Annotated in this window: 194 protein-coding genes, 1 tRNA gene and 1 pseudogene (1 of these 196 cut by a window edge); 87 read left to right on the plus strand and 109 right to left on the minus strand. The window is 43.3% G+C overall.

Annotated elements, in window-relative coordinates; translation table 11 throughout:
• The first annotated feature begins 181 nt into the window (after positions 1-181).
• The 5 genes from glmS (at position 182) to PJIAN_RS02640 (ending at position 6,351) form a co-directional block, all read left to right on the plus strand.
• The gene (gene glmS, locus PJIAN_RS02615) at positions 182-2,005 is read left to right on the plus strand and encodes a glutamine--fructose-6-phosphate transaminase (isomerizing) (RefSeq protein WP_068701733.1); all 1,824 of its coding nucleotides are present in this window, start codon (positions 182-184) and stop codon (positions 2,003-2,005) included.
• A 581-nt stretch (positions 2,006-2,586) separates the two neighbouring features.
• A complete protein-coding gene (locus tag PJIAN_RS02625) occupies positions 2,587-2,994 on the plus strand; it encodes a DUF2141 domain-containing protein (RefSeq protein ID WP_068701737.1) in 408 nt (135 codons plus the stop codon).
• Positions 2,995-3,002: 8 nt separating this feature from the next.
• Complete coding sequence (locus tag PJIAN_RS02630) at positions 3,003-5,393, plus strand: outer membrane beta-barrel protein (protein WP_068701739.1); 2,391 nt, start codon at positions 3,003-3,005, stop codon at positions 5,391-5,393.
• A gap of 59 nt (positions 5,394-5,452) precedes the next feature.
• The gene (locus PJIAN_RS02635) at positions 5,453-6,064 is read left to right on the plus strand and encodes a hypothetical protein (protein ID WP_068701741.1); all 612 of its coding nucleotides are present in this window, start codon (positions 5,453-5,455) and stop codon (positions 6,062-6,064) included.
• Positions 6,049-6,351, plus strand: coding sequence for a winged helix-turn-helix domain-containing protein (locus PJIAN_RS02640; protein WP_068701743.1), 303 nt, complete (start codon positions 6,049-6,051; stop codon positions 6,349-6,351). The genes PJIAN_RS02635 and PJIAN_RS02640 overlap by 16 nt, the downstream gene beginning before the upstream one ends.
• 42 nt (positions 6,352-6,393) lie before the next feature.
• On the opposite strand, the gene pnp is transcribed toward PJIAN_RS02640, so the two are convergent.
• The 7 genes from pnp to PJIAN_RS02675 all read right to left on the minus strand — a co-directional run bounded on the left by pnp (position 6,394) and on the right by PJIAN_RS02675 (position 15,663).
• Complete coding sequence (pnp, locus tag PJIAN_RS02645; protein WP_068701746.1) at positions 6,394-8,526, minus strand: polyribonucleotide nucleotidyltransferase; 2,133 nt, start codon at positions 8,524-8,526, stop codon at positions 6,394-6,396.
• Positions 8,527-8,705: 179 nt separating this feature from the next.
• On the minus strand, positions 8,706-9,245 hold the full coding sequence (ilvN, locus tag PJIAN_RS02650; protein WP_068701748.1) for an acetolactate synthase small subunit: 540 nt from the start codon (positions 9,243-9,245) through the stop codon (positions 8,706-8,708).
• 19 nt (positions 9,246-9,264) lie between these two features.
• Positions 9,265-10,959 carry a biosynthetic-type acetolactate synthase large subunit gene (ilvB, locus tag PJIAN_RS02655; protein ID WP_068701750.1) on the minus strand — a complete coding sequence of 565 codons (1,695 nt, stop codon included), beginning with the start codon at positions 10,957-10,959 and terminating at the stop codon, positions 9,265-9,267.
• 127 nt (positions 10,960-11,086) lie between these two features.
• The gene (locus PJIAN_RS02660) at positions 11,087-11,980 is read right to left on the minus strand and encodes a cation diffusion facilitator family transporter (protein WP_068701752.1); all 894 of its coding nucleotides are present in this window, start codon (positions 11,978-11,980) and stop codon (positions 11,087-11,089) included.
• An 83-nt stretch (positions 11,981-12,063) separates the two neighbouring features.
• Complete coding sequence (gene ilvD, locus PJIAN_RS02665; RefSeq protein WP_084252224.1) at positions 12,064-13,887, minus strand: dihydroxy-acid dehydratase; 1,824 nt, start codon at positions 13,885-13,887, stop codon at positions 12,064-12,066.
• 50 nt (positions 13,888-13,937) lie between these two features.
• The gene (locus tag PJIAN_RS02670) at positions 13,938-14,462 is read right to left on the minus strand and encodes a hypothetical protein (RefSeq protein WP_068701754.1); all 525 of its coding nucleotides are present in this window, start codon (positions 14,460-14,462) and stop codon (positions 13,938-13,940) included.
• Positions 14,463-14,745: 283 nt separating this feature from the next.
• Positions 14,746-15,663: a YitT family protein gene (locus PJIAN_RS02675; RefSeq protein ID WP_068701756.1), complete on the minus strand. Its 918-nt coding sequence runs from the start codon at positions 15,661-15,663 to the stop codon at positions 14,746-14,748.
• 139 nt (positions 15,664-15,802) lie between these two features.
• Here PJIAN_RS02675 and gldA point away from each other — a divergent pair, with 139 nt between their 5' ends.
• Together gldA and PJIAN_RS02685 are read left to right on the plus strand one after the other, a co-directional pair.
• Complete coding sequence (gldA, locus tag PJIAN_RS02680) at positions 15,803-16,708, plus strand: gliding motility-associated ABC transporter ATP-binding subunit GldA (RefSeq protein WP_068701758.1); 906 nt, start codon at positions 15,803-15,805, stop codon at positions 16,706-16,708.
• A gap of 25 nt (positions 16,709-16,733) precedes the next feature.
• Entirely contained in the window at positions 16,734-17,315 is a 582-nt protein-coding gene (locus tag PJIAN_RS02685) for an exosortase/archaeosortase family protein (protein WP_068701760.1), read from the plus strand.
• A gap of 43 nt (positions 17,316-17,358) precedes the next feature.
• Here the strand turns inward: PJIAN_RS02685 and murC are convergent, their stop codons facing one another.
• From murC to ettA, 7 genes are all read right to left on the minus strand, one after another.
• A complete protein-coding gene (gene murC, locus PJIAN_RS02690) occupies positions 17,359-18,732 on the minus strand; it encodes a UDP-N-acetylmuramate--L-alanine ligase (protein WP_068701762.1) in 1,374 nt (457 codons plus the stop codon).
• Between the two features lie 43 nt (positions 18,733-18,775).
• Positions 18,776-19,270, minus strand: a complete 495-nt coding sequence (locus tag PJIAN_RS02695; RefSeq protein ID WP_068701764.1) for a DUF4251 domain-containing protein — start codon at positions 19,268-19,270, stop codon at positions 18,776-18,778.
• 58 nt (positions 19,271-19,328) lie between these two features.
• A complete protein-coding gene (locus tag PJIAN_RS02700; RefSeq protein ID WP_068701766.1) occupies positions 19,329-20,420 on the minus strand; it encodes an anhydro-N-acetylmuramic acid kinase in 1,092 nt (363 codons plus the stop codon).
• A 103-nt stretch (positions 20,421-20,523) separates the two neighbouring features.
• The gene (gene cls / locus PJIAN_RS02705; protein WP_068702696.1) at positions 20,524-21,969 is read right to left on the minus strand and encodes a cardiolipin synthase; all 1,446 of its coding nucleotides are present in this window, start codon (positions 21,967-21,969) and stop codon (positions 20,524-20,526) included.
• Between the two features lie 77 nt (positions 21,970-22,046).
• A complete protein-coding gene (locus PJIAN_RS02710; RefSeq protein WP_068701768.1) occupies positions 22,047-22,328 on the minus strand; it encodes a hypothetical protein in 282 nt (93 codons plus the stop codon).
• Positions 22,329-22,445: 117 nt separating this feature from the next.
• The gene (locus PJIAN_RS02715) at positions 22,446-24,491 is read right to left on the minus strand and encodes a tetratricopeptide repeat protein (RefSeq protein ID WP_084252225.1); all 2,046 of its coding nucleotides are present in this window, start codon (positions 24,489-24,491) and stop codon (positions 22,446-22,448) included.
• A gap of 84 nt (positions 24,492-24,575) precedes the next feature.
• Positions 24,576-26,243 (minus strand): energy-dependent translational throttle protein EttA, encoded by a 1,668-nt coding sequence (gene ettA / locus PJIAN_RS02720; protein ID WP_068701772.1) that lies wholly within the window; start codon positions 26,241-26,243, stop codon positions 24,576-24,578.
• A 238-nt stretch (positions 26,244-26,481) separates the two neighbouring features.
• Here ettA and PJIAN_RS02725 point away from each other — a divergent pair, with 238 nt between their 5' ends.
• Positions 26,482-27,090, plus strand: a complete 609-nt coding sequence (locus PJIAN_RS02725; protein ID WP_068701774.1) for a polysaccharide deacetylase family protein — start codon at positions 26,482-26,484, stop codon at positions 27,088-27,090.
• A 13-nt stretch (positions 27,091-27,103) separates the two neighbouring features.
• Positions 27,104-27,706 carry a hypothetical protein gene (locus tag PJIAN_RS02730; protein ID WP_068701775.1) on the plus strand — a complete coding sequence of 201 codons (603 nt, stop codon included), beginning with the start codon at positions 27,104-27,106 and terminating at the stop codon, positions 27,704-27,706.
• Here the strand turns inward: PJIAN_RS02730 and PJIAN_RS02735 are convergent.
• The 5 genes from PJIAN_RS02735 to ileS form a co-directional block, all read right to left on the minus strand.
• Positions 27,703-28,404 carry a 16S rRNA (uracil(1498)-N(3))-methyltransferase gene (locus tag PJIAN_RS02735; protein ID WP_068701777.1) on the minus strand — a complete coding sequence of 234 codons (702 nt, stop codon included), beginning with the start codon at positions 28,402-28,404 and terminating at the stop codon, positions 27,703-27,705. The genes PJIAN_RS02730 and PJIAN_RS02735 overlap by 4 nt on opposite strands.
• Positions 28,405-28,422: 18 nt before the next feature.
• Complete coding sequence (locus PJIAN_RS02740) at positions 28,423-28,647, minus strand: C1orf53 family protein (RefSeq protein ID WP_068701779.1); 225 nt, start codon at positions 28,645-28,647, stop codon at positions 28,423-28,425.
• A gap of 40 nt (positions 28,648-28,687) precedes the next feature.
• The gene (gene hisF, locus PJIAN_RS02745; RefSeq protein ID WP_068701781.1) at positions 28,688-29,446 is read right to left on the minus strand and encodes an imidazole glycerol phosphate synthase subunit HisF; all 759 of its coding nucleotides are present in this window, start codon (positions 29,444-29,446) and stop codon (positions 28,688-28,690) included.
• Between the two features lie 78 nt (positions 29,447-29,524).
• On the minus strand, positions 29,525-29,899 hold the full coding sequence (locus PJIAN_RS02750) for a TraR/DksA family transcriptional regulator (RefSeq protein ID WP_068701783.1): 375 nt from the start codon (positions 29,897-29,899) through the stop codon (positions 29,525-29,527).
• An 86-nt stretch (positions 29,900-29,985) separates the two neighbouring features.
• Positions 29,986-33,342: an isoleucine--tRNA ligase gene (gene ileS, locus PJIAN_RS02755; RefSeq protein WP_068701785.1), complete on the minus strand. Its 3,357-nt coding sequence runs from the start codon at positions 33,340-33,342 to the stop codon at positions 29,986-29,988.
• A 480-nt stretch (positions 33,343-33,822) separates the two neighbouring features.
• Here ileS and crcB point away from each other — a divergent pair, with 480 nt between their 5' ends.
• The 19 genes from crcB (at position 33,823) to PJIAN_RS02860 (ending at position 62,760) form a co-directional block, all read left to right on the plus strand.
• Positions 33,823-34,200, plus strand: coding sequence for a fluoride efflux transporter CrcB (gene crcB / locus PJIAN_RS02760; RefSeq protein WP_201787335.1), 378 nt, complete (start codon positions 33,823-33,825; stop codon positions 34,198-34,200).
• 2 nt (positions 34,201-34,202) lie between these two features.
• Complete coding sequence (locus PJIAN_RS02765; RefSeq protein WP_068701787.1) at positions 34,203-34,547, plus strand: DUF190 domain-containing protein; 345 nt, start codon at positions 34,203-34,205, stop codon at positions 34,545-34,547.
• 347 nt (positions 34,548-34,894) lie between these two features.
• Entirely contained in the window at positions 34,895-37,780 is a 2,886-nt protein-coding gene (locus PJIAN_RS02775) for a DEAD/DEAH box helicase (protein WP_084252226.1), read from the plus strand.
• A 161-nt stretch (positions 37,781-37,941) separates the two neighbouring features.
• On the plus strand, positions 37,942-39,078 hold the full coding sequence (locus PJIAN_RS02780) for an ImmA/IrrE family metallo-endopeptidase (protein ID WP_068701793.1): 1,137 nt from the start codon (positions 37,942-37,944) through the stop codon (positions 39,076-39,078).
• Positions 39,075-39,575: a DUF4411 family protein gene (locus tag PJIAN_RS02785; protein ID WP_068701795.1), complete on the plus strand. Its 501-nt coding sequence runs from the start codon at positions 39,075-39,077 to the stop codon at positions 39,573-39,575. The genes PJIAN_RS02780 and PJIAN_RS02785 overlap by 4 nt, the downstream gene beginning before the upstream one ends.
• A gap of 307 nt (positions 39,576-39,882) precedes the next feature.
• The gene (locus tag PJIAN_RS02790) at positions 39,883-42,324 is read left to right on the plus strand and encodes a TonB-dependent receptor (RefSeq protein ID WP_068701797.1); all 2,442 of its coding nucleotides are present in this window, start codon (positions 39,883-39,885) and stop codon (positions 42,322-42,324) included.
• A gap of 765 nt (positions 42,325-43,089) precedes the next feature.
• A complete protein-coding gene (locus PJIAN_RS02805) occupies positions 43,090-46,326 on the plus strand; it encodes a SusC/RagA family TonB-linked outer membrane protein (RefSeq protein ID WP_084252227.1) in 3,237 nt (1,078 codons plus the stop codon).
• A gap of 21 nt (positions 46,327-46,347) precedes the next feature.
• Positions 46,348-48,615 (plus strand): RagB/SusD family nutrient uptake outer membrane protein, encoded by a 2,268-nt coding sequence (locus tag PJIAN_RS02810; protein ID WP_084252228.1) that lies wholly within the window; start codon positions 46,348-46,350, stop codon positions 48,613-48,615.
• A 122-nt stretch (positions 48,616-48,737) separates the two neighbouring features.
• The gene (locus PJIAN_RS02815; RefSeq protein ID WP_068701806.1) at positions 48,738-49,418 is read left to right on the plus strand and encodes a LamG domain-containing protein; all 681 of its coding nucleotides are present in this window, start codon (positions 48,738-48,740) and stop codon (positions 49,416-49,418) included.
• A gap of 61 nt (positions 49,419-49,479) precedes the next feature.
• The gene (locus PJIAN_RS02820; protein ID WP_101750720.1) at positions 49,480-51,111 is read left to right on the plus strand and encodes a pectate lyase; all 1,632 of its coding nucleotides are present in this window, start codon (positions 49,480-49,482) and stop codon (positions 51,109-51,111) included.
• 175 nt (positions 51,112-51,286) lie between these two features.
• Positions 51,287-52,873 carry a DUF5060 domain-containing protein gene (locus PJIAN_RS02825; protein ID WP_068701808.1) on the plus strand — a complete coding sequence of 529 codons (1,587 nt, stop codon included), beginning with the start codon at positions 51,287-51,289 and terminating at the stop codon, positions 52,871-52,873.
• Between the two features lie 54 nt (positions 52,874-52,927).
• The gene (locus PJIAN_RS02830) at positions 52,928-54,439 is read left to right on the plus strand and encodes a family 43 glycosylhydrolase (RefSeq protein ID WP_201787336.1); all 1,512 of its coding nucleotides are present in this window, start codon (positions 52,928-52,930) and stop codon (positions 54,437-54,439) included.
• 239 nt (positions 54,440-54,678) lie between these two features.
• A complete protein-coding gene (gene pelA, locus PJIAN_RS14830; protein WP_101750721.1) occupies positions 54,679-55,821 on the plus strand; it encodes a pectate lyase in 1,143 nt (380 codons plus the stop codon).
• An 8-nt stretch (positions 55,822-55,829) separates the two neighbouring features.
• On the plus strand, positions 55,830-56,855 hold the full coding sequence (locus PJIAN_RS14835) for a pectinesterase family protein (RefSeq protein ID WP_236714361.1): 1,026 nt from the start codon (positions 55,830-55,832) through the stop codon (positions 56,853-56,855).
• A gap of 8 nt (positions 56,856-56,863) precedes the next feature.
• Positions 56,864-58,078: a glycoside hydrolase family 88/105 protein gene (locus PJIAN_RS02840; protein ID WP_068701810.1), complete on the plus strand. Its 1,215-nt coding sequence runs from the start codon at positions 56,864-56,866 to the stop codon at positions 58,076-58,078.
• 54 nt (positions 58,079-58,132) lie between these two features.
• Positions 58,133-59,077 (plus strand): alpha/beta hydrolase family protein, encoded by a 945-nt coding sequence (locus PJIAN_RS02845; RefSeq protein WP_084252229.1) that lies wholly within the window; start codon positions 58,133-58,135, stop codon positions 59,075-59,077.
• A 6-nt stretch (positions 59,078-59,083) separates the two neighbouring features.
• On the plus strand, positions 59,084-60,115 hold the full coding sequence (locus PJIAN_RS02850; protein WP_068701814.1) for a hypothetical protein: 1,032 nt from the start codon (positions 59,084-59,086) through the stop codon (positions 60,113-60,115).
• 309 nt (positions 60,116-60,424) lie between these two features.
• On the plus strand, positions 60,425-61,036 hold the full coding sequence (locus PJIAN_RS02855) for a glycoside hydrolase family 25 protein (RefSeq protein WP_172795562.1): 612 nt from the start codon (positions 60,425-60,427) through the stop codon (positions 61,034-61,036).
• A gap of 467 nt (positions 61,037-61,503) precedes the next feature.
• On the plus strand, positions 61,504-62,760 hold the full coding sequence (locus PJIAN_RS02860) for a tetratricopeptide repeat protein (protein ID WP_153802462.1): 1,257 nt from the start codon (positions 61,504-61,506) through the stop codon (positions 62,758-62,760).
• A 75-nt stretch (positions 62,761-62,835) separates the two neighbouring features.
• On the opposite strand, the gene PJIAN_RS02865 is transcribed toward PJIAN_RS02860, so the two are convergent.
• On the minus strand, positions 62,836-63,174 hold the full coding sequence (locus tag PJIAN_RS02865) for a winged helix-turn-helix transcriptional regulator (protein ID WP_068701820.1): 339 nt from the start codon (positions 63,172-63,174) through the stop codon (positions 62,836-62,838).
• A gap of 279 nt (positions 63,175-63,453) precedes the next feature.
• On the opposite strand from PJIAN_RS02865, the gene PJIAN_RS02870 reads away from it, so the two are divergent.
• Together PJIAN_RS02870 and PJIAN_RS02875 are read left to right on the plus strand one after the other, a co-directional pair.
• Positions 63,454-63,894: a cupin domain-containing protein gene (locus PJIAN_RS02870; protein ID WP_068701822.1), complete on the plus strand. Its 441-nt coding sequence runs from the start codon at positions 63,454-63,456 to the stop codon at positions 63,892-63,894.
• Between the two features lie 25 nt (positions 63,895-63,919).
• Positions 63,920-64,774, plus strand: a complete 855-nt coding sequence (locus PJIAN_RS02875) for an SDR family oxidoreductase (RefSeq protein WP_068701823.1) — start codon at positions 63,920-63,922, stop codon at positions 64,772-64,774.
• Between the two features lie 72 nt (positions 64,775-64,846).
• Here the strand turns inward: PJIAN_RS02875 and PJIAN_RS02880 are convergent, their stop codons facing one another.
• The gene (locus PJIAN_RS02880) at positions 64,847-66,223 is read right to left on the minus strand and encodes an MFS transporter (RefSeq protein ID WP_068701825.1); all 1,377 of its coding nucleotides are present in this window, start codon (positions 66,221-66,223) and stop codon (positions 64,847-64,849) included.
• 142 nt (positions 66,224-66,365) lie between these two features.
• On the minus strand, positions 66,366-67,646 hold the full coding sequence (locus PJIAN_RS02885; protein WP_068701827.1) for an O-acetylhomoserine aminocarboxypropyltransferase/cysteine synthase family protein: 1,281 nt from the start codon (positions 67,644-67,646) through the stop codon (positions 66,366-66,368).
• A gap of 223 nt (positions 67,647-67,869) precedes the next feature.
• On the opposite strand from PJIAN_RS02885, the gene PJIAN_RS02890 reads away from it, so the two are divergent.
• The 7 genes from PJIAN_RS02890 to PJIAN_RS02920 all read left to right on the plus strand — a co-directional run bounded on the left by PJIAN_RS02890 (position 67,870) and on the right by PJIAN_RS02920 (position 80,212).
• A complete protein-coding gene (locus PJIAN_RS02890; protein WP_068701830.1) occupies positions 67,870-68,202 on the plus strand; it encodes a hypothetical protein in 333 nt (110 codons plus the stop codon).
• Positions 68,203-68,284: 82 nt separating this feature from the next.
• Positions 68,285-68,863, plus strand: a complete 579-nt coding sequence (folE, locus tag PJIAN_RS02895; protein ID WP_068701832.1) for a GTP cyclohydrolase I FolE — start codon at positions 68,285-68,287, stop codon at positions 68,861-68,863.
• Positions 68,864-68,973: 110 nt separating this feature from the next.
• Entirely contained in the window at positions 68,974-70,239 is a 1,266-nt protein-coding gene (locus tag PJIAN_RS02900) for a phosphoglycerate kinase (protein WP_068701834.1), read from the plus strand.
• Positions 70,240-70,664: 425 nt separating this feature from the next.
• Positions 70,665-72,866: a TlpA family protein disulfide reductase gene (locus PJIAN_RS02905; RefSeq protein ID WP_068701836.1), complete on the plus strand. Its 2,202-nt coding sequence runs from the start codon at positions 70,665-70,667 to the stop codon at positions 72,864-72,866.
• A 1,206-nt stretch (positions 72,867-74,072) separates the two neighbouring features.
• Complete coding sequence (locus PJIAN_RS02910) at positions 74,073-77,129, plus strand: SusC/RagA family TonB-linked outer membrane protein (RefSeq protein ID WP_084252230.1); 3,057 nt, start codon at positions 74,073-74,075, stop codon at positions 77,127-77,129.
• Positions 77,130-77,146: 17 nt separating this feature from the next.
• A complete protein-coding gene (locus PJIAN_RS02915) occupies positions 77,147-78,841 on the plus strand; it encodes a RagB/SusD family nutrient uptake outer membrane protein (RefSeq protein WP_068701838.1) in 1,695 nt (564 codons plus the stop codon).
• Positions 78,842-79,249: 408 nt separating this feature from the next.
• On the plus strand, positions 79,250-80,212 hold the full coding sequence (locus PJIAN_RS02920) for a tetratricopeptide repeat protein (protein ID WP_068701840.1): 963 nt from the start codon (positions 79,250-79,252) through the stop codon (positions 80,210-80,212).
• Positions 80,213-80,314: 102 nt separating this feature from the next.
• On the opposite strand, the gene PJIAN_RS02925 is transcribed toward PJIAN_RS02920, so the two are convergent.
• On the minus strand, positions 80,315-80,923 hold the full coding sequence (locus PJIAN_RS02925; RefSeq protein ID WP_153802463.1) for a hypothetical protein: 609 nt from the start codon (positions 80,921-80,923) through the stop codon (positions 80,315-80,317).
• Positions 80,924-80,933: 10 nt separating this feature from the next.
• A complete protein-coding gene (locus PJIAN_RS02930; RefSeq protein WP_068701844.1) occupies positions 80,934-81,905 on the minus strand; it encodes a pectinesterase family protein in 972 nt (323 codons plus the stop codon).
• Positions 81,906-82,081: 176 nt separating this feature from the next.
• Here PJIAN_RS02930 and PJIAN_RS02935 point away from each other — a divergent pair, with 176 nt between their 5' ends.
• On the plus strand, positions 82,082-82,861 hold the full coding sequence (locus tag PJIAN_RS02935; RefSeq protein WP_084252231.1) for a glycerophosphodiester phosphodiesterase: 780 nt from the start codon (positions 82,082-82,084) through the stop codon (positions 82,859-82,861).
• 79 nt (positions 82,862-82,940) lie between these two features.
• Here PJIAN_RS02935 and PJIAN_RS02940 read toward each other — a convergent pair whose 3' ends face one another.
• The 7 genes from PJIAN_RS02940 to PJIAN_RS02970 all read right to left on the minus strand — a co-directional run bounded on the left by PJIAN_RS02940 (position 82,941) and on the right by PJIAN_RS02970 (position 94,972).
• Positions 82,941-84,911, minus strand: a complete 1,971-nt coding sequence (locus PJIAN_RS02940; protein ID WP_068701846.1) for an alpha-L-arabinofuranosidase family protein — start codon at positions 84,909-84,911, stop codon at positions 82,941-82,943.
• 90 nt (positions 84,912-85,001) lie between these two features.
• Positions 85,002-86,000, minus strand: a complete 999-nt coding sequence (locus tag PJIAN_RS02945; protein WP_236714362.1) for a glycoside hydrolase family 43 protein — start codon at positions 85,998-86,000, stop codon at positions 85,002-85,004.
• 181 nt (positions 86,001-86,181) lie between these two features.
• Entirely contained in the window at positions 86,182-87,720 is a 1,539-nt protein-coding gene (locus tag PJIAN_RS02950) for an alpha-L-fucosidase (protein WP_236714371.1), read from the minus strand.
• A 211-nt stretch (positions 87,721-87,931) separates the two neighbouring features.
• Positions 87,932-89,602: a RagB/SusD family nutrient uptake outer membrane protein gene (locus tag PJIAN_RS02955; RefSeq protein ID WP_068701852.1), complete on the minus strand. Its 1,671-nt coding sequence runs from the start codon at positions 89,600-89,602 to the stop codon at positions 87,932-87,934.
• A gap of 77 nt (positions 89,603-89,679) precedes the next feature.
• Entirely contained in the window at positions 89,680-93,003 is a 3,324-nt protein-coding gene (locus tag PJIAN_RS02960) for a TonB-dependent receptor (protein WP_084252276.1), read from the minus strand.
• Between the two features lie 286 nt (positions 93,004-93,289).
• Positions 93,290-94,300: a FecR family protein gene (locus tag PJIAN_RS02965; protein ID WP_068701856.1), complete on the minus strand. Its 1,011-nt coding sequence runs from the start codon at positions 94,298-94,300 to the stop codon at positions 93,290-93,292.
• Between the two features lie 102 nt (positions 94,301-94,402).
• Entirely contained in the window at positions 94,403-94,972 is a 570-nt protein-coding gene (locus PJIAN_RS02970; protein WP_068701858.1) for an RNA polymerase sigma factor, read from the minus strand.
• A gap of 198 nt (positions 94,973-95,170) precedes the next feature.
• Between PJIAN_RS02970 and PJIAN_RS02975 the strand changes: the two genes are divergently transcribed.
• Positions 95,171-96,637, plus strand: coding sequence for a sialate O-acetylesterase (locus PJIAN_RS02975; protein ID WP_068701860.1), 1,467 nt, complete (start codon positions 95,171-95,173; stop codon positions 96,635-96,637).
• A 421-nt stretch (positions 96,638-97,058) separates the two neighbouring features.
• A complete protein-coding gene (locus PJIAN_RS02980; protein ID WP_068701862.1) occupies positions 97,059-99,305 on the plus strand; it encodes an AAA family ATPase in 2,247 nt (748 codons plus the stop codon).
• Positions 99,306-99,378: 73 nt separating this feature from the next.
• On the opposite strand, the gene PJIAN_RS02985 is transcribed toward PJIAN_RS02980, so the two are convergent.
• The 4 genes from PJIAN_RS02985 to PJIAN_RS03000 form a co-directional block, all read right to left on the minus strand.
• Positions 99,379-100,791, minus strand: coding sequence for an efflux transporter outer membrane subunit (locus PJIAN_RS02985; protein WP_068701864.1), 1,413 nt, complete (start codon positions 100,789-100,791; stop codon positions 99,379-99,381).
• Between the two features lie 69 nt (positions 100,792-100,860).
• Positions 100,861-104,010: an efflux RND transporter permease subunit gene (locus tag PJIAN_RS02990; RefSeq protein ID WP_068701866.1), complete on the minus strand. Its 3,150-nt coding sequence runs from the start codon at positions 104,008-104,010 to the stop codon at positions 100,861-100,863.
• A gap of 6 nt (positions 104,011-104,016) precedes the next feature.
• Complete coding sequence (locus PJIAN_RS02995; protein ID WP_068701868.1) at positions 104,017-105,090, minus strand: efflux RND transporter periplasmic adaptor subunit; 1,074 nt, start codon at positions 105,088-105,090, stop codon at positions 104,017-104,019.
• 107 nt (positions 105,091-105,197) lie between these two features.
• Positions 105,198-105,794: a TetR/AcrR family transcriptional regulator gene (locus PJIAN_RS03000; protein WP_068701869.1), complete on the minus strand. Its 597-nt coding sequence runs from the start codon at positions 105,792-105,794 to the stop codon at positions 105,198-105,200.
• Positions 105,795-106,399: 605 nt separating this feature from the next.
• Between PJIAN_RS03000 and PJIAN_RS03005 the strand changes: the two genes are divergently transcribed.
• Positions 106,400-106,864, plus strand: coding sequence for a hypothetical protein (locus PJIAN_RS03005; protein WP_153802464.1), 465 nt, complete (start codon positions 106,400-106,402; stop codon positions 106,862-106,864).
• A 303-nt stretch (positions 106,865-107,167) separates the two neighbouring features.
• Here PJIAN_RS03005 and PJIAN_RS14880 read toward each other — a convergent pair whose 3' ends face one another.
• Positions 107,168-107,341, minus strand: coding sequence for a tRNA-specific adenosine deaminase (locus PJIAN_RS14880; RefSeq protein ID WP_153802465.1), 174 nt, complete (start codon positions 107,339-107,341; stop codon positions 107,168-107,170).
• Positions 107,342-107,579: 238 nt separating this feature from the next.
• Here PJIAN_RS14880 and PJIAN_RS03010 point away from each other — a divergent pair, with 238 nt between their 5' ends.
• Positions 107,580-109,649 carry a DNA topoisomerase 3 gene (locus PJIAN_RS03010; RefSeq protein WP_068701873.1) on the plus strand — a complete coding sequence of 690 codons (2,070 nt, stop codon included), beginning with the start codon at positions 107,580-107,582 and terminating at the stop codon, positions 109,647-109,649.
• 237 nt (positions 109,650-109,886) lie between these two features.
• Here the strand turns inward: PJIAN_RS03010 and PJIAN_RS03015 are convergent, their stop codons facing one another.
• Both PJIAN_RS03015 and PJIAN_RS03020 read right to left on the minus strand, forming a co-directional pair.
• Positions 109,887-110,459, minus strand: coding sequence for a flavin reductase family protein (locus tag PJIAN_RS03015; protein ID WP_068701875.1), 573 nt, complete (start codon positions 110,457-110,459; stop codon positions 109,887-109,889).
• Positions 110,460-110,533: 74 nt separating this feature from the next.
• A complete protein-coding gene (locus tag PJIAN_RS03020) occupies positions 110,534-111,112 on the minus strand; it encodes a flavin reductase family protein (RefSeq protein WP_369691199.1) in 579 nt (192 codons plus the stop codon).
• A 155-nt stretch (positions 111,113-111,267) separates the two neighbouring features.
• Between PJIAN_RS03020 and PJIAN_RS03025 the strand changes: the two genes are divergently transcribed.
• On the plus strand, positions 111,268-112,131 hold the full coding sequence (locus PJIAN_RS03025; protein WP_068701877.1) for a helix-turn-helix domain-containing protein: 864 nt from the start codon (positions 111,268-111,270) through the stop codon (positions 112,129-112,131).
• Positions 112,132-112,222: 91 nt separating this feature from the next.
• On the opposite strand, the gene PJIAN_RS03030 is transcribed toward PJIAN_RS03025, so the two are convergent.
• A complete protein-coding gene (locus tag PJIAN_RS03030; RefSeq protein ID WP_068701878.1) occupies positions 112,223-112,576 on the minus strand; it encodes a winged helix-turn-helix transcriptional regulator in 354 nt (117 codons plus the stop codon).
• A gap of 114 nt (positions 112,577-112,690) precedes the next feature.
• On the opposite strand from PJIAN_RS03030, the gene PJIAN_RS03035 reads away from it, so the two are divergent.
• The gene (locus PJIAN_RS03035) at positions 112,691-113,689 is read left to right on the plus strand and encodes a YhdH/YhfP family quinone oxidoreductase (RefSeq protein WP_068702709.1); all 999 of its coding nucleotides are present in this window, start codon (positions 112,691-112,693) and stop codon (positions 113,687-113,689) included.
• Between the two features lie 163 nt (positions 113,690-113,852).
• On the opposite strand, the gene PJIAN_RS03040 is transcribed toward PJIAN_RS03035, so the two are convergent.
• The 12 genes from PJIAN_RS03040 to PJIAN_RS03095 all read right to left on the minus strand — a co-directional run bounded on the left by PJIAN_RS03040 (position 113,853) and on the right by PJIAN_RS03095 (position 124,213).
• Positions 113,853-114,659, minus strand: a complete 807-nt coding sequence (locus tag PJIAN_RS03040; protein ID WP_068701880.1) for an FAD/NAD(P)-binding protein — start codon at positions 114,657-114,659, stop codon at positions 113,853-113,855.
• Between the two features lie 108 nt (positions 114,660-114,767).
• Positions 114,768-115,118, minus strand: coding sequence for a four helix bundle protein (locus PJIAN_RS03045; protein ID WP_068701882.1), 351 nt, complete (start codon positions 115,116-115,118; stop codon positions 114,768-114,770).
• A 54-nt stretch (positions 115,119-115,172) separates the two neighbouring features.
• Positions 115,173-116,171, minus strand: a complete 999-nt coding sequence (locus PJIAN_RS03050) for a 4Fe-4S dicluster domain-containing protein (RefSeq protein WP_068701884.1) — start codon at positions 116,169-116,171, stop codon at positions 115,173-115,175.
• Between the two features lie 195 nt (positions 116,172-116,366).
• Positions 116,367-117,167, minus strand: coding sequence for a 4Fe-4S dicluster domain-containing protein (locus tag PJIAN_RS03055; protein WP_068701886.1), 801 nt, complete (start codon positions 117,165-117,167; stop codon positions 116,367-116,369).
• A gap of 54 nt (positions 117,168-117,221) precedes the next feature.
• Positions 117,222-117,701 (minus strand): hydrogenase iron-sulfur subunit, encoded by a 480-nt coding sequence (locus tag PJIAN_RS03060; protein ID WP_068701888.1) that lies wholly within the window; start codon positions 117,699-117,701, stop codon positions 117,222-117,224.
• 116 nt (positions 117,702-117,817) lie between these two features.
• The gene (locus tag PJIAN_RS03065) at positions 117,818-119,818 is read right to left on the minus strand and encodes a CoB--CoM heterodisulfide reductase iron-sulfur subunit A family protein (protein WP_068701890.1); all 2,001 of its coding nucleotides are present in this window, start codon (positions 119,816-119,818) and stop codon (positions 117,818-117,820) included.
• 166 nt (positions 119,819-119,984) lie between these two features.
• A complete protein-coding gene (locus PJIAN_RS03070) occupies positions 119,985-120,833 on the minus strand; it encodes a CoB--CoM heterodisulfide reductase iron-sulfur subunit B family protein (RefSeq protein ID WP_068701892.1) in 849 nt (282 codons plus the stop codon).
• A gap of 41 nt (positions 120,834-120,874) precedes the next feature.
• Positions 120,875-121,417, minus strand: a complete 543-nt coding sequence (locus PJIAN_RS03075) for a 4Fe-4S dicluster domain-containing protein (RefSeq protein WP_101750729.1) — start codon at positions 121,415-121,417, stop codon at positions 120,875-120,877.
• 363 nt (positions 121,418-121,780) lie between these two features.
• Complete coding sequence (locus PJIAN_RS03080) at positions 121,781-122,749, minus strand: hypothetical protein (RefSeq protein WP_153802466.1); 969 nt, start codon at positions 122,747-122,749, stop codon at positions 121,781-121,783.
• A 19-nt stretch (positions 122,750-122,768) separates the two neighbouring features.
• On the minus strand, positions 122,769-123,221 hold the full coding sequence (locus PJIAN_RS03085) for a DUF6108 family protein (RefSeq protein ID WP_153802467.1): 453 nt from the start codon (positions 123,219-123,221) through the stop codon (positions 122,769-122,771).
• Positions 123,222-123,236: 15 nt separating this feature from the next.
• On the minus strand, positions 123,237-123,716 hold the full coding sequence (locus tag PJIAN_RS03090) for a PG0215 family putative anti-sigma factor (RefSeq protein ID WP_153802468.1): 480 nt from the start codon (positions 123,714-123,716) through the stop codon (positions 123,237-123,239).
• A complete protein-coding gene (locus PJIAN_RS03095; protein WP_068701900.1) occupies positions 123,716-124,213 on the minus strand; it encodes a GFO_1088 family ECF-type sigma factor in 498 nt (165 codons plus the stop codon). The genes PJIAN_RS03090 and PJIAN_RS03095 overlap by 1 nt, the downstream gene beginning before the upstream one ends.
• A gap of 270 nt (positions 124,214-124,483) precedes the next feature.
• Here PJIAN_RS03095 and PJIAN_RS03100 point away from each other — a divergent pair, with 270 nt between their 5' ends.
• From PJIAN_RS03100 to PJIAN_RS03130, 7 genes are all read left to right on the plus strand, one after another.
• The gene (locus tag PJIAN_RS03100) at positions 124,484-125,305 is read left to right on the plus strand and encodes a nitroreductase family protein (protein WP_084252233.1); all 822 of its coding nucleotides are present in this window, start codon (positions 124,484-124,486) and stop codon (positions 125,303-125,305) included.
• A gap of 6 nt (positions 125,306-125,311) precedes the next feature.
• Positions 125,312-125,851, plus strand: a complete 540-nt coding sequence (locus PJIAN_RS03105) for a CDP-alcohol phosphatidyltransferase family protein (protein WP_068701904.1) — start codon at positions 125,312-125,314, stop codon at positions 125,849-125,851.
• A 78-nt stretch (positions 125,852-125,929) separates the two neighbouring features.
• Complete coding sequence (locus PJIAN_RS03110; protein ID WP_068701906.1) at positions 125,930-126,544, plus strand: class I SAM-dependent methyltransferase; 615 nt, start codon at positions 125,930-125,932, stop codon at positions 126,542-126,544.
• Positions 126,544-126,957, plus strand: a complete 414-nt coding sequence (locus tag PJIAN_RS03115) for a DUF134 domain-containing protein (RefSeq protein ID WP_084252234.1) — start codon at positions 126,544-126,546, stop codon at positions 126,955-126,957. The genes PJIAN_RS03110 and PJIAN_RS03115 overlap by 1 nt, the downstream gene beginning before the upstream one ends.
• Positions 126,958-127,097: 140 nt before the next feature.
• The gene (locus tag PJIAN_RS03120) at positions 127,098-127,478 is read left to right on the plus strand and encodes a NifB/NifX family molybdenum-iron cluster-binding protein (RefSeq protein WP_068701908.1); all 381 of its coding nucleotides are present in this window, start codon (positions 127,098-127,100) and stop codon (positions 127,476-127,478) included.
• Positions 127,479-127,711: 233 nt separating this feature from the next.
• Entirely contained in the window at positions 127,712-128,404 is a 693-nt protein-coding gene (locus PJIAN_RS03125) for a TonB-dependent receptor plug domain-containing protein (protein ID WP_068701910.1), read from the plus strand.
• Positions 128,405-128,626: 222 nt separating this feature from the next.
• Positions 128,627-129,031 carry a septal ring lytic transglycosylase RlpA family protein gene (locus tag PJIAN_RS03130; RefSeq protein WP_068701912.1) on the plus strand — a complete coding sequence of 135 codons (405 nt, stop codon included), beginning with the start codon at positions 128,627-128,629 and terminating at the stop codon, positions 129,029-129,031.
• Between the two features lie 10 nt (positions 129,032-129,041).
• Here the strand turns inward: PJIAN_RS03130 and PJIAN_RS03135 are convergent, their stop codons facing one another.
• From PJIAN_RS03135 to PJIAN_RS03150, 4 genes are read right to left on the minus strand one after another with little or no spacing between them, the layout of a single operon-like run.
• Positions 129,042-129,677: a WbqC family protein gene (locus PJIAN_RS03135; RefSeq protein ID WP_068701914.1), complete on the minus strand. Its 636-nt coding sequence runs from the start codon at positions 129,675-129,677 to the stop codon at positions 129,042-129,044.
• Between the two features lie 28 nt (positions 129,678-129,705).
• Positions 129,706-131,172, minus strand: a complete 1,467-nt coding sequence (locus PJIAN_RS03140; RefSeq protein WP_068701916.1) for an aminoacyl-histidine dipeptidase — start codon at positions 131,170-131,172, stop codon at positions 129,706-129,708.
• A gap of 17 nt (positions 131,173-131,189) precedes the next feature.
• Positions 131,190-132,230, minus strand: coding sequence for a S41 family peptidase (locus tag PJIAN_RS03145; protein WP_068701918.1), 1,041 nt, complete (start codon positions 132,228-132,230; stop codon positions 131,190-131,192).
• Positions 132,231-132,239: 9 nt separating this feature from the next.
• Positions 132,240-133,088 (minus strand): DUF3316 domain-containing protein, encoded by an 849-nt coding sequence (locus PJIAN_RS03150; protein ID WP_172795563.1) that lies wholly within the window; start codon positions 133,086-133,088, stop codon positions 132,240-132,242.
• Between the two features lie 310 nt (positions 133,089-133,398).
• Here PJIAN_RS03150 and mnmG point away from each other — a divergent pair, with 310 nt between their 5' ends.
• From mnmG to PJIAN_RS03185, 7 genes are all read left to right on the plus strand, one after another.
• Complete coding sequence (gene mnmG, locus PJIAN_RS03155) at positions 133,399-135,273, plus strand: tRNA uridine-5-carboxymethylaminomethyl(34) synthesis enzyme MnmG (RefSeq protein WP_068701922.1); 1,875 nt, start codon at positions 133,399-133,401, stop codon at positions 135,271-135,273.
• 104 nt (positions 135,274-135,377) lie between these two features.
• A complete protein-coding gene (locus PJIAN_RS03160) occupies positions 135,378-135,902 on the plus strand; it encodes an adenine phosphoribosyltransferase (RefSeq protein ID WP_068701924.1) in 525 nt (174 codons plus the stop codon).
• Between the two features lie 20 nt (positions 135,903-135,922).
• Positions 135,923-137,743, plus strand: coding sequence for an excinuclease ABC subunit UvrC (gene uvrC, locus PJIAN_RS03165; RefSeq protein ID WP_068701926.1), 1,821 nt, complete (start codon positions 135,923-135,925; stop codon positions 137,741-137,743).
• 192 nt (positions 137,744-137,935) lie between these two features.
• Positions 137,936-138,880, plus strand: a complete 945-nt coding sequence (locus tag PJIAN_RS03170) for a bifunctional riboflavin kinase/FAD synthetase (RefSeq protein ID WP_068701928.1) — start codon at positions 137,936-137,938, stop codon at positions 138,878-138,880.
• A gap of 39 nt (positions 138,881-138,919) precedes the next feature.
• Positions 138,920-141,016, plus strand: coding sequence for a M3 family metallopeptidase (locus PJIAN_RS03175; RefSeq protein ID WP_068701930.1), 2,097 nt, complete (start codon positions 138,920-138,922; stop codon positions 141,014-141,016).
• A 52-nt stretch (positions 141,017-141,068) separates the two neighbouring features.
• Positions 141,069-142,043, plus strand: coding sequence for a DUF6427 family protein (locus PJIAN_RS03180; protein WP_068701932.1), 975 nt, complete (start codon positions 141,069-141,071; stop codon positions 142,041-142,043).
• Positions 142,027-142,470 carry a YqaA family protein gene (locus PJIAN_RS03185; protein WP_068701934.1) on the plus strand — a complete coding sequence of 148 codons (444 nt, stop codon included), beginning with the start codon at positions 142,027-142,029 and terminating at the stop codon, positions 142,468-142,470. Before PJIAN_RS03180 ends, PJIAN_RS03185 begins: the two co-directional genes overlap by 17 nt.
• Here the strand turns inward: PJIAN_RS03185 and dusB are convergent, their stop codons facing one another.
• Positions 142,471-143,463, minus strand: a complete 993-nt coding sequence (gene dusB / locus PJIAN_RS03190; protein ID WP_068701936.1) for a tRNA dihydrouridine synthase DusB — start codon at positions 143,461-143,463, stop codon at positions 142,471-142,473.
• A 198-nt stretch (positions 143,464-143,661) separates the two neighbouring features.
• Here dusB and PJIAN_RS03195 point away from each other — a divergent pair, with 198 nt between their 5' ends.
• A complete protein-coding gene (locus PJIAN_RS03195) occupies positions 143,662-144,684 on the plus strand; it encodes an adenosine deaminase (protein WP_201787337.1) in 1,023 nt (340 codons plus the stop codon).
• Positions 144,685-144,695: 11 nt separating this feature from the next.
• Positions 144,696-145,406, plus strand: coding sequence for a type 1 glutamine amidotransferase (locus PJIAN_RS03200; RefSeq protein WP_068702717.1), 711 nt, complete (start codon positions 144,696-144,698; stop codon positions 145,404-145,406).
• Between the two features lie 137 nt (positions 145,407-145,543).
• Here PJIAN_RS03200 and PJIAN_RS03205 read toward each other — a convergent pair whose 3' ends face one another.
• The 3 genes from PJIAN_RS03205 to PJIAN_RS03215 all read right to left on the minus strand — a co-directional run bounded on the left by PJIAN_RS03205 (position 145,544) and on the right by PJIAN_RS03215 (position 147,425).
• Positions 145,544-146,320 (minus strand): TPM domain-containing protein, encoded by a 777-nt coding sequence (locus tag PJIAN_RS03205; RefSeq protein ID WP_084252235.1) that lies wholly within the window; start codon positions 146,318-146,320, stop codon positions 145,544-145,546.
• 2 nt (positions 146,321-146,322) lie between these two features.
• Positions 146,323-146,763: a TPM domain-containing protein gene (locus tag PJIAN_RS03210; protein WP_068701938.1), complete on the minus strand. Its 441-nt coding sequence runs from the start codon at positions 146,761-146,763 to the stop codon at positions 146,323-146,325.
• Between the two features lie 71 nt (positions 146,764-146,834).
• Positions 146,835-147,425, minus strand: a complete 591-nt coding sequence (locus tag PJIAN_RS03215) for a LemA family protein (RefSeq protein ID WP_068701940.1) — start codon at positions 147,423-147,425, stop codon at positions 146,835-146,837.
• A 210-nt stretch (positions 147,426-147,635) separates the two neighbouring features.
• Here PJIAN_RS03215 and mnmA point away from each other — a divergent pair, with 210 nt between their 5' ends.
• The 3 genes from mnmA (at position 147,636) to PJIAN_RS03230 (ending at position 151,400) form a co-directional block, all read left to right on the plus strand.
• Positions 147,636-148,700, plus strand: coding sequence for a tRNA 2-thiouridine(34) synthase MnmA (gene mnmA, locus PJIAN_RS03220; RefSeq protein ID WP_068701942.1), 1,065 nt, complete (start codon positions 147,636-147,638; stop codon positions 148,698-148,700).
• 64 nt (positions 148,701-148,764) lie between these two features.
• A complete protein-coding gene (locus tag PJIAN_RS03225) occupies positions 148,765-149,991 on the plus strand; it encodes a peptidase U32 family protein (RefSeq protein WP_068701944.1) in 1,227 nt (408 codons plus the stop codon).
• 17 nt (positions 149,992-150,008) lie between these two features.
• The gene (locus PJIAN_RS03230) at positions 150,009-151,400 is read left to right on the plus strand and encodes a DUF4403 family protein (RefSeq protein WP_068701946.1); all 1,392 of its coding nucleotides are present in this window, start codon (positions 150,009-150,011) and stop codon (positions 151,398-151,400) included.
• On the opposite strand, the gene PJIAN_RS15035 is transcribed toward PJIAN_RS03230, so the two are convergent.
• Positions 151,397-152,026 (minus strand): phosphatase PAP2 family protein, encoded by a 630-nt coding sequence (locus PJIAN_RS15035; RefSeq protein WP_068701948.1) that lies wholly within the window; start codon positions 152,024-152,026, stop codon positions 151,397-151,399. The genes PJIAN_RS03230 and PJIAN_RS15035 overlap by 4 nt on opposite strands.
• A gap of 20 nt (positions 152,027-152,046) precedes the next feature.
• Positions 152,047-153,027 carry a quinolinate synthase NadA gene (nadA, locus tag PJIAN_RS03240; protein ID WP_068701950.1) on the minus strand — a complete coding sequence of 327 codons (981 nt, stop codon included), beginning with the start codon at positions 153,025-153,027 and terminating at the stop codon, positions 152,047-152,049.
• A 498-nt stretch (positions 153,028-153,525) separates the two neighbouring features.
• On the opposite strand from nadA, the gene PJIAN_RS03250 reads away from it, so the two are divergent.
• Together PJIAN_RS03250 and PJIAN_RS03255 are read left to right on the plus strand one after the other, a co-directional pair.
• Positions 153,526-154,005: an Lrp/AsnC family transcriptional regulator gene (locus PJIAN_RS03250; protein ID WP_068701954.1), complete on the plus strand. Its 480-nt coding sequence runs from the start codon at positions 153,526-153,528 to the stop codon at positions 154,003-154,005.
• A gap of 29 nt (positions 154,006-154,034) precedes the next feature.
• Positions 154,035-154,850, plus strand: a complete 816-nt coding sequence (locus tag PJIAN_RS03255; protein WP_153802470.1) for a lysophospholipid acyltransferase family protein — start codon at positions 154,035-154,037, stop codon at positions 154,848-154,850.
• 67 nt (positions 154,851-154,917) lie between these two features.
• On the opposite strand, the gene tsaE is transcribed toward PJIAN_RS03255, so the two are convergent.
• Positions 154,918-155,331 carry a tRNA (adenosine(37)-N6)-threonylcarbamoyltransferase complex ATPase subunit type 1 TsaE gene (tsaE, locus tag PJIAN_RS03260; RefSeq protein WP_068701958.1) on the minus strand — a complete coding sequence of 138 codons (414 nt, stop codon included), beginning with the start codon at positions 155,329-155,331 and terminating at the stop codon, positions 154,918-154,920.
• A gap of 13 nt (positions 155,332-155,344) precedes the next feature.
• Positions 155,345-156,340 (minus strand): D-alanine--D-alanine ligase, encoded by a 996-nt coding sequence (locus PJIAN_RS03265; protein ID WP_068701960.1) that lies wholly within the window; start codon positions 156,338-156,340, stop codon positions 155,345-155,347.
• A gap of 140 nt (positions 156,341-156,480) precedes the next feature.
• On the opposite strand from PJIAN_RS03265, the gene PJIAN_RS03270 reads away from it, so the two are divergent.
• Positions 156,481-156,915 carry a hypothetical protein gene (locus PJIAN_RS03270; protein ID WP_153802471.1) on the plus strand — a complete coding sequence of 145 codons (435 nt, stop codon included), beginning with the start codon at positions 156,481-156,483 and terminating at the stop codon, positions 156,913-156,915.
• 81 nt (positions 156,916-156,996) lie between these two features.
• Here PJIAN_RS03270 and PJIAN_RS14735 read toward each other — a convergent pair whose 3' ends face one another.
• The 20 genes and pseudogenes from PJIAN_RS14735 to PJIAN_RS03360 form a co-directional block, all read right to left on the minus strand.
• Positions 156,997-157,149: a DUF4295 domain-containing protein gene (locus PJIAN_RS14735; RefSeq protein WP_084252236.1), complete on the minus strand. Its 153-nt coding sequence runs from the start codon at positions 157,147-157,149 to the stop codon at positions 156,997-156,999.
• Between the two features lie 12 nt (positions 157,150-157,161).
• Positions 157,162-157,350, minus strand: a complete 189-nt coding sequence (gene rpmG, locus PJIAN_RS03275; protein WP_068701964.1) for a 50S ribosomal protein L33 — start codon at positions 157,348-157,350, stop codon at positions 157,162-157,164.
• 18 nt (positions 157,351-157,368) lie between these two features.
• Positions 157,369-157,608 carry a 50S ribosomal protein L28 gene (gene rpmB, locus PJIAN_RS03280; protein WP_068701966.1) on the minus strand — a complete coding sequence of 80 codons (240 nt, stop codon included), beginning with the start codon at positions 157,606-157,608 and terminating at the stop codon, positions 157,369-157,371.
• 154 nt (positions 157,609-157,762) lie between these two features.
• Positions 157,763-160,402, minus strand: a complete 2,640-nt coding sequence (locus PJIAN_RS03285; RefSeq protein ID WP_068701968.1) for an AsmA family protein — start codon at positions 160,400-160,402, stop codon at positions 157,763-157,765.
• 82 nt (positions 160,403-160,484) lie between these two features.
• Entirely contained in the window at positions 160,485-160,835 is a 351-nt protein-coding gene (gene panD / locus PJIAN_RS03290) for an aspartate 1-decarboxylase (RefSeq protein ID WP_068701969.1), read from the minus strand.
• An 86-nt stretch (positions 160,836-160,921) separates the two neighbouring features.
• Positions 160,922-161,764 carry a pantoate--beta-alanine ligase gene (gene panC / locus PJIAN_RS03295; RefSeq protein ID WP_068701971.1) on the minus strand — a complete coding sequence of 281 codons (843 nt, stop codon included), beginning with the start codon at positions 161,762-161,764 and terminating at the stop codon, positions 160,922-160,924.
• A gap of 3 nt (positions 161,765-161,767) precedes the next feature.
• Positions 161,768-162,478, minus strand: coding sequence for a UMP kinase (gene pyrH, locus PJIAN_RS03300; RefSeq protein WP_068701973.1), 711 nt, complete (start codon positions 162,476-162,478; stop codon positions 161,768-161,770).
• A 174-nt stretch (positions 162,479-162,652) separates the two neighbouring features.
• Positions 162,653-163,480 (minus strand): metallophosphoesterase family protein, encoded by an 828-nt coding sequence (locus PJIAN_RS03305; RefSeq protein WP_068701975.1) that lies wholly within the window; start codon positions 163,478-163,480, stop codon positions 162,653-162,655.
• Between the two features lie 14 nt (positions 163,481-163,494).
• Positions 163,495-164,742: a nucleoside permease gene (locus tag PJIAN_RS03310; RefSeq protein ID WP_068701977.1), complete on the minus strand. Its 1,248-nt coding sequence runs from the start codon at positions 164,740-164,742 to the stop codon at positions 163,495-163,497.
• Positions 164,743-164,867: 125 nt separating this feature from the next.
• Entirely contained in the window at positions 164,868-166,016 is a 1,149-nt protein-coding gene (locus PJIAN_RS15055) for an AMP-binding protein (RefSeq protein ID WP_369691201.1), read from the minus strand.
• Positions 165,993-167,003 (minus strand): annotated as a pseudogene (menC, locus tag PJIAN_RS15060) (o-succinylbenzoate synthase); the annotation flags it as partial. The gene PJIAN_RS15055 and the pseudogene menC, both read right to left, overlap by 24 nt.
• 133 nt (positions 167,004-167,136) lie before the next feature.
• Positions 167,137-167,961: a 1,4-dihydroxy-2-naphthoyl-CoA synthase gene (menB, locus tag PJIAN_RS03320; RefSeq protein WP_068701981.1), complete on the minus strand. Its 825-nt coding sequence runs from the start codon at positions 167,959-167,961 to the stop codon at positions 167,137-167,139.
• 63 nt (positions 167,962-168,024) lie between these two features.
• Positions 168,025-168,861 carry a hypothetical protein gene (locus PJIAN_RS03325; RefSeq protein WP_153802472.1) on the minus strand — a complete coding sequence of 279 codons (837 nt, stop codon included), beginning with the start codon at positions 168,859-168,861 and terminating at the stop codon, positions 168,025-168,027.
• A 38-nt stretch (positions 168,862-168,899) separates the two neighbouring features.
• Complete coding sequence (gene menD, locus PJIAN_RS03330) at positions 168,900-170,585, minus strand: 2-succinyl-5-enolpyruvyl-6-hydroxy-3-cyclohexene-1-carboxylic-acid synthase (protein WP_068701985.1); 1,686 nt, start codon at positions 170,583-170,585, stop codon at positions 168,900-168,902.
• 77 nt (positions 170,586-170,662) lie between these two features.
• The gene (locus PJIAN_RS03335) at positions 170,663-171,502 is read right to left on the minus strand and encodes a BRO-N domain-containing protein (RefSeq protein WP_068701987.1); all 840 of its coding nucleotides are present in this window, start codon (positions 171,500-171,502) and stop codon (positions 170,663-170,665) included.
• 46 nt (positions 171,503-171,548) lie between these two features.
• Positions 171,549-172,658, minus strand: coding sequence for an isochorismate synthase (locus tag PJIAN_RS03340; protein ID WP_068701989.1), 1,110 nt, complete (start codon positions 172,656-172,658; stop codon positions 171,549-171,551).
• On the minus strand, positions 172,655-173,074 hold the full coding sequence (locus PJIAN_RS03345) for a PaaI family thioesterase (protein WP_068701991.1): 420 nt from the start codon (positions 173,072-173,074) through the stop codon (positions 172,655-172,657). Before PJIAN_RS03345 ends, PJIAN_RS03340 begins: the two co-directional genes overlap by 4 nt.
• A gap of 168 nt (positions 173,075-173,242) precedes the next feature.
• On the minus strand, positions 173,243-174,250 hold the full coding sequence (locus PJIAN_RS03350; protein ID WP_068701993.1) for a glycoside hydrolase family 53 protein: 1,008 nt from the start codon (positions 174,248-174,250) through the stop codon (positions 173,243-173,245).
• Positions 174,251-174,580: 330 nt separating this feature from the next.
• Complete coding sequence (locus PJIAN_RS03355; protein ID WP_084252237.1) at positions 174,581-175,420, minus strand: AbiJ-NTD4 domain-containing protein; 840 nt, start codon at positions 175,418-175,420, stop codon at positions 174,581-174,583.
• Positions 175,421-175,578: 158 nt separating this feature from the next.
• Positions 175,579-176,760, minus strand: a complete 1,182-nt coding sequence (locus tag PJIAN_RS03360; protein WP_068701995.1) for an MFS transporter — start codon at positions 176,758-176,760, stop codon at positions 175,579-175,581.
• A 434-nt stretch (positions 176,761-177,194) separates the two neighbouring features.
• Between PJIAN_RS03360 and PJIAN_RS03370 the strand changes: the two genes are divergently transcribed.
• From PJIAN_RS03370 to PJIAN_RS03395, 6 genes are all read left to right on the plus strand, one after another.
• Entirely contained in the window at positions 177,195-178,208 is a 1,014-nt protein-coding gene (locus tag PJIAN_RS03370) for an aldo/keto reductase (RefSeq protein WP_068701999.1), read from the plus strand.
• 167 nt (positions 178,209-178,375) lie between these two features.
• The gene (locus PJIAN_RS03375) at positions 178,376-181,633 is read left to right on the plus strand and encodes a S41 family peptidase (protein WP_068702001.1); all 3,258 of its coding nucleotides are present in this window, start codon (positions 178,376-178,378) and stop codon (positions 181,631-181,633) included.
• A gap of 270 nt (positions 181,634-181,903) precedes the next feature.
• Complete coding sequence (locus PJIAN_RS03380) at positions 181,904-183,052, plus strand: pyridoxal phosphate-dependent aminotransferase (protein ID WP_068702003.1); 1,149 nt, start codon at positions 181,904-181,906, stop codon at positions 183,050-183,052.
• A 176-nt stretch (positions 183,053-183,228) separates the two neighbouring features.
• Positions 183,229-184,122 carry a DUF2156 domain-containing protein gene (locus tag PJIAN_RS03385; protein WP_068702005.1) on the plus strand — a complete coding sequence of 298 codons (894 nt, stop codon included), beginning with the start codon at positions 183,229-183,231 and terminating at the stop codon, positions 184,120-184,122.
• 89 nt (positions 184,123-184,211) lie between these two features.
• Complete coding sequence (locus PJIAN_RS03390; RefSeq protein WP_068702007.1) at positions 184,212-185,231, plus strand: phenylalanine--tRNA ligase subunit alpha; 1,020 nt, start codon at positions 184,212-184,214, stop codon at positions 185,229-185,231.
• Positions 185,232-185,413: 182 nt separating this feature from the next.
• On the plus strand, positions 185,414-186,673 hold the full coding sequence (locus PJIAN_RS03395) for an MFS transporter (RefSeq protein ID WP_068702009.1): 1,260 nt from the start codon (positions 185,414-185,416) through the stop codon (positions 186,671-186,673).
• 11 nt (positions 186,674-186,684) lie between these two features.
• Here PJIAN_RS03395 and PJIAN_RS03400 read toward each other — a convergent pair whose 3' ends face one another.
• A complete protein-coding gene (locus tag PJIAN_RS03400) occupies positions 186,685-187,779 on the minus strand; it encodes an acyltransferase (RefSeq protein ID WP_153802473.1) in 1,095 nt (364 codons plus the stop codon).
• A gap of 148 nt (positions 187,780-187,927) precedes the next feature.
• Between PJIAN_RS03400 and PJIAN_RS03405 the strand changes: the two genes are divergently transcribed.
• Complete coding sequence (locus PJIAN_RS03405) at positions 187,928-188,374, plus strand: MarR family winged helix-turn-helix transcriptional regulator (RefSeq protein ID WP_068702013.1); 447 nt, start codon at positions 187,928-187,930, stop codon at positions 188,372-188,374.
• Positions 188,375-188,422: 48 nt separating this feature from the next.
• Entirely contained in the window at positions 188,423-189,058 is a 636-nt protein-coding gene (locus PJIAN_RS03410) for an NAD(P)H-dependent oxidoreductase (RefSeq protein WP_068702014.1), read from the plus strand.
• 76 nt (positions 189,059-189,134) lie between these two features.
• Here PJIAN_RS03410 and asnA read toward each other — a convergent pair whose 3' ends face one another.
• Positions 189,135-190,172, minus strand: coding sequence for an aspartate--ammonia ligase (gene asnA, locus PJIAN_RS03415; RefSeq protein WP_068702016.1), 1,038 nt, complete (start codon positions 190,170-190,172; stop codon positions 189,135-189,137).
• A gap of 119 nt (positions 190,173-190,291) precedes the next feature.
• Complete coding sequence (locus tag PJIAN_RS03420; RefSeq protein ID WP_068702018.1) at positions 190,292-191,527, minus strand: M48 family metallopeptidase; 1,236 nt, start codon at positions 191,525-191,527, stop codon at positions 190,292-190,294.
• 337 nt (positions 191,528-191,864) lie between these two features.
• Between PJIAN_RS03420 and PJIAN_RS03425 the strand changes: the two genes are divergently transcribed.
• Positions 191,865-193,646, plus strand: coding sequence for a hydroxymethylglutaryl-CoA lyase-like TIM-barrel protein (locus tag PJIAN_RS03425; protein ID WP_068702020.1), 1,782 nt, complete (start codon positions 191,865-191,867; stop codon positions 193,644-193,646).
• A gap of 166 nt (positions 193,647-193,812) precedes the next feature.
• Here PJIAN_RS03425 and PJIAN_RS03430 read toward each other — a convergent pair whose 3' ends face one another.
• The 4 genes from PJIAN_RS03430 to PJIAN_RS03445 all read right to left on the minus strand — a co-directional run bounded on the left by PJIAN_RS03430 (position 193,813) and on the right by PJIAN_RS03445 (position 198,243).
• Complete coding sequence (locus PJIAN_RS03430; protein WP_068702022.1) at positions 193,813-195,357, minus strand: STN and carboxypeptidase regulatory-like domain-containing protein; 1,545 nt, start codon at positions 195,355-195,357, stop codon at positions 193,813-193,815.
• 37 nt (positions 195,358-195,394) lie between these two features.
• Positions 195,395-196,252: a FecR family protein gene (locus PJIAN_RS03435; protein WP_068702024.1), complete on the minus strand. Its 858-nt coding sequence runs from the start codon at positions 196,250-196,252 to the stop codon at positions 195,395-195,397.
• A gap of 11 nt (positions 196,253-196,263) precedes the next feature.
• On the minus strand, positions 196,264-196,824 hold the full coding sequence (locus tag PJIAN_RS03440; RefSeq protein ID WP_068702724.1) for an RNA polymerase sigma-70 factor: 561 nt from the start codon (positions 196,822-196,824) through the stop codon (positions 196,264-196,266).
• Between the two features lie 168 nt (positions 196,825-196,992).
• Positions 196,993-198,243 carry a carboxypeptidase-like regulatory domain-containing protein gene (locus tag PJIAN_RS03445; RefSeq protein ID WP_068702026.1) on the minus strand — a complete coding sequence of 417 codons (1,251 nt, stop codon included), beginning with the start codon at positions 198,241-198,243 and terminating at the stop codon, positions 196,993-196,995.
• 528 nt (positions 198,244-198,771) lie between these two features.
• On the opposite strand from PJIAN_RS03445, the gene PJIAN_RS03450 reads away from it, so the two are divergent.
• From PJIAN_RS03450 to PJIAN_RS03470, 5 genes are all read left to right on the plus strand, one after another.
• Positions 198,772-199,392: a type 1 glutamine amidotransferase family protein gene (locus PJIAN_RS03450; protein WP_068702028.1), complete on the plus strand. Its 621-nt coding sequence runs from the start codon at positions 198,772-198,774 to the stop codon at positions 199,390-199,392.
• 37 nt (positions 199,393-199,429) lie between these two features.
• Entirely contained in the window at positions 199,430-200,353 is a 924-nt protein-coding gene (locus tag PJIAN_RS03455; RefSeq protein WP_068702030.1) for a putative 2-dehydropantoate 2-reductase, read from the plus strand.
• 145 nt (positions 200,354-200,498) lie between these two features.
• A complete protein-coding gene (locus PJIAN_RS03460; RefSeq protein ID WP_068702032.1) occupies positions 200,499-203,249 on the plus strand; it encodes a putative LPS assembly protein LptD in 2,751 nt (916 codons plus the stop codon).
• Between the two features lie 52 nt (positions 203,250-203,301).
• Complete coding sequence (locus PJIAN_RS03465; RefSeq protein ID WP_068702034.1) at positions 203,302-203,595, plus strand: DciA family protein; 294 nt, start codon at positions 203,302-203,304, stop codon at positions 203,593-203,595.
• Between the two features lie 124 nt (positions 203,596-203,719).
• The gene (locus PJIAN_RS03470; RefSeq protein ID WP_068702036.1) at positions 203,720-205,126 is read left to right on the plus strand and encodes a CCA tRNA nucleotidyltransferase; all 1,407 of its coding nucleotides are present in this window, start codon (positions 203,720-203,722) and stop codon (positions 205,124-205,126) included.
• A gap of 179 nt (positions 205,127-205,305) precedes the next feature.
• Here the strand turns inward: PJIAN_RS03470 and PJIAN_RS03475 are convergent, their stop codons facing one another.
• The 6 genes from PJIAN_RS03475 to PJIAN_RS03500 form a co-directional block, all read right to left on the minus strand.
• Positions 205,306-206,178 (minus strand): TraB/GumN family protein, encoded by an 873-nt coding sequence (locus PJIAN_RS03475; RefSeq protein ID WP_068702038.1) that lies wholly within the window; start codon positions 206,176-206,178, stop codon positions 205,306-205,308.
• A gap of 543 nt (positions 206,179-206,721) precedes the next feature.
• Complete coding sequence (locus PJIAN_RS03480) at positions 206,722-208,125, minus strand: DUF4270 domain-containing protein (RefSeq protein WP_068702040.1); 1,404 nt, start codon at positions 208,123-208,125, stop codon at positions 206,722-206,724.
• Positions 208,126-208,458: 333 nt separating this feature from the next.
• Positions 208,459-209,274, minus strand: coding sequence for a glycogen/starch synthase (locus tag PJIAN_RS03485; RefSeq protein WP_068702042.1), 816 nt, complete (start codon positions 209,272-209,274; stop codon positions 208,459-208,461).
• A gap of 109 nt (positions 209,275-209,383) precedes the next feature.
• Complete coding sequence (locus PJIAN_RS03490; RefSeq protein ID WP_068702044.1) at positions 209,384-210,988, minus strand: alkaline phosphatase family protein; 1,605 nt, start codon at positions 210,986-210,988, stop codon at positions 209,384-209,386.
• An 85-nt stretch (positions 210,989-211,073) separates the two neighbouring features.
• On the minus strand, positions 211,074-212,285 hold the full coding sequence (locus PJIAN_RS03495) for an Lnb N-terminal periplasmic domain-containing protein (protein WP_068702046.1): 1,212 nt from the start codon (positions 212,283-212,285) through the stop codon (positions 211,074-211,076).
• 28 nt (positions 212,286-212,313) lie between these two features.
• Positions 212,314-213,465 (minus strand): iron-containing alcohol dehydrogenase, encoded by a 1,152-nt coding sequence (locus PJIAN_RS03500; RefSeq protein WP_068702048.1) that lies wholly within the window; start codon positions 213,463-213,465, stop codon positions 212,314-212,316.
• Between the two features lie 325 nt (positions 213,466-213,790).
• On the opposite strand from PJIAN_RS03500, the gene PJIAN_RS03505 reads away from it, so the two are divergent.
• The gene (locus PJIAN_RS03505; protein ID WP_068702050.1) at positions 213,791-214,273 is read left to right on the plus strand and encodes a hypothetical protein; all 483 of its coding nucleotides are present in this window, start codon (positions 213,791-213,793) and stop codon (positions 214,271-214,273) included.
• Between the two features lie 57 nt (positions 214,274-214,330).
• Here the strand turns inward: PJIAN_RS03505 and PJIAN_RS03510 are convergent.
• The 8 genes from PJIAN_RS03510 to PJIAN_RS03545 form a co-directional block, all read right to left on the minus strand.
• Positions 214,331-214,405 (minus strand) — tRNA-Thr (locus PJIAN_RS03510).
• A gap of 126 nt (positions 214,406-214,531) precedes the next feature.
• Positions 214,532-216,085, minus strand: coding sequence for a carbohydrate-binding domain-containing protein (locus PJIAN_RS03515; RefSeq protein ID WP_068702053.1), 1,554 nt, complete (start codon positions 216,083-216,085; stop codon positions 214,532-214,534).
• A gap of 34 nt (positions 216,086-216,119) precedes the next feature.
• Positions 216,120-216,824 (minus strand): DUF2490 domain-containing protein, encoded by a 705-nt coding sequence (locus PJIAN_RS03520; protein ID WP_172795564.1) that lies wholly within the window; start codon positions 216,822-216,824, stop codon positions 216,120-216,122.
• 26 nt (positions 216,825-216,850) lie between these two features.
• Complete coding sequence (locus tag PJIAN_RS03525; RefSeq protein WP_068702056.1) at positions 216,851-217,558, minus strand: DUF4956 domain-containing protein; 708 nt, start codon at positions 217,556-217,558, stop codon at positions 216,851-216,853.
• Entirely contained in the window at positions 217,548-218,306 is a 759-nt protein-coding gene (locus PJIAN_RS03530) for a polyphosphate polymerase domain-containing protein (RefSeq protein ID WP_068702058.1), read from the minus strand. The genes PJIAN_RS03525 and PJIAN_RS03530 overlap by 11 nt, the downstream gene beginning before the upstream one ends.
• Positions 218,307-218,667: 361 nt before the next feature.
• Entirely contained in the window at positions 218,668-219,357 is a 690-nt protein-coding gene (locus PJIAN_RS03535; protein ID WP_068702060.1) for a LytR/AlgR family response regulator transcription factor, read from the minus strand.
• Complete coding sequence (locus tag PJIAN_RS03540) at positions 219,354-220,427, minus strand: sensor histidine kinase (RefSeq protein ID WP_068702062.1); 1,074 nt, start codon at positions 220,425-220,427, stop codon at positions 219,354-219,356. Before PJIAN_RS03540 ends, PJIAN_RS03535 begins: the two co-directional genes overlap by 4 nt.
• 107 nt (positions 220,428-220,534) lie before the next feature.
• Entirely contained in the window at positions 220,535-222,082 is a 1,548-nt protein-coding gene (locus PJIAN_RS03545) for a glycine--tRNA ligase (RefSeq protein ID WP_068702726.1), read from the minus strand.
• A gap of 183 nt (positions 222,083-222,265) precedes the next feature.
• On the opposite strand from PJIAN_RS03545, the gene PJIAN_RS03550 reads away from it, so the two are divergent.
• Complete coding sequence (locus PJIAN_RS03550) at positions 222,266-222,802, plus strand: N-acetylmuramoyl-L-alanine amidase (RefSeq protein WP_068702065.1); 537 nt, start codon at positions 222,266-222,268, stop codon at positions 222,800-222,802.
• A 3-nt stretch (positions 222,803-222,805) separates the two neighbouring features.
• On the opposite strand, the gene PJIAN_RS03555 is transcribed toward PJIAN_RS03550, so the two are convergent.
• The 4 genes from PJIAN_RS03555 to hisA form a co-directional block, all read right to left on the minus strand.
• Positions 222,806-223,912: a BamA/TamA family outer membrane protein gene (locus PJIAN_RS03555; RefSeq protein WP_172795565.1), complete on the minus strand. Its 1,107-nt coding sequence runs from the start codon at positions 223,910-223,912 to the stop codon at positions 222,806-222,808.
• A gap of 53 nt (positions 223,913-223,965) precedes the next feature.
• Positions 223,966-225,264, minus strand: coding sequence for a threonine synthase (thrC, locus tag PJIAN_RS03560; RefSeq protein ID WP_068702072.1), 1,299 nt, complete (start codon positions 225,262-225,264; stop codon positions 223,966-223,968).
• Between the two features lie 83 nt (positions 225,265-225,347).
• Positions 225,348-225,944, minus strand: coding sequence for a bifunctional phosphoribosyl-AMP cyclohydrolase/phosphoribosyl-ATP diphosphatase HisIE (hisIE, locus tag PJIAN_RS03565; RefSeq protein WP_068702074.1), 597 nt, complete (start codon positions 225,942-225,944; stop codon positions 225,348-225,350).
• A 96-nt stretch (positions 225,945-226,040) separates the two neighbouring features.
• A complete protein-coding gene (gene hisA / locus PJIAN_RS03570; protein WP_068702076.1) occupies positions 226,041-226,760 on the minus strand; it encodes a 1-(5-phosphoribosyl)-5-[(5-phosphoribosylamino)methylideneamino]imidazole-4-carboxamide isomerase in 720 nt (239 codons plus the stop codon).
• Between the two features lie 219 nt (positions 226,761-226,979).
• Between hisA and PJIAN_RS03575 the strand changes: the two genes are divergently transcribed.
• Complete coding sequence (locus PJIAN_RS03575) at positions 226,980-227,531, plus strand: TlpA family protein disulfide reductase (RefSeq protein WP_068702727.1); 552 nt, start codon at positions 226,980-226,982, stop codon at positions 227,529-227,531.
• A 5-nt stretch (positions 227,532-227,536) separates the two neighbouring features.
• Here PJIAN_RS03575 and PJIAN_RS03580 read toward each other — a convergent pair whose 3' ends face one another.
• Positions 227,537-228,343 carry an MBL fold metallo-hydrolase gene (locus PJIAN_RS03580; protein ID WP_068702078.1) on the minus strand — a complete coding sequence of 269 codons (807 nt, stop codon included), beginning with the start codon at positions 228,341-228,343 and terminating at the stop codon, positions 227,537-227,539.
• A 185-nt stretch (positions 228,344-228,528) separates the two neighbouring features.
• On the opposite strand from PJIAN_RS03580, the gene prmC reads away from it, so the two are divergent.
• The 4 genes from prmC to PJIAN_RS03600 form a co-directional block, all read left to right on the plus strand.
• On the plus strand, positions 228,529-229,371 hold the full coding sequence (prmC, locus tag PJIAN_RS03585) for a peptide chain release factor N(5)-glutamine methyltransferase (protein ID WP_068702080.1): 843 nt from the start codon (positions 228,529-228,531) through the stop codon (positions 229,369-229,371).
• Between the two features lie 21 nt (positions 229,372-229,392).
• Positions 229,393-229,851: a regulatory protein RecX gene (locus tag PJIAN_RS03590; RefSeq protein ID WP_068702082.1), complete on the plus strand. Its 459-nt coding sequence runs from the start codon at positions 229,393-229,395 to the stop codon at positions 229,849-229,851.
• A gap of 105 nt (positions 229,852-229,956) precedes the next feature.
• Positions 229,957-230,271 carry a metal-sulfur cluster assembly factor gene (locus tag PJIAN_RS03595; protein WP_068702084.1) on the plus strand — a complete coding sequence of 105 codons (315 nt, stop codon included), beginning with the start codon at positions 229,957-229,959 and terminating at the stop codon, positions 230,269-230,271.
• 82 nt (positions 230,272-230,353) lie between these two features.
• Positions 230,354-230,686, plus strand: partial view of a hypothetical protein gene (locus PJIAN_RS03600; protein ID WP_068702086.1) — the 5' end (the start) only. It continues 882 nt past the right edge of the window; the window shows 333 of its 1,215 coding nt (coding positions 1-333); it begins with the start codon at positions 230,354-230,356; its stop codon lies off the right edge, out of view.

Below are 230,686 nucleotides of genomic sequence, written 5' to 3' on the forward strand. Positions count from 1 at the left end.
CGCCCAAAGATCAACAAAATCGGATTATTTTTGACCACGATCGTACTATCTGATAAAAAATTACTTTCTTTGTTCATTCAAATATTGTGGGTTGATACTTCTCTAACTCCATGTATGTCAATCATCTGGTAATTGAGAATAGTGTGCTGGTGATAGTGTTTAATCATTTATTCATCACAAAATGTGTGGAATTGTTGGATATATCGGCACAAAAGCGGCTACAGATGTTCTTGTAGACGGGTTACGCAAACTGGAATACAGGGGCTATGATTCAGCCGGAATTTCCATTTTCGAAGACTCTAAAATTCAGGTTGTCAAGGCAAAAGGTCGGCTTGATAACCTCGAAAACAAAATAACTTCGCTGGGTAAACCTCTGGGAACAGTAGGTATCGGACATACCCGCTGGGCTACCCATGGAGAACCTTCTGATGTAAACTCCCATCCTCATGGTAATGAACGGGTTACTATCGTTCACAACGGGATTATCGAAAACTACCTTCAACTTAAAGAAAAGCTGGTTGAAAAAGGATATAAATTCCTTTCGGAAACCGACACAGAAGTTGTTGCCGTATTGCTCGACTACTACTACAACGGAAACCCGGTAGAAACCATTTCTACGGTTATTAAAAATCTGAAAGGATCCTACGCTTTAGGTATAATGTTTCAGGACTGTCAGGACAAGATATTTGCAGTCCGCAAAGACAGTCCGCTTATTGTGGGCATCGGCGAGGGAGAAAACTTTATTGCATCTGACATTCCCGCAATCCTGAAATATACCAGAAGCTATTATCTGCTGGAGGAAAACGAAATTGCTGTAATAGAAAAAGATAAAATCGATATCGTCGATACAGACGGCGATCCTATTCAAAAAGAGATTTTTACTGCCACATGGGATATTGAAGCTGCCGAAAAAGGAGGTTATCCTCACTTTATGCTCAAAGAAATCTACGAGCAACCGACGGCTATCACCAATACCGTTTCACCACGTATAATCAACGGAGCTCCTGATTTTGGTATCAAGGCACTAACCGATGAGATTCTGAAAAGCTTCAAACGTATCTGGATTGTTGCTTGTGGTACGGCAATGCATGCCGGAATGGTAGGTAAATCAGTAATAGAGCAATTGGCAAGAGTTCCGGTTGAAGTGGATATTGCCTCCGAATTCCGCTACCGCAAACCAATCCTCAACCCCGATGACGATTTGGTCATCATCATTTCCCAATCAGGAGAAACTGCTGATACCTTAGCGGCACTGCGATTGGCAAAAGAACAAGGCGTTCATACTTTGGCCGTAGTGAATGTGGTGGGTTCTTCCATCGCCCGTGAGGCCAACAGCGTTATCTATACCTGGGCAGGCCCCGAAATTGCGGTTGCCAGTACAAAAGCCTATACAGTTCAGCTTTCGGTTATGTATCTGTTTGCCATCAAAATGGCAAGTGTCAAGGGCTTAATCGACGAAAAAGAGACAGCAAAACTGTGTGATGATTTACTCGCGTTACCGGCAAAAATTGAAGAGGTTCTTCAGAATGCAGACAATTGTAAATTCGTTGCCAGCAAGTTCCAGAATGCTCATGACATTTTCTTTATTGGCCGTGGTCTGGACTACTCGCTGTCGCTTGAAGGTTCCTTGAAATTAAAAGAAATCTCCTACATTCACAGCGATGCTTATGCTGCCGGCGAATTGAAGCACGGAACTATTTCACTGATTACTACCGATATGCCTGTAGTGGCTATAGCAACGCAATCTCATCTTTTTGAGAAGATGATAAGCAACATCAAGGAAGTAAGAACCCGCGGAGCCAAAGTTCTTCTTATTTGCAAGAAAGGAACAGAGCGACAGGCCGATCTATCAGAATATGTTATTGAAATACCAGACTACAACGAATACTTCTCTCCTATTCTGACAGCTGTACCTCTACAGATGTTTGCGTATTACACTTCGGTGTTGAGAGGTTGTGATGTAGATAAACCGCGTAATTTAGCAAAATCGGTTACGGTAGAATAATTTCCAGCCAACTATCTGGTTTAGAATAGAAATTAATCGGCATAACGCCACCATAAACAACTCGTCCTATCGGCGGGTTGTTTTTTTATGTAAAGACAAAAATCCGCAATCTAACCCCCACAAATATATAAATATGCGGAAATTAAGCATTTAAGATTTTAGAAAGGGGTTTCCACCCCTGTAACCCCGACTTCCTTTTTGCCTTGAAGCAAAAAGGAAGCAAAAAATTCAAGGCTCTGCCCGCTTCGCTCAAAAAACCGGCGTTCGGAAGCTGGAATCGTCCAAACTCGTTTCCTCCTTTCGTCGGAAACTTCAAACAAGGACGATTCTTTCCGCTTCCTTCCTTGTTTTTTGGCTCACCGGACAAGGCCTTTACTAATCTGAGGTAGAAACAGTTGCAAATAAAAATTATCTCTTCCTTCTTTTTCTAAATACGCAATCCCTTTATGCGTATCTATTTCATTTTCAGCTTTCGAAAATATTTTTTGAAATAAATCAGCAAAACATTTGGTTTATTTTATAAACTACTTTATCTTTGCAATGTATTTATAAGATAGTTCTAACATCAAAACATAATTATTATGAAAACACTAAAGAGATTAGGAGCTGCAATGGCAATCTGCATGTTTGCCGGTTGCATGTGTTATGCACAAAAAGGAACGCTTATCGTTTCGGTTAAAGGCGTAAAAGAAGCCAAGGGAAATCTGATGGTAGCTTTCGGTGATCAGTCGAACCCGAAACAAATGGTATATAGCATGGTACCGGTTACCTCTACCAACGCTGTGACTTGCACTTTGAAAGATGTTCCGACAGGATCGGGCGGTTTATATGTTTATCAGGATGTAAACGACAATCACCAACTGGACAAAGACGAAAACCAGATTCCGGTTGAGCCTTGTTACCAAAAAGAAAAAGTAACAATCAAAGAGGGCGAAAATAAAATAGAGATCAAATTGATCGACGTAAAAGAAATGATGGGCACTAAATAACTACAAGAATGAGACTTTTGATTAAAATCGGACTGATACTGCTACTGCTTACCCTCTGCCACATACTTTCAGCACAAAACCGGATTGGATACGTAACAAGTAGTAAAGGAGAACCGATTGAGTTTGCAACTATTGCGTTCTTTAACGGAGATAAACCGGTTGCAACTGCAATCAGCGACTCTGTGGGCCGGTTTACTTTAGCGATGGCAGACGGAAGATACCACATGAAAATAAGAAACCTCGCATACAAGCCTGTGGATGAGGACATAACTGCTTCCGATCAAAATCTGGGAGTTTTCAAGTTAACCGAGACCGCTATAGGACTAAACGAAGTTGTGGTAAAAGCATCAGCTATAACACGCGAAGCCGACAGGTTTGTCATGCGCATCGACAAAACACCGGCCTCACTCAATAAGGATGCATCGGAAATCCTTCGCTTAGCCCCCGGCGTCTGGGTCGACGAGAATGGAGTCTCTATCAACGGTGCTTCCGGAAGCAAAGTTTTTATCAACGAACGTGAGATAAAGCTTTCAGGCAAGGATTTATACAACTACCTCCGTAATATTCAATCGTCGAATATTGCCCGCGTAGAAGTAATTCCGCAGGCAGGTGCCGAATACAGTGCCGATACCAACGGCGGAGTGGTTAAGATTATTCTCCGGAAACAAATAGAGAAAGGCATTAACGGCAATTTGGTTTTCAATACACTACAAGGTAAATATCTTGGAGAATACGATCCTTCCGGAACCTTGAATGTCAGCCTGAACAAATGGACATTCGATGCCAGTGCCTCAGGCAATATAACCATGAAAGGAAAAAACGAGATGGCCGCCACCCGCGCATACCACAACGATGACAATACTTATTTCAAATCGCAGTCACTTATGAACCAGAAAACACGCTCGGGCATTGGGAAAATAAGTGCTATTTACGATGCCGACAAGCGCAACAGCCTTGGTGCGGAAATAGAGTATTCGAAACAAAGTACACCTAATCCGACATCGGCAAATACGCTCATCATACAAAACGGATTAACAGCCAAAGGATCAAGCCATTACAACCAAAACGAAAATGCAGAAAATTTCAATGCGCTTTTGAACTATATATTAAAGCTGGATTCGCTCGGTTCCTCATTGAAAGTGATCACCAACTACACCAAAAAGAAAGTGACCGGTAAAAACGACTACAATTCTTATTTTACAACGGGCAGTTTTGTCAGCGACAGCATCTACAGAAGCAATTCGACATCAAACTATAAAATATTTACAGCTGACGCAATGTTTAACAAGGCATTACACGGAGGTGCAAAATATTCTGCCGGGATAAAATATACCCGAAACAGTATTGCCGATACCGTCCGGTATGAAAGCTATTCGACATCAAAATGGCAAACATTACCCGACTACAGTTTCTTGCTCAACTACACAGAAAACATCGGCGCAATGTATGGCACCTTTGCCGCCAATATCCGTCAATTCAGCCTTTCGGGCGGTTTAAGAGGAGAATACACGAGCGTTGACGGACAAAACGGGTATATCAGCCGTCACTATTTCGATCTGTTTCCGAGCGTTAATGTCACTTATTCGTTCGATGCCATGCACACTTTCATGCTTATCGGTCAGTACTCCAGAAACATCGAACGCCCCAATTTCTGGTACCTTAATCCGAATCGTGTTCAATATTCCGACTACTCGTACATGGTAGGTAATCCGGAGCTACGCCCGACATATATCAACAACCTCGGAATTACGGCCGTTTACCATTACCGTTACATCCTGTCGTTTGGCGGACATTTGCACCACGATCTGATACGTGAAGTGTGCAAAATTGATCCGACTAATCCTAAAATAACCTATATCACACCTGAAAATCACTATAGCGAGAATCACTACTATATCGCTCTTATTTTCCCGTTGAAGCCGGTCGAATGGTGCAATGTGAATGCTAATCTGGTCGGAGTGAAGCAGGATATACGAGCCACAGCCAACGATCCTGTTATGTCGCATTATCTCTATTTTGCAAACATAACCGCAGGATTCAAGTTACCGAAAAAATACTATTTAGAACTGACATACAGCGGCACAAGTCGTTTATATTCTGCCAATTCCGGCATCAATCAACGTCAGTTGTTCCATGCAGTTGTAAAAAAACAATTGTTCGGTGACAGAGTATCGGCAGCAATAGGCATCAATAATATTTTCGACAGCAAGATCTCTTACTTCTCCAATACGCCCTACTTCACCATCAACAGCAAAGGAACCGAGGCGCAAAGTTCACGCTACGTCAAACTCAGCGTTCAATACAATTTCAAAAGCGGTAAGTCGTTCAAAAAACGTTCGGTAGAAAACTCATCCGTAGAAGAAAAGAGCCGGCTTGAGAAATCGACCGGAATAAAATAAGCAATAATCTTGCGGCAAAAATAATTTACAATTACCTTTACACTTAAAATTTTACAAAGATGGAAGACTCTCAGATGCAGGACAAAACTCTAAATGAAAAAGAGAGTTTGGCGCTGATTGCGCAAATGATTCAGAACTCACAAAAAAGGCTTGAACGAGGTGCCGGAGGCCAGATGCTTGTGTGGGGATATGCAACCATATTTGCTACCATTGCCGTATGGGTGGCATTCCACCTGACCGGAAATTACAACTGGAACTTCTTGTGGTTTCTCATTCCGGTAATAGGTTATCCGTATATAGTATTCAAGAGCAGACAGCCAAAGTTAGTCAAAACCTACATCGACAAGGTGATTCGGTATATCTGGATGGTTGTTGGAATTACAGGCTTCTTTCTGTCTGCCGCAACCATTTTCAGCTTCATGTGGGCATTTCCCATTTTGTTTGTTGTGATTTTGATGATGGGTATGGGCTCTATGCTTACGGGGCTGGTAACCGAGTTTAAACCATCCGTTATCGGATCGCTTGTAGGGATACTGATCGGCTTTGTCAACTATTTGGTTCCCGACTACGATGTTAAAATGCTTACATTCGCTTTAGCATTTATCTGCATCGACATCATCCCCGGTCATATTTTGAACTACAGAGCCCAGAAGAGATGTTCAAAGAATTAAATCCACTATTACATAGCGAGTTGAGACTTGGCGTAATGTCGATACTAATAAGTGTCGAGAGCGCCGACTTTACCTACATACGCAAACAGACCGGAACAACTGCCGGGAACTTAAGCGTGCAAATAGAAAAGCTGAAGGAGGCCGGATACATTGACGTAACCAAGTCTTTCAAAGGGAAAATGCCCTGCACGACATGCAAAATCACATCGCAGGGCGTTGAAGCATTTCAGCAGTACGTGGAAGCTTTGCAAAGCTATCTGAATCCACAACATAAAAAAGAGGGATAGACAATGTCTATCCCTCTTTTGGAAAATGAATTATGTTAGTAATTATTTCTTTTCCTGATCGTGAGGACGCGGAACCAAAACTTTGTGTGAAAGTTTGAATTTACCGCTCTTCGGATCTACATCGAGCAATTTCACTTCGATTGTATCGCCTTCTTTCAAACCGGCAGCTTCTACAGTTTCAAGGCGGGTCCATGAAATTTCAGAGATGTGAAGCAAGCCTTCTTTGCCTGGCAGGAACTCTACAAAACAACCGTAAGGCATGATCGATTTTACTTTGGAAGTATATACTTCACCAACCTCAGGAATAGCTGTAATGCCTTTTACGCGGGCAATAGCAGCATCAAGTGAGGCCTTGTTGGTAGCAGCAATTTCTACGCGACCAATATTGCCAACTTCTTCGATAGCAACATTAGCGCCTGTTTCTGCCTGAATTCCCTGAATAATTTTACCGCCCGGGCCTATTACAGCACCAATCAAATCTTTCGGAATAGTGATTACCACAATGCGAGGTGCATTCGGCTTCAGGTCTTCGCGAGGATCTTCAATAGTTTCGGCAATTTTACCCAAAATGTGCATACGGCCTTCGTGTGCCTGCATCAAAGCTTTTTCAAGAATTTCGAACGAAAGTCCGTCAACCTTGATGTCCATCTGAGTGGCTGTAATACCATCTCTGGTTCCGGTTACCTTGAAGTCCATATCGCCAAGGTGGTCTTCGTCTCCCAAGATATCAGAAAGAACTGCAAAGTTTGTTCCTTTGTTTTCAGAAATCAAACCCATTGCAATACCTGAAACCGGTTTTTTGATAGCCACACCGGCATCCATTAACGCCAATGTACCTGCGCAAACAGTTGCCATAGAAGACGAACCGTTAGATTCCAAAATGTCAGAAACAACGCGAACAACGTATGGATAATCATCCGGAATCATGCGTTTCAAAGCACGCAATGCCAGGTTTCCGTGACCGATTTCACGACGGCCGGTCCCACGTGATGCACGGGCTTCGCCGGTCGAGAAAGGAGGAAAATTATAGTGTAATAAGAAACGGTCTTTACCTTGTACCAAAGCTTCGTCGATCAGCTTTTCGTCCATTTTGGTTCCCAATGTAACGGTAGTCAACGATTGAGTTTCTCCACGGGTAAATACGGCAGAACCGTGAGCTCCCGGCAGGTAATCAACTTCAGACCAGATAGGGCGGATTTCAGTTGTTTTACGGCCATCCAAACGAATACCTTCGTCCAAAATAGCACGACGCATAGCTTCTTTTTCTACATCATGGTAGTAGCGTGAAATCAAAGCGCCTTTTTCAGCAGCAACTTCAGGTTCGAGTGCAGCGATGTATTCTTCTTTTACAGCTTTGAATGCAGCAACACGTGCGTGTTTGTCGGTATTACCCGATTTTGCGAGTTCAAATGCTTTTGCAAATGTTTTATCGTGAATATCTTTGCGCAAATCTTCGTCGTTCACTTCGTGGCAGTAGGTACGTTTTACTGTCTTTCCTACAGCTTCCATCAGTTCGATTTGTGCCTGACAGTGTACTTTAATTGCTTCGTGAGCTACTTTCATAGCTTCCAGCAGATCCAATTCCGAAACTTCGTCCATTTCACCTTCTACCATCATAATATTGTCGATGGTTGCAGCCACGATAACATCAAGATCAGCTTCGGTTAGTTGGTCAAAAGTAGGATTCACTACATATTTGCCCTGAATACGAGCAACACGAACTTCAGAAATAGGTCCGTTGAAAGGAACATCTGAAACAGCCAAAGCAGCCGAAGCAGCCAAACCGGCTAACGCATCAGGCATATCAACACCATCAGCAGAAATCAACATTACGTTGACAAAAGTTTCAGCGTGGAAATCGTCAGGAAATAAAGGACGCAACGCGCGGTCAACCAAACGAGAAACGAGGATTTCAGAGTCGGAAGGACGACCTTCGCGACGGGTAAAGCCACCCGGGAAACGACCAGCAGCGGCATATTTTTCTTTGTAATCAACCGATAACGGCATAAAATCGGTGCCAGGGACAGCATCAGCGGCAGCGCATACCGTTGCCAACAACATCGTGTCGCCCATTCTAACTACTACAGAACCGTCGGCTTGTTTTGCCAACTTCCCTGTTTCGATAGTAATAGTGCGTCCATCGCCCAGTTCGATGGTTTTTGTTACTACATTCATCTGTGAATAATTTATGTTTTTAAAACTATTTAAGTCGGCACAAAGTTACAATTTTTATCCCGAAAAACATGCAGTACATATTTTACTAATTATCAATAGGATAAAAACAAAAACACCTTCTTTTCACAGAGAATATGTCTGTAAAAAGAAAGTGTAATATTTGGCTGAAATGCTTGCTGTCAGCCTTTTGCTTCCTCTTCGCGATCAGAGAGGAACTTGCTGAGCAATTCGGAGGTCGATTTGGTGATAGCAATGCGACCCGAACGAACGTACTGTTTTACACCGAACTTATCGAGAGCATAATACAATTCTTTTATCTCGTCGGTGTGGCCAGTCATTTCGATTACAGAAAAAGTGCGGGTAATCTCCAGAAAACGGGCGTTGTACTTGCGTACCAGTTGTTCTATTTCGTCGCTTTCCAAAATCGACTCTGTATCAACCTTGTAAAGCGCAACTTCCTGATAAATAACCTCATCATCCGTGTAATAATAGGCCTTGAGTACGTCGATACGTTTCTCGATTTGCTTTACCACTTTATCAATTTCTTCCTCGTCGGTATAGACCGTGATGGTAAATTTGTGAACACCTTCGATGGAAGATGCCGATACAGTAAGACTTTCAATGTTGAGCTGCCGGCGAGAGAAGATAATAGATACCTGATTCAGCAATCCGGGGCGGTTTTCAGAGAAAACGATAACGGTATATAATGTTTTTTCCATAAGTCTGTATTCTTTGTTCTTATTTCAATCGTACATCGGTTATATCAGCACCGGCAGGTACCATCGGCAACACCATCCCTTTGGGTTCGATCCTCACTTCGAGCAGATAGGCATCGTCGTTGCTAACCATTTCGGCAATAGCATGGTCGAGTTCTTCGTGCGTGGAAACACATTTACCATTAATCCCATATGCTTTCGCAACAGCTACGAAATCAGGATTTTTCATATTGGTAAAAGAATAGCGTTCGTCGAAGAACATTTCCTGCCATTGGCGAACCATGCCGAGGAAGTGATTATTAAGCACAATGATCTTTACACCGATATTTTCCTGAAGGATAGTTCCAAGCTCCTGAATGGTCATCTGAATGCCGCCATCGCCACAAAAGAGGCAAACAGTGCGGTGGGGAGCTCCAATTTTTGCCCCGATAGCAGCCGGCAAACCAAATCCCATGGTTCCCAATCCACCGGAAGTAACCATACTGCGGGTTTGTGAAAACCGGAAGTAACGGGCTCCCATCATCTGGTTTTGACCTACATCGGTAACACAAATCGCTTTGTGCCCGGTAGCTTCGGACACCTTACTGATGACTTCTCCCATTTTAATATCGGGAGTGGAGGGGTCAATCTCCTCTTTGATCACCTCATCGTATTCAATTTTGGCATACGAATCGAAGCTGGAAATCCATTCGTCGTGACGAGCAGGTTGCAACTGTTTGGTAACTGCGGCAATAGTCTCTTTTGAATTTCCCAAAACGGCCACATCCGCTTTTACATTTTTGTTTATCTCGGCAATATCGATATCGAAATGAATAATCTTTGCCTGTTTGGCGTAAGTCGCCAGTTTGCTGGTCACCCGGTCGTCGAAACGCATCCCGATGGCAATCAGCACATCACACTCGTTGGTTTTAATATTACAGCCATAATTACCGTGCATTCCCAGCATCCCTTTGTTGAGCGGATGATCGGTAGGCATCGCCGACAGTCCGAGCAGAGTCCAGGCAGCAGGAATTTGCGCTTTTTCGAGCATTGCCAACAGTTCATTTTCGGCATTCCCCAAAATAACCCCCTGTCCAACCAACGCAAACGGTTTTTTTGCCTGGTTGATCAAAGCTGCAGCATCTGAAACGACCTGTTCATCGATCGGTGGAGTCGGAATAAAGCTGCGAATAAAAGTACACGGTTCGTAGTGGAAATTCATCAATTCGATCTGTGCATTTTTGGTCAGGTCGAGCACCACCGGACCGGGACGGCCTTCGCGGGCGATATAAAAAGCACGAGCCACTGCCCAGGGAATCTCAGCTGCCGAACGAATCTGATAACTCCATTTGGTAATAGGCTGAGTAATGCCCACCACATCAGTCTCCTGAAAGGCATCGGTAGCCAAAAGTGAAGCAACCACCTGTCCACACACAACTACCATCGGCGTACTGTCGATCATGGCATCGGCCACACCGGTAATCACGTTGGTTGCACCCGGACCCGAAGTGGCAATGACGACACCCGTTTTTCCGGTTACACGTGAATAACCCTGTGCTGCGTGTACAGCTCCCTGTTCGTGACGCACCAAAATGTGGCGCATCTTGTCGTGGAAATCGTACAGTGCATCGTAAACCGGCATAATAGCTCCACCGGGATAGCCGAAAATGGTTTCAACTCCTTCGGCAAGAAACGCTCGCATGAGCGCCTGGCTTCCTGAAATTTGTGATTGACTCATATTTAGTAGATTAAAGAGCAAAGATCCAGAAACAAAGACTTTAAGGAGTGATCATTTCTGGCAGCTCTGCACATTTTTACTTCAATTTATTCTGATTTTATATTTCTCGCGCTGCGAACGAATTATTTCAACAGCACCCTGCTTCAAACTCGCATTGTTCGTTTTCCGTTTCAAATTCGATGGTGGCATGGTAAATTCCAAACTCCTTGCAAAGATTTCGAATGGATGTTTTCAAACCCGACAATTCATTTACGCTAATTGCACAACATGTTACCACATGCAACGTGATGATATGCCGTTCTCCGTCCAATGTCCAGAGATGAACATCATGCAGATCCTTCACCTTATCGAGCTGCCTGATCTTGTCGAGCAATTTCGGTTCATTTACCTCAGCCGGCACCTTCTGCATCAAAATTTTGAACGAGGCTTTCAGGTTTTTGTAAACGTTTGCCAATACCCAAACGCTGATACCCAAAGAAAGAATCGGGTCGAGCACCGGAACATCTACAAACATCATCACCACACTGACAATCAGCACGGCAATCCAGCCCAACACGTCTTCCATAAAGTGCAGCATCACCGCTTTTTCATTCAGCGAATCTCCCTTTTTCAACCGGAAGATGGCCGCTCCGTTGACTGCAATCCCCAGAATGGCAAGAAAGAACATTCCCCGGGCATTGGAAACTTCGGGGTGGATCACACGACCGATAGCAGCCTGTATCACAAAAATAGAACCTACCAGCAGCACCACAGAGATAAAGATAGCCCCCAAAAGAGAGAAACGTTTGTATCCGTAGGTATAGTTCAGGTCGCCTTTTTTGTTGGAGAGACGTTGCAGGTACCACGCCACGCCCAGCGAAATACTGTCGCCAAAATCGTGCAAGGCATCCGAAAGGATAGCCACACTATTAGTGAGCAAGCCGCCTACCAGTTCGATGATAGCAAAACCCAGATTCAGGAAAAACGCCGCAACGATATTTCCGCTTGCATGATCGTGATGATGTGAATGGTCGTGAGACATTGTTCAATGTTTAATTGTTGAACCGTTTAATCATTGATCTGAAGATACAGATTTCATTTTCAAATCTTCAAATTCTCTAATTTTCAAATTACCCTTACCGCTCCCTTGTCAGCCGAACTTACCATGCTGGCGTACGCACGAAGCGCTTTTGATACTTTTCGGTCGCGGTCGGCAGGCGTAAAAGCCGCATCGCCACGGGCTTCTTCGGCTTTGCGGCGGTTCTGCAACTCTTCGTCGCTCACTTTTACGTTGATAGAACGGTTCGGTATATCGATTTCAATGATGTCGCCATCTTTTACCAACCCGATGTTACCTCCCGAAGCTGCCTCCGGAGAGATATGTCCGATCGATAAACCGGAAGTTCCACCCGAGAAACGACCATCGGTAATCAGAGCACACTCTTTACCTAGGTGTTTCGATTTGATGTACGAGGTCGGATAGAGCATCTCCTGCATACCGGGGCCACCTTTCGGTCCTTCGTGAGTGATTACCACTACGTCGCCCGAAACGACTTTCCCGCCCAGAATGCCTGCACAAGCAGCATCCTGCGAAGTAAACACTTTGGCCGGACCTGAGAATTTCCAGATGCTTTCGTCCACACCGGCAGTTTTGATAACGCAACCGTCCAGCGCGATATTGCCTTTCAGAATTCCCAGACCACCATCTTTGGTGTAGGCATGTTTCACATCGCGGATACATCCGTTTTCACGGTCGGTATCCAGTTCGGCAAACTGTTCGTTTTGCGATCCCAGCACCAGATTGAAGCGGTTGGCGGGAGCGCTTTTGTATTTATTGATGGCTTTGTCCGAAACAGCCGGACTTTTGATATCGTATTGAGCAATCGCTTCCTCCAGCGTAAGCCCATCGGCACGGTTTACGGATGTATCAAGCAAGCCACCACGATTCAGTTCAGCCAGAATACCCAAGATACCACCGGCACGATTTACATCCTGGATATGATATTTTTGCGTATTGGGTGCCACTTTGCACAAACAGGGCGTTTTACGCGAAAGAGCGTCAATATCGTCCATGGTAAAGTCCACTCCGGCTTCGTGAGCCACAGCCAACAGATGGAGCACCGTGTTGGTAGAACCGCCCATCGCAATATCCAGAGTCATGGCATTGAGCACCGACTTGCGGGTTACAATCGACAGCGGCAACACGCTTTCGTCACCATCCAGGTAATATTTGTAGCAATTCTTTACGATCAACTCTGCCGCGTCCATAAACAGCTGTCTGCGATTAGCATGGGTAGCCACAATAGTACCGTTGCCCGGAAGCGCCAAACCGATAGCTTCGTTGAGGCAGTTCATGGAGTTGGCGGTAAACATTCCTGAGCAGGAGCCACAGGTAGGACAAGCAGCGCGTTCTACCTTTTCCAGAACACTTTCGGGAACATTGCTGTCGCCACCCTGCACCATAGCATCGATCAGGTCGAGTTTCTTATCTTCCAACCGGCCTGCTTCCATCGGCCCGCCAGAAACAAATACCGTCGGAATATTGAGGCGCATGGCAGCCATCAGCATCCCCGGAGTAATTTTATCACAATTGCTGATGCAGATCATGCCGTCGGCCTTGTGCGCATTCACCATGTATTCCACACTGTCGGCAATAATGTCGCGCGATGGTAGCGAATAGAGCATTCCGTCGTGACCCATGGCGATACCGTCGTCGATAGCGATGGTATTGAATTCGGCAGCAAAGCAACCCAATTTTTCGATTTCGGCCTTAATTTCCTGACCGATTTCGTGCAAATGAACGTGACCCGGCACAAATTGAGTAAATGAATTAACGATGGCAATAACCGGTTTGCCCATCTGATCGTCTGTCATTCCGTTGGCACGCCACAACGAGCGGGCTCCTGCCATCAAACGACCTTGTGTTGTTGTATTGCTTCTGAGTTTCATTTTGTATGTATATTTGTTTCTGACTTGATTATAAAAACAATGACTTAATCTTAAGAATAAGATGGATTACTACAAGTTTCTCTGAGTTTTACTACAAATTTATTGCCCTTTATCTTGATAATTGTTTGATCGTCATTGGGTGCTGGTGGCGGAGGTGGAATCTTAAAATAAGATTTATACGAAACCACACTTTTTCCTGCTGTCTTTTCAACCCAATAGTTATCAATCGAATCTGTCACAAATCTATATCCTTTATATCTAAGACAGGCTTTAAATGGAGAATAACTAAATGTTTCTCTTATTACTGAATCAAATTCACTTTGAAATGATAAAGTTGAATCAATTGAATGATAAGTAAACCAAATAACATATGTACTGCTATCATTAGAACACTTTTGCTTAATGGCAATCACAGAATCTAGAATTGAATAAAATAAAGACTGCTTTGCTCTTACAAGAAGTACTTCTTTCTTAGCAATTGTGTATGCTGCCTCTTTTTTATTCTTCTGAACGGATTTCTGTTGGCAACCCAAAAACAATATACCAGCAACTAAGCATAAAGCGAGTTTTTTCATAATTAAGTATCAAAAAAGCCCTTCTCATGGATGAGAAAGGCTTCGTTAATTCGTTTATATATCGTTCAATCTACTACATGCCTGACTCACCCTTTAGGATTTGACTAAAAGGACGACCACGTTCACGAGTAGAATAGAATTGTTCATTGTTGAATCGTTTTGTGGATGCAAAGATAGGCGTTTTTTATTCTCCTGCAATAATCTTTCAAAAAAAAGTTCCCAAAAACTTCTATTTTGTTGTTTCAGGGTGCTATTTAATGATAGATTGCAAGCTGAAATTGATTTACTTCACTTTCATCGCTTCAAAACCCTGACCATACACACCGATAACAGAGCCCTGCGAAACAAACGCTGCCGGATCGATCGATTTGACCAATCGGAATATCGCAACCGACTGGTTTTTACGGGCAATGACCATAATCACCTTCACTGGCTCTTTCGAATACCAGCCTTCTCCATTCAGAATCGTTACTCCGCGATGCACTTCGTTGTTGATGCGATCGGCGATCTTCTCATGCTCACGCGAAATAATAAAAAATTGCACCGATTGGCGCACACCGTTCACCACCATATCGAGCGAAACAGACATCACAGCCAGCGTTACCAACCCAAAAACCACCTTTTCGAGGCTTCCAAGAATAAGATACGACGAACTGATAATAATCACATCGCAATAGAGCATTGCCCGGCCGAGTGTTATATTGCGACTCTGATTCAGAATTTTTGCAATAATATCGGTTCCTCCCGAACTTCCGTTGGAGATAAAAACGATACCGACCCCCACTCCGGCCATGATACTTCCAAGGATACAGGCCATAAAAGAGTCGTTGGGACCGACAAAAGTACCACGTGGTATAATAGGAATAACCGAGAAAAGGAATGTCAACACACCTACACCAAAAATCGTTTTCAAGCTGAAAGACAATCCGATATTACGGATGGCAATCACCAAAAGAATGGCGTTGATGGCAAAATAGGGAATGGAAACCGGAATTCCCGTAGCAAAAAAGATAAGTGCACCTATACCCGTTACACCACCACCCGGGATCTGATGCGGAAGCAGAAATGCTTTCCAGGCAAAGGCATAAAGCAGCAAGCCAAATACAATTTGCACGTGATCCCTGATATCCGAAGCTTTCGGACGTAATTTACCCCAATTATTCGGAACGCGAATCCCTTTTATCTTCAGTGAACGATTCATCTATTGTAACAGGTTTAGGATCAATCTGCAAAATAATGGTTATTTTTGTGAGACTTTATACGTGATATCATTGCATGTCTGTTTTGGGCAACGTTCCGTATTAGCAGGCACAAAGATACAACAAATTGAGAAGGAATACATGTCATTATCGATTCAACAGTTAACTAAATATTACGGCCAGCAGGCAGCCCTCAACAATGTTTCGTTCGAGCTTCATGCTGGTGAGATTGCCGGATTTCTGGGACCAAACGGAGCCGGAAAATCTACGCTGATGAAAATTGTCACCGGATATATCTCGGCCGATGCGGGCACCGTTTCCGTTTGCGGCGAAAAGGTGACGGAAACCGGACTCGAAACACGCCGGATGATCGGTTATTTGCCGGAACACAACCCGCTGTATCCTGATCTTTATGTGAAAGAGTATCTTCAGTTTGTGGCAGGAATGTACCATTTGGGCAAGCAAAGCAAGAGTCGGGTGGATGAAATGATAGAACGCACTGGCCTGACCGGTGAATATAAAAAGCGCATAGGTCAGCTATCGAAAGGCTACCGTCAACGTGTCGGACTGGCACAGGCGCTGATTCACGATCCCAAGGTGTTGATTCTGGATGAACCGACTACCGGACTCGATCCCAATCAGCTGACTGAGATAAGAAACCTGATTATTGAAGTTGGGAAAGAGAAAACCGTTCTTTTCTCCACTCACATCATGCAGGAAGTGAAGGCAATTTGCAAACGTGTAATTATTATCAACAACGGAAAACTGGTAGCCGACAGTACGGAAGACAGCCTTCTTCACGAAGTTGATAAAGACCGGTTCGGAGCACTTGTTGAATTTGCCGGAGTTATTGTTCCCGACAGACTTTGTTCCATTCCGGGAGTGCTGCGTGTTGACCCGATTGGCAAAAACACCTTTCAGGTGACAAGCACGACCGATGTTCGTTCTGACATATTTCGTCTGGCTGTAGAGACCAATATACCCCTTTTGACTCTGCAACAGCAAGCACAAAGTATGGAAGATGTATTCAAAAAGTTGACCAACTAAAATATGAAATCTTAACCTGGTTGTTATGTTAACGAAAGCCGACATAAAGCAGTATGCTACAAGATTAACTCCTTTCAAAGGAGTATTCATCTTCATCGTAGTGATGATGGCAGCTAACTGGTTTTGGAAAATTTTTGTTCACGATGGCAACTATGACACGGATGTAACATTTCTCGGCATTAACATAACAGGTCCTTTCATTTTTGAACAAAAGGAGATTATACGGGTTGTCAGTCTGGTTTTTGAATTGTTCAATATCCCCTTTGCCGTCAGTCATGGCACCATGTTTGAATTTGCCAACAGGCAGAGCTCCGAAATAGCCTGGGGATGTACAGGTCTCAAGCAAGCCTTCATATTTGCTTGCATTATAGCATTCAGCCGTGGCCCATGGAAACACAAGTGGTGGTACATTTTAGCCGGGCTGCTTGTCGTCCATGTGGTAAATGTGTTAAGAATAACGGTTGTGGGAGTAGTACTGAGCCACGATCCAGAAGCATTCGAAATAGTACACAGCTATTTCTTCAAGTATATATTTTACCTCATTATCTTCCTGATGTGGGTCATGTGGGAAGAGTATTTTTTCAAGAAAAGCCTTCAAAAAGCATAAAAAACCGGAGCTACTGTCAGTCAGTAAAACTCCGGCTTTAGATTTATTTTCTTTCTTCGAGCAACTGTTTTATGTCCGGTAGCAGCCGGTCAATATCGCCAGCCCCAAATGTTGCAAGCACATCAAAATTTTTCTTTTTTGCAAGAATACTGAGCAACTCCTGCTTGGTGCAAAGTGTCTTCTTTTTGGTCGTAATCCGGTCAAAAATAATTTGGGAAGTAACACCCGGTATCGGTTGCTCGCGGGCAGGATAAATATCGAGCAAAATAACCTCATCAAGCAGAGACAGCGCCTCAGCAAAACCCTCAGCAAAGTCGCGGGTACGGGTGTAGAGGTGCGGCTGAAAAATACCACACACTTTACGTTCGCCATACACCTTCTTGATTGAACTGATGCTTGTTTTCAGTTCCGTAGGGTGATGCGCATAATCGTCAATAAAAACCAGCTTATCGCTCTTATATTGAATATCAAAACGACGGTGAATCCCCTTAAAGGAAGCCATTCCGGCTTTCAGCTCTTCGGCTGTTGCACCGGCCAGCCAGGCCAGAGCCATTGCTGCAGTTCCGTTTTCCACATTCACCGGAACAGGAACTCCGAGACGTATATTATGAATTTCTTCGGTCGGTGTGTGAAAATCGAATATGATTTCGCCGTTGGAAATCCGCATATTGGTAGCTTTGAAATCCGCATCCTGATCGACAGCATACGTATAGCATTTCACAGACGAATGAACACGGGGAGTTAAATCAGCTCCTTTTTTGACGATCAAATAACCTCCTTCACGAACCAACGAGGTGAAGTGTTCAAAGCTCTCGCGGAATGCTTCCGGTGTCCCGTAAATATCCAGGTGATCGGGATCGGCGGCCGTAATAACTGCCATGTAAGGTGTAAGTTGATGGAACGAACGATCGTATTCATCAGCCTCAATCACGACATAATCACTCTTTTGAGATAGCAAAAGATTGGTCGTGTAGTTTTTGGAAATTCCTCCCAGAAAAGCATTGCAATCCACGTGCGACTCTTTGAGCAGGTGCGCCGTCATAGTCGATGTGGTGGTTTTGCCGTGTGTTCCGGCAATACAAATACCCCGTTGCTGACGGGTAATCTCGCCCAGCACCTGCGCTCTTTTGAGGAGTTTGAATCCGTGACGTTCAAAAAAAAGCCGTTCCGAGTGGTCGGCAGGAACGGCAGGTGTGTAAACTACAAGGGTATTGTCGGGTTGCTTAAATAAAGTGGGGATTAAAGAGACCTCATCTTCATAATGGATGGCAATTCCTTCTTTTTCCAATTGTTGAGTCAGATCGGAACGCGTACGGTCATAACCGGCAACGTCAAATCCTTTAGCCCTGAAAAACCGGGCCAAAGCACTCATTCCAATGCCGCCTATTCCGAGAAAATAAAAATTTTGATAAGACATTTCTTTCTAAATAGTATATCAGTTAACAAGTTGTATCGTGGTGTCATTTATCCGGCAATTCAATCGTACCCGAAAAGTCGATTGCCTGCCGGTTGTTACTGGTGACACTAACTGTTGTCGTGCCATTCAGCCAAATAGAGACAAAGAACCGGTATGTATCTTCCTTTGCCCTTACTTTGAAACTAACAGTAAAGCTCTTATTCTTTGCATTGAAAGTTGTTTTTTTCTCCAGCACCGGTTCCGAAAATTTAATTCCGCCCTCACTGCCGATCGGAGCTGAATAGGCTCTTCCAAAATAAGGCAGATAAGAGATGGCAGAATCCTGCGCAATAGTGAGCGTATATTCGGACGTAAGAGGAATCATATTACCCCGCATGGGTCGGGCCTGATCCAGTATCAGGCGATAACGCTCGGTTTCAACTGCTTTTTTTACTTTGGCTTCCTTCGCGGCAGCCTTGCTTTGCCGGCTTTCATTCTGGCTCCAAACGATTCCCGCGAAAACCAGCAATCCCATCACAAGAAAGAATTTCGTCTTCATAAGAAAATCTCATTTAAGTAAAACAAAACTAAGCTCTAAAATATCTGCACAACACGAATTATTTATACATCAAAGAAACAGGTAGTCCGGTGATACTCCCGGAACAACTATCCTCCGGCGCCCCGGTAACCGATGCAAGAGTATTCACCTCTCTATTTACCCGCAAGAAACCAAGAAAGGCAAAGATTAACGCCTCCTTATAGTTTACAAGCAGGCTGTCCGGCACATGAAGTTCATGATGTGTCAGTTGCTGCATTCTCTCAACCAAAAATTTATTCAACGCACCGCCGCCGGTTATCAACATTTTCCCTTTGGACAATTGTTCCACATCGCGGGTAATCTGATACGCAATGTGCTCTACCATAGTCCTCATTTTATCTTTCAACGGGATTGATGACTGAATAAGCATCGGCTGGAAAACATCCGTAAACCACTCTTTTCCCAACGACTTGGGCCCCTTTTCATTGAAATAGCTCTGGTTGTTCATCGCATCGAGCAATGATTGGCTCACATTACCCGAACGTGCCATTTCTCCGTCCCTGTCATATTCCGCTCCCGTCTGACGTGCCAGATAGTTGAGAGGCATATTGCACAAAGATATATCATAGGCCAATCTGCGGCCGTTAAGATTATATGAAATATTGGAAATACCTCCCAGATTAAGGCAAAAGTCATAATCAGAGAAGAGTAACTGATCGCCTATTGGGACCAATGGAGCTCCCTGACCGCCCAAAGCCACATCCAACGATCTGAAATCGTATACAACCGGAATCCCGGTTTGGGCAAGTATCGCATTCCCATCGCCAATCTGTGACGAAAAGCCAAGTTGCGGCTGATGGAAAATGGTGTGCCCGTGCGACGCAATCAGGCAAGGATGAAGATTCTGTTTATCAATAAAAGAACGCACCTGAATGCCAATATATTTTCCCAAATCAGCATTGGTCTTTACAAAATCGTAAGCCGAACCGGTTTCAAGCGTACTCAATCGTTGTTTCCATTCTTCAGAATACGGAACAGTTTCTGCTACGGTAATTTTGTAATCGTACTTTCCGTATTCATTGCGGTTAAATTCACAATGAGCAATATCCAGCCCATCGAGCGATGTGCCTGACATCAGGCCTATTACACTGCTAACTTCCAAAGAACGCATAGCATACGATATTTACAAAAATCAGAGGTTATTTTCACAATTTTGTTTTGACAAAGGTACATAAATTAGCCCGTATTTGCTCCCCGAATGTCACATTCCAATATTACAACAAGGGGCTAAACAAGCGAGCCACCGACTCTTTAATGCGTGTTGAAATCGGACGGTTGCTCCACTCTTCAAGGGTAATCTCAGTGCATAACTGTTGATCGGCCAGGAATATTTCTTTGAGTTCCACCGCACTTTTCTGATCGTAAATAAACGCATTGAGCTCAAAATTCTGTTCGTAGCTTCTGAAATCCATATTCGCCGATCCGACTGTTGAAATCTCATCGTCGATTACAATTGCCTTACTGTGCATAAAAGCATTGCGGTAGAGATAAATCTTAACACCCGCCTCAAGCGACTGCGTAATATAGGAATAGCTACACGATTGAGTCATGGGGGTATCGGTCTTTTCGGGCATCATTACCCGCACATCGACACCACCGAGAGCAGCAGTTTGAAGAGCTGACATCACAATGTCGGTAGGCATAAAATAGGGAGTCTGTACGTAGACATAGCGGGTTGCTGAAGTTACAGCCACAAAAATACCCTGCTGGATATTCTCCCAGTCTGAATCCGGACCACTGGTTACGACCTGCACCACGTTGTCACGGTCAGGAATGGGTGGAATATAGGGGAAGAAATGATCGCCGGAAAGCAACTGGCGGCTCACAAAAAACCAATCGGTAAGAAACGCGTATTGCAATCCATGGATAGCCGGACCTTCGATGCGCATAAAAGTATCACGCCACATGCCCAGTTTATTGCCTGTCAAATATCTATCGGCAATATTGACACCTCCGGTAAAGCCCACACTACCGTCAATAATCACTATTTTACGGTGATTCCGGTAATTTATCCTGTTTTTGCGAATGGTAATTTTGAAGTGAGCCGGTAAAAACGAGTAGAGTTCTACCCCGGCAGCTCTGAGCTCATTTTGCTGAGGCCTCTTGAAATGAAAACTTCCCACGAAGTCGAAAATCAATCGTATGCGCACGCCCTGAGATGCTTTACGGATAAGCAATTCACGGAATTTTTTTCCTACTTCATCATCCTCAATGATATAAAATTCGATATGAATTTCTTTTGTTGCTTTTTCAATTTCGCCAAAAAGGGCATCAAACGTATCAACGCCATTCGTGTAAATGCGAATATCGTTCCCCTGAAAAGCAAGGGCTTCACTGTTATTCTTCAGCAAATGGATAAGGTGCTTTTTGCTTTCGGACAAAGAACTATTATCCACATCCAGTTCTTCCAGATTCTCTTTGGGACGGTTATGCAGCCTTCGTATGCTCTTCTTGGCAACAATTTTCTGCTTGCGGTAGTCCTGTCCTAAATAAAGATATAAGATAAAGCCGAGTAAAGGAAGAAAAATAAGCACAAGAATCCATGCCAGCGATTTTACAGGATTACGGTTTTCCAGCAAAATCACCACAATGGTAGGTGCCATCGTAAAAAGATAAATACACAGCAACAACCATTCCGGAATTGAAGAAAGGTGAAACATCTGTTCTCTCTTTTTTGTAGATATAACGCTTGAGAGCAACAAATGTAAAGAGTTTTAACAACAAAAGCAAGTAAAATTTAAAGCTCTCCTTTTCTTCTATCTGTAACCCTTCGGTATATCCAGGCTATAGTAAACGTAGGAATGATATCCGTCGAGGGAAATGCCTCTTCCAGAAAATCGACAATACCACCCAGCACACCTACCCTGCCGCCGAACAGAAAATAAAATATGGCTGCAGATACAGGCGCCCAGACTATATCGGACAATTCACCCAGAGCAGGTACGACATAAGACGCACACCCTATGGCATCCAACAGGATACAGAGCCATAACGAGGGTCGTTTACGGGATTGAAGCATAATTTCAGAAATGATAATTAAGGGAAATGGGCACCAACGACAACCATACATGTTTCGAACCGTAAAACTTGTTCAGGTTCTGAATGCAGATAATGGGTTCTCTGAAATCAAAAATATTTATTTACAGCTTTCCTTTATTTTGCGGGTATTGTCAATCCCCATTTGTTGTGCAATATGCCAGTCTCGACAGGCACTTCTGGTATCAGACAACTGATACTCTGCATTGCCTCTGTAATTATATGCTTCTCCGAGATTTGAATCCAGTTCGATGGCCTTATTCAAATCAATCACAGCTTCTTTATACTTTTTGACAACACATTTTGCAATGCCGCGGCCACAATAATACAGAGCCATATCTGGTGTTAATGCAATGGCTTTGTCATATTCGCTTATAGCTGACAACATGTTGTTTTCAAAACATTTAATCTGGGCTAAAATAAAATGTGCTTGTCCTGATTCTGTACTCAAAGTCATTGCTTGCTGACAGTCATTCTTGGCTTTTGCTACCTGATTATTGGCAATATAAGCCATTGCCCTTAATAGCAAAGCTTCAGAAGATTTCGGGTTCAACTCAATAGCCATAGAATAATATCGTATAGATTCAGACAGATCATTCAATCCTCCATAAGCATTTGCCATGCACAAACAAATATCGTAACTCCGGGGGTTGATAGCAAATGCTGCACAATACTCCTGTAAGGCCGTTTGCGGATCTCTTTTAATGTTAAATGCTAAATTACCTTTTCCGACTAAAGCATCATCGCACTTCGGATTGATTTTCAACGCATTTGAAAAATCGGAAAGAGCTTCTTCATACATGCCCAACATGCCTTCCGTATTTCCGCGCATTACAAGAAAATCGATATTGTTACTGCTATTTTTGGCTGCAATATTATAATAATTCAATGCTTCTTTATACTTACCTGATTTATTGTAAACATTTGCCAAATGAAAATAGATCCCTTCGAATTTCGGATTAAGAGAAAGTACCTTTTCAAAATCATGGATAGCCTCCTTAAAATCATTGCCGGAAGTATATCTGAGTATTCCTCTGTTGGCAATAGCTTCTTCAAAGTCGGGATTCAGAGTGATTGCCTTATCGAAGGCCTCAAATGCAGCATGATAGTTGAGTAATTGAAAGTGAACAAGGCCAAGTACATTATAGACAATGTAGTTATCGGGTTGAACGGCAATGGCTTTATGGATATCGGCCATGCAACCGGCTGTATCACTCAAATTTAGTTTAGCCCATGAACGGCTTGCATAATAGATTGATTGCGTGGAGTCGAGAGTAATGACCTTGTCGTAGTCTGCCATCGCGAGCCTGAAATTGTTGGCTTTCAGATAGGAGTTTGCCCGTTCAAAATAAACTTCTTTATCGTTAGGAGAATGTATAAGTGCCTGATTGTAATAATCGATAGATGATTGATAATCACCTTGCAAATTATAAATCAATCCCTTTTGATAATAACCGAGATGATTGGAAGGAACAAGCCGAATGACAGCGTCAAAGTCTTCGAGTGCCGACTGAAAATTGCTCATTCTTGCAAGCAGCGATCCCCTGTTCAAATAAAAATCCGGCTCGTTGGGATATAATTGGATAGCCTGGGTAAAATCGGAAATGGCATCTTGCCATTTTCCATTAGCCGCATTTATCATTCCTTTATTACCCCAATTTTCCGATTCGCTACCTGCCGCCTGCGATTTTGGCAATTCAAGAATTTTAAAGCTACCATCATTCAGATTAAACATACATCTTCCAAGTCGTTGCATTCCTTCAGGTCCGAATGAAAGAGAAGTTCTGTTTTCTTTGATTAATGTTGCCGAAAGGTCGGTAATGACAGAGCCTCCGATTGCTAAAGTGCGGATACGAACCGCGGCATTAGCTGGAAGAATGCCCGCTAAAAGTTGTTCTTGCGAAATGCCTGAAAGATCCGAAGGTTGAATAAAGTTGTTCTTTAGCAGATAAGCAGCCTCAGCAATGGTCAGGTCTGTATTCTTTACGGATACATCAAAGGAACATTGCACATTCGATCCATTGATTTTGCAGGGGATATTCAATCCCGTTGCCATCTTTTGATTCGAAAATATAGGTTTAGTATTTCCGAACAGATCAACCAGATTAAAACTGATTAGTAGAAGAAACAAGACTATTCGACCCATATCAAAAGGATGTGTTTTTCATGAAGCGGAAGATTCACCGGATAAATTAAGATTATCCGGTGAATTATTATTTGGATTGTCAGATTACATCAACTTCCGGTACCGAATCCGTTTCGGGGCTTCGTCGCCGAGGCGCATCTTCTTGTTCTCTTCGTATTCCGAGTAAGATCCTTCGAAGAAGAATACTTCGGAGTTACCTTCAAAAGCAAGAATATGTGTACAGATGCGGTCGAGGAACCAGCGGTCGTGAGAAATGACTACGGCGCAACCGGCAAAGTCATCCAGACCTTCTTCCAGAGCTCGTAGGGTGTTCACGTCAATGTCGTTGGTAGGTTCGTCAAGTAAAAGTACGTTAGCTCCCGATTTCAGAGTAATGGCAAGGTGCAAACGGTTGCGTTCCCCACCCGAAAGTACACCGCAAAGCTTCTCCTGATCGCCACCGGTAAAGTTGAAGCGGGACAGATACGCACGTGCATTCACCTCCTTGTTGCCGACACGAATCAAATCCTGCCCGCCCGAAATCACCTGATAAACGGTTTTGGTCGGATCGATATCTTTGTGTGTCTGGTCGGCATAGCCCAACTGTACGGTTTCGCCCACATCGAAGGTTCCCTTGTCAGCATGTTCCAATCCCATAATGAGGCGGAAAAGTGTGGTTTTACCTGCACCGTTCGGTCCGATGATCCCCACAATGCCATTCGGTGGCAACGAGAAATTGAGGTTGTCGAACAACAGGCGATCGCCGTAAGCTTTGGCCACACCCTGCGCTTCAATTACCTTGTTACCCAATCGGGGACCATTGGGAATAAAGATTTCGAGTTTTTCTTCCCGATCTCTTTCATCCTCGTTCAATAGTTTATCGTAGGCTCCCAAACGGGCTTTGCTTTTGGCATGACGGGCCTTCGGAGCCATGCGTACCCATTCCAACTCGCGTTCGAGAGTCTTGCGGCGTTTACTGGCCTGTTTTTCTTCCTGCGCCATACGGGTAGTCTTTTGGTCGAGCCATGAAGAGTAGTTGCCCTTCCAGGGAATTCCTTCGCCACGGTCGAGTTCGAGAATCCATCCGGCCACGTTGTCGAGAAAGTAACGGTCGTGGGTAATGGCAATAACGGTACCGGCATATTGTTGCAGGTGCTGTTCCAACCAGTCGATCGACTCTGCGTCTAAGTGGTTGGTCGGCTCATCGAGCAGAAGGATATCGGGTTGCTGTAACAACAAACGGCAAAGTGCCACACGACGGCGTTCTCCTCCGGAGAGGTTTTTCACCGGCGCATCTTCGGGTGGGCAACGGAGTGCATCCATCGCACGTTCCAGCTTGTTGTCGATATTCCAGGCATCCAGATGGTCGAGTTTTTCCTGCAACTCACCCTGACGGGCAATCAGCGCATCAAAATCGGCATCCGGATCGGCAAATTTTTCGTTGATATCTTCAAATTCTTTGAGCAGATCCATCACCTCTTGTACACCCTCCTGCACCACCTCTTTTACGGTTTTGTTGTCGTCGAGATGCGGTTCCTGTTCAAGGTAGCCCACCGAGTATCCGGGAGAGAATACCACCTCACCATTGTAAGCAGTTTCCACTCCGGCAATAATTTTAAGAAGTGTCGATTTACCGGAACCGTTCAAACCAATGATACCGATTTTTGCTCCGTAAAAGAAGGAGAGATAGATGTCTTTCAACACCTGTTTTTGCGGGGTAAACGATTTGCTCACGCCTACCATCGAGAAAATGATTTTTTTGTCGTCGCTCATAGAATTTTTATAGGGTTATTGATTGATATTTTGATATTTATAATTTTGGAATGACAAAGATAAGGAAAATTCTCTTTGCTCCTCAATTTCTACACTATCTGAGGTAAAACCACACCGACAGTTCCGTCCACTTCATTGCCGGATTATAAATTAAGTGTTATCTTTGCTTCTCATAAAACACTATTCGTGCGATCCCCGACGGGTGAACGACCGAAATGGAAAATGACATTACCGCATTATGCTGATAGAACGTCCTTTATGGATTTTGCGCAGACTCTTTCCCAATGCGCTGTGGCGGATGGACAAAACGCAAAAAACGGTTTATCTTACGTTTGATGACGGCCCGGTACCGGAAACAACGCCACAAGTACTGGAAATACTGGAAAAGAACGGCATAAAGGCAACGTTTTTTTGCGTGGGCGACAATGTGAGAAAATATCCGGAGATCTTCAAAATGGTGACGGATGCCGGACACCGTATCGGGAATCACACCTTCAATCATGTACGGGGATTTGCCTTGCAGGAAGAAGAGTATCTGGCAAATGTAGAGAAGGCTTCGGCGCTGATCCATTCCGATTTACTGCGACCACCGCACGGACAGTTGACGCGGAGCCTTTATAAAAAATTGAAAGCAACGCACCGGATCGTGATGTGGGACCTGATTACCCGCGACTATAACCGTTCGCTGTCGCCCGAAAAGATCGTTTCCATCGTAAAAAAATATAGCCGAAACGGCTCTATTATCGTTTTTCACGATTCGGAAAAATCGAACAAAAACGTATTGGCGGCATTGCCCGAGTCTATCGAATTTCTGAAACAACAAGGATATCAGTTCAAAACGCTTTAATAATTCATACTTTATGCGACTGGCAGCAAAAATCATATCTGTTATTTTCCACCCGTTGTTTATTCCAACCTACGGAATCCTTCTGCTCTTCACAACGGCACGTTTTGCAGCAGTACCCTTTTTGCCGAAACTGATTGTTGCCACTACGGTTTTATGTTGCACGGCTATTATCCCGGCACTCATTATTTTCCTTTTTCTGAAACTGGGAAAAGTGACGTCTCTCAATATCGATAAACGTCAGGAAAGAACCCGCCCCTATGTTTATTCGTTAGTTTCGTACATGCTTTGCGCTTATTATCTGTGGAATGTGAATATGCCGCGCTGGTTCGTGATGATGGTGGTGGGAAGCGCCGCCGCGTTGCTAGTATTGTTGCTGGTAAATTTGCGTTGGAAAATGAGTGCTCATCTTTCAGCCATGGGAGGCCTGCTGGCAGGTATTTTTGTGGTTGCCATGCACTACGTTATCAACCCTTATATGCTGATAATAGGAGCTTTATTTGCTTCTGCAGCAGTAGGTTCTTCGCGCGTTATTCTGGATGCACATACCCCGGAACAAACCTTGGCTGGGTTCTTCAACGGATTTATATTCGTAATGATAGCTGGGATGATCTTCTAAAGCGTCATCAACAGGTTCATCGTATGGCAAGCTACCACACCGGCCGTTTCGGTACGGAGGCGGCTTTCTCCAAGCGAAACCGGTTGAAATCCGTTTTGCAGCGCCATTTCCACCTCTTCCGGACTAAAATCTCCTTCAGGACCAATCATCACCAACGTCGATTCGTTTTTGTTGTACAGCTGTTGTAACAGTCGTTTTTCGCCTTCGTAACAGTGGGCAATGAATTTTTGCGATTCGGTGGCTTGTTTCAACAGTTGCTGCACCGGACATGCCGGGTTCAGCTTCGGGAGATAGGCCTTTTGCGACTGTTTCATCGCCGAAACAAGAATCTTCTCAATCCGTTCCAAATTGATATTTTTCCGTTCAGAGAAACGGCAGAAAACAGGCGTAATCTCGTCGATCCCAATCTCAGTCACCTTTTCGGCAAACCACTCCAGACGATCCATGTTTTTGGTAGGAGCAATTGCAATGTGAATCCGCGAAGCTCTTCCGGTCTCTGTTGCCTGGCGGTTGATGATTTCTACCGCTGTGTGCTTAGGATGCGGCGCTACAATTTTTGCCCCGAACATTCCACCTTGGCCATCGACAATAAGCACCTCTTCTCCGGCTTTCATACGCAATACTTTCGCACAATGGAGGGACTCTTCTTCGGAAAGAACAGAGGTTTCAAGAATATTTGGAGAGTAAAAAATAGTCATGTGTGGTATGATTGCAAACTATAGTCCGTATTTTTCTGCGATGCCAGACCGAAGGTTCCGGTTTCCCTTCACTGCTTTGGGAGAATAGGGACAGTTGGGGCAGCCGTTTGAACAGCAATAACCCCGTTTGGCAAGATAAAATTCTGTCATAATACGATACCCTTCGGGCGCCATATAATAATCCACACCTTCTTGTAGGTTGCTACAAAATCCGGGGCTTGGCGAGTCATCGAGTAAGGGCATCTGTAAAAAGATTAATGGGTTCCTGTAAGGCGAAGAGTAATTATATTCTCACTTCCACGCCTTTGCTTCTCAAATAGCCTTTCAGGTCGGGCAACTCAATTTCTCCGTAGTGAAAGAGGCTGGCTGCCAAAGCAGCATCGGCTTTTCCCTGTTCAAACACATCCACAAAGTGATCCATATTTCCGGCACCACCGCTGGCAATAACCGGCACCGATACGCTTTCCGAAACCATGCGGGTAAGTTCCACGGCAAAACCGGCTTTGGTTCCGTCGTGATCCATCGAGGTGAGCAAAATCTCTCCGGCACCGAGGTCAACCGCCCGTTTCACCCATTCGTAGGTACGCACTTCGGTCGGAATACGGCCGCCGTTGAGAAACACGATCCATTCGCCGTTCACAAACTTAGTATCGACCGCCAATACCACACACTGCGAACCGAATTGTTTCGCCAAATCATTAATTAGTTGCGGATTGCGCACAGCCGCCGAGTTAACCGAAATCTTATCGGCTCCGGCATTGAGCAGTACCGAAACGTCATCTACGCTACTGATACCACCTCCTACGGTAAATGGAATATTAATATGTTGGGCAATGCGGGTAACCAGTTCGGCAAAAGTCTTACGTTTTTCGTGCGTAGCCGTGATGTCGAGAAATACCAGTTCATCGGCACCCATCTGAGCATAGCGGCTACCCAGTTCAACAGGGTCACCAACTGCCTGTATATTAACAAAATTGATTCCTTTTACGGTTTGCCCGTCTTTGATGTCGAGACAGGGAATGATACGTTTGGTAAGTGGCATAATGAAGATGCTTATTAATAAAAAAACGGCAACCGGTACATTTTTCCCGATTGCCGTCGCAAAATGTACGGTTGTAAGTTACTTGCCTCCTTTGGCCTCGATGCTCAATGTGGCATGAGGAACAGCGCGAAGGCGTTCTTTCGGAATCAGCTTGCCGGTTTCGCGGCAAATTCCGTAAGTTTTATTTTCGATGCGAACCAAAGCGGCTTGCAAGTGTTGTATAAACTTCATCTGGCGCTGAGCAAGGCGTCCTGCTTCTTCTTTCGACAAAGTTGAAGCTCCCTCTTCCAACACTTTGAATGTGGGAGAAGTATCGGTGGTATCATTGCCGTCCATATTGGTCAGACTCAGCTTCAGCAGTTCATAATCGTGTTCTGCTTTCCCAAGTTTTTCCATAATAATGGCGCGGAATTCCTCCAGCTCTGCATCCGAATAGCGTGTTTTTTCTGCCATTGCAAATAAATTTTAGGTCGTTTTTAAGAGAGCGCTAAATTATAGATTCTATAAGAGATTACAATACGTTTTTTGTTTTTTTTAGATTACGCCTTGGTCACTCCTATTTTAACAATAAACTCTTCAAAATCCAGGTCTACAGCTTCTTCCACTTTTTCGTGCAAAGTAATCGAGTTTGCCAGTGTTTGAGTTGCAATATAAGCAGAAAAATCAGCAATTGCATCATTAATTTCGGCTTGTTTCTCAATTTTCACAACGATGCGGTCAGTAATTTCGTAACCACTTGACTTACGGATATTTTGAATACGGTTCACAAATTCGCGGGCAATACCTTCTTTGCGCAATTCGTCAGTAATAGTGATGTCGAGCGCCACGGTGAGACTACCATCGTTGGCAACCAACCAGCCCGGAATATCTTCCGAAATAACTTCTACATCAGCTAATTCAACAGTTGCTTCCTGACCTTCGATAGAGAAAGTAAACTTACCATCCTGTTCCAGTGCTACAATATCTTCCTGTGACATCGACGTTGTTGCTGCTGCCAGCAGTTTCATGATCTTACCGAATTTCGGGCCAAGTTTCTTGAAATCGGGCTTGATACGTTTCACCAGAATGCCGGAAGTGTTGTCAACAAAATTGATCTCTTTCACGTTGACTTCGTTCAGAATCAAGGCTTTGACAGCTTCAATATTTTCACGCACCGTTTGATCTTTCACCGGCAACATGATCTTCGACAGCGGCTGACGCACTTTGATATTTTCCTTTTTCCGTAATGAAAGTACCATCGACGAAATTTCCTGAGCCAGCTGCATCCGTTCTTCCAAGGTCTTATCTACCAGTTCGGCACGATAGGTAGGAAAGTCGGCCAGGTGAACTGAAACGTCGTTGCCCTTGCCGGTTGCTTTGATGAGGTCGTTGTACAATTTATCCGCATAGAATGGAGAGATCGGAGCCATCAGGCGGGCAACCGTTTCGAGACAGGTATAAAGCGTTTGATATGCCGAAATTTTGTCTGTATCGTATTCTCCACCCCAGAAACGTTTACGGTTGAGGCGCACGTACCAGTTACTCAGGTGATCGTTCACGAAATCGGAGATGGCACGGCCTGCGCGGGTCGGTTCGTATGTGTTGTAATATTCATCCACATCTTTCACCAAAGTATTGAGCAGCGAAAGAATCCAGCGGTCGATTTCAGGACGCTGATCGAGTGCAACCTCCGCTTCGGCATACGAGAATCCGTCGACGTTGGCATACAAAGCGAAGAAAGAATAGGTGTTGTAAAGCGTTCCGAAGAATTTACGGCGCACCTCTTCGATGCCATCCACGTCGAATTTCAGGTTGTCCCAGGGCGAAGCGTTGGTCATCATGTACCAGCGCAACGGATCAGAACCATATTTTTCGATCGTCGAGAACGGATCGACAGCATTGCCAAGACGTTTCGACATTTTATTGCCATTCTTATCGAGCACCAAACCGGTAGAAACCACGTTTTTGAAGGCAACCGAACCTTTCACCATCGTGCTGATAGCGTGAAGGGTAAAGAACCATCCGCGGGTCTGGTCGACACCTTCTGAGATAAAGTTTGCAGGGTAATTTGAGCCCGATTCAACCATCTCTTTATTTTCGAACGGATAGTGCAGCTGTGCAAAAGGCATTGCTCCCGAATCGAACCAAACGTCGATCAGGTCGCTTTCGCGCTTCATCGGTTTGCCGCTTTCAGAAACTAAGATAATGCCATCCACATAAGGACGGTGCAGATCGATATTTTCCACCGCATAATTTTCAGCCGTGTAAACACCCGGTTTGAAATTCTTGTACGGGTTTTCCGTCATGAAACCGGCTGCAATCGATTTTTCAATCTCTTCGATCAATTCGGCAACCGAACCGATACACTTCTCTTCCGAACCGTCTTCGGTACGCCAGATAGGCAACGGAGTTCCCCAGTAACGCGAACGCGAAAGGTTCCAGTCGTTGAGATTTTCGAGCCACTTACCGAAACGTCCCGAACCGGTAGAGGCCGGTTTCCAGTTGATCGTATTGTTGAGTTCGATCATCTTTTCGCGGGCAGCCGTCGAGCGGATGAACCAGCTGTCGAGCGGATAATAGAGCACCGGTTTGTCGGTACGCCAGCAGTGCGGATAATTGTGCACATGCTTTTCTATTTTGAACGCTAGGCCTTGTTGTTTCAGCATCACGCAAAGGTCGATATCGAGTGTAGCATCGGCATCGGTCAGCGTGTCGTCGTACGCATTTTTCACGTAACGTCCGGCATATTCGCCATAAGCTTCTGCGTTGACATTTGCAGCAACAAAAGCAGGATCGAGATCTTCGATTTTATAGAATTTTCCGGTAAGGTCTACCATCGGGCGTTGATTGCCATCCTTGTCAATGAGCAACATCGGAGGAATTCCGTTGGCTTTCCCAACGCGGTCGTCATCCGCACCGAAAGTAGGCGCGATATGAACAATACCTGTACCATCTTCGGTGGTTACGAAATCGCCGGTGATGACACGGAAAGCACCTTCGCCCGGATTTACCCAAGGAATCAGTTGTTCGTATTCCATGCCGGCCAAATCGCTGCCTTTCATTTTTGCCAACACTTCGTATTCGTTTTTGCCCATTACCGCACCAAGGAGGCTTTCGGCCAAAATATATTCGCACTCCTGTTTGGAATAAGGATTGGCAGCTTTTACTCTGACGTAATCAATATTCGGGCCAACGCAAAGAGCAGTATTTGAAGGCAATGTCCACGGAGTAGTTGTCCATGCAAGGAAAAATCCGTTCGCGTCGCCTTTGATTTTGAATTGTGCCACGCAAGTGGTATCCTTCACGTCGCGGTAACAACCCGGTTGGTTCAACTCGTGAGTGCTCAATCCGGTACCGGCAGCAGGAGAGTATGGCTGAATGGTGTAACCTTTATAGAGGTAATTGTTGTTATACAATTCTTTAAGCAACCACCAGAGAGTTTCAATGTAGCGGTTGTCGTAGGTGATGTAAGGGTTGTTCATGTCGACCCAGTAGCCCATTTTGCGGGTCAGGTCTTCCCACTCTTTGGTGAATTTCATCACATCCTTGCGGCAAGCTGCATTGTATTCGTCAACGGTGATCTTTTTACCGATATCCTCTTTGGTAATTCCCAGACGTTTTTCAACGCCAAGCTCTACGGGAAGTCCGTGGGTATCCCATCCGGCCTTACGGTTCACGAGGAAACCTTTCATCGTTTTATAACGACAAAAAATATCCTTGATGGTGCGCGCCATCACGTGGTGGATGCCCGGCATTCCGTTAGCAGAAGGAGGTCCTTCGTAGAAAATAAAGCTCGGATGGCCTTTGCGGGTTTCGAGACTTTTGTGGAAAATATCCTGTTCATCCCACTTCTTCAGCACCTCTTTGTTGATATCGGAAAGATTAAAAGACGAATATTCGGCAAATTTCTTGCTCATAAAATGCTAATTATATTGCGATTAACGATTGTGATACTTATTCTGAAAAAACGCCACAAAGTTAGTGATTTTTTACGAGACTTATAACAGGTTTTACCGGCTAATTTGAGCTGAAAATCAGCAGAAACAAAACTGAAACCACAGAATCAATTGTACATCGTAATTCCGGTAGCGATCGGGAGAATTGTAAATATTGATCGAGTATTGAGTCCACTCCGAAAAGTCGAATCTTCAACGCAAAGACACGAAGACACAAAGAAAAATCAATCTGACTTTCAAAGGTATCTGACAATCAACAATCTTTTTTCAAGAGCGCAAAGAGAAAATCTACGATTTTTCAATAAATCTGCTTTTTCGTAGGAAAATCAGTATTGAGAGTTTCGCTTCAAGCGAAGCTCTCAATTATCAAGGTCTTTTTTCTTTGCTCTTTGTTCTTTATTCTGATTTTGCCGTACATTTGCAGAAAGAATTCTGTGTAAAATGTTCAAAACAATACTCATAGTCGGGTCGGGAGGCTTTATTGGGAGCGTGGCCCGTTTTTATATCTCGAAACTGAACCTGCATGTCGATTTTCTTTCTATTCCGGTGGGAACCCTGCTGGTGAATGTGCTGGGCTGTTTCATCATCGGTTTCCTCACGGGTATTGCCGATAAAAGTGCCATTCTGACCGTTGAATGGCGCATGTTCCTGATGGTAGGAATCTGCGGAGGATTCACCACTTTTTCGTCGTTTGCCAACGAAAACCTGATGTTGCTCCACAACGGATTGTTCCTGTCTATTTTTCTTTATACCGGGTTAAGTATTTTGCTCGGCTTTACAGCGGTATATCTTGGTTACGTCACCTCAAATCTGCTTTAAGTATGGAAAAGTCACACAGCATTCTGAAGTTTTACCTCAGCACTACCGACAAACTTAACAACAAGTTATTGTACGAATACATAGTGCAGGAAGCCCGCAAACAGGGCATTTCGGGGACAACCGTCTACCGCGGCATTATGGGTTACGGACTGAGCAGTACCATCTACTCCTCCAAATTTTGGGAACTGACCGAGAAATTGCCGGTAATGATAGAAATGATTGACGAAACCGACAAGCTGGAGGCATTTTACGAGTACCTCGAACCCGAATTGCTCGAAATGCCCAAAGGCTGCCTCATCACTCTCGACCCGATCACCATCAAGCTGCATAAATCGGGGAAGCATTAGAAATTACACTTTTTACCTCTCCTCAACCACTCTCCCGAAGAGAGGCAGTGCTGTTAAGTTCTATGTTTTGCCCGTCAGGGTATACATGTCAATAGAAATCAAGCCTTTTTGTGGCATTTTTTCCCGTAGGGGAATGCACAATGGATGTCCTACGGACAAAAATTGTCAAGCTGGAACAATTTTTCTATTGATATGAAAGCCCTCTGGGCTATAATTGGCCAGAACTTCATCGCCCTGCGAAGTGAAGCGCTTTGCATCTGAATAATGTGTTTGATATAATTGTTCCATCCCTTTTCGGAGCAAAAACAATTTCCTATTTTTGTATACTTCAATAATTGTTCGACCGAATGCTCCAACTCATTGTCTGTATCCGCAAGCATGTCTTATTTGGGTATATTCTAATGCCTTATATGGCAGAATACAATAAAACCACCGCACATTTTACGCTTGTCGAACAATTTACTTCCAAACGCGATTATTTCAAAAAATCTCCGAAAGAAATTCAGCAATTGGTTAAAGCCAGTGCCGAATTGAGCGATCAAAACATTGCGCACCAGTTTTTCAAAAACACCGGCAATCTGAAATCTGCCTGGGATGACGCCAATGAGCTGAAACAGAATTTTGTAAGAGAATACGTAGATAAGCGTATCGATCTTATTCTGAATGTGATGCAGGAGAAAAAACTGCCACTTTTCTTCAAAGATGAAAAATATGCAAACGTCTATACCGACGATCTAATCGAGCTGTTGCCTCAAAAAAGCCGTGCGGTTTTCCATTTTAACCGCATGGAGGATGAAACACGCTATTTTTTGTCAGTTCGATACAACGGAAAGAGTATCCGTTTGTTCGAGAAGGCAGCTTACGTGCTGCATCAATCGCCCTGCCGCATCATTATAGACAACCGCCTCTACTCATTTCCCGATATCGATGCAAAAAAACTGTTGCCTTTCATCCTGAAAGAGTATGTGTCAGTGCCCAAAGCGATGGAGGAAAAATATTTCAAGACGTTCGTTTTACATGCAATACGTGATTTTGATGTAGAAGCGGAAGGTTTTACCATTGAAACGTATCGCGGAAATCCCGCACCTGTGCTTTTGCTTGAGAAAGACCTGCAGGGCAATTACGCGTTTATGCTACAGTTCGATTATCCCGACAAAAGCTGGAAATATTTTGAAGAGCGTAAAGTGTCCGTAAAATTTCAAAACCGGGACGATGAATATTTCTTTTGCAAAACATTCCGCAATGAATTATTTGAAACAAAGGCGATTGAGCGCATAAAAGAGCTGGGTCTCGAATTTTGCAACGATCAGTTTATCAGGATAACCGGGCGCAATCAGGATCAGTATGTGGCTCAACTTGGAGCCATAGAATGGCTGAAAAACAACAGACAAAAGCTGGAAGATGCCAGCATCGGTTTCCGGCAGCATCTTGACAAGGTTTTCTCGTTGGATACGCCCGAGCTGAGGGAAGAATTTTCGGCAAAACGCGATTGGTTCGACCTTAACATTTGGGTATACGTAGGTTCGCAAAAAATCCCATTCCCATCGCTGAAAGAGTACATTTTGGCCAAACAACGGGAAGTTGTGCTTCCTAACGGTGAAATCGCGATTCTTCCCGAAGAGTGGCTGGCTCGTTTCGAAGGCGTTTTTTTGATGGCCGAGGGAAAATACGACAAAATGAGGTTGTCGGTGCAACATGCCAATTTGTTGCGAGCCGAAGAAGAACCGGAAGACAAGATTTCAGCAGAGAAGAATTCGCCGCTCGGATGGCAGGAAGCGCCGACAGGGCTGAATGCATCGCTCCGTCATTACCAAATGATTGGCTACAACTGGATGCTGGCGTTGCTTCAGCAAAACCGTGGTTTTTGTCTGGCCGACGATATGGGGTTGGGAAAAACCATCCAGGTGATAGCTGTATTGCTGCACCAATTACGAACGATTGACAATCAGAAAAATAGTGACATTCAGCCGGGACTGTTTGACGAACCGGCAAGAAAGACGTATCAACCCAATTTGATTGTGGTGCCTACGTCGCTGATATTCAACTGGCAACAGGAGATCCGAAAATTTGCCCCATCGCTCACCGTGTGGGTGCATCACGGACCTGCCCGCGACCGTTCGCTGGAACGAGCAGCAAAACGTGCCGTCATTCTTACCTCGTACAGTCTGGTGCGCAATGATATCGATCTGTTTAAAAACATTCATTTTCAGAATATTATTCTGGACGAAAGTCAGTACGTGAAGAATCCGGCATCGAAAACCTATCAGGCATTGATGCAATTATCCGCCGATCACAAACTGCTCCTGACCGGTACTCCGATTGAAAATTCGCTTGCCGACCTGTGGGCGCAAATGAATTTTGCCAATAAAGGTTTCCTCCATTCGTTTTCGTATTTCAACAGCAATTTCATCGATCCGATCGAAAAAGACAAGAATCCGCGACGTGAAGAGTTGTTGAAAAAGATGATAGCTCCGTTTATTTTGCGACGAACGAAAGAAGAGGTGGCTCCCGAGTTGCCGAAACTCTCGGTACAGGTGGTCTATTGCGAGATGGAAGAAGATCAGGCCAAACTCTACGAAGAAGAGAAGTCGAAGGTGCGGAACGAAATTCTCGAAACCCGCGAACAGGCCAGTCGGTTGAAGATGTCCAATTATGTTCAACAGGCACTTACCCGCCTGCGCCAGATTGCCAATCATCCGGCTTTGTGCGGATACGACGATTACCCTTCGGGCAAGTACGATTCGATTATCGAAGCGCTGGAAAATGTTCGCAACCGGAAGCATAAAGTACTTATATTCTCTTCGTTTGTGATGCACCTGAATCTTTTTAGGACTTATTTTGAGGAGAACAATCTCGACTACTGCATGTTGACGGGCGAAACCACCAACCGACAGGAAGTGGTGGAACGCTTCCAGAACAACCGGGATATCTCCTTCTTCCTGATTTCGATCAAAGCCGGTGGCGTAGGACTAAACCTGACCGCTGCCGATTATGTCTTTATCGTCGACCCGTGGTGGAATCCTGCGGTAGAGATGCAGGCCGTCAGTCGGGCGCACCGCATCGGACAGCAGCAGAATGTATTTGTTTACCACTTTATTACACGGGGAACGATTGAAGAAAAAATACGGCTTTTGCAGGAAGAAAAAACAGGATTGGCCAAGACTTTCGTCAACTCCGAGAACAATATTCAACCCGCCGATCTGGACGCTTACCTCGAGCTGGTGATGGAATAACTTTTTCAATTGTTTCATCTTCCTCATGGAGCAACCTAAACTATTAATAATTGCTGATTCAAATGAATTTAGTTACAGTTAAACTCAGCAATAGCTATATCTGGCAGGACATAGATCAATCCTTGAATTGAAAAATTGATAAATCTACTTATCTTTGCACTATGAAACAAGTTGTTAATATCACTCCAGACATGATTAGCTGGGCTATAAAACGTGCTGGCTTCTCTGTAGATGTTTTTATTGAGAAACATCCCCAGATAGTGGCATGGATAGAGGGAACAAAACAACCGACCGTCAAACAGCTAGAAGATTTTGCCAGAAAAACTTATCTTCCTTTTGGCTATTTTTTCTTACCCGAACCTCCGAAGGAAGAACTTCCTATTCCTTTTTTTAGAACCAATAATAATGTACTAGCGCAAATCAATATCAATGTATATGATACGATTTTGTTGCTACAGCAACGTCAGGACTGGCTCAAAAACTATCTTATAGACAACGAATTTGACAGACTGGATTTCGTTGGAAGATTCAGTAACAATGACGCTGTTAGTTCTATTGTTGAAGATATAAGAAAGACTCTGAATTTACATGAAAGTTGGGCTTGTGAATTCAAAACATGGGAAGCTGCTCAAAACCATCTTGTAGAACAGATAGAAGATAAAGGAATCATTGTCGTTTTTAATGGTGTCGTCGAGAATAATGGCTATAGAAAAATTCCTGTAGATGAATGTCGTGGATTTGTAATGGTGGATGCCATGGCTCCTTTTATGTTTGTAAATAATGCTGATAGCAAGGCTGCTCAAATGTTCACGATTTTACATGAATTAGCACATATATGGATAGGCAGAAGTGCTGGTTTTGACTTCAGAAAATTACAACCTGCGCAAGATGCAAACGAACAACTTTGCGATAAAGTTGCTGCAGAATTTTTGGTACCCAAAAATACCTTTATTTCTTTTTGGAATCAAAAACCTAATTATAAAGCGGCTTCTCATTTTTTCAAAGTAAGTGAAATTGTTATTGCACGTCGAGCATTAGATAATGGATTAATTAGTAAAGATGCTTTCTTTTCTTTCTACGAAGAGTATATTCACCGTGAATTTGCAAAGAAAGAAGATCAGACAGGAGGCGGGGACTTTTATGCAACAGCTCGCAAAAGATTAAGTCTCACATTTGCCACACACGTATTTAATGCTCTACGGTCTGGAGATTTATTATACAGAGATGCCTATAAACTTACTAGCTTAAAAGGGGACACTTTTCAAGCCTTTTTTGCCAAAAATTTTAATATGGCATGAAGGTATACGTCTTAGATAGCAATTTCTTTATACAAGCACATCGGGCATATTATCCTCTCGATATTGCAGTAGGTTTCTGGCTAAAAGTGAAACAGCTTGCACATGAAGGCAAAATCATCAGTATCGACAAGGTTAAAAATGAATTGTATGACAAAAATGATGAGTTAGAATTATGGTGTAAAGAAAATCTACCTGAAAACTTCTTTCAGGAAACAGATGACATCATGCCGGCTTACTCCCGTTTGATTTTATGGACAAATACTCAAAGAAGTCACTTTTTACCCAAGGCTATTGATGAGTTTTTAGATGCGGATGAAGCTGATGCCTTCTTAGTTGCTTATGCTTTGACAGACAATCAAAATAGAGTAATTGTCACTCAAGAAGTAAGCGAGCCCACACGCAAAAATAAAATTAAAATACCTCAACCTGCAAATGTTTTTCACATTCGATATGTGAATGCCATGACCATGTTTAGAGAACTCGGCGAATCTTTTTAATATCTCATTTCTTTTCGCGAACCTTTCGCCCAATACACTTCCCTCGAAATGGTTTCGGAATAATAGCCAGTCAAATTTTGTTTTTAACATTTCTTGAGCTACCTTTGCAGCCTGAAAAGCAGAATTGCGGTGTACAACGCAACATGCTGTTTTTCAATCTATCCATAATTGGGGTGCCTTATCATAACGGGCTGAGATTATACCCTTTGAACCTGTCCGGGTAATTCCGGAAAGGGAATGAGCATTTATCCTCATCGTTTTTTAAGCCCTCATCACATTTTGTTAAACTCTAAAAAAACTGAATGTTATGAGAAAAATTTTGTTGGCTGCCTTGGTGCAGTTATTTGTGCTATCCCTTTCGGCACAGAGCGTTGTGAAAGGGCGAGTGGTAGACGAAACCGGACTGCCGCTTCCGGGAGCTTCTGTTGTTATTGGCACACAAGGACAAAGTACCGATGCAAACGGGCTATTCAAATTCAATTCTGTGTCGGGTAAATCGGCAAAAATAAAAGTTTCTTTTGTGGGATTTTCAACTGTAGAACAAGCTGTTAAAGTTCCGTTCAATGGTGAAATTAAGTTGCAAAAAACATCCCGCCAGATGGACGAAGTGACTGTGCTTTCGACCCGGGCTACCGATAAATCACCGGTGGCTTATACCAATATCGACAAAGAAACACTGGCAAAGAGCAATCTGGGACAGGATGTGCCCTACCTGCTCTCCCAAACTCCGTCGTTTGTAGCCACTTCCGACGGCGGAACCGGTATCGGCTATACCTATTTCCGAATCCGTGGCACCGACGGTTCACGTATAAACGTGACTATCAACGGAATTCCTTATAATGATGCTGATGAGCAGGGAACCTTTTGGGTAGATGTTCCCGACCTGACCTCCTCGCTCGAAGGGATGCAAATTCAACGTGGCGTGGGCACTTCCACCAATGGTGCAGCCGCATTCGGTGCCAATATCAATTTGCAAACCGAAAACTATGCTCCGAAAGCATCGGGCGAACTCAACATGGCCTACGGTTCGTTCAATACGTTGAAAATGACTGCCAAGGCAAGTTCAGGCCTGTTGAACAATCACTGGGCAATCGACACACGTCTATCTTCAGTAACCTCTGACGGTTATATCGACCGGGCATCTGTCAATATGAAATCCTATTTCCTGCAAGCCGGTTACTACGGAGAAAAAACTACCGTAAAGTTTGTTACCTTCGGTGGAACAGAAAAAACCTATCACGCCTGGGATGGAGTGCCAAAAGACTCTCTGGCTACGCACCGTACCTACAACCCCTGCGGTTTTATGGGCTACGACGCAAATGGAACCCCACTCTATTACAAGAATCAAACGGACAATTACACGCAAACCAATTATCAGTTGCTTGGCATTCATAGTTTCTCGCCAGCGTTGACTCTCAATGCAGGTTTGCACTATACCCGTGGTGATGGTTATTACGAAGAATATAAACAGGATCAGACTTTGACAAAATATTCATTAATACCCTTCACCGTAAACGGAACAACTTACAAGAAAAGCGATTTGGTTCGGCAGAAAAAAATGGGCAACGACTTTGCCGGTGCCGTCTTTTCATTGAATTATAACAAGGAAAAAATTTCTGCTCAGTTTGGAGGCGGAGTTAATCGCTACTGGGGCAATCACTGGGGCGAAGTCATTTGGGTGAAAAATTATTTTGGCAGCCTGTTACCAAACTCGGAATATTATCGCAGCAAAGTAAGTAAATGGGATGCTAATATTTATCTGAAAGCCAATTACGAACTGCTTCCCAAATTTAATGTTTACGGAGATCTTCAATATCGCCGCGTGACCTATTCATTGAACGGAACCAACGACGAATGGGACGATGCCGTTAACGGAATGCAAATTCTGTCTGTCGATAAGAAATTCAATTTCTTTAATCCGAAAGCAGGTGCACTCTATCGTCCCGATAAAAACAATGAAGCATTTGCATCGTTTGCTGTTGCACACCGCGAACCGACCCGCACCAATTACACCGACGGTTCTGCCGAAACATGGCCAACGAACGAAACATTATATGATTATGAAGCCGGGTACAAATTCCATAATTCACTATTGACTGCCGGAGTGAACCTTTATTACATGTATTATCATAACCAATTGATTTTAACCGGCAAACTCAACGATATCGGAGAAGCCCTGACATCAAACATTCCTGTTAGTTATCGCTCTGGTATAGAACTGATAGGCGGGATCAAACCGCTGTCGTGGTTACGTTGGGATGCCAACGTGACCATGAGTCGCAACCGGATTAAAAACTTTACCGAATATGTAGACACCTATTCCGGCGACAACTGGGACTGGGCTGAACAAACGGTAAATCACCTTGGTAATACGCCAATTTCCTTCTCTCCTTCGGTAACAGCCAACAGTTTGTTCACGTTTACCAAAGGTAATTTTGAAGCCGGATTTCAATCGCAGTATGTTGGCAAACAATACATTGACAACACCGGGAATGATGCACGTTCTTTAACAGGTTATCTTGTCAATAATCTTCGACTGAGCTATTCGTTGCCGGTAAAAGGAATTAAAGGAATTGACCTGACGCTTTTACTGAACAACCTGTTCAACAAGCAGTATATCAGCAATGCCTGGACCTATTCTTACTATTATCAGGCAGACCCGGCCAGCCAACCTGAACGCTACAATGATTTCGGGTATTACCCCCAGGCAGGCTTCAATTGCCTTGCAGGAGTAGCAATACGGTTTTGAGCATAGTAACGCGAATTATCAGATATGAACACGAAGGCCCGGGCTTAAAAAGTCCGGGCTTTTTCATTTCCTTTATCAAATCATTCACTTTTATTTTTATATGAGTTCCCATTGCATAATCTTTGTTATATTGAATAGATATATTATCTTTGTGCACAGCTAATGCATTTTGTTGCCATGAAAGAAGAACACCAAAGAAAACAAACTGCCTTTGCCACATTAAAACAAATTATACACGCCATTCAAATAGCTGTAAATTAAAGTTATAAAAACAAATATCATTACAACAAATATCAAATAGTAACTAATATTGTAACTTGTTTTTGCATCCTTTGAAGAAAGGATTTATTGTTTATAGATTTCGTGCACGAACACGAAATTAAGTCGAAAGAGATATTTTCCAATCAAATAAAAGGATATTTGCGAGTTAAATATCCTAAAAACAGGAACAATAATAGGATCTTTTCAACACATAAAGAAACCAACAATAAATATAACCTTAAAATAACAGTTAATATTCATGAAGCTAACATCCTAATCCCTACTCCACATTTCAGATTGCAGGAAGAACAGTACTGCATCCTTCATAAGAATCACCTGTTTATATATCGATTAAGGGAAAAGTTTTGAATTTTCTTTTTCCCATTTGCACCTAAAGTATTTACAAAAAAATACTCCCTTCAATTAATCAAAATTACGTTTTCGTGTTCGGACACGGATAAAACCTTTTTGACCTTTAAACAACTCTCTATTTTCAAAGTGTTTATGAAAAAAATCAAGTGTTTATTTCTATTATTGATCTTATGCTCATTTACTGCTGCGTTAGCTCAGCAGAGTGGCAATGTCACAGGAGTAATTACCGATGAGAAAGGCGAAGCCATCATCGGTGCTGCCGTCAAGCTCAAAGGCAGTACTGTCGGTACCGTTACAGATATCGATGGTAAGTTCTCGTTAAAAGCTCCTGCCAGTTCAGTTTTATCAATCAGTTATGTAGGTTATACTTCTCAGGAAGTATCACTCAATGGCCGTACTTCAATTAATGTTCAATTAAAAGAAGACACAAAAAAACTGGATGAAGTAGTCGTAATTGGTTACGGCACAGTAAAAAAACGGGACTTAACCGGCGCAGTATCTTCTGTAAGCGGTAAAGATCTGGCAAAGAATCCAGTCTCCAATGTAACGGAAGCTTTACAAGGCCATTTACCTGGTGTAAACGTGCTGTCTCAGGATGGTCGTCCGGGCGCCACTGTTTCTATTAAAGTGCGTGGTGGCGGTTCTATTACTCAAAGCAATGACCCTATTTTTATTGTTGATGGTTTTCCTGTCAGCGGAATTTCAGATATACCTGCCGACCGTATTGAAAGTATTGATGTATTAAAAGATGCATCTTCTACAGCAATCTATGGAGCACGCGGTGCAAACGGTGTAATTTTGGTTACTACCAAAGATGCAAAAGGAGAAAAAACATCTGTTACTTACAGCAGCTACATTCAATCCAAAACCGCAGCAAAAACATTAGGTGTTGTAGATAATGCTCAAGATTATGTAGGTTATACATGGGGATATGCCGGACTATTAGCAAATACCTCTACCCCTACCACCAGTTCATATTTCCCAATTGGAACAACCTTTTTTGGTTTGGGAACAGATCCGAATGCAGCGGCCAACTGGGCAAAGTATGGCACAATGAAAACCCATAACTATACAAACGATTTGCTTCGTTCTACACTTTCACAGAATCACAATCTGAGCATATCAGGAGGTTCTGAAAAAACAAAATTGCTTTTTGAAGCCAGCTACCTCAATGATAAAGGTATCCGTATCAATTCGGGATACGAACGCTGGAATGCATCTTTGAAAGTCTCTCATCAACTTGCAAAGAAAATGAAGATGGGATTGAACTTAGCTTACATGCAAGCCACCACTAACGGGAAAAATGATGTTGGCAACTTAGCAAGTTCTTATCAATACAGACCCATAGAACCTCTGGGAGATGGAAGTAACTACAGTGGCTGGGGTAACGGCGATGCCAATGTAGATCTTTCAAAAAATGTAGTAGATATCATCAACAACATTACTCAGGTAAATAAAGACCAGAATTTAAGAGGACAAGCAACTTTGAACTGGGAGATTATTAATGGCCTTATTTTGAATGATGAATTAGGTTTAGGTAGATCCTGGAGTGATGATAAGTATTGGGATAATGGCTATAATACGGCATATAAGTATGCTAAATTGAATGAATCCGCAGGCTGGAATACACGTAATGCTGTCACTTTAAACTATAAAGTACCAGGCTTGGGCAAAAGTAATAGTTTGAATCTTTTAGCAGGACAGGAAGTTGTGTTATCCAACAGTAATAAAACATGGATCTATGGCGCAGGCTATCCTGCTACATTTGGCTTCAATGATGCCTTTGGACAGATCACAATGACAGATCCGAGCAAGGGAAAAGATGAACGTGGTTATACGATTGGAACACCCGACAGAACATTATCTTATTTTGGCCGCGCAAATTATTCTCTTTTAGAACGTTACCTGTTAACAGCCACATTCCGTGCTGATGGTTCTACCAAATTTGCGCCAAACAATCGTTGGGGTTATTTCCCGGCAGCCGCATTGGCATGGCGCCTTTCTGATGAACCTTTTATGGCAAGCGCTAAGTCTTGGTTAGATAACCTGAAAGTGAGATTGTCTTATGGTGAATCAGGAGCCGACAATATCAGCTCTTCTTTGTGGAAAGATGTTTGGACACCTAGTACAGCAACAGTAAACGGAGTCGTTGTAACAACTTACATTCCGGGCTCTTTGCTTCCTAATCCTAATTTGAAATGGGAAACTACCATCTCACGTAACTTAGGTGTTGATTTCGGCTTTTGGAACAACCGTTTGAGCGGTACAGTAGAGCTTTACTATAACACAAACAAAGACCTGTTGCTGAGAGTCCCGGTTGATGTTACAACCGGATATCAATATCAATACCAGAATATGGGCAAAACTTCCAATAAGGGGATTGAATTGTCTTTGAATGCAGGCATCATTAAATCGAAAGATTTTAATCTAAAAGCAGGCATCAACTACAACTATAATATCAATAAAATTGAACAACTGGCTCCTGGTATGATAACCACTTATGGTCAGATTTTCGGATCTACCACCAAACTTCCGACTTACGAATATCAATTAATTAAAGGACATTCGGTAGGTACGTTGATGAGTTATCACAACACTGGTTATTATAGCGTGAATGACTTTGATTACAATGCGTCAACAAAGACATATACATTGAAATCAGGAGTTGCTGATTTCCCATTGAGTGTTAACTATCCGGGTCAAAAACTATTCAATCTTGCTTCAGGACAAAAGGCGTTCCCCGGATGTTTAAAACTGGCTACAAATGCAGATGGTACTGCAACTTTGAATCAATATGACATGACTCCCAAGCATACCGGAGGATTCAATCTGAATGGCAATTATAAGAACTTTGATTTCAGCGCCAACTTTACTTGGCAGATAGGTGGAAAAATATTCAATGCTCAGGCAATGAATGACTTCTATGGAAACAAAGATGGATCTTTAGGAGCAAACCACTTTGCATATTTCAGCAATAGCTACAGATTATGGGAAGTTAAAGACGGACAAATGACATATTACTCTGATCCTGACAATTTGAACCGTATCAATGCAAATGCTTCTTATGCTTTACCAACTTTCGAAAACGCCATAATGCTTGACAACTGGGTTGAAGATGCATCTTTCCTGCGTTTAGCTACATTGACAATAGGTTATACGTTACCAAAATCGTTACTGAAAAAACTGACTATCCAAAATGTGCGTGTTTATGCAACAGGAAATAACCTGTTCTGTTTGACCGGCTATTCCGGACTTGATCCTGAAGTTGACTCGGTTACTTCAAGCGGCAATTTCCCAACTCCGGGTGTTGACTTTAGTTCATATCCGCGTGCACGGACATTTACTTTGGGTTTAAGCGTAACATTTTAATGACATTTAATTGAAAACAACATGAAAAAGAAATTAATATACACGTTATTGACTGCTTGCACGTTAGCAACAACAATGACATCTTGTAAAGATTTCCTCGAAGTATCTTCTCCTTCGGTGGTAGATGCAGCTTTCGTCTATAAAGATTTGAGTACGGCCGAAGCTGCTATGGCAGGGCTTCGTGATAAATGGCGCGAATGTTCCGGATCTTATGTGTATGGCGCAGGAGCTTTTTATGCATTGGACGTTCCCGGATCTGATATAGAAAGACATCCGGAATCCTACAGCGGACAGTTGCAAAGACATTATCCGGAAGGATTCTATGAAAATGGCACAAAGATTGCCACATTTTGTAGCACTTACAGCATAGACCAAGCCGATGGTAAAAATACATATACCTACCTGTATGCTACAATTATGTTGGCAAACAATGCTATTTCTGCCATTGAGGCACGCAGCGATTATAAAACAATTATAGATTCAAAAACGCCATCTGCATGGGGATTTCTGTACGGTCAGGCGGTTGCTGCCCGCGCTCAGTGTTATTTGGATTTAACTCGCTATTATGGTGATGTTCCTTACTTAACACAAGGAGGTCAAAACGTTTCCGGCTTGACCCCTCGCGACGTGATCTATGAAGGTGAAATTGCCAAACTGAAACTGGTAGAACCGTTGATGTACCGACCTGGAGAAATCGATTCTAAAGGAGCTGCTGTAGGTAAAGGCGTATTTACCCGCACTTTCGTACAAGGTTTGATCGGACGCATGTGCCTATATGCAGGTGGCTATGCTACCCGTCGTAATGACATGAAATATGTTGACGCAGCAGGAAACTCTCTGTCTTTTGATAAAATCGGAGCAGATAACAACGGTTCGTTTTACGGACGTCGGCAGGATTACAAGCAATTCTTTACAACTGCCAAGACTTATCTCGACGCTGCGGTAGCTAATCCTGGAAGTGCAGTTATATTCCATGCAACGGATACTCGTGGAACGGATGCGTTGGGCCGCATTTACAATAATCCTTACCAGCTATTCTTCCAACAGTTGGGAGATAATGTAGGATCTACGAAAAATGCAGATGAATCTATCTACGAGATACCTATGACGAGAGGTGTTTCCAATGAACGCCCTTATTCTTCAGGACGTGTTTCTGATGGTGGTAGTACAAATCAATATCCATGTAAAGGTTATGGACAAGCGCGCATACAACCGGCATATTACTATGGTTGGTTTGACAACAACGATATGCGTCGTGATGTTACCGTTACAGTTACCGGAAGTAATGGAAAAGGAGTCGAAAAATTAATTCCGTTTACACCTGGTAGCAAAGCTTCCGGCGGAGGTTTGTGTTTGAATAAATTTGATGAAAATCGTCAGGCCAGTCCTTACACAGCATCGCAACGTAATTCAGGTATTAACGCTCCCTTTATGCGTATTTCGGACATTATGTTGCTTGACGCAGAAGTGAACGCTGTATTAGACGCTAATAGTACTGTCGCTTATAATTTGCTTAAGAAAGTACACGAACGTGCTTTTGCTTCGGCTGCCCTCGCAAATGTTGATGGGTTTATTTCAGCCGCAGGATCATTGTACAAAGCTATCATTAAAGAACGTGCATTGGAATTCGGTGGCGAAGGCGATCGCCGTAATGTATTGCTTCGTACAGGTTTGATCGCAGAAGCGGTTGCTCAGACCCGTGCTACCAATACAGCAATGGTTAATGCACTGGCTGACAACAATAAACTTGCCTACACATTTGCAAATGGCAATACAATTTCAGCTTACATCTGGACAGCAACGGGAGACCTTAAAACAGCAAAAGGCTACCGCCTAACCACACAATGTCCTGACGAAACGAATCCATACTTATTCCCGGGATGGAGAGGTCAGTTTGACAGTTGGGAAACTCTGGGAGCTGCAGCAATTTCAGGTAATAAAACAAACGTTGCCATCAAAGGATTGTTCAGCCAGTGGACTCCTGCCAAAGTAAAAATTACCTATGCAGATAACACAACTGCTACTGTATCCGGCATGACCTTCTTGACTATGATGCAAAAAATGAAAGATGGCTCTGCAAAAAGTATAGTTGAACAAGATTCCGGTTTAGGCATGGCTCTTACAGCTTGGGGATCTCAAATTGCAAGCAATGGACCTGAGTTCTATCAAAATTTCTTCCCGGGTTTTGATGGAGCAACAGCGCCTATCTATTTCTATCCAATTAATAGTAATACAGTGAATAGTTCAAACGGAACTATCACGAATGGATATGGATTTGTGCAACAATAAACAAATTCTAATTTATCAAAGAATGAATCGGTCGGTTTAGCGACCGGCCGGTTTAGTTTCTACACATCAATCAAAGAGTCCGGCGCAAAACCGGACTCTTTGATTTGAAAACCTTAAAACCCATGGCACGAACCAGAATTTATTCACTCCTGTTGATCCTTCTGTGCCTGCCCTTATCTATCCAAGCACAAAAAGGGAAAGAGAAATCCAACGGTAAGAACCAGACCGAATGGGTTGTCTGCAAGTTTTTAGATAAAACAAAAGATAGTGTCCGCGTATTGGGAAATCCCCGGATAATTTCTTCGAAATTCGGGAAAGCCGTCTTGTTTGACGGAACAAAAGATGGTATTTTCATCAATCAAATGCCATTGGCCGGATTAGAACAATTTACCGTTGAAGCAATCTTCCGCCCAGACGAGGGAGGAAAATTTGAACAACGGTTCTTTCATTGCGGTGAAATTAAAGGAAGCCGCGTGATGATGGAACTCCGTTCCACTCCCAAAGGTTGGTATTTTGATGCATTTCTGAATGCCAACGATTCAAAAAAAACATTAGCCGACTCCACGCTGCTGCATCCATCGAACCAGTGGTATCATGTAGCATTTGTCGTTGACAAGGGGAAGCTTACCACCTATGTCAATGGCAAAAAAGAGTTGCAGGAAAATATTCCGATGACTCCATTCTTCAAAGGGATGACTTCTCTCGGAGTCCGACAAAATGAACTGTCATGGTTCAAAGGAGCCATTTACAAAATCAGAATCACACCCAAAGCCTTAAAACCCGACCTCTTCATCAGAAAATAACAACCTGCCTGCCGAACCATTCAACCTGAACTCATTTTACTAACCAATAAGTTTATTGCCGATGAGAACAATGAAGGTATTCCTTCTTTCTGTTTTGTCTGTAGTTTTTTGCGCTCAAACGGGCAAGGGACAGGACAACTCAAAACTGACACAGGATGCAGAACAAACCATGCTGAAAGCTACCCGCTTCATGGTTGAAAAAGTAAGTACAAATGGTGGTTATGTGTGGTACTACACTCCCGACTTCAGCCGTCGCTGGGGGGAGATGGAGGCAACCAAAACAATGATCTGGCTCCAGGATCCGGGAACCACACTGGTTGGGCACATGTTGCTCGATGCCTATCGTGCAACCGGCAACGAATATTATTATCAGGCAGCCGCAAAAGCAGCTAACGCCATTATCTACGGCCAACATCCCGAAGGCGGCTGGAACTATCTGATCGATTTTGCCGGTGACAAGTCACTGAAACAGTGGTACAACACCGTTGGTAAAAACGGCTGGCGTCTCGAAGAATTCCAGCATTATTACGGCAACTGTACTTTCGACGATAACGTCACTTCCGAAACCGCCCGTTTCCTGCTGCGGATGTATCTTGCCAAACTCGATCCGGCGTATAAACCAGCGTTAGACAAAGCGATCGATTTCATCCTGAAAAGCCAGTACCCCATCGGAGCCTGGCCGCAACGTTACCCCCTGATGTACGACTTCAACAAGCAGGGGCATCCCGATTATACTTCTTACTATACCTATAACGATGATGTGATCTGGGAAAATATCCATTTCCTCATCCAATGTTACCTGACATTGGGCGAACAACGTTTTCTCGACCCGATTAAACGAGCCATGAACTTCTATATCATCTCACAGGATGGCAGTGGAGGATGGGGTCAGCAGATGGATTTGAACCTTCAGACGGCCGGCGCCCGCACCTACGAACCTAAAGCGCTGCTGCCCCGGAACACCGAAGCCATCATCAAACAATTGATGGATTTCTATCGCTATACCGGCGATCGCAAATTTCTCAACCCTATTCCGGCTGCCCTGAAATGGTTGGAGCAAACACGTCTTCCTCAAAATGAAACCGAGAACGGACGCTATTCTCACCCAAAGTTTGTGGAAGTTGGAACTAACAAAGCAATTTATCCTCACCGCAAAGGATCAAACGTTGTTTACGGCTATTATTATGTCGATTACAAAGACACCAACCTGCTGAGCCATTATGGCGGCAAATCGTTTGTCAATATTCAGGAATTGCAGGATGAATACAATAAGCTGTGCGTTATGCCTGTAGAGGAAGCTACAAAAGATTCTCCCCTATTGGAACAAACCTATAAAGAAGAAGGCACTCCTGTTACCTATTACGATCTGAGTCACGAACGTCCGACCCGCATTCCGGACGACTCTTTTGTAAAGCGGGTTGTTCAATCGCTCGATAAAGAGGGTCGCTGGCTGATTAAACACGGCATGACGAGCCATCCGTACATTGGGGATGGTGTAAAAAAAGAACCGACAGAAGAGTATGTCAAGACATTTGTGGGAGACGAAACGGATACTTCGCCTTACCGTGATCCCTCGGATGCACTTTATATTTCAACGGGAGACTATGTACATAACATGCGGATGCTAATCAACTATGTCGAAGCTCATAAAAACGGACTGACCGAAGAGCAACTGCGGGCACGTCTGCGATAATATTGATATTTCCGATTTTCTCACGCAAAGGCGCAGAGGCGCAAAGTCTCATAAATAATTGAAATACAAACATTATGATTTAAGACGCTATCAAGAAAAACTTCCAGTTTTCCTTTGTGACTTTGCGACTTTGCGAGAGAACTGTGTTTTATAACGAACAATTGAAAAATTACAGATGGGTAAAAAGTTTTTAGTTTTAGCATTGCTATTGAACTGCTGGATTTATCAGCAAGGTATCGCTCAATCGGTTGTCGAACAATGGGGCCGGTTCGAGGTGAGCTTCAAACACCAACCGGCAAAGAATCCGTTCGTGGACGACAATCTGTCTGCCGTATTCTCGAACGGCAACAGTAAAGTAAAAGTTCATGGTTTTTACGATGGGAACAACACGTATATCGTCCGCTTCATGCCGACCAAAACCGGTACATGGACATACCTTACATCAAGCAATATTCCCGAATTGAACGGAAAGAAGGGTAAGTTTGTTTGTAAACCGGCAACCGACAATAATCACGGGCCGGTGATGGTGCGCAACCAGTATCATTTCGCTTATGCCGATTCAACGCCCTATTATCCATTCGGCACCACCGTCTATTCCTATATTCATCAGGATAACGAACATGTAGCTGTGGCTTTGAATACTTTGGCAAAAAGTCCGTTCAACAAGCTACGTTTTTTGATTTTCCCGCAATGGCAGGACTACACCAAAGTGCAAACCCCGTTTTTCCAGTTTGAAAAAAGCAAAGAACCATTACCGAAAAAGGATACCATTCTTTGGGATTATTCACGTTTCGATCCGGCATTTTTCAGAAATATGGAGAAACATATCGATGAATTGGCTGAAAAAGGAGTGGAAGCTGACGTTATACTGTTTCATCCATACGATGAAGGCAAATGGGGCTTCGACAAGATGTCGCACAAAACAGATCTGTTTTACTTGAAATACATTGTGGCACGGCTCAGTTCGTTCCGCAATGTGTGGTGGTCGCTGTGTAACGAATTCGACCATTTCAAATATAAGAGCGATGCCGACTGGGACGACTTGATTGCGACCGTGGCCAAGGAAGATCCGTATCACCATTTATGCTCCATTCACAACGACAAGCGAATGTTCAACAATACCAATCCTGCATTGACCCATGCCTGCGTACAAGGAGGAACCTACGTGGACGATTTCGGACGGGCGGTAATTCAACGCGATGCCTACAAGAAACCGGTTGTTTACGATGAAATCTGTTACGAAGGCGATATCGTTTACCGTTGGGGAAATCTTTCGGCCGAAAGGATGGTATATCGTTATTGGCAAGGCGCTATTGCCGGTTGTTATGCAGGCCATGGAGAGACTTTTGTAGGAAAAGACAGCGTGCTGCATCTGGTTTGGGGTCGTGAATTGCGAGGTAGAAGTCCCGAAAGGATCCGTTTTCTGAAAAGTATCATGGAAGAGACCGGAACCCTCGAACAAATCGACCATTTTTGGGGAATGAACAACATGGCAAAATCGGAGCACGGCGATATACTAATCTATCTGGGAACAGAAGCAAAAACCGAATGGCCGTTCGTGCTTTCGCGCGATTTGAAACTTCCGGAAGGTACCAAATACACCGCCGAGATAATCGACACCTGGAATATGACCCGAACACCGGTTCCCGGGATATTTTGCACCACCAAAGCCGACGCGAAAGGTATCTACGATAACAAAAGCCGGACAATCGGACTACCGGGAAAACCTTATATGGCAATCTTGCTGAAACCGACCAGGTAATTTACAATTTAAAAAATTACGATTTACGATTTAGAAGCTTAATCCTCATTTACTATGAAACAACTCTTTTTCGGATTATTGATAATGGCATTTGCTTTACACGCTTTAGGTGTTACCAAACAGTCAATATATAAGAAAATTGATAATCAGACTTATACCAATCCCGTGTTGGGAGGTGATTATCCCGATCCTTCCATTCTGCGGGTGGGGAATGATTTTTACATGACTCATTCTTCGTTCAATTATTACCCGGGATTGCTAATCTGGCACTCCACCGACCTGATTCATTGGGAACGGGTAACTCACGCGCTCAATAAAAATGTCGGTTCCGTATGGGCACCCGATTTTGTGAAGGTAAAAGACACCTACTACATCTATTTCCCGGCAGGTGGCACGCTTTGGGCAGTTTACGCCAAGTCACCGGCAGGCCCCTGGTCGGAGCCGGTCGACCTCAAAATCCACGGATTCATTGATCCCGGTCATCTGGTCGCTCAGGACGGCACCCGCTACCTTTATCTCTCCAACGGGTATTACATCAAACTCACGGCCGATGGACTAGCTGCCGATGGGGAAGCGGTTAAATTTTACGAAGGCTGGCAGTTCCCGCAAACATGGAGCACCGAATGTTTCTGCATGGAATCGCCCAAAGCCAACTATCACAATGGTTATTACTACCAAACGGTAGCCGAAGGCGGTACTGCCGGTCCGGCCACTTCGCACATGGTGGTGACGGCTCGTTCCAAAAATCCGCTGGGTCCCTGGGAAAATTCGCCTTACAATCCCATCATCCATACCGAAAACCGGGATGAAACTTGGTGGAGCCAGGGACACGGCACTCTCGTTGATGATGCCTCGGGTAAATGGTGGATTCTCTATCATGCTTACGAAAAAGGCTTCCATACATTGGGGCGTCAAACACTGATGTTGCCGGTGGAATGGACCAAAGACGGCTGGTTCCGCATTCCGCAAGGAGTCAAAAGCGGTAATAAAATTCAAAAGCCGCAGGGGATACCTTCTAACGATGGTATCGGATTGTCCGACAATTTTTCAGGAAATACGTTAGGCCTGCAATGGCAGTTCTACAAACTCTTCAAGCCTGAACGGGTGCGGGTCGCCGATGGAAAATTGACATTGACCGCAGAAGGCAATTCGTTTGCCGACAGTTCTCCTTTGTTAGTAAATGCCGCCGATAAAAAATACGAAATAATCGTTGAATATGCGATTGAAGACGGCGTTACCGCCGGTCTGACTCTTTATTACAACGAAAAGGCCAATGTTCGTCTGGCGGTCGACAGCAAACAGGCTTCGGTTATCGTACAGCAATCGAGAAAAGCACATTATCCTTCATTAGCCGGCAACCACGGTTTTTTACGGATTCTGAATGAAAATAACGAAGTGAGTTTTTACCAAAGCGCTGACGGAAAAAACTGGACAAAATTTGACCGGAGTATCGACATTTCCGGTTACAACCACAATGTGTTTGCTGAGTTCCTTAGCCTGCGTGCCGGCCTTTTTGCCTTTGGCAACGGGAAGGCTGTCTTTCGGAACTTTATCTATAATAAATAATCACTCATGTGAATCAGGAGTTGAAATAATTGCTAAACATCTGAACATTAATTTGACCGTAGGTCATTCATATCAAACAACGTTCAGCGAAGCTAATAGAAAATGTAATTCTCACATTAATGCAACCCCGTATGGGGTTGAACCTTGGGATCGATATTTATTTTCTATTGACAGATAAGTCCTAACGGACTATTTTCAACTCCTGATTCGCATCACTCACTTTATTACATTATATCTATATGAAATATATCCAATTGATTACAATATTATTGCTTTTCCCATTAACTTTGGGTTTCGCTCAAAATAAGCCACAAGTTAACCCCGGAGAGTATCTTAAAATGAGATGGGAGACGGTGGCAACCCGAATGCCGGCACAATGGTATGGCACGGATGAAGCAAAACAGGTAGCTGAGAATGTGTTAATCAGCCAGAAAGAGATTGGAGGCTGGGCAAAAAATGAGCCCTTTCACCACCCGTTTTCCGACTCTTTGAGAACTCACTATCTCCGAACCAAAATCGAAAAAGGAGGAACGTTTGACAATGGTTCAACCATCTCTGAATTGCGATTTCTGGCGAAAGTATATTCTCATCTCAAAGATGAACGATACAAACAGGCATTTGAAAAAGGGGTGAATTATATCTTCATGGCACAATATAAAAATGGAGGATGGCCTCAGTATTTTCCGGTGAAAGATGCTCAGGATGAGATACTTTTGGATAAAACAGAACCCTACTCGATGCACATTACCTTCAACGACAATGCCATGGTAAATGTCATGACGCTCCTTAAAGATCTGTTTTCTGACAATAAAGAATTTGTACCTTTAGAATTGGGAAAAGGCCTTAAAGAAAAAGCAAGGAAGGCATTTGATAAAGGGGTTGAATGTATACTCAAAACACAGATTCAGGTTAACCACCACCCCACCGTCTGGTGTGCTCAACACAACGAAAAAACACTTGCTCCGGCTAATGCACGTGCTTACGAACTGGCATCATTCAGCGGAGCCGAATCGGTGGGCATCGCATTATTGCTGATGGATATCGATCATCCGTCAAAGGCCATTATTTCGTCTGTCAAGGGGGCTGAGAAATGGTTTGAAGATCATGAGATAAAAGGAATAAAAATCGGAAGCGAAACCGACCAAAATGGTCAAAGAAACCGTGTTGTCATTGAAGATAAAAATGCATCGCCTATTTGGGCTCGCTTTTACGATCTGACAACAGAGAAACCATTTTTCTGTAGTCGCGATGGCATTAAAAGAAGCTCTTTGGCTGAAATAAGTTACGAACGCAGAAACGGTTATGGCTGGTACACCTATGAACCGGCAAATGTATTAGCCAGATTTCCCGAATGGCAAAAGAAAAATCATCTTTCAAAATAACAAAAACCATGAAAAGAAGACTTTTCGGTTTTATAATGTGCTGCACTATATTGCTATCCGGTTCTTTGCACGCACAACGTTATCAAGCAGTTGTTTCGCCGGGAGCAAGCATTCAGGCGGCCATTGAGTCTGCTCCTGAGAACCCGGACAAACCGTATGTCATTCTGGTAAAAAACGGCATTTACAAGGAGAAGGTGATCATCAACAAACCAAATATTGTGCTCGTTGGAGAAAATCGCGACAGCACTCGGGTAATATTTGCGGAACTTTCGAGTAAACGCACAATGAAAGAATACAAAGGCAAACCGGTGGGCAATGGTGTGATTGTTTTGCAGGATGGGGCAGACGACTGCATTATCAGTGGCATAACCGTTTATAATAATTACGGAAGTACTGTTGAACCGACTACCGCCCATCAAATGGCGATATTTGGCACTGCAACACGCACCATCATCATTAATTGCAACGTGTGGGCCGATGGCAACGATGCCTTGTCGCTTTGGGCAAAAGAGGATGGAATGTATTACCACGCGGATCTAAGCCTGCGTTGTCCTGGAGTAGACTTCCTGTGTCCGAGAGGTTGGTGCTATGCCACCCGTTGCTCTTTTTATGGCGATGGACGGGCGTTAATCTGGCATGACGGGCGCGGCAACTATGATAAAAAACTGGTGATAACCGACTCTCATTTCGACTCGAAAAGCCCGGTGACGCTGGGCCGCTACCACCACGACGCTCAGTTTTTCCTCATCAATTGCACAATGACCGACAAAATTATCGACCATCCGATTGGATATGCCTATACCGATCAGGTACTCGATCCATGCCCATGGGGACAACGGGTGTATATGGACAACGTGAAACGCGAAGGTGGCAATTTCGAATGGATGAAAAACAATCTGGAGAAAGCAAAAGGTTCGCCGAAACCGAAACAAATCAACGCACTTTGGACATTTGCCGGCAAATGGGATCCGGAAGCAAAAATACAATCTCTTTGGAATGTTCTTGCCTACCCGCAGACTAAAACTGTCAAATAAAATGCCCTATGAAAAAACTATTGATTCTTCTGCTCCTTTTTGCTGACATTACCATACAGGCACAAAGCAATGACTTGTCGGTAATTCGTTCGGTGGCCGACAATATCCTGAGCGAACACTCCTACAACATTGTGGATAAAAAAACGGGAAAGGTTTATGCCAATTCGAAGAATTTACCAGCCGGCGGCGATTTTGCCTTTCAAAGCAAATACCTGGAATGGCGGTATGTGGATGGGGTGCTTAACATGGCAATGCTCGACCTTTTCAAGCAAACCGGCGATGAACGGTACAAAGATTTTGTGCTGAAAAACTATCGGTTCATTTTCGATAACAGCGCATTTATTCGCAGGGAGTACGAGAACGGAATCCGCAATCCGGCCTATTACCGCTTTGCAGCGATGAAGAGTCTGGACGATTGCGGCGCCATGACCGCCGGCCTGATCGGTGCCATTCAGTACGACAACCGTGCCGATTACAAAGCCTATATCGACCGGGTAGGTGATTACATCCTACATAAAGAAGGGCGTCTGGCAGACGGCACGCTCTCCCGCGAACCGGAAGGTCACAAGATTGTTTGGCTGGACGATCTTTACATGAGCGTTTCCTTTCTTTCGCAAATGGGCGACTATTCCAAAAACAGCGAATACCTCGATTTCGCCGCCAAACAGGTAATTCTGTTTAGTAACCTGCTCTACGATTCCATCACAGGGCTCTATTTTCATTGCTATTACGATTACCTGAAAGAACCGGGCGTAGCCCACTGGGGGCGAGCCAACGGCTGGAGCATCTATGCACAGGCTTATCTGCTCGATGTGCTGCCCGAAAATCATCCGCTCCGACCGCAACTTTTACAGATTTTCCGCCGCCAGATTCTCGGTTTCTCCCGCTATCAAAGCCAATCAGGACTTTGGCACCAGTTGCTCGATAAAAACGATTCATATCCCGAAACTTCCTGTTCGGCAATGTTCGCCTATGCGGTTGCCAAAGGGGTAAATCGCGGTTGGATCGACAAAGAGTTTGGTTCAATTGCACTACGTGCGTGGGAAGGTGTTTGCAAACAGGTATCCGAAAAAGGAGAGGTTTCGGGCATCTGCATCGGCACCGGCATTTCGCACGATCTGGTCTTTTATTACACCCGCCCCACTCCGCTCAACGATGCCCATGGGTTGGGAGCCATTATTCAGGCAGGCTTGGAAATTAATAAAATGAAGAACTCAAAATAATTTGCCGGATAATGAAAAATATGCTGGAGATAACCGGTAGATAAAAATCAGGATATGAAATCGTTCTGTAAATTTTTGTGGGTTGCTCTTTGTTGTTGCCCTTTCCTTTTATCGGCTCAGGGCAATTTCAACGCGCTGGCCTGGAAACAGAGTCTGGCTTACAATTCATACCTGATGCGCGACGTCCATCAGCAGTATGCTGACCGTCGTAATGAACTGGCAAAAGCCGTTCAATCAAAAAAAGCAATGCCGCAATATCAGGACGAATTGCGCAAAAACTACAAAGCCATTTTGGGAGACTTTCCGGATAAAACGCCTCTGAATGCAAAAGTGCTGAAAGTTTCTCAGGAGAATGGATTCAAAGTAGAAAAGATTATTTTCGAGAGCCTGCCCAAACGTTACGTTACGGCCAATCTGTATCTGCCCGATGGTAAAGGTCCGTTTCCGGCCTCGCTCGAATTGTGTGGCCACGGACTATCCGGAAAACTCTATTCCGAAGAGGCAACGCTTATGGCACTGAATGGGATTGCCGTGCTGGTGGTCGATCCTATCGGACAAGGAGAACGTGTGCAGTTGCTCGATGAAAACGGAAAGGCGGCCACCCGTGGAGTCACAACCGAACATACCTTGCTGAATGCTGGTTGCGAACTGGTGGGCAGCAGCCTGGCAGCCTACGAATGGTGGGACAATCACCGAGCCCTTGATTATTTGGAAACACGTAGTGATATCGACAAAACCCGTTTAGCAGTTTACGGTAGTTCCGGCGGAGGAACACAAACAGCTTATCTGATCGGATTGGAAGATCGGCTGAAAGTGGCTTGCATTTGCAGCTATTTTTCGCAGCGCGAACGGGTACTCGAACTGAACGGCCCGTCAGACGGTTGCCAGCATATTCCGGGCGAGGGCGAAGCCCACATCGAAATTGCCGACTGGGGAATTATGTTTGCCCCAAAGCCGTTGCTCATTATGTCAGGCTTATACGATTTTGTCGACTATTAGGGAGCCTTGCAGGGAACTAAAGAGTTGAAGCAGGTGTATGAAACACTGGGGGCAAAAGACGCCGTTTTGCAATTTACTGCCGAAAGCGGTCACGGCATGCCGAAGGAGAAGCGGGAAGCGTTGGCTACCTGGTTTCGCCAATGGCTTTGCAACGATCCGACGCCGGTTCACGAAACCACTTTGCCTCGTGTTCCTGAAGAAGATCAGCAATGTACGGCAACCGGACAGGTCAACACTGCGTTTTCTGATGCCGAATCCATTCCTGCTTATAATGAAAAAATCGCCGCCCAAATGGAAAAAGATCGTGCCGCTTTTTTGAAACAAAACGATCAGGCCATCCGGGCAAAAATCCTTTCGCTGCTGGGAATGGAAATGCCAAAAGAGAAAATATCGGTGGTGCCGACCGGTAACATTCAATTGAGAACTTACAGCCTTTTGAAATACCAGATTTTGCGCAAAGGAGAGATGCCGGTTCCTTGTGTGGCGGTAATTCCCGAAAAAGTAGCTCCTCAAGGGAAAGTACTCCTCTTTCTAAACGAAGCCGGTAAAGACGCTGTTTTGAACGATGAAAACACGTTGAGCAATTACGTCAACCATGGAGATATTTTGGTGGTAGCCGATCTGAGAGGATATGGCGAGATGGAAGATCCGGCGAGTCTGAACGACACCAAATACTGGAATCGCGAGTACCGGAATGCTATGACCAGTCTGCATGTTGGTCGTCCGATTGTTGGCCAGCGGGTGACGGATATTCTTTCTTTGGTGGATTTCATATCCTCCGACCCGAAATTTGCCGGGCATTCTATTCAATTACAGGCCACTGGAACGTATGGACCTGTTGCGGTACATGCAGCCTTTTTAGATCTTCGTATCACCAAAACAGAAATTAGCCGATCCATCAAGTCCTATCGGGAATTTATCCGCAACCCGATGCAACGCGACATGTTCACCAATATCATTCCCGGTGTCTTGAAATATTACGATCTCAAAAATCTCATTGAAAAGGCAGGAAAAGGAAGAATTCAGTTTATTGATTAACAGGCAGATTTCTAACAAAAACGATTTTCAACGACTCCCATTAAGCCATTTGGTTTCTGGTTTAGTTTCTTTTTAAATAATTCAAGAGATTAATTCAACACTTAACATCGATTCAATTTCTCTGTTTGGGTTTTAAGCCGTAATTTTGCAACATATTTGAAGAAAGACTAAAGTATCATGTACAGGGTAGGATTTTTAGCGGTATTGCTTTTATTTATCGGCTCGTTTTGTGTCAACGGGAAACATTCAAAAAAACACAGACATATCAGGGCAAATCACAGAACTGTCGGTGTGGACATATCAAGATATATGACCAGTGACCAAATTGTTGGCATTGACGTATCGAAACATACAGGCATCATCAACTGGGATATTATCAAACGGCAGGGTGTTGACTTTGCCTATATCAAATCCACTGAAGGTGCTGATTACCTTGACCCACGTTATCTTTACAATATCAAGGAAGCCAAAGAAGCCGGAATACCCGTCGGTGCTTACCATTTTTTTCGTTTCCACCGCACAGGCAAAGAGCAGGCAGACAATTTTCTTTCGCAGGTAAATGTTCGGGAACTGGATCTTCCTCCGGTAGTTGACGTAGAAGATTGGGGACAATACAACTTTTCTAAAAACACAGGAGTTGTAAGCGCTGAGGTACAATCTTTTATCAACAACATTGAAAGCAAAACGAACCGAAGAGTGGTTATTTATGCAGATAAAAATTCCTACCGTAAATACATTGAAGGAAGATTCAGAAACAACCCGATATGGATCTGTTCCATCGGAACTCCTCCTCAAATAAGCCAGAAATGGACATTGTGGCAAAAATCACAACGCGGCAAATGTTCCGGCGCTTCCGGCATCGTGGATATTAACCTCTTCAACGGTGACACCAAAGACTGGAAAGAGTTTCTGCAGAACTAATTATTTCATTATAAATCAAAAAAAGGGTTTGAAGCTGAAAATTTCAGCTTCAAACCCTTTTTTTTTGGAAATTCATCGTGGCATATTAATTGGCTTCAAAAAGACAATTCGTACTACCCGGTTGTATCTTTACTGCGATTTATCTGTTCGCTAACTTCTTTTCCGCACCAACTTCACTACAATCTTCAGGAATATTGAATATCTCTGAAATATATCCCAATTATCAAATAATCAAGCACATGGGAATTTACCTGAAAACCCTCAAAAAAGTAGGGAGCAAAAGCCGAAATGCTGAATTGTAGGCAACACACAAATTGAACTTACGTTACAACAATCTTTCGGTTCAGTTACCGCAAGGAGAAAATGTATTAGGTCTTTTAGTCTGTGATGAAAGTTGTGAGTGTATCAGGCTAAAAAGATAAATAATCGAACAATGCGCTGATTGATTTACTTAGCAATTTCTATCTATGAGAAAAATTATGTTGGTTTCTTTGTTATTTATGTGTGTACTGGCAGTAAACGGACAAAAATCGACTGATCAACAGAGTTCTAACGAACCGGGTGTCAATACACTCAATACAATGGTATTAGCCGCAAATGCTTCATCATCATTCTCAAAAGCACAATCGATAGATACAGAGAAGCATGGATTCGCTTATGAAGAAGATTTCAAAGATGCATTTTCTGCTTCTCCACAAGCTATGGATAAATATTGGGAAGGAGTGCATCAAATGATGGCAGATCAAAGTAATGAGGCAATTAAATCTTTTACAGAAGCATGTAAAATTGATTCTACCTTTGCGATGGCAGCTTTTTACGCCACACTTTTGACTAACAATCCGGAACATTACAAAGAGTCGGTACGTTGGGCAAAAATGGCTTATGACAACAAAGATAATCTTCCAAAGGACCTTCAGGACTGGATATCTCTTTGGCGCGGATTGCTCATTACAAAAGATTGCGATGAGATACAACAATGTTGCGATGCCATGTTGACTTCAGACAGAAAATCCAGAATTTTCTTGGATGATTTGGGCGAAAATCTTTGTGCTATAGAACAATATGGAAAAGCAGTAAAAGCGTTTTCTAAACTAGAAGCTTTATGTATTGAATTAAAAAGTGACTGGAAAAATTCAGGATACTATGAAAATTACGGTTCGGCTTGCCATGCTATGGGCATGCACGAGAAAGAAGCCGAAGTATTCAAGAAAGGCCTGATTGCTTCACCTGACGACATGTCGTTATTGTGGGATCAAACCCGGTGTGCACTGATAAATGGTAATGACGAAGCTGTCAATAACTTGATAAATAAAATGCAAAAGATATCCAAAGATAAGGGATATACCGTTTATACTCCTGAATTTACAAAAGGGATAATCTACGCAATGGAAAACGAAGGAGCAAAAGCAGAAGAATCTTTACGAAAAGCTCTTCAGAATGATCCTGATAACAAAGACATTATGGGAACACTGGCATGGTGTCTTGCTAAATTCAATGTCAATCTGGATGAAGCAGAACAACTTCTGGCAAAATCGCAGCCGAAAGAAACTGATAATCTTGGTTCAAGCTATGTAAAAGGACTCATCAGTATGAATAGGGGCAATCTGGAAGAAGCTCTGGCTACTCTTCAACAGGTGAAAGACAAATCATCGATCTGGAACTATAAAATTTGTAGTACCATTACAAAAATAGAGAGTTCGTTAGCCAACCAAAATGCTAAATAGCATTTAGCCAAGAGGCTGTTTCTGATTATTTTACTTGAGACAGCCTCTGTTTTAAACTCTGTACCGTAACAGGATCTATTGCGTCACCTCCTGAAAGTGTTGAAGAGACCAATCGAGCAACATGCGCATGGCAAGCATAAGGCTTTCGCCGGTTTCGGTTAACGAATATTCAACACGGGGCGGGATTTCGGCATACGCTTCCCGTACCAGAAGATTGTCTTCTTCCAGATGTTTCAGTGTTGATGAAAGCATCTTTTGCGAAATATCGGGGATTGACCGGCGAATTTCCGTATACCTCATCTTCCCGTTTTGAAGAATACACACTAACACCAGCAACGACCATTTATCGCTGAAACGGGCCAACACATTCCGAACCGGACAGGTGGGAAATTTTAAATCAAGTTCCTGCATCATTTTCAAATTTAACCGCCTCAAAATTACAAAATATCTCCAAAAGAGAGTAACACAATCAGAAGAAAGCCACTCTCTGTTTAAATAAGGTTAAATCTCACAGAAAATTCTATACGTAAAACATTGGATATCAATATTAGTAACCTTGATGGTGCGTTACTAACGATATTGCATCTGGCTCCTTAGTGCTATACATTTGCAGAGTAATTACATCTCAACCCGATATTTATGCTGCGCGCAGCCTGAATTCAGAATTACCTTAAACGCAAAAATTATTCTATTATGAAAGAGATAACTGTAAAGAATTACATTTCGGCCGAAGGAGAAAAAATTAACCGCAATGGTAACGAATTCACAATTAAACCGGTAGTTCCTGCTGCCGACGTTACCAAATGTCGTGCCAACTTCATTGAAGTAGAGCCGGGCAATTATGCTTTTGGGTATCATTATCACGAAGTGAGTGAAGAAGTTTTTTATATCATCAGCGGTACGGGAATAGTGCGTACGCCACAGGGAGATATCACCGTAAAGGCTGGCGACGCAATCACATTTCCGACTGGAGCCGAAGGTGCTCACGTGATACGTAACGGATCCGACACAGAAAAGCTCATTTACATCGACTTTGATGCTGTCAGCATTCCCGAGATTGTCCATCTACCCGATACAAACAAAATCATGGTAATCGGACCCTATTCAGACGGGATTTATGACGAAATAAAATAAACAAATCATTTAATATTAGAAATATATGAAAATAGGAATAACAGGTGCAACCGGACAATTAGGAGTTCTGGTTGTCAATAAACTAAAAGAAAAAGTGGCCGCTGAAAATATTGTGGCACTTGTACGCTCGCCACAAAAGGCGGCAGCTCTTGGAGTAGAAGCCCGCGAAGCTGATTATAATCAGCCCGAAACGTTAGAAAAAGCTTTTCAGGGCATAGACAAACTACTAGTGATTTCGGGAAACGAAATCGGACAACGCTTGTCGCAACATACCAATATTATTAATGCTGCAAAAAAAGCTGGTGTGAAGCTGATCGTTTATACCAGCGTGTTGCACGCCGACACTTCGACACTGTCGTTGGCGGAGGAACATCTTGGAACTGAAGCTGCGCTAAAAGCGTCGGGAGTTCCCTATGTTTTGCTGCGTAACGGATGGTATACCGAAAATTATACCGGATCAATCGGTGGTGTTTTGGCAGGTGGAGCTTTACTCGGCAGTTCAGGCGACGGAAAAATATCTTCCGCCACCCGCGCCGATTTTGCCGAAGCGGCTGTTGCCGTACTTACCGGCGAAGGACAGGAAGGGAAAGTGTATGAACTTGCCGGCGATGAAGTTTATACCATGAGCGATTTGGCAGCCGAAATATCAAAACAGACCGGAAAGAATATTCCGTATAAAAATTTGCCGGTGGCAGAATACGCTGCAGCTCTTATCAGTGTTGGTCTGCCCGAAGGCATAGCTCATTTTTTAGCCGGTACGCATGTCTCTACCGAAAAAGGGGATTTGTTTGACGATGGGCATCAACTTTCTAAATTGATCGGTCACTCTACCACTTCATTGACAGATGCCGTAAAGGCGGCTCTTGCCGGTCTGGCATAAATAGAATGGTAAGAAACAAAAGGCTGCCGAAGCAGCCTTTTGTCGTTATAAACTCTCTTGACTATTGCATAATCAACTGTTTTTCTTTCCTCTGGCCAAAGACGCAAATACGCCAATAAAGCAAAGGATGGCAAAAATGGCGAACAAAAGCCGCACACAGGTTACAAAAGCGGGATGTTGTGCCGGAGTGATATGAGATTCCCCAATGAAAAGGTGAATCATAAGGGTGGCCAGTCCCAAACTCATCATTTGACCGGTGAGACGCATAGTACCTATGGTTGCCGAAGCAATTCCCAGATATTGTTTGGAAACCGACCCCATAACCGAATTGGTATTCGGAGAAGAAAAAAGGCCAAACCCTGCACCCAATACCACCAGACTAATTATCAGAAAAGTGCGGGAAGTATCTTCTGAAATGAAGGAGAGCATCAGCAACCCTGCTACTATAATACTCATACCGATAGATGATAAAATGCGAGGATCATACTTATCAGAAAGCCGACCAGCAATGGTTGCCATGATCATCATCACTACTGGCTGACTAATCAACAAGAGACCGGTGTCCTGGGGCGTCATGCCCTTGATATACTGAAGATACAGACTAAGGATAAAAGCAACGGCAAACGTGGCGGCATAATTGATAAACGCGGATAGATTTGAAAAGGCAAAAATCCGGTTGTCGCGAAAAAGACCGATTTCCATAACCGGCATACCACAGTGCAATTCCACACGAATAAACCAAAGCAGAAGGGCAACACCTGTAATAGAAAGGATAATTGCATTGGTGTCGGGCAGCCTTGAGAATCCGTACATCAAAGCCGAAATTGCCAGCATATAAATGGCTGATCCTTTGAAATCGAAGGCTTCCAGCCGGTTTTTTGTGCCGTCCGGTTTTATAAAAACAGCAGATGCAATAGTAATCGCAATTTCAAACGGCACCAACACAAAAAAAATACTTCTCCATCCCCACAGCTGAGTAAGAAATCCTCCCGCCACCGGAGCAACGGAGAGTCCGAGATAAACTGCAGCAACATTGATACCTAACACCTTCCCGCGTTCATTTGGAGGAAAAATGTGAGTAATAATGGCCATCCCCGTTGCGTACATCATCGCTCCCCCAATACCCTGAATGATGCGCACTCCGATAAGCATTCCTTCCGAAATGGAAAGCCCGCACAGCAGCGAAGTGATGCCCACGATAATATTGCCACAGATAAAGATCCTTTTACGACCCAACAGATCGGCAAGTTTGCCGAATGGAACCAGAAAAACGGATGATGACAACAGAAACGACATGGCAATCCAGCTCAGTGTAACGGCATTGAGTGAGAACTGACGCGCAATATCAGGAAGAGCAACATTGATGGCTGCCGACAAAAACGGAATCACAAAAGAGGTGAATACCACTGCATACAGAACAATTGTTTTATTTTCCCGGATTGTTGCCATGAAAACTGGATGTGAAATTGTTATTGCGAACAAAAATAATCACAATTTTGACAGGATATATTTTCGCAAGTCACATTCTCCAAAATAAAAAAGCCTGATCATCAAAAGACAATCAGGCTCTGTCATTACCGAATCAGACCGGTTAAGCATTGAGCGCTTGCTCTATATCGTCGATAATATCATTTGCGTTTTCAATCCCCACCGAGAAACGGATCAGATCGGGAGCCACGCCGGCCGCGATCAGCTGTTCGTCGGTAAGCTGGCGATGAGTGTGACTGGCCGGGTGAAGCACCGATGTACGGGCATCGGCCACATGTGTAACGATGGCCGCCAGTTGCAGATTATCCATAAAACGAATGGCCACTTCACGACCACCCTTCAATCCGAACGAAATAACACCACACGAACCATTTGGCAGGTACTTCTGAGCCAAATCATAATATTTATCCCCTTTTAGTCCGCAATAATGAACCCAGGCCACCTTTTCATTCTTTGCCAGATATTCGGCCACCTTCTGGGCATTGGAACAATGGCGCTCCATGCGCAGGTGCAACGACTCCAATCCGAGATTGATGATAAAAGCATTTTGTGGCGACTGAATCGCCCCCAGGTCGCGCATCAGCTGAACGGTGGCTTTGGTGATAAAGGCCTTTTCACCGAAAGCCTTGCTGTAGGTAAGTCCGTGATACGAAGGATCGGGTTCTGTAAGGCCGGGGAATTTATCGGCATGGGCATCCCAGTCGAATTTACCGCTGTCCACAATCACACCGCCCACCGTACTGGCGTGTCCATCGATGTATTTGGTGGTAGAATGAATCACGATATCTGCTCCCCACTCAATCGGGCGACAATTGATCGGAGTGGCAAAGGTATTGTCTACAATCAAAGGAATGCCGTTGGAATGAGCAATTTTGGCGAACTTTTCAATATCAAGCACCGAAATGGATGGGTTTCCGATAGTTTCGCCGAAAAGCACTTTAGTATTGGGTTGAATGGCTGCGGCAATCACTTCGGCCGGAGCATCCTGATCGACGAACGTACAGTCGATTCCCATTTTCTTCATGGTAACGGCCAAAAGGTTGAAGGTTCCGCCATAAATGGTGGAAGAGCTCACAATATGGTCGCCGGCAGAGCAGAGGTTAAAAAACGAGAAGAACGAAGCTGCCTGTCCGCTGGAAGTAAGCATTGCCCCCACTCCACCTTCGAGCTGCGCGATTTTATCGGCCACCGCATCGTTAGTAGGATTTTGCAAACGAGTATAAAAATAGCCGCTCTCTTCGAGGTCGAAAAGGCGACCCATCTGTTCGCTGGTATCGTACTTGAAAGTGGTACTCTGATAGATAGGCAACACACGTGGTTCGCCCGTTTTGGGATTCCATCCTGCCTGCACGCAAAGAGTCTCCCGGCTCTGTTTCTTTTCCATGATTTAGTTGTGTTTGTTTGTCAGTGCAAAGGTAGGAAAATATACTGCTCGAAAGGCAATTCCGGGAAATTGCAGCAGCATCAGAGTTGTGAAAAAATACTGAATATGAAGCCTCAGCGTGAAACTTCACTAAAAAAGAGCCTCCGCTTTTCCCCTGTTCCTCTATTGACACTACTTTTGCACAAAGAATCGTCTTAACATTTTACCAATAATAGATTTGGCTATGAGAAAGTTATTATTCTTAACTGCTTGTGTATCGCTGTTTCTGCTAACCGCTTGTTCTAAAAACGACTCGGCACCCACCTCGCTCACCAACACAAGCTGGAAATATTCGGCATCGGGTAGCACACAGGTATTGAAATTCACCTCGGCAACAGCCGGAACTTACACGATCAATAGCAGCTCTGTGGCATTTACTTATACCTATTCGAGTCCCAATATTTCGATCAAAGAATCGAACGGAGACAAACTGGACGGGGATTTTACCTCCACTACCACTCTGAATATCGTACAGAGCAATTCACCAACTGCCGCACTGAAATTCACCAAACAATAATCTTTATTTGAACTGATAGACAAAAACCTGTCCGTAATATGGGCAGGTTTTCGTATTTTTGCAGCTTCAAAAATATTCCGCGATGGAAATAGTAAAACAAGACAACGAACAGCTCGAAAAGCTGAAGTACCATTACGGTGAAATTCTCAGATTACTGGGAGAAGACACTGAACGTGACGGACTTATAAAAACTCCCGAACGTGTGGCTAAAGCAGTCCAGTTTATGACCCAGGGTTATGAGATGGATGCCCGGGAAGTGCTGCTTTCGGCAAAATTCCGCGAAGATTACCGCCAAATGGTCATCGTGAAAGAGATTGAGTTCTACTCCACCTGCGAACATCACATGCTTCCTTTCTTCGGAAAAGCTCATGTGGCCTACATCCCCAACAAATACATTACCGGACTGAGCAAGATTGCACGTGTGGTAGACATTTTTGCCCACCGCCTTCAGGTTCAGGAGCGTATGACCACTCAAATCAAAGAGTGCATCCAGCAAACGCTCAATCCGCTGGGAGTAATGGTGGTAATAGAAGCACAACATACCTGCATGCAGATGCGGGGTGTGCAGAAATACGGAGCGGTAACAACCACGTCCGACTTTACGGGAGTTTTTGAGGTAGCTAAAACCCGCGAAGAGTTTATCAGCCTGATTAAAAACTAATAAGATACTGTTACAGACTACAATTTGAGCTGGTTCCGGTTTTCGGGAATCAGTAAAAAATCGTATTTTTGTAATTGATTCAGAACAATCATCTTCAAACAAAAATAACTATGCAAACACTTGACAGCATTAATTTTGCCGGCAAAAAGGCATTCGTTCGTGTGGACTTCAATGTACCTTTGAACGAAAATTTTGAAATCACAGACGACACACGTATCCGTGCTGCTCTGCCTACGTTGAAAAAAATCTTAGCCGATGGCGGTAGCGTAATTATCGGTTCTCACCTGGGCCGTCCTAAAAAGAACCCGGAACCTAAGTATTCATTGAAATACATTTTGGCTCACGTTTCAAAATTATTGGGTGTTGAAGTACAGTTTGCCGACGACTGTGTAGGTGCTGATGCAGTTGCTAAAGCTGCTGCCCTGAAACCAGGCGAAGTTCTTTTGCTCGAAAACCTCCGTTTCTATGCTGAAGAAGAAGGCAAAGCACGCGGTTTGGCAGAAGATGCTACCGACGAAGAAAAAGCTGCTGCTAAAAAAGCAGTTAAAGCTTCTCAGAAAGAATTCACAAAGAAACTGGCCGACCTGGCTGATATCTATGTAAACGATGCATTCGGTACTGCTCACCGTGCACACGCTTCTACAGCCCTGATCGCTTCTTACTTCGATGCTGACAAGAAAACTTTCGGTTACCTGATGCAAAAAGAAGTTGATTCAGTTGAAAAAGTATTGAAAGAAGCTGTTAAACCGGTAACTGCTATCATCGGTGGTTCTAAGGTTTCTACAAAAATCACCATCATCGAAACCCTGTTGTCGAAAGTTGACAACCTGATTATCGTGGGTGGTATGGCCTTTACTTTTGCAAAAGCTCAGGGTGGTAAAATCGGTACTTCACTTTGCGAAGACGATATGCTGGAACTGGCTAACACTATTGTTGCCAAAGCAAAAGAACTGGGTGTTAACCTCGTTCTTCCTACAGACTGCGTTGCTGCCGACAAATTCGCTCCTGATGCAGCTACTCAGGTAACAGCCAACACAGCTATCCCTGACGGTTGGATGGGTCTTGACCTCGGTCCTGCTTCTGCCGTTGTGGTTTCTGATGTTATTAAAGCATCTAAAACTATCCTGTGGAACGGTCCTGCCGGTGTATTCGAATTCGATGCGTTTACCGTAGGTTCTAAAGCTATCGCAGTTGCAATTGCCGAAGCTACTTCAAACGGTGCTTTCTCACTGATCGGTGGTGGCGACTCTGTAGCTTGTATCAACAAGTTCGGCTTAGCTGACAAAGTAAGCTACGTATCAACCGGTGGTGGTGCTCTCCTCGAAATGATCGAAGGCAAAGTACTTCCAGGTATCGAAGCTATCCGCGGTTTCTAAGCGAAACACGATATTTCAAAACAGAAAAGGTTGTTCCAAACGGGACAACCTTTTTTTGTATCTGCCTTTCTCCCTCCTTCAATAAGGCTTTTCAGCCTCCGGTGAATCTAATTGCATCGTATTTCAACAAACAAATTTTGTTGTATCAACACTACATTGTATTTTACGTTATTATCTAAATTATAAATTTAAATGTCTAAATTATCAATTCACCAATGATTCTTTCACTTACCTTTATCGACAAAATTTGAGCTGGTTACATCAATATGAAACGAACAGGTTGCTTCACAATACCCAAGAGTTCCTGATAGCTATCAGAAAATAATTTCATCGCCATGAGGTCTCATACTCCTCAAACGAAATAAGACATACGACCATATTATCCATATCACCTTAATCACTAAACCTACCAAATCTATTAAAAAATGAAACACACAACACTTACTCTGGCCTTTTTGGTCCTCTGTGTCCTTACCGGAATAGCACAGAAAAGAACGATTGTAAACCCTGCTTACGAAGTAAAAAATACCGGCATCTACAATGTGACAAAAATTGAACTGACCGATACTGCCACCCTGCTTTCGATGCATATTACATTTGTACCCCACTGGTGGGTTACATACGACAGTGTTGATGTAATACGTGACTGTGCCACCGGCACCGAATACAAGTTAAAAGCGCTGAAAGGTGGCACGCTTAACAAGTACATTTGGATGCCCGACTCGGGTGACAGCACCGTCGTGCTGGTGTATCCCCCACTACCGGCATCGGTAAAAAAAATTGACTTTAACAAACACATTTTCGGCATCTCGCTCGACAGAACTGCAGCCAGGACTCGAAAATCCGCCGTGGTGTCGCCAGCCATCGACAAATGGATAAAGGAGCAATTGGATAAAGCGCCTAAAAAGACATTGGATAACTATGAACTATCCTCCTTTTTCGTCGAAAAACAGAGCCGCCTGATTGGTTGTATAAAAGGATACGACTCCCGACTGGGTTTTTCAACCGGAATTATTTATGTCGCAAACGAACTTACCCGCGAAGATTATCCTGTTGTGATTAAAATTGAACCCGATGGTCGTTTTGAGGCCGAGATTCCAATGCACATGCCGAAATATACTTTGGCAGTATTCAACGAACGCTATACTCTCCCATTTTACATCGAACCCGGTCAGACTCTTTGCATGATTCTCGACTGGGACGAATGTCTTACGGCCAACCGTAAAGCCAATATCCGTTACCAATTCAAAAGGGTAGAATACAGGGGAGCACTTGCATCGCTCAACAAGGAATTATTGGCATACCCTGCCAGCCAGTTTAGCTACGAGACCTTCGATAAAAAGAGGAAAACCATGACTCCGCTCGACTTTAAAGCCGATCAGATGCAAGAATACGACAACAACATGGCTCAATATAATGAGTATGTGAAACAACACTCTTTATCGCAAAAAGCAAAGACCCTGCTCCGTAATAGAATTATGTTGGAAAACGCCAATAATCTTTTTAATTATACGATGGATCGCGATTATTACGCGAAGCAAGACAGCACGAATAAAGTGCTCAAAATACCGGTTCCCGTTTCCTTTTTCGATTTCTTGAAACAATTGCCGCTCAACGACCCAAGCTTATTGGCATGCAACGAATTTAGCGAATTTATCAACCGATTCGAATACAACGACCTGTTTTTGAAAGCACAGGTACAATTTAATAAAAGCCAGATTGCAAATCAACCAAAACCGGAAAAGAACTTTCTGGAATATCTCGACGAAGAAAAAATATCAATCCCCACTGAAGATCGCAAGTTCCTTTCTATTTTATTTAAAGAACACAAGACAGACGACGACCGGAAGCAACTGGAAGAGATGAGCGAAGTAGCGAAAAACTTTAGCGAAAAATACCAGGAGCATCTTCAGAAATACTCACAAAAATACACGATACCTCTCATCCAGACCAACAACGCCAACAGCGAGATTGAGATTTGGAAACTTAAAGAGGGCATTCTGAACAACGAATTGGGGCTTAAGCCGAATCTGGCCTATGAAATAACCAAAGTCCGTTCGCTTAATTTCTCGTTCAAGAACGCAGCATCAAAAGACAATGCCACCGCTCTGTGGAACTTTCTAAAGCAAGGCATTCACACGCCTTATTTGGCAACAACGGGCCAGGAACTTCTGTCCAAAGCTTTTCCCGAAAGACAGGCTGCTTCAAAACCTCTGCCCCAAAGCACATACGCCGATGTTTTCCGAAAAATCATTGAGCCGTTCAAGGGAAAAGTATTGTTCGTCGATTTTTGGGCGACTACCTGCGGTCCGTGTGTAGGTGGAATTAAAGACATGAAAGCTACCCGCGTAAAATACGCAAACAATCCCAACTTCGACTTTATCTTCATTACCGACCAGAGAAGTTCACCCGAAAAAGATTACAACGACTTTGTGAAAGAGCAAGAGATGAAAAACACCTACCGTCTTTCTATCGACGATTTCAATATGCTGCGTCAGCTTTTCAAATTCAATGGGATACCACGTTATGTAGTAATAGATCAGAAAGGCGATGTACTGAACGACAAGTTTGAAATGTGGAATTTTGAAACGGAGTTGAGGAAAATAGTACCGGCATACAACAACTAAAACCACACGCTTAACCAAGGCTATAGGCCTTGGTTAAGCATAAACCACAAATATGCCCATGAAAAAGCTGGAATGGAACAGTCCAAACACTACTTTTTTTTCTCCAATAAGAAAGAAATTAGTAAGATTTGGTCAGTGAAAGTAATGGTAGAACAATAATTATAAAAGAAACAATCCGGCGCATATTCATATTGACATTACGTAATTTCCATCACCGATTCCCAAAAATTAACATTTCATGCCAATATTTCCACCTCTAAAACCTTCTATTTATCGACAAATGAAGATGCAATCCCCTTGCATTTGTTAATGTTTTGTAATTATGCCATGCTCCCTTATTGTACCCTTTAAGAATTGTAAATTTGACACAAATAACTGTTTATTAGCACTATAAAAATTTTAAGTGTCAATTTAACGCTTATAAATGCTCTTTTTTGAATTCTTAGATTCGATTATGCTTGTTGTTACATTCCACAGATATACTAACTTTGCAACAATAATCATAATGAAAAACATGCTTTGAAGACAGATCAGCCTTTCATTATCTTCTGAAGAAATAAGATTCTGACGTTTGAACCACTATCTAATAGAAACGTTAAGAAATGCTTCGCAGGAATAATTCCCTTATTTATTCAGACAGGTAATTCTGATTTTATTCGACAGCTTCTTCTACAATGAAGAGGTTTTACGTCGTATAAAATTCTTATCACCTACTATTTAAACATTTTCTTCAAGTAAGGAGCTGATTACAGTAGCACATGCCTATCCAACACCATAGGGATGTGATGAGACTGCATTGACATTTATGTAGATGCACTGACAGTAGAGATATTTTTTTGTATAGCTAGATAGTAAATATTTTAACCTAAAATTTATAAGCCAATGAGAGAGACTCCCCGATAATCAAACCCGCCAAATAAAAAGCGGAACAATGTTGCGACCATTGCTCCGCCCGTATCCAAGCAATACCCCCTTTGTTTCATTATACTGACCGTACAGACAGTATAATAGCGGTGTATCGTTTTGATAGTGCAAAGATAATCATATTTTTACTGAATTGATTTGATGTAAAAATAACTCTCCTTCATTCTTCTTGAATGATTCTGAACAATATCATTATTTCAATTGACCAAATTATACATACTCATGAATCAAATAAAGACACATTTTTTACGGCTGTTTTTGTGCACCCTATTTATGTCGTTTATGACAGTAGGGTTCGCGCAACAAGGAAGTGCTCATAAAGTAACTGGAACCGTAGTTGATTCTAGTACAGGAGAATCACTTCCAGGTGTAAATATTATTATTTTGGGTGCAAAAGTTAAGACCGGAGTTATTTCTGACATTGACGGCCGGTTTACTATAAACGTATCTCCGGATGCTACCCTTGAATTTTCGTATGTTGGATACCAAAAAAAGAATGTTGCAATAGCCAACAAATCTGTTTTGAACGTAACTCTCGAATCTGATGTAAAAAAACTTGATGAAGTTGTAGTTGTCGGTTACGGTACCATGAAGAAGAGTGACCTGTCGGGTGCTGTATCTTCAGTTCGTTCCGATGCTCTTAAAAACTTAGCCACCAGTGATGCTGCTGCAGCTATCCAGGGTAAGGTTTCCGGTGTTCAGGTGTTAACCAATTCGGGAGCTCCTGGTCAGGGGGCAACAATCCGTGTACGTGGTTACTCTTCAAACTCGGGTAGTATCGGACCACTCCTTATTGTTGACGGTCTGAAAGTTGACAATATTCAATATCTCGATCCTTCTATGATTGAATCTATGGAGATACTGAAAGATGCTGCTTCTGCTGCTATTTATGGTGCGGAAGCTGGTAACGGTGTTGTTTTGATCACTACTAAATCAGGAGCTAAAGGTACTTCAAGCATTTCATATGATGTCAATTTAATCAGTCAGAGCCTTGGCAGACATGCAAAACTTTTCAACGCACAGGATTTTATTGCTTACAAAACATTGTCGGGTCTTCCTATCCAAAATCAGTTAACACAAAATAAGTACGATGGAACAGATACCGACTGGTCCAAAGTAGTATTTGGTCCCGCTTTCAGCCAACAACATACAGTTACGTTTCAGGGTGGAAATAACCAGGGACATTTTTTTACGTCTCTTAACGTAACCAACAACAATGGTATTGTAAGAGGTGACAAAGATGTTTATAAACGTATTACAGGTCAGGTTAATGCTGACTATAATATCAAACCATGGTTACAGATAGGAGGCAACAACTCTTTCGAATATTGGAATACGAAATCAGTTAGCCAGATGTCTCAGTATGGTTCATTGATGAACTGCGTGATGCAGATGGATCCGTTAACTCCTGTTTACTATTCTTCTCCGGATCAATTTGCTTCAGGAACGCTTCAGGCTTATAATGCAGGAAAGAATGTTCTCAAAGACCCAACCAATGGTCTCTACTATGCAACTTCGAAGTATGTGATCGATAATAATGGTAATCCATTGCTTCAAAGAGATCGTACGGAGGCTTCAAGTGGCGGTATTAACCTCCGTGGTATACTTTACGGAAATTTCAAACCTGTTAAGGGACTTGTAGTTACTTCTCGCTTTGGTTACCGTGTGTCACAAAGTACTTCACACAGTTATAGCACCCCGTATTATGCCACATCTCAGGCAAACAGTAATGACTATAGCATCTCAGCAAATGCAAATACCAGTTACTACTATCAATGGGAAAACTTCGCCAATTACAATTTTACAATAGATAAGCATAACATTACGGCAATGGGTGGTATGTCTTATATCGAGAACAACTGGGATAATGTTAGCGCCAGCGCTTCGGGTCCGGATATCTTGAAAGGATACGATGCCAATTTCCGTTTTCTCGACTATGTGAATAGTAATGACAAAACCGTTAAGAGCTTTGGTAATACTCCCGGTAAATCGTCTCAGATGGGATATTATGGACGGTTAAGTTATTCTTATGATAACAAATATATGATTCAGTCTAACTTCCGTGCCGATGCGTTCGACTCTTCTAAGTTGTCCAAAACAAACCGTTGGGGTTATTTCCCATCGTTCTCTGGAGCCTGGACCGTCAGCAACGAAAAATTCTTCCAGAATCTCATTGATGACAAAATTTTCTCTTTCCTGAAAGTTCGCGGATCGTGGGGACAGAATGGTAATATCAATGTACTCAGCGGTTACCAGTATAGTACTACTATCAATTACAATGGGTCATGGTATCAGTATGGTGTAGACAGTCCAACTCCATCATATGGTTCATCTCCTTCAGGTTTGGCTAACCCCAACTTGAAATGGGAAACTTCAGAACAGTTAGACTTTGGTGTTGAGATGAGATTTTTGAAAGACAAACTTTCGTTGAATGCAGGCTACTATAACAAAAAGACGAAAGACCTTCTCGTATCGATTGCTCCGGTTGCGGAAGTTGGTATAGGTAGTACTACTATTAATGGCGGTAATGTTCTTAACCGCGGTTTTGAATTCGACGCAACATGGAAAGATAATATCGGTAAAGATTTCACCTACTCTGTAAAGGCCAACTTGACAACCCTACACAATGAGGTTACTTACCTTGATCCTTCGATTTCCCGTATTTCCGGTACTTCAGCGGGTAATAACGATATTTACACAGCATTTGAGGTTGGTCAACCGATATGGTATTTAAGAGGTTACAAGTATTTGGGTGTTAACCAAAAAACAGGTGCACCTATCTACCAGACTAAAAATGCAGACGGGGTGCCTACTTCTAATGATATGACCTATATTGGTAAAGCAATTCCTGATTTCACATACGGTCTTACCATTAATCTGGCTTATAAAGGATTTGATATGAATATGTTTGGCACAGGTGTAACCGGCAATAGTATCTTGAATATGGCTTATCGTGCTGATTCTCCAATGACCAATTCATTGAAGTACTACTATGACCATGCATGGACAACGACCAACACAAATGGCTCTATGCCTGATCCGGCAAAAGTAGTTAACTCTAGGATATTTTGGAGCTCTTCAGCTTCGATCTTCAATGGTGCTTACTTCAAAATCAAACAGATACAGTTAGGTTACACCCTTCCTGCATCGGTTAGCAAGAAGTTCCTTATCAGTAAACTGAGATGCTATGTATCTTTGGATGACTTCTTTACTTTTGCAAGTTACCCTGGAGGCGATCCTGAAACTGCTACTACTTCTACCGCTTCCTCAGCAGGCTTTGATATGGGTACATATCCTGTGGCTAAGAAGGTTACATTTGGTTTAAACATGACATTTTAATCTAAATACTTAAGAATATGAAAAAATATAATATACTGTTCTTGCTATGCGTGCTGCTGTTTACTGCATGTAGTGAGGATAAACTTAACATTGACCAGAAGGGTGTTATTGATATCAAATCGTTTTATATAACGGATGCTGATGCGCAGTCGGCACTTGTTGCTACGTACGCCGATTTTGCTCAAAATATCGGTGGTAACGATGGTATTTATGTTCCGTACAATGTAATGTTCAACTACCCTGCAGATAATGTTCTTGCAGCTGGTGCATATTATACAGACAACGATGGACAAGCCTGTATCAATGAATTCCGTCACACTACACAGACCGCGGTAGTTAGCACGATGTACAAACGTTTCTACTGGGTTATCTATCATTGTAACCTCGTTATTAATAATTTCAAATATGGGGTTAGTCCTATAAAAGACCGTTGTATTTCTGAAGCAAGGGTAATGCGTGCATGGTGTCAAATGATGCTTGCTATGGGATGGAATAATCCTCCACTTGTTGAAACGGTACTGACCGGCTCTGACAAACCGGGGAACTATGAGAAAGGGCATGATGCCATGCTTCAATGGTGTGCCGATGAGTGTGCCGATGCATCAAAATATCTTGACGAGCGTGCATCTACAACAGATAAAGATGGTGCTGTAAAAGTTACCAAAGGTTTTGCCTGGACGGTTCAGGGAAAAGCTCTCCTCTACAAAGGGGATTATGCCGGGGCAAAAACAGCTCTTAAAAAAGTAATTGATTCGGGTAAATATGCGCTTGTTTCCGGTGATCGTTGGGCGAGTCTTTTCCACATCGCCGGTGACGGTTGTGAAGAAAAAATATTCGAGACCAACCTTATTAACAATAGCAGTATTGGTGACTGGGGTGGAAAAATTCAACGTTCTACCTGGATGGAATCGAACTATTGGGGCTGGAGAACCGATCGTTTGGCAAGTAAGCCGGTGTGTCAGGATGACGCAGGATGGGGCGGTTTGGCTGTTGAAGAAAATTTCGCCAAGGAGTTTGCTGCAAACGATGGAGCTTCTTATCGTCGCATAGGCACAATGGTCTCTTATGATGAGTTCCTTTACGACTCGTCTGTCGGTTGGACTACAGATACTGTTGGAATGACCCCTGCTATGAAAAAAGTAGATAAGATGAGAGGTGTCAAAGACAACAATGGTCTTTACGGAAATAACTTATATCTTCAGAAAAAAAATATTGTTGGCCCCGGTGACCGTACAACCAATTGGTACAGATTCAACAACTTCAATATTGAACGATATGCGGATGTGCTTCTTATGTATGCTGAGGCTTGTGCCAATACCTCGGATGCAGACGGTAGCGGTCTTAAAGCTCTGAATGATGTTCAAAAACGAGCAGGTTCTACTGTACATGTCAGCACTACATTGACTTTGGCTGATGTTAAGAAAGAAAGAAACTATGAGTTGTGGAATGAAGGTGCACGTTGGATCGACATGAAACGTTGGAATGAGTTTGACAAGGCCAAAACTGCCGGTGAACATATTCCAACGCTGAGAGATCATTTCTTTGATGCAGATGCAACTACAAAGACTGCCACTCACGTGGGATATGTGACTTATTCAGAGCCTAATGCCTCTATAGCTCATGGCTTTAAGGCAGGAAAGAACGAATGGTTCCCTTATCCGTTCAGTGAAACCTCTATCAATCCTAACATTAAGCAAAATCCGGGTTGGTAATTGATTTAGTCCTAAAAAGCTTTACAGTTATTATTAGGACAAAACCATTATAATTTATGAGATAGTTGTCGGGCTGGCCCGACAACTATCTTTGTTTATATACGTTCTGATAATCTTCTTCAGGGGACTTTCGTTCTAATAAAAAAAGCAGATTTATAGACCCCACAGCTGTTTTAGACATAAGGACAAAGATCTGCTTTTTGTTTAACGCTATTTCAGGACCAGATATATTTAGTACGGAAAGGTTGTTCCAATTGGGACACCCTTTTTGTTTTTCAAGCTCCCATGATAGTATCTACAAAATTTTAATACAAACATTATTTTAATATTTCGGAAATAATAGGCAAATTTGTATGGTTGATTCCCTCAACTCTGCAAGTACACATACCTAATAATCAAAAGAAACCAATGAAAACACGCCTCCTCTTTTTGCTCATTTTTAGCTGTATAATTGCATCTGCACAAGAAAACAAAGCTAATCAGCTGCTAAAAGAACTTTCAAACGACGCCTGCAACTGCATTGATTCAATCAACACGAGAAATAAAACGAAGGAACAGATTGCGTCAGAAATAGCCAAGTGTATCGATGCCAGGGTAGTTGCGCTACAGCTTAGTTCCAAATTAAGAGCAATTGATCTTGGGAAAGAGACAAATAACGGCAAAGAAAAAAAAGCTTCTGTAAATATCTCCATCAATACCAACAAGAGCTCTGATGAGTACAAAAAATACTATTATCAGCTTGAACGCTATCTGATGGACAGTTGTAAAGCGATTAAAAATTGTGTATCAGCCAATGACATTGAAAACGAGAAATCAGTTTCCAAGAATCAGGATGCTCTCGAATGGTATTCGAAAGGATTGAAAGAGTACAATGCAGAACACTACAATGGTGCCATCACGCTATTTCAGCAAGCTGTGATTGCTGACTCGACATTTGCATTTGCCTGGGATAACCTGGGTATCTGTTACCGCAAAATAAATGATTTTGACAATGCCATTGCTGCTTACAAAAGATCACTGGCAATTGATCCGAAAGGCCTGATGCCTCTTCAGAATATTGCAGTTGCTTACAGATACAAAAAAGAGTACAAGAATGCTATTGATGCATATATGCGACTATCCGAAATTGATCAGAATAATCCGGAAGTGTATTACGGCCTGGGCGAAACGTACACGTTCTATGTCAACGATATCGAAAAAGGACTGGATAATATGTGTAAAGCCTATAATCTTTATGTTGCGCACAGTTCGCCTTACAGAACCGATGCGGAAAAGATAATCAGCTCAATTTACAACGAGATGAAAAAGCAGAATAAGCTAGAACGCTTCAATGAAATCTTAAAAGCAAACCATATTAACCCGGTACAATAAACGGACTTCAGATTGGTTCGTTTAAACGCAAAAAGGTTGTTCCGATAATTGCAGGAACAACCTTTTTGTTTTTCAATCGACAAGGATGTCGCTTGTCTCCGTTTATTTCTTCCGTGGATCCTGATCAAGCAACCGGTACATCAGCGTTGTAATTTTCGATAGCTTATAGGTAGCCATATCCGGCCCAAAATAGAAACGAAACATCATATCTCTCCCCGAGCGAATGGCGGCCAACATCTCTGGCGTAACGGGAACCACAAAGTTTGTCACTATCCAATTTTGATGCGTGGTCGATATGGTTTTCCGCTGCTTGCCAGTCGCTGTAGAGTCTTTAGTAATGGTGGTTCTCTCTCTACTCCGTTCTTCATCAAAAATATCGGACAATTGAATTTCAAACTGTTTACCATTGGCCTTCATAAAGCCCTTCGGTTCGAGGCCAAAACTATTAGTTTCTCTCTCTATTGAGAAATAAAACGCGACGGATTCACTGTTGGCTGTTACAAGACGGCTACATTTAATATCAGCCTCTCCAATATCACTTCCATATTCAGAATTACTTTCTGACTCCGTCAGCGTATATCGATGCGTGTTAGTAAATTCATCGTAAACATGATAGCCCGGCACCAAACTCAGACAACCGGACAACCCGATTGCCAACAAAATAAAAACCGAAGCAACGGCCGGTTTTCCACTCAAATTTATTTTTCTCATCTTTTCTTATTTATTTTGCCCACGCACTAACCGCGGGTTCCGGTGACGGCAATGCCGCAGAAAGCACTTTTTCTTTGGTATAATTTGCAGCCTCTTTTTTTGTCAACTGATGGCTCCAGGCTACCCGTTGAGAGGTAGTGGCTCCTTCACCGTTATTTTCAAATTCAGCGTAGTAGGCTGTTTTGTCACGCGAGGTCTTGCTCCAGTTTTCCCAGCCGGCAGGAGCGATGTGTTTGCCAATAGAGCAATGAATGTACACCACACAGGCATAATCGCGCCAGGGACGCCCCAAATAGGCTTTATTGACCCCTTCGGCGGCAGTCAGCTTACACTCATTGAACACAAAGCCATATTGCTTGCCCTGGTTTGTACTGGCGGCTGTCACATACGAGTTGGTTTTGCTATGGAGCGTGCATTTTTCAAAATAGGCAGTGGCTGCTCCGAAAATAAAGTCGGTGGTGCCTTCGATATAGCAATTGGCAAAATAGTCGCGACTGGTTTGTCCGGCCAGATAAACCGTATCCTGATTGCCCAGCAAACGGCAGTTGACAAACGCGCAACGATCACCTTCCACGTGTAATGCCACGGCTTGCCCAATAGGTCCGGCTGAATTTTCGATGGTCATGTTTTCGGCCCGGAAATCATCGGCTTCCACCAGCAGGGTGTAAGTATAGAACGTGCTATTGCGTCCACGATTGATTTTATCGAAATGATCGCCGTAGGTGAGAATCGTTTTTTCGGCACTCTCCCCTATCAGGCGTAAGTGAGGATTACACGCCGCCACTTTTACTTTTTCGTTATATACTCCGTTCTTGATAAAAATGGTGATCGGTGCATCAGGAAATGCCTTGCTGGCATCTATTGCTGCTTGTATGGTCGTAAAATTACCACTACCATCCTTAGCCACTACAAAATCATACTTTTGAGCCCATGCAGTGATGCCGGACATTGCCAGTAGCAATACAACAAAAATCTTCTTCATGAATGCGAATTATCAGTTACTGTTAATAAATAGAGGAACTCGATCGGCGAACCGTTCGTAAAGGCAAATTTAAAAGAATTATCCGAGAAATTAAATAATTATGACAAACAACAAATCCGCAAGGAATTATCGGCAGATAACTGTAATTTTGCACCTCATCAAAATATTTTAAACGCATGAACAAAAATACGATAGCAAAAGTATGCCTTGTCGGAGTGGTACTTTTTTTCGCAACTGACGGATTCGGGAAAACAAATGTGATTGCGCACAGAGGGTATTGGAAAACCGAAGGATCGACAAAAAATTCTATCTCTTCGCTCTCGAATGCACAAAAGCTGGGCATCTACGGCTCGGAGACCGATGTGCACCTCACTGCCGATGGAGCAGTCATCATCAATCATGACGACACCATCCAGGGGCATGACATCAGCTCAACTCCCCTCGCGGTTTTGAAAACGGTAAAGCTGTCGAACGGAGAAGCGCTGCCGACACTTGAAGAGTACCTCAATCAGACACGGAAAGATAAAAAGACGAAGTTGATTATTGAAATCAAAAACAAGAAAGATACGTTACTCGAACAACGGACGGTCCGGGCAGTGGTCAATCTGGTCAAAAAGATGAAGATGTCCAAAGCGGTAGAATATATTTCGTTCAGTATGAATGCCTGCAAAACGTTATTACAAGAAAAGGCGGGAGCTCCCATTGCTTATCTTGCCGGTAAAGATGGTGCGCTTGCTCCTGCCGAACTTAAAAAAATCGGTTTATCCGGACTGGATTATCATCATTCGGTACTGATCAAACATCCCGAATGGATTGCCGAAGCTCATTCGCTGGGACTCACGGTGAACGCCTGGACGGTAAACGATTCCCTTGTTATCCGGAAGTTGATCGACTTGGGTGCCGATTTTATTACCACAGACGAACCGGTTATTGCCAGAAAATTGATTGTCAACTAAAAATTGAGGCTGACAAAAATCACTTTCTGTCAGCCTCCTCAAGTGTTAACTAAAGCTCAATCTTATCTCATTCAAATATTTATAAGCCAATCCGGTAAACAGCAAACGAATAGGGAGCCAATTCTGCTTTAATCATTTTGCCTTTCGGTGCGAACGGTTGCGTTTTGGGTGCCAGCGCGGCAGGATTTTCAATCGAGTTGACCTGTTTCATATCGCAGCTCTGCATTACGGTAAGTGTACCTGCTTTTGCAAGTTTAGGCGCTCCTTCCAGTTGAATTTCCTTCGTCGTTTTATTGCCCGAGGCATTAACAATTTTCACGATCAGTTCTTTGGTCTTGGTATCGATAACAGCAGAGGCATAAATGCTGTCCTGCCCGGCTACCACATCCTTGCCTAAGGTTATTGGAACCACTTTGTTCCCCTTATTGTTGGAATAGAGTTTTTGCACGTAGTAACTCGGAGTTCCGTACGAATGAAGATTGTCGTACCAGATCAGGTCGGGAGCCCATTGCCACCCTTCGAGATGCGCAAACAACGGAGCGTACGAAGCCATGCTCACCACGGCTGCATTACGTTCCAGACCTGTCATAAATGCAGCTTCCGAAAGAGCAGCCTTCCAGTTGTTGCGTGCTGCACCGACAAACGAATTGTCGCAATGCGAGGCATATTCACCGGCAAAAACCTTGCTCGCGGTACGCGGATAGTTGTCGTAACGACGGGCATTGGAGAAGAACCATTCGGGCGAACGGTAATAGTGCTCATCAATCAGGTCGGCATTCATTTTCCGCAATTCACCGTTCAGATAGTCAAAACGATCGCCGCTGGGATCGGTACCCGAACTATTCACTAGTTTGAAATCGGGATATTTATCTTTGATCGCTTTGGTGAATATTTTGAGTCGTTCGACATATTGCGGACCCCAGTTCTCGTTACCCACGCCCATCATCTTGAGGTTGAACGGAGCGGGATGTCCCATTTCGGCACGCAGTTTTCCCCATTTGCTGTCTGTAGAGCCATTCGCAAATTCAATCAGGTCGAGGGCATCCTGCACATACGGATCTATTTGTCCGGCCGGAACCAGCTCTGCAGAGTTGAACTGGCAAGCCATGCCGCAATTGAGAATCGGTAACGGTTCGGCGCCAATATCTTCGGCCAGTTGGAAATATTCGAAGAATCCAAGTCCAAAGCTCTGGAAATAGTCGGGAGTGGAACGGCTGGAAAATTCGGTGTTCCAGCGATTGATAATCAAATGCCGATCTTCGACCGCACCAACCGTCTTTTTCCACTGATAGCGCTGAGCCAAATCGAAACCTTCGACGATACATCCTCCCGGGAAACGGATAAAGCCCGGTTTCAGGTCGGCAAGCAGTTGTACCAAATCGGCACGCAAGCCTCCGGGACGGTTCTTCCAGGTATCGGACGGAAAGAGAGAGATCATATCCAGATCGATCTTACCGTCGCCTTCGAACCAAATGTTCAGTTTGGCTTTCGGATCGGTGGCATTCGATTTAAAAGAAACCGATTGTTTGTGCCATTGATTATCGGCTACTTCCGGTGTAAGAGAAGTGCTGCCTAAAACTTCATTTTGAGCGTTCACCAACTCGATATTCAGTTTCCCGGTCGGAGATGACTGACGATAAAGCACCGAAAAGGTATAGGTGATATCTTTTTTAACTCCCATTCCACGGAAGCCTTCGTTGGTCAGTCCGAGGTCGTGTCCGCTTGCTTTTTGCAGCAACACCTGAAGATAACGCGGGTTGGTATCCTCTTTTTCGGGACGATTCACCACCTGCACAGCCCCCTCAACAAAGTTTTTCTGTTGCACTTTCCAACCCATCAATGGTTTGGTAAACTCAAAAGAACGATTTTTCACCAGCTCAGCATAGATGCCGCCATCAGCAGCAAGGTTGATATCTTCAAAGAAAATGCCCCACATGGTGGGCTGAATGTCGGCAATCGGCTTGTTAACCTGAACGGTCATTTTGTTTTGAGCAGCCGCCGAAAACAATGCCAAAAAGGCCAACAATAGAATGGTTGTTTTTCTGATCATGATAGAAATTTGTATGGCTAAAATAATAGGTGTAAAAATAACACTTATAAGCTTATAAACAAAATCCACTCTCAATGTTTTACAACATATTTATCGGTCGGATTCTGCAGAGACATGCTTTTCCCAGTATGTTTTCAGACTATTATATTCCTGCATAGTAATTGGCATGACAGTTCCATGACGGGGATGAAAATCCATCTTTACATTCTGATCAACCACATCAAACTTCAGAAGATTAGTACTTCTGGTAAATTGATAATATCCTTTAGTATATACATCATACATCAAGATCCATGCATCAGAGTTATTCAATTTAAACACACCAGGTCCTTCTACATGTTCTTTAGTTTGCTGCAAAGCTCCGACATACGGCACCCAATTGCATGTCAATTCATTTGAGACCGCCTGATGAATTCCTTTGTCATCCCCCTCCGTTTTATAAAACATATGATATTTGCCTTTCGCGTATAATATATCGGCATCAATACATGCTTTTTTCTCAGGGTTATAAAAAAGTTGTTTCGGGACTGTCGTTATCTTTGTGAAATCCTCATTCACATAGCAATAATATATCTTATCGTATTCATTAGGAGAACTTGTAAGCATAGAGAAATACAACATATACTTCCGTGCCTTCGGATTATAAACAGTTTGAGGAGCCCATACACGCAGAACATTCCCGAAGTCTTTGGGGAAAACGGTTGGAATGTGAATGGCTTTTGAAGACCAATGAATCAGATCGGTTGACTTAAGCAAAACAATGCCTCTGTTAGAATTCCATCCACTGTCCGCAACCATATCTGTGGCAACCATATAAAAAGTTTTTCCGTCAATACCCCGCAAGATATGAGGGTCTCGAACCCCACCCGTCAGACTTATTTTCTTTGCGTCAAGGATTGGATTATTATGATTTAGCGCTGTGTAATGATATCCGTCAGGACTAAGTGCAAAACGAATTTGCTCTTCGTTACGATTGTTACCGGTGAAATAGACAAATAGATAAGCATCATAATGGTTCTGTTGGGATTCTGTGACCTTTATAGTCTGTAGATTTCGCACTTTGGAAGTTTGCGATTGTATAGCGTTCACAAACAGTATGGATATAAAAAGAATGAGGACAGGCTTGAAGAAACTCATATTTCAAAGTATTATCGGAAATTAAAAACTATACATCTATCTTGTAGCACAAAAAACGTTCTTCCTCAACTTCTCTACAAGAATAGGCAAGGAAAAACGCTTACACTAAAATTTTTAGGGCAAAAACAATCTATCATCTTATTTTTAGGGCAATAGCAGAACTGCCACCTTCCAAAGCCGGTAGCGTTACAACTAAACCGAGAGCTTCAGAACTAAATTTGACTTTACCGAAGTCTAACAATTCGACTTGTTCCACTTTTTGAGGATATAAAGGACTATTTTGGGCAAGTGATTTAATAATTACTTGCCCATCCTTGGGATAATCTAAAACAATTGCATATAGAATTCCGTTTTTTGTTGTGAATCGGATATCTTCGGATGTAAATGCAACTTTTCCCTCATTAAATCCCTGAGCATTGATAGGATTGGCATTCTCTACGGAAGGGCCTTCTCCAAAAACCTTCCATGGACGTGTATCGTAAATGGCTTCGCTATTCGTATGCATCCAGGCTCCTATCTGCTTAACTATTGCTTCCTCTTTCTCATCAATAGAACCATCGCCACGCACAGGAATATTCAGCAATAGATTCCCGTTTTTACTGACAATATCCGCAAGCATCTGTATTACCGTCTTAGCCGACTTATAACCGTTGCTTTCATAAACTGAACGCCTGTAATGCCATTCTCCAATACATGTACATGTTTGCCAAGGCTTTTCCTGAATTTTATCCGGAGCACCTCGTTCAACATCCCATACCATACACTTCTTTTGATCTTCGGTTAAAATTTTTCCGAAAATCACACTTTCAAGTTTCCCTCTATTTAGCTGCATACTATGGTTATAATAATGGGCAGCAATGCGCAGCCCGGCATCGCTGATTGGCCATAATGGTAAAGCGGTGTCATCAAAATAGAGTAAATCGGGATTGTAATGGTTGATGAGATCCACCGTACGATTATAAAATTTTTCGCAATACGCATCGGTCGGGACAGATGCACCATTGCCCCATTCCCACTGGCTATGAATAGTTCCTGTTTTATCACTCCCCTTACTCAATGAATGATTTTGGGCATAAAGATCCTGAGGGTCGTATCCTTCCCACCATTTCCCTTTTCCATCTGCTTTTGTCAGCTTACCATCATAAGGGATTCCAGCTTTAGTGCCTTGCTTATCTGCTCTTTGAGCAGTTTCATAAAATGTCCAGGCATGGGCAGCATGAATGCTTACTCCAAAATAAAGTCCGTTTTTACGTGCTGCTTTTGCCCATCCATCTATAATATCCTTCTTCGGTCCAATATTAACGGAGTTCCACGGTTGATACTTGCTGTCCCACATATCAAAATTGTCATGGTGATTACCCATTGCAAAAAAATAACGAGCTCCGGCACTCTTATAAAGAGCTACTAATTTCGCCGGGTCCCATCTCTCTGCTTTCCATGCATTGCATATATCCTTAAACCCGAATTCGGAAGGATGGCCATACTTTTTTAGATGCGAATTGTACTCGCGGCTTCCCTCATTATACATAAAACGGGCATACCAATCACCCTCCTCCGGTTGACACTGCGGCCCCCAATGAGCCCAAATTCCGAATTTGGCATTGCGAAACCATTCCGGCACCTCATATTTTTGCAACGACTTCCAAGTCGGTTGAAATTTTCCATTGGCCATAGGCTCTTTGCCCGTCTGCTGAGCATGAGAAACGACCAGATTGGCAAAAACGGCCAAAGAGAAGAACATGAATTTCACTTTTTTCATCCGTAAATAATTTTTTCAAAAATCAATCTTTTTTGCACTTAAATAAACATACCTATCAATTATCAGAAAGTGTATTCTCCCTTTCCCGAATCCGACAAAAGGAGAATACTTTATGTCGAAAACATTATTTATATCCTGAATTTTGAACCAGATTCGGGTTAATGTTCAGGTCATGCTGGGGTATAGGAAAATAACGATTATGAGAATCCCATGTTCTCGTTTCAAACTGATAGTACTTATTCGCATCTACCGGAGACGCTGTCGAACCTGAACCTCTATAGTTTGCGGCGGTTGGATCGTCCGACAGTTTTACGCCTGTAAACGTATGGTTCAGTTCCGTAGCAGCAGTTCCCCAACGAAGCACATCATAATATCGCAATCCTTCGAAGGCAAGTTCGACTCTGCGTTCCTGACGGATAGCGGCTCTCAATGTCGTCTGAGAAGAAACATCGGCCAAAGTAATTGCAGGTAAATTTACCCGGCTCCTAACATCATTAATGGTCTGATCCAACAGTGCCTGTGTAACATTACTATATCCCGATTCGTTAACGGCTTCAATATAACTCAACAACACCTCTGCATAGCGCATTAATGGGGTATATGTGTATGTACTATACAAATCGGTAGCAGAAGCATCACATCCTTTCTTTGGACAATAACCATTAAAAAGAGGGAACTTACTATAATAATCGCTGGTTCCTGCTCCCTTATAGCAATTATACGTGACGTTATTGAACTTCGTTCCGGCATAACTCCCTAACGGAGGTAAAAATATAGATGAATAAAGCCTTGGATCACGGTTTGCATAAGGATCATTTTCACTATAGACAGACGAAGTCGAAATAGGTTTTCCATCGGTGCAAAAATAATCTTTTACCAATTCATTGTAAGGCGCAAATTGATGCCATCCTCCATTACACTCGGGGAAAAGATAAATATAACGGGAAGTTGTAAATTGATCTTTCAGATATTGAATCACAAATATCATTTCAGAACTCGTTTCACCTCCAATCTGAAAGAGTTTCTCATATCCCAACGTACGATCCAATTTATAGATATTGGAATCGACAATTGCTTTCAAAACTGTGGCGGCATCGGTCCATTTTTGCTGAGCAAGATACAAACGACTTAAAAGAACCCGGACAAAGCCAGTCGTGACACGACCATACTCGGACGATGTACGTTTATCTGGCAATACAGACAATGCCGATTTCAAATCTGTCTCGACCTGAGAATAAACAGTTGCCTGAGGTGTTTGACTTATACTATTGGCTTGTGAAACGGTTTGCGTAGTTAAAGGCATTGGAACATTCCCCCAATAGAATGCAAGATTAAAAAGATAATATGCGCGCAAACATTTCACTTCAGCAGTCCAGATCGCCTTTTTCGAATCATCCATAGGACACTTGCCGATATTGTCCAGAAAAGTATTATACGCTGCAATTTGAGCATAGGCATTGCTCCAGTAACCATAAACCAAATCGCTGGTTGCAACGGTATTGCTACTGGCCATGCCAAGTGTAGTGAAATTTTCTTTTTCTACACCGTTGCCGCCAGCCAAATCGAGGTACATAAGACCTTGCGGATGTGCAAAATCAGCATGATTCCATCCATGCGGAAATTCATAGCATCCAACCAATGCCAATGAAGCATCACTCTCACTCTTCCAGAATGTTGCATCGGAAATAGAGGTTGTGGGTTGTTTATCCAGAACATCCGAACAGCTAACAGCCAAAAAAGCTATTAATACAGATACCGCTGCCATCAAGATTGATGTTATATTATTGTTTTTCATCGTTACAAAAATTTATTAAAGATTAAGAATAACAATATCTCTCTCATTCATATTAATTGCAATAAATAATTTAATAATCATATTTTTATATTGCAACCAAATGAAAAGACACTGTTGATAGGATAGTATGATGGCGCATCTCCTGTCCCAATTTGGTTTTCAGGATCCCACCCTTTATAAAAAGAGTTGAAATTGTAGAGATTTTCTCCACTAACATAAATCCGACAATATTGCAATCCAATCTTATGCAGAATTGTTTGGGGAATGGTGTATCCTATTTGAATATTTTTTATTCTCAGGAAACTTGCGTTTCTTATCCAATAGTCGGATGTCTGAAGATTCGGATTATTCATATTTAAAGTTTCCAGTCTTGGGTATTTGGCCCATTTATTAGGATTAGCGGTAGTCCATCTGTTATCTACCTGCCATTGTTGGATTTGCCCCCCGTTATAATAAGCATAAGCCATATAAGAGCCTATTAGTCTCTGATATCCTCCCAATCCCTGAAACAGTGCAGACAAATCAAATCCTTTAAAAGAGGCATTCAAAGTCACTCCATAATAATATTTAGGGGTACGACACCCGATAACTGTTCGATCGTTATTGGCATCCACTGAATTATCGCCATTCAAATCTTTGTATTCGATATATCCGGGTTTCAAACTGCTTTTCGAAACTAATTGTGTAGGAGCTGCATCTATTTCCGATTGATTGACAAATAATCCATTGGTTTTGTATCCGTAAATAATGCCGATAGGCTGACCTACAATCAGGCCATTGTTGAGATCCTGCTTGGCTCCATCAGCCAATTTTTCAACAGCATTTTTTACATACGTAAAGTTGGGGTTGATACTGTATTTGAAATCCTTTCCGATATTTCCATTATATGTTAGGTTCACTTCAAAACCCTTATTAGACACGGCTCCTACGTTGGATTGTCCGACACTGCGTCCCATAATGCTGGTGTACTGAACCGAAGATAAAATGTTGTAGGTATACTTATAAAAATAATCTACGTTGGCTGTGATTTTTCCTTTGAACAGACTAAAATCGAGCCCGGCATCTGCGACCGAAGTCGTTTCCCAGGTAATATCAGGGTTATTGTAAGTGGTGATTCTGGTGCCGGATGTAAGCGCAGCCGTACTACCCAGTACAGCATTCTCGCCCAAGGAGTATGTCTGTTGATAGGGATAGGTTCCGATATTCTGATTACCAAGCACACCCCATGAAGCTCGCAACTTAAGATTATTCACTATGTCCGACAAAGATGCTTTTTCCCAGAATTTTTCTTCGGAAATTCTCCATCCGGCAGAAAATGAAGGAAACACACCCCAACGATGGCTGGGAGCAAATCGGGAAGATCCATCATAGCGCACATTTGCCTCAAACAAATATTTGTCCATAAGCGAATAATTTGCCCGTCCAAAAAAAGACATCAACCCCCATTCGCTAAGATAACCAGAATTTGAGGCGGAAGCACCAGACCCTGCATTCAATTCATAAAGATAATTGTTGGGAAAGGTGTTCCTATAACCATACAGGTTTTTGTATGTGTATGTCTCACTCGAAGCCCCTGCCAATAAGTTGATAGAATGAGCATGAAATTGTTTCTTATAATTAACTAATCCTTCAAATGACCTATAAGTTGCATTGTCAGAGGTCACTGACAGAGATGCAGGGCCAACCGTTTTACTTGCATCAAAATAGGTTTGCGCAATAAAAGATTTGTTGTAGTTATTATTATAATTAATACCAGCTTTGCCTGTAATTGTTAATCCATCGACAGGAGTTTGCCAAACCAATTGTGTATTGCCTATTATATTGGTGCTTATGTTTTTTGTGAACGATTCGCTTGATAGCCATGCTTCTGGACTATAATTGTCCTGATAACCAAAAGTTCCATCTGCCTTTTTTCCGCTATAAATAGGACCTTCACGGACTGCATATCCGATTATACCTTCAATACTAGACGGTTGACCGTTCGGAGAATTGTAAGTGGTTGTATAGGCATCCAGGTTAACTTTCAGAGTAAGACCTTTCAGAATATTGGCATTCATATTCCATAAGATATTATATCTATCATTAGAAGTTTTTTCTGTCATCCCTGCCTGATGCATATAATTTGCCGAGCAATTATATGACAAAGACGAATTGCCGCCTTGTACACCCAAATTATGCTTCTGCTGAAAACCCGAACCGCTATTCAGAAGCCATTTCAGATGATTGACGTTCGGATAATTATCAGGATCCGATCCATCTTTAAATTTTTGAATCTGAGCATCTGTATAAGCAGCTGATTTTCCCATATTTGCCATAGCTTCATTATAATAAGACGCATATTGCCAAGAAGATAGAAAATCCGGAAGTTCAGTCGGCTTTTGCCATCCGAAAGAATTGTTATAAGAAATAACTGTTTTCCCTTCGGCCCCTTTTTTAGTTTCAATTAAAATTACTCCGTTTGCAGCGCGGTTACCATATATGGAAGCAGATGCTGCATCTTTAAGGAATGAAATACTCTGTATATCATTCGGATCAACATCGTCAATATTACCTGATGTACCATCGATTAATACTAATGGAGCAGTTCCTGCACTCGAAAAAGTTCCTGTTCCTCGAAGATTTACCGATGCACTTGCTCCCGGTCTTCCTGAAGATTGCACGACGCTTAAACCTGGTACTAATCCAGCCAACGCTTGCGAAGTGTTTGAAACCGGTTTGTTTGCAATTTCTGTTGCTGTAATTGATGCTACCGACCCTGTTAGATTCACCTTCTTTTGAGTTCCATACCCAACAACCACTACTTCTTCAAGCTTCTTTACATCGGGATCAAGAGTAATTTTCAACTGAGACTGCTTACCGATATTCACCTTTTTGGGAATATAACCAACATACGAGCAGTCGAGAACTCCTCCAAAAGGAACTTCCATCGAGAAACGACCGTCAATATCAGTAATTACTCCATTACGCGTACCTGCTATCACTATATTTACCCCTATAAGAGGATCTCCTGTATTAGCATCTACAATTGTCCCTATAATTCTCTGAGACTTTGAAGATACCGCTCCCGGCGAACCATTAGTTTCGTGATTATCACCACCTGTTGTAAGTACAATTTGTTTGTTCGAATCTATCTTATAACTAATACCTGTGCCCTGAAAAATTTGTTTTAGAATGGATTCAACATCCTGATTTTTAGCATTGATCGTTATGGTTTTGTCCAATCCTGGCAAGTCATTGTTGTAGAAAAAACTATAGTTGCTGTTTTTTTCAATCAGGTGGATTACCTGTCTGATTTTTTGATTTTTTGCACTAAAAGTAATTTGTGCGAAACTCACTGCTGCAAACGACACAAAGAGAGTGCATAACAGTAGCCGGTAAAGATGTTTTTTTATACGATTCATCTGTTGAGTTTTTATACGATTAAATTTTATGGTACATAGAATCATTCCGGAAAGAATGATAGAGAGTTTTTCTTTGACAAAAGAAATTATCGTACATTTGCAGAATCAAAACGATACACCAATGGCTGTTGATGCCTGATAAAGACATCAATAAATGAAAAACATGAGTGTACGAATGATTACGACGGAACAGTGTTAACGGCATTGTTCCGTTTTTTTTTGAGGGGTGATTTCAGGAGGATGGTTGTTTCATATTATATTCAGATTTGATAGGTTAACGAGTCACTTAATCACGGCTATAGTTGAGCCTCTTTTTTGTGTTTTGTTTCAAAGTAACGACAGAATCCTTCACGTTGTAATGAATCGGAGACGTTAAAGAGATGAGCTGCAAGACGCTTTCGAGGCTGTTATTTTTTATCTTACCACTAAAGCGTATCTGTTTAATCTGTTCCGAATCAAAGACTACCTGAATGTTATACATGCGCTCCAGCACTTTGGCAATATCTTCCAGCGTTTCCGAATCGAATGCCAGCTGATTGTTTTTCCACAATCCGGCAATTGCGGCATCGTATACCTGCACCTTATCAAAGGTATGATTGCTTTTGTTGAAAGTAATCTTCTGATTGGGCAACAATTGCGAGGTTGTTGTTTTGTCAAATACATTCACTTTCCCTTCAATCAGGGTTGTCGTAATTGCATCATCGTTGGTATAAGCCTTAACATCAAATGCGGTACCGACCGCACGAACGGAGACTGCATTGGCCTTCACTATAAACGGGCGTTTTTTATCTTTTGCCACTTCAAAATAGGCTTCTCCCTCAAGAGCAATAATCCGGTCGTGCTGATTGTAACTCTTATCGTAACGAATGGAACTACCGGAGTTAAGCCACACCTTTGTTCCATCCGGCAATTGCAGGTTTGCCTTCTGTCCATTTTCCACGCTCACAATCATTTCCTTATTATTGTCGTGAGCTAAATTCGCAATCAGCAAATAGGCTCCTACTCCCAGCATAACAGGGATGACTGCGGCCGCGGCATACTTCATCAGCTTGCCGAAAGGCAAAGACCACCGGTGACGGCCGGGACTCATTTCACTCCGGATATTCTCCAGCATGCTATTCTGAAGAGCAGCATCCATCGAAGCCGCAGCTTCTTCCCACTTTTCGGCATAGAAACCGGAAAGTTTCTCTTTGGTGTCGGGTTGGCAAAACCACTCCGTCAGCCGGCGGGTTTCTTCGGAAGTTGCTTCTTTCCTGAGGAACTTCTCCAGGAGCTTATTGTAGTCGTTTTCGGTCATAGTTATAATTTATATACGCAGAGGAAAGGAATCCCCTACAGCCACCTGTATATTTTATGTTTTGTTAAGAAATTAAGAATTACTTCCCGGTGAACGGACAAGTTACTGAAGGAAAAACAGAATACCTGCAAGCGCCACATGAGGCTTGAGGTGTTTTTTCAGAAAATGGATGGAACGGGTGATCTGGGTCTCTACTGTTTTTTCGGAAATAGAGAGTTTTTGGGCTATTTCTTTGTTGGATAATCCCTGACGGCGGCTTAGCAAAAAGATTTCCCTGCGTGATGGCGGCAATTGCTCAATCAATTCGGCAATCAGTTTTTCAAGAAACTGATAATCGAGTGTTTCCTCTGCCGATATTTCGGTCACGGATTGAAATTTTTGCACATATTCTTCGTACCGGCTGGCAAGAAGCATCTTTTCGGTTTGACGATACACCAGATTTTGTGCGATGGTGTAGACATATGCAGAAAAGCTTTTAGAAGTGTCTATGGTTGCGCGGTGTTCCCATATCGACAGAAAGACATTCTGGGTCAGATCCTGAGCCAGAGTTTTGTCGTAAAGAGTCGACATAATAAAATTGTACACCCTGGCATTGTACTTCCAAAAGATGGCTTCAAAAGCATCGGGATCCCCTTTTGTCAGACGATAAAGTATGTCATTATCAGTCCCCAAAGTAATAGATTTAGGTGGTTAGCTTGGGGCAAAGATAAGCAATTGGAGTATAATAAACAAGCAATGTTTCAGATTGGATTACATAGATTTTATAAGAAATATATCGGTGTTCTTTAATTGGTCTCAAAATCTATTGTATTATGCAAACAGGAGGCAGATTAAGGTAATGTATTGGTACATTTGCAAATAAATTATCAGATGATGAGAAAAACGTTTATTCTGTCTGTTTCCGTGCTGGCAATATTCCTGTCGGGAAGCCGGCTCGAGGCAAAAATTGTGTTGCCGAAAGTGATCGGGCATAACATGGTGTTGCAACGCCATAAAGATGTAGCTATCTGGGGGTCTGCCGCCAAAGGAGAAACGGTGACCGTGTCGTTTGCCGGTCAGCAAAAGCAAACCGTGGCCGCCGCCGATGGCAAATGGGAGGTAAAACTCAGCCCAATGGAGGCTTCCGAACAGCCCCGCGATATGGTAATTGCAGCATCGGATACCATTCGTCTGCACAACATTCTGGTGGGCGAAGTGTGGCTCTGCTCAGGTCAGTCGAACATGGAATATGCCATGCGTAAAAACAGCAAACTGTTCGACAAAGTGAGAGGATCCCACCCGGCAACGGACGATCTTCAGACAGCAAATAATCCCAATATCCGCATCTTTCTGGTGCGGCGTAAATACATGGCACCCGACTCTACCCATCAGGGATGGGACGTGGCTGCCGGCACTCCGTTACGCGACTTTTCGGCAGCAGGTTATTTCTGTGCCAAAGAGTTGTATGCCAAACTCCACGTGCCTGTCGGGATGATTTCATCCGCCGTGCCCGGAAGCCGCATCGAACCGTGGATTGAGAAGAAACAGCTGGAAGTTTCTCCAAAACTGAAAGACGGTACCACCTTAAAACCACTGACGAATGACGGCGGCGATGCCGGAAAATTTTACGAAACGATGATCCGCCCGGTGATTCCTTTCACCCTTAGCGGCGTCTTCTGGTATCAGGGCGAATCGGCTTGCTTCCTCAACGAAACCATCCGCTATGCCTATAAGTTCAAAACACTGGTCAACAGTTGGCGCGCTGACTGGAAGGATGCTTCCCTGCCCTTCTATTTTGTGCAGATAGCGCCTTACGCTTATTCAGCTGCCAAAGATGTACGTCCGCATACCACCGAAAACCTGCCCGAATTCTGGGAATCGCAGGCACTGGCTCTCAAACTGCCGAACACGGGTATGGCTGTTATCACCGACCTGGTGGACAGCGTGGCCGACCTGCATCCGGGCTACAAATGGGAAGTGGGTCGCCGACTGGCCTTGCTGGCGCTGAACAAAACCTACGGCATGAAAGATATTGTGTGCAACGGGCCGATATACAACGGCATAAAGATAGTACGCGACAAGATTGAAGTGGGCTTTACCAATACCGGCAGCGGACTGGCCAGCCGCGATGGGAAGCCGCTCACCTGGTTCTCTATTGCCGGTGCCGACGGCAAGTTTTACCCTGCCGATGCGGTAATCAGAAACAATAAAGTGGTTGTTGCCTCTCCCTCGGTAAAACATCCCGTCAAAGTACGGTTTGGATGGAACGAAGCAGCCCAATCCAACTTCATCAACAAAGAAGGCCTCCCAGCTGCTCCTTTCCGCAGCGACAACCCATGGGAGAATGTGTTTGAGTAATCCTGCTTGCAGAATACCATAAGCCCGATCGAAGCAATTCGACCGGGCTTTTTTGTTGTAAATGGTTATCCGGAATTTTACCTAAGAGGCATCACTTTGAGCCCTGTCCGACCTTTCAGGTCGCATTACTTGAGGGCGACATTCACTCACAGGTCACAGACCTGCGGTTATGAAAATATGGCTTTTCAAGCCGTTTTTCAGAGTTGAGATTTGCACCTTCTCACATCAGTTTCCCGATTTAAAGAATATATTCTTTTAATATGTTAATTATTTGTGGTATGTTTGCAGAGAGGTTTATGATAGACTGAAAATGAGGAGTGTTATCCCTTTTGGTGGAAGAAAGCAGATCCTCGTTCTACTTAACGAAGTGTAGTTTGGACTATTAGGAATTCATTTATAAATTCAAAATCAATAAAGAACTATGATTGAGTCAATAAGTTTAAAAAACGTTGCTTCTTTTGATTCAACAGGCATTCAGATTGACAACTTAAAGAGAGTCAACTTTATATATGGATCTAATGGTTGTGGTAAAACTACTATTTCAAATTTTTTACTAAATCCAACCGATCCTAAATTTCAAAATTGTTTTGCAACGTGGAAAAATGGAACAGAATTAAAAACGTTAGTTTACAATAAAGAATTTAGAGTTAGAAATTTCGACAAAGGGAAATTAGAAGGTGTTTTTACGCTTGGAGAAGCTACAAAAGAACAGAAAAGAATAATTACAGAAAAAAATGAACAACTAAAACAGTTTAAAATTGAAGGCGAGAGAATCCGGATTTCGCTGACTCAACAAGAAGAAAAGCTAAGTTTTTTAGAAACTGATTTTAAGGAGTTTGCATGGACAAAAATTTACAAGAAATATCAAAGCATATTCAAAGATGCTTTTGTTGGCTCAATGAAGTCTGGCGACCTTTTCAAAACTAGACTATTACTGGAATTTACGAATAACAAAGGAAAACTAAAAACAATTGATGAGTTGAAAGAAAAAGCTTCAACTATTTTCGTAGAGACACCACAAAACTTAAATTTCATTAGCCAAATCAATTTTGATAGAATTATTGAGATTGAAAAAGACTCTATCTGGAAAAGAATTATCGTTGGCAAAGCTGATGTCGATATAGCGAAACTTATTCAAAGACTTAACATAAGTGACTGGGTAAATCAAGGACGAACTTATGTACAAGAAAGTAACATTTGTCCATTCTGTCAGCAACATACTATTACCGACAAATTCAAAAATCAATTAGAAAGTTTTTTTGATGAAACTTATTTAATGGATATTGAATCGCTAAAGATATTAAAACAAGAATACAGTAGTTTAATCCAGACTGTTATAAATGAATTGAATAGCACTGAGCTAACTCAGAAAGAATTAAAGAATTCCAAATTGAATCTCGATAAATTCGCTTCATTACTCAAAACTTTAATTAGCCAAAATACGACTAATAATGAATATCTAAATAACAAGCTCAAAGAACCTAGTAGAAGCGTTGAACTAATAAGTCAAAAAGAATTACTGACTCAAATATTCGAACTTATTTCAACTGCAAACAATGAAATAAAGCAACATAATGATATTGTTTTGGATTATTCCAACCAACGTAATGATTTGATAAATGCTATTTGGAAGTATTTAATTGATGAATTTAAAGGAGAGATTGAAAAATTCAGTACAACAAAAAAAGGCCTTGAGGCAGGACATAATTCTATTGAAGCCCAATTGAAAAATAAGTTGAAGGATTACTCTAATTTGAATTCTGAAATAAAAGAACTAAGCAAAAACGTAACAAGTATACAGCCTACAATTAACGAAATAAATCGACTTCTTAAATCTTATGGATTCAATAGCTTCGAGATTGTACCGGCAGAAGAAGACGGCTTTTACAAAATACAACGAGAAAATGGAGAAATTGCGGAATCAACTTTAAGTGAAGGAGAGATTACCTTTATCACATTTTTGTATTTTCTGCAGCATGCAAAAGGAGGTTCTACAGAAGATAACGTAAATGAAGAAAGAATTCTTGTAATTGATGACCCTATTTCTAGCTTAGACAGCAATGTCCTTTTTGTAGTCAGTACTTTGATAAAAGAAATTCTGAAAGAGGTTAAAAGTGACAAAGGAAATATCAAACAAGTAATTTTGTTGACCCATAATGTTTATTTCCATAAGGAAGTTTCTTATGAAGGCCTTAATCGGAAAGGTGAAAAGCCTCAATTTTGGATTCTTCGGAAAAACTACAAATTCTCAAAGATTCAACATTATAACGATCAAAATCCAATCCAATCTTCTTATGAATTACTTTGGCGTGACATAAAGGAATGGGAAAAAAATTCTGGAATTACAATTCAAAATACCATGCGAAGGATTCTTGAAAACTTCTTTAGCATTCTAGGTAACAAACGTGACGATTACTTAATTGGGAAATTCCAGACTCAAGAAGAAAGAGAAATATGTCGATCACTTCTAAGCTGGGTTAACGAGGGTTCACATACATTTTCGGATGATTTGTATATTGAAACACCTGATGGAATGATTGTAAAGTATTTAAATGTATTTAAAGCCATTTTTAAACATACAAAAAACATAGGTCATTACAACATGATGATGGGTATTAGTGATGAAATAGAAACTGAACAAGAAGTTGAAATAGCATTAGCAAATTGATAAGACAACAAAGCCCGATCGAATCGATTCGACCGGGCTTTGTTGTGATTTACCTGCTTACGGGAAAGACTTCTTAGCGGACTCCGCCGCCAAGTGCTTTGTAAAGGTTTACGCCGTAGGTAAGTTGTTCGAGTTTGTCATTTACCTGGTTGAGTTGTGCCGAGAGGAGATCGCGTTGTGCCGACAATACCTCGGTATAGCTGGCTTCGCCCGCTTTCAACAGTTCCTGGGTGTAATCCACCGACTTAACCAGCGATTCGATCTGTTTTCCGCGGGTTTCGTTTTTGCTCAACGACGACTGGAACCCGAAAAGAATATCCGAAACTTCCTGGCCTGCTGTCAATACCGCTTTCTGGAAAGTAAGCAACGCTTCTTCCTGTTGCGCTTTGGCAATCTTCAGGTTTCCTTTCAGCTGGTTTTTAGTGAACAGTGGCTGTGTAAGGCCTGCTACAATACTTGCGGCAATATTAGCCGGTTTGAAAAAGTCGGTAAAGCCTCCCGCAAGACCCAACGATGCCGAATTGATGGTAAACGAAGGATAGAAGCTTGCTTTGGCAACATCTACCGCAGAATATGCCGAACGGAGCGAAAGTTCTGCCTGTTTCACATCCGGCCGACGTGCCAGCATACCGGCAGGCACACCGTACGACAAACGGGTAGCGACGGTTTCATCAGCAATAGAAGCTCGTTCAACAGGACCGGGTTTGCGACCGAGCAGCACACACAAAGCATCTTCCTGCAGACGAATCTGAGTCTCCAAAGCAGGGATAGAAAGCTGCGTGCTGTAAAGAAGCGCCTTGCTTTGTTCCACGGCAGCCGCGTTTTGTTGTCCGGCCGTCATAAGGCTCTGCATGGTTTCGGCGCTTTTCTGCAACGTAGCCACCGTTTTTCTGGTAATGCGGAGATTCTCATCGTAGGCCAGCAACGAATAATATGCACGGGCAATATTGGCAATCAACGTGGTTTGAACCAGGTTTCTGCTTTCGTTACTGTTGAGCAGGGCAGCATATTTGACTTTTGTCTGGCTGTTGATTTTACCCCACAAATCGGCTTCCCACGAGGCCGAGAAACCAAGTTGATTTACAGTGGAGGAATAACCCAGCACATCGGTACCGTTCTTCCCCGAACTGGTACGTGTATGTGACAGTTGCCATCCGGCAGAAACGGAAGGTAGTTTTGACCCGTTTGCCATCATAAGAGAAGCCTCAGCCTCCTGTATGCGCAAAACGGCCACTTTCAGATCCGGATTATTGGTAAGACCTTCGGAAATCAATTGCTGTAATCTGGAATCGGCAAAATATTCTTTCCATGGAATATCGGCAATAGTAGCCGTATCTGTTGCATTGGCAACCGTATCGCGCACCAACCCCTTGCTGTCGGGAGCCGGCGCCTGAGCCAGATCCTTGTACGAGCGGCACGAGGAAACCCCCAGCGCCAGCACTGCCATTACAAGGATTAGCGTTTTATGTTTACTGAATAGATTCATAAAGATGAATGTCGGTTTTATGATTTACCGACAGAACCCGGTAAAGGATTCTGCCGCTTGAATGGTTAATTAAATCTCGCTGTCGTCGATAGTCACGATTTTGTGCTTGCTCAGACGTTCATGCAATGTCTGGAACAGAATGAAGAGCACCGGAATAACAAAGATACCGATCATTGTTCCGATGAACATCCCACCAACGGCACTGATACCGATTGATTTGTTCCCCACAGCACCGGCACCGGTAGCAAGAGCCAGAGGCATCAACCCGAAGATCATGGCAAACGAAGTCATCAGGATAGGGCGCAAACGAGCCAAAGCACCGCTGATGGCAGCTTTAGTGATACTCATCCCTTTTTGACGACGTTGCAGGGCATACTCAACAATCAAAATGGCATTTTTGGATAATAGCCCTATCAACATGATAAGCGAAATCTGTACGTAAATGTTGTTGACAATACCGGTTCCTCCCATCATGGCGCTGAAGATAAAGATGAATACCCCGGCAAGACCCACGGGAAGCGAGAAGATTACCGCTAACGGCAAAATGTAACTTTCGTAAAGTGCCGATAGCAGCAGATAAACGAACACAAGGCTCAAGATAAACACAATGATAGTCTGATTACTGCTATTAACCTCTTCGCGTGTCATACCCGAATAATCGTAGGTATATCCTTCGGGGAGCGGTGTTTGTTGAATTGCCTTGATAGCATCACCCGAAGTAAATCCTTTGGCATAATTCGGAATAATTGTTACCGACATAGACGAGAAAAGGTTGAAACGGCTTAATGATTGAGGGCCTGTAACATCTTTTATTGTCAGGAATTCCGTGATCGGAGCCATTGTTCCGTTAGACGTTTTTACAGACAAACCGCTCAGGTCTTCGAGTTTGGATCGATACATTGGAGCTGCTTGTACCACAACACGATACTGTTTACCGAAGGTGTTGAAGTTGGAAATATACATACTTCCGATATATGTTTGCAAGGTCGACATCACTTCGCCGACGGTCAATCCGGCATCTTTTATTTTTGCCACATTTGCTTCCAGCATCTTTTGCGGGAAACGCGGGTCGAAAGTTGTCGTTGCCATCATTATCTCCGGCCGTTTCTGGAGCTGATTGAGATAGTTGGTTACTACGTCAAAAAACTTATTGATATCACCACCGGTTTTATCCTGCATTTCGAGAGCCACTCCGTTGCTTAAACCAAAGCCCTGCAAGGTGGGTGCTCCAAAGAACATCAGTTTGGCATCGGTCACGGAGGCGGTTTTTTCTTTCAACAGAGCAGCCACCTGGTTGGTAGTCATTTCTCTATCTTCCCATGGTTTCATTTTAACAACAACGCCGCCATAGGAACTACCGCTACCGCCCATGAAACTGAAACCGGTCAAACTCGTAACCGATTTCACATCGGAGATGCCTTCGGCAGTTTTTACCACACTCTTTACGATACTATCGGTGCGTTCGAACGAAGAACCGGGAGACATGGTAACGCCACCCATCAGGGTTCCGCTGTCCTCTTGAGGAACAAAACCGGTAGGCATTATCTTCATCAAACTGAAGAAAATAATAGCGAATACAACGACAATGGCCCCGGTGATCCATCGATGGTTTTTCTGAGTCAGAAAATAAAGAGCCTTTTTGTACTTCTTCGTTGCGGCGTCGAAACCAATACCGAAATAGTAAGCAAACTTCTTCGGAAGGCTCTTTTGAGCAAGCTCGGTATGTTCTTCAGGTTTCAGGAAGAGCGCGCACAGGGCAGGACTCAGCGTTAACGCGTTGATCGCGGAGATAATAATTGCCATGGCCAGTGTCAGACCGAACTGTTTGAAGAATACGCCACTGGTACCACCCAGAAAACTTACCGGGATAAATACCGCGGCCATCACCAAAGTAATGGAGATGATGGCAGGTGCAATTTCACTCATTGCTTTTATTGCTGCTGTTCTGGCATCTTTTTCACCGGCATCCAGCTTGGCGTGTATTGCTTCCACTACCACAATGGCGTCGTCCACCACAATACCGATGGCCAGCACAAGGGCAAAGAGCGTCAGCAAGTTGATGGAGAATCCGAAGATAAGAAGGAAGAAAAAGGTACCGATAATGGCTACCGGCACTGCAATAGCCGGAATCAGCGTTGCCCTGAAATTTTCGAGGAAAAGCAAAACGACCAAAAACACCAGCACAAAGGCTTCCAATAACGTACGAATCACCTTGTTGATAGAAGCATTGAGGAACTCGCTGGCATCCATCATATAGTCGTAGGTAACACCCGGAGGAAGCTCTTTCCCCACTTTTTTCATTTCGGCTTTTACCTGCTCAATGATGTCCTGCGCGTTTGAACCTGCAATCTGGCTGATACCCAGCAAAATTGAGGGTTTGTTTTCGCTCAGGGTTTTGAAGTTATAATCCTGTATACCGAGTTCTATCTGCGCAACATCCTTCAGTCTCAATGTTTGTGCATTTTTGGAACGGATAATGATATTTCCGAACTGGTCGGCATTTTTCAGACGGCCCGTATAGCGAAGCGCATACTGGAACGACTGGTTAGCCTGAGCCCCCAACTGACCTGGAGCCGCTTCAATATTCTGATCTTGCAGGGCTGCTGTTACTTCGGCCGGAGTAAGGTTGTATGACTTCATTACATCCGGTTTCAGCCACACACGCATTGAGTACTCCTGAGTTCCGAACGATGATGCAGAACCAACTCCGTCGATACGTTTCAGCTGAGGAATGATATTGATGTTGGCATAGTTCTGAAGGAATTTAGCATCATAATCGGGGTTGTCCGATTTGATCATAATCATCATGATGTTGCTACTCTGTTGCTTCTGCACCACAACACCACTCTTGGTTACTTCGGCCGGCAATAACGATGCTGCCTGCGAAACACGGTTTTGCACGTTTACGGCAGCCATATCGGGATCGGTTCCCTGCTTGAAGTAAACGTTGATGCTTGCCCCACCACCATTAGAAGCGGTAGAGGTCATATAGGTCATGCCCTGTACCCCGTTGATTTGCTCTTCGAGCGGAACAATCACACTGTTGAGTACAGCATCGGCATTGGCTCCGCTATAGGCGGTGCTGACACGTACCGTAGGAGGCGCAATGTTGGGATATTGCTCCACAGGCAACATGTACAGACCGATAATACCCAGCACTACGATGACGATTGAAATTACGGTCGATAGTACCGGACGTTCGATGAATGTCTTTAGCATTGCGTATTATTTAAGAGATTTTACTTTGATTTTCTGACCGCTTTTCAGGGTAGCGATACTTCCCGATACTATCTTTTCTCCGGCAGACAAGCCATCGAGTACAACATAACTTTTGCCATCGGGGGTTGCCTTTACCAAAATAGATTTCTGTAAGACAGAATCGCCGAGTACTTTATACACCATCACTTTATCCTGTTGGTTGAATGTTGCTTCCTGCGGAATGACAATTACATTGCTGATCGGTTGTGGAATTACAACCTTTCCGCTCGAACCGCTCCGCAACAGACCGTGTTTATTGGGGAATGAAGCTCTGAAATTGACAGCCCCCGAAACGGCATCAACTACTCCCGAAATGGTTTCGATTTTTCCGGTTTCTTCATATTCGGTTCCATCCGAAAGCAATAGCTTTACTCGTGGCATGTTTTTGATTTTTTCGGCCTGAGTACTCCCTTTCATGTCTTTCAACAAAGTGAGCAGGTCTTTTTCGTTGATCGAAAAGTAGGCGATGATATTGGTGGTATTTGCAACGGTGGTAAGCACATTGGCATTATTTACCAGACTTCCCTGACGGAAGTTGATGGTTCCCACAATGCCGTTCACCGGACTGGTAACGGTAGCCCAGCTCAGTTTGGCTTTGGCTTCGTTCAACGCACCTTTGGCATTGGCCAGCACGTTTTCGTAGGTAGACAGTTTTACCGAACTGTAAATTCCCTTTTCGGCCAACGGACGTATACGATCAACATCCAGTTTCGCTGTATTATACGCCGACTGAGCAGCTTGTACAGCCTGCACCGATGTCGGTGAATTGATTTTGAACAGAGGTTGCCCTTTGCGGACAACAGCACCCTCATCTACAAAAACTTTGTCGATAAAACCATCAACGCGTGGCTTGATATCAACGTCTTCCTGTCCCTTAAGTACGGCGGGGTATACCGATTTCAGTTCCACATCTTGCGGTGCAACAGCTTCTACCGGATAGGCAAGAATGGGATTGGGATTATTGGCTCCCATTTGTTTGTTCTTACACGAAGAGAAAAGTACAAGAAGCAGCAGGCTTCCCATGATTAATGTTTTGTTCATACGTCAAACATTTTTTTTAATTAAGTTTTATATCCAATTTTCTATCGATTGTCAAATATACTATAAAGCTCACCGGATAGGTATTTTACCAAAGATAATTCTATCCGTTAATGGGTTATGCTATCGATAAACCGCTGCATAAACTGCATGAAAAGTTCCCGGGAGGTGAGTGAGAATTTTTCCTGCAAAGGATGCTCGGGTTTGTCGAATTGCATTATCATGCTGATTGTGCCGTTTAATACACAGACCCAGTTGAAGATCAGAATGTCGATTTCCCGATTGCTTCGTTTTGTAACTTCGCCAAAAATATCTTTCAGCAATTGAGCTCCCTTTTCGGCCTCATCGTTTGGGAGAGGCCTTTCAAGACTAAACATTAGCTGATAAAGCTCCCGGTGTTCGTACGAAAAATCCCAGTGCACCAATGATAATGCCAGCAACTTCTCTTTGGGATCTGAGGTTTTTAACAAATTTTCGCTCCCCATTTGGCGCAATTTCTGAAACCCGTAAATGATTATTTCGTGAATCAGATCGTCTTTGTTCTTGAAATATTCATACACGATAGGTGGAGTATACTCAATTGCTTCTGCAATTTTCCGAATAGTTACAGCGCTCCAGCCCTCTGATTTAGCGAGATTTATCGCCGCATTTAAAATGCTGGCACGAATATTCTCCTGATCCCGCTTCTTTCTCTCTACATGGCCCATATAAACGTTGTTATAAAATCTAACATTGTTAGACAAAGGACGGAATAATTTCTGACCGGACAATTGCACTTCGTGCTAAAAAATATTAACCACTTCATTCAATTCGTCTTACCCCTCCCTCCCGGTTAATTTGAATTCTGTGATAGCTATATCGGGAGAATCAAAATATTATCAATTGGCGAAATATTTTCTTTTAACATGTTAATAATTTATTGTATGTTTGCAGAGAAGTTTGTGATTAGCTAAAAATGAAGGAGATTACTCTGTTCCCGCGCGAAATGAAATTCAGCGGGGCTAATCTTTCGCGTGAGCAAACCAAACAATAGCATTGAACTGTAAAACAAAAGCCGTTTTTACCCCTAAATCCCCTGCAGGGGACTTTAAGTCAGTGAAAACTGAAAAGTTTATAAAACGATCGAGAAGAGCAACAGGCAGATTGAAGTTCCTTCAGACTTGAAGTAGTGACATCGTAGATCGTCAGTGGGTTTGGGGTGGAGAACGAAAATGGCTGATTATAAAGAATACAGAGGTAGCATATTAGCTTCGCTGATCTTCGATTCCGGCTGAACGGCATTAAAAAGATAAACCCAACTAATATCAATATTATGAGAAAATCAATATTAATTCTTTTGCTGTTGAATGCATTGTGTTTAATGGCTCAGAATAGCAAACTGCAGATTGAAAATAACTGGATTAACCTCACAAAACAGAAGGGGAAATATGTTTTGTTATATCCTTGCTATAGTGAGATTAGTCAAATTAAAATCAATTGGGAACAAAAAACAATCACAATAAATTATGGACAGGAGGATGACGTCTTCAAGATACTAAATTCAAAAAAAGTATCAGACAAAGAGCAGGAATTTAATGTCTTATATTCGACATTCGGTAATCCGCGAGAAACTGTTGTTAAAGTCAAATTTACCAATCTTGAAAAAAAGATTGCTGAGTGGTCATTTACCCTGACTGATGATTCTGGTAATGAATTAAAAAATATATACACTATGATTCCTGTGCAAATGTCAAGATATTACCAGAAAATCAAAGAACCTTGCAATGGAGGTATGTGATATTTTTAAAATAGTCGAAGTCCATTTTGGCGCAAGAATACAAAAATAACAGATTCTCGTTCAAGCTTAACGAAGTGTAGCTTGGACGCAAAATAAAAGCAGTTTATAACTGATTAGCTTCGCTGAACGTAGTTTGTGGTTACAAACCATTTGGGTTTTAGGCACAAGTTACGCTATCGCTAAACTTGCGCCAAAGAGGGACAATAACGTAGAAGTAAGAAAAATTGCAGTAATGCGATTGAAGTAATTCCTTCTAACTTTGGCATAGCGAGACGCTATGCCAAACATCGGAAGCAGCATTATTTACGCTACGGGAAACAGGGCTGTCGGATCGTTCGTTAATGTCACCGTATTGCCTGCGCGGGCGATGATCTCGTAGTTTTTGACAATTACTGCGCTAAAAGGGTCACCGCCATTTCTGACATTCTCGGCGGCCAGACTGATCGCCTCTTTTATATAGATCAGAGGTTTATCCATTGCGCTTTATCTTAGATTAAAAGATTTACTCATTTATTTGCCGCAATATGCCCTTTTTGTAAGGGCTCTTCAGTATTGACAGGATATATAATCCCTTTCTATTGTTTTTCCTGAAAACGGGGGAATGCCTATCTTTGTACTCACAAATCTTCACCCCAAAGGGAATATATTTACCCCGAAGGCTCAAAGGTCTTATTGTATCTTTGTGCCTTCTTGTTTACTCAAATACACCAAAATCATGAAAGTGTGCATCGCCGAAAAACCAAGTGTCGCCCGTGAAATCGCCCAGATATTAGGAGCCAAGGCAAAGAAAAATGGCTATTTTGAGGGCAACGGATATCAGGTCACCTGGACATTCGGCCACCTCTGTACGCTGAAGGAACCTCACGAATATCTTCCTGAATGGAAACAATGGTCGCTGGCTTATCTTCCCATGGTGCCTCCGCGATTTGGCATTCGCCTGATTCAGAATGACGGCTATGTAAAACAGTTTCAAACCATTGAAAGTTTGGTCAAAAATGCCGAAATAGTGATTAACTGTGGTGATGCCGGCCAGGAGGGGGAGCTCATTCAGCGATGGGTGTTGCAAAAGGCACAATGCTCTTGTCCTGTCTATCGGCTTTGGATTTCCTCACTGACAGAAGAGGCTATTAGAGAGGGGTTTGAGAAGCTTCATACCAATCAGGAATTTCAGCATTTATACGAAGCCGGGCTTTCGCGGGCTATCGGTGACTGGTTGTTGGGAATGAACGCGACGCGCCTATTCACCCTGAAATATGGCAAGAACCGCAGCGTTCTTTCTATCGGTCGTGTGCAGACTCCCACATTGGCGTTGATCGTGAATCGCCAGTTGGAGATTCTGAATTTCAAGCCCGAACCTTATTGGGAACTCAAGACCATTTACCGAAATACGACATTTTCTGCCTCCAAAGGTAAATTTACCTCGCAGGAAGAGGGGCAGGAATTTCTGGAGACGGTGCGCAATTCGCCTTTCACCGTTACCAACGTTACCACCAAAAAAGGAAACGAAGCGCCTCCGCGCCTTTTTGACCTGACTTCGCTTCAGGTAGAGTGCAATAAGAAGTTTAGCTACTCGGCCGATGAGACTTTGAAGCTTATCCAATCGCTTTACGAAAAGAAAGTGACGACCTATCCGCGTGTGGATACCACGTTCCTGAGCGATGATATTTACCCGAAAGTACCCGGTACGCTGCGTGGACTGAAGGATTATGAAGAGCTAACTGCTCCGGTACTGGCAGCAAAGATTCCCAAATCGAAAAAAGTATTCGATAACAGCAAGGTAACCGATCACCACGCTATTATACCTACTGGTGTTCACCCCAATAACCTGACCAACGATGAGCGCAAGGTATTTGATCTTGTGGCTCGCCGATTCATCGCAGCCTTTTATCCTGATTGTAAAATATCGACCACGACCGTCAATGGAGAAGTGGATAAGGTAGAATTTAAGGTAAATGGTAAGCAGATCCTTGATCCGGGATGGCGTGTGGTATTTGCCAAAGACAAGCCGGAGGAAAAGGACGAAAGCGAAAAGAAAGACGAAGATGACGATAATATCCTGCCGGCTTTTGAGATTGGCGAAAGCGGTTCGCACGAACCCACATTGGGAGAGAAATGGACGCAGCCGCCCAAGCCTTACACCGAAGCGACGCTCCTTCGTGCGATGGAGACAGCCGGTAAGCAGGTCGATGATGACGAGTTGCGCGATGCTTTGAAGGAAAACGGCATTGGCCGTCCTTCCACCCGTGCTGCGGTTATCGAAACACTCTTTAAACGCAATTACATCCGCAAGGAGAAGAAAAACCTGATAGCTACTCCCACGGGCATGGACTTGATTGGCGTGATTGATGTGGAGCTGCTTAAATCCGTGGAGTTGACCGGTCTTTGGGAGAAAAAACTGCGCGAGATAGAAAAAGGTAGCTTTGAGGCCCGCAAGTTTATTGACGAGCTAAAAACGATGGTATCTGACGTAGTGCATCAGGTGAAATACGATACTTCGCACCGTTCGGTGAGTGTGGAGGCTCCGGTCGTTGAAGAGCCCAAGAAAGAGGCTAAAGCTCCGAAAGAGAAAAAGGAACGCGCCCCCCGCAAGAAGAAAGAGCCGACCGAACCTAAGCCGGAAGTGGCAAAACCAGCTGCTACAACTGCTCCTGCCGCAACTCCTCAACCGGAAATCTGTCCGTTGTGTGGCAAGGGAACAATTATCAAGGGGAAAACGGCTTACGGCTGCTCGGAGTGGAGGGCTGGATGTGCTTATCGGAGGCCGTTTGAGGAAGGGGCGGAATAGTCCCTCTGTAATTTCAACGAGGGATTCGTCGCACCGTAATATAAGACGGTAGAAAAGTGATATATGGTCAAAGCGGTTTCAGAAATAAATCTGGAGCCGCTTTCTGGTTTTTAAGATGATTGTTTCTAAACAAAGCGTAGGCTGGAGCCATACGTTTATCGGAAGTGTGCGGTTTCTTTAATTCTGTTGAGGTAATTGGCAGACTACGGGGATCGGAGGATTTTAAGCTGGTCTTGCTTAGTCCACTCCCGGTCCGTGATTAAATTTCGTGCCTTTGCCAATAGCGTAGAATTGACCGCCTGCTACATAATGCACAGTACGCAATTCATCCGGTGCGTCATCAAAAATCCAATGCCCGTTTTTAAATACGCGGTCATCGCTCCAAGCCGCAACAATTTCACCCATAAACAAGTCAAAATTCTGTTCTTGATGCGAATTGGGAATTACTTTACAAACTAACCAACCTGCACAACCTTCTACCATTGGAATGTCAAATTCTTCCTGATAAAACAGGGGAAGACTATCAAGTTTGTTAGGCATCGTGTTTTTGCTGTGTTCTCCCACAAATAAAACGATTTCCATTTGTTGAGCCGTAGGAATATGCACAACGAAATAACCGCTCTTTTCTACAAGCTGGCGGGTGTCGGCTTGTTTGCCAATATAGGCGACCACTTTATTTGGACCGCCAATACCGACCCAGGCGGCTGCCATTACGTTTTCATCTCCATCGTGTTTGGCGGAAATCATTGTAGTAGGTCCTACTTGTAACAAACGGTAGGCTTTACTTAATTCAACTGGTTTTATTGCCATAATCTGTTTCTTTTATGTTCTTTAGTTCGTGTTTGGTAGGGCGGTGTCTCGTTTTAAATAATTTTGAGACAGCCTTATCTTAACTTAGCTCCTTCACGAAATGCCTTACCTGCTGTTTCTCCAAGCTGGATATAGGTCTGATGTACCGTTTCGTGGCAGATCAAATTCATCTTCCGAATATCCGGATAGCCATCTTCTCCCAAATATTTATCATCAACCAGAATCCCGACTATATCAGCGATAAGGTGGTAGCAATCGCGAGACGTCGCATCATCGAGTACCTCTTTAACACGGCACTCCAGTGTTAATGGAAACTCCGTGAAGAGAGGTGCATTGACATCCGGAGCCTTCTCTACTGTCCAGCCCGTCCTGGCTATCTTATCCGGTTCACGGAGACTGCTGGCAATACCTACATAGTCAGCTCCAACCATAGTGTCCTTGTTGGCTAATGCCAGAGTAAATTCACCATGTTTCTGCAGATTCAAAGTAGTCTGCCGTCTTTTACCCAAAAAGAGGGAAATTTCTGTGTGATCCCAACTACCACCACAATCAGCATTCATGGCATTTGGTTTGCCGTCCTGGTCGTATGTGCCGATAATCATTACCGGCTTCGGGAAGAGCCATCCCGCTGGTCCAAATTTCTTCATATTCATACCTTATCAAATCTTATTATTAGTGTTGCAAAATTACTCCAACATGAGGGCTGAGTTATAACACTAAAACAAGTAAAAATATCACTTTTTGCAGTTTAGTTATCTTTTTGTTGTTTTTATTACCTTTGCGTTATTATTAATCATGTAAACTAGATATGGCAAAGAAAGAAGAAATTGATAAACAAATATTTATCATTAGTGAAAATGATATTGTTTTCTCAAATGATATCTATGATGCCATGTCTGACAAGCATCTTGATACCTGTCTTCATTTGGTTGTTATTTCAGGAAATGTGACATTCCGTATTGGTATAAAGAGCTTTGCTGCCGGCAAAGACGACTGTATTATTATTCCAAACAGGACTTCGATTACAGACATCAGGGCAACAGATGATTTCAGAATGACCGGCGTCATCGTCTCTAATAAATTTATGCATGTGGCTCTTCCTAAAAGCAACTATGAGGCGACGGGGCTGCTTGCGATGGCAAATAATCCTGTTATGCCCTTATCGGTTGAAGAATCGGAACGAATTATCTCTGATTTCAAACAGGTTAAGTTCCGCTATAATGGGTTTTCACATGTTTATTATGCCGAAATGGTGGTTCGTGCCGTAGAGATGATGGTTCTTGATATGTATGATATCCATTCCGGGTATCATGCGGATGATTTGAAAGGTATGGATCAAAGTGCATGGATTCTGAGAAAGTTTGTGCACCTCCTTCAGAAAGGATTGTACAGGAAATACCGAAAGGTAGAATATTATGCATCTTTGCTGAATGTAAGTCCTCAATACCTTTCCGAGTGTTGCATAAGGGCAAATGGGCACAATGCCTCTTTTTTCATCGAACGCTTTACGGCTGAGGAGATAGCCGGACTGCTGAAGAGAGAAGATCTTTCAATTGCTGAGGTCGCTTATCAGCTGGACTTCGACACAACAAGTTATTTTACTCGTTACGTCAAGCGGGTTTTGGGTATGACACCCAGTGAATACAAGGCTCGATTCAATGTAAAAAAGTGATATTCTATCCACTGTCGACACTGTTCTCCCGGATCAACTCAACGTGTGAAAATAGCGAGTGTCGGGGGACCTGAAGACCGAGCCTTGAACTCTAATGCGATTCGTTATTACCTTGTGTATCCAAATGATTTAAATATTCATACCCCCATTTCCTCATATCTCGGACAATTGGATAAATACTCTCTCCATATGCTGTGAGGAAGTACTCAACATGCAGAGGTACCTCCTGAAACACTTTACGAACAATTATGCCATCCTTTTCTAATTCCATTAGTTGTTTGGCAATCATCCTTTCACTGATAGTCGGTAAGGTTCGTTTTATCTCACTAAAACGGTTTCTGCCTTGTTCGATCAAAACGATTATCGTTGTCTTACATTTGCCTTTGATAATCTTCAGGAAAACATCAGACGGACAAATAATCTCAGTTTTTTTTATTTCATCCATTTTTATAAAACCGTGTTAATCAGCAATTGTGAATAGTATGTTGGTTACTGTACTTTTTGTAAGTTATTGTTTCATAAAAAATTATTGCCCAAATTTACACCAAAATTTGATGATATGGAAACAAAATTCAAAGCATTAGTAGTAAAAGAAGTAGATGGCGTTTTTGTTAAGGTGGTGGAAAATCTAACCCTCGCAGATTTGCCGGCAAATGAAGTATTGATAAAGGTTAGCTATTCTTCGATTAATTATAAAGATGCCCTTTCAGCATCAGGTAATAAAGGTGTGACAAAGAAATATCCACATGTACCCGGTATTGATGCTGTAGGAAAGGTTGTTTTATCCTCTGTAGAGGAAATTAAAACCGATGCACCGGTACTGGTAACCGGATATGATTTGGGGATGAATACTTCTGGTGGATTTGGAGAATATATCAGCGTGCCTGCGGCTTGGGTTGTTCCTCTTCCTGAAGCATTCACAGAACAAGAAGCTATGTATTTCGGGACTGCCGGTCTGACTGCCGGCCTTTCTGTCTCAGGCCTTATCAACAATGGCATTACTCCGGGAAAAGGGGAAATAGTAGTCAGTGGTGCGACTGGTGGAGTTGGTAGTCTTTCTATTGCTATACTAAAACACTTAGGATATAAAGTTGTAGCTGTTTCCGGAAAGAATAACGCAAAGCTTCTCGAGGATACATTAAAGGTTGATGAGATAATTACACGGGAAGAATTTACTGCCAGATATGATAACAGACCTTTATCTAAAAGTGAGTTTGCTGCGGGTATTGATACTGTTGGTGGAAAAATATTATCCGGGATGTTGAAATCTGTCAATTATAACGGTGTTGTGACCTGTTGTGGAATGATTGCTTCCTCTCAATTAGATACGAGTATTTTCCCCTTTATTCTGAGAGGAGTGAAATTAATTGGCATTGATTCTGTGGAGATTTCCAAAGATGCAAAAATGCAAATATGGAATTTGTTATCTACAGCCTGGAAACCAGATCAACTGAAAGAAATAACTCAGGAAGTAAGTCTTGAAGAGTTGCCGAAATTGCTTGATTTGATACTTTTAGGGAATGCTAAAGGCAGATATATATTGAAACATAACTCTTGAAATTCTCATCATAACGTGCAAAAATAGCAAGTTGCCAGCAAAGAACCTGCTCTCACGAAAGATAAGCTTCGGCTTAAAAAAGCCGAGGCCACCATCAAACGACAGCAGCCTCAGCCTAAACACAATAAATAATAAATAGAGCTTCTTTTAAAACATAGAGTAGTTAATATTCAGGGGGTAAAGCCTGCAATTCAGCTCCGGTAAATACCGGCCCGTCTTTGCATACATACAGTTTGCCCACGTTGCAGCGGCCGCACTTCCCTACCCCGCATTTCATACGGTTTTCGAGCGTGGTGTAGATATTTTCGGGTTTGAAACCGAGTTTTTCCAGCACCGGGAAGGTAAACTTAATCATCACCGGAGGACCGCACACAATCGCCACAGTGTTTTCGCTCGATGGATTCATCTTTTCAAGGACGGAAGGAACAAAACCAACCTCACCTTTCCAGTCGGGTGTTTCGCCTCCGGGATCGACTGTCGTTACCAGTTTCACATCGGGACGTTCTTCCCACTCTTTCAGTTCGTGCTTGTACACCAGATCGGCCACCGATTTGGCGCCGTAAAGGATGCTCACATCCTTAAAGTTTTCGCGGGTATCCAACGCATTCCAGATCACGCAACGCATGGGAGGAAGCGCGATACCACCGGCAATAAAGAGCAGGTTCTTGCCCTTCCACTGGTCGATGGGAAAAGTGTTGCCAAACGGGCCACGGAATCCCATCGTGTCACCCTCTTCGAGCCTTGCCAGCGATGAGGTAACCTTACCGGCTTCGCGAAAGGTACATTCGATATAGCCTTTGCGGGTAGGCGCCGAAGCGATACAAAAGGTGCTTTCACCATCGCCGAAAGCGGAGTATTCACCGAATTGTCCGGCTCTGAACGAGAACTGTTCTGCTGCCTCCTCATCCTGAAATTTCAAACGGAAAGTCTTCACGCCGGGAGCCTCCTGCGTCACCTTCTCAACGGTCATCAGATAAGGCAAATACAGATTTGAGGATGTGGAGATTTGAGAATTTGAGGATGAAGAAATACCGTTCTCCTCAATATGTTGTAAATTATCCATAAGCGTACGTCTTAATCAGTTCTTTTTTGATGTGATGATGATTTTTGAAATCACATTGTGTATAGAATTCAATTTTTCTTTCAGAGCCGAAGGATCCGGATAATTCTTTGATCTTTCACAAAGAATCAACCAATATTCTGTTTCGTCAGCCTCTTTTGCTGCTATCTTCAATTTGTGAATAAAATCTACCTTGCTCTCTGCATTTTGGGCTTCACGGACATTCGCTCCGATGGAAGTCCCTGATTTAAGCAATTGATTGGCAATAACAAATTTCCTGTTTTCTTCCAGCAATTCGCAATATTCGATAATGGCCAAAGCAAATTCTACCGAAAGGTTGACGATCAAATTATCCTTGTCATTTTTCATAATCAATAAAATCAAAGGCTGTTTCCATCTTCAAATTTTCACATCCCCAAATCCTCAAATCGAGGAAAGATGTTCCGATAAATTCATATCCACGGGGCAAGCGCGTGAACAACGGCCACAACCGGTACAGCCCCTTACGGAAAGACGATCGGGCATATACGAAAATTTGTGCAAAAGGCGTTGCCGCCAGCGTTGAGCCTGCGTCTGACGGGGATTATGTCCCGAGGTGTGCAGGGTAAACAGTGCGAATCCGCATGAATCCCAGCAACGGAGACGGTTCCCTTTGGTGCCGTGCGCATCTTCCTGAATGTCGAAGCAGGCGCAGGTAGGACAAACATAGGCACACGCTCCGCAGCCGATGCAGCGTTGCGATTGCGCTTTCCAGATCGGACTCTCGAATGCGGTCTGCAACTTCTCCTGAACGGTTTTAATATCGAATTTCTCCGGTAACTTCACCAGATATTCCTCCTTTACATCACCACGATCGGCTTCAAAAACGGCCTCATCGGCTTTCACCAAGGCTTCGCCCTTTTCGGTCAGGATCTCGGCCAGAAAACCGCCGTTAACCGGTGTAAACTGGATATCGCTCCCGGCGGTATTGCCCGGGCCGCCGTTAACGGAAGTACAGAAACAGTACTCATCGGCTTTGGTGCAGGCCAGCGTCACCACCACGGTGCGTTGCAGGCGGGCATTGTAGAGTTCGTCTTTGTAATCCCAGTTAAAGATCGCTCCCAGCGGATTGAATCCGGCAGCATCGCAGGGATGCAGGCCGAACACCACCGTTTCAGGATAGGCGTTCAGGTCGGCATTTTCGAGTTGAACCTTGCCCTTCTCTTTTTCGTACGAAAAGAGCACATCGGTACGTGGAAATGCTACCGACTTCGCCGACTGGGTGGTCTGAATATGGTCGAATACGATTTCGTCGGCCGAAGCCACACGCCCGAAATCAACCTTGGCACCCTTGTTCACCGGAGCGTAGAGATGTTTCCCGTCACTGACAATTTTCGTAAGCCAACGGTTAAGCGATGCCTGAGTAATGAAACGTTTTTCCATATTATCAACAGCCCCCTAAATCCCCCTCAAGGGGGACTTAAAGAATCTGCATTTTAAATTGATTCTTGTTTTTTTATTTCCGTTCGAGTTCTTTTCTACAAAATCTTCTGTTCAGTAACTCCCTCCAATGACTAATTTTGCGCATTATCCCAGATTAAAAGTCCCCCTTGAGGGGGATTTAGGGGGCTGGAGCTGCTACCGTATAAAGTTTTCCTTATCCTCCGGTTTGAAGGTTGAGAGCGCATTGTCGCCCGACACGGCCTGATTGACATCCAGCGCGAAATTATCGGTTACCTCCTGCACAATCTGGTGACTGAGCAGATGTATCGGCAAGCCCAGCGGACAAGCGGCTCCGCAAGCTCCACAGTCGGCACAACGACCGGTCATGTGCATGGCGCGGTTGATGTGCCATTCGATATTAGCCAGCGTACTTGCCCACGGCTGAATCCATTGCGGACGGTTCTCTTCAACGATGCATTTGGTGCAGTAGCACATCGGACAAGCCGCCCGACAGGCGTAGCACTTGAAACATTTCGAAAGTTCGGCCGACCAGAATTCCCAACGCTCTTCACGACTCATGGCATTGAGTTTTTCGATCAACGCTTTATCGTCTTCGCGGGCAGGAACAGGTGCGGTTTGCAGGTAAGCCGTAATGTCGTCGGTGGTCGCAAACTGAATCACCTCCCTTTCTGCGGAAACAGTGAGGACAACCAGTTTGTCGAGTTGAATCTGGTGTTCGGTCAACAAACGCAGGATGCTACGCAGGGCAAAATAGGATGCTGTGATGGCAATCTTCTGTCCGCCGATCAGCTCTTTGTGTGTCAGGTAAACGGCCAGATTGCCGGTGCAACGGTCGTCGTATATCAGTTTGGCGGTATCGTCGGCCGAAGAGATAAAGCAGGGGCGCGGATGACGGGTGCCTTCTTCGTAACCGATCACCATCTGAACCTCGCCCGATTGCAGCAACTCAGCAGCCTTTTTTCTCAGTTCTTCCATTGAAAATTTCTTTATTTCAGATTAACTTGTTCACGCGTCAACTTGTAGACTCGTTTACTTTATTATCATCGCCTCCTGACCGTCAATAATACTCTGATCCTGTTGTGCCAGATAGTCGGCTGCCTTGCGGTATTGCGTGTAAGGTCCCAGTTCGCGAACAGCGGTCACGGTACCATTTACCACGTCGGCCCATTTGGCTCCTTCGGCTGCCGACACCCACGAAAACTGAATGCGGTTTACGTCGATGCCCATAAAGTTGAGCAACCCGCGGAAAATCACCCAGCGGCGACGCGCGTGAAAATTACCCGAGGTGTAGTGGCAATCGTTGGGATGGCACCCCGACACGATAATGCCGTCGGCACCTTCGGCAAAGGCTTTGAGCAGCAGCATGAAGTCGATGCGGCCGGTACACGGGAAACGTACAATCTTCACGTTGGAAGCGTATTTGATACGGCTCGTCCCCGTCAGGTCGGCACCCGCGTAGGTACACCAGTTGCAGACAAACGCAACGATCTTCGGTTCAAATTCTGACATGGTTTTATTTACGATTTATTCATTTACAATTCTTCGGGACAAGCGACTTCCAAGTCGCTTGAAAAATATGACCTCGAATAAAGCGACTTGGAAGTCGCTTGTCCCGTCACATCATTTTACTCATTCAGCAGCGCCATTACCTCGGCAAACATCTGTTCGTTCGAAAAGCCCTGCATATCGATGGCTTTCGAGCGGCAGAAGGCCACGCACGTACCGCATCCCTGACATAATCCCGGGTTGACTTTCGCCACAGTTTTGATTACGCTGCCGTCGCGCCCTTTGATCTCTTCGCGTTCGATGGCGTTGTAAGGACAAGCCGTCTGGCACATAAAGCACCCCACGCAGGTAGAGAATACCGGAGGAGCCGAACGGTTCACCACGGCAATCAATGGTTCGCGGGTCAATTCGTTGTTCGAGAAGAGACCGATCACCTTGGCAGCGGCGCCCGAGGCCATTCCCACCGTTTCGGGAATATCTTTCGGAGCCTGACAGGCACCGCACAGGAAAATACCTGCCGTGTTGGTTTCTACCGGTTTCAGTTTCGGATGCGCTTCGGCAAAGAACTTGTAAGCGTCGTACGACACATGCATCTTCTGCGCCAGCTCTTCCGCTCCGGGGTTGGAAACACCTGCCGTGGCAAGTACCACCATATCGGCTTCAATCTCCACCGGTTTGCTCCCGAGCAGTGTATCGGCACCTTTCACGATGTATTTACCGTCCTTTTCGTAGATACGGGCCACCCGTCCACGGATATAGTTCACACCGTCGTCTTCGATGGCACGGCGCACAAATTCTTCATAGTTTTTGCCGCCTGCACGGATGTCCATGTAAAAGACATACGATTCGCCATCATGCACCTTGTGCTGGTAAAGCATGGCATGTTTGGCGGTGTACATACAGCATATTTTCGAGCAATAAGGAATGCCTTTGGCCGGATCGCGGGAGCCTGAACAGGCAATGAATACGATCTTCTTGGGCACTTTGCCATCCGACGGACGGCGGATTTCACCCAGTGTCGGCCCTGATGCCGAAGCCAGACGTTCGAACTGCAATCCGGTAAGTACGTCAGCATATTTGCCGTAACCATATTCGGGGAAGAAGTCGGTTTTCAGCACGTTGAACCCGGTGGCAATCACCACGGCTCCGATGTCTTCGGTAATAAACTGATCGGGAAGGTCGTATTGAATAGCGCCTGTGGGACATACTTTTTCGCACACCTTGCATTTGCCTTTTTGGTAGTAAGTACAATTAGCCCGGTCGATCACCGGTTTGTTGGGCACAGCCTGCGGAAACGGGGTGTAGATAGCAGTACGCATACCCAATCCTTCGTTGAATTCGCTGGGAATTTTCTTGCTCGGACATTTGGTGGTGCACAATCCGCAGCCGGTACAGAGCTTATAATCCACACTTTTTGCCTTCAGGCGGATAGTTGCTTTGAAGTTGCCGATAAAACCATCGAGATGTTCCAGTTCGGCGTAAGTGTATAGAGTAATATTCGGGTGTTGCGCCACCTCCACCATACGGGGAGTAAGGATACATTGCGAACAGTCGAGTGTAGGGAAAGTTTCGGAGAGTTGCGACATGTGACCGCCGATGGAGGGTTCTTTTTCCACCATGATGACCTGTTGTCCGGCATTGGCAATGTCGAGTGCTGCCTGAATACCTGCAATACCGCCCCCAATGACCAGCGCCTTTTTGGTAATGGGCACCTTGATGGCGTTCAACGGTTTGTTCTTCTTCACCTTCTCAACCAGCATTTTGACCAGGTCGATCGCCTTTTCAGTGGTCTGCTCGTTTTTCTCGTGCACCCAGGAACAATGTTCGCGCAGGTTCGACATTTCGCAGAGATAGGGATTCAGTCCGGCTTCAGCACACGCTTTACGGAACGTCGGTTCGTGCATGCGCGGCGAGCAAGCGCCTACCACAACACCGGTCAACCCTTTTTCTTTGATGGCGTTTTTGATGAGTGTTTGCCCCGGATCGGAACACATGTATTTGTAGTCGGTGGCAAATTCCACCCCGTCCATTTTTCCGGCTTCGGCGGCTACCTTTTCACAATCGACAGTAGCGCTGATGTTCTCTCCGCAATGGCAAATAAAAACTCCTATTTTCGACATGGTGCTAATTTGAAAATTTGGGAATTTGAAAATTTGAAAATGAAACAGCAATCGGGTTCCACTCAATTTTCGCAATCTCAGATAAATATTTTTTCAACATGAAGACGCTAAGGCACAAAGATAATTGTCAATACAAAAATAATTTGTGTCTCCGTGTCTTTGTGTTTTAACCGATTTTCACCGGAACAAAATGTTTCTGTAAACCAACCTCTTTCGGGCTCAGGCCCACGGCAAGACCGATGGCTTGTGTAATGTAAATGACCGATATATTGATTTTCTGTTTCAGGTATTCGTTGATTTGCGGACGACGCATATCGAGATTCGACTGGCACATGGGACAGGCTACAATGATGGCCTCGGCACCACGATCGGCGGCATCTTTCACGATGTTGCCTGATAATTTGGCTACCACGTCGGTGCGCGATACGGAAAATCCGGCTCCGCAACATTCGGTTTTGAAACCCCATTCGATGGGTTCGGCACCCGAACGTTTCATCAGGATATCCATCGATTGCGGATCTTCCAGTCGGTCGAATTTTAGGATGTTGTGAGGGCGAACCAACAGGCAACCGTAGTAGCAGGCCACCTTGTGACCGAACGGTGTAGTAACTTTCTGCTCCAGACGGTCGGCCACATATTTGTCAATCAACTGCATCACATTCAATATTTGCAGGTTGCCACTGATCGGCATCTCGATTATGTCGCTGACACGCTGTTTGAGCGCTTCGTCTTTATTCAGTTCGTGCTGAGTCACCGTCAGACGGTTGTAGCAGGCGGCACAAGGCACCACAACTTCCTCGAATCCCTGTTTTTCGGCCAATGCCAAAATGCGGGTCGAGAGGGAGAGCGCCAGCTCCTTGTTCATATTGTGAGCAGCCGTGGCTCCGCAACAGTTCCAGTCGTTGATCTCTTCCAACTCAATGTCGAAAGCTTTTGCCACGGCCAGTACCGATTGCGCATATTCCGATGAAGAGCCCTTCAACGAACAGCCAGGATAAAATCCTAATTTCTTCATAGCGTTATTTTTTACCGCAGTAATCTCAGCGATCTTTGCGGTTAAATCTTGGTTTTCGAGAAAATTCCTTTGATATTTCGGGTTCCTTTAATCATCTCGGGTACCAACGGCAATTTACCTTTGGCATACATTTTCGGAGCCAGCTTCACATCCTGAGTCAGATGGAAAGTGCGCGTCTTGTAACCGGCTATCAGGCCGATTTCGTACAGACGTCCGGTATATTTGATGGAATCGAGGAAGGCGCGGTGGAAAGCGACGATGTCGCGCGATTGGTGATTGATTTTGTGTTCGCCGGCCGATTTTTCGCGGAGATAATCCATGATCTGAGGAATGTCGATGGACATCGGACAACGTTCGATACAGTTCTGGCACGATACGCAAAGCCATATCGTTTTCGAATTCAACAGTTGCTGAAACAGCTCTTCGTCTCTGGTTTGCAACATGTGCATTACCATACTGGGAGGAAAATCCATTTCGTCGGCTAGCTGACAACCGGCACTACATTTACCGCATTGGTAACAGCGATTTACATTCACACCGGTATGTTGCTGCAATTCCAGTATTGATTTTTGGTTGGCTATCATATTGGTTTTTGAAACATTATGCCATCTTGCCGTGCACAATTGTACGAATTGTGTGCAATCCGTGTGATTTTTTCATCAAAATGGCAACTCTACTTTTCACAAAACGATGCAATTTGCAATCTGTAGTTTGCAAACGGAAGCAAAATTAATCCTTTATCCTGATAGTTGTACCCGTTTTGGTTGACCAATTTTATGTTGTAAAACATACTTTTTGCTATTATTGTCAAAAACAGTAATTTATCAATCTGCCATCCACTCATAATCTGCTCAAAAACATATAAACTGTGTAATTTTTAACACAACAAAGGCCTGAATCATCCCAAAATATGACGATTCAGGCCCTAAAATTATTCCTGCTTTATCTTAAAAATGGAGCATCAAGCCTAAAGACACAGCTCTTACATCAGGTCCTTTCCCGCTCTGAAAAATCTTAACCAAGCCATATTTTGCAAAAACGCTGAAATCGCCATATCCAGCCTGTGCAATCAGATCGATAGAAACAGGATTTGTATTCAATCCTTTATCTTCTACTTTCTTAATGGTATTCCCTTCAGCATCATTGTACTTCACTTTATACGAGCAAAACGTTTTAATGCCTCCTTCTAAACCGGCAGCAACATACGATTTATGATCATGCCCGAAAGTAGGCTGCCATTCAAGCATCAGCGGCAGAGTAAGATGCACGATTTTCAAGCGGCTATATTGATACTTTATTCCGGCAAGAGCATTATAAACTCCCGTCACTCCATCGACATCCACCAAATGGGTATTGTTGTCGAGACGGAATGTCTTCCAGTTCATCCCCAACCCGGTAGTAATTCCGAAAGTGTTCCGGTAAATAGGCAAAATATGTTCGAACAGGTTGATAAACCATTCGGTCGATTGATCGGGTTTGATGGCCAAGCCGTTGACATTATTCAGTTTAGAGTGTGAATCATTGGTGATGTTGGCATAGGCAATCCCGAAACCTGCATAGTGCGGTTGCATACTATAATTTTTACGAGAATACTTTTCTCCATGTTTCTTGTTCAGGAAAGGCAATTGCAGACCAACTTCTTCCATCACAGTCCATTTTTCATAACTCTTCCCATCACTGAATATGCCTTCGTAAAGTTGTTTGTATGGTACAGAGTCATTGCCCTGATCACAAACTTTGATTTTTACCTGATCGGCATTATCCTCTATTTTCACCGTCTTATGATTAAAGTGGATAGTGGTATCAACCGGCAAAACAGCTGCTTTTGCTCCGAAAGCCATTGAGACAATCAAAGCCAGTACGAATACGGTTCTCATTCGTATTACATTCGTTGATAATGAATAAAATCGTTTCATAGGATAGTTTATTTATGTGTTATTTCTTTTTCAATAATAGATTCAGGATATCATCAGCCTCATCGCTACTCTCCAGATAGACCAGCGTAATTTTATATCCCGACGAGGTTGCATTGTAAAGAATCAGACGATTGAGCCGGCCTTTGCGGGGAAGTTGCAGAATGATTGTGGAGAGGTTTCCGCTTGAGATTACCTGTTTCACTTTTTTGGCTCCTTCCTGATCTTTAGCCAGACACTTACGGATAAAATCTCCGGCACCAGGATCATCATTGATGACAATGCTTTTGAACAGCGACAGGTTATAGTCACCCAGCATTTCGCCCGAAAGCTCTACCATGGTAACCCCCTTCTTTTTCCCGTAAATATCGAACACCTTGCTGATTTGCAAATCTTTCTGTGCCGCCAGATGCTGTGGCAATGCCAAAGCCATCATCGCAAACAGAAGAAAACAAAGTTTAGTTGAGCGTCTCATTTTATTTTGGTTTTATTAGTTTCCTGAAAATACAGATAGTTGATCTTTTATAACTTGTTCGGTTTTGAACTGCTTTGTTGTTTGTTCCACTTCGTCGGAACCGGAAGCAATATCGCTTATCGATTGCATGGCCTCAGCTTTCACGGCAGTTACATCGGTCACTTTTACGCCGTCAACGTAAGCATAGCACTGAGGCTGTTCCATCATCAGCGATTTTACCAGAAAAACTCCTCCGACTAAAGCTGCCGCTACACTTGCCCAACGAATCATCGGGATGATTACAGTTTTTTTCGCCGGTTTGACCTCTTTTTTCTCTCCTGCAAAATATCCCATCATGGCACGAGCGGCCTCATACCGGTCCGGCAAATTCGGTTGCGAAAGGAACAAATGCAACTGCCGCTCTTCCTCAGCCGAAGTAAATCCTTCGTAGTATTTCTCCAGAAGCGCATCGGCCTCTTTCATGCTGATTGTTTTATTTTTGCTGAATAGTTGCATTATCTTGTCCATTTTAAATACTCCTCTCTCACTTTTTTCCGTGCCCTCGACAGGTTCATCCGCACGGCTTCTATTTGTGTGCCGGTTATTTCGGCTATTTGTTCTACTTCGTATTCTTCAATATCTTTCATCCGTATAATTGCCTGTTGTAGCGGCGGTAACCTGTCAATTATAAAACGAATGATCTCGTCGCTGTTTTTCCGCTCCAGTTGCAGGTAGGGATTGTCGGGTCCGGCCTGCCGATATATCTCATCGTCGAGTGAGGTCTCCCTTCCCCTGATCCGGATCTTGTCAACACAGATATTTTTGGTTACCGTGGTGGCAAAAGCCGGAATGCTGTCATACTTGTCGAGCGAATCGCGAATGTGCCAGAGCTTGAGAAATACCTCTTGTACGGCATCCTCAGCATCTTGCTCTTCCTCAAGCATTTTCCATGCTATATGTAAGAGCTTTTCGCGTAGCGGCACGACTTCCGCTTTAAATCGTTCGGGATTCATTTTACAATATGACGAAGCTATCACTCATTTATAACATCGTAACAATAATTTTTTTTCAAAAACAGTTCATTTGGAACGCAAAAATACTAATTTTCAGCAGGATGAGGGAAAAAATAGATAAAGGTTTGCCAAAAGAAAATAGGAACGGGGGTCGTGCATATTAAAAAAACACGGATATGAAGACAAACAATTTGAAGCATATCAACTAAATTTGCTGCCGCTGACAGATTTTAGAATTTCCATTATAAATCAACATACAACAATATAACTATGAGCCTACTGACTATCGACAACGCGGCATGTAAAGGATGTGGCATTTGTATTCAGGCTTGTCCTGTTTCCATTATCTCCATGAGTGACGACAAAACGCCTTTTGTTTCTGCCGAAAAAGAAAAACGTTGTGTGCTTTGCGGCCATTGCGAATCGATCTGTCCCGACTCGGCTCTGAAGCACAATCATCTTCCGGAGATGGCACCTATACGACGCGAAAAGCTCAAAGAGGTAACTCCCGATAATATCGCTGAATATTTCCGCAGTCGCCGTTCAATTCGTGCATTTTTGCCGAAAAAAGTAGAAAAAGAGACCTTGGAAGAAGTTATCGATATTGTACGTTATGCTCCCACAGGCGTCAACCGCCAGATGAATCGCTGGGTGGTAGTGAGCGATTCGCAAACCATCCGCCAACTGGGAGAAGGAGTTATAGCGTGGATGAAAGCGATGATTCCGGTCAATCCCGAACTGGCTAAACGGCTTAACTTTGCCGGGCTGGTTGCTGCATTCGAACGGGGGAATGATGTAATTTGCCGCAATGCTCCACATTTGGTAATAGGCTATACCGAAACAGCTTATTCCACCGGCGCAAAAGACAATACCATCGCGGCTTCTCATCTCGAACTGCTGCTTCCCGCTTTCGGACTCGGCGGATGCTGGGCCGGTTACCTGATGGTCGCTCTCCAGTTTTCACCCGACTTAAAAAAAGTGATCGGACTCAACGACTCGTACACCGTCCACTCGGCTTTGATGGTAGGATACCCGAAATATCGCTATTTCAAAACTCCTCAACGCAAAGAGGCTCAGGTAAACTGGATGTAGATTGTAATGCTACCGAAACAGATTCCGAATATATTGTCGATTTGCCGCATTGGGTTATCGGGGATGCTTCTGCTTCTCTCCGCGAACTCATTTCTCTTTCTGATAATTTATCTCCTGGCCGGAATCACCGACGTGGCAGACGGGTACATTGCCCGCAAGTACAGATGGACCAGCCGCACCGGCGCCCTACTCGATTCATTGGCCGATGCTGTATTTTCCCTTGCTATTTTATTGATTATCTCGTTAAATTTCAGAACGGTAATTACAGGCAATCTGCTTTGGCTGGTTCTGATTTTGACCCTCAAATTGTGTTCATTCACTACCGGCTTAATTCGCTTCCGAAAAGCGGTTGCCATTCATACCATTGCCAATAAAGCAACCGGACTATTGCTGTTCTTTTTCATTCCTCTCGTTTTCTTCTCCATTTCCGGTTTTTTCATCAAAGCCATTTTCATCATTTGCCTCCTGCCTGCAATAGAAGAGTTTTTCATTATTTTGTGTTGCGAGGAACTGAACATGAACAGGAAGAGCATATTTAGTAAATAAAAAAATCTCTATACAAAACCAACATTTTGAGCATATGTTCAAAATAAAGTATATATTTGCATTCAAAATTATTCAATTATGACCAACTTTGATTTGGCTGCTGCCGGATGGGATGGCAATTCTATCCATTGGGAACGCTCGCAGGCTATTGCCAACGATATAAAAACAATATTGCCCATTGATAAAAACTGGCGGGTTTTGGAATACGGAGCAGGCACCGGCATCCTGAGTTTTATGCTAAAGGATGATGTGAAAGAGATCGTTATGATGGACAGCTCGGAAGAGATGGTGAGAGTGATGCAACAAAAAGTTACCGATAGCGGTACGACCAATCTTCACCCTACGGTTTTCAACATGGAGAAAGATGATTTCTACGGAGAAAAGGTCGATCTTGTTGCAACACAGATGGTACTTCATCACGTTGCTAAAATAGAACCTTTGCTGGAAAAATTTTACGCGTTGCTGAATACCGGTGGATATATCGCCATCGCCGATTTGTATACGGAAGACGGATCCTTTCATGGCAAAGGATTTGACGGACATAACGGATTCGATCCGCAGGAAATGGAGAAAATGCTTGTTGCGGCCGGCTTCAAAAATCCACAATATAAAACCTGTTTCGTGATGAACAAACCGGTTGAAAACGGAGAGATAAAAGCATTCCCTGTATTCTTCTTAACAGCACAAAAATAATGCCTCGTCCTAAATGTCAACGCAGGATCGGCTGTCCGCCGACCATGGAGGGATTCAAACCATTTGGAATTCACAGAAATGGGAAAGAGACGGTAACCCTTCTTTTTGAAGAGTACGAAGCACTTCGCCTCACTGATTACGAAGGTTTGACTCAGGAACAGGCAGCCGAAAAGATGCAGGTTTCCCGTCCGACTTTTACCCGGATATACGAACAGGCGCGCAAAACTATCGCGAAAGCGTTTGTCGAAGGTTCAGCCATAATAATTCAAGGTGGAGATGTTCAGTTTGATAAGAAATGGTATCGATGCAGAACCTGTCACCGCCTTGTGGAAGGAATAGAAAATCATATTCGTTGTCACGGATGTACAAAATATAGCGACGACGAGCTGAAGGAGATAACGAGTTATATATGATTCGTTTGTATTGTTAATTCAAAAACAAAAAATTCTCATAGTATGAAATGAACATGTTGCTTTACAATACCAACAGAAATGAAAATAATTTTCAGTAACATGGAATTCCATTTGTCCTTTAAAATCAAAATTATTTACAAATGAAAAAGATAGCAGTTCCTACAAAAGAAAATCTGGTTGATGACCATTTTGGCCATTGCGATGCCTATACCGTTTTTTCTATCAATCAGCAAAACCAGATTGAAGGTGCCGTTATTGTACCTTCGCCTGCAGGATGCGGATGCAAAAGCAACATCGCATCGACCCTGCAGCAATTGGGAGTAACAACTATGCTGGCCGGAAATATGGGCGATGGCGCTTTGAACAAGCTCAAAAGCCATGGCATCGATGTTTTGCGTGGATGTTCAGGCAATGTGCGCGTTGTAGTGGAAAATTTTATCAGTGGTAAAACCGTTGACTCGGGCATTGGATGCAGTCATAATCACGAAGGAGGCGAACACTCCTGCAACCACGGTAGCTGATCATTCATCCTCTCCTTTTATTTCAAACAAAAGGTCTCTGTTCAGGAGACCTTTTTTGATTTGAAGCCGGCTTTATCATAAAGTCACCTTGACATTTTCTTTGATATGAGAGTTTGTTTCATTTTTGCATTTTGCTCAATATCGGACTTATAAACAGAAAAATAGTTATTAATCATTTAAAATACATACATTTGTGATTCACTAAATAAATCAACCTTTAATCTATCCTTATCATGAAAAATCCATCGTTACTAAAAACAGTCAGTATTACGACTCTTCTGCTGACGCTCATTACCGGTTACGCATTTTGTCAGGAAATCACGGTTACTGGTTTAATTAAAGATATCTTCAATCACCCGATTGAAGGTGTAAGCGTAAAAATAAAGGGAAGTAAGGCTGAAGCAGTGTCCGACACAGCCGGTATTTATCAAATCTCGGCACCGGCAAAAGGGAAGCTAATTTTTTCCCGCAAAGGATTTGTGACGCAAAAAGTGGCTGTTAATAATCAAAATACCATCACTATTTTTTTGGTCTATGACCTAAATGATCCCGATAGAGAAATCAATATTGGTTACGGTACGGTTCAAAGATCAAAGATGACTCAATCTGTAAGCTCGGTTGATGAAAAGATGATCACGCGAAATAATACAGGAAATATCGAGATTCTTTTCAAAAACGTTCCCGGGGTTGAGGTCGTTCACTCTGGAAGCGAAATGAAACTGCGTGTCCGTGGTATCTCTACAATTAACAGCTCTTCCGATCCGCTAATCATTCTGGATGATATCCCCTATTCCGGTCTTCTCAGTACCTTAAATCCTAATGATATAAAATCGATCGACGTACTGAAAGATGCATCCGCTACAGCCATTTACGGTGTACGAGGAGCTAATGGCGTGATTTTGATTACGACCAAGAAAAGCCGGTAACCGTTTAAAATAGCCCTTATTTGTTTTAACATATTTACCAAATAAACAATAATAAACCCTGAGAAATTGGAAATATTGAGGAGGAAATTGCTGGGAATCCGAATAAAATTGCTTAATTTGTAAATCTAAATCGTTTGGCTATTCTCTTTTGCCCGAAAAAAAGAGGTAATCCGACAGTCTCTGTTACTTGTAACCAGATTCTGCCAGTCACCCACCAAGACAATGAAACTAACCATACGACTACTGCTTCTTTTCTTTCTATTCAGCGTAGGATTCTCATATGCTCAGGAGCACGGAAATGCAACCTATTACAACAAAAAAATGCATGGACGCAGAACTTCTGATGGCAGCAGATATCACAAAGACAGTCTGACATGCGCTCATCGCACTTATCCGCTGGGAACGTTATTAAAAGTGCGAAATCCGAAAAACAATAAAGAAGTAATAGTAAAAGTGACCGATCGTGGTCCTCATCGCCGTAATTTAATCATCGACCTCTCTTATGCTGCTGCAAAAGAGATTGATATCGTGCGTTTTGGCATTGCCCCCGTCGAAATATCAAGAGTCGAGGCTGCTGATGCTGCTTCGGCACCTAACGATTCTATTGCGTTACACGAACGTAAATAGGCATCACCAATTACTGCATAATCATCTTTTTCAGGATTTCTTTCGACTCAGGTCCCATATTGAACAGTAAATCAACAATGCTCATGTTGGGAATAAATCCGAGTTTCTGATCAAACACCTGATAATAAGGAACAACTCTATATGCCGGATCTTCTGATTCCGGCATTTTTTTTGGATGTATCCTTTCTCGAAGATCCAACTCACCTTCTCCGAACTCCGTTTTATAATCGTCAGTAAATTCAATAGCAAATTCAGCATCAATCAGTTCCAAAATTTTTGACTGGATACTGATATTGAAATCAAACAGACAATCCCATTTTTTCTCGTAAAACGGGAGAAGATCGTCTGTATAATATTCGAAAAACGGGGATGAATTGTAAGCTGCCACCAGCGAGCGCCAATGGAGAGTTTGCCAGTCGGTATGAGAAGAAAGGCGTATGTCGCGTGAAAGACATTTGACGCTCTCTCCTTTATCAACAGGAATGGAAAGTGGAATGACCCCGTTTCCCGTTACAATCTGGCAACGGTTGCGGTAAGTCTGTTTAAGGTAGTTATCATGCTGCTCGATATATACATGCCCTGCCGACAGCATTCGGGCGTAATAATGCAAAGGAGCCAGATAAGCAACTGACATCCAGACGTTCATTCCACTTTCCATCAATTATTTTTCAAGATTATTTTGCAGGGATCGCTTTCAAAACAGCGGTCAGATAATCCCAGAACTTGGCTACAGTTGCAATATTCACCTTTTCATCAGGCGAATGCGGGTGACGAATGGTCGGTCCGAACGAAATCATATCCAGTCCGGGAACAGCAGAACCGATAATTCCACATTCCAATCCGGCGTGAATTACTTTAATCTCGGGAGTATTTCCAAATTTATCGGCATAAACCTGCGACATCACCTTCAGTATCGGAGAATCGAAATGAGGTTGCCATCCGGGATAACCTCCTGAAAATTCAACTTTTGCACCTGCAAGAGAGAAAACACTCTCAATCATCGAGCAAAGTTCTTCTTTCATTGATTCAACCGAACTTCTTACCAGACAAGCTACTTCTACATGCGAACCATCCGATTTTACAATTGCCAGGTTCGTAGAAGTTTCTACCACTTCGGGCATTTCCGGCACAAATCGTAACACACCGTTCGGACAAGCTGTTATCCCGTTAATCAGGTCATCCTGAACAAATTCAGGCAACATTCCTTCGGGGAGATCAACCTCTTCGGCAATAATCTTCAAATCAGGTTCAACCGAAGCATACTCCGATTTGAAAATCGCTTCCATTTCAGAAATCGCTTCCAGAAGATCATCCTGACCTTCTTCCGGAACAGTCACCACGGCAAATGCCTCACGTGGAATGGCATTACGGAGATTTCCGCCTTCAACCGAAGCAAGACGTGCTTCGAACGAAGAAACTAAATATTTCAGTAAGCGGAAAAGCAATTTATTGGCGTTGGCACGGCCGAGGTTAATATCCAACCCGGAGTGTCCGCCTTTCAGGCCTGTAAGGCTGATCTTATAAGCTACATCGCCATGATATACGGGCTCTTCTTTGTATGCAAAAGAAATGTGAGCATTTATACCGCCCGCACATCCCACATAAAGTTCGCCTTCATCTTCAGAGTCGAGATTAAGCAATACTTCACCTTTCAAAGTTCCGTTTTTCAAACCCACAGCACCAAACATTCCGGTTTCTTCATCGGCTGTAATCAGCACTTCTACAGGACCATGAGTTAGATCCTTTGATTGAAGTACGGCTAATGCCGAAGCCACACCAATACCATTGTCGGCTCCAAGAGTCGTTTGATTGGCTCTTACCCATTCGCCATCAACAAATGCGTCGATAGGATCTTTCTCAAAATCATGCGCCACAGCAGCATTTTTCTGAGGAACCATATCCATGTGCGCCTGAAGTACAACGCCTTTCAGATTTTCCAAACCCGGAGTTGCCGGCTTACGAATAATGACATTTCCGGCTTCATCTTCAAAAGATTCCAAACCAAGATTTTTGCCAAAATCTACCAGATACTTTGTTATCAGATCACGCTTCCCCGAAGGGCGTGGAATTTGAGTTAATGCCTTGAAATTTTGCCATACAGCTACCGGCTGTAACTGTTCAATGGCACGATTCTTTTCCATATTGTTTGAATAAATGGTTAATTTACTTTATGTTGTTTCAAATAAGTAATTGCAGTTTCAATGATGGTGTCAATTCCCTTGGAAATATCTGTCGGACTCATATCAACTTTAATATCTGGAGAAATACCGAATTCAATATTATTCATATCAGCATCGTACATCGGGCATGCCGAATAACGCACCATCCATCCGTTAGGCAGCTCACTATTCATCGGAAGTCCGCCGCCACCACCCGTCTGGTCGCCGATAATCACCACATTAGGCAGTTGCTTCATAATACAAACAAAATCGTTCGTTGCACTATAACACGAACGGTTTGTCAGAACCACCACCGGCTTTTTTACCCAATTCGTTGCTATTGAACTGGTTGAAAACGGAGTCAGGGTTTGAGCAATGGGAGATGAAAATTCATCATGACCGGTACCTGTTTTATGCCGGATGTAGCCATAAGTCAACGATTGTGTGGTAAACCGTGAGGCAATATCCTCGGCATAGGTCAACACCCCCCCCCCATTGTTACGAACATCAATAATTAATCCCTGGCAGTTGGCCAACATGCCAATAGCATATGAAAGATTTGCACCGGAAAATCCGTCTGAGAAATCGCCATAATAAATATATCCAATGGCCGATTTCGGCAAAACATTGTATTTAAAACCACCTGCAATGTAATAATTCTTTCCCAGATAACGGTCGCTATACAAAATAGTTGAGCTGAAATTATCCGGATAGTCCAGATACCATTTCCAGTAACGGCCCACATCAAACGACGACACCAGATTCACATGCCCATCCTTCAGTTCTGCCAGCATATTGCTGCAAATTCTGAAAAACTGAACATAGTTGAGCGTATCTGAACGTTGAAGTTTGGCTCTGTAAACATTTCCAATCGAATCCCAATTAATTTTTTTATAGGTGAAATAGCAATAATGGTCGTCCATTATCTTCCAGAGAGACTCAAAATTTGTCTTGTAATCGTTGATATTCGATGGTTCGTCTACCGACATCTTACAAGATGCAAAGCTAATGGCTATGATTAAAATCAATATTTGTCGCATGACCGGAATTTACTTGTTTATATCGTTATAAGAGGCTGGAGCTTTATGCTTGCCACGGTCAAACGTCGAAAAATTTATCACAGTTCCTATCGAAAAAACATTCTGCATCGACTCAAAGTGCAAAGAATTGGCGTGATGCTTTTCGTAATCATGGGTATATGATAATCTGAGAGTCATCCGCTTAAACATCAGATCGGCTGATAAACTGCTATTCCACGCAAACGAGTTGTTTAACGATGAAAAATGGATGGCATTGCCTAGCTTACCCAACGTAAACATCTCGTAATAAGACGACCCATATTCCGGCACAAACATCACTCCAGCCAAAGGAGATCTCGTTGAATAGCGAAATATAACCTGAAATTTTTTAATATTCATGGTATATTGTGCTATTGCAGAAGCATTTATTTGAGTTGAAATATCGGCTGAATATGGATTATTCCCGTTATTAAAGCTATATTTACTGGCAAAGAAAACATCCCAGATGCCTCCCACCAAAATTTTCAGATTCGTCACTGGACGAAAATGGTAATGAACCCCAATTCCGGGGCGCAAAGAAAGATAAAAAATTGAGTTCGTCTTTGCCTCATTATCCGTCATTCCACCCGAAACCATGAGGGTTCGCTGCAAGGAAACCTTATTGTTCGATTCAGAGATAAAACGCATTGATTCGTAATCGGCTCTGAATAGGGTTCCCGTATAAACCAAAGGCGATAAATATTCATCATGAACACTTACACCTCCAATTCCCAACGACCAGCCACCACTCGTAATCGTATTTTTTGGTTCTTGGGCAAAAATGGAAGTAAGCGACAACAATACAAAAAACAGTACAGCTTTTGCTCTGAATTTCACCATATCGTTGGATTTCAAATTAGAAAAACAAAAGTACATGATTTTTTTTATTTTCATTTCGGCTTCAAAAGTTTTGGCAGTAAATATCTCCAAATTATTATTTATTTGTAATACAGCTATTTAATTTCATAAAACTTCAAAAGAATAAAGCAAGAAGCCGCATTTTGTAAACAGGAGAAAGAGGTTTATAAGACATAAAGCACTCATTTATTGATTTATATATAGATAAACAAAAAAACACCGCGGAAAATAGTAAAGCAGGGCGACGGTATATTTTTTGTAATTTTGCAGGTTATAACTGAATATAAATCAAATGACTTTACAATACGACGTTATCGTGGTAGGCGCCGGACATGCCGGTTGCGAAGCTGCTTGTGCGGCAGCCAATCTTGGTTCAAAAACATTGCTGATAACAATGGACATGAACAAAATAGCACAAATGAGTTGTAATCCTGCTGTTGGTGGAATAGCGAAAGGACAAATTGTAAGAGAGATTGATGCATTGGGAGGCTTTACCGGTATCGTTGCTGACAAAACTGCGATTCAGTTCCGATTGCTTAACCGCTCCAAAGGACCAGCCATGTGGAGTCCCCGCACGCAAAACGACCGCCAGCAATTTATCATAGAGTGGAGAAATATCGTTGAAAACACAAAAAATCTTGATATCTGGCAGGATCAGGTTCTTGAGGTGATAACACAACAAGACCAGATTTGCGGAGTAAAAACGAGTTTGGGTGTTGAGATATTTGCAAAGAGTGTAGTGCTGACAAACGGTACTTTTCTCAACGGTCTGCTCCATTTCGGTGCAAAACAAATTCCCGGCGGACGCATTGCCGAACCGGCAGCAAAAGGATTAACCGAAAGTTTGGTGGAATTAGGTTTCACTGCCGGACGCATGAAGACCGGCACACCTGTCAGAATCGACGGTCGTTCGGTCGATTTTTCAAAAATGGGGCAACAAGACGGCGACGATGATTTTCACAAATTTTCTTACCTTTCATCGTCAAAAAGAGAACTTCCGCAATGTAGTTGCTGGATTACCTACACCAATGAGAAAACGCACGACATTCTTCGTGGCGGATTAGAATTTTCTCCTCTTTTCAACGGACAAATAAAAAGTATCGGACCTCGTTATTGTCCCAGTATTGAAACAAAAATTGTCACCTTTGCCGATAAAGAACGTCATCAGCTTTTTTTAGAACCGGAAGGTGCAAACACGCAGGAATATTATCTGAACGGTTTTTCGTCATCGCTTCCAATCGATGTTCAGATAAATGCACTTCACACCATTGAAGGTTTCGAAAATGTACGTATTTATCGGCCGGGTTATGCTATCGAGTACGATTTCTTTCCCCCTACCCAACTGAAACATTCGTTAGAAACGAAACTGATAAAAAACCTCTTTTTCGCCGGTCAAATCAATGGAACTACCGGATATGAAGAGGCTGCCGGACAAGGTTTGATTGCCGGCATTAATGCACATATTGCATGTCACGGCGGCGAACCGTTTGTATTAGGAAGAGACGAAGCTTACATTGGCGTTCTCATCGATGATTTGGTAACAAAAGGAGTGGATGAGCCCTACCGTATGTTCACTTCGCGTGCCGAATATCGCATTCTCCTTCGCCAGGACGATGCGGACATTCGCCTTACAGAAAAATCGTACCAACTTGGACTCGCGTCCAAAGAACGCTATGACGAACTCATCGAGAAAAAAGAGAACAGAGATAATCTTATCAACTTTATTCGCGAAACATCTGTAAAGCCTGATGAAATCAACAATTATCTTGAACAAATCGGATCGTCGCCGGTACGACAAACAGTAAAATTGCTTGATCTTGTTTTAAGACCTCAAATAACTATTTCAGAACTTTCTGAGGAGATTTCATCGCTAAAATCGAAGATTTCGGAAATAAAAAACCAACAACAAGAAGTTGTAGAAGCTGCTGAAATAACTCTGAAATACCAAGGCTATATTGAAAGAGAAAAAACAATTGCAGAAAAGCTTCAACGTCTCGAACATATTAAAATCAAAGACAAATTTGATTATTCTACAATTTTGTCGCTTTCAACGGAAGCAAGACAAAAGCTTGCAAAAATAAATCCCGAAACCATCGGTCAAGCTAGCCGTATTTCAGGAATTTCGCCGAGCGACATCAACATCCTCCTGGTTCTTCTGGGAAGATAGCCATTTGTTCCACGTGGAACGGAAATTTCACGCGGATATTTGCAAAAATCGGATCGCAAACCAAAAAATACAAATTGTTCCACGTGGAACGCAATACAAATTTCATGAGTTTAGAAAAAATAAAAGCAGGAATCAGAGATGTGCCAGACTTTCCTCACCCTGGCATTATGTTCAAAGATCTAACAACAGTGTTCAAAAACGGCAACGATTTACAAGAAATTGCCAGCATGTTGTATGATAAATATAAAGAAACCGGCCTCACAAAAATTGTAGGAATTGAATCCAGAGGCTTTATTACTGGTCCAATTCTTGCTGAAAAATTGGGTGTAGGATTTGTTCCTGTACGCAAAAAAGGAAAATTACCGGCAGATACAATTGAAGAAAGTTACTCAAAAGAATACGGAGTTGACATAATTCAGATTCACAAAGATGCCCTAAATGCTGACGACGTTGTCCTCTTACACGACGATTTGCTTGCTACGGGAGGAACAATGAAAGCCGCGTACAATCTGGTGAAAAAATTCGGAGTGAAAACTGTCTATGTAAATTGCCTTGTTGAACTCGATTTTCTAAAAGGAAGAGATACGCTGGAAGAAGCAAATGAAGTATATTCACTTATACATTTCTAATTTCACCCCCTACCCTACGCATGGATGAACGTCTTAACATAAAAGAAAATCTCCAACTTATTCTTAGTACACTCCCGGAAAAACCGGGAGTGTATCAGTATTTCGATAAGGAAGGTAAAATTATTTACGTAGGGAAAGCCAAGAATCTAAAGAAAAGAGTCTCCTCTTACTTTACAAAAAAGCACGATAGTCCGAAAGTATCTGTCCTTGTTAAGCAAATTATCAACCTGAAGTATATTGTCGTTGACACAGAAGAAGACGCATTGCTTTTGGAAAACAACCTCATCAAAGAGCACCAGCCGAGGTATAATATATTGCTCAAGGATGACAAAACCTATCCCTGGCTTTGCATAACGAAGGAACCATTTCCAAGAGTTTTCAAAACACGCAAGATTTTCAAAAACGGAGCAAGATATTTTGGGCCATTTAGTTCTCTGGCTACCCTTCATGTTTTACTTTCATTCATTGGCGAAATTTATCCGTTACGTACATGCAAGCTTAATTTATCGGACGAAAACATTAAATCCGGCAAGTTCAAAGTTTGCCTGCAATACCATATTCACAAGTGCAAAGGACCCTGTGAAGGACTTCAATCTGAAGAAGAATACCTCCAAATGATTTCGGAAGTAGAAGAAATTGCTAATGGTAATGTGAATGCAATCTCAACCTATTTGCAAAATCAAATGAGCGCTCTTGCTGCCGAATTGAAATTTGAAGAAGCTCAAATAATAAAGGAAAAATACGACGCAATAGAACGCTATAAATCAAAATCTATCGTAATTACGGCCAACCTAGACGATTACGATGTGTTTGCCTACGACGAAGATGACAAATCGGCTTATATCAACATATTACGAATATCAAAAGGTTCTATCATTCAAGGTTATACCATTGAGTACACGAAACGGTTGGATGAGCCCAAGGAAGAAATTCTGGCGATGGCCATCGTTGAGTTAAGGACAAAGCTAAAGAGTAAGACAAAACAATTGCTCGTACCATTTCTTCCCGATCTGGAATTAGCCAACGTAACATTTTCAATTCCTTCGCGAGGAGATAAAAAGAAGTTGCTCGATCTTTCCATGCAAAATGTAAGGGAATATAAACTTGAAAAATTGAAGCAGGCAGAAAAGCTCAATCCGGACCACCGAATGATGCGAATTCTGAATACTTTGCAAAAAGATCTTAAAATGAGCAATTTACCGATGCACATCGAATGCTTCGATAATTCAAACATTCAGGGAACAAATCCGGTAGCTGCCTGTGTCGTTTTCAAAAAAGCCAAGCCTGCAAAAAAAGACTATCGCCATTTCAATATCAAAACGGTTGAAGGTCCTAACGATTTTGCGTCGATGGAAGAGGTGGTATACCGCCGTTATCGCAGGATGCTTGATGAAGGCACTCCCCTACCCCAACTAGTGGTGATCGATGGAGGCAAAGGTCAGCTTGGAATGGCGATGAGTGCTCTTCGTCAATTAGACATCCCGGCACGGATTACCGTAATTGGCATTGCAAAACGTTTGGAAGAAATCTATTTTCCGGAAGATCCTATTCCGCTTTATCTGGACAAAAATTCCGAAAGCCTGAAATTGATTCAGCAACTTCGAGATGAAGCTCACCGATTCGGAATCACTCATCACCGAAACAGGAGAAGCAAAGCTCAAGTGAGCTCGGAACTGGATTCGATAGCCGGAATTGGAGAAAAAAGCAAAAAAGAGCTGCTGACTCATTTTAAAAGCGTAAAACGACTTAGATTGGCATCAAATGATGAAATAGCCGAAATTGTAGGAAGCAAAAGAGCTTCAATTATTTATAAGCATTTTCATCCCGATTTAAGCCTCTGAGAATTGAATATTTAATTTGCGACGGGTATTTGCCCGGCAAATATTCAATTCTGACACTGTTGAAGCACCATTTTTAATTCAGCTTCGGATAATCGAATCGAAAATTCAAATCAATAAAAGATAATGAACGCCATTTGTTATTGTACTTCCATTTCGTAACTTTGCGCCGTTTATCAAACCAAACTTTACTACGTGCAAATAATAACTAACATACAAAATGCTCCGGAAGAACAACTGGCCATCACGGTTGGTTTTTTTGATGGTGTTCACCGCGGTCACCGTTTCTTAATTGAAAACCTGAAACAGGTAGCTTCCGAAAAAGGACTCAAAACTGCAGTACTGACTTTTCGCGAACATCCCCGTAAAGCGCTGCACAGCGATTTCGTTCCGGAACTTCTGACCACCTGTGAAGAAAAAATGGCTTTGCTGGCTCAAACCGGTCTTGACTATTGCATTCTTCTCGATTTTACTCCCGACATTCAGAATTTAACAGCTGAAGAATTTATCAAGAATCTTTTGCATGATACCTTGCATGTAAAAGTGCTTCTGACGGGTTACGATAACAGAATCGGTAAAGGCCGTGTCGATGGATTTGAGCAGTATGTGGTTTACGGTCACGAAGTTGGGTTGCTTGTTCAAAAAGCCGAAGAGTTTTCTTATAAAGGGAAACAAATAAGTTCTTCCGAAATAAGACGCCTGATTGACGAAGGGGATATTGCAATTGCCAATCAATTAATGGGTTCCACATACAAGATTGATGGTAAGGTAGTTGCCGGTCAACAGATTGGAAGAACCATCGGATTTCCTACAGCCAATATACACGTATCAAATACAGAAAAAAAGATACCCCAACTGGGCGTTTATGCCTGCTGGGTTCAAATTGATGATGACCGCTACAAAGGTATGCTAAACATTGGCCTTCGTCCTACCCTAATCCCTGAAAATCAGAGAGCTACTATTGAAGTAAATATTATAGATTTCGATCAGGATATTTATGGAGAACATATCACTCTTGAGATAATCAAAAAAGTGAGAGACGAAAAAAGATTTCCTGATCTTGAAACATTACGAAAACAGATAGAAGAAGATAAGCTGCAAATAGTCAATATTTTAGATAAATTTATTCCTTATCAATAAATCCAATTTACTGATTTTCAGATATAAACAAAGCAACCGATGAAAAAATTATTTCTAACATTAATTTCTCTTATTATGCTTACATCCGGCGTATTAAAAGGAGAAAACAATCCTTTCTTCACTCCTTACAAAACAGCATTCGGTGTTCCACCGTTCGATAAAATCAAAACTGAACACTACCTTCCTGCCTTCATAGAAGGTATTAAACAGCATCAAAAAGAAATAGATGCCATTGCCAACAATCCTGCACCGGTAACGTTTGCCAACACAATGGCTGCAATGGAATATTCAGGCAAACTCCTGACAAAAGTTTCCATGGTATTTTTCAACCTTGAAGAATCAATGCACAGCGCTGAAATGCAGGCAATTGCTGAGAAAGTAACACCCATGCTTACAGAGCATTCTGACAATATTCTGCTGAATGGAAAACTATTCAAACGCGTTGAAACTTTATACAAAAATCGTTCGCAAATTCGATTGACAGCCGAACAACGTCGTGTAATTGAAGAGCAATATAAAAAATTCATCCACAACGGGGCTGCACTGAATGACCAACAAAAGAAAGAGCTAAGGGAAATCAACAAAAACCTGGCTATGTTGCAATTAAAGTTCGGAAATAACCTTCTGGCTGAAACAAACAGTTTCAAAATGGTTCTTGATAAAGAAGAAGATCTTGCCGGCTTACCTGAAAGCGTAAAAGCAGCTGCCGCAGAAGATGCCAAAGCAGCTAATCTGCCCGGAAAATGGATTTTCACTGCTCAAAAAACAAGCTGGATTCCATTTCTGACTTACAGTACCCGTCGCGATCTTCGTGAAAAACTGTATAAAGGTTACTGGATGAGAGGTGATTACGGAAATGCCACAGATAATAAGCAGGTTATTCTGGACATCATGAAAAACCGCATCGCTCTGGCGAATTTGCTTGGATTCAAAACTTCGGCTGATTACATATTGGACAATACAATGGCTAAAACTCCTGCAAGAGTTGATGCGCTTCTTCAGTCAATCTGGACTCCGGCTGTTGCCAAAGCAAAAGACGAAGTGAAAGAAATGCAGTCGATTATCGATAGCGAAAACGGAGGCTTCAAACTGGCAATGTGGGATTGGTGGTATTATGCAGAAAAAGTACGCAAAGCTAAATATGACCTTAACGAAGATGAACTGAAACCGTATTTCAAACTTGAGAACGTTCGCAAAGGCGTGTTTGAAGTTGCTCACCGTTTATATGGCATCAATTTCGAAAAACTCAAAAATGTTCCTGTTTATCACCCTGATGTTGAAGCTTTTAAAGTTTCAGATGCAGATGGAAAACTGATCGGTATTCTTTACACTGACTACTTTCCCCGCGCAAGTAAAACTGTAGGTGCCTGGATGAACAATATCCGCGATCAATACATCGAAAAAGGGATAATGGTGCGCCCTGTTATCGTAAATGTTGGTAACCTTGCCAAACCTACAGCAACTTCACCATCGCTCTTAAGCATGGATGATGTAGGAACTCTCTTCCACGAATTCGGACATGCTTTACACGGTCTTTTATCGCAATGTACATATCCCAGTGTCAGCGGAACCAGTGTGCCCCGCGATTTTGTAGAATGTCCTTCTCAATTCATGGAAAACTTTGCTTTCCAGCCGGAAGTGATGAAAATGTATGCATTTCATTATAAAACAGGCGAGTTGATGCCTGAATCTTTAATGAAAAAGATACAGAATTCCACCTATTTCAATCAGGGTTTTGAAATGACAGAACTGGTGGCAGCTTCTATTCTCGATATGAAATGGCACGAACTTACCAGCGTAGACGGCATTGATGTTGACAAGTTTGAAAAAGAACAAATGGACAAAATCGGATTAATTCCGGAAATTTTGCCCCGCTACCGTTCAACATACTTCAAACATATCTTTAATGACGGATATTCAGCCGGTTATTACAGCTATCAATGGGCATCGGTATTCGAAAAAGATGCATTCGAGTTATTCAAGGAAAAAGGTATTTTTGATCCTGCCACCGCAACATCGTTCCGCAAAAACATACTGGAACGCGGTAACAGCGATGATCCAATGAAATTTTACGTAAAATTCCGTGGCCACGAGCCGACTTCCGATGCACTTTTGAAAAGCAAAGGATTGAAATAAGAAACAGATAGGGCAAAGTTACGGCTTTGCCCTACATTTTAACTATCTGATTATGAGCGTTCGTTTTAAAGAATTGATACACCCGAACATTGTAAATTTTACACTTTCCTTTGTTGTAGCCGGATTGCTATGGATTAAAGAATTTATTCTACCAGCCCAAAGCACTCCCCTACTCCATCTTTTCAATATTTCGCTGTTGCCTCAATATTCTGTCTGGTTTGGACTTCTATTGAGCCTGGGTGTAGCATATCTTTTATTCCGTCTGTTGGAAACATATACTTTCTTACAGCAACGCACATTTCTTCCATTCTTGTTTTTTATCCTACTATCAGGGTCTTACCCTCTTTTTCATTATCTCACAAATGCCCTCATTGCCGCATTATTGCTGCTAATGTGTTTATGGCAGATATTCTCCGCCTTCCATAAAAATATTCCAATCAGGGAAGCTTTTAATGCCGGTATGTTCCTGTCGCTGGGTTATTTTTATTGCTTCGATTTTTTATTCCTTATACCTATCATATTCATCACATTACACATTGTAAATAACATGAATATCCGGGTATTTCTTTCCACAATGCTCGGATTACTGGCACCTGCGGCATTGGTTTTCGGAATCAGTTTCTTCATTGGAAAAATGAATAGTCAGACAGACTATTTCATGAGCAATATCATCTTCCATTTTGAATACTGGACCTCAAATATTGCATTGATCGTACTTTTGGGAATATTCACTATCATTTCGTGTATTGCCATCACCGGATGTTTACAAAACCGTTTCAGTTCGAGCATTGCCGAACGAAAAAATCTACAAGTATTGGTTTGGTTCTACTTTGGGATACTTACCATACTTTGGGTGAAAATGGGACATATCAGTGATTTATTGCTCCCGTTTTTAATGATTTGTAGTCTCATTTTTTCTATCTTCTTCTCCACCCGCGTTTCAAAACAAAATACTATCATATTTGCCATTTTGATTGTATTCCAGATAGTAACGCTAATACTTGGCCTTAGTGGAACACTTCGCTGAATGGGGCTATATAGGCCTATTTCTGGCAGCCTTTCTGGCAGCCACAGTCCTTCCGCTCGGATCGGAAGTGGTTTTTGCCACGCTAATCTATGCAGGATTGGATATGTGGACGTGCGTTGCCGTGGCTACAGTTGGCAATACACTTGGAGGCATCACTTCTTACTGGATTGGACGAATGGGAAAGATTGAATGGATAGAAAAGTACCTGAAAATCAAGAAAGAAAAGATAGAAAAATTTGAGAAACGAATGTACAACCGGGGTGACTGGTTGGCTTTTTTTTCCTTCGTTCCGGGAGTTGGCGACATAATCGTAGTTGCTTGCGGATATTTCCGGTGCAACTTTCTGGGCACGGCAATTGCCATGACTATCGGTAAATTTTCGCGCTACGTGCTGTGGATGTATGCTCAGGGAATGCTGATGAAATAATTACTCAGCATCCCCGAAATAAGTCGATTTTACGTTATCCAGTATAGCAAAAAGATCTGTCAGATTGTCGGTACGCAACATGGCAATACGGGTGTCTCTGAAGTGCGGAATGCCTTTGAAAAGAGGCGTATTTGCCAAATGACGACGGGTGTGAACAATTCCTCTTCGCTCATCCAGCCATTCTATACTGCTCAATATTTGCTTCTTAACTATATCAAATTGTTCGGATACAGGCATTGACGGAAGCAGTTCGCCGGTTTGCAAATAGTGTTTTATTTCTTTGAATATCCAGGGTTTTCCGATTGATCCACGACCGATCATCACAGCATCCACGCCATATCTGTCGAAACACTCCTTTGCTCTTTGAGGTGAAACAACGTCTCCGTTACCGATAATGGGAATCTTCATCCGGGGATTGTTTTTCACTTCGCCAATCAACGTCCAGTCGGCATCACCGGTGTACATCTGAGCACGCGTACGACCGTGAATAGCCAATGCCTGAATACCACAATCCTGCAATTGCTCGGCCAAATCGACAATTATTTTTGAATTATCGTCCCAGCCCAAACGGGTTTTTGCCGTTACAGGCACGTTCACCGACTTCACAACCTCCTTTGTAATAGCAATTAACTTCGGAATATCGCGCAAAAGACCGGATCCGGCACCTTTGCCGGCCACTTTTTTTACCGGACAACCGAAATTCAGGTCAATGATTTCCGGATTGGCAGTTTCGGCAATTTTAGCTGCTTCGGCCATTGCTTCGGGCTCACGCCCATAGAGCTGAATGGCAACCGGACGTTCGCCTTCAAAAATAGTCAGTTTCTGTTCCGTACGCTTCACATTCCGGATCAACGCGTCGGCCGAAATAAATTCAGTATACACTAAATCAGCATCAAACTGCTTACAAAGCAGGCGGAAGGCCGGATCGGTTACGTCCTCCATCGGAGCCAAAAACAAAGGATATTCGGGAAATATAATGTTGCCTATCTGCATATTACAATCAATTTCAGTTCAAATAAAAAGAGATACAAAGATACGGCTAATTTCTCTTTCGGTAAAAATCATAAAAAACAGAATATATAACATTTAGATTTAATGAGAAATCCGATTTGCAATCACTTGCCAATTTGTCGTATTTTTGCAGGCAATAAATATTCAGAAACGAATTGTATCTGAAAAAAACAATTGATTATGAGTAATCTGTCCATCCACGATTTCATCCGTCAAATACCGAAAGCAGAACTCCACCTTCACATCGAAGGAACGTTCGAACCGGAACTGATGTTTGCAATAGCCCAACGAAATAAAGTTGCAATCCCCTATTCATCGGTAGAAGAAGTGCGCAAGGCCTATCAATTCGGTAATTTGCAGGACTTTCTGGACATCTATTATGCCGGAGCCGCCGTTTTGCAAAAAGAACAGGATTTTTATGACCTGACAATGGCGTATCTTCTAAAAGCAAAAGAGGAAAATATCGTTCATACAGAAATCTTTTTCGACCCCCAAACACACACAGAGCGAGGAATTGCTTTCAATACAGTAATCACAGGCATTCACAAAGCGCTTTTAGACGGCGAAAACAAACTTGGAATCACCTCAAAGCTTATCTTATGCTTTCTGCGTCATTTAAGCGAAGAATCGGCCTTAAAAACGCTTGAACAGGCATTGCCATACAAAGAATGGATTACAGCAGTCGGTTTGGACTCGTCAGAAGTGGGAAATCCGCCTTCAAAATTCCAAAAAGTGTTCGAAAAAGCCGCTGAAAAGGGTTTTCTTGGCGTTGCTCATGCCGGTGAAGAAGGAAATGCCGAATATGTGAAAGAAGCCTTGAATGCCTTGAAAATTGACCGTATCGACCACGGAAACCGCTCACTTGAGGATCCTAATCTGGTCAAAGAGATTGTCGACAGAAAGTTGGCGCTAACGGTTTGTCCGCTCTCCAACCTTAAATTACAGGTAGTAAAATCGCCTGATTTACACCCTCTTAAAAAGATGTTGGAGCTCGGTATGATGGCGACAGTCAACTCAGACGATCCTGCCTACTTTGGCGGTTATCTCAACGCAAATTTTATTGTAATGACCGACGCTCTTGGGCTTTCCAAAGAAGAAATTACCCTGTTAGCCAAAAATTCGTTTGCAGCCAGCTTCCTGCCCGAAGACGAAAAAGAGGAAAAAATAGCTGAAGTAGAAAATTTTTACAACAAAAACAATTGAATATCAACAATATGAAGAAAATACTAATCGTTAGAAACGAAAGCAGCGAAGGTGGCGGGTTACTTTACGAGGTACTCCGCGAAATGAACATTTCTGCCGATGAAATCGATCTTGCCGGAGGAATGCCCTTCCCTTCCCCACTCGATTACGGTGCTTTGATCGTGCTTGGCGGTCCGGACAGCGCCAACGACACCACAGAAAAGATGACCGCCGAAATAGCCCGCATTCAGGAGGCACTGAAAGCCGGAATTCCGTATTTGGGAATCTGTCTCGGATTGCAAACTTTGGTGAAATCGGCCGGTGGAAAGGTGGTAAAAAGCCCCGTAAAAGAGACTGGTTTTCGCGGACCTGATGGACAACTGTTCCGCATAGAACTGACCCAAGCAGGTAAAAACGATCCACTTTTTGAAAACCTTGGAGACAATTTCCCTGTTTTTCAACTGCACGGAGAAACGGTGGAACCTACTGATTCAATGACTGTTTTGGGAATCGGAAAACTTTGCCGTAATCAAATTGTGAAAGTTGCTGATAAAGCCTATGGTATTCAGTGCCATTTTGAACTGACCCGCGAAATGTTTGTGCAGTGGATGGATGAAGTAGATGACCTGAAAGCCATCGATCAGGAGAAATGTGTGGAAGATTTTTGCTCCTTCTTCGAAGAATACATGTTTACCGGCAAACAACTGTTCCGCAATTTTTTGAAAATATCCGGTTTAGCATAAAAAAAGCACACGGAAAACACTGAATATACAGATAGACCTTCAACTATTTCATAATCTACAAATCACAAAATAGTGACCTTTTGTCTTCTGTTATCTCTGTGTTTTCCGTGTGCTAAATAACTTATCGGAATTCAGGCTTACCAGCTACCGCTGGCACCGCCGCCACCGAAATCGCCGCCGCCAAAGCCACCAAAACCTCCAAAATCGGAGCCTCCGCTGCCTCCAAAATCACCGCCGCCACCGCCAAATCCGGGGAAAAAGATGAAAGGTGCGCCACCACCGGAGCCATTTGAACCGTAGCTGGAATAACGGTTTCTACGAACAAACCCGATTATAAACAGAATAAAGAGTGGAATCAGAAAGAATATCCATGAGTAGTTTTTATCCTTTTTCTTTATCTGATCGGCTTTGAACTGTCCGGAACAGATCCCGATAACAACGTCAACTCCTTTATTTACACCACCATAAACATTATTATTGCGGAATTCAGGAATCATCACATCGTTGATAATTTTACTCGAAATGGCGTCGGTGATGTGCTCTTCCAAACCATATCCGACGGAAATACGCACATGTCCACGCTCACCATTCGCCTGTTTGGGAACAATCAGAATCATCAAACCGTTGTTGATACCCTTTTGCCCCACTTTCCAGTCCATCGCCAAACGATCCGTAAAATCGGTAATGTCATATCCTTTTATATCACTGATGGTTACAACAGCAATTTGTGTGGAAGTTGAATCATTGTAGGCTACTAATTTTCTTTCAAGAGCATTGGCTTGTTCCGGAGAAAAAAGGTTTGCCAAATCGTTTACCAAACGTGGCGGATCGGGACGTTTCGGAAAATCCTGAGCAAATGACATTTGCCCCAACAGCAAAAGCAATAAAACTGCTATATATTTTATAGTTCTCATATTCAATGTTTTCCAAATGAAATTTCGTCCGGCAATTCGTTCACATCATCACTTTGGTAAGGAAAATACTCTTTCAATTTTTGACCGGTTGCAAGAATTCCTGATGTCAACCCCTCTTTGTAATGATTTTCTGCAAACATATCCAACATACTGGATTTCAGTTCATCCCAAAAATGTTGCTTTACATGTTCGTGTATCCCGCTATCGCCCACAATTGCCAGTTTTTTGCTTTTAACAGCCAGATAAAACAACACTCCATTGTGCTGTGCCGTGTTAGCCATTCCAAGCTTCTTAAAAACTTTTGTGGCACGCTTCAACGCATTGCCAAAGCAATAATTTTCGAGATGAACACGTATTTCGCCGGATGTATTTTTTTCAGCTTCGGCAATCGCTTCCATGATTTCTCCCTGCTCGTGAAGAGAAAAAAATTCAGTAACATCCATATTTAATTGATTTATAGGTAAAAAAATGACACACAAGCACAATAAACATGTACTTATGTGTCAAAAATATCTTAGAACTTAACCTGAGGTGCTTTTTCTGCGCCTTCAGAAGCTTTGAAATAACCCTTTTGTTCAAAGCTACCCATACCTGCAATTATGTTAGCAGGAAACTTACGAATAGAAGCATTAAACGCTTGAGCTGCTTCATTATATTTTCGACGTTCAACCGCAATACGGTTTTCCGTTCCTTCCAGTTGCGATTGCAAAGCCAGGAAGTTTTCATTAGCTTTCAGGTTAGGATATTGTTCCACACTTACCATCAAACGCGACAAAGCGCCTGAAAGACCGTCCTGAGCCTTCTGAAAAGCAGCTATATTGCTTTCATTCAGCTTTGTAGGATCAATAGTTACTGAAGTTGCTTTCGCACGTGCTTCAATTACTTCGGTCAAGGTTTTTTCTTCATGTGTGGCATAACCTTTCACGGTTGCTACCAGGTTCGGAATCAGGTCGGCACGACGCTGATACACGTTTTCCACATTAGACCACTGAGCTTTAACACCTTCTTCCTGAGATACAAAGCCATTGTATTTTCCCACTCCCCAAAAAATAAATATGGCAATTACAGCTACAACTGCCACCAAAATAATCAATCCTTTTTTCATACGTTAATAATTTATTTTTCTGAATTAATTTTGACTTTCTATTTGTTACAAAGATACATCAAAACAATTCTAATACAACAAATTGTATACCAGTAAAAAAAAGCTGACATACCGCATTTTTTGAGTATTTTTGCATCGTCGTTTCTTTGAAGCAAAAAAGAAAACAAATTATTAATATTCAATACATTACAATATTTTTAGAATTAAAGAATGAACATTGCCGCATTAGTTTCAGGAGGAGTGGACAGTTCCGTGATGGTACATCTGCTCAAAGAATCGGGTTATGATCCTACTATTTTTTACATTCGCATCGGAATGGAAGAAGAAGATGGATTCATCGATTGCCCGTCAGAAGAAGACATTGAAATTACTACATACATAGCCAAAAAATACGGCTGCAAATACGAAGAAGTTTCTCTTCACGAGGAATACTGGGAAAACGTTGTAAGTTACACTATTGAAGCCGTTAAACGTGGCTTGACACCCAACCCGGACATGATGTGCAACAAGCTGATTAAGTTTGGTTGCTTTGAACAAAACTGGGGTAAAGAGTTCGACAAAACAGCCACCGGACACTATGCCCGCACCGCAGAAGTTGATGGAAAAACTTATCTTGCCACTGCTGCCGATCATGTGAAAGATCAGACCTATTTTTTAGGACAAATTGATTACCTGCAAGTTAGCAAACTGATGTTTCCTATCGGACACCTGCAAAAAAGCGAAGTACGTCAAATTGCCGCAGATGCCAAACTTCCAAGTGCCGAACGTAAAGATAGCCAAGGTATCTGCTTTTTGGGTAAAATCAATTACAACGATTTCATTCGTCGTTACCTTGGCGAAAAAGAGGGAAAAATTGTTGAACTGGAAACCGGAAAAATTCTGGGCACGCACAAAGGATATTGGTTTCACACCATCGGCCAGCGCAGAGGCTTGCGATTGGGTGGGGGACCTTGGTTTGTGGTAAAAAAGAATGTAGAAGAAAATATAGTTTACGTTTCAAATGGTTATGATCCTGAAACACAATATGGTAAAGTAATCAATTTGCAGGGATTCCAGTTTATCACCGAAGATTGGTGGGGTAATTTTGAAGGAGAAAAAGATATTAATTTCAAAATTCGTCACACTCCCGAATTTACCAAAGGGAAACTGGTTAAAATAAACGATATCTACCGCATTTACTCTGATGACAAAATTCAGGGCATTGCTTCGGGACAATTTGGCGTTATTTACGACAACGACGCTCAACTTTGTTTGGGAAGCGGTATGATCATCTGATTTTCAACATAATAATAATTATTCAGTGAACAACAATAATTTAAATATATCTGATTTTGAAGTAATGGCACCGGCCGGTTCATGGGAATCGCTCACGGCAGCCATTCAGGGAGGAGCCGATGCCGTCTATTTTGGTATCGAAAAGCTGAACATGCGTTCGCGCTCATCCAACAATTTTACCACCGAAGATCTCAAAGAGATTGTAGCTACCTGCCAAAAGAACAACGTAAAAAGTTACCTGACTCTCAATACAATACTGTATGATGAAGATCTTCAACTAATGCGCGAAATAGTGGACACTGCCAAAGAAGCAGGTGTTTCGGCCATTATTGCATCCGACGTGGCAGCCATGACTTATGCCAATCGGGTAGGGGTGGAAGTGCATCTTTCCACACAGTTGAATATTTCCAATGCAGAATCTTTGCGTTTTTATGCTCAGTTTGCCGATGTGGTGGTACTTGCCCGCGAACTCAATATGGATCAGGTGAAAGCTATCCACGAAAAAATCGTTGAAGAAAATATTTGCGGCACAAAAGGAGAACTGGTACGCATCGAAATGTTCTGTCACGGAGCGCTTTGCATGGCTGTTTCGGGCAAATGTTACCTGAGCCTCCACGAAATGAATGCGTCGGCCAACCGGGGTGCGTGCATGCAGGTTTGTCGTCGTGGATATACGGTAAAAGACAAAGAATCGAACATTGAACTGGACATTGAAAACCAGTACATTATGTCGCCAAAAGATTTGAAAACCATTCATTTCCTGAACAAAATGATCGATTCGGGTGTGCGTGTTTTCAAAATAGAAGGACGTGCCCGCAGCGCCGAATATGTGCGAACGGTTGTGGAATGTTACAAACAGGCTATTCAGGCTTATCTGGACAATAGTTTCACCGATGAAAAAGTTGCTGCCTGGGACGAACGGTTGAAAAAAGTCTTTAACCGTGGTTTCTGGGACGGATACTATCTGGGACAACGTTTGGGCGAATGGAGTAAAAACTATGGTTCGGAAGCCACCAAAAAAAAGATTTACGTAGGCAAGGTGACCAACTATTTTGCCAACATCGGTGTTGCCGAATGCCTGATAGAGACACAATCGGTAAAAATAGGAGATGAAATCATCATAACCGGTCCCACAACGGGTTGCTACGAAGATACATTGTCCGAAATCCGTGTTGATCTAAAACCGGTAGATGAAGCCAAAAAGGGAGATTATTTCTCTATTGCCGTTAAAGATAAAGTAAGACGTAACGACAAACTTTTCAAATGGGAGGATAATAAAATCACTAAATAATTAAATATCAAATAGTCATGAGGAAATATAGTTATCTTTTTCTTTTTTTAATTCTATTTCTTTCAGCGTGTGGAAGTTCTCAGCTGTTAATTGATAAACCGACTGAAAATTATATTCCTCCTACCATTGAAAACAAAACATCAACCATCGGTATTTCTCTCGATATTGATGTTCAGGATCTCGAAAAAAGCATTAATGGCTATTTGAAAAATATTATTTATGAAGATAACAACCTGTCTGATGACAACTTACGTCTGAAAGTATGGAAACAGCAGGATATTCATTTTAACATTACCGGAAACAAAATAAACTGCACTATTCCTCTCAAAATTTGGGTTGAAACCGGATTCAAAAAAACAATTCTCGGTGCTACAATCCAGCAATATTATCAGGCAACCGGCGGAATTACCATCAATTTAAGTTCTACTTACCAGCTTCAAAACGATTGGAAAATAACTACTTCCACAAAGATTAATAATTTTAACTGGACTGAAAGACCTACTGTAAAAGTTGCAGGCATAGAAATGCCGGTTACAATGATTGCTAACCTCACTCTGAAGGCTTTACAACAAAAAATCAATAAGTCTATTGATGCCGCCATTACTAAAAATATGGATGTCCGTCAGATTATGACTAAAACCTGGTCGGTTGCTCAAAAGCCTATTCAGGTAAATAAAAACTACGATGTTTGGTTGAAGGTTACACCCAAAAGCATCCTTTCTACTCCAATGGTGGCCAACGGATCTCATGTAAATTTCAATCTTGGAATGAATGCTCAGATTGAGACCTCGGTAGGAAGCCAGATTAAAAATAATGGCGTTAATAATTTACCTGATTATCAATATGTTTCAGCTATAAAGCCAGAATTTAATCTTTTACTTAACGTCAATCTTGATTACAAAGAATTAACCGACATTGCATCCAAACAAATTGTTGGCAGAACTTTTAATCAGGGAAGCAAACACATAACCATTGATAAGGTTAAATTTTATGGTCACAATGATTTATTGGTTGTTGAAACGCATGTAGTGGGTAGTGCCAACGGAACGGTTTATTGTGTGGGAAAACTGGCTTTCGACAATGTCAATCAAACATTGAGTGTTACCAATTTCGATTTTGATATGAAAACGAAAAATGTTTTGGTAAAAAGTGCCAATTGGCTGATGCACAATAGATTTTTGAAAATGATAGAACCTTATCTGACTATTTCAATGAAAGATCAGATAAACGATATTGTGAAAACAAGCAACGAAATGCTGATAAATTACGAATTGATTAAAGGAATAAATCTTAGCGGAAAACTTGTAAAAAACAATTTCGACGCAATAACCATCACGCCGAATGCTATCGTTGTAAGCGGCCAACTCTCCGGAAACCTCAAATTAAAAATCAACGAACTTCAGTTTTAATGCAACCACTCCATAGAACGCTTTGTAACGCGTTCTATAGGTTTATGGAGCCATTGGTTTGCCTTATAGGTTAACCATGCACTACCGGCTCCTAAAATAGCTCCTGCAGCCACATCCGAAGGATAATGCACTCCGAGATTCATTCGGGAATAACCTACCGAAGTTGCCCATAACATGGACGGAGCAATTACATACCATTTAGGATAACTGATACTCAAAGAAGTAGCAATGGAAAATGCCATTGAAGTGTGTCCTGATGGAAAAGAAGGACTTCCTTCGGTCCCACTTGGAATAATATAACCCGGATACGTTTTATAAGGTCGAGAACGATTTATGCTGTATTTCAATGCCATTGTAAAAGCACTTGAAACAACCAACGATGAAGCTATATACCAGCCATTTTTTACCTCTTCTTCATTCTTAGACAAATAGCCACTTGTCAGAATAAATATGGGAACACCTACTGCAATATAAGCATCTGAATTGGATAAAAATTTACTGGAATTATTCAAAAAAGTACCTGACCCAGTGTTAATTGAATGCAGCCATTTGGTCTCAATAGTCTGAGCTTCTAATTGATTAACTAAAACAAAAACAGAAATAAAAGTAATAATTATAGTTTTCATACTATTGAAAAATTAGAATATTAGCTCAATTCCAACATTTTTCTGATTGGTTTTTCAGCTTTCACACGTACCGATTCTTCAATAGTAATTTCAGGAAATTCATACTTGAGGCAATTGTAAATTTTTTCCATTGTATTGAGCTTCATAAAATTACAATCGTTACAACCACAAGTACTATCGATAGGAGGAGCAGGAATAAACGTTTTATCAGGACTGTATTTTCTCATTTCGTGGATAATTCCACTTTCTGTAGCCACAATAAATTCTTTAGCATCCGATGTTTTCGTGAAATTCAATAAAGCAAGAGTTGATCCTATTTCATCGGCCACTTTCAAAACAACACTCTGACATTCAGGATGTGCTAAAATCAAAGCATTCGGATGTTCTTTTTTCAACAAAAGAATTTTTTCCAACGAAAATTGTTCATGAACATGACAAGCTCCATCCCATAAGAGCATTGAACGACCTGTCACGCTGTTGATATAATTTCCAAGATTACGATCCGGACCAAAGATTAATTTTGCATCTTTGGGAAAGCTATCTACTATTTTACGGGCGTTACTCGATGTCACAACCACATCCGTCAAAGTTTTGACGGCAGCAGTGGTATTTACATACGAAATAACCGTATGATCGGGATGAGCCTTTACAAACTCTTCAAATTTATCGGCAGGACAACTTTCAGCCAGAGAACAGCCGGCATTCAAATCAGGCACTAAAACCTTTTTTTCAGAACTCAATATTTTAACCGTTTCACCCATGAAATGAACACCACACATCACAATAATATCAGCTTCAACCTTGGTTGCCCATTGAGCCAAAGCAAGGCTATCACCAATAACATCTGCAATATCTTGTATATCACCAGTTTGGTAGTAGTGAGCCATAATGACAGCATTCTTTTCTTTTTTAAGACGGGCTATTTCGGCTACAAGATCTGTATTTTCGGGAATAGCTTCATTGGCAAATCCACTTTTCAACCAACATTCTTTTATATTCATATTTTTTTTCAATTTAAAAACTTAGAAAGATGATGATTATTGATTGTTGATAATGCTCAAAACTTTTTTTGCAAAGTCTTTGATTTTTCCTTTTCAAATATAATATTGGAGAAATGAACAATTTATTAGTTTTGTAAAAGCTTAATTGTAAGCAGCATTTAAAGGATTATCAACAACCTGTTCATAAGTTGCAAAGTTAGTAAGTTTTTTATCCCTCTGCATATGTTTTGTGTGTAAAAAGTGGTTGATGATGATTGTATAAAAATGGAAAAATGAATTTGATATTATAGCGAAATTGAATAACAGAATAAATTTATGTGAAAATGCAAGGGCAAAATTCAATTAGTTTTGAAAAAGAAATCACAAGTTATCCACAATTTTACTAACAACCTGTTCTAAAACTATTGTGAATAACTTCATTTTGATACTTATGTAGTGACATAATTTGCTAACTTTCAATATTAACACTATATTTGCATCAAATTTAAATACTGTTATATGGCACACACATTAGACAAACTGGATCGTAAAATTTTGCATTATATATCTCAAAACGCAAGGACACCTTTCTTAGAAATAGCCAGAGAATGCAATGTGTCCGGTGCTGCCATTCACCAAAGGGTACAAAAACTTGTTAACCAGGGTGTAATACGTAATTCGGAATTTGTTATAGATCAATACAAAGTTGGTTATCAAACATGCGCTTACATAGGCATTGTGTTGAAAAACAATATTGAGTTCCAGGCGGTAGTTGATCATATTAAAGAGATTCCTGAAATTGTAGAGTGTCATTACACTACCGGGAAATATGCGATGTTTATAAAGATGTATGCCAAAGACAATCGTCATTTATTACGATTGATTCTCGATAAAATATCTACCATTCCGGGCGTTGCAAACACAGAAACTTTTCAACTTTCGCTTGAAGAAATTTTCCGTCGCCAACTATCTACATTTGGTGTAGACGAAGAAAAATAAAACAGGTTAAACTTTAAGTTGATAAAAGGGTGATAAGTTTTGAGGAGTTTAGCAGTCAGATTCCTGTATTCAGAACGCTGATAGGAAGACCATTAGGTAAAATGGTTTATAATATTTTGGGACTTGGAAAAGTCCACAGAGTATATGAAGCAGCAAAAAATAACTCTTCTGACGGAAATGGGTTTATTGACGAAGTTTACAGACTATTTGGCGTGGAAACGGTTGTTGAAAACCCGGAAGCTCTGAAATATTTTACCGAAAACGAGAAGTTTGTAACAGTTTCCAATCATCCTTACGGAACATATGACGGGATGTCGTTGGTGCGTGTTATCAGCAGTGTTCGTCCTGACATAAAAGGAATTACAAATTTTCTTCTGAGTAAGGTAGAACCTATATCTCATCATTTTATTCCTGTCAATCCCTTCGAAAAATCGACCAGCAATCGCTCCAGTCTGCCTGGTTTGCGCGTTGCTATGAATCATTTGAACGAAGGCCATCCTCTTTTTTTCTTTCCTTCGGGACAGGTTTCTAAAATTGTAAAATGGTTTCGGATTGGTGACCGCGAATGGCAGTTGCCTACCGTAAAGCTTATTCAGAAGTCGGGTGTGCCTGTTATTCCTGTCTATTTTGAGGGACATAACAGTTGGCGTTTTTTACTGATAGGATTGATTCATCCCATATTGAGAACGGCTTTTATTCCTGCGGAATTGAATAATAAGAAAGGAAAGAAGATTCGCCTCCGCATTGGCGAACCGATTACTGTGGAAGAGCAAAAACAGTATAAGAAACCTGAAGATTTCGGAAAATTCTTATACCGAAAAACGTATGAATTGAAACAACAATAACTAAAAAAAGCGGCATCTTTGCCGCTTTTTCAGTTATATATGATTAGCAAATAGTTCTACCTGAATTTTATTCCACTTCAATTTTCCGGCTCCCATCAGCCTGCTCTTCGATGGTTACTTTTACGCAATTTTCAGGCAAAAGTGACTCTATTTTTTCGGGCCATTCGATGAAACAAATGCTTCCGCTGTAGAAATAGTCTTCATAACCGAAGTCGAAAGCCTCTTCTGGCTTGTTTATACGGTAAAAATCGAAGTGAAATATAGGAGCCTTACCTTCCACCTCATATTCGTTGATAATGGCAAATGTGGGGCTGTTTACGACGTCTTTCACGCCCAGCTCTTCGCATACAGCTTTGACGAATGTAGTTTTACCGGCTCCCATCGAACCGTAGAAGGCAAAGACCGTACGTTCGCCCATGTTATTGATAAATTCACGGGCAGTTTCGCGGATCGTATCGAGTGATTTTATTTGAAAAGTCATAGAAAAGTTTCTTTTAAGCCTTTTTGCGGGCAATAGCATCTTCGATAATTTCTGAAATTACTTCACCGATAACCAAGCCGGCATGAGGAATCTGTTGTGGAATGAAGCTGGTCGGCGTCATACCCGGAGTGGTGTTTACTTCCAGCAAATTAATTCTATCGCCCTTGGTGATAATGTAATCGATACGTACAATACCATTACAACCCAATGTGTTATAAATAAATGACGTAGTTTTCTGTACTTTAGAGGTAAGTTTAGCAGAAAGACGTGCAGGTGTAATTTCCTGCGATTCGCCTTTGTATTTAGCGGCAAAATCGAAAAATTCGTTGGCCGGAACCACTTCGGTGATAGGAAGAACCACCTGACGTTTCGAGGTAGAAAAAATTCCGTTGGTGATTTCCGTTCCTTGCATAAAGCTTTCGATGATAACCTCCTGCGCTTCCGCAAAAGCTTTTGCAATGGCCGGTTCTACCTCTTCGGCAGCTTTTACTTTGGTAACGCCGAAGCTGGAGCCACCAAGATTAGGTTTCACGAAACAGGGTAACCCCACTTTTTCAACTACCTGATCAGCTGTAATTACATCATCTTTTCTCAGACGGATAGATGGTGCCACATTTACTCCGAAACTTTTCAGGTAGGTATTACAAACGTATTTGTTGTAGGTAATGGCAGAAGCCAGAACGTTGCAGGAAGTATAAGGCATGCCGATCATTTCAAAATAACCCTGCAAGCGGCCATCTTCGCCCGGAATACCGTGAATGGTAATGTAGGCGCAGTCGAAAGTAATTTTTTGCCCGTTCAATACAAAGCTGAAGTCGTTTTTGTCAATGGGTAAGGTAGAATCGTCTTCGAGCAAAACATGCCAGTTATCCTTTTCAATTACTGCGATGTAGCGGTTGTAACCTGAATCTTCTAAGAAAGAAAAAATGCCTTTGGCGCTTTTAATGGAGACGACAACTTCCGATTGTTCTCCACCTGCAACGATTGCAATAGTTTTTTTAACTGACATTGTATTGAATGATAATAAGTTACTAAAAAAATAGATGTCGTTTATTTGACTGCACAAAGGTACATTTTTTTACTAATGTTGGTACAAAAAGCAGGAATAATCGAATCGTGATGTATTTTTGCAGCCTAATTCAAAAATCTATGAGACATTTCATTCATAAAATAACTCCCCGTATATCTCGGCACAATTTATTACTGGCGGCAGCCTGCATGTGGCTGTTCGCCGGAGGCATGTTGTTGTGGCGAAGTTGTGCTTATTTCGAGCCTGTTTCTGGCTGGCCTTGGTTATTAATCCTCTCTTTTATAGGAGGCCTATTGTTTTTCAGGGGTATGTTTCTCCGTATTTCAAATAAACACATTAACCGCATCCGGAAAATGAAAATCGAACGTCCTTGTCTTTTCTCGTTTTTCAACTTGCGTTCGTATGGTATTATGGTGGTGATGATAAGTGGTGGGGTAGGGTTACGGACAAGCCATTTGATTGCTTTGCCGTATTTATCTCTTTTCTATCTGTTTATGAGTATTCCTTTATTGCTGTCAGCTGTAAGATTTGTCAGAGCCTGGTTGATTTACTAGTATGATTATCAAGTAAATAAAAAACAAAAAGAGGTTGCTTCGTATGAAACAACCTCTTTTTAGTTATAATGTAGCGCTAAATTATTTAGCGAAAAATCCTTTTACTTCATCGTTGTGAACGATTTCTTCTTTGAAGACATATGCACCGGTCTTAGGAGATTTAACCATTTTAATCACCTTAGCATAGGCACGACCTTCACCTGTTTGCAATGATGCAACCGCTTTCTTTGCCATAGTATATAGTTATTATTTGATTTCTTTATGAACCGTTACTCTTTTCAGAATAGGGTTATATTTTTTCAACTCCAAACGACCGGTTGTGTTTTTACGGTTTTTGGTTGTGATATAGCGAGATGTACCCGGCATACCGCTTTCTTTGTGCTCGGTACATTCCAAAATCACCTGGATTCTGTTTTCTTTTGATTTCTTAGCCATTTCTCTGCCTCCTCTTGGTTATACGTATAAATACCCTTTTTCAGCTGCTTTCTTAATGGCAGCATTTAAACCGATTTTGTTAATCGTGCGCAGTCCGGCAGCCGATACTTTCAGGCTAATCCAGCAATCTTGTTCTACCCAATAGAACTTACGTGTAAACAGGTTTACATCAAAAACGCGTTTTGTGCGACGCTTCGAGTGAGAAACGTTGTTTCCTGTCATTGCTTTTTTTCCGGTAATTTGACAAGTCTTTGCCATATCTTATTCTATTTTTTATTGTTTATTCTTTCACAGAATGGGAGCGCAAAGGTACAGAAATTTTATCAACAACCAAAAAATTATCCACAAATTATTTCTATAATTGGATTTCTTTTCTGCTTTTTTAATCATTATGCTGAAATTCAGCATAATATTATTTTGATACTTGTAGTTTTAGAGCCTCTTCATCGCCTTTGGCAATGATGTCGTTTGCTTTTTGCTGTGCCTTTTTCATGGTTTCGTCGGCAAGTTTTTTAGCAGCAATTTTAGCAAACGGGTTTTTTGCCTGATTGACGATGTTGTCGGCCTGGGTTTGTGCAGCCTGTAAAATTGCATCTGCTTTGGCCTTGGCATCCGCCCTGATCTGATCCATTTTCTTCTGCGCTTCTGCTTTGGCTGCGTCCAGTTTCGGGGCTACAGCACTTTTAGCGGTACCCAAAGCTGTATTGGCAATTGATTTACCCAGTTCGGCTGTGCCTAATTTAATTTTCGGATTACTGAAAGTTCCCAGAATCTGGAACGGAATGTTGCTGAGATTGATTCCTAAAGGCGAGGGAGTTCCCGGAGGCAAGGTTAGTTTTCCGTTGTAAAGTATGCTTTTGTCCAAACCTGTTTTTCCTCCCAAATTAAGGGTGTAATTAGCTATTTTGACATCAAATGGCTTCACATTCACAGCTTTTTCGGCGATGGTGAACGGAATTTTCAAATCTTTTGTCGAGAAGCTTTTGAGTTTGTCATTCTTAAGGGCAGTTGCCAGCGAATTAAGAGCTGATACGCCACCAACCTGAACATTGTTCGACTGAAGTAGACCATTTGCCAATAAAGAGTTATAGTCGATATTCATTTTGTCGTCGAGCAATGATTTGAGCGACATCTTCACCGAATAGTTTCCTTTTACGTTCTCAAAAATGGGAACCAGTTTCTGCACCATGTCGAGCGATACGAATGTTTTGGCAAACGAAGCTGTCTGAATGTTCAGATCAAAATCGACGGCCGGTTTTTTAGGATCGACAGTACTGTAGCTGCCATTGGTAGTGATAGTTCCATCGAATATTCCCAATTGCACATTTTTCATAGAGGCAATACCATCTTTCACAATGATTTGACCAGCCAGATTGTTGATATCGAATTTATTGTAAACCACCTTCTTTGCTTTGGCATTGAGTACAAAATCGATATTTTTAGGCACTACAAATGCTGTTGTCTGAACTGATTTGTTGCTTGTAGTTGTGGTTGACGATGCCATCAGTTCGTTCAGGTTCAGATTATTGGAAGAGACATTCAGCGTTCCTTTAATAGTCTGATTTTTTAACACATAAGGAATCATGTTTTCCAGTTTTCCATCAGCTGAAATGTCGCTTTTGCCAATAATTATCTGTGTATTTGTCAGTTCGGCATATTTGGGAGAGAACTGCAATTTTGCCTGCGGAATACGAACTGCCGGCATATCTTTCCCTTTGTAGTTCATGTTGTTGATTTGCAACAACCCGTTGGCATTAATGTTTTCGTATTGCCCGCTTTGTACTTGCCCCATAGTACCAGAGGCGGCCAAATTAGCTGTAATAAGCCCTGTGAGGCCCGTTCCTGCTTCGAGCGGATAGAAGTCCTTAATTCCACCCAGATCGAGCCGTCCGGCAGCTTTCATGGCAAATGCCGTGTTGCCGAGTAGATTGCTAAAATTGCCACTCAGATCGAAGGGGTTTCCGCCCATTTCGAAATGGAATTTCGGCACATGCAGTTGTACCTGATCGAGCCGGTTGCCCGGATTTTCAGCAATCAATTGCAGATTGATATTGGTAACTGATTTCGGGAGGTTCGGGTATTTGAACCAGGCGTTGATCACATTCAGTGCGACTTTGAACGAAGGCATCACCGAATCGCTGTACTGGCCTTTTGCATACCCTTCCAATGAAACCTTACCATCGGCCTGAACAGATTTAAAATCGTTGGCATAGATGGCAGGAACCAGCGAAAGAATGTTTTTGAAAGCAAGTGCCGGAGTTGACAACTTGATATCCATACCATAGCCTTTCGGTAGCATTGCAACCCATCCGTCCAAACTGGCTTCGAGATCATTCACCTTAATCTTATTCTTTTTGAGCGTGTATTTGCTATGCTTGAGATCGGCATTCAGGTTGGCTTCCAACTCGATGTTGGCATCGCGCAGATAGGGGATATTTCCCATGGTGAAGCTCACTTTTTCGGCCTTCATCTGCGTTTCAATGTCGGTAACGTCGGCCGTCATATCGCCCGAGAGAGTGCCCGAAAATTTGTTGAGCGTAAGCAATTGTCCTGCTTTACGGTCGTTATAGGTAATCCGGCCTTCGTCGATAGCCAGCTTTTTAAGCTTGAGATGAAATTTTGATGGAGTAGTATCGGTTTTGGCAACCGTGGAGTCGGGTTTCATGATGTCCCAGTTCACCTTGCCGTCTTTGGCCACAATGGCGTTTACTACCGGGCGATCGAGCACCACTTTGGAAACCTCGTAACCGCTGTTTCCGAAAAGGCTCAGGAGGTTGACCACCACCTGAAAAGATTTGGCGGAGACAAGAGTATCTTTGGCAAACTCACCAACACCGACGATGGAAAGATCCTCGAGCTCGATGGTTGCCTTTGGAAAATTACGCAGTAAGCTGATGCTTAACTTGCTGTAATTGAACGTTGCATTAAGCTTTTTGTTGGTTTCGGATTTGACAATAGTGTCTACTTTGCCATTGAAAGCCATAGGCAAAAAAAGGAGGATCAAGAAAAATCCTCCGAAAACAGAGCCAAAAATAATGAGTTGTTTCTTCATAAAGATTATTGGATATAAAATCAAAAAACAAAAGAAGCGACTCAGAGAGCTCTGTCAGCAAACGGCAAATAAATGCCGGAACTTATTTCAGCTTATTGGTTGCCGTGTCGGGAAAAATGATGGTTGGCTTCCAGGTTTTTGCTTCCTCGAAATCCATCGTTGCAAATGACACAACCAACACAATATCACCCGGTTGAACCAGGCGTGCAGCTGCACCATTCAGGCATACGGTTCCCGAACCGCGTTCTCCCTTAATGATATAAGTTTCGAAGCGTGCACCGTTATTGTTGTTCAGAATGCTGACTTTTTCGTGCTCTATGAGATTGGCGGCATCCATTAAATCTTCGTCAAGAGTGATGCTGCCGATATAGTTCAAATTCGCGTCGGTAACAGTGACACGGTGGATCTTGGATTTTAAAACTTCAATTTGCATGAAAATGATTGGTTAGTGGGTGTTGATTATTGTCGACCGACAACTTTCAACAGGTGATTAATTTGCCTTAATTCAATAAAATAAAACTACTTGTAACGGATATTGTCGATGAGGCGTACTTCGCCGCAAAATACGGTGATACATCCTACGATATAATCGGTTTGATTCCAATCCGATACTGCCTGAAGGGTATTGCCATCGACAATCTCAAAATATTCGACGCGCAACTCACTCTCTTTGTTGACGTTGTCAATTACCCAGTCGGTGAGTTCGGCAATCGATTTTGAGGGTGCAAAATTACGACTTTCAAATAAAACTTTCGATATAGTTACTGCTTTTTTTCGCTGACTATCAGTTAAACGGGCATTTCTGCTACTCAATGCCAGACCGTCGGCTTCACGCACAATGGGGCAGGCAATGATTTCGAGTGGCAATCCAAGTTGTTTTACCATCTCACGGATAATGGCCAGTTGCTGAAAGTCTTTTTCTCCAAAATAGGCCTTGTCGGGTGTCACGATGTCAAATAACTTGCTCACAATCTGAGCTACTCCGTTGAAATGTCCCGGACGATACTTGCCTTCCATCACCTTATCTAGCGGTGCGAAATCGAATACGCGGGTATCAGGTTCGGGATAAATTTCATCTTCGCTTGGTGCAAAGATAAGGTTACATCCGACGCTTTGTAACAACTCAGTATCTTTTTCGAGTGTACGCGGGTAGTTTTTCAGATCGTTTTTGTCGTTGAACTGAGTAGGGTTTACAAAAACACTAACTACGGTTACGTCATTTTCTGCAGCACATTTTTTCACGAGCGAAGCGTGTCCTGCGTGGAGGGCACCCATGGTGGGAACCAGTCCGATGGTTTTGCCGGCTGCTTTTTGAGCTGCAATTTCAGCTTTCAGGTCGGCAATGGTTGAAAAGACTTTCATTGATTATAGTTTTACTAAAGTTCCGATTTTTTCGCCGCTCATCACCTTTTTGAGGTTGCCAACGGTGTCCATGTCAAAAACATAGATCGGCATTTTATTTTCTTTGCACATTGTGGTTGCGGTCAGATCCATCACCTTGAGGCCACGGATGTAGATTTCGTCGTATGTAATTTCGTCGAATTTGGTGGCGGTAGGATCTTTTTCGGGGTCGGCGGTGTAGATGCCGTCCACGCGGGTGCCTTTGAGCATCACGTCGGCTTCGATTTCGATGGCACGAAGTGAAGAACCGGTGTCGGTGGTGAAGAATGGGTTGCCGGTGCCGGCCGAGAAGATGGCCACTTCGCCGCGTTCCATACTTTCAATAGCTTTTGCTTTGCTGTAGAATTCGCCGATCGGCTCCATGCGGATAGCCGTCAGTACGCGCGTCTTCATGCCCAGTGATTCGAGAGCAGAGCTGAGCGCCAGGCTGTTGATAACGGTAGCCAACATGCCCATTTGATCGCCTTTTACGCGGTCGAAACCTTTGGAAGCGCCGCTCAAACCGCGGAAGATATTTCCACCTCCGATAACGATTCCGATTTGAACGCCCATATCGGCAATTTCTTTAATTTGGGCAGCATACTCGCCGAGGCGGGTTTCGTCGATGCCGTACTGTTTTTCTCCCATCAGCGATTCACCGCTGATTTTTAGCAATATGCGTTTGTAGATTGCCATAGAAATGTAGGGTTAAAATAGCGTTATATTTTGCGGCGCAAAGTTCGGCAAATTTATTGGTATGGCAATGAGAAACGAGTTTAAGATGTAGAAATAATCTATTTAAATGCGGTTGATTTCCAGTTCAATTTAACTCATAAGAAGTTAGGAAATGGGAATCAATTAAGAAAAAAGTTACGGATTTGATTCAGCAATTGTTTCGTTCTCTTTATTTAGTGGCAATGTAAGCCAGAGATAGGATGAAGAAGTCAGGGGATTCCGTTCGTATACTCTTATTTGGTTGGCTATTTCAAATATCGAATAGCCGCTTTTGCCTGCCAACGATTGTTGCAGTGTACGGGTAAGAATGCCCGGAACGCCGTTATAGTCGAACACGGCATTGCGGTGATAGTGACCGCCCAGTATAGCTTTGGTATTGTATTTCAATAGCGTATTTATTATTTTGGCTGAATCGTCCACCTGAACCGAGACGATAGGAAAATGAGTGACGGCAATGATGGGATGATGCGACGGGATTTTCGATAACTGGCGGTTGATCCAGTTGAGTTCATTCTGGTTTACACGCCCCCGGTTATTTCCATTTCCTTGCCCGGTATTGAATCCAATGAATGAATAACCTTTATGGTTGAATAAAAAATGGTGTTGTATGAAAACCGAATCGAAAGTACCGGTAATCGTTTTACAATGACGTGTGTCGTGATTACCCGGAATGGCGTAGTAAGGTATTTTCAGGCTGTCGAGCAACTGTTTGGCTTTCAGTAGCGATGGACGGTCGCCTTTATCGGCCACGTCGCCCGCCACGATCACAAAATCCAGGTTGTTCTGGCTGTTGAGATCTTTTACCGTTTGGCGCAAAGTGGCTTCGTTTCGTAGATCGGTTTGCTTGAGATGTGTGTCGGTGATCAGAGCAAACCGGAACGATCCGGTGATATTTTGCGCAAAGGCGGAAACCGAACAAACGATTTCCGCCCAAAGCAGGATAATTATTGCTAAACGTTTCACGTGTGTTCTCTTTTTTAGATCGAATTAGCTTTGTGTTTGTACTTGAAGAACAGGGCAAACAAAACTGCAATGACCATTGCATAGCCTGCAAATATAAACCATATGGTAGGCCAGTCGCGACTAATCAGCACACCGCCTTCCCCATATTTGGAGTACAAATCGACGATTGCACCACTGGCATATCCTCCCATAATAGCACCCAAACCGTTGGTCATCATCATAAACAACCCCTGTGCACTGGCTCTGATTTCAGGTTTTGCTTCGGTTTCCACAAACAACGAACCAGAGATATTGAAGAAATCGAATGCCATGCCATAAACGATCATGGAGAGGATGAGTAGTGTCAGTCCCGATCCGGGGTTTCCGATACCGAAAAATCCGAAACGGAGCACCCAGGCCAACATGCTCATTAGCATCACCTGTTTGATTCCAAAACGTTTCAGGAAGAATGGTATGGTGAGAATAAACAATGTCTCAGACATTTGCGAAAGCGAGAGCAGGATCACCGAATGTTTGACGCCGAACGACTCGGCATATTCGGGAATGGATTTGAAACTACCGATAAAGAGGTCGCCGTACGAATTGGTGATTTGCAACGCAGCCCCCAAAAGCATGGCAAAGAAAAAGAAAACGGCCATCTTTCGTGTCTTGAACAGCACCAAAGCATCGAGTCCCAGTGCCGACATCAGCGATTTATGCTCCGTTTTGGCGGGAGGGCAAGCCGGCAGGGTAAAGGAGTACAGGGCCATGAAGAGCGAAGCAATGGAACCTACGTAGAGCTGTGCGTTGGAGTTTTTGAAGCCCGACAGGTCGACCACCCACATGGCAACGATAAAACCGATGGTTCCGAACGTTCGAATCGGTGGAAAAGCCTTGACAATATCGTATTTATATTGCTCCAGAGCGTTGTAAGCAACCGTGTTATTCAGCGCAATGGTGGGCATGTAAAAGAACAGGTTTATCAGCATCGCCCAGTACATGTGATCGTAATCGGTAAGGGTAGAGGCGTAAAACAGCGCTCCGGCTCCGAACAGGTGGCAAATACCCAGCAAGCGTTCGGCATTGACCCATTTGTCGGCGATGATGCCAATGATTCCGGGCATCACCAACGAAGCTATGCCTAAGGTTGCGAAAATCGATCCGATTTGGCCTCCTTCAAAGTTGAGGTTACGACCCAGGTATCCACCGAGAGAAATCAACCACGATCCCCAGATAAAAAACTGGAGGAAACTCATCAGCGTCAGGCGGAATTTTATGTTCATAAGGCGATTTTAATTTAAGTTGATACAAAAGTACAAATTTGTCGGATGTTGGCAAATAAGGTATGTGTTTTAATAAAATGCGATTTTGGTGACTGTAATCACCAAATATTATAATATTTTTCTATTTAAATCACCAAAATCATATTTTTTGCCGCTTTGCGGTCAATTTTTCCGTTGGGGGTCATCGGGATTTTATCTACCGGAATAATTTGTTTCGGAGTTTCATAAACATCTAAAAAGCAGGATATTTTGGTCAGTAAATCCTGTTCCGAGATAGCTTTCGATTCGATTAGTAGCACCACTTTTTCCCCCAGTTTCGGATCGGGTGCGGAGGTGATGCAGAACGGAATATCAAGAATTTGAGAGAGTTTTCGTTCAATCTGTTCGGTTTGCTGCTTGATGCCGCCGCTGTTGATCACGTTGTCTTTTCGGCCCAGAATTTCGAAACTTCCGTCGGGCAAAATGCGGGCAATATCGTTGGTAACTATAGTGCCGCGGCAGATCAGGGGCGCATCGATCACCAGTGTTCCTTCTTCGGAAAGGGAGATGTTGACATTATTGACCGGACAGTAGGTTTCGGATCGCGCCGGGCCGTTAAGGCGTCGCAGTGCGATGTGCGACAGTGTTTCGGTCATGCCGTAAGTGGAGTACCAGCCATTGGGCAACGCGGCAACCGCCTTTTCCAGTTCCGGATCGATGGCAGCACCCCCGATAATACCATTTTTAATGGTTTCCAGAGCCGTTTTATCGTTCGACAAGGAGTTGAATACCTGTAGCGGAACCATGGCGGCAAAGTCAAAGATCAAACCATGGGGAATATTTGCCAGCGGGCGGCCATCCGGCGCAACGGAGTAGAGATCAAGTCCGGCAACGAGAGAGCGTACTATCATCATTTTACCGGCGATGTAGCGAACCGGCAGGCAGAGCAGTGCTTTGTCGCCTTGTTCCAGACCTAAAGCCGAGCAAGTGGTGATCGCACTTTGCATCATCCGCTCTTTTTCCACCACAATATTTTTAGGCGTTCCGGTCGATCCGGAGGTGTGCACCGTAAGGGTGGGAGAGTCGTTCCACCACGCTTGCAAAAAGGCGAACAGTTCGCGCTCCCACTCGGGCGTTTCCGGGTCGGTCAGCTTTATATTTGCCAAAATCAGTGCCAGTTCTTTCGAATAGGGGATGCCGTTGAGGGTGATCGATTGATGATTTCTATCGAGACAAAATGGCGTGTTTTCTTCATTTTCGGGTAGCTTGTTCCAGAGTTGGTCTCCCTCAACCACCAGCGGCATGTCGATATTGTCCGCAAAAAGAGCTCCGGTGCCCAGTCCCTGCGGCAGAGAGGGGTTGAGCGTGGCACACCATTGCGCAATGGCATTCAGGCCGATATTCGACTCTAGCGCTGAGGTAATCCACCAGCCGATGGAGCGTTTTTCGGCTTCGGAAATCCATTCGGTGCAACCCTGAATGCCGCCGTGAAGCGATGGTTTCAGAATAATATAGTGAGGATGAATGATATCCAACAAACGTTGTTTTTCTGCCGGATCGTTGATGCCGATCAGCTCTTCGTCCAACGCGATGGGAAGAGGAGTTTCTTTTACCAGTTTTGCCATCGTTTCCCATTGTCCCTGCCGAATCGGTTGTTCGATGGAGTGAAGCTGCAATTCGGCTAACCGGTGCAGTTTTTCCAGCGCATTGTCGGGCGAGAAGGCACCGTTGGCATCCACGCGGATTTCTATCTGTTCGGGCGAAAAGTGACTGCGGATATGTCGGATTAGCGCCAGTTCCTCTTCAAAATCGATAGCTCCGATTTTCAGTTTGATACAACGGAATCCTGTTGCCATTTTCTGTTCTATCTGGCGGAACATTTTATCTTTATCGCCCATCCAGATAAGGCCGTTGATGGTGATTCCGCTCTCTACCCGCGAAAATGGAGTGTTCCAGAGCCGGAAAGAGCCGGTTTCGAGATGAAGAAGTGCCGTCTCCAGTCCGAACAACATCGAGGGATAGGCGCGTAAAGCAGAATAATCCAATTGTCTGTTAACAATGAGTTTCCGGCAAAACCGATCCAGAATTTCTGCGTAGCCGGGCAATGCATCGCAACTCAGATCGGGTAGGGGGGCGCACTCGCCGATGCCAATGCGCAGGGGTTGTTCGGTGTGCCACAACTGCACGTACCACGACTGCCGGGTGCGGTAAACGCCCCGTGAAGTGCCCGCCGGTTGTTTGAAATGGAGGGTGTAAGGAAGTATGCGGTAAGCAAGCGCCATAGTGTTCGGTTTTGAAAACAATTGTACAAAGTTACTTATTTTGCGTTTATCCGGAGTGGGTCGGTTTTATTTCAAAACAAAAGGCGAAACGGTTAATTTTCGTTTCGCCTTCGGAGTTGTTATTCCCTTATTATCAGGGGAATTTAGGGAATTTCTTGAAATCGGGCTTGCGCTTTTCGAGGAATGCGGTTTTACCTTCCTGCGCTTCGTCGGTGAGGTAGTAGAGCAGGGTGGCATTGCCGGCCAGTTCCTGAATACCGGCCTGTCCGTCGAGTTCGGCGTTGAGTCCCATCTTAATCATGCGCATGGCCATCGGACTGTGCTGCATCATTTCGTGCGCCCATTTCACCGTTTCGTCTTCCAGTTGATCGAAGGGAACGACGGTGTTCACGAGACCCATTTCGAGTGCCTGTTGGGCGTTGTACTGACGGCAAAGGAACCAGATTTCACGCGCTTTCTTCTGTCCGACGATGCGGGCCAGATAGGACGAGCCGAAGCCGGCATCAAAACTTCCCACGCGTGGGCCGGTCTGGCCGAAGATAGCGTTGTCGGAAGCGATGGAGAGGTCGCACACCACCTGCAGCACGTGTCCGCCACCTATAGCGTAACCGTTTACCATTGCAATGACCGGTTTTGGGAGCGAGCGGATCTGTTTCTGCACCTCCAATACCTGCAAGCGGGGAACGCCGTCTTTACCGATGTAACCGCCTTTACCTTTCACGTTCTGGTCGCCGCCTGCGCAAAATGCCTTATCGCCTGCACCGGTCAGCACTACCACGTAGATATCCTGATTTTCGTGGCAAATACGTAACGCATCGCTTATTTCCATGGTGGTGGTTGGGGTGAATGCGTTGCGGTAACGGGGACGGTTGATGGTGATTTTTCCAATTCCTTCGAAATATTCGAACAGGATTTCTTCGTATTCTTTAATGGTTTCCCATTGACGTGTTGTTGACATAACTATATGATTTACAATTGAATTATTTATAAGTTGAATCAGGAGATAAATTTCTGTTTCAGACTAATTTACCCGAATAGAAAAAGATTTGCTTTCACCGGTTTCATTGTCTGTAACAGTTAAAACAGTAACTCCGGTTGCAATAGCTTTATAATAGACAACAGCCGGGTTATTTTGAGATAAGGTTGCAGCTATTGGATATGGTCGAAGTTCAGTGGAAATCACACCAGAAGCAGATGTACTCAGACTATACGATCCATTTCCGGAGATGATATATAGCTCTCCGTCATTACCTTTAGTAACTGAAATATTTGTTGAACTTGAGCTTATTGAAAAAGAATAATGTTCTATTATTTGTACGTTATATATTTGTGTAGGCCAAAAATCTTCAAAGTAGTACAAAGTGGCGGCTCCAAGTGACAACCCACTTATCAATACCTTATTGCCGCTTTCTTTCACCTGAATAGAGTTGCTTCCGGAGGAGTGTATAGCAAAAACGGCATTGGCTTTTGTGACCTCAATAGATTTTGTATCTCCTTTTTTTAGAAATACAACTGTAGATAAAGGGACAATTCGTGCAATATAGTTTTTTACTTCGACTTTAATTTTGACACTATTCCCTTCTCCATCGCTGAGGGTAACAACCGCATTTCCAATTGCGTTCCCGGAAATATATAGGGTGTTTTCCAGTAAGAGATATTCAGCAACGGATTCGTTAGATGAAGAAACAGAATAAGAGCCGGAGCCCTTTATGATTTGAATGGCAGCATAAGGATTATCAGTTGAAAGAACAACCGATGATTTATCGACTTGCAGCGGACCAATCTGTTCGTCCTCGTTTTTAGAACAGGAAACGATGGTCACTAAAGCGAGGAAAAGGAAGAAAATCTTTTTAATCATATCCATTCATTAAGTCATGGGTCATTAAAATGCGCATATCATTGATGCTTCAGGGCTTCAAACAAGCGACTGAAAACGTAGGCATTGGTTTCGGTATGGGAAAAAACCTCCAGCACCATCGGGTAATCTTCGTTCGGGTTGCAAAAATAGGGAAGGCACCGGTCGAGTTCGTCGAAGTTGGTGGCCGACAGGTAGTGCAATCCGAAAGCCAGCACCCGATCTTTGGCCGATTCGTTGTGGTGGCAAGCGATGTAACCCTCCATCGCCTCCGATTGCTGCGGCCCGTTAATAAGGTGAAACATGTTGCCGCCTCCGTTGTTTACCAGTAAAATCCGCAGGTTTTTGCTGATCTGTTTGTTCCACAAGGCATTGATGTCGTAAAAGAAACTCAGGTCGCCGATCAGCAGGAAGGTCAATCCTTTGTTGGCTGCCGCATATCCCACCGCGGTTGACATGGATCCGTCGATGCCGTTAGTCCCCCGGTTGGAGAGAACCGAAACCGTCGGATTCAGCTTGCTGATCTGGGCGTAACGGATGGGAGCGCTACTGCTCAGATGAAGTGTGGATTGCTGTGGTAAACGTTGTATAAACGCATTGACTACAGTCAGGTCGGAGAAGGGTGCCTCTTTCATAAAACGGGCAACTTCCAGATCTACTACTGTGGATTTATTTTGCCATAACCCACTGAAATTATTTTCTTTATCTTCTTGAGGGGTAATTTCCTTCGCCAGTTGTTGCAAAAAATCGGCTGCATCAGCCGGAAGCAGGTCGGTGATCGTCTGGAACGTGTCTTTTACGTTGCCGTCGGGGCGAATATCCCAGTGATGTTGTGGCTTATGTTTGCGTAGCAACTGTTTTAACCGTTTGGAGGTGAGATGTCCGCCGAGGGTAATTAGTAAGTCGGGAGCAAAGCTGTTAGACTCTTCCTCCGACAACGAAGCCAGCACCAAATCGAAATTGGCTATCTGTTGCGGGAGGTGTACATTGCCTATCTGTTCTGCCAGTAAGACCGCATCACCCTTGCTCAGTAGAGAGCTGAGGATGACATCCAATCCATTATTCGGCGGCAGTTGACCCACTACGATCATTCGTTTGGATGAGGTGTTCCAGATTGATTGGAAAGATTCTGTCTCTACTTGTTGTTTTGCGGTGTGGAAAGTGATTTTTCTCGCTTCCGGCAAACCAGGAGTTATAAACTGGTAGAGCGGCTCCGAAAGCGGCACGTTGATATGCACCGGACCGTTTCCGTTGGCTGTCAGTTGAATCAATGCCTCATTAATCAGACGGTTGCAGTACCATTCGTCGGTAGCGTTGGCCGGTTCCGGCAGTTGAACGCTCTTTTTGGCGATGGCGGCAAATGTCCCGTTTTGCGGAATGGTTTGCCCGTCAGCCTGACCGATCCATGCTTCGGGGCGGTCGGCAGAGATAACCAGCAACGGAATCTCCTGATAGTAAGCTTCAGCGATGGCCGGACCGTAGTTGAGCAGTGCCGTTCCCGAGGTGCAGCAGGCTGCCACCGGTTGTTGTAACTTCTGGCTCAAACCCAATGCAAAAAAGGCGGCAGAGCGCTCATCGACCACCGTGTAACAGGTAAAACCGGGATGTTGCGTAAAGGTATGAATCAGCGGAGCATTCCGCGATCCGGGTGAGAGTACCACGTGACGGATGCCGTATTGCAGCATCAGCGATACAAGTTGTAATATGTTGGTTTTGTTGGAAAACACTGTTTTAATTTGAAAATTAGGAAATTTGAGAATTTGAAAATGGAATCTGTTGCTTGATCTCTATCTCAGTTTATAATTTATTCTTCAGTGATTTCGTCCTGTTTTTGGTTTATAATTCCTTTTTTGGCATTGAGAGGCGAAACCACCGATTTACCGGTTTTATTTTCCAGTTCAAGACGTGCGTTGCGGGCAACTTCGCCTCCCTTCCGGGCAACATCAGCATGTTCGTCCATCGTGTCGGGATTGGTAGCCTCCGAAATTTGTTTAGTCGATAGTTCGGCCAACATATTTAATACCAATTCGGCATTGGTCATGTTGTCGCGCAGGTTTTCTTTTTTCAATCCCTTGAAACTTTTGTATTCTTTAGCTGTTTTATCTGCCCAGGTCTTATAAATAATGTCGGTCAGTGTTGCAAAATGAATGCCTTCCTGCAGACCTCTCGACTTCCATTCGTCCGTGAGGTCTTTGCGTATTTCAATACTTTTCAGGCGTTGATTGATCCAACTGTCGGAATAGCCCAGCCGTTTGTAATCGGCCATTGCCTGTTCGATAGACAGTTCGGGATCCTGAATCTGATCCAGTCGCTCTTTTGCCACCTGAGCAATCCACAATTTAAATGGCTCAGCTTTTGGAGAGGGAATAGACTGAATTAAGCGGAAAAGCTGCTGGGGACTAACTACATCTGTTAAATATTTTTTCCCATCGGCAGCAACCATTTTCAGTTGACTACAATTTGTAGTCAACTCACTTCCCTCTTTTTTGAGTCGTGTTTTTAATACACTCCAATATTTTCGTGGATTGGGACTATCAGTTAATACATCCACTACATCTACAATGGAAAAGTACCACTCTTCGGATGCTTCGTCCCAGGCAGTACGAACTTTTTTCTCTTCAAACAACTGGATTTTGTTTTGCATACCAACTATGGTTTAAGGTATATCTGAAATAAGACAACAAATCCTTTTATAAGATTCCCCGCATCGTTTTCAGCTTCTCTTCCGTCTCTTTCCACTCTGTTTCGCGATTGGAGGAGGGGAGCAGGCCACCGCCGGCAAAGAGTTTCAGCTCTCCGGCTTCGATCTTCATGCAGCGCAAATTTACGTATAAATCCGTTTGATTGTCAGCCGACAGGTAGCCGGTAAATCCCGAATAATATTCGCGGTCGTAGCCCTCTTCAGCCAGAATAAACCTGTAGGCCTCCTCTTTTGGCAAGCCGCAAACGGCCGGTGTGGGGTGGAGTTGTTGCAAGAGATCGCCCAGTTTACTGGTGTTCGGATAGGAAAACGAGAATCCGGTTTTGAGGTGAACCACATTGCCTGCGGTCAGCGTTTCGGTCTTCTCTTCGCTCCAGCTTTCGGCATTGCGCGAGAGTACCTCCCGCAGGTAGAGCGCTACCAGCGACTGTTCGTTTTTGTTTTTGTGATCCCAGCGGGTGGCAGTGGTGCAGTCGGTTTTGGCCTTGCGAGTTCCGGCCAGTGCTACCGTTTGGTAGGCGGCGTGGCCTCCTTTTAGCAAAACTTCCGGGGTACTCCCCATCCAGGTACCTGAAACAGGCGTGTGGCAGAGGTAGACAAAGGCGCCGGGGTATTTTGCGCAGGCACGGAGAAATGCTTCGGCAGGCGAAAATTCCGGTTGGCGGGCAATGGCTGCGCAGCGCGAAAGTACCAGTTTATTGAACCTGCCCGATTGCAACGCTTCGATAAATTTTTCGAAAGCGGCAAGGTAGGTGGATTTTGTATTTTTTTGTGTGGAATAATCCGAAGTGTGACCGGCAGTGTTCTCTTTATCGTTGATGGTCAACGTTGAAAGGAATGCTCCGATGGCTTCCCATCCGGCAAGATGTCTCTCCGGATTGATGAGCAGCAGCGGATGTTGGTCTGTGATTTGAAACGGGGCGAAGACAAAACCTTCGCGGTTGTTCAGTTCGGAGATCGACCGGATAAGTGTGGGTTGCTCCGATGCCTGATAAACCAAACGGACGCTCTCTTCGCCCGGAAGCCGGTAAAGAGCGAAACACGAATTCGTCTGCGTGAGCTTGTTTATCAGTTCTATATGTATCAATTGATCTGTCAAGAAACTTTCTTTTTGATAATCATATTGGTGACGGTGATTACCGAAACCAGTTTGTTGTCGGCCGCGAAAACCTCCACCTGCCAAATGTGGCTTTTCTTGCCCTGGTGCAGGATTACGGCTACCGCTTTCACTTCTCCTTTGCGGGGCGATGAAATGTGGTTGACACTCAGTTGCATTCCCACGGCATGCGCTTCGGGGGTGCAGAGATAATACGAACCGACCCCGGCCACTGACTCGGCCAAAGCGATGGTGGCGCCGCCGTGCAGGATTCCTACCGGTTGAACGGTGCGCTTGTCGATGGGCATGGTAGCCTCCACGCGCCCCTCTTCCACCACGGTAATTTTCATCCCCAGGTGTTCCATCAGCGTGCCTTTGCACAACTCATTGCACTGATCTATAGTGAGATTCTTGTTCATGATTTTCGGTGAAACGTCAGTTTTAAGCAGACACAAAGATAACAAAAAAGTAGGGGAAAGGAGATGTTTATGATTGACATCAATAGAAAGGCGTTTTGGTTCTATTAAGGGGCTTCCGCCCCTAACATAAAAAACGGGGAACAGCGTTACTCCGTTCCCCGTAGGTTTCTATTTTTTGAAAGCATCCAGCGCCGGTGAGGGTTTTCCGTCGTCCTGCCAGCAGCCGAGAGCGTAGTGACTCCAGCTCCGGGCTCCTTCGGGTTCCCAGTAAATGACGCCTAAACCCCGTTTGCCGGGAATGGCTCTCACGGCTTTGATTACCGCTGTGAGCATGTTGTAGGTCTCGTCCACCAGCCGATCCTCTTCGCCGATCTCCACAATCATCACATCCTTGTTGTAGTGGGCAATCATGTCGTTCATGTTGCCGACCAGATCGCCGAGGGTGGCCTTGTAGCTTTTGTTGATCCAGTAGGGATAGTACGACATGCCGATAACATCGTAGCGTACCCCGTGTTGCGTGGCGTTATCGAAAAAGGTGCGGTATTTCGCGTTGTTGTTGCCCTCGTCGAGGTGCACAATCACCTTGATCTTCGGGTCGACGGTTTTGGTGGCATCGTACCCTTTGTTGATCAGTTGCGCCAGTTGCGGCCAGTTGGAGGTGCTGCCGTCGGGCCAGAGCATGCCACCGGGAATCTCGTTGCCCACCTGCACCCACTCGGGCGTAATGCCGACCTGTTTCAACGTGTCCAGCACCTCAAAAGTGTGTTTGTAAACGTCGTTGCACAGTTGGGGGAACGAATGCTTTTCCCAGGCAACCGGTTTATTCTGTTTGGCAGGGTCTGCCCAGCTGTCGCTGTAGTGGAAATCGATCATCAGCCGCATGCCTAGTTTTTGAGCCCGTTGCGCCATCTCCACCGTCTCTTTTTTGCCGCAATGGCCGCTGCCTCTGTCGTTGGAGGGGTTGACCCACACCCGCAGGCGGATGGTGTTGATGCCGCGCTCTTTGAGCAACAGCAGGCAATCTTTGGCTTTGCCGTCGCTGTCATAGAACTTAAAACCGGTGGCCTCCATCTGGGGCAACCAACCCACATCGGCTCCTTTGGCAAATTGCGCCTGACACGGTCGGATGGCTCCGGCAAGCAGCAAAAATAGGGAAATTTTATAAATGAGTTTCATAGGGGGATGGAATTAGTATTGTTGAATGAATTATTACATAAGTTAGAATATCAAATATGAACGAGCGCAAATTTAGGGGCGTTAGCCCCGATCTCTTTGTAGAAAGAGCATAAAACCTGTAGCCGGAGGAGCGTAGCTCTGATCTATTTCCTCTGATGAGCCGTTTAGAGGTCAAGGCTATGCCCCTTTATTCCAATTTTTCGGTTTGTTGCTACCAAGATTACAGGGCTAATGCCCCTGATGCTACTACCGCTTGGGATGAGCAAGAGTCAGGAGACTCGTACTAGCTGAGAAGATGAATAATAACAATTATGATGTTACCAACAGTTTTTATTCTTTAGACTTTAAATAATTTATAAACGCAGAACAAGAAACTAACATAAATTTTGCATCTTCTATCTCAACATTTATATCGTCTTCTAAGAGTGAATGTCTAATACCTCCTGAGTCACTTGTATAACCATACAAAGCAGAAAATGACGATTTCAAAGCCGTATGTATTTTATGAGTTTTTTCAATTTGATTTAAAGCTTTTCCTAATGTCGATTTTGAATCATTGGTCAAAATAGCACAATATGCTTCAACAGCAGAAATCGATTCTTTTATTGAATTACGGTAGTCTGGATTTTCTCTATTGGACAAATGTTCCAAGGCTTGACTTAAATGAGTTTCTACAGACTTATATTTAGAACCGTTTTTTAAAGCATTTTCAATTGCACTTATTTCTTGTTCAGCTGTTATTTGAATAATTTTATTTTGAATAATTGTATAGCCAGCCAATTCTCTTTTTAAAGTATAATTTACTTTAGTGGTGAAATCTAGCCTTAAGGGATTTGATAAATCTGATAAAAATTCTATTAAATCATACTTTTCATACCATTCAGCATTAAGGAACCATTTTTTAATATACTCTGTCATCCCTTCTGTATAAACATCACCGTCTGTGTAAGAAGGTATTTCATCTGATTTTAATTCAAAAAAATTCTCCCAAATATATATGAAGACTTCAGCTCTTTTGGATTTCTGGTACGAGTAAGCGTGGTCTTCTATCTTATTTATGAAGTCGTTTAATATATTATTCCAAAGTTTATTCTCAAGAATTTGGTCAATACTATCAGTTTGCAATACTTGCCGAACATCTTTTTTCCCTATTCTCTGTGAAAATCGCATAAAGGGTGGATTTAAATTGCTATTAAAATGTAATTCATGGACTAACCTTTGTAAATTCCATCGAGATGGGTGTATTTACGAATGTTTTGCTATAGTTAAATTTACCTTGCAAACATACAATTTATTCTTCAAAACCTGTTTTGACAAAACCTTTTATTTCAACGCGTTTTTGATCGGAATCCAATCAGAATCAGCAGGATCATTACCGCCCAGGTGAGCATTTGCAGCGATACCCAGAGCCAGCCACCGGCCTGCCAGCAGAGCAGTCCCACGAAGGTGCCAAGCGCGCCACCGGTGAAAAAGGTGGTCATGTAGATGGTGTTGATGCGGCTATGCGACGACTCGTCGAGGGTGTAGACCAGCGCCACATTGGTCACCTGCATGGCCTGCGCCCCGATGTCGAGCAGCAGCACGGCAGCCACCAGCATAATCACCGACTGGTCGAAAAAGAGCATCAGTAGCACGGCGGCAATCATCATCGTGATGGCGTAGAGCTGCACACGGTTGGTGTTTCCCCGGTCGGACTGCTTCCCGAAAAGCGGCGCCATCAATGCCCCTGCAATGGCCACCAGTCCGAAGAGGCCGATGGTGTCTGTGTGGAAACGAAACGGTGCCCCGCTGAGGTGAAAGGTGAGGGTGGTCCAGAAGGAGCAGAAGATGCCGAACTGGAAAGCGCCCATCAGGGCCACCTTGCGCAGCAGCGGATAGCGGGGCAACATGCTGAGCGCCGAGCCAAGCAATTTAAGGTAACTGCCCTTGAACGGAGTTTCTACTTCGGGCAGGTAGGTTTTGAGCAGCAGGGTAACCAACAACACCAGACCGGCCGAAAAGCCATAGACCCAACGCCACGAGAGCCATTCGGCAATGGCGCCGCTAAACACCCGCGCGGCAAGGATGCCGATGAGGATGCCCGTAAAAATAGTGCCTACCGTTTTGCCCCGGTTGACGCTGTCGAGACCGGCCGCCATGGGCAGAATCACCTGCACGGCCACTGACAGGATGCCGATAAGTACGCTGAGTACCCACACCTGTAGGATGCTGGCCGCGAAAATCATCAGCAACAACGAGAGAAATAACAGTGCCAACAGGTTTACGATCAGTGATTTTTTGTTCACCTTGTCGCCCAGCGGAGTGATAAAGAAGAGTCCGAGCCCGTAACCGATTTGCGCCAGCATGGAGGTGAGTCCGGCCTGCGCTTCGGTGCATCCGAAGGTGGTCGAAATATCTTTCAGAATGGGTTGGTTGTAATAGATATTGGCAACCGAAATGCCGGCTGCCACCGCCATCAGCATTACCTGAAAGCGGGAAAGAGATCTGTTTGGGTTGTCGATTGGAGTCATCGTGATGAAAGCGAATGGAACTGCAAAGGTAGATATTTCGCAGGCTCATCCGTCCTTTACAAAAGGATAGGCATTGAAAAGTTATTCAAGTCAGATTTGGAGTGGCCTTGTCCGGTGAGCCAAAAAACAAGAGAGGAAGCGGAAAGAATCGTCCTTGTTTGAAGTTTTCGACGTAAGGAGGAAACAAGTTTGGACGGTTCCCGCTTACGAACGCTAGTTTTTTGAGCGAAGCGGGCATAGCCTTGAATTTTTTGCTTCCTTTTTGCTTCAAGGCAAAAAGGAAGTCGGGGTTATAGGGGTGGAAACCCCTTATCAAATTTTTTAATGCGGGATATATATTCCTTTCACATCTTTTAATGGGGCAAAGAGTACCATTTCCCGCTTTGTTCAGCGACATTTGTAATCGCAATAAACGAAACTAAAAATAGAAATTTATGCAATACAAACAATTTGGAAATACAGGACTGATGGTGTCCGAACTTTGCCTCGGCACGATGACTTTCGGAGGAAAAGGCTACTGGACAGCCATTGGAACGCTGCCTCAGGATGAAGTGAATGCACTGGTGAAACAGGCTGTCGATGCCGGTATTAACTTTATTGATACGGCCAACGTGTACAGCCTCGGATTGAGCGAAGAGATGACCGGACAGGCCATCCGCGAGCTTGGACTGAAACGCGACGATCTGGTAATCGCCACCAAAGTGTGCGGCATGATGGGCGAGGGACCTAACGAAGCGGGATTGAGCCGGAAACATATCCTGCAACAGGCCGACGAGAGCCGGAAACGTCTTAACATGGACTACATCGACCTGTATCAGATTCACGGCTTCGATCCGTTGACCCCGTTTGAAGAGACACTGGAAGCACTCGACGTATTGGTGAAAAGTGGCAAGGTGCGTTACATCGGTTGCTCCAACTTGGCGGCCTGGCAAATTATGAAATCGCTGGGCATTTCGGCGCAAAACCGTCTGGCAAAATATGTGTCGTTACAGGCCTATTATACCATTGCTGGTCGTGATCTGGAACGGGAACTAGTGCCGTTGCTGCTCGACCAGAAGATGGGACTGATGGTGTGGAGTCCGCTGGCAGGAGGTTTCCTGAGTGGAAAATATAGTCGCAATGCATCTACCGAAGAGGGGCGCCGCGTCAACTTCGACTTTCCTCCTATCAACAAGGAGAAAGCGTTCGATATTATCGACGTGATGCAGGAGATGGCAGCTTCGAAAGGAGTTTCTGTGGCACAAATCGCACTGGCATGGTTGCTCCACCAACCGGTTGTTACTTCGGTAATTGTGGGGGCAAAGAAACCTGAGCAATTGGCAGAAAACCTCAAAGCGGTTGAGGTAAAATTGACGGACGATGAATTAAGCCGACTGGACGAAGTAAGCAAACTGGCACCCGAATATCCCGGCTGGATGATCGAACGTCAGAGCCGGTATCGGGAATAATATTGTGGATATTTTTAGTTATTGAAGGCAGTTTCGGTTTCACGGGACTGCCTTTTTTGCATGAATACAGATTCGATTTTTTTCCTTAATTTTGAACCCCTTCTAATGTACCATTCTAAAAGAGTGATGACTACGTTGTTTCAAGGAATCATTTATAAATTTCATATATGCTAAAGAAAACCTTTATTCTGCTATTTTGTTTGATGACGGTCGGTGCTTTATGGGCACAAAATCCGGCCAAGTGGTTGCGTTATCCGGCTATTTCTCCTGACGGAAGCAAAATCGCATTCTCCTATCAGGGTGATATTTATGTGGTTGATAGCCAGGGCGGCAATGCCCGTCAGCTGACCAGTAATCCGGCTCACGACTACCATCCCGTGTGGTCGCCCGACGGTAGCAAACTGGCTTTTGCTTCTAACCGTAAAGGCAACTTCGATGTTTACCTGATGGATGCCGATGGTGGTAATCCCACTCGTCTGACAACTCATTCGTCCAACGAAATTCCCTTTTGTTTTACTCCCGACGGCAAAGAAGTTATCTACAGCGGATTGATTCAGGATCCGGCCGCCAGTCTTACCTTTCGCAGCTACGGCGAGTTGTACAAAGTCTCCGTTAAAGGCGGTCGTCCCGATCAGGTTTTCGCGGTGCCTGCCGATGAGGCAACAATGAGCCAGGATGGAAAATTCATCTATTACAACGATATCAAAGGTGTTGAAAACCGCTGGAGAAAGCACCACACCTCGTCGGTCGTGCGTGATATCTGGATGTTTGACACCCAAAATAAAAAATACACCAAACTGACCACCACCAACGGCGAAAGCCGTACTCCGGTACTTTCGCCCGACGGCAAAACTGTCTATTTTTTGGGTGAACGGGGCGGGAGCTTCAACGGATTCAAATTCGCGGTTGCCGATCCGAAAAACGTGACTCCGGTTACATCGTTCAAGAAAGATCCGCTGCGATTCCTCTCGGCTTCGCGTAACGGAACGCTGTGCTATACATTCCAGGGAGAGATTTATACGCAGCAGGCAAATGGTAAACCGCAAAAGATCAGTGTCAACGTAAAACGCGACGATTCTGCCGAAGAAACGGAAGTGCTCAAATCGGGGAAGGAAGCCTCCGAAGCTGTGGTTTCGTCCGACGGCAAGCAGATGGCCTTTATCTTCCGTGGCGATGTCTTTGTCTCATCGGTAGATTACGGGACCACCAAGCAAATCACCAACACCCCCGAACAGGAACGTCAGGTGAATTTTAGCTCTGATGGCAAGAAATTGGTTTACTCGGGAGAACGCAACGGCAGCTGGAACCTCTACGTGGCATCCATCGCCGACCCGAAAGAGCCAAACTTCCCGAATGCAACCATCATCAATGAGGAGTGTCTCTACAGCACGCCCCGCAATGCGATGTATCCCAAATTTTCACCCGACGGCAAGGAGATTGCTTTTTACGAAAACCGTTGCGAGTTGAAAATCATTACGCTGGCCGATAAAAAAGTGCGCCAGATCACCGACGGCAAAACCACCTTCTCGAGTTCCGACGGCGATCTCGATTTCAACTGGTCGCCCGACGGCAAATGGATCACATTCGACTACACGCCGAATAAACACTGGCCTTACAACGATATAGGTATCGTGAGCACCAAGGGCGGCGAACCTATTATCGACCTGGTGGCGAGTGGCTATACCAACCGTAATCCGAAATTTGTGATGGGCGGCGACGCCATTCTCTTCTTCTGCGACCGCTACGGAATGCGCAGTCACGCTTCGTGGGGCTCGCTCGACGATGCTTTTCTGGTCTTTCTGAACAAAGAGGCGCATGACAAGTTCAAACTCTCGAAAGAGGAGGCTGAACTGTTGAAGGATAGTACGGATAAGAAAAAAGAAGACGACAAAAAGGCAGAGGATGCCGATAAAAAAGAGGACAAAAAAGCCGATGCCAAAGAGAAGAAGGCGAAGGAGATCAAACTGGAACTCGATAACATTGAGGATCGCATCGAGCGGGTAACCATCAACTCGTCGAAAATGGGCGATGCCGTTATTTCGAAGGATGGCGAAAAAATCTATTACCTCTCTGCTTTTGAAAACGGATACGACCTATGGACAAACGAGTTGCGCAAGCAGGAGACCAAACTGATGATGAAACTCAATGCCAAAGAGGCAACGCTCGCTTTCGACAAAGACGAGAAAAATCTCTTTGTGCTCTCGCCTGTTGCGCCGCAAAAAATTACGCTGGCTGGCGAAAAGAAGACTCCGATTGCCTACAACGCGCAAAAGGTGCTCGATCGTCCTGCCGAACGCCAGTATATGTTCGACCACGTTGTGAAACAGGTGCGCGAGAAGATTTTCCGTGAAGATATTTTCGGTGTCGATTGGAATTACTATACCAAGGAATATGCGCAATATCTGCCGTATATCAACAACAATTTTGATTTTGAAGAGCTGTTGAGCGAACTGTTGGGCGAACTCAACGTGTCGCACACCGGTGGACGTTACTATCCGCGTGCCGAAGGAGGTGACGAAACGGCAGAACTGGGTCTTTTCTTCGACTGGAACTACAAGGGCGATGGACTGCAGGTGACCGAAGTGCTCGAAAAAGGCCCGTTTAATAAGGCAACATCCAAAGTGAAAGAGGGTGTTATTCTTGAAAAGATCAACGAACAGCAGATCAGTAAAGGCGAAGATTATTTCCCGATGCTTAACCTGTTAGCCGACAAAAACGTCAAGGTATCGTTCTACAACCCATCGACCAAAGAACGTTGGAACGAGACCGTAAAACCGGTTACCCGTACCAAATACAACGATATGCTCTACGATCGCTGGGTGAAACGCAACGCCGAACTGGTTGATAAACTCTCGAAAGGGCGTTTGGGTTATGTGCATTTGCAGGCAATGAACGACGGTAGTTTCCGCGAAATCTATAATGACCTGCTCGGTAAATACAACGATCGTGACGGTATCGTGATCGACACCCGTTACAATGGCGGTGGCCGCTTGCACGAAGACATCGAGGTGCTTTTCAGTGGTAAAAAATATTTCTCGCAGGTGTTGCGCGGCAAAGAGGCCTGCGACATGCCGAGCCGTCGCTGGAACAAACCATCGATCATGCTGGTTTGCGAAGCCAACTACTCCAATGCGCACGGAACGCCTTATGTGTACAAACACGTAGGAATCGGTGATTTGGTGGGAATGCCCGTGCCGGGAACCATGAGCAGTGTGTGGTGGGAAACCCTGCAGGATAAAACCCTGATCTTCGGGATTCCTATCGTTGGAATGCGCGACAATGACGGCAACTATCTGGAAAATATGCAGCAGGAGGTCGACTACAAAGTGGCTCAACGTCCCGAGCTGATTCAGCAGGGCGAAGACGAACAGATTGAAAAAGCAGTGGAAGTATTGCTGAAACAGGTGGACAGTAAGCAGAAATAAAGCATTGCTTTTGACAAATAATCAAAGGGTCGCAACCGAAAAGTTGCGGCCCTTTGTTGTCTCAAAAACAGAAAAATCACACATTTCGTGCCAATTATGTGATTTTTCTCACACTTTCGGCACGAAATGTGTGATTTCGTCCTTTCTGGCCTCACATGGCAGATTCATATTTTATTTCTAATTTTGAGCTATCAAATTCTTTCGTAGCTTCGTTTGTCCCGATTGCTTCTGTCGTCGGATGAGGCTTTTGACCATTAAACTTTGAACTGCATGTTTCTGAATCCCGATGCCGAACAGATGACCCCTTTTATTGTGATGGAGGTGCTGGAACGGGCATCCGAACTTGAAAAACAGGGTATTTCTATTATCCACATGGAGGTGGGTGAACCCGATTTCGATGTCCCTCAATGTGTTGCCCAAGCTGCTGAAAAGGCGCAACAGAACGGTAAAACTCACTATACCCATTCGCTTGGCGATCTTGCTTTACGCGAAGCCATCTGCCGTTTTTACAAAAAGGAGTACGGCGTAACCATTTCACCCGACCGTGTATTAGTAACTTCGGGCAGTTCGCCTGCTATCCTGATGGTTTTGATGGCCATCTGTAATGCCGGCGATGAGGTGATTATGACCAATCCCGGATATCCCTGCTACCGCAATTTTGCACTGGCCTGTCGGGCCGTTCCTGTCGATGTGGAGGTACGTGCCGAAACGGGTTTTCAGTACGAAGCCGAATCGTTGCAAAAAGCCATCACATCCCGCACCCGGACGCTCTTTTTCAATTCGCCCATGAACCCTTCGGGGACGCTTGCCGACGAATCGGTTTTCCGAATGCTTGCACAATTGCTGTTCCCGGTTATCTCCGACGAGATTTATCACGGTCTGGTTTACAACGGGCGGGCACGCTCCATCCTGGAGTTTACCGACAATGCCTTCGTGGTGAACGGTTTTTCCAAACGTTTTGCCATGACCGGTCTGCGTTTGGGTTACGTGATTGCACCGCAGGAGTATATGCGTACTCTGCAAATTCTTCAGCAAAACCTTTTTATCTGCGCCCCTTCTACGGCTCAGGCGGCCGGTGTTGCCGCGCTCGAAAAGTCTGACGCGGATGTGGTGAAAATGAGAGCAGTGTATGACGAACGTCGCCGGTTTATGATCGGCCGTTTGCGTGAAATTGGCTTTGAGATAAAGGTTGAGCCTCAGGGAGCTTTCTACGTGCTGGCCGATGCCCGCAAGTTCACCTCCGATTCGTACAAATTTGCTTTCGATGTGCTCGAAAATGCGCATGTCGGCATCACCCCCGGAGTTGACTTCGGAACCAAGGGAGAGGGATTCGTTCGCTTTTCGTATGCCAACTCGTTGGAGAATATTGCGGAAGGCTTAAATCGGTTGGAACGATATTTGCAGGAGAAGAGGGTGTAAGGATGTGGAAATGATCAGTAGCACACAGAATACACGGAATCAACGGACAGCGATGTAATCTATCTGGGTTGAAACATCCCCGGAACACCAATTGGTTATTATCTTTAGGAGCTTTTTTAGCGATAACTGCCAATTGCCAATTCCAATTGTAAATGAACAAATCGTAAATCTACTTTATGCTTTCATTCAGACCGGTAACTTTATCGGACAAAGAATTAATAAATAGCTATTTAAAGCAACAACATACACGGCTTTTCACCTACTCGTTTGAGGTGCTTTTTCTGTGGAGGAATGTCTACGATTTTCAGATTGCCGAATTCGACAATCATCTGTTAATCAAGACGTATGTCGACGGGTGTCACTATTTCCTGTTTCCAGTTGGTAACGACGATTTGATTCCTACCCTTGAGGCGATGCTCGACCACTCTTTTTGCCTCGATTGCGCTCCGGTGATCGGCCAAATTACTCCCGAGAACAAGGAAGTGATGGAGCGGCTGATGCCGGGTAAGTTCAAATTCATTCCTTCGCGCAACGAATACGAATATCTTTATGAGTCGGAAAAACTGGCGACGCTGAGCGGTAAAGCCTTGCAGCCGAAGCGAAATCACATCAACTTCGTAGAAAAGAACTACTCGTGGCAGTTTGAGCCTATTACTCCGGAAAATATCGGCGAGTGCATTGCGTTCAACGACGCCTGGGATTATCACTACAATGACAATCCCGAGTCGAAGCGTTTTATTGAAAACAAAGCCATCAACGATTATTTTCTCTATTATGACAAAATGCCACTCGATGGCGGCTGCATCCGTTTGGATGGCAAAGTGGCCGGTATTTCTGTCGGGACTCCACTCAACGATGAGGTCTACCTTTGCCTTTTTGAAAAGGCATCACACATTTATCGTGGATCTTATACGTTGATAAACAGAGAAATGATTCGTCATTACGCCACCGGATACAAATATGTGAACCGGGCGGAGGATGGCGGCGTGGAGGGTTTGCGTCAGGCAAAAATGTCGTACAATCCGGCCATTTTGCAGGAAGTCTTTCTGGCCGAACTGGCCGAACAATAAGTTGCGAAAGTAGCCGCAACAGAGGCTATTTAAATATCACTTTCTCGTAAAAAATCAATACCTTTGCACTCTGAAAAATTCATATCGTTATGATTGATAAGATAAACCAGCTGAAGGCCGAAGTGGAAAGCCTGACAGCCGCCACACATGAAAAAGCGGAAGAATTACGTATAAAATACCTCAGCAAAAAGGGAGAAATCACCTCTTTGTTCAATGCATTTCGTGAAGTACCAAACGACCAGAAACGTCAGGTGGGCCAGTTGCTTAACGAGTTGAAAGAGGCCGCCACTGCTAAGATCAACGAACTGAAAGAGTCGCTCGAAAACAGCGCTTCTGCCGGTAGCGAAACCGACCTGACACGTTCGGCCGATCCTATTCTGTTGGGAACACGCCATCCGCTCTCTATCGTTAAAAACGAAATCGTCGATATTTTTGCCCGCATCGGTTTCACCATTGCCGAAGGTCCCGAAGTAGAAGACGACTGGCACGTTTTCGGTGCACTCAACTTCCCGCCCGAACATCCGGCCCGCGATATGCAGGATACCTTCTTTATCGAAAAAGATCCCGATGTATTGCTCCGTACCCACACTTCGTCGGTACAGTCGCGTGTAATGCTCAACCAGCAACCACCGATCCGCGTTATTTGCCCGGGTCGTGTTTATCGTAACGAAGCCATTTCTTATCGTGCACACTGCTTCTTCCATCAGGTGGAAGGCCTTTATATCGACAAAAACGTATCGTTTGCCGACCTGAAACAGGCATTGCTTTACTTTGCCAAAGAGATGTTCGGCGAAGATACCAAAATCCGTTTGCGTCCGTCCTATTTCCCGTTCACCGAACCATCGGCCGAAATGGATATTTCCTGCAATCTTTGCCACGGAGAAGGTTGTCCCTTCTGTAAATATACCGGTTGGGTAGAAATCCTCGGTTGCGGCATGGTAGATCCGAACGTTTTGGAAGCTTGCGGTATCGATAGCAAGGTTTATTCCGGCTACGCTTTCGGGATGGGTATTGAACGTATCACCAACCTGAAGTACCAGGTGAAAGACCTGCGGATGTTCTCCGAAAACGATGTCAGGTTCTTACGGCAGTTCGAGTCGGCAAACTAATTGATAATTAAGTGATTATTATATAGGCTGTTTCATTTTGGAACAGCCTTCATTATTCCATCCAGCACACGGAATTCACGGATTGTACAGAAAAACACAGATTTTTTTGAAGTTATTTCAATTAAATACTTAGTGGGTTTCCGTCTTTTCCGTTTATTCCGTGTGCTGCTTTTATTTTTGAGATGAATCCAAAGAAACTCTTTTCCAACGAAGCATTTGATGTGCTGAAGATCGATAACGTTCGTTACTTTCTGACCTATCGGTTTGTGATGACCTGTGCCACCATGATGCAGTCGATTGTGATCGGTTGGCAGGTATACAGCCTGACGAAAAATGTGCTGTTGCTGGGCGTCATTGGTTTGGTAGAGGCAGTACCACAGGTTGGTATCGCCTTGTTTGCAGGCCATTTTGCAGATATCTGGGACCGGAAGAAAATCATACAATATACGACTATTCTCTTGCTGGTAGGAGCCGGTATTCTGTTGGCATACAGTGTTCCGGAACTCGATTGCTACACCCGCTTCGGTATCTTCCCCATGTTTATCACTATTTTCCTCACTGGTTTTGTGCGGGGAGTGCTAATGCCGGCACACACTGCTTTTCTTGGGCAAATTGTTCCGAGGGATAAGCTGACCAGCGCGGCAACCTGGAACAGTACCAACTGGCAATTGGCGGCCGTTATCGGACCTGCTTTCGGAGGTTTGCTGTACGGATTTTCAGGGGTTGTTCCGGCCTATTCGGGGGTATTTATCCTGTATGCCTTTGCAATCTATCTCATTAGCCGCGTGAAGAGTCAAAGAGTTGCTCCTGTCATCAATACCGACGAAAACATCTTTGAGCGCATCAGCGTTGGGGTTCGGTATGTATTCAAAAACCAGGTTCTTCTTGGCGCTTTCAGTCTCGATATGTTTGCCGTACTGTTTGGCGATGCGGTGGCGCTGTTGCCGGTTTTTGCTTCCGATATTCTGAAAACGGGACCCGAAGGGCTCGGTGTTTTGCGTGCGGCTCCGGCAGTGGGCGCCATCCTGATGTCGGTTTATCTGGCCTTCAATCCACCGGTCAACCGTTCGGGACGTAAACTGCTCTGGTGCGTAGCAGGGTTCGGTTTGGCGATTATTGCTTTCGCACTCTCCCGGAACTTCTATTTATCGGCATTTCTGTTGCTCTTGAGCGGTTCGTTCGACAATATGAGCGTGGTAGTGCGCGGCAGCATTCTTCAGCTCTATACTCCCGATGAGGTTCGCGGGCGCGTGGCGGCGGTCAACAGTATCTTTATTGGCTCTTCCAACGAAATTGGTACCTTCGAATCGGGGCTGACTGCAAAATACATGGGAACGATCCCCTCCGTTATTTTCGGGGGCTGCATGACATTACTTATTGTGGGCATTGCTTCCCGTAAAGCGCCTAAACTGCGGAAGCTGGAATTGAAAGATGCAGTCTGACAGCTAATTTGTCATCCTGAAACATGCTTTCCCAGAGGAATTTTAGACAAGAGGAAGGTGACTGTAAATGAGGCTAACAAGCAAACAATAGTCACACACGGAATCCCGATCAACGGATTGATAAACGAAGCCGTAAAACCGGCATCCGACAATTGGGTCAGGATGAAAACATGTGAGAGATAGATGCCAAAACTGTATTTGCTGATTAGATTTGTCACCAACCTGAATTTCCCCAGCGGAAGATGATAGTGCTTTATAAACACAAATAGGCCTGCAGCTGTGATAATTACATTGGGACTTAGATAGGTATAAAAATATCCGTTAAAATCACCGTCATTTTCCGAAGACAAATAAGTACCTATCATGGTGACGATCACTCCGGTAATGAAGAGCAGAAGTCCCATTGTTTTTGCCCTTTTTCCCTCAATTTTATACGCTAACAGGTAACCGAGGATGGGATAACCCAGATAGCCCGAAAAATAAGTAAAATCGATATTGGGCACCGAAGGATTGACTCCCGGCAAATTGAACAATAACACGCAGATCCATACGATGATGTAGTAGAATATCTCTTTCCCGGAACTATTAACGATCCATTTGCTTACTAATGGAATAATGAGATAGACTCCAATCAGCATGTATACATACCACAGGTGATATGAGGCGCCGGTTTTGAGTTGATAGACAATGTAACTGTAGGTTTGCCAAAAGTCCATTTCGATTCCGTGCTCCCTTTTCAGATAGATTTTGTAAGCAATGTAAATCAGGCTCCAAAAGAGGAAGGGCAGTAGGATTCTGGTAATGCGTTTTTTGAAGAATTCTCCTAACTTGTAACTCTTTGGCAGAATTAAAGCACCGGTTAGCATCAGAAATACCGGTACACAAAAGCGGACAAGGCTGTCGAATACATTCGCGATCCACCACTCCGATTGCGGAACATCGCCATATTTATTCACTATTCCGGAAGAAACATGCAAAATGATAACACTCACAGTTGCAAGTGCTCTGAGGTCGTTTGCCCAAACAAACTTCTTTTTCTGGTGATGCATGTTGATGCTTTGTTGGTCGTTAAGCCCCGATAAATGGAATTGTAATACGCGGCGCAAAATTACACTTTTTTTACAGATCAGGCTACTTTATCCGCTGATGCCGGTTCTCTCTTTTTATTCGTATTAATACAGTTTAATATATTATGCGAAATAATATTGCGCACAATGTATTATCTTTGCACCCGAATTTTAATATTATCAGGAAGTGTTACAATTAGACAATCAGGCTTGTTTTCCGCTATATGCCCTTTCTCGGGAAATTATTAATCACTACCGTCCGTTACTGGATGAGTTGGATCTTACTTACCCTCAATATCTTGTAATGATGGTGTTGTGGGAATCGCAGCCTCAGACGGTGAATCAGTTGGGAGAACGGTTGTTGCTCGATTCGGGCACGCTGACTCCATTGTTGAAACGGCTTGAACAAAAGGGACTGATTTCAAGAAACAGGCGTTCATCTGATGAACGTGTAGTGGAAATTTCGCTGACAATAGACGGGGTTGATCTTAAGTCTTCTGCAACAGACATTCCCGGGAAGGTGATGCAAAGCATGAATGTGACTCTGGAAGAATTGACTGAGCTGCGCAATGTTGCCCGTAAGTTATTGGCAAAAACCAACCGTGGTTGTACTTCTGCCGGCAAAACCGAATAATCGGACTCTTCCTGTTTGTTTTATATCAAAACTGTAAACTACATTATTATGACATTACTAGAAAATCTTCAGTGGCGTTATGCCACGAAACAGTACGATCCTAACCGAAAAGTTGCTCAGGAGGATGTCGATAAAATTCTGGAAGCAGCTCGTTTTGCGCCTACTTCCTCCGGGTTACAACAATTCAGAGTATTGGTTATTACCAATCAGGAATTGAAAGAAAAAATAGTCCCTATCGCCTGGGATCAGCAAATAGTGGCCGACTGCTCGCACTTGCTGGTTTTTGCGGCCTGGGATCGCTATACCGAAGAGCGTATCGATACAATTTACGATTACACGACGGATGAACGCGGCTTGCCCCGTGGTCGTTTCGGGTCGTACACCGACAAAATCAAGGCTCTTTATCTGCAACAAACTGCCGAAGAAAACTTCGTACACACTGCACGTCAGGCCTACATCGGTTTTGCGATGGCTATTGCTCAGGCAGCCGAACTCAAAGTGGATGCAACGCCAATGGAAGGTTTTTCTCCCGATGAGCTGGATGAATTACTCGATTTGAAGTCGAAAGGGTTGAAAAGTGTGCTTCTGTTGCCATTGGGCTATCGCGATGCCACTAATGACTGGTTGGTAAATATGAAGAAGGTGCGGAATCCGAAAGAAGAGTTTGTTATCGAATACAAATAAGATATTTTTGAACGAAACTTTGTACAAGGGGCATATTGAAAACAAAAAAGAGAGCCAAAACGGCTCTCTTTTTTAATTATATCAAGTTGATATTTAATTTTTTACATTGTTCATACATTTCTTCGGGCCAGATGCTTGCCTGAATCTCTCCGATATGGGCTTTGCGCAGGAAAAACATACAAAGGCGTGATTGCCCGATACCGCCACCTACCGAAAGGGGCAACGAATCTTCCATCAGTCGTTTGTGGAAATACATTTGGAGGCGTTCTGTTTTTCCTTCCATCTCAAGTTGTTTAATCAGGGAGGCCTTATCTACCCGGATTCCCATGGAAGAGACTTCAAACGGAATTTCAAGAACCGGATTCCAGAGAATGATATCCCCGTTAAGTCCCGGAAGCCCTTTCTCACCGGCAGTAGTCCAGTCGTCATAGTCCGGCGCACGACCGTCGTGTTTTTCGCCGTCGCTAAGCGGACCACCAATACCGATAATAAATACCGCACCGTATTGTTTGGCTACATTATACTCACGTTCTTTAGGCGAAAGATCCGGATAGAGCTTGCGCAGCTCTTCGGCATGAATAAAGGTAATATCGGAGGGCAACGAAGGACGTATTTCTGGAAAACTCTCCGAAACCAGGTATTCGGTGCGAAGAAGCGTGCTGTATATTCTTCTTACAATTGATTTCAGAAAATCGATATTGCGTTCTTCGGCCGACATAACGCGTTCCCAGTCCCACTGATCCACGTAAAGGGAGTGCAGGTTACCCAGTTCTTCGTCGGCACGGATGGCGTTCATGTCGGTGTAAATGCCGTAGCCTTGTTCGATATTATAGTCGGCAAGCGTCACCCGTTTCCATTTAGCCAGCGAATGTACAACTTCGGCGCGGGCATCATTCATATCTTTAATGGGGAAATTTACGGCACGCTCCACTCCGTTCAGGTCGTCGTTGATACCAGTGCCCTGCAATACGAAAAGAGGAGCTGTGACGCGACGTAAGCGTAATTCGGCAGAAAGATTGGCCTGAAAGAAATCTTTGATTTTAGTGATTCCCAATTCTGTTTGTTGAAGATTCAGAATGGGCGTGTAGTTTTTCGGTTCAATTAGATAACTCATAGAAATGTGATTTTTTATAGATCAGACAAAAAGAATAACAAAGTTAATCAAATTGCTACAAAACTCCCCGGTAAAATCACAAATCCAATATTTTTAACTAACAAAAAGGCAGAAATACGCTATTCACGATTCTGAATCCGCTCCATCCGTTGCAACAATGTGGGATGAGAATAATGAACAAAAACGTAAGCTGGGTGGGGATTAAGGTTACTCAGCGCCTGTACAGAGATTTTCTGCAATCCGCTTATAAGTGCATCTCCGAGGCCGTAGTTTGCGGCAAAAGCGTCGGCTTCATATTCATGCTTCCGGGAGAATACATTCATTATAAGTCCAAGAATAATGGATATTGGCTGGTAAAGTAAACCGAATACCACGATACCGATGTGGAATGAAGGTTGCGAGGCTCCCAGCACTTCAGCTGAAACCGGTAGACGGAGAAATAATGACAGTATATATAAAAGGATAAATGATTGTACAAATGATGAAATAAGAGACGATACTACATGTTTCTTTTTGTAGTGTCCTACTTCATGTGCCAGCACGGCAACGACTTCTTCGGTGGTTAGTTGTTCAATGAGAGTGTCGTACAGCACCACCCGTTTCTTACTTCCGAAGCCTGTAAAATAGGCATTGGCCTTTGTGCTGCGTTTCGATCCGTCAATGACAAAGATATTTTTCAGGCTGAACCCTGCTTTTTGGGCAAATGCTTCAATTGCGGTGCGAAGCTCTCCTTCCTCAAGCGGTTTTTGCTTATTGAAGAGAGGAACAATCCATTCGGAATAGAAAAGCAGCATGATAAGAGAGAACAGCGAAATAGCAGCCCAGGTTGCCAGCCAGAAATTGTCTCCTAATTGCTGATACAACCAAAGGATCAATGCCAGAATGCCTCCGGCTAACACAATCGTCAACAAAAGGGACTTGAGTGAATCCAGAATAAATGTCTTTGCTGAGGTTTTATTGAAGCCAAAGCGTTCTTCGATCACAAAAGTGCCGTAAATGCTGAAAGGCAGAGTGAGCAATTCGTTCCCGACAAACAGGATGCCGAAAAAGAGTAACGAGGTTACAATGCTGTTGTCGCTGATGCTGCGGGCAATGTTATCGACCCATGCAAAACCGCCCAACAATAGCATCCCCAATTCCAGTGTTAATGCGAATAAGCGGGTATAATCTTCAAACCGGCTGTTTGCCAATGCATAGTTTTGCTGTTTTGCATATTTTTCTTCATCATAAATTCCGATTAGTTTTTCAGGAATAACGGGAGAAAGCCGGCTGCGGTTGAGGATCGAAAGTATTTGTTCAAGCAGGTAATCGCCTGCCACAAAAATAATAATCAGGATAAATAGGTGTAAAGCCATAGAATTTAAATTTGAAGGGCAAATTTAGCTATTAAGAGGGTATTCGGACGAAGCCTTTGCAATAAAAATAAAATGACTGTTCTTTTCGTTTTCCGTATCGTCCAATAGAATGTTTTATCACTCCGTTTTTAAGATTTTTCAACGGGTGCAAAGAGAGAAAAATGGTTTCATACTGAAACTATCCGATTCTTGCTTCAAATGCCTAAAAATCATGCACAAATACTATACAAGTGTGCAATTTGATTAGGTGTTTTTTAAGAAAAAATAAACATCAAAAATACATGCCAAAACTGGTTTTTTGGTTAACTTTGTGGCAAAACAAACATCACTTACTTATATGTCACGCGAAATAAAATTCAGTTTAGTGTACCGCGACATGTGGCAAGCTTCTGGAAAGTATGTGCCACGTGTTGACCAACTTACAAAAATTGCACCGGTAATTATCGATATGGGCTGTTTTGCCCGTGTAGAGACCAATGGTGGTGCTTTCGAGCAGGTTAACCTGCTTTTTGGTGAAAACCCTAACAAAGCCGTTCGTGAATGGACAAAGCCGTTCAACGATGTAGGTATCCAGACACACATGCTGGAACGTGGTCTTAACGGCCTCCGCATGTTCCCTGTACCTGCCGATGTACGTCAGCTGTTCTTCAAAGTGAAACATGCTCAGGGCACCAACATCTCACGTTCATTCTGCGGCTTGAACGATACCCGTAACCTCGAATTGTCGGTAAAATATGCAAAAGAAGCCGGCATGATTTCGCAGGTTGCCTGTTGTATCACCAACTCGCCTATCCATACTGTGGATTATTACTTGGCAATGGTGGACAAAGTGGTTGAATTCGGTTGCGACGAAATCTGTCTGAAAGACATGGCCGGTATCGGTCGTCCTGCTTTCCTTGGCGAACTGACAGCCGCTATCAAAAAACGTCATCCGCATATCAAAATTCAGTATCACGGTCACACAGGACCTGGTTTCTCTGTTGCTTCAATGCTTGAAGTTGCCCGTGCAGGTGCTGACTACCTTGACGTTGCAATGGAACCGCTCTCCTGGGGTATGGTTCACCCTGACGTGATTACTATTCAGGCTATGTTGAAAAACGCAGGCTTTACAGTTCCTGATATCAACATGGAAGCTTACATGGAAGCTCGCTCATTGACACAATCATTCATCGACGACTTCCTCGGTTACTTCATCGATCCGGGTAACAAGGTGATGACTTCTCTCTTGGTAGGTTGCGGCTTGCCAGGCGGTATGATGGGTTCTATGATGGCCGACCTGAAAGCAATGCACGGTGCTATCAACATGGCGCTGCGTGCTCAAAAGAAACGTGAAGTAACCATCAACGAACTGGTTGTTCTCTTGTTCCAGGAAGTTGAATACATTTGGCCACGTTTGGGTTATCCTCCTTTGGTAACTCCGTTCAGCCAGTATGTGAAGAACATTGCGTTGATGAACGTAATGCACATCCTGAAAGGCGAACCTCGCTGGAGCACCATCGACAAAAATGCATGGGACATGATTCTGGGTAAAACCGGTAATCTCCCCGGCGAACTGGCTCCAGAAATAAAAGAACTGGTTAAGAAAAACGGCTTTGAATTCTATACTGGCAATCCTCAGGATGCATTCCCTAACGAACTGGACAAATACCGTGCCGAAATGAAAGAAAACGGCTGGGATGTTGGTCAGGACGAAGAAGAACTGTTCGAATTCGCAATGCACGAACGCCAGTACCGCGACTACAAAAACGGTAGCGCTAAAAAACGTTTTGAAGCTGAACTTGAAGCTGAAAAAGCAAAAGCAGGCGCTCCGATCATCATTACACGTCCGGTGGTTGAGGTTCCGAAAATCGACGTTACAACCGTTCAGGAACAATATCCGAATGCGAAAGCCGTTCAGGCTCCTGCCAAAGGACAAATGTTGTGGGAATACGATGTGGTTGACGCATCGAAAGCTCCTAACATCGGTGATGCAGTGAAAGAAGGCGATACAGTTGGTTATATCCAGACTATTTACGGTATCGAGCCGGTTAAGGCTGCTTTTGCCGGTAAAATTGTCGCTACTTATCCAAAACAGGGCGATATCATCGAAAAAGGCGAAATCCTTGCTTTTGTTGACTAATATCTTTCAACAATAAAATCAAAGGCCCCATGATCTGTAAACAGGTTATGGGGTTCTTTTTTTGGAAAACGAAGAGGCAACCATCTCCCGGAAGAGAGGTTGCCTCAATTGTTTTTGCGCCTCAGTGCGCACTACTACATACAATCTTTATTTGCCCGGTCTTTGGTTAGTTCCCATCAGCAGAAGCTTCCACTTTGGCCGAAATCTTCTCTATGGCTTCATTCAGCTTTTCCTGCGGAAGTATGATATTGAAATCTCCCCAGAAGGAGGTGTCGTAAACATATTGTGTATCGGCAAATATCTTATTCAGAGGTACCCGTTCTGTTTTTGGGAAAGGTTTTACATCCACCGTATCAATTTTACAGGTTGCCGACTCGAAAAAGATATGCATCGGACTATAGAATAATTGCCGTTTTTGTTTCATTCTGAAAAAGAGATCGCCTCTCAGATGGCTGACGTAATATTTACCGTTCCATTGCTTGTAGGCTACGCTGTAGTAGATTTGCTGCGGTTTGATCTGCACATCACGACTACGTTTCACGATAAACAGGGATGCCGCCTGATCTATATGCCGCGGATCAACTTCAAATTCAGCACGTAACAGTGCCGAATTGTTAGCATCTATGTAGAGTCGGCCCCGATACATAGGATCGCTTATATCCGACTTGGGCTCAAAAGCTACCACATGTGCCAGATGCGAATCATATTCTACCATGTCGATTTTATTGTAATTGAACGGTGTGTTGTCGCTTATATCCATAAAATCGGGAAGATTTTTCATCAAATCAATGAGCAACGAAGCTTCGGGACCGGCTTTCATTTTCAGCACAAGCGTGTCTTTATTTGCCTCATTGGTTATTTTACGCATCTTCAACAGCTTTATCTGTCCTTCGGAAGGCGATTCGTATGACGGTTTGAAGACTTTGAAAACGGCTTCGGAAAGGTAGAGCAGGTCTTTTCTTTTTTCAATTCCTTCGCGATAAAACGACGTCAGGTACGATGGTTCCTGAGGATAGTTTCTGGAGCGGAATTCAACCACCTCCTGTACTATTTTCTTTGGGTTGACCATTCGGACGATCACTTCCTGCAGTGGAACAATGCGTTGGTTCATGTAGATCGTGCGCGAATTTCCTCCAAAAAGAGCTATAGGAATTTGTTTTGCCTCGTATCCGAGATGAGATACATGCAGCATGGCATCCTTGTATTTTATCGGGATTTTCAAGGCAAAACGCCCGTCGGCATTTGCAATGGTACCGATACTGGTGCCATCTATCCCAATGGTACAATCGGCAATGGGGTCGTTATTTAGTTTATCATAAACGGCGCCATTAACGTTGATTGAAGTAACCGAATCGGGCTTTGGATAATCCGGTACAATTGCACGGACGACAGGAATTGCTTGCTTTTTGTCGATAAGGATGTAACGATCCACAACAGAGAGTGTATAGTTGCTGTTTCCCAGAACCCGGAGGATGGCGTCGCGAAGGGTGTAAGTGCCGGCTGGTAGCTTTACTTTCCGTTCATTGTCAGTCACTTTGCTGTCATATATAAAGCTGTAACCGGAAAGCTCTCCTATTTTGTTTAGTAACTCGTAAACGGAGCTTTTTTGCTTTGGAAGAGACAACAAACGCTGTAGCGGTTCCTGAGCGTGAACTGCCGACAGCGTGAGTATAAAGAACAAAATATGAAGAAACAAAAAGCGTTTAGTCATATATAACAGAGATTTAAGGCTTTAATTACAGGATGCGTTACGGCTGTGAAATAAAAATCGAATCCTGAGTTACTTCTCTTTTGAGGTGAAGAGCCAGGCTGATTACCTTCGTCATTCCTTCAACATCGTTGTTATAAAATTGCACATTCAGTTTATGGGTTTTAATAGCTTCACCTTGCAGAGCAACTTTACGTTGTGAATACCGGTTGATGACCTGAACTATTTTTTCAAGGGGTTCGTCTTTGAACTTCATGTGTTTGGTGAAGCTTTCCAACAAACTGGTGTCTGTATATTTGGTTTTTTGCCAGTGATTATCAACAATTGCGGCCTGTTCGCCTGCCACAACATAAGCAAACTCTCCGTTCGATTTTTGGGTTACTTTCACCTTCCCTCTGAGAACTGCCAACTCAAAACTACCTTTGGCATCGCTTTTTACATTAAAGGCTGTACCTAACACTTCAACGATAATCTTCTTTGTTTCAATGCGGAAGGGTTTTTCGGGATTTTTGGCAATATCAAACAGTGCATTTCCCTGCATTACCACTTCGCGGGAGTCGTTGGCAAAGCGTGCCGGATAGAATAGCGAGCTGCTACCTGCCAGATAAACCGTTGAGCCATCCTCCAGTGTCTTTACAAGAGTATTGTCAGCGTCATTGTTGCGCATCGAAAGCAACGGCGTTTTATGCCGGTCGGGGACGAAATAGCGGATAACCACCGTGGTGAGGCAAAGAGCAAACATGGCAGCTACTGCCCAACGGAAGACCGGCATCGCAAAAATGCTGCGTTCTTTCGCGGCAATTGGGATGAGATTGTCCTCTTGCAGCCTTGCATGCAGGTTATTCCATGCTTTATCGATGTCAATCTGCTGTATATCGTTGTTATAATTATCGGTCATTGTAGTAGGTATTATGCGGACGTTTGAGTATTGGAGAACTGCTTTAAATCTTTTCGGAGGAGAGCCAGAGCCTTTGTCATTTCGGCCTCAACGGTCTTTACTGACACGGACAATTCCTGAGCGATTTCGCTATATTTTTTGCCGTCGAAACGACTCATGCAAAAGATTTTGCGTTGCCTTTCGGGCATACGTTTCAACGATAGCGTAAACTGTGCTTCAAGTTCTTTGTACTCCAGTTCATCAACAGGAGTAGGATTTCCGTGCTCAATAAATCCTCCCATTGCTTTCTCACGATAGTTCTCTTCAATTTGCGCATGTTTCAGATAATGGAAAGCCCGGTTTCGGGTAGCCTGATAGAGATACGATTTTAACGACAACCGGATTTGTAATTCTTCCCGCTCTTTCCATAACAGGAAAAACAGATCTTGTACGATTTCTTCTGCAACAGGCATATTGTTGAGGTACGAATTGGCGTACCTGCACAATGGATCATAGTAGTTGCGGAAGAGCTTTTCAAAGGCCTTCAGATCGTTATTCCGTATCTTTGAAAGTAGCAGTAGTTCGTCCAGCATAGCATCAGTTTGGGTTAAGGTTGTATCTCTGCGATTGAACGAAAGATAATTCAAAGATACGTGATAATTTAACTATTGGCGCACAGAAGATTGAAAAAATATACAGTAATCAGTACGCAGTTTGCAGGTTTTTGGCTGCATACAGGGTACTGATTACCGAAGACTTGTTTATTTCTGTTTTCTCAGTTTGTTTACAGCGGCGTCCAGCGATTCAGTCGGAGCAATGATATTATAGTTTTCCCAGTATGCTTCGTCGTAGAAAGAAGGAACTTTATCAGTAAATGCCTGATCGGACTTAAATGCTTCCTTGTAAGGAATTGCTTCCGTTGGTTGCATAGTCCTGTCGGTGGCTACCATTTCCGAAACCAGATCATACTTGCTGGAGAACAGACGGCGTTTCCAGTCGCATTTGAATTTGGCTTCGCTGCGTACGTAGTTGAGGTAATATGTTCCGTTTTGTTCCTTGTAAGTAATTACAAATGAGAATTCAGACGGACGGAATCGTAACCCAACCGGTTTTTTAACCAGCATCATGTTAATTGCTTTGTCGAGATCCTGCATGTCGAGACTGAATTCCACTCTCGTGAATGCCAATGTTTCCTGATCGATGTAGTATTTACCGTTGTAGAGAGGAATCGGCAAAATAACACCCGGTTTGAAGCTGATAACATATTGCAGGCGATTGTCAATGCTTACAGGGTCTTCCATTGCGTAGGTGTAGCATGGCAGAATTTCTTTATCCAACAATACATCGGGATTTTTTACGATGTCAAGCATTACGGCAAGGGTAGGGCCACCCATCAATTTAACTGCAAGTGTATCCGAACTTTTCTGGCTCAACAATTGTCTGCCTTTGAAGATTTTTACACGGTCTTTGAACATAGAGTGATCGTATGCGTCTTTGTAAAGATTGACAACAGCTTCCGAAATCTGGATGTATCGTTTCCCTTTTTGAGCTGTTTCGCGATAGAATCCGGTAAACAGGTCAGCGCTTTTGCTATAGTTTGAAGGAATCTTGTTAATAGCCTGTTCTACCAGTTCTCGTGGCATTTCCGGACGGATGGTCACTTCTCTCAGCATTCGTGGATTTGGAGTCATGCTGACAACAGCATCCGAACTGTTTCCTTCCATGGCGATTCGTTTGTTTTTATAGGCAAGATGAGAGAACTCTATCTCTTTCGCATTGAGCGATGCTTTGACTTTCAAGGTGAATTCTCCATCGGCATTGGTAATGGTACCGATATTGGTGCCCGGGACGGATACATTAACATAGCCCAGATTCTTTTTGGTTTGTGCATCTTTTACCACGCCGCTAACGGTGTAATAATTTTCTCCCGATTGGGCTGCCAGCGGAGAAAAATGAGCCAACAGCATCACTGTAAGCATGCAGCTAAACCATTTTACGATAGTTGTTTTCATAATGGTTGAAATTAAAGTGTTGTAGGATAGTTTTTATTTGTGTCAGGCTGCATTGGTGCCAGCCTTTATCTTTTGCTTTTCGAATCTAAGACCCTTCACGTGAAAAATACCCTAAAATTTTATCAAAAAAAATTGCAAAGCCTTTCTCCATGAGATGAATCGTGAAAAACCGCTACCTTTGTCCTCCAGAAATTACGCATTTAATATCTTGGCAAAGAAGCGACGCTAAACTTGTAAAGAATGCTACGTCAGACTAGGATCGGCCTTGTCCGGTGAGCCAAAAAACAAGGGAGGCAAGCGTAAAATTGACCATTGTTTGAAGCTCCTGACGTAAGGAAGGAGCAAGTTTGGGCAATTTAGCTTGACGAGCGCCGGTTTTTTGAGCGAAGCGGGCATAGCCTTGACCTTTTTGCTTCCTTTTTGTGGCAAGACAAAAAGGAAGTCGGGGTCGCAGGGGCGGAAGCCCCTTATCTAATTTATAAATGCGGAACTCCTGCTTTGTCCTCCGTTAAACTTTACGTATATACGATGAACGCTTATCTTTACATATTTGATACCCTTTCCGATTGGGAAACCGGGTATATTACCGCCGAACTTAATACCGGAAGATTTTTCAAACAACCTGGAAATCCTGTGCGTGTTATCACAATTGCCAACACAAAAGACGCGGTAAAAACAATGGGGGGCATTACCATTTTGCCTGATCAGACGGTCGCAGAAACCACATTTACCGGCAACGATCTGCTGATTCTTCCCGGCGGCGAAACATGGCTGGAAGATATTCACCTGCCGATACTTTCTGTAGTAACCGAATTTTTGTCCAAAGGGATGATTGTCGGAGCTATTTGTGGGGCGACTTTTGCATTGGCAAAGGCCGGGATTCTTGATACGCGGAAACATACCAGCAATGATTTGAATTTCCTTCAACAGATATGTTCTGGTTACAAAGGAGCAGGACTATATCTCAATGAACCTGCGGTGACCGACGATAACGTGATTACAGCTCCCGGAACAGCTCCGCTGGAGTTTGCTAAGCATATTCTCAAACGTCTCGAGGTATTTAAGCCGGAGACTTTAGATGCCTGGTATTCATTGCATAAGCTCAAAGAGCCAAACTATTTTTATGCTTTGATGGCGTCTCTGCAATAGCAACTATTTTCTCAATCCTTTCAAAAAACAGAGTCGAATGTCATTGAAATATGCAGTAATTGGTAGCGGTGCATTGGGTGGTTTTTATGGCGGAAAACTGGCGCATTCAGGTAAGGATGTCCATTTTCTGTTTCACAGCGATTATGAATTTGTGTTGAACAATGGATTAAAGGTGGATTCGGTAAATGGCGATTTTCACCTTACCGGCATTAATGCCTACCAATCCACCGTCGACATGCCAAAGGCCGATGTGGTGCTTGTATGTCTTAAAACTACCAACAACCATCTTCTGAAATCGCTTTTGTCACCTATTCTTCATTCCGGAACCGTTATTGTATTGATACAAAATGGTTTGGGTGTTGAGCAGGATGTTGCCTCCGTTTTCCCGCAGCAACCTATTGTGGGTGGACTGGCATTTATCTGTTCGAACAAAATTGGCGATGGACATATTGCCCATCTTGATTACGGGAAGTTGAATCTGGGTGTATTTCAGGGTGATATTGATCCTGTTGTGGAGCAGATTAAGAACGATTTCACCGAAGCCGGAGTACCGGCAGAAGTGGCCTCAAACCTGATGCAGGCCCGCTGGCAGAAACTGGTCTGGAACATCCCTTACAACGGAATGACAGTCGTGCTGAACACCACTACCGATCGTTTGATGAGCGAGGCATCCACCCGTCAGCTTTCGTACGACCTGATGCTTGAGGTGATAAACGGAGCCCGGGCTTGTGGGGTAGAAGTTAAAGAGAGTTTTGCCGATAAGATGATGGAGCTCACCGACAGCATGACTCCTTATGCGCCAAGCATGAAGCTCGACTTTGACTTTAAGCGTCCGATGGAGATTGAATATATTTATTCACGTCCTGTAAAAGCGGCTATGGAAGCTGGTTACGCCATGAAGAAAGTAGCCATGCTTGAGTCGCAGCTTCGGTTTATTCAGGCCGGATTGTCTGAAATATAACCGGCGTATATTTCGTTTCAAAGTGCTCATAAATGGTAAATTATCCAAATATAGGAGCTTCTGTGAGTTGCTGCATGATAGCACTTTATCCCACCACTAAAAAATAGTATCTTTGCAAGATAATTTTTGCCGTCAAAACCGTCGCATGCTTCGAAATAAAGTATTAATAATAAGTGTATTACTTGGCTTTTTTCTGTTGTTGTTTGCTTCAGCTTCAGCAATAATTGCCCCTCCGCAGGACAATAAAAAGCTTTCAGGCGATACACTCCGCCGTGTACTTCCCGTCGATTCGTTATCGATGAAACCGAAAAAAAAGAAACAGCAAATAGATGACATCATCAACTATCAGGCCGAAGACTCTATCGTTTTTTATGGCAATGGTAACGGTTACATGTATGGGAAAGGGGATGTAAAATACCAGAAAATGTCCTTGCAGGGTGACTTTATCCGGATGAACATGGACAGCAGCCGCGTGTATGCTTCGGCGGTGAAAGATTCTACGGGCACTCTTGTCGGTAAGCCGGTATTTAAAGACGAAAGCAATGAGTTTACTTCCAACGAATTACTCTATAACTTCAACTCAAAGCGGGGACTGATCCACCATACGGTGACACAGCAGGGAGAAGGCTTTGTGGTGAGCGAAACTTCAAAAATAACGCCCGACAAAATGATCAACATGGTCAATGGTAAGTACACTACCTGCGAAGATCATGAACATCCTCACTTCTATCTTAAGATGACCAAGGCGAAAGTAAAGCCCAAGAGCTTTATTGTGGCGGGTCCGGCCTATCTTGTGTTGGAAGACGTTCCTTTGCCTATTGCATTACCTTTCGGTTATTTCCCGTTCAATGATAAATATTCTTCCGGTGTGATTATGCCGTCGTATGGCGATGATTTTACCCGTGGGTTCAACCTGCACAACGGTGGATATTATTTTGCCCTTAGCGATTATGCGGATCTTGCGCTTACCGGTGAAATATACACCAAAGGAACCTGGGCTCTTAATGGGGCAAGCTCATATGTAAAGCGGTACAAATATCGCGGGAATTTCAATTTCAGCTACCGAAATGATGTGTTCAGCGAAAAGGGGATGCCCGATTACAGTTCGTCAAACAGCATGAGTCTTCAGTGGTCACATAGTCAGGACAGCAAGTCGAACCCGTATTCCAAACTGTCGGGAAGTGTCAACTTCTCTACGACCAGCTTCAACCGCAACAACATCGATAACGTGTATAATGTATCGGTGATGTCACAGAATACAAAAACATCAAGCATCAACTTTACCAAGAGCTTTCCGGAAAACTCTTGGACAATTACTGCCAATGCCAACGTTACCCAGGTGACTTCGGATACCACCATCAACATGACCTTGCCAACGCTGAGCGTAGCATCCGGAACGTTATACCCATTTAAACGAAAAGTGGCGGTAGGTAAAGAACGATGGTATGAAAAGCTGGTGCTTAACTATACAGGTGACTTTTCCAATAGCATTCAGACGAAAGAATACAAGTTGCTAAAGTCATCGTTATCGCGCGACTGGCGAAACGGAGCCAAGCACAACATTTCCACGAATGCATCTTTCAGTCTGTTCAACTACATTACCATCACCCCGTCTTTCAATTATACCGAACGATGGTATATGAGGAAGATCAATCAGCGATGGGATGATGCCCGCAATGCAGTGGCGAGGGATACCACAACGGGTTTTTATCGTTCATACAATTTTAGTGGAAGCATCTCTGCTCAAACGACATTGTATGGATTTTATGTGCCGAGCCGTAAAATTTTTGGTGATAAGATCGATCGTATCCGCCACGTGTTTGTCCCTTCTTTCAGTTTCAGTTACAATCCTGATTTTAGTGATCCCATCTGGGGTTCATATTCCACTTACAGCAAATACGTTGCAGCAACAGCTTCTCATGCTGCTTATCAGGAAACAGTAAAATATTCGCCATTCGAATCCGAAATTTATGGCTATGCAGGTGCCGGAAAATCGGGCGCTATCGGGTATTCATTTACCAACAACATTGAAATGAAGGTAAAGCAAAAATCGGATACTACAGATCTGCCTGTGTATAAAGTGGTGAGCCTTATTGACAATTTCTCTGTCAGCGGATCGTACAACCTTGTGGCAGACTCGCTTCGATGGTCTTTGATCAATGCCAACCTTCGTATTAAGATGCCGTTTTCCAACAATTTTACGTTGAATGTCGGAGGAACATTCGATCCATACATGTATGGTCTGAATGCGAGCGGACAGCCGGTGCATGTGGATCGTTTGCGTTGGAATCATGGGAAATTGCCCCGTTTTATGGGAACCAGTTTCTCTCAGAGCTTCACGCTCAATAACGATACGTTTAAGAAAAAAACCGCTAAAGAAAAGGCAAAAGACAAAGAGAAGGAGGACAAGCTCAAACCTTTGACCGGGGCTGATTTACTGAACCCCGAACTGGTGCTGAAGCATAAACAAGACTCTATTGCTGAGCAGAAGAAGAATGAAAAGCGGGATTTAGATGCCGACGGATATGTAAAGCCAACTTTCAAATGGAGTGTTTCTGCCAACTATGGGGTGCAGTATGGGCAATCGACTTTTAACTATCAGAAGATGGACTACAACATGGGATTGACGCATAGCCTTAGTTTTAATGGCATGTTATCGCCAACCCCGAAATGGAATTGCAACTGGTCGGCTACCTATAGCTTCTCTGACAAAAAACTCACGCAGGTAAATCTTAGCATCACCCGCGACCTGCACTGCTGGTCGATGAGCGCTCAAATAGTACCGGTAGGTTACTACACCTCTTATTCGTTCAAGATTGCCGTTAAATCGTCGCTGCTGCAGGATTTGAAGTATGAAAAGCGGAGTAACTACGGCGAAAATGTAAAATGGGAATAATAGTACCATAGTTAAGATTTATAGGAACTGAAAATTTGAAATTAACGGGTACATGAAAAGACAAAATGCGCAAACCCTCGGAGAAGCGATAAAAGTATTCCTGGCCGAAAAGAAAGCCTTCAATCGCAAATTGCTTGAGAACCGTGTTGTCAGTTCATGGGGTGAAATTATGGGCTCAACGGTGGCATCTTATACTTCTAATGTAGAGATCCGTCGCCAAAAGCTTTATGTGACTCTTACATCGTCTGTACTTCGGCACAGCCTTTCAATGTCGAAAGACGAAATTGTAAAAAAAATAAACCGGGCTTTGGGAGATGATGTGGTAACCGAAGTGGTTTTTCGGTAATTGCCCAACCCTTCCCAAGGGGGAGGGGAACTGAATCTGCACCATTAGATTTACGTTTGTGCAACGTCTTCATGCCCGGAAACTTTGAACTTGAAACTTGAAACTTTGAACCTGAAATTAGTTCATGCAGGAATTTCTTCAACATAAAATATTTCAACTCATTTCGGAAGCTGCCGACGAAATGCAGTGCGAGTGCTACGTTATAGGCGGATACGTGCGCGACCTTTTCCTGAAACGCAATTCGAAAGACATCGATGTGGTGGTCGTTGGGAGCGGCATTGATCTTGCCCAGGCCGTTGCAAAGAAATGGGGCAAAGGCACCCATCTGAGTGTATTCAAAACCTTCGGTACGGCTCAGTTAAAGAAAGGGAGTGTGGAGGTGGAATTTGTGGGCGCCCGTCGGGAATCATACAACCACGATTCGCGGAAGCCGGTGGTGGAAGCCGGAACACTGGAAGACGACCAGCGTCGTCGTGATTTTACGGTCAATGCACTGGCTATTTCACTCAATAAAGATACACTTGGTAAACTGCTTGATCCGTTCGGTGGACTGGAAGATATGGAGAAGAAGATTCTCCGCACGCCGCTCGATCCCGATATTACCTTCAGCGACGATCCGTTGCGCATGATGCGTGCCATACGCTTTGCCACGCAATTGCAATTCAAAATTCATCCCGATACCTTCGATGCCATTGTCCGCAATCGTGAGCGCATTAAAATTATTTCTGCCGAACGCATTGCCGACGAGATGAACAAGATGATGGCGGCAAAACACCCGTCTGAAGGCTTCTTTTTACTCGATAAATCGGGTTTGCTGGAAATTATCTTTCCTGAATTATCGGCTCTGAAAGGGGTGGATGTACGCGGTGGTAAAGGACATAAAGATAATTTTGTTCACACACTGGCCGTCCTCGACAAACTGGCATCGCATTCGGACAACCTGTGGTTGCGTTGGGCAGCGCTGCTGCACGATATTGCCAAACCGGTTACCAAACGCTGGGATGACCAAACCGGCTGGACTTTCCACAATCATAATTTTATCGGTGAAAAAATGATTCCGTCCATCTTCAAACGGATGAAGCTGCCGATGAACGAGAAGATGCGTTTTGTCCAAAAGATGGTATCGCTACACATGCGCCCCATCGTGCTGAGCGAGGAAGGAGTAAGTGATTCGGCCATTCGCCGACTTTTGTTCGATGCCGGCGACGATATAGACCTGCTGATGCAGCTTTGCGAAGCCGATATTACCTCCAAAAATCAGGTGAAGGTGCGGACTCATTTGGAGAATTTTGCGCTCGTTCGTCAAAAACTTATCGACATAGAGAACAAAGATCGCATCCGCAACTGGCAACCTCCTATCGACGGAATCGAAATTATGAAGATATTCAACCTGTCGCAATGCCGTGAGGTTGGTCTACTGAAAAATGCTATCAAAGACGCCATTCTCGATGGCGAAATTCCCAACGAATACGATGCCGCCTACCGTTTCCTGATGGCCAAAGCCGTTGAACTGGGAATAATAAAACAATAGGATAAAGGAATCGATATACAGCACTTTACTTTTATTCTTTTGAAAATAAAAATTTCAGAGCGACATCCCGTCGCCCTGAAATCAAAAACTAAGATGTTTAAGCAAAGTATCGTTACCATAGGCGCAACGATATACGGTTATGGCCTTTCGACTGTATGATTGATGTGGGGCAAGATCACTTATAAGGTGACGGCTTCAATTGTATAGCCTGCTTTCTTGAGTTGTGCCACCAGTCCTTTATCACCTACGAGGTGTAGAAATCCTACAGCGATAAAACACGATTGGGATTTCATCAGTTCGGGTAGTTGGGTCATCCAGTTATTATTCCGGTTCTCTGCAAGGATTTTTTTTTCGTCAGGTGTCATGCTGTCGTCGGCCTTATCGAGAGCGTCAGCTTTTGCCATATCGCCTTTCTTGTAGGCATCTGTGATACTTAATTGCAGATCAATTCCCTTTTGCTTGTTTTTAATGTCGTACATCAGAATTTCAGCCTGACGTTTTAAGGGAAGACTGTTGAGAATAATGTCCATTTGCTGATCGAGAGTTTCCAGCCCTATCACCTTTTTATTGTTCTCTTTTGCTGCTTTCTGTAGTATGCCATCGATCGCCTCCGGCTGTTTGGTCATCCCGTATGCCTGCATAAAAATGAGCCCAGAATAAAGTGTTTCGAGCAGCATTGGCTTCATCATTCCCAATTGAGACAGACCAGCTCCCATCAACTGTTGAAATTCGGTATCGGCAAGCTGATAATCTTCGGGAGATAGCAGCTCTTTCATAGTGGTGCCGGTAAGCATTCCTGCTTGCAACATTTTCATCTGGACTGTAGCCGGGTCGGGAATTTCCATCTCACCCACCACAGCATCGGTTTGCTTGCTAAGGTCGATGATTTTGTCGATATTTTTTATCTGGTCTTTCTCTACCAGATGGTGAGTTCCAAAGAGGTAGCTAGGTTTGGCCAGTCCGTTGCCCGATATTTTCCATAACAGTTGAGCGTTGGCGCTAAAGGTAATTAAAATGGCGATAAATGCTGTGAAGAGGATCTTTTTGTTCATTGGTGTGGTTTTAGGTAAAACAATAATATGGTGTTGATCAGTAAGCAGAGTGTCAAAATTTCAGAGCAATATCCCGTCGCCATGAAGTTAAAGCGCTAATAATAAGCATAATGTGAATTATTTGCACTGGTTTGCGTTTATCTCTTTATCGGAATATTATGCTATTCCGACGTTTATTAATCTTTACTGGCTGTTTGAAAAGTATTTTATCCAAAAGCCGGGAATTAAAGTTTCGTCGGTTTTTACCAACAGGCTCTTCTGCTACTTTTCGATTTCGGTTAGTTAAAAGAATCAGGCAGCTTTGCTTAAGCTGCCGCTGATAAAGACGGTTTGTTTTGCAAATGTACTTATTCGTATTTATATATTGAGAATTCATTTGTGTTTGTATAATTATTTATATTATACAAATAAATGTTTTATCATTTAACGATCTTGGCGAGGATTTTGCCTCCGAAGAAGTTTTCATACGAACATGTTGGAGGCTTTAAAACAACAGAGGCTGTCTCATTGTGAGACAGCCTCTGTTATTCTTTCCGAACCCCGTCAGAATCCGTTATAGATTATATTAATTCGTAGAGGTGAATCGTAACTCTTATTATGGGTCTTTTTGTTTCTTATTTGCACCCCACTGAGCGTTGATTGTTGTTTAATAGACGTTATTGTGCTTGAACTGCTACTTGCTAAGGTGTATTCTATCGGTACCAATACCATCTCTTCAACTGCATCTGCCGGAATGACAGAATTTCCATAGTATTTATGCAGTTTGGCCGTGAGCATTGATGAAAGGTCGAAGGTATAGCAATGCTTTGTCGAGTTGTAGGTTGCTACCATTAAGGTATCACTGGAATAGTTGTAATTCTTCAGATAATTGAGCAGGTTTGCTTTGCGGGTCAGCAACAGTGTTGTCGGTGGTTTTAATGCATAAGGATTGATCGTATCCCTGTTGACAACTTCGACTGTCATTCCTGAATGATTGAAATTGACAACTTTACCCGCTAAATCGTAATTGCCATTTTTATCTTTATGGTTTTTAATCTTGTTGAAGATTCTTCCTACAGGTATATTCACCTGTGTATAGATACCGGCAGGAGAAGTAATGTAGGTGACCGAATCAGGTATGCTGGCAACGGTGCTGATAATGTCTTTATGCGATATAAGACCTATCTGACGTACATCTTTGCTGGCCGGGAAAATAAGACCAGACGTAAGTACGGTATCTTTATTGGACACAAATGCATGATATTTGTAGTACAAAGTCATGTACAGGTGGTGAATATTCCAGATAGAACCGTCGCCGTATTCGGAGCGGAGGTAAATACCTTTAAAGAAGTTCGCAAATGAACTCTGTGTATTAAAAGTGCCATCCTGAGCGGCCTGAAAGAATCGTTTGACTTCATCTGCCGAGAATTTATATTTCAGATGCGGTTGGTATGAGGTGGTGTCCGTTAAAGTGTCGGGCACTGCTACCGAAATACGCGAACCCAGAAGTTTGCTTTTTGAACAATATTTAGAAGCATCCTCAGTGGTGTAGTAGGTAGTGTTGTAATCGAGAGTTCCCTTGTCCATTTCGTAAGCCGAGATTTGTACCGGAGAATGTTTGCTTCCTTTCCAGGTATTGAATACAAGGGTTAACGACAAAGAATCTGCTACTGCTCCGGCAGGCAGCGAAAATTTGCTGGGAGCGGTAAACTGGGCAAGAATCTCACCCCGCGTTGTTCCGTACGTAGCGTTATAAAATTCTCCCAACAGAAGCGAGTCTGCCGAGCAACTTGCCGGTGAACTGTTCGCACCTGTTTTTATGCTGAATGAATTAACATAACATGTGTCAGTACCCAATACTATTCCATCTCCGGAGGGCTGAATAGAAGTCCCCAAATCATAATCCCCGGAACAGGAGGAGAACATCAAAATAGTAGCGGCACATACTACATTCAGGAAAAATTTCATACGATAATAATTGTTTTTTTAAGGTCGTATGGAACTCGCATGTCAGATTATCACTCTCGTTGGTGAATCTCTGTAATCATGCTTGTTTCATATGATAATAATTTTCTTGTTTAAGAACATATGGAACACCATGTTACAACAGCATCGCATTCTTGGATGTTTTTGAAAACATGATCGCTTCATATGACAATAATTTGTTAATCATTAAGGAATGAAAGAACACGTATCCGGTTTCTTTTGGAAGTGAAGAGATCAGTTGCCAAGCCGGCGTGTTTCATAAATGAAGAACTAAACAATTTATTGTTATCTGTCGTATTCTCTTGCCCGCTTTTATCACATTACTTTATCATACAAATCGGTGTACGCCTTAATATAGGTTTCCGCGGTTTGATGTGATAAAAACTTATCGGAGAATTTCTCAGAAGCATATTCTTTCACCTGGGCGTTTATAGTTTCGCTGCCTTCGATAGCGGCATCTGAAAAATCGAGAGCCAGTTTCGAAAGTGCAACAAAATCAACAGATTGATTCTTTATTGAAGTCAAATCCGAATCTTCCACACCGTCAAGGCGTAATATCGTATCGTATCCTTCTTTGAACGGAGTTTTGAAGTCGTCGTTATAAACAGAATAAACGATTTTTGAGTTGCGGAAGAAAGGATCGTCGTGATATGCTTTCTTGATGTAAAGAGGAACCAGAGCAGTCATCCAGCCATGACAGTGAATCACATCGGGAGTCCAGCGGAGTTTCTTTACTGTTTCCAAAACACCACGTGCAAAAAAGATAGTTCTTTCGTTGTTGTCTTCATATTCCACCCCATTCTCATCGGCCATGGTTTGACGGTGATGAAAATAGTCATCGTTGTCTATAAAATAAACCTGCATGCGGGCAGCCTGAATAGACGCTACCTTGATGATGAGAGGGTGATCGGTATCATCAATAATGAGATTCATACCTGAAAGTCGTTGTACTTCATGTAGTTGATTGCGGCGCTCGTTGATACAACCGAACTTTGGCATGAACGTGCGAATTTCCTTTCCTCCGTCCTGAACCGCCTGCGGTAATTGCCGACAGATGGTTGAGATTTCTGATTCAGGCAAGTAAGGAGTGATTTCTTGCGTGATAAACAATACTTTGGTAGCTTCGCCCATATTGATGAAATAAGTATATTAAGTCAAAAAAACAACGCAAAGGTAGATAAAAAAATTTGTTTTACCACACAAGTATTTCCCTAAGAATTTACATACAAAAGCGGGTTTTTCAATGTTTTACTTCATTTAACACAAGTATGAGATTTCGTCCGACACAGGCATTCGGACTGGGAATATGGAGTAAATTACTTACCGTTGGCGCAATGTCTGTGATGTTGGCAGAAGTAATGGTTTGTGAGTTAATTGAATAACCGAACAGGATGAACGGAACATAAGACTCTTTTCGGTTGCTCGCCGATATGATTTTCCCTGAAGCATCGGCTTCTACCCATCCCGGCATCAGTGAGAAAACTACATCTCCGGAGTGATTCTTATTATAAGAATTTTTCATTCGCGATTGTTCATCATATCCTTTACCGTCCGAATGAAGTATTTCCTGAGTCGTGAATGCTGTTTGTACTCCCTGTAGTTCCATCATAAAGTCAGCGCAATGTTGCTGGATGGCGTTCATCGAAATTCCTTTTTTCTCGATTGTTTTACGGTCAAGATAGATGTTTTTGTTGAAATAGCCGGTAACCCACTGATTCTGGCCATATACAGCCATGAGGTAAAGGTTGAGCAAGGCCATTGAACTTGACGGAACGAATGTGCCTCCGCTTATCTTGTAATTGGCCAGCGTATTTTGCGAGTGAATCTCGCCCTGACTACCGGTAACAACAAACAACGCATGGTTCAACCCGACGCTTTGATCAATCTTATCAATCAGTTCAGAGAGGTATTTATCCAGTCGCAGGTACATGTCTTCTTTTTCTGCCGAAAGCATTTCAAACGAATCATCGCCGTTTGTTTGAAGGGAAAACTGTAATCCGAGATAATCTGTTGTACCTCCTATTCCCATCTTTTCAGTGACAACTGCTTTGAGAGCAGCATCTTTTACAATCTGGTTGACAAAGGGTGTATGCTTGAAATGCTGCACACGTTCCGAAACGGACTTCCCGGTGTTGAAATAGACAAAACCCCTTGCAGCATCCTTTCTTTTGGGTGGAAACAGGTAGGTATTGATAGGATATAAAGGGAACCAGTCTTCCAGTATTGTCGTTTCAAGCGAATGATCCACGTTCATCTGATCCGCCCAGCGAGGCAAGCCCAATGGGTAAAAGGAGGTAGTGGCAAAATGACCTGAGTTGTTGTCAATCCACACTGCTCCGTCGGCTGCATGGCCGGCAAGCATGATGGCTTCATGACTGTTGATCCCGATGGAGAAAACTCTGGATTTTCCCCCGCTGTTCATCTTCAACTCGTCTGATACGGTAGAAGCCAGCAACGGTTTCGGAGACAGTGTTTCGGTTGTACCAATTCCGGCTGCTGAAGGATCTTTCAGGCTTAGTTCCAGTTTATCTGATGCCCGATCATAATACTGATTACCGGTAATGCCGTGATAAAACGGAGGTGTGCCGCAAACCAGAGAGGCATAGTCGCTTGCGGCTCCGCACGAAAGAATCGGATAATACGTATGCCGGCAAACTGCGCCCTGACTGTAAAGGCGGCGAAAGCCTCCTTTGTCGAAAAGATTCCAGAGGGTGGTCAGGTGTTCCGGCTGAAGTCCATCAATTACAATATTGACTACCAAACGAGGGCGTTCGGGTTCGTTTGCAGCATACACTGAACCTGTCAGGCCGATAAAAAATGCTACATACAGGCAAAACGATTTCATGCGTTTATTTTTACATTAAAGTCACATGGAATTGCATGATTGGGGAATAATTATTTCGATTGCTTATTCCCCAATTATGCTCATTTCATTTCTTTTTTGCTTTTCCATTTGCAATGACTACGCTCCTAAAGTATTCTCCTTTCAGTCTCAAATACATAATCGAGCGTAAAGCCAAAACAATAATCAACAGAATCTCAGCTATCACAAAACTTTGTGGTAGCATAAACAAGGTTATCATCATAAATACCTCGCAGGCAAGGAATAGAAATTGCAGGTAGAATGCAAATTTGCGGGTTTGCCGAAAACAAACTGTAAACGCGAAAACCAGCAAGAGTGGATTCAGCCACACAACATTCCAGTTGGAAGATACCAGCGGATGAACGGAGAAAGAAGTCAGGTAAAATACGATAAAGCCGGCAGCTCCTCCAATTCCGAATAAAATAGCATCAAACCAAATTGAGAGCTTCCGATTGCGTTTGTCTTTTGAGCAAATCCACAATGTTACTAACAATAACAGAACGCAAATCCAGGGGATATAATTAAATGCCGGTTTTATATCTTTTCCTTGTGCGGTAACCAGTTGCGACGAACTACTTACCAACGGAACTGTAGTACTGTCACGTTGAATCCGTGCGGTAGCTGCGGCACGCATCAGCCGTTCGGGAAGGAACATGGTTTGCTGAAAGGTTGCGACATTGTCTTTAGGGGCTCCCAATACCAGATGAATACCAAAAAGGATAGCCGGGCTATCCTCGGTGTAGAGATCTATGAGTTGCTGAAAGGTTTCCTTCTTCTTTTCTAAGTTTTTATCGAACGTGATTTTCCCCTTGATTGCACCGATAATCATGTCGCGGGGGCGTGTGGCACAGTTGTCGAAAACAAAATTGTAACGGTAGTACCGATGCTCGGGCTTATAATTCTCAACCAATGCGTCAAACAGAGCCTGTTTTTCACTTTGTTTCAGGTTAAGCACCTGTTCCCACATGTTTATCTGTCGGAGCTGGTATTCAAGTATAAATTCCGAAGTTTCGGTAACTCCCAGTTGATAATCGGTTTCTCCGTTGACAAATTTGTAATAGAACCCCGGGGTGTTATAATCGAAATATCCATAGTTGAAACTGATATCAAGATGGTTAGCCGGATCGGATATGCGAATGGCGGAATGCCCGAATTTCGCATATAGTTCCGGCCCGGGGCCACAGGTGAGGAGCGACACTTTAGCCGAGTCGGACAAAGTGACGGCTCCGGCGGTTACGATTGAAACGAAAAACAGTAAGAGAATGATAGGTCTGCGCATCGATACAAAAATTAGTAATAAACAGGCCTTATAGGCATCCGTTCAGGATTTCACGGACTTTGTCGGGAGTAATCGTCCCGTTTTCACCCAGTTTCCATCCACGTTGTTCAAATCTTTCTACAATGCTGTTAATTGATTCACTGCCGATTCCGTATTCGCTCAGCTTGGTTTTAATGCCGACACTGCGGTAGAAGTTTTCCGTTTTGGCGATAGCAGCCTCTACTTTTTCATCGTCCGAACCTGTCGTGATGTTCCATACCCGTTCGCCATACTGAAGCAGTTTTGCTTTTTTCTCTTCACGCATAACTCTCCAAAGTGACGGCTGAACAATTGCCAGAGTAACAGCATGATCCAAACCGTGGAAAGCTGTCAGTTCGTGACCGATAGAGTGGGTAGCCCAGTCCTGAGGAACTCCCATCGCAATAAAGCCGTTGAGAGCTAATGTCGCGCTGTACATGAAGTTAGACATTAGATCGTAGTTGGTATTGTCGGCAATGACCTTCTCTCCCAGTTCGGTAAGTGTCGAAAGGATTCCTTCGGCAAAGCGATCCTGTACCATCGCCTGAGAAGGGTAGGTGAGATATTGCTCGCAAACATGCACAAAGGTATCTACAATGCCGTTTGCAACCTGACGTTTGGGTAGCGAGTATGTCACTTCCGGATCAAGGATGGAAAAAACCGGATTAGCTTTTATACTACCGAACGCAAGTTTCTCGTGGGTGGCTTTTTTCGAGATAACCGCGTTACCGTTCATCTCAGAACCTGTTGCCGGTAGTGTTAATACCGAAGCCAGAGGAAGTGCATCCGTAATTTTATTCTGGTCTATCAAAAGATCCCATGGATCGCCATTGTAAACAACGGCAGCTGCAATAAATTTGGTTCCGTCGATTACCGAACCGCCTCCTACTGCCAGCAAGAAGTCAATCTTTTGTTCCTTTACAATCTCTACGGCTTTGATCAATGTTTCGTAAGTAGGGTTGGGTTCAATACCGGCAAATTCTGTTACGGAATGGTTTTTCAGGGCTTCTTTTACCTGATCATACACTCCATTGGCTTTGATGCTGCCACCGCCATAGGTCATCAATATTTTTTTATCGGCAGGGATTTCAGTCGCGAGTGTTGCAATTGTTCCTTTGCCGAAAATGAGTTTTGTGGGATTTTGAAAAACAAAATTATTCATATGCAATAAAATTATCGATTAAGTTTGGGAATAGTTTCTCAAGGGGATGCTTTGGATAATAATCTTCCTTGATTTTACACATCAAGAAGAATTTGCCGTGCAAAGATACAATACTTTTTTCAGAGGCAATTGCTTGTGAAAATGGCAAGCGGAATCTTATTTCCGGGTACGACAAAAAAAGTTAATATGCAGATTCAAATGCAACATTTCTTCAAAATAACCGTCTATTAAATTGCATTGTGTTTACTCTTCTCATGTCCTGCCGGGATCAATCTTCAGGTTTGAGAGATATAAATAATTAACCAAACGTCAAATTTATTATCAAATGAAGAAACTGATATTTCTTTTTAGTTTATTGGGAGTGTTTTTGTTCTCTTCTTGTAAGATCGGGGCAGGAGATTCTGAGTATTCTCCTCAGATAAGTGTAGCAGCAACTTCGTTAAACGGGGTCAATCTGACAGCCACATCAACTCTCGATACATTGCATGTAGGGGATGTCTTGAATTTCTGTGTTATTGCTCAGGGGCTTTCAAATCCTTTGGTAAGTGTTCAGGTTACAAATGACACAACTTATTCGGCAATCTCTTTTCCTGATCTGGCATCAATTAGTTCAGGTATTCTGAGCAATAGTAAAACGGATATATCCAAAGGTTATTTGTATCTTTCGGATCTAAATATTGGCACCATTACTTTTAATGTACTATATGTTGCTAAGAAACCGACAAAAACATCAGGAGTGACATTTTCTGTGGTTTCCACCTCTCAGTATACGACAGCACCTTTACAACTGGTTATCCCGGTCAAGTAGCAGATACAGAATATAAAAAACGCGTTGTAAGAGTTCTTCTTGCAACGCGTTTTTTTGTGGAGCCTCTCAAGGGAGTTGAACCCTCGACCTGCTCATTACGAGTGAGCTGCTCTACCACTGAGCTAAAGAGGCTTGATTGGGAGCACAAAATTAATGCAAAATTAAGTTCTGACCAAATTTAATCTGTTTTTATTACGGGTTTAATGTGAGTATAAACAAAGGGCGGCAAAAAGTAGTTTGCCGCCCTTCCGATTTTGGTTAGATGCCTGAGATTGATGTTTGAGTGCTGGAAATAGTAAAGAATTTCCGTAATGTGCCGCCGGTGTAAGCCCCGCCGGAATATACACCATTGGATTCCGTTCCGGTTGAGGATCCTCCTGTGTAGAGATAATAGGTTGAGCCACTCTTCAGTGCTGACGATGAAAATACTACATAATAGTAGGCTCTTGTGGGTTTGAAGGTTATCAGATCGTTTCCGCTGGCATCCTGTAAGTGGAACAGCGTTCCTGCCGAAATATTCGAACTAAACAGGATTTTGAGCGAACATTGTGAAGATCCGGAACTAACGCTCTGAATCATATTCCCCGAGTTGGGCCCTGCGGCTATGAGTGTTCCCCCGGAAATGTTGAAGGAGCCGTTGTAGTCAAGTGCTACTTCGGGTTGTGAGCTTGGTCCGTGTACAGATACGGTACCTCCTGTCATAACGACATTGCCGTTGCTGTCAATTCCATCTCCGTTAGACACTGAAAGATTTATGGTTCCGCCGTTGATGTAGATGCAGCTTCCGTCGTTCGACTCTGTGCCTCCCGCAACGGTTCCTGCCGTAGCATTCAGGCCGTCATTGGATGCTGTAATGTTAGTCGATCCTCCGTTTATTTTGATGACAAAACTTTCTATTCCTTCCCGCGAGGTGGAAACGTTGATGGTTCCGTTATTGATCACAACTGAAGAGTCGGCCTTGAGCCCCTGACTGGCGGTAGCCGCAATACTGAATGTTCCGCCATTTATGATCACCCTTTTTTTCGCATGGATTCCGTCTGCGGAAGTGGAGGTGAGGTTAAATGTACCTCCTTCTACATCAATAAAGCCATAGCCCTTGTCGGTATCGTTATTCGATTTAAGGGCGTGGCCGGTATTTCCTTTTGCGGTAATCGTTCCGTCTCTTACAATCAGATAATCTTTTCCTCGGATAGCATCGTCAACAGCTGTTACGTTGATTGTACCGCTTTTTATAATCAATCCGTCGTCGGTTGCAATGCCATCGTATTTATTCCCATTGACGGTTAGCGCACCGTTCCCAAAGATCGTCATGTCGCAATTGCTGAAAATGGCAGCGTTCGGTTCGTCGGATGAAGCATACGAAGTTGCATCGGTAACCTTATTTGTGGTGTTATCGGCCAGAATCAGGATAGTTTTTTGCGATTTCTTAATATAAAACGGAGAGGTGCTTGAGTTGGCCATGGTAACTCCGTTCATAATAATTTTAACCACAGCCCCCGATGCATTCACAATGAGTTGCCCATTGGTGAGCGATCCCGAAATGGTATAAGTTCCGCCTGCTGTGATGGTGGCGGTACTTCCGCTTACGGTGACGTTAGAAGAACTGGTAGTGATGGATGTACCGTTGAACACAATACCGATGGCCGTGGAGGCATCGTACACGTAATCGGATGCTTCTTCGTGAGTTACACCGACACGGACGTTATCACTGTCGTCGTCACTCTCTTCGTCGAGAAGACTATTTTTACTGCATGAACTGATAAAAATGACAGAGAATAAGAGAAGAGCGAAATAGAGATATTTTCGAAACATAGGTGTTGCTTTTTTAGAGGTTAGTAATAGGTTTTCAGAATGAATAGGTATAGCCGACTCCCACAACAAAGCGGCGAACCGGATCTTTTACATTAATTTCGTTGTCTATCAGATAGTAAAAATCGAATTTGTGCTTTTTTTTCATTGTGTAATTTAACCCGATTGTGTAACGGAAATCTTCAAAAACATTACCGTCCGGATTGTTCAGTTGGTAAAATGTTTCGAATGATCCGTAGGGGGTGATCTTGCAATGTGAAATGTTGTAAGATACTTTCAACCGGTTACGCCAAATCCAAGCTGGATTTATTTTGTAGGTGTCGATAGCTCCGCTCGATTTGATACGGTCGCTTTCGTCTTTGGTGGTCAATTGCAAGCGTTCCCGCAGCGAGAAATTGAAGTTCCCAAGTTTTTGTGATCCGGTAGCAAACAAATTGAATCGATGACGGGGTTGAAAGTCGGAATATTTGGTGTCGTTGAAATCGATAAACTGGTAACTTAAGCCGACTTTCAACGGCTTCCATATTGCATATGAAGCTTCAAGTTGCAAGCTCAACCGATTTATCTTGGATGTGTTGTCCATCGTACGAAGTTCAAATTCCGTACCGAGATCCCATTTCCCCAGTTTCTTTTCCAAACCGAATGAAGTCCATATTCCGAAATCATTTGTGGTCTGAGAATGGGCAAGAGTTGTGGCTAACAGCACAATGAGAGTTAGCGTGCAGATGCGTAAATGATTCATAAGGTGTTTTGTAAGGTGAATATTCATTATTCGTAATAGTAAATAGTGATGGATGCTGTGTCCTTCATGTAGTTAAGTTCGTTTACATCGAACCGGTGGATATTCAACCCGGTGCGATTCTTTAGTTCATTGAGCAAATCGGCCGAAAATTCGGGTTTTATCATCTCCACTTTTTCAAAAAGGACTGTTTTGGTCGATTCGCGTTTGATAACAAACTTTGAATCAAGCAAGAGTGTGGCAACGAAAATAATTCCGCAGATCACAGCCAGATCCCATATTTCCATCTGAATAGCACTGATTAACCCGACTGCAATGAAAATGAATAGATACGTCATATCTTTCATGCTGATGCCCGAAGTTCGGTAACGCAGCATCGAAAAGACAGCAAAAAGACCGAACGCAGCTCCCATTGAGAGTTTGACCTTGTTCAGCACGAACGTCAACAGGAAAATGGTAATATTGAACAGTATAAATGTAAAGATGGTATCCATCTTCTTGTAGTTCGGGTAATAGACGCAAAGTATTATCAAAATAACCGTTACGATGTCGATAGCAATGCCGGCAAAGAAATTTGGATTGATCTCGATGACCTCCTTTTTCTTTTCTGTTGTAACGTTCACGTTAATAGGATCGTCCGAAGAGAAGATTCCGTTGGGTAATGATGGTGCCGCCTGAATTGTGCAGGGGAGTACCGTTACCAGCATTAGCGCCAGGAGGATAATTTTAGGTCGCATTGAGATTAGACAATTTGTTAACATATAGCAATTTGGATTTAAATGAATTTGTTTTCACGTCGGGAACGAAGCTCGCAATTCCGAGGCAGTATTTGCTGATAGAGAGACATTGGATATGTTCATCCTGCATAAGAGACCGGAAAGGGGAGCGTCCGTTTTTTCCCTGTTTTACTTCTGCAATTACCAGATTTGGGAATGAATGTGTTTCCTGATTGATCTGATAAGTCATGTCGAAATCAATGGTAAGTCTCTCCGTCAAAGATTTATTTACAAGAGTAATACGGTTGTAATTGATCTGTATGGCTTCGTTGAGTGATTCGGCTTTCAGGGCCGTTTCATTTTCAAGAAAGCCGGATATTTCTTCCGAGAGGAAGCACCGGGATTCGTTTAATTTCATTCGGCTTTTTACGGTGCGTCCTTTGTTCGATTTAAATTTGATTTCGAAAAAACTCTGGTCAGAGTCGACATAGGTGCGGAAGCGGATTTTGTACCGGTTGCCCCTTCCGTTGTGGTGATTGGTGTAAAGAGAATAATCGGGAGTATCCAGATAGCGGGTTTCATAATGGCCGTATTGTTGTCCGCCGATTGTCAATACCTTGTATTTAGGTTGACTTTGGAGTAGAATATCCTGTAGTTGACCGATGTGAAAAATGTACTTGGTATCCGTTCGGTCAAGCAGACGTACCTTATCCATTTCAGAAAGGCAAATAGGTTCGAACAATTTAAGAGAATCGGAAATTGCGTTCATCTTCTCGTAGTTTTAGTGCATGAGTTGCTTGGAAAACTTAATGACCGTACGGATTTGGTCTGGCCAAACACTCCGGTTGTTTGTGTTTACAAGGTTAAAAAACGAGTAGAGATGTCGCTGATAGGCTGGTGTGTTTGTTAAGGTTTAAGTCAGGAAAAGTCTGCCGAAAGTGCATTGTGCCGGTGCATTCCGGCAGAACCATTCCTATAAATAAAGCGATGAACTTTATTGCATAATCTACATCACATTTGTAGTCAGGCGACTACAAATATATTGCAGGATTATTACGATGCAAAAGTAAATTAACAATTCACACCTGTCAAATAAATGAGGTAAAGAGGCTGTTTGTTGAGGGGAAATCTTAGTTGTGGAATGTTCTGAAGAAATCTTCTTCAAATCGATTGCCAATAGGGATTTGTTTTTCTCCAACTGTAATCATTTTGTTTCTGATGCTTTCTATTTTCCCTGAGGCAACAATGTATGATTTGTGTGTACGGATAAACTGATCGGGAGGGAGCTTTTCCAGAATACTCTTCATTGTCATTCTGACTACTACAGGTTTCCCGTTGGAGAGATGAATTTTCAGGTAATCATCCAGACCTTCAATGTATAAAATAGAGTCGAAACTGATTTTGATGAGCGTGTAGTCAGCCCGAATAATCAGGGAAGAACCGAATGGCGAAGAACCGGTTTTTCGGTCTAAAAGATGTTGAACTTTTTGTGCGGCATGTAAAAATCGTTCGTAAGTGTAAGGTTTCAAAAGGTAATCGATCGCGTTGACGTTGAAACCTTCTACAGCATATTCGGAGTATGCAGTGGTGAATATCACCATTACCGGCGTATCAAGGTGTTTGTACCACTGCACACCGTTGACAGATGGCATCTGAATGTCGAGGAATAGTAAATCGACGGGATATTTTTTCAGAAAACGCAGAGCTTCCTGTGGCTGCGTAAAAGTCTTTTGTAATTCTATGAATCCGCAATCGACACAGAACTTTTCAATCACTTTCAATGCAGGAGGTTCATCATCAATGGCAATAGCTCTGATCATATCTGGGAGATAGTTAATTCAATGGAGAAGTCTTTTTCAGACTCGCGAATGCTAAGTGTGTGTGTCGTAGGATATATCAATGCCAGTCGTTTACGAACGTTTTTGAGCCCGGTTCCGTTAGCTTTGATGTTTTTGTCCAGTTTTACTTTTTTGTTATAAACCGATAACGTAAGCTTGTCTGCATTTATTATGAGGCAGATTTTAATATGGGATGGTTCTTCTGGATTTACCCCGAATTTAAAGGCATTTTCGATAAATGGTATCAATATCAGAGGAGCAATTTTCTGTTCGGTAATATTGCCTGTAATACTGTAATCGACTGAGGCTGTTTCTCCAAGGCGGAGGCGTTGCAGCTCAATGTAATTGCTAATGTAGTTGGCTTCCTTTTGTAAAGGAACAAAATCGTCATTAACTTCGCTGGTTACATACCGCATTAGTTCAGAGAGTTTTATAATTGCCGATGGTGTTTTATCCGATTTTTCGAGCGACAAAGAATAGATACTATTCAGCGTATTGAACAAAAAATGTGGATTGACCTGCAATTTAAGATAAGAAAGTTCTGATGCTTTTTTCTCATCCTGAGCTTTGATCCATAATTCTCTTAATTTCAACAATATGGATAAAAATAAGATAATGAGAAACTTCAAAAAGTTCGATTCCAGCTGAAACGGCATTATCCAATGATGCTGGGGCTGATGATGTTGCATCTCACCGTGATCCATGGGTGGTGGCATCATCGGGTTGTGCGGTTCGTGTGGCATGTGTTGTGGAACACCCCAATGCTCCGGAATCAATATAGACGGAAAAATTGTTATCAGGGCAAAACAGCCAATTGTAATCAAACCAAATTGCAGGTATCTCTTTCTGTGATAATAGTTTGGAATAAAATAATAGAAGTTGGCATAAAAATAGGGGATCATCAGCAACGAACTGATGAAATTCCGGATATCGGGTTTACCGATCTCCCACGATCCGAAGAACGAAAAATCGGGAGAGACGATGATGGGGAGCAGGGCAAATGCCACCCAGCAAAGTGTGTGAATCCATATTTTCTGCAAAGGCCACTTCATGACGTAAATTTTAACCGAAGCAAAGGTAATTCAACTTTTAGAAAAAACAAAAGCGGCTGAAAATGAACCTTTCAGCCGCTTCAATGGGTTAATAATTGTTGTGAATCTTATTCAACAATCTTCTTGAACAGTTCCTTCATCGAAACTTTCTGTGCGATTATTTCATGCAGTTTTTCTACAGGAACACGTTCCTGTTGCATGGTGTCACGGTAGCGGATGGTTACTGTGTTATCGGTTAATGAGTCATGGTCTACTGTTACGCAGAAAGGAGTACCGATGGCATCCTGACGGCGGTAGCGTTTCCCGATGGAGTCTTTTTCGTCGTACTGGCATTTGAAATCGAACTTCAAACTGTTCATGATTTCGCGTGCTTTCTCGGGTAGTCCGTCTTTTTTCACCAATGGCATAACGGCCAGTTTGATCGGAGCCAACACTGCCGGAAGTTTCAACACTACGCGGCTTTCTCCGTTTTCAAGCTGTTCTTCGGTGTACGAAGCTGCCATGATAGAGAGGAATGTACGGTCGACACCAATCGAGGTTTCGATAACGTACGGAGTGTATGATTCGTTGAGTTCGGGATCGAAATATTTGATGCTTTTGCCCGAATATTTTTCGTGGCTGCTCAGGTCGAAATCGGTACGTGAGTGGATACCTTCCACTTCCTTGAAGCCAAACGGCATTTCGAATTCGATATCGGTAGCGGCATTAGCATAGTGAGCCAGTTTGTCGTGATCGTGGAAACGATATTTGTGGTCGCCAAGTCCGAGAGCTTTATGCCATTTCAGACGGGTTTCCTTCCATTGTTTGAACCACTCCATTTCGGTGCCAGGGCGTACGAAGAACTGCATCTCCATCTGTTCAAATTCACGCATACGGAAGATGAACTGACGGGCAACGATTTCGTTACGGAAAGCCTTACCGATTTGAGCGATACCGAAAGGAATCTTCATGCGGCCGGTTTTCTGTACGTTGAGGTAGTTCACAAAAATACCCTGAGCTGTTTCCGGACGAAGGTAAATCTTCATGGCACCATCGGCGGTGGAACCCATTTCGGTAGAGAACATCAGGTTAAATTGACGAACGTCTGTCCAGTTTTTGGTTCCGCTGATGGGGCAAACTACTTCGTAGTCAACGATGATTTGTTTCAGTTCAGCCAGGTCGCTGTCGTTCAGAGCCTTTACAAAACGAGCGTGAATTTCATCACGTTTTGCCTGGTGTTCCTGTACGCGGGGATTGGTCTGACGGTAAAGAGCTGCATCAAACGATTCGCCGAAACGTTTGGCGGCTTTTTCCACTTCTTTTTCAATTTTATCGTCGTATTTTGCCAACAGGTCTTCAATGAGGACATCGGCACGGTAACGCTTTTTGGAATCTTTGTTGTCGATGAGCGGATCGTTGAAAGCATCCACGTGACCCGAAGCTTTCCAGGTGGTTGGGTGCATAAAGATAGCGGCATCGATTCCCACTACATTTTCGTGGAGCAACACCATGCTGTCCCACCAATATTTTTTGATATTGTTTTTCAGTTCAACGCCGTTTTGCCCGTAATCGTATACGGCTCCAAGTCCGTCGTAAATTTCGCTTGAAGGGAATACAAAACCGTACTCTTTACAGTGTGCGACTAATTTCTTAAAAACGTCTTCTTGTTGTGCCATTTTTGAATATGTTGAATCGTTAATCGATAAATTGTTCGTTTTGAATTTACTTTGACGAAAATGATTACTATCCGAAAGTAAACCTGCAATTGTCAATACATTCGGTTTCAAAAACCAGACTACAAAGTTACGATTTTTTTGTCATTCGGAAAACGATTACCTTTGCATTCTATTTTGATAAGTATGAGAGCATTCAGTTTTTTCGCGGCATTCGTTTTCGCATATATGGCTTCGGCCAATCCTCCTTTGGTTATTGACTACACTTCCCGGGTTCATCTCGGATACCACGCAAAACCTTCGCGCAATGTCGATATAATTGTAATTCATTCAACACGTTGTCTGGATGGAGATCCTTATGATGTGAAATGTGCCATCGAAGTGTTTCAACACTATAAAGTGGCCTCTCACTATATGATTGATCGTCAGGGGAATATTTATCGCCTTGTGGCCGAGAAAGATATTGCTTATCAGGCCGGAAGAAGCGTTCTGCCGCAAAACGGGAGAAAGATGCTCAACGGTTCGTCTATTGGCATCGAACTGCTCAACTCGCCGACCGATCCTCCGACCGAACTTCAGTACAAGGCACTGGCCGAATTGGTGAAGGACATCAAATCCCGCTACCCGATCAAGTACATCGTCGGTCACAACGATATAGCGCCCAAGCGAAAGACAGATCCCTGGCTGTTTGACTGGCAGAAATTTAACAGTTTGATAAAGTAGTATTCAGAACGCTTCCAGTGCTGTGAAGTACAGCTGAATTCCTTTTTCATAGTTGGTGTGGGTTATGTCCCAGCGTCCGCTTATATTGATTTTGCCCCGTGTAAGCCTAAACCGGATACCGGCTCCGTAAGATGTTTTCAACCGGTCGATACTCAGGTCGCAACTGTTGAAAACATCGCCCGAAGAACCAAACACAGCTCCCCGTATATTTTTGTAAAGAGGGAACCGATATTCTCCCTGAATGGCCGCCATCACATTGTCGCGGAACAAGCCTCCGGGTATTCCTCTCAATAGTTGGTTGCTTCCAATGGTGGTAAGCATCTGAAACGGGATGGCATTGCCCAGTCGCCAGTCGGTGACAAATTGCCATGCAAAAACATGTTGCTTGTAAAGTGCTATGTACTGGCGAAAATCGATTCCTACTTGGACAATGTTGTACGAGCTTCCCCAGAACGGATCGAAATGTACGAGGCTGGCGCTTCCCAGAATTCCTTTTGTTGGATAAAACAGGTTGTCGCGTGAATCGTAGGTGATAACGCCGCCAACGCCAAGCAGAGAATAGGGCTTCCATCCGGTTACATGAACACCCATTGCCTTGAATTTCAAGCTGTCTTCCAAAACGGGTTTTTCGCTTTGAAGAGAAAACAGCAGACCGAGACTCAGATGTTTGCTCAGGAATCGCTGAAATTGGAAGTTGAACGAATAATTACGGGAAGTATAAGCTATTGGATCTTTTAGAAACTTATGATGATCGTTACCTATGCCAATAAAACTTGCCGGAAATTTCTGTGCCGAAATGTTGCCGAAAAGGGTCCATTTGCCTCCTCCGCCCAGGTAGAGGCGGGGAGAGAAACTAAGCGAATATTGATGTTTTTGAGTGAATACCTCGTTGAAAGAAAGGCTGCTGATTCTTGTGGAATCGATAAAGTGGAAATAATAACCTCCGTTGATTCCAAAAAGGTTGCCGGTTTCTTTCTGGTAGGATAATGTGGGAATAAAATAAAAATTCAGCCGACTTATTTTATTCATTAGCGAATCAATATTGATTCCACAGGCAGAATAAAGCGATAGAACTGATGCTATAATAGTCAATATGTATCGCTTTCTCATTTGCATAACAATTAATCATCCCGCCCTTCGTAAAGCGGGATGCACAAATATAGTTATTGCAAAAGGAATTTCTTGAAATCGGCAAACTCTTTTGAAAGTTCGAAGCTGAGTTTTTCCCCTTTCATGAATTCCTGCAATTTTTCAGGAATAGCAACCTTTTCGCCAATGATTGCTTCGACGGTTCCAACAAATTTTGCCGGATGAGCTGTTTCGAGGAAAACCCCTGTTTCGCCTTCTTTCAGACCCTCTTTCAAGGCCTGATAGCCGCAGGCTCCGTGAGGATCGAGCAGGTAACCGGTCGATTGGTAACAACTCTTCATTGTTGCACCTATCTGTTCGTCGAGGTAACGACAGCCTGAAATATCAGCCGAGATATTTTCGTGCGAATTGCCGTATAGATCGAGCACACGGGCAAAGTTGCTTGGGTCGCCTACGTCCATGGCGTTGGCGATGGTAGCCACCGAAGGACGAGGAGAATATTTTCCGGTTTCGAGATATTGTAAGAAGATGTCGTTCTGATTGTTGGCCGCGATAAAACGTTTGATAGGAAGACCCATTCGTTTACCGAAAAGTCCGGCCGTGATGTTTCCGAAGTTTCCGCTTGGTACGCAAACCACCAGATTGTCGGCTTTGCCCTGTTTTTTGAGCTGGGCGTAAGCGTTGAAGTAGTAAAATGCCTGCGGAAGGAAACGCGCTACGTTGATGGAGTTGGCCGAAGTCAGTTTTAGTTTTGCGTTCAACTCTTCGTCCATGAAGGCCGATTTTACCAGACGCTGGCAATCGTCGAACGTGCCGTCGACTTCCAAAGCGGTGATATTTTTGCCCAGCGTGGTGAATTGTTTCTCCTGAATTTCGCTTACCAACCCTTTGGGATAAAGTACGTAAACATGAATTCCCTCTACGCCGAGGAATCCGTTGGCAACGGCGCTTCCGGTATCGCCCGAGGTTGCCACCAACACGTTGACGTCGGTTTGCCCTTGTTTTTTAATGAAATATCCCAGCAAGCGCGCCATAAAGCGGCCTCCCACGTCTTTGAACGCGAGTGTCGGGCCGTGGAAAAGTTCAAGGCTGTAGATGTTTTCTTCTACCTTGACGACCGGAGTTTCGAAACTGAGTGTATCGTAAACGATTTGCTTCAGTGTATCGGCCTCGATATCTTCTCCGAAAAATGCATCGGCAACGCGATAGGCAATTTCCTGAAAAGAGAGTTGGTCGATCGTTTCGAAAAATCCGGCAGGCAGAGCCTTGATTTTTTCAGGCATGTAAAGCCCTTTATCGGGAGCCAGTCCTTTCACTACGGCTTCCTGCAAAGAAGCTATCGACGACTGGTGGTTGGTGCTGTAATAGTTCATCTATCAATTTGAAAATTTGAAAATTTGAAAATGAGCCAATTCGATGATTTTCAAATTGACACATTTTCAAATTATCGAATTGATTACTCTTTGTGTCTCTTTTTCAATTCGTTTGCTAAATCTTCGATGCGATATCCTTTCGATGTTAGCAAAACGATGAGGTGATAAATCAGGTCGGAAGCCTCATAAATCATGCGATCGTCGGTGCCGTTGGTGGCTTCGATAACTGTTTCCACGGCTTCTTCGCCCACCTTTTGAGCCATGCGGTTGATGCCTTTGTTGAACAGCGAAGTAGTGTAAGACCCTTCGGGCATCTCTTTTTTGCGCTTGTCGATAAAGTCCTGCAAATAAGCGAGGAACTGGATATCGTTGCTATTGGTTTCTCCCCAGCAGGTATCGTCGCCGGTGTGGCAAACCGGGCCTACCGGATGCACTTTGATGAGCAATGTATCGTTATCGCAATCGGGAGCCATAGAAACGACATTCAGAAAATTGCCGCTCTCTTCTCCTTTTGTCCACAGACGGTTTTTGGTACGGCTGAAAAATGTTACCTGTTTGGTGGTCACTGTTTTTTCGTAAGCCTCTTCGTTCATGTAACCCAACATGAGTACTTTATTGGTGACGGCATCCTGAATGATGGCAGGAATCAGGCCGTTGCCTTTTGCGAAATCTAATTTCATACTATAATAATTTTTTCGTCTAAGGAAGTATGGAACTCTCCCGTAAAACGGGATTCGTTTCATCATCGTTGTTTGAAAGAGAAATGAATCTTTCTTTTATATAAATCGTTGTAATTCTGATAATTTGATACGCCCTTCGTAAATGGCCTTGCCGAATACCACCGATGGAATTCCGGCCTCATCGAGCGCTTCGATATCGGCAATGCTGCTAACTCCTCCGCTGGCAATCAGTTGCAAAGCTGGAAAATGAGCCATTATTTTTTTGTACAATTCCACCGAAGTTCCCGTCAACATACCGTCTTTGGCAATATCGGTGCACAAAACCTTTTGAATCCCTTTTTTGCAATATCCTTCGATAAAGGGCATCAGGTCGTTGTCGGTGGTTTCGAGCCAACCGCTTACGGCAATTTTTTCGTTGTGGACGTCGGCACCCAAAATGATGCGTTCGGTACCATAACGTTCTATCCAGTGCGAGAATACATCCGGTTGTTTTACGGCGATACTTCCTCCGGTTACCATGGAGGCACCACATTCAAAAGCGATGCGAAGGTCGTCGTCACTTTTGAGGCCTCCCCCGAAATCAATGACCAAATCGGTGTGAGTGGCAATGCTTTCGAGTACTTTATGATTGACAATGTGCTGCGCTTTGGCACCATCCAAATCGACAACATGCAGTCGGCGGATACCGGCATCGGCAAACTCTTTGGCCACTTCAAGCGGCTGTTCGTTATAGACTTTTTTCTGCTGATAGTCGCCCTGAGAGAGTCGGACACATTTGCCCTCTATGATGTCGATGGCGGGAATAATTTCAATCATCTACTGGTCAATCAAAAACGTTTTAATAACTTTGCAAAGTTACTCTTTTTCGGTTGAATTCTTTGCATAAAGAGCTATCACTTTGTGGTATAATGGCAAATTATTGAAATATAGTTTTTTATCATGTCTCGATGCTTTTTGTGATTAATAATTCATCTTGAAAATGAATAGGATACGAAAAAATATACCGAATATTTATACGAATAAATGAACATAAAAATGAATATGAGAAAAATTTTGCTGGCGCTTTTTATGGGCGCGATTGTTGGCAGCCTATATGCCCAAAATGCTTCGGCTTCTTCCAATCAGGAATCGGCTGACAGAGGCTACATTGTGAAACTTGGGCAGACAGCTCCCGGGTTTACCATGACACTGACCGACGGACGTACCGTCAATTTGTGGTCGTTACGGGGCAAAGTGGTGATGTTGCAGTTTACGGCGAGTTGGTGTGGTGTTTGCCGCAAAGAAATGCCTTTTATTGAGAAAGATATATGGCAACGCTGGAAATCGAATCCTTCGTTTGCTTTGTATGCTATCGACCGTGATGAACCGCTCGACGTTGCGAAGAATTTTAGTTTGAGTACCGGTATCACTTATCCGATGGCACTCGATCCTGGCGCTGCACATTTTCAGCTTTATGCCGATAAAGAAGCAGGTGTTACACGGAATGTGATTATCGACAAAGAGGGTAAAATTGTCTTTATGACAAGACTTTACAACGAAACAGAGTTCAAAGCAATGGTAGCAAAACTGGAAGAGTTGCTCAAATAGTCGATTTATTCGAAAACGTAAAGTTTGGAAGGAGACGTCCGCTCGAGCGTGACAAGTTCCACATCCTTGCCGGCTATGATTCCTTTGTCGGCGAGTAATTCGCTTACAGTGCAGTAGGCCAGTTCAGGAAGGTTGTTGGAATGGCTCAGGTGGCAGAGATAAATATATTTCAGTTTATCCGAATAGTTGTCGGCCAGAAAGCGGCCGGCATCGCTGTTGCTCAGGTGACCGGTGTTACTGCGGATACGTTCCTGTAACATGTAGGGGTACGGCCCGTTTGCCAGCATCTCTTCATCGTAGTTGGCTTCGAGCACCAGATAATCGGCATCGGAGATATAGCGGGCAGAATTTTCGCAAACATAGCCAAGGTCGGTTGCCAGTGTGAAAGTATGTCCTTTATATTCAACGCTGTACCCAACATTGTCGGTGCCATCGTGCGAAACTTCGAAAGCGGTAATTTTCCAGTCTCCAATCGAGACAGGTTCTTCTTTGGAGATAATTTTTTGTCCGGCAATAAACTGACTTCCAAGTTGTTGAAGTTGAGCGATGGATGAAAGCGTTTCCTTTGTTCCGTAGATAGGAATTAGCAGCTTGTCAACAAGCGGTTTTACCGATTTAATGTGGTCGAAATGGTCATGAGTGATAAAAACGCCGAGAATGTCCGAGAATTCGAGACCAATCTCTTTCAGGCGTTTTTTCATGGTACGGATACCGATTCCCGCGTCTATCAGTATGCCCTGAGTTGCATTGCCTACAAAAAAGCAATTCCCGCTACTTCCGCTTGCAAAACTGATAAACCGTAATTTGTCCATTTCCCATGTTTTAAATTTGGAGTGCAAAGGTAACAAAAAAAGGGTTGAACTAACTCTTAAAAATAACAGGAAGGATCACTCCGGTTTCTTTTTTGTAAATTTGCAATAGTATGTAGTTTCTTAAATTGAAGCATGCAGGGTGACTCCCATTGGTTTCTACCGACAGTAAAATAAATTTTCAAGGGATGAATATTATCAGAAACGTCATTAGTGAATTGACTCCCATTTTCTCAGCTAATGAAGCCCGGGCTGTTGCAATTGCTCTTTGCGAACATGTTACAGGATTTTCGAGAGCTCAGTTATTATCCGATGGCACTTTAGTCCTGACAGACGAGCAACAGCAACAAGTTTCGCGGTGCATCGACAGATTGCGAACACAGGAACCGTTGCAATATGTGTTGGGTGAAACGGAGTTTTACGGACTCAGTTTCAAAGTCGACCATAGGGTGCTTATTCCCCGACCCGAAACGGAAGAGTTGGTGGAGTGGATAAAGAATGACTATAAAGACATATCGTGTTCTGTCATAGATTTTTGTACCGGGAGCGGATGCATTGCCATTGCGCTGGCGAAGAATCTTCCTGAAGCCGAAATTCAGGCTTGCGATCTTTCGGAAGATGCACTTGAGGTGGCTCGTGCAAATGCAAAATATAACGACGCGAATGTTCGCTTTTTTTGTGCGGACGTTCTATCGGAATCGTTTGCCGATACATTGGAACCGATTGACGTGATAGTGAGTAATCCGCCCTATGTCCTTGAAAATGAAAAAGCAGCCATGCAGTCGAATGTGCTCGATTTTGAACCTTCAATGGCTTTGTTTGTTCCTGATGCTAATCCGCTGTTGTTTTATGAGGCGATCGGCAAAATAGCACTTGCCCGACTGAAACCAGAGGGCGCTTTGTATGTTGAGATTAACCGTGATAAAGGAAAAGAAACGGTTGAATTATTCCGGCAAATGGGCTTCGGGTTTGTGGAGCTGCGTACCGACCTTTTCGGAAACGCGAGAATGGTTAAAGCAATAAAGAATTGAATGTAAAAGACTACTTTGGCAATGGAAATCCCGTATGATTTATTATTGAAAAAGGGCGCTGCTTACAGCTCAAAACAAGAGGTTTGTAGTGCCGACATAGAAGCGAAACTTCAGCTGTGGGGTGCCGATGCCGATCAGACGGAGAAAATTGTTTCATATCTTGTTGAACAAAAATATATTGATAATGAGCGTTTTTGTAGTGCATTTGTGAATGACAAACTGCGATTCAACAAGTGGGGAAAGCTGAAAATAACTCAGGCTCTGCGGATGAAGAAGATCCCCGACAGTTTGTTGGAAAGGGTTTTCTCTGAAATGGATGTATCTTTGTACGAACAAACGCTTAGCGAACTGCTGCGGAAAAAAGTCCGGGAAATCAAGGCGGCAAGTGACTACGAAAGAAGAGGTAAATTGCTGAATTTCGCCTTACAACGGGGTTTTGAGTATGAAGTAGCTGATCGTTTAATAAAAGAGATGAACTAATGCGACGAAACAGGTTCATTTTGCATCTATTGTTAAACAGCAGGATGCAGAACTGCTTTTTAGAAAGCTTTCGTCCAGAGAACCAACATTAAAATTGAATTATCGATGAATGAATTTTTAGCACAGGAAGAAAATATAGTGAAGATGTTGCGTACGGTTTTTGATCCTGAAATTCCGGTCAACGTATACGATCTTGGCTTGATTTATAAAGTAGATGTCCTGGAGGACGGTAATGTAAACATTGATATGACACTTACTGCTCCCGGATGTCCGGCTACCGATTTTATACTTGAAGATGTGAAGATGAAAGTGGAGTCGGTTGAAGGAGTTAAAGGCGTAAATATCAATCTTGTATTTGATCCGCCCTGGGATCGTGACATGATGAGCGATGAAGCGAAACTGGAACTGGGATTACTTTAAGGAGAACGATTAAACATCGCGGTTTTTCGGGAGTCAAAGATATATAAGGACTCAATTCGGAAATATTAAAAAAAACACGGCTATGAAAAATCTATTTAAACTTGTTGTGGGATGTATCCTTTCCGTAACCCTATCTTCTTGTTTTGTTACAGGAACTGTATCGGATGATTACGGCGAAGCTTACGTTAATTACTATCCCTACTATTTTTGTCCGGATATGAACTTTTATTTCAATCCCGATTTGAACATATACTGGTGGTATCAGGAAGGTGTGTGGCGTTCAGGCCCTCAGTTGCCTTATTGGTACCATGTTGGTTATAATACTAATTATGTGATTGTTTCTGTTTATGACCGTAACCCGACACGTTATTATTCTCAGCATATGAGAGCCTACAGAAGAGGCGATTATTCAAGT

It is taken from the genome of Paludibacter jiangxiensis (assembly GCF_001618385.1).
In the GTDB taxonomy this organism is placed as follows: domain Bacteria; phylum Bacteroidota; class Bacteroidia; order Bacteroidales; family Paludibacteraceae; genus Microbacter; species Microbacter jiangxiensis.

Bases quoted from the DNA above. Each gene is read 5' to 3' on its own strand.
- PJIAN_RS03215 (WP_068701940.1), bottom strand. From the start codon at position 147,425: ATGAAAAAAGGATTGATTATTTTGGTGGCAGTTGTAGCTGTAATTGCC.
- PJIAN_RS02695 (WP_068701764.1), bottom strand. From the start codon at position 19,270: ATGAAGACGAAATTCTTTCTTGTGATGGGATTGCTGGTTTTCGCGGGA.
- PJIAN_RS02865 (WP_068701820.1), bottom strand. From the start codon at position 63,174: ATGATGCAGGAACTTGATTTAAAATTTCCCACCTGTCCGGTTCGGAAT.
- PJIAN_RS02985 (WP_068701864.1), bottom strand. From the start codon at position 100,791: ATGAATCTATTCAGTAAACATAAAACGCTAATCCTTGTAATGGCAGTG.
- PJIAN_RS03505 (WP_068702050.1), top strand. From the start codon at position 213,791: ATGAAGAAACTGATATTTCTTTTTAGTTTATTGGGAGTGTTTTTGTTC.
- PJIAN_RS02790 (WP_068701797.1), top strand. From the start codon at position 39,883: ATGAGAAAAATTTTGTTGGCTGCCTTGGTGCAGTTATTTGTGCTATCC.
- cls (WP_068702696.1), bottom strand. From the start codon at position 21,969: ATGTTTCACCTTTCTTCAATTCCGGAATGGTTGTTGCTGTGTATTTAT.
- PJIAN_RS03150 (WP_172795563.1), bottom strand. From the start codon at position 133,088: ATGGTGAAATTCAGAGCAAAAGCTGTACTGTTTTTTGTATTGTTGTCG.
- pyrH (WP_068701973.1), bottom strand. From the start codon at position 162,478: ATGGCAATCTACAAACGCATATTGCTAAAAATCAGCGGTGAATCGCTG.
- PJIAN_RS03065 (WP_068701890.1), bottom strand. From the start codon at position 119,818: ATGTCGAAAATAGGAGTTTTTATTTGCCATTGCGGAGAGAACATCAGC.
- PJIAN_RS03380 (WP_068702003.1), top strand. From the start codon at position 181,904: ATGTTTCTGAATCCCGATGCCGAACAGATGACCCCTTTTATTGTGATG.
- ilvD (WP_084252224.1), bottom strand. From the start codon at position 13,887: ATGAAACTCAGAAGCAATACAACAACACAAGGTCGTTTGATGGCAGGA.
- PJIAN_RS03090 (WP_153802468.1), bottom strand. From the start codon at position 123,716: ATGCAACTATTCAGCAAAAATAAAACAATCAGCATGAAAGAGGCCGAT.
- PJIAN_RS03105 (WP_068701904.1), top strand. From the start codon at position 125,312: ATGCTACCGAAACAGATTCCGAATATATTGTCGATTTGCCGCATTGGG.
- PJIAN_RS02975 (WP_068701860.1), top strand. From the start codon at position 95,171: ATGATGAGAAAAACGTTTATTCTGTCTGTTTCCGTGCTGGCAATATTC.
- PJIAN_RS02960 (WP_084252276.1), bottom strand. From the start codon at position 93,003: ATGAATCGTATAAAAAAACATCTTTACCGGCTACTGTTATGCACTCTC.
- PJIAN_RS03005 (WP_153802464.1), top strand. From the start codon at position 106,400: ATGAGAAAATCAATATTAATTCTTTTGCTGTTGAATGCATTGTGTTTA.
- PJIAN_RS03085 (WP_153802467.1), bottom strand. From the start codon at position 123,221: ATGAGACGCTCAACTAAACTTTGTTTTCTTCTGTTTGCGATGATGGCT.
- PJIAN_RS03495 (WP_068702046.1), bottom strand. From the start codon at position 212,285: ATGCGCAGACCTATCATTCTCTTACTGTTTTTCGTTTCAATCGTAACC.
- PJIAN_RS14880 (WP_153802465.1), bottom strand. From the start codon at position 107,341: ATGGATAAACCTCTGATCTATATAAAAGAGGCGATCAGTCTGGCCGCC.
- mnmG (WP_068701922.1), top strand. From the start codon at position 133,399: ATGACTTTACAATACGACGTTATCGTGGTAGGCGCCGGACATGCCGGT.
- PJIAN_RS03430 (WP_068702022.1), bottom strand. From the start codon at position 195,357: ATGACTAAACGCTTTTTGTTTCTTCATATTTTGTTCTTTATACTCACG.
- PJIAN_RS02855 (WP_172795562.1), top strand. From the start codon at position 60,425: ATGACCAGTGACCAAATTGTTGGCATTGACGTATCGAAACATACAGGC.
- PJIAN_RS02870 (WP_068701822.1), top strand. From the start codon at position 63,454: ATGAAAGAGATAACTGTAAAGAATTACATTTCGGCCGAAGGAGAAAAA.
- PJIAN_RS03115 (WP_084252234.1), top strand. From the start codon at position 126,544: ATGCCTCGTCCTAAATGTCAACGCAGGATCGGCTGTCCGCCGACCATG.
- PJIAN_RS03550 (WP_068702065.1), top strand. From the start codon at position 222,266: ATGAGAGCATTCAGTTTTTTCGCGGCATTCGTTTTCGCATATATGGCT.
- PJIAN_RS03410 (WP_068702014.1), top strand. From the start codon at position 188,423: ATGACATTACTAGAAAATCTTCAGTGGCGTTATGCCACGAAACAGTAC.
- PJIAN_RS03555 (WP_172795565.1), bottom strand. From the start codon at position 223,912: ATGAGAAAGCGATACATATTGACTATTATAGCATCAGTTCTATCGCTT.
- panC (WP_068701971.1), bottom strand. From the start codon at position 161,764: ATGAAAGTCTTTTCAACCATTGCCGACCTGAAAGCTGAAATTGCAGCT.
- PJIAN_RS03435 (WP_068702024.1), bottom strand. From the start codon at position 196,252: ATGACCGATAATTATAACAACGATATACAGCAGATTGACATCGATAAA.
- PJIAN_RS03125 (WP_068701910.1), top strand. From the start codon at position 127,712: ATGAAAAATCCATCGTTACTAAAAACAGTCAGTATTACGACTCTTCTG.
- PJIAN_RS03485 (WP_068702042.1), bottom strand. From the start codon at position 209,274: ATGGGCGAAGCTACCAAAGTATTGTTTATCACGCAAGAAATCACTCCT.
- PJIAN_RS03395 (WP_068702009.1), top strand. From the start codon at position 185,414: ATGAATCCAAAGAAACTCTTTTCCAACGAAGCATTTGATGTGCTGAAG.
- PJIAN_RS03375 (WP_068702001.1), top strand. From the start codon at position 178,376: ATGCTAAAGAAAACCTTTATTCTGCTATTTTGTTTGATGACGGTCGGT.
- PJIAN_RS02950 (WP_236714371.1), bottom strand. From the start codon at position 87,720: ATGGCCAATGGAAAATTTCAACCGACTTGGAAGTCGTTGCAAAAATAT.
- PJIAN_RS03425 (WP_068702020.1), top strand. From the start codon at position 191,865: ATGTCACGCGAAATAAAATTCAGTTTAGTGTACCGCGACATGTGGCAA.
- rpmG (WP_068701964.1), bottom strand. From the start codon at position 157,350: ATGGCTAAGAAATCAAAAGAAAACAGAATCCAGGTGATTTTGGAATGT.
- PJIAN_RS03265 (WP_068701960.1), bottom strand. From the start codon at position 156,340: ATGTCAGTTAAAAAAACTATTGCAATCGTTGCAGGTGGAGAACAATCG.
- PJIAN_RS02830 (WP_201787336.1), top strand. From the start codon at position 52,928: ATGAAACAACTCTTTTTCGGATTATTGATAATGGCATTTGCTTTACAC.
- PJIAN_RS02735 (WP_068701777.1), bottom strand. From the start codon at position 28,404: ATGACTATTTTTTACTCTCCAAATATTCTTGAAACCTCTGTTCTTTCC.
- hisA (WP_068702076.1), bottom strand. From the start codon at position 226,760: ATGATTGAAATTATTCCCGCCATCGACATCATAGAGGGCAAATGTGTC.
- PJIAN_RS02930 (WP_068701844.1), bottom strand. From the start codon at position 81,905: ATGAAGAAGATTTTTGTTGTATTGCTACTGGCAATGTCCGGCATCACT.
- PJIAN_RS02875 (WP_068701823.1), top strand. From the start codon at position 63,920: ATGAAAATAGGAATAACAGGTGCAACCGGACAATTAGGAGTTCTGGTT.
- PJIAN_RS02925 (WP_153802463.1), bottom strand. From the start codon at position 80,923: ATGAGAAAAATAAATTTGAGTGGAAAACCGGCCGTTGCTTCGGTTTTT.
- PJIAN_RS02635 (WP_068701741.1), top strand. From the start codon at position 5,453: ATGGAAGACTCTCAGATGCAGGACAAAACTCTAAATGAAAAAGAGAGT.
- ileS (WP_068701785.1), bottom strand. From the start codon at position 33,342: ATGAGCAAGAAATTTGCCGAATATTCGTCTTTTAATCTTTCCGATATC.
- pelA (WP_101750721.1), top strand. From the start codon at position 54,679: ATGAAATATATCCAATTGATTACAATATTATTGCTTTTCCCATTAACT.
- PJIAN_RS02900 (WP_068701834.1), top strand. From the start codon at position 68,974: ATGCAAACACTTGACAGCATTAATTTTGCCGGCAAAAAGGCATTCGTT.
- PJIAN_RS03035 (WP_068702709.1), top strand. From the start codon at position 112,691: ATGGAAACAAAATTCAAAGCATTAGTAGTAAAAGAAGTAGATGGCGTT.
- PJIAN_RS03020 (WP_369691199.1), bottom strand. From the start codon at position 111,112: ATGAATATGAAGAAATTTGGACCAGCGGGATGGCTCTTCCCGAAGCCG.
- pnp (WP_068701746.1), bottom strand. From the start codon at position 8,526: ATGAATGTAGTAACAAAAACCATCGAACTGGGCGATGGACGCACTATT.
- PJIAN_RS03060 (WP_068701888.1), bottom strand. From the start codon at position 117,701: ATGTCAGAATTTGAACCGAAGATCGTTGCGTTTGTCTGCAACTGGTGT.
- uvrC (WP_068701926.1), top strand. From the start codon at position 135,923: ATGGATGAACGTCTTAACATAAAAGAAAATCTCCAACTTATTCTTAGT.
- PJIAN_RS02805 (WP_084252227.1), top strand. From the start codon at position 43,090: ATGAAAAAAATCAAGTGTTTATTTCTATTATTGATCTTATGCTCATTT.
- PJIAN_RS02910 (WP_084252230.1), top strand. From the start codon at position 74,073: ATGACAGTAGGGTTCGCGCAACAAGGAAGTGCTCATAAAGTAACTGGA.
- PJIAN_RS02885 (WP_068701827.1), bottom strand. From the start codon at position 67,646: ATGGAAAAGAAACAGAGCCGGGAGACTCTTTGCGTGCAGGCAGGATGG.
- PJIAN_RS03480 (WP_068702040.1), bottom strand. From the start codon at position 208,125: ATGAAATTTTTCCTGAATGTAGTATGTGCCGCTACTATTTTGATGTTC.
- PJIAN_RS02965 (WP_068701856.1), bottom strand. From the start codon at position 94,300: ATGACCGAAAACGACTACAATAAGCTCCTGGAGAAGTTCCTCAGGAAA.
- PJIAN_RS03385 (WP_068702005.1), top strand. From the start codon at position 183,229: ATGCTTTCATTCAGACCGGTAACTTTATCGGACAAAGAATTAATAAAT.
- PJIAN_RS02905 (WP_068701836.1), top strand. From the start codon at position 70,665: ATGAAACACACAACACTTACTCTGGCCTTTTTGGTCCTCTGTGTCCTT.
- PJIAN_RS02630 (WP_068701739.1), top strand. From the start codon at position 3,003: ATGAGACTTTTGATTAAAATCGGACTGATACTGCTACTGCTTACCCTC.
- PJIAN_RS02990 (WP_068701866.1), bottom strand. From the start codon at position 104,010: ATGCTAAAGACATTCATCGAACGTCCGGTACTATCGACCGTAATTTCA.
- PJIAN_RS02670 (WP_068701754.1), bottom strand. From the start codon at position 14,462: ATGAAAAAACTCGCTTTATGCTTAGTTGCTGGTATATTGTTTTTGGGT.
- PJIAN_RS03175 (WP_068701930.1), top strand. From the start codon at position 138,920: ATGAAAAAATTATTTCTAACATTAATTTCTCTTATTATGCTTACATCC.
- PJIAN_RS03200 (WP_068702717.1), top strand. From the start codon at position 144,696: ATGAAGAAAATACTAATCGTTAGAAACGAAAGCAGCGAAGGTGGCGGG.
- PJIAN_RS03460 (WP_068702032.1), top strand. From the start codon at position 200,499: ATGCTTCGAAATAAAGTATTAATAATAAGTGTATTACTTGGCTTTTTT.
- PJIAN_RS03580 (WP_068702078.1), bottom strand. From the start codon at position 228,343: ATGGACAAATTACGGTTTATCAGTTTTGCAAGCGGAAGTAGCGGGAAT.
- PJIAN_RS03445 (WP_068702026.1), bottom strand. From the start codon at position 198,243: ATGAAAACAACTATCGTAAAATGGTTTAGCTGCATGCTTACAGTGATG.
- PJIAN_RS02810 (WP_084252228.1), top strand. From the start codon at position 46,348: ATGAAAAAGAAATTAATATACACGTTATTGACTGCTTGCACGTTAGCA.
- PJIAN_RS02780 (WP_068701793.1), top strand. From the start codon at position 37,942: ATGAAACAAGTTGTTAATATCACTCCAGACATGATTAGCTGGGCTATA.
- PJIAN_RS03345 (WP_068701991.1), bottom strand. From the start codon at position 173,074: ATGAACAAGAATCTCACTATAGATCAGTGCAATGAGTTGTGCAAAGGC.
- PJIAN_RS02625 (WP_068701737.1), top strand. From the start codon at position 2,587: ATGAAAACACTAAAGAGATTAGGAGCTGCAATGGCAATCTGCATGTTT.
- PJIAN_RS03575 (WP_068702727.1), top strand. From the start codon at position 226,980: ATGAATATGAGAAAAATTTTGCTGGCGCTTTTTATGGGCGCGATTGTT.
- PJIAN_RS02880 (WP_068701825.1), bottom strand. From the start codon at position 66,223: ATGGCAACAATCCGGGAAAATAAAACAATTGTTCTGTATGCAGTGGTA.
- PJIAN_RS03455 (WP_068702030.1), top strand. From the start codon at position 199,430: ATGTCATTGAAATATGCAGTAATTGGTAGCGGTGCATTGGGTGGTTTT.
- PJIAN_RS03120 (WP_068701908.1), top strand. From the start codon at position 127,098: ATGAAAAAGATAGCAGTTCCTACAAAAGAAAATCTGGTTGATGACCAT.
- nadA (WP_068701950.1), bottom strand. From the start codon at position 153,027: ATGAATATAAAAGAATGTTGGTTGAAAAGTGGATTTGCCAATGAAGCT.
- PJIAN_RS03590 (WP_068702082.1), top strand. From the start codon at position 229,393: ATGGAAATCCCGTATGATTTATTATTGAAAAAGGGCGCTGCTTACAGC.
- rpmB (WP_068701966.1), bottom strand. From the start codon at position 157,608: ATGGCAAAGACTTGTCAAATTACCGGAAAAAAAGCAATGACAGGAAAC.
- PJIAN_RS03225 (WP_068701944.1), top strand. From the start codon at position 148,765: ATGGCACCGGCCGGTTCATGGGAATCGCTCACGGCAGCCATTCAGGGA.
- PJIAN_RS03205 (WP_084252235.1), bottom strand. From the start codon at position 146,320: ATGAGAACTATAAAATATATAGCAGTTTTATTGCTTTTGCTGTTGGGG.
- PJIAN_RS03050 (WP_068701884.1), bottom strand. From the start codon at position 116,171: ATGGAAAAACGTTTCATTACTCAGGCATCGCTTAACCGTTGGCTTACG.
- PJIAN_RS03210 (WP_068701938.1), bottom strand. From the start codon at position 146,763: ATGGATGTTACTGAATTTTTTTCTCTTCACGAGCAGGGAGAAATCATG.
- PJIAN_RS03070 (WP_068701892.1), bottom strand. From the start codon at position 120,833: ATGAAGAAATTAGGATTTTATCCTGGCTGTTCGTTGAAGGGCTCTTCA.
- PJIAN_RS02995 (WP_068701868.1), bottom strand. From the start codon at position 105,090: ATGAACAAAACATTAATCATGGGAAGCCTGCTGCTTCTTGTACTTTTC.
- PJIAN_RS02710 (WP_068701768.1), bottom strand. From the start codon at position 22,328: ATGCTTCAATCCCGTAAACGACCCTCGTTATGGCTCTGTATCCTGTTG.
- PJIAN_RS03350 (WP_068701993.1), bottom strand. From the start codon at position 174,250: ATGAAACTCATTTATAAAATTTCCCTATTTTTGCTGCTTGCCGGAGCC.
- PJIAN_RS02640 (WP_068701743.1), top strand. From the start codon at position 6,049: ATGTTCAAAGAATTAAATCCACTATTACATAGCGAGTTGAGACTTGGC.
- glmS (WP_068701733.1), top strand. From the start codon at position 182: ATGTGTGGAATTGTTGGATATATCGGCACAAAAGCGGCTACAGATGTT.
- dusB (WP_068701936.1), bottom strand. From the start codon at position 143,463: ATGCAGATAGGCAACATTATATTTCCCGAATATCCTTTGTTTTTGGCT.
- PJIAN_RS02845 (WP_084252229.1), top strand. From the start codon at position 58,133: ATGAAATCGTTCTGTAAATTTTTGTGGGTTGCTCTTTGTTGTTGCCCT.
- PJIAN_RS02715 (WP_084252225.1), bottom strand. From the start codon at position 24,491: ATGGGTCGAATAGTCTTGTTTCTTCTACTAATCAGTTTTAATCTGGTT.
- PJIAN_RS02765 (WP_068701787.1), top strand. From the start codon at position 34,203: ATGGAAAAGTCACACAGCATTCTGAAGTTTTACCTCAGCACTACCGAC.
- PJIAN_RS02785 (WP_068701795.1), top strand. From the start codon at position 39,075: ATGAAGGTATACGTCTTAGATAGCAATTTCTTTATACAAGCACATCGG.
- murC (WP_068701762.1), bottom strand. From the start codon at position 18,732: ATGTCTTATCAAAATTTTTATTTTCTCGGAATAGGCGGCATTGGAATG.
- PJIAN_RS03390 (WP_068702007.1), top strand. From the start codon at position 184,212: ATGATTGATAAGATAAACCAGCTGAAGGCCGAAGTGGAAAGCCTGACA.
- PJIAN_RS03530 (WP_068702058.1), bottom strand. From the start codon at position 218,306: ATGAACGCAATTTCCGATTCTCTTAAATTGTTCGAACCTATTTGCCTT.
- PJIAN_RS03130 (WP_068701912.1), top strand. From the start codon at position 128,627: ATGAAACTAACCATACGACTACTGCTTCTTTTCTTTCTATTCAGCGTA.
- PJIAN_RS03475 (WP_068702038.1), bottom strand. From the start codon at position 206,178: ATGAACAAAAAGATCCTCTTCACAGCATTTATCGCCATTTTAATTACC.
- PJIAN_RS14735 (WP_084252236.1), bottom strand. From the start codon at position 157,149: ATGGCAAAGAAAGCGGTTGCATCATTGCAAACAGGTGAAGGTCGTGCC.
- thrC (WP_068702072.1), bottom strand. From the start codon at position 225,264: ATGAACTATTACAGCACCAACCACCAGTCGTCGATAGCTTCTTTGCAG.
- PJIAN_RS03545 (WP_068702726.1), bottom strand. From the start codon at position 222,082: ATGGCACAACAAGAAGACGTTTTTAAGAAATTAGTCGCACACTGTAAA.
- PJIAN_RS03285 (WP_068701968.1), bottom strand. From the start codon at position 160,402: ATGAAGAAACAACTCATTATTTTTGGCTCTGTTTTCGGAGGATTTTTC.
- PJIAN_RS02825 (WP_068701808.1), top strand. From the start codon at position 51,287: ATGGGTAAAAAGTTTTTAGTTTTAGCATTGCTATTGAACTGCTGGATT.
- PJIAN_RS14835 (WP_236714361.1), top strand. From the start codon at position 55,830: ATGAAAAGAAGACTTTTCGGTTTTATAATGTGCTGCACTATATTGCTA.
- PJIAN_RS02920 (WP_068701840.1), top strand. From the start codon at position 79,250: ATGAAAACACGCCTCCTCTTTTTGCTCATTTTTAGCTGTATAATTGCA.
- PJIAN_RS03450 (WP_068702028.1), top strand. From the start codon at position 198,772: ATGAACGCTTATCTTTACATATTTGATACCCTTTCCGATTGGGAAACC.
- PJIAN_RS03595 (WP_068702084.1), top strand. From the start codon at position 229,957: ATGAATGAATTTTTAGCACAGGAAGAAAATATAGTGAAGATGTTGCGT.
- PJIAN_RS03440 (WP_068702724.1), bottom strand. From the start codon at position 196,824: ATGCTGGACGAACTACTGCTACTTTCAAAGATACGGAATAACGATCTG.
- PJIAN_RS03270 (WP_153802471.1), top strand. From the start codon at position 156,481: ATGAGACATTTCATTCATAAAATAACTCCCCGTATATCTCGGCACAAT.
- PJIAN_RS03500 (WP_068702048.1), bottom strand. From the start codon at position 213,465: ATGAATAATTTTGTTTTTCAAAATCCCACAAAACTCATTTTCGGCAAA.
- hisIE (WP_068702074.1), bottom strand. From the start codon at position 225,944: ATGAAATTAGATTTCGCAAAAGGCAACGGCCTGATTCCTGCCATCATT.
- PJIAN_RS15035 (WP_068701948.1), bottom strand. From the start codon at position 152,026: ATGAAAACTATAATTATTACTTTTATTTCTGTTTTTGTTTTAGTTAAT.
- PJIAN_RS03080 (WP_153802466.1), bottom strand. From the start codon at position 122,749: ATGAAACGATTTTATTCATTATCAACGAATGTAATACGAATGAGAACC.
- PJIAN_RS03135 (WP_068701914.1), bottom strand. From the start codon at position 129,677: ATGAACGTCTGGATGTCAGTTGCTTATCTGGCTCCTTTGCATTATTAC.
- PJIAN_RS03180 (WP_068701932.1), top strand. From the start codon at position 141,069: ATGAGCGTTCGTTTTAAAGAATTGATACACCCGAACATTGTAAATTTT.
- PJIAN_RS02980 (WP_068701862.1), top strand. From the start codon at position 97,059: ATGATTGAGTCAATAAGTTTAAAAAACGTTGCTTCTTTTGATTCAACA.
- PJIAN_RS02890 (WP_068701830.1), top strand. From the start codon at position 67,870: ATGAGAAAGTTATTATTCTTAACTGCTTGTGTATCGCTGTTTCTGCTA.
- PJIAN_RS03490 (WP_068702044.1), bottom strand. From the start codon at position 210,988: ATGAAATCGTTTTGCCTGTATGTAGCATTTTTTATCGGCCTGACAGGT.
- hisF (WP_068701781.1), bottom strand. From the start codon at position 29,446: ATGCCACTTACCAAACGTATCATTCCCTGTCTCGACATCAAAGACGGG.
- PJIAN_RS02660 (WP_068701752.1), bottom strand. From the start codon at position 11,980: ATGTCTCACGACCATTCACATCATCACGATCATGCAAGCGGAAATATC.
- gldA (WP_068701758.1), top strand. From the start codon at position 15,803: ATGTCATTATCGATTCAACAGTTAACTAAATATTACGGCCAGCAGGCA.
- PJIAN_RS03025 (WP_068701877.1), top strand. From the start codon at position 111,268: ATGGCAAAGAAAGAAGAAATTGATAAACAAATATTTATCATTAGTGAA.
- PJIAN_RS02750 (WP_068701783.1), bottom strand. From the start codon at position 29,899: ATGGCAGAAAAAACACGCTATTCGGATGCAGAGCTGGAGGAATTCCGC.
- PJIAN_RS02915 (WP_068701838.1), top strand. From the start codon at position 77,147: ATGAAAAAATATAATATACTGTTCTTGCTATGCGTGCTGCTGTTTACT.
- PJIAN_RS03075 (WP_101750729.1), bottom strand. From the start codon at position 121,417: ATGATAGCCAACCAAAAATCAATACTGGAATTGCAGCAACATACCGGT.
- PJIAN_RS03195 (WP_201787337.1), top strand. From the start codon at position 143,662: ATGAGTAATCTGTCCATCCACGATTTCATCCGTCAAATACCGAAAGCA.
- PJIAN_RS02820 (WP_101750720.1), top strand. From the start codon at position 49,480: ATGAGAACAATGAAGGTATTCCTTCTTTCTGTTTTGTCTGTAGTTTTT.
- ilvB (WP_068701750.1), bottom strand. From the start codon at position 10,959: ATGAGTCAATCACAAATTTCAGGAAGCCAGGCGCTCATGCGAGCGTTT.
- PJIAN_RS02685 (WP_068701760.1), top strand. From the start codon at position 16,734: ATGTTAACGAAAGCCGACATAAAGCAGTATGCTACAAGATTAACTCCT.
- PJIAN_RS03250 (WP_068701954.1), top strand. From the start codon at position 153,526: ATGGCACACACATTAGACAAACTGGATCGTAAAATTTTGCATTATATA.
- tsaE (WP_068701958.1), bottom strand. From the start codon at position 155,331: ATGACTTTTCAAATAAAATCACTCGATACGATCCGCGAAACTGCCCGT.
- PJIAN_RS02840 (WP_068701810.1), top strand. From the start codon at position 56,864: ATGAAAAAACTATTGATTCTTCTGCTCCTTTTTGCTGACATTACCATA.
- PJIAN_RS03520 (WP_172795564.1), bottom strand. From the start codon at position 216,824: ATGAATCATTTACGCATCTGCACGCTAACTCTCATTGTGCTGTTAGCC.
- panD (WP_068701969.1), bottom strand. From the start codon at position 160,835: ATGCAAATTGAAGTTTTAAAATCCAAGATCCACCGTGTCACTGTTACC.
- mnmA (WP_068701942.1), top strand. From the start codon at position 147,636: ATGAACATTGCCGCATTAGTTTCAGGAGGAGTGGACAGTTCCGTGATG.
- PJIAN_RS03095 (WP_068701900.1), bottom strand. From the start codon at position 124,213: ATGAATCCCGAACGATTTAAAGCGGAAGTCGTGCCGCTACGCGAAAAG.
- PJIAN_RS02815 (WP_068701806.1), top strand. From the start codon at position 48,738: ATGGCACGAACCAGAATTTATTCACTCCTGTTGATCCTTCTGTGCCTG.
- PJIAN_RS03230 (WP_068701946.1), top strand. From the start codon at position 150,009: ATGAGGAAATATAGTTATCTTTTTCTTTTTTTAATTCTATTTCTTTCA.
- PJIAN_RS02860 (WP_153802462.1), top strand. From the start codon at position 61,504: ATGAGAAAAATTATGTTGGTTTCTTTGTTATTTATGTGTGTACTGGCA.
- PJIAN_RS02725 (WP_068701774.1), top strand. From the start codon at position 26,482: ATGCTGATAGAACGTCCTTTATGGATTTTGCGCAGACTCTTTCCCAAT.
- PJIAN_RS02730 (WP_068701775.1), top strand. From the start codon at position 27,104: ATGCGACTGGCAGCAAAAATCATATCTGTTATTTTCCACCCGTTGTTT.
- PJIAN_RS02675 (WP_068701756.1), bottom strand. From the start codon at position 15,663: ATGAATCGTTCACTGAAGATAAAAGGGATTCGCGTTCCGAATAATTGG.
- PJIAN_RS03110 (WP_068701906.1), top strand. From the start codon at position 125,930: ATGACCAACTTTGATTTGGCTGCTGCCGGATGGGATGGCAATTCTATC.
- PJIAN_RS03540 (WP_068702062.1), bottom strand. From the start codon at position 220,427: ATGAAGTGGCCTTTGCAGAAAATATGGATTCACACACTTTGCTGGGTG.
- PJIAN_RS03030 (WP_068701878.1), bottom strand. From the start codon at position 112,576: ATGGATGAAATAAAAAAAACTGAGATTATTTGTCCGTCTGATGTTTTC.
- crcB (WP_201787335.1), top strand. From the start codon at position 33,823: ATGTTCAAAACAATACTCATAGTCGGGTCGGGAGGCTTTATTGGGAGC.
- PJIAN_RS03355 (WP_084252237.1), bottom strand. From the start codon at position 175,420: ATGCGATTTTCACAGAGAATAGGGAAAAAAGATGTTCGGCAAGTATTG.
- prmC (WP_068702080.1), top strand. From the start codon at position 228,529: ATGAATATTATCAGAAACGTCATTAGTGAATTGACTCCCATTTTCTCA.
- PJIAN_RS03360 (WP_068701995.1), bottom strand. From the start codon at position 176,760: ATGACTCCAATCGACAACCCAAACAGATCTCTTTCCCGCTTTCAGGTA.
- ettA (WP_068701772.1), bottom strand. From the start codon at position 26,243: ATGAGCGACGACAAAAAAATCATTTTCTCGATGGTAGGCGTGAGCAAA.
- PJIAN_RS03055 (WP_068701886.1), bottom strand. From the start codon at position 117,167: ATGGAAGAACTGAGAAAAAAGGCTGCTGAGTTGCTGCAATCGGGCGAG.
- PJIAN_RS03160 (WP_068701924.1), top strand. From the start codon at position 135,378: ATGAGTTTAGAAAAAATAAAAGCAGGAATCAGAGATGTGCCAGACTTT.
- asnA (WP_068702016.1), bottom strand. From the start codon at position 190,172: ATGAGTTATCTAATTGAACCGAAAAACTACACGCCCATTCTGAATCTT.
- PJIAN_RS03465 (WP_068702034.1), top strand. From the start codon at position 203,302: ATGAAAAGACAAAATGCGCAAACCCTCGGAGAAGCGATAAAAGTATTC.
- PJIAN_RS03335 (WP_068701987.1), bottom strand. From the start codon at position 171,502: ATGCAAAACAAAATCCAGTTGTTTGAAGAGAAAAAAGTTCGTACTGCC.
- PJIAN_RS03470 (WP_068702036.1), top strand. From the start codon at position 203,720: ATGCAGGAATTTCTTCAACATAAAATATTTCAACTCATTTCGGAAGCT.
- PJIAN_RS03325 (WP_153802472.1), bottom strand. From the start codon at position 168,861: ATGATTAAAAAGATTTTCTTCCTTTTCCTCGCTTTAGTGACCATCGTT.
- PJIAN_RS03370 (WP_068701999.1), top strand. From the start codon at position 177,195: ATGCAATACAAACAATTTGGAAATACAGGACTGATGGTGTCCGAACTT.
- PJIAN_RS02955 (WP_068701852.1), bottom strand. From the start codon at position 89,602: ATGAAAAACAATAATATAACATCAATCTTGATGGCAGCGGTATCTGTA.
- PJIAN_RS03420 (WP_068702018.1), bottom strand. From the start codon at position 191,527: ATGGCTTTACACCTATTTATCCTGATTATTATTTTTGTGGCAGGCGAT.
- PJIAN_RS03010 (WP_068701873.1), top strand. From the start codon at position 107,580: ATGAAAGTGTGCATCGCCGAAAAACCAAGTGTCGCCCGTGAAATCGCC.
- PJIAN_RS03525 (WP_068702056.1), bottom strand. From the start codon at position 217,558: ATGCGACCTAAAATTATCCTCCTGGCGCTAATGCTGGTAACGGTACTC.
- PJIAN_RS03000 (WP_068701869.1), bottom strand. From the start codon at position 105,794: ATGGGCCATGTAGAGAGAAAGAAGCGGGATCAGGAGAATATTCGTGCC.
- PJIAN_RS03140 (WP_068701916.1), bottom strand. From the start codon at position 131,172: ATGGAAAAGAATCGTGCCATTGAACAGTTACAGCCGGTAGCTGTATGG.
- PJIAN_RS02700 (WP_068701766.1), bottom strand. From the start codon at position 20,420: ATGCGTTCTTTGGAAGTTAGCAGTGTAATAGGCCTGATGTCAGGCACA.
- PJIAN_RS03040 (WP_068701880.1), bottom strand. From the start codon at position 114,659: ATGACCGTTGAGAAGGTGACGCAGGAGGCTCCCGGCGTGAAGACTTTC.
- folE (WP_068701832.1), top strand. From the start codon at position 68,285: ATGGAAATAGTAAAACAAGACAACGAACAGCTCGAAAAGCTGAAGTAC.
- menB (WP_068701981.1), bottom strand. From the start codon at position 167,961: ATGTCAACAACACGTCAATGGGAAACCATTAAAGAATACGAAGAAATC.
- ilvN (WP_068701748.1), bottom strand. From the start codon at position 9,245: ATGGAAAAAACATTATATACCGTTATCGTTTTCTCTGAAAACCGCCCC.
- PJIAN_RS03515 (WP_068702053.1), bottom strand. From the start codon at position 216,085: ATGTTTCGAAAATATCTCTATTTCGCTCTTCTCTTATTCTCTGTCATT.
- PJIAN_RS02940 (WP_068701846.1), bottom strand. From the start codon at position 84,911: ATGATCAGAAAAACAACCATTCTATTGTTGGCCTTTTTGGCATTGTTT.
- PJIAN_RS03100 (WP_084252233.1), top strand. From the start codon at position 124,484: ATGAGCCTACTGACTATCGACAACGCGGCATGTAAAGGATGTGGCATT.
- PJIAN_RS02935 (WP_084252231.1), top strand. From the start codon at position 82,082: ATGAACAAAAATACGATAGCAAAAGTATGCCTTGTCGGAGTGGTACTT.
- PJIAN_RS03045 (WP_068701882.1), bottom strand. From the start codon at position 115,118: ATGAAAAATGACAAGGATAATTTGATCGTCAACCTTTCGGTAGAATTT.
- PJIAN_RS03310 (WP_068701977.1), bottom strand. From the start codon at position 164,742: ATGAACATAAAATTCCGCCTGACGCTGATGAGTTTCCTCCAGTTTTTT.
- PJIAN_RS02775 (WP_084252226.1), top strand. From the start codon at position 34,895: ATGCTCCAACTCATTGTCTGTATCCGCAAGCATGTCTTATTTGGGTAT.
- PJIAN_RS02740 (WP_068701779.1), bottom strand. From the start codon at position 28,647: ATGCCCTTACTCGATGACTCGCCAAGCCCCGGATTTTGTAGCAACCTA.
- PJIAN_RS03535 (WP_068702060.1), bottom strand. From the start codon at position 219,357: ATGATCAGAGCTATTGCCATTGATGATGAACCTCCTGCATTGAAAGTG.
- PJIAN_RS03015 (WP_068701875.1), bottom strand. From the start codon at position 110,459: ATGGCAATAAAACCAGTTGAATTAAGTAAAGCCTACCGTTTGTTACAA.
- PJIAN_RS03145 (WP_068701918.1), bottom strand. From the start codon at position 132,230: ATGCGACAAATATTGATTTTAATCATAGCCATTAGCTTTGCATCTTGT.